This window comes from Anabaena sp. FACHB-595 (genome assembly GCF_048568275.1).
Classification (GTDB): domain Bacteria; phylum Cyanobacteriota; class Cyanobacteriia; order Cyanobacteriales; family Nostocaceae; genus Trichormus.
This window is the reverse complement of sequence record NZ_CP183473.1, coordinates 1,441,788-1,672,473: the sequence shown is the minus strand read 5'-3', so window position 1 is coordinate 1,672,473 and position 230,686 is coordinate 1,441,788. Positions and strand designations below refer to the sequence as shown.

At 41.3% G+C, this 230,686-nt stretch carries 183 protein-coding genes, 1 tRNA gene and 5 pseudogenes (2 of these 189 only partly in view); 71 read left to right on the top strand and 118 right to left on the bottom strand.

Annotation, left to right across the window (positions count from 1 at the left end; genetic code table 11):
* The 15 genes from ACN222_RS07005 to gatB all read right to left on the bottom strand — a co-directional run.
* A protein-coding gene (locus ACN222_RS07005; RefSeq protein ID WP_010995582.1) for a (2Fe-2S) ferredoxin domain-containing protein crosses the window boundary here: on the bottom strand, positions 1-238 show its start. Its footprint begins 329 nt before the window's first position; only the first 238 of its 567 coding nucleotides appear in the window; it begins with the start codon at positions 236-238; its stop codon lies off the left edge, out of view.
* A gap of 109 nt (positions 239-347) precedes the next feature.
* Positions 348-551 (bottom strand): putative nitrogen fixation protein NifT, encoded by a 204-nt coding sequence (nifT, locus tag ACN222_RS07000; protein ID WP_010995581.1) that lies wholly within the window; start codon positions 549-551, stop codon positions 348-350.
* Positions 526-813 carry a nitrogen fixation protein NifZ gene (locus tag ACN222_RS06995; protein WP_010995580.1) on the bottom strand — a complete coding sequence of 96 codons (288 nt, stop codon included), beginning with the start codon at positions 811-813 and terminating at the stop codon, positions 526-528. Before ACN222_RS06995 ends, nifT begins: the two co-directional genes overlap by 26 nt.
* Positions 800-1,933: a homocitrate synthase gene (gene nifV, locus ACN222_RS06990; RefSeq protein WP_010995579.1), complete on the bottom strand. Its 1,134-nt coding sequence runs from the start codon at positions 1,931-1,933 to the stop codon at positions 800-802. Before nifV ends, ACN222_RS06995 begins: the two co-directional genes overlap by 14 nt.
* Before the next feature lie 415 nt (positions 1,934-2,348).
* Positions 2,349-2,552: a DUF2949 domain-containing protein gene (locus ACN222_RS06985; RefSeq protein ID WP_010995578.1), complete on the bottom strand. Its 204-nt coding sequence runs from the start codon at positions 2,550-2,552 to the stop codon at positions 2,349-2,351.
* A gap of 196 nt (positions 2,553-2,748) precedes the next feature.
* Positions 2,749-2,988 carry an Asr1405/Asl0597 family protein gene (locus ACN222_RS06980; protein ID WP_010995577.1) on the bottom strand — a complete coding sequence of 80 codons (240 nt, stop codon included), beginning with the start codon at positions 2,986-2,988 and terminating at the stop codon, positions 2,749-2,751.
* A 2-nt stretch (positions 2,989-2,990) separates the two neighbouring features.
* Complete coding sequence (cysE, locus tag ACN222_RS06975) at positions 2,991-3,743, bottom strand: serine O-acetyltransferase (RefSeq protein ID WP_010995576.1); 753 nt, start codon at positions 3,741-3,743, stop codon at positions 2,991-2,993.
* Between the two features lie 485 nt (positions 3,744-4,228).
* On the bottom strand, positions 4,229-5,977 hold the full coding sequence (locus ACN222_RS06970; protein ID WP_044520928.1) for a calcium-binding protein: 1,749 nt from the start codon (positions 5,975-5,977) through the stop codon (positions 4,229-4,231).
* Between the two features lie 253 nt (positions 5,978-6,230).
* Positions 6,231-6,812: a Uma2 family endonuclease gene (locus tag ACN222_RS06965; protein ID WP_010995573.1), complete on the bottom strand. Its 582-nt coding sequence runs from the start codon at positions 6,810-6,812 to the stop codon at positions 6,231-6,233.
* A 100-nt stretch (positions 6,813-6,912) separates the two neighbouring features.
* Positions 6,913-7,233, bottom strand: a complete 321-nt coding sequence (locus ACN222_RS06960) for a type II toxin-antitoxin system RelE/ParE family toxin (RefSeq protein WP_231865552.1) — start codon at positions 7,231-7,233, stop codon at positions 6,913-6,915.
* 46 nt (positions 7,234-7,279) lie between these two features.
* Positions 7,280-7,522, bottom strand: coding sequence for a hypothetical protein (locus tag ACN222_RS06955; protein ID WP_010995571.1), 243 nt, complete (start codon positions 7,520-7,522; stop codon positions 7,280-7,282).
* A gap of 17 nt (positions 7,523-7,539) precedes the next feature.
* Entirely contained in the window at positions 7,540-7,749 is a 210-nt protein-coding gene (locus tag ACN222_RS06950; RefSeq protein WP_044520926.1) for a hypothetical protein, read from the bottom strand.
* A 168-nt stretch (positions 7,750-7,917) separates the two neighbouring features.
* Positions 7,918-10,452 carry a CHAT domain-containing protein gene (locus ACN222_RS06945; RefSeq protein ID WP_010995570.1) on the bottom strand — a complete coding sequence of 845 codons (2,535 nt, stop codon included), beginning with the start codon at positions 10,450-10,452 and terminating at the stop codon, positions 7,918-7,920.
* 107 nt (positions 10,453-10,559) lie between these two features.
* Positions 10,560-14,402, bottom strand: a complete 3,843-nt coding sequence (locus tag ACN222_RS06940) for a filamentous hemagglutinin N-terminal domain-containing protein (protein WP_010995569.1) — start codon at positions 14,400-14,402, stop codon at positions 10,560-10,562.
* A gap of 252 nt (positions 14,403-14,654) precedes the next feature.
* Positions 14,655-16,130 (bottom strand): Asp-tRNA(Asn)/Glu-tRNA(Gln) amidotransferase subunit GatB, encoded by a 1,476-nt coding sequence (gene gatB, locus ACN222_RS06935; RefSeq protein WP_010995568.1) that lies wholly within the window; start codon positions 16,128-16,130, stop codon positions 14,655-14,657.
* 317 nt (positions 16,131-16,447) lie between these two features.
* Here gatB and ACN222_RS06930 point away from each other — a divergent pair, with 317 nt between their 5' ends.
* Together ACN222_RS06930 and ACN222_RS06925 are read left to right on the top strand one after the other, a co-directional pair.
* On the top strand, positions 16,448-16,870 hold the full coding sequence (locus ACN222_RS06930) for a hypothetical protein (protein WP_010995567.1): 423 nt from the start codon (positions 16,448-16,450) through the stop codon (positions 16,868-16,870).
* Between the two features lie 371 nt (positions 16,871-17,241).
* Entirely contained in the window at positions 17,242-17,502 is a 261-nt protein-coding gene (locus ACN222_RS06925; protein WP_126987483.1) for a CTB family bacteriocin, read from the top strand.
* Between the two features lie 276 nt (positions 17,503-17,778).
* On the opposite strand, the gene ACN222_RS06920 is transcribed toward ACN222_RS06925, so the two are convergent.
* Positions 17,779-17,943, bottom strand: a complete 165-nt coding sequence (locus tag ACN222_RS06920) for a hypothetical protein (protein WP_010995565.1) — start codon at positions 17,941-17,943, stop codon at positions 17,779-17,781.
* 44 nt (positions 17,944-17,987) lie between these two features.
* Positions 17,988-18,860: a helix-turn-helix domain-containing protein gene (locus ACN222_RS06915; RefSeq protein WP_010995564.1), complete on the bottom strand. Its 873-nt coding sequence runs from the start codon at positions 18,858-18,860 to the stop codon at positions 17,988-17,990.
* A gap of 107 nt (positions 18,861-18,967) precedes the next feature.
* Here ACN222_RS06915 and ACN222_RS06910 point away from each other — a divergent pair, with 107 nt between their 5' ends.
* Positions 18,968-19,342 (top strand): DUF2834 domain-containing protein, encoded by a 375-nt coding sequence (locus ACN222_RS06910; protein WP_044520921.1) that lies wholly within the window; start codon positions 18,968-18,970, stop codon positions 19,340-19,342.
* Between the two features lie 147 nt (positions 19,343-19,489).
* Here the strand turns inward: ACN222_RS06910 and ACN222_RS06905 are convergent, their stop codons facing one another.
* Positions 19,490-22,258, bottom strand: coding sequence for a TIGR02921 family PEP-CTERM protein (locus ACN222_RS06905; RefSeq protein ID WP_044522818.1), 2,769 nt, complete (start codon positions 22,256-22,258; stop codon positions 19,490-19,492).
* 401 nt (positions 22,259-22,659) lie between these two features.
* Here ACN222_RS06905 and ACN222_RS06900 point away from each other — a divergent pair, with 401 nt between their 5' ends.
* The 3 genes from ACN222_RS06900 to ACN222_RS06890 all read left to right on the top strand — a co-directional run bounded on the left by ACN222_RS06900 (position 22,660) and on the right by ACN222_RS06890 (position 27,308).
* On the top strand, positions 22,660-25,095 hold the full coding sequence (locus tag ACN222_RS06900) for a hybrid sensor histidine kinase/response regulator (RefSeq protein ID WP_010995561.1): 2,436 nt from the start codon (positions 22,660-22,662) through the stop codon (positions 25,093-25,095).
* Positions 25,092-26,387, top strand: coding sequence for a hybrid sensor histidine kinase/response regulator (locus ACN222_RS06895; RefSeq protein WP_010995560.1), 1,296 nt, complete (start codon positions 25,092-25,094; stop codon positions 26,385-26,387). Before ACN222_RS06900 ends, ACN222_RS06895 begins: the two co-directional genes overlap by 4 nt.
* Positions 26,388-26,783: 396 nt before the next feature.
* A complete protein-coding gene (locus ACN222_RS06890; protein WP_010995559.1) occupies positions 26,784-27,308 on the top strand; it encodes a PEP-CTERM sorting domain-containing protein in 525 nt (174 codons plus the stop codon).
* Positions 27,309-27,501: 193 nt separating this feature from the next.
* Here ACN222_RS06890 and ACN222_RS06885 read toward each other — a convergent pair whose 3' ends face one another.
* The 6 genes from ACN222_RS06885 to ACN222_RS06860 all read right to left on the bottom strand — a co-directional run bounded on the left by ACN222_RS06885 (position 27,502) and on the right by ACN222_RS06860 (position 37,783).
* Positions 27,502-30,507 (bottom strand): bifunctional YncE family protein/alkaline phosphatase family protein, encoded by a 3,006-nt coding sequence (locus tag ACN222_RS06885; protein ID WP_010995558.1) that lies wholly within the window; start codon positions 30,505-30,507, stop codon positions 27,502-27,504.
* A gap of 130 nt (positions 30,508-30,637) precedes the next feature.
* Positions 30,638-31,378: a COG4280 domain-containing protein gene (locus ACN222_RS06880; protein ID WP_010995557.1), complete on the bottom strand. Its 741-nt coding sequence runs from the start codon at positions 31,376-31,378 to the stop codon at positions 30,638-30,640.
* A 119-nt stretch (positions 31,379-31,497) separates the two neighbouring features.
* Positions 31,498-32,583, bottom strand: coding sequence for an ABC transporter ATP-binding protein (locus ACN222_RS06875; protein ID WP_010995556.1), 1,086 nt, complete (start codon positions 32,581-32,583; stop codon positions 31,498-31,500).
* 270 nt (positions 32,584-32,853) lie between these two features.
* Positions 32,854-34,488: an ABC transporter permease gene (locus ACN222_RS06870; protein WP_010995555.1), complete on the bottom strand. Its 1,635-nt coding sequence runs from the start codon at positions 34,486-34,488 to the stop codon at positions 32,854-32,856.
* Between the two features lie 26 nt (positions 34,489-34,514).
* Positions 34,515-35,525 carry an iron ABC transporter substrate-binding protein gene (locus ACN222_RS06865; protein ID WP_010995554.1) on the bottom strand — a complete coding sequence of 337 codons (1,011 nt, stop codon included), beginning with the start codon at positions 35,523-35,525 and terminating at the stop codon, positions 34,515-34,517.
* 269 nt (positions 35,526-35,794) lie between these two features.
* Entirely contained in the window at positions 35,795-37,783 is a 1,989-nt protein-coding gene (locus ACN222_RS06860) for a S8 family serine peptidase (protein ID WP_010995553.1), read from the bottom strand.
* Positions 37,784-38,134: 351 nt separating this feature from the next.
* Here ACN222_RS06860 and ACN222_RS06855 point away from each other — a divergent pair, with 351 nt between their 5' ends.
* Positions 38,135-38,713, top strand: a complete 579-nt coding sequence (locus ACN222_RS06855) for a hypothetical protein (protein ID WP_010995552.1) — start codon at positions 38,135-38,137, stop codon at positions 38,711-38,713.
* Positions 38,714-39,179: 466 nt separating this feature from the next.
* Here the strand turns inward: ACN222_RS06855 and ACN222_RS06850 are convergent, their stop codons facing one another.
* The 8 genes from ACN222_RS06850 to ACN222_RS06815 form a co-directional block, all read right to left on the bottom strand.
* Entirely contained in the window at positions 39,180-39,950 is a 771-nt protein-coding gene (locus tag ACN222_RS06850; protein ID WP_010995551.1) for a DUF928 domain-containing protein, read from the bottom strand.
* A gap of 73 nt (positions 39,951-40,023) precedes the next feature.
* Positions 40,024-42,363 (bottom strand): CHASE2 domain-containing protein, encoded by a 2,340-nt coding sequence (locus tag ACN222_RS06845; RefSeq protein ID WP_010995550.1) that lies wholly within the window; start codon positions 42,361-42,363, stop codon positions 40,024-40,026.
* A gap of 36 nt (positions 42,364-42,399) precedes the next feature.
* Positions 42,400-43,530 (bottom strand): DUF1822 family protein, encoded by a 1,131-nt coding sequence (locus ACN222_RS06840; protein WP_010995549.1) that lies wholly within the window; start codon positions 43,528-43,530, stop codon positions 42,400-42,402.
* 5 nt (positions 43,531-43,535) lie between these two features.
* Positions 43,536-44,741, bottom strand: a complete 1,206-nt coding sequence (locus tag ACN222_RS06835; RefSeq protein WP_010995548.1) for a sigma-70 family RNA polymerase sigma factor — start codon at positions 44,739-44,741, stop codon at positions 43,536-43,538.
* A gap of 361 nt (positions 44,742-45,102) precedes the next feature.
* Entirely contained in the window at positions 45,103-45,606 is a 504-nt protein-coding gene (locus ACN222_RS06830; RefSeq protein WP_010995547.1) for a 2TM domain-containing protein, read from the bottom strand.
* Between the two features lie 187 nt (positions 45,607-45,793).
* On the bottom strand, positions 45,794-46,582 hold the full coding sequence (locus ACN222_RS06825; RefSeq protein WP_010995546.1) for a creatininase family protein: 789 nt from the start codon (positions 46,580-46,582) through the stop codon (positions 45,794-45,796).
* Positions 46,583-46,633: 51 nt separating this feature from the next.
* Complete coding sequence (locus tag ACN222_RS06820; protein WP_010995545.1) at positions 46,634-46,798, bottom strand: hypothetical protein; 165 nt, start codon at positions 46,796-46,798, stop codon at positions 46,634-46,636.
* Between the two features lie 150 nt (positions 46,799-46,948).
* The gene (locus ACN222_RS06815; RefSeq protein WP_010995544.1) at positions 46,949-47,785 is read right to left on the bottom strand and encodes a TIGR02452 family protein; all 837 of its coding nucleotides are present in this window, start codon (positions 47,783-47,785) and stop codon (positions 46,949-46,951) included.
* A 211-nt stretch (positions 47,786-47,996) separates the two neighbouring features.
* Between ACN222_RS06815 and ACN222_RS06810 the strand changes: the two genes are divergently transcribed.
* Positions 47,997-48,716 carry an ROK family protein gene (locus ACN222_RS06810; RefSeq protein WP_010995543.1) on the top strand — a complete coding sequence of 240 codons (720 nt, stop codon included), beginning with the start codon at positions 47,997-47,999 and terminating at the stop codon, positions 48,714-48,716.
* A 149-nt stretch (positions 48,717-48,865) separates the two neighbouring features.
* Here the strand turns inward: ACN222_RS06810 and ACN222_RS06805 are convergent, their stop codons facing one another.
* Together ACN222_RS06805 and ACN222_RS06800 are read right to left on the bottom strand one after the other, a co-directional pair.
* A complete protein-coding gene (locus tag ACN222_RS06805) occupies positions 48,866-50,230 on the bottom strand; it encodes a DUF3370 domain-containing protein (RefSeq protein WP_010995542.1) in 1,365 nt (454 codons plus the stop codon).
* Between the two features lie 123 nt (positions 50,231-50,353).
* Positions 50,354-50,866, bottom strand: coding sequence for a hypothetical protein (locus ACN222_RS06800; RefSeq protein ID WP_010995541.1), 513 nt, complete (start codon positions 50,864-50,866; stop codon positions 50,354-50,356).
* A 58-nt stretch (positions 50,867-50,924) separates the two neighbouring features.
* On the opposite strand from ACN222_RS06800, the gene hisH reads away from it, so the two are divergent.
* Positions 50,925-51,560 carry an imidazole glycerol phosphate synthase subunit HisH gene (gene hisH / locus ACN222_RS06795; RefSeq protein WP_010995540.1) on the top strand — a complete coding sequence of 212 codons (636 nt, stop codon included), beginning with the start codon at positions 50,925-50,927 and terminating at the stop codon, positions 51,558-51,560.
* Positions 51,561-51,644: 84 nt separating this feature from the next.
* Positions 51,645-52,199: a 16S rRNA (guanine(966)-N(2))-methyltransferase RsmD gene (rsmD, locus tag ACN222_RS06790; protein WP_010995539.1), complete on the top strand. Its 555-nt coding sequence runs from the start codon at positions 51,645-51,647 to the stop codon at positions 52,197-52,199.
* 164 nt (positions 52,200-52,363) lie between these two features.
* On the opposite strand, the gene petG is transcribed toward rsmD, so the two are convergent.
* Positions 52,364-52,477 (bottom strand): cytochrome b6-f complex subunit V, encoded by a 114-nt coding sequence (petG, locus tag ACN222_RS06785; RefSeq protein ID WP_010995538.1) that lies wholly within the window; start codon positions 52,475-52,477, stop codon positions 52,364-52,366.
* 208 nt (positions 52,478-52,685) lie between these two features.
* Here petG and ACN222_RS06780 point away from each other — a divergent pair, with 208 nt between their 5' ends.
* Positions 52,686-53,060, top strand: a complete 375-nt coding sequence (locus tag ACN222_RS06780; protein WP_010995537.1) for a c-type cytochrome — start codon at positions 52,686-52,688, stop codon at positions 53,058-53,060.
* Between the two features lie 91 nt (positions 53,061-53,151).
* Here ACN222_RS06780 and ACN222_RS06775 read toward each other — a convergent pair whose 3' ends face one another.
* Positions 53,152-54,153: a tetratricopeptide repeat protein gene (locus ACN222_RS06775; protein WP_126987476.1), complete on the bottom strand. Its 1,002-nt coding sequence runs from the start codon at positions 54,151-54,153 to the stop codon at positions 53,152-53,154.
* Between the two features lie 322 nt (positions 54,154-54,475).
* Between ACN222_RS06775 and ACN222_RS06770 the strand changes: the two genes are divergently transcribed.
* Positions 54,476-55,204: a peptidylprolyl isomerase gene (locus tag ACN222_RS06770; RefSeq protein WP_010995535.1), complete on the top strand. Its 729-nt coding sequence runs from the start codon at positions 54,476-54,478 to the stop codon at positions 55,202-55,204.
* Between the two features lie 24 nt (positions 55,205-55,228).
* On the opposite strand, the gene ACN222_RS06765 is transcribed toward ACN222_RS06770, so the two are convergent.
* Positions 55,229-56,086 carry a dienelactone hydrolase family protein gene (locus ACN222_RS06765; RefSeq protein ID WP_010995534.1) on the bottom strand — a complete coding sequence of 286 codons (858 nt, stop codon included), beginning with the start codon at positions 56,084-56,086 and terminating at the stop codon, positions 55,229-55,231.
* A 254-nt stretch (positions 56,087-56,340) separates the two neighbouring features.
* Between ACN222_RS06765 and ACN222_RS06760 the strand changes: the two genes are divergently transcribed.
* Positions 56,341-57,894, top strand: coding sequence for a cytochrome P450 (locus tag ACN222_RS06760; protein WP_010995533.1), 1,554 nt, complete (start codon positions 56,341-56,343; stop codon positions 57,892-57,894).
* Between the two features lie 486 nt (positions 57,895-58,380).
* On the opposite strand, the gene ACN222_RS06755 is transcribed toward ACN222_RS06760, so the two are convergent.
* A complete protein-coding gene (locus tag ACN222_RS06755; protein WP_010995532.1) occupies positions 58,381-59,130 on the bottom strand; it encodes a hypothetical protein in 750 nt (249 codons plus the stop codon).
* A gap of 449 nt (positions 59,131-59,579) precedes the next feature.
* On the opposite strand from ACN222_RS06755, the gene mnmA reads away from it, so the two are divergent.
* The gene (gene mnmA, locus ACN222_RS06750) at positions 59,580-60,638 is read left to right on the top strand and encodes a tRNA 2-thiouridine(34) synthase MnmA (RefSeq protein WP_010995531.1); all 1,059 of its coding nucleotides are present in this window, start codon (positions 59,580-59,582) and stop codon (positions 60,636-60,638) included.
* Positions 60,639-60,757: 119 nt separating this feature from the next.
* On the opposite strand, the gene acsF is transcribed toward mnmA, so the two are convergent.
* Positions 60,758-61,813, bottom strand: a complete 1,056-nt coding sequence (gene acsF, locus ACN222_RS06745; protein ID WP_010995530.1) for a magnesium-protoporphyrin IX monomethyl ester (oxidative) cyclase — start codon at positions 61,811-61,813, stop codon at positions 60,758-60,760.
* Positions 61,814-62,067: 254 nt separating this feature from the next.
* Between acsF and hemF the strand changes: the two genes are divergently transcribed.
* On the top strand, positions 62,068-63,111 hold the full coding sequence (gene hemF / locus ACN222_RS06740; protein ID WP_096637256.1) for an oxygen-dependent coproporphyrinogen oxidase: 1,044 nt from the start codon (positions 62,068-62,070) through the stop codon (positions 63,109-63,111).
* 473 nt (positions 63,112-63,584) lie between these two features.
* Here hemF and ACN222_RS06735 read toward each other — a convergent pair whose 3' ends face one another.
* Positions 63,585-64,013, bottom strand: coding sequence for a hypothetical protein (locus ACN222_RS06735; protein ID WP_010995528.1), 429 nt, complete (start codon positions 64,011-64,013; stop codon positions 63,585-63,587).
* Between the two features lie 332 nt (positions 64,014-64,345).
* Here ACN222_RS06735 and psbQ point away from each other — a divergent pair, with 332 nt between their 5' ends.
* The 3 genes from psbQ (at position 64,346) to ACN222_RS06720 (ending at position 66,982) form a co-directional block, all read left to right on the top strand.
* Positions 64,346-64,849, top strand: a complete 504-nt coding sequence (gene psbQ, locus ACN222_RS06730) for a photosystem II protein PsbQ (RefSeq protein WP_010995527.1) — start codon at positions 64,346-64,348, stop codon at positions 64,847-64,849.
* A 127-nt stretch (positions 64,850-64,976) separates the two neighbouring features.
* Positions 64,977-66,059: an NAD(P)/FAD-dependent oxidoreductase gene (locus ACN222_RS06725; protein WP_010995526.1), complete on the top strand. Its 1,083-nt coding sequence runs from the start codon at positions 64,977-64,979 to the stop codon at positions 66,057-66,059.
* 74 nt (positions 66,060-66,133) lie between these two features.
* Positions 66,134-66,982 carry an alpha/beta fold hydrolase gene (locus tag ACN222_RS06720; protein WP_010995525.1) on the top strand — a complete coding sequence of 283 codons (849 nt, stop codon included), beginning with the start codon at positions 66,134-66,136 and terminating at the stop codon, positions 66,980-66,982.
* 28 nt (positions 66,983-67,010) lie between these two features.
* Here ACN222_RS06720 and ACN222_RS06715 read toward each other — a convergent pair whose 3' ends face one another.
* Positions 67,011-67,646 carry an esterase/lipase family protein gene (locus tag ACN222_RS06715; protein ID WP_010995524.1) on the bottom strand — a complete coding sequence of 212 codons (636 nt, stop codon included), beginning with the start codon at positions 67,644-67,646 and terminating at the stop codon, positions 67,011-67,013.
* Between the two features lie 394 nt (positions 67,647-68,040).
* On the opposite strand from ACN222_RS06715, the gene ACN222_RS06710 reads away from it, so the two are divergent.
* Positions 68,041-68,490 (top strand): hypothetical protein, encoded by a 450-nt coding sequence (locus tag ACN222_RS06710; RefSeq protein WP_010995523.1) that lies wholly within the window; start codon positions 68,041-68,043, stop codon positions 68,488-68,490.
* Here ACN222_RS06710 and ACN222_RS06705 read toward each other — a convergent pair.
* The 5 genes from ACN222_RS06705 to ACN222_RS06685 all read right to left on the bottom strand — a co-directional run bounded on the left by ACN222_RS06705 (position 68,487) and on the right by ACN222_RS06685 (position 74,831).
* Positions 68,487-69,566, bottom strand: a complete 1,080-nt coding sequence (locus ACN222_RS06705) for a tetratricopeptide repeat protein (RefSeq protein WP_010995522.1) — start codon at positions 69,564-69,566, stop codon at positions 68,487-68,489. The two genes, ACN222_RS06710 and ACN222_RS06705, sit on opposite strands and share 4 nt — an antisense overlap.
* Before the next feature lie 114 nt (positions 69,567-69,680).
* On the bottom strand, positions 69,681-70,388 hold the full coding sequence (locus ACN222_RS06700) for a 16S rRNA (uracil(1498)-N(3))-methyltransferase (RefSeq protein WP_010995521.1): 708 nt from the start codon (positions 70,386-70,388) through the stop codon (positions 69,681-69,683).
* A 71-nt stretch (positions 70,389-70,459) separates the two neighbouring features.
* Positions 70,460-72,412, bottom strand: a complete 1,953-nt coding sequence (gene sir, locus ACN222_RS06695) for a sulfite reductase, ferredoxin dependent (RefSeq protein ID WP_010995520.1) — start codon at positions 72,410-72,412, stop codon at positions 70,460-70,462.
* 271 nt (positions 72,413-72,683) lie between these two features.
* A complete protein-coding gene (locus ACN222_RS06690; protein ID WP_010995519.1) occupies positions 72,684-73,220 on the bottom strand; it encodes a hypothetical protein in 537 nt (178 codons plus the stop codon).
* A gap of 633 nt (positions 73,221-73,853) precedes the next feature.
* Positions 73,854-74,831 (bottom strand): DUF1517 domain-containing protein, encoded by a 978-nt coding sequence (locus tag ACN222_RS06685; protein WP_044520897.1) that lies wholly within the window; start codon positions 74,829-74,831, stop codon positions 73,854-73,856.
* Between the two features lie 1,121 nt (positions 74,832-75,952).
* Between ACN222_RS06685 and ACN222_RS06680 the strand changes: the two genes are divergently transcribed.
* The gene (locus tag ACN222_RS06680; RefSeq protein WP_010995517.1) at positions 75,953-77,185 is read left to right on the top strand and encodes a glycosyltransferase family 4 protein; all 1,233 of its coding nucleotides are present in this window, start codon (positions 75,953-75,955) and stop codon (positions 77,183-77,185) included.
* Positions 77,186-77,200: 15 nt separating this feature from the next.
* On the opposite strand, the gene thiS is transcribed toward ACN222_RS06680, so the two are convergent.
* Entirely contained in the window at positions 77,201-77,413 is a 213-nt protein-coding gene (gene thiS / locus ACN222_RS06675) for a sulfur carrier protein ThiS (RefSeq protein WP_010995516.1), read from the bottom strand.
* Between the two features lie 99 nt (positions 77,414-77,512).
* On the bottom strand, positions 77,513-78,619 hold the full coding sequence (locus ACN222_RS06670) for a thiamine phosphate synthase (protein ID WP_044520895.1): 1,107 nt from the start codon (positions 78,617-78,619) through the stop codon (positions 77,513-77,515).
* Between the two features lie 452 nt (positions 78,620-79,071).
* On the opposite strand from ACN222_RS06670, the gene ACN222_RS06665 reads away from it, so the two are divergent.
* Complete coding sequence (locus tag ACN222_RS06665; RefSeq protein ID WP_126987486.1) at positions 79,072-80,784, top strand: DUF1565 domain-containing protein; 1,713 nt, start codon at positions 79,072-79,074, stop codon at positions 80,782-80,784.
* A 74-nt stretch (positions 80,785-80,858) separates the two neighbouring features.
* On the opposite strand, the pseudogene ACN222_RS06660 reads toward ACN222_RS06665, so the two are convergent.
* Together ACN222_RS06660 and ACN222_RS06655 are read right to left on the bottom strand one after the other, a co-directional pair.
* Positions 80,859-81,510 (bottom strand): annotated as a pseudogene (locus ACN222_RS06660) (group I intron-associated PD-(D/E)XK endonuclease).
* Between the two features lie 78 nt (positions 81,511-81,588).
* A tRNA-Arg gene (locus ACN222_RS06655) sits at positions 81,589-81,661 on the bottom strand.
* A gap of 364 nt (positions 81,662-82,025) precedes the next feature.
* On the opposite strand from ACN222_RS06655, the gene ACN222_RS06650 reads away from it, so the two are divergent.
* The 3 genes from ACN222_RS06650 (at position 82,026) to ACN222_RS06640 (ending at position 85,023) form a co-directional block, all read left to right on the top strand.
* Positions 82,026-82,685 carry an Npun_F0813 family protein gene (locus ACN222_RS06650; protein WP_010995512.1) on the top strand — a complete coding sequence of 220 codons (660 nt, stop codon included), beginning with the start codon at positions 82,026-82,028 and terminating at the stop codon, positions 82,683-82,685.
* 190 nt (positions 82,686-82,875) lie between these two features.
* A complete protein-coding gene (locus ACN222_RS06645; RefSeq protein WP_010995511.1) occupies positions 82,876-83,733 on the top strand; it encodes a hypothetical protein in 858 nt (285 codons plus the stop codon).
* Between the two features lie 18 nt (positions 83,734-83,751).
* A complete protein-coding gene (locus ACN222_RS06640) occupies positions 83,752-85,023 on the top strand; it encodes a hypothetical protein (RefSeq protein ID WP_010995510.1) in 1,272 nt (423 codons plus the stop codon).
* A 160-nt stretch (positions 85,024-85,183) separates the two neighbouring features.
* On the opposite strand, the gene ACN222_RS06635 is transcribed toward ACN222_RS06640, so the two are convergent.
* The 9 genes from ACN222_RS06635 to ACN222_RS06595 form a co-directional block, all read right to left on the bottom strand.
* Positions 85,184-86,125 carry an ADP-ribosylglycohydrolase family protein gene (locus tag ACN222_RS06635; RefSeq protein ID WP_010995509.1) on the bottom strand — a complete coding sequence of 314 codons (942 nt, stop codon included), beginning with the start codon at positions 86,123-86,125 and terminating at the stop codon, positions 85,184-85,186.
* 146 nt (positions 86,126-86,271) lie between these two features.
* Positions 86,272-88,122: a bifunctional serine/threonine-protein kinase/formylglycine-generating enzyme family protein gene (locus ACN222_RS06630; RefSeq protein ID WP_010995508.1), complete on the bottom strand. Its 1,851-nt coding sequence runs from the start codon at positions 88,120-88,122 to the stop codon at positions 86,272-86,274.
* Positions 88,123-88,509: 387 nt separating this feature from the next.
* The gene (locus ACN222_RS06625; protein ID WP_044520891.1) at positions 88,510-89,235 is read right to left on the bottom strand and encodes an ABC transporter permease; all 726 of its coding nucleotides are present in this window, start codon (positions 89,233-89,235) and stop codon (positions 88,510-88,512) included.
* A gap of 415 nt (positions 89,236-89,650) precedes the next feature.
* Positions 89,651-89,863: a hypothetical protein gene (locus ACN222_RS06620; protein ID WP_010995505.1), complete on the bottom strand. Its 213-nt coding sequence runs from the start codon at positions 89,861-89,863 to the stop codon at positions 89,651-89,653.
* 181 nt (positions 89,864-90,044) lie between these two features.
* A complete protein-coding gene (locus tag ACN222_RS06615; RefSeq protein ID WP_010995504.1) occupies positions 90,045-90,695 on the bottom strand; it encodes an IS4 family transposase in 651 nt (216 codons plus the stop codon).
* A 330-nt stretch (positions 90,696-91,025) separates the two neighbouring features.
* Positions 91,026-93,887: an NACHT domain-containing protein gene (locus ACN222_RS06610; protein ID WP_010995503.1), complete on the bottom strand. Its 2,862-nt coding sequence runs from the start codon at positions 93,885-93,887 to the stop codon at positions 91,026-91,028.
* 217 nt (positions 93,888-94,104) lie between these two features.
* The gene (locus tag ACN222_RS06605; protein ID WP_010995502.1) at positions 94,105-94,560 is read right to left on the bottom strand and encodes a hypothetical protein; all 456 of its coding nucleotides are present in this window, start codon (positions 94,558-94,560) and stop codon (positions 94,105-94,107) included.
* Positions 94,561-94,839: 279 nt separating this feature from the next.
* Complete coding sequence (locus tag ACN222_RS06600; protein ID WP_010995501.1) at positions 94,840-96,252, bottom strand: metallophosphoesterase; 1,413 nt, start codon at positions 96,250-96,252, stop codon at positions 94,840-94,842.
* A gap of 214 nt (positions 96,253-96,466) precedes the next feature.
* Positions 96,467-96,622, bottom strand: a complete 156-nt coding sequence (locus tag ACN222_RS06595; RefSeq protein WP_010995500.1) for a hypothetical protein — start codon at positions 96,620-96,622, stop codon at positions 96,467-96,469.
* 111 nt (positions 96,623-96,733) lie between these two features.
* Here ACN222_RS06595 and ACN222_RS06590 point away from each other — a divergent pair, with 111 nt between their 5' ends.
* From ACN222_RS06590 to dprA, 3 genes are all read left to right on the top strand, one after another.
* On the top strand, positions 96,734-97,534 hold the full coding sequence (locus ACN222_RS06590) for an SAM hydrolase/SAM-dependent halogenase family protein (RefSeq protein ID WP_010995499.1): 801 nt from the start codon (positions 96,734-96,736) through the stop codon (positions 97,532-97,534).
* Between the two features lie 64 nt (positions 97,535-97,598).
* Positions 97,599-98,255: a DUF2301 domain-containing membrane protein gene (locus ACN222_RS06585; protein ID WP_010995498.1), complete on the top strand. Its 657-nt coding sequence runs from the start codon at positions 97,599-97,601 to the stop codon at positions 98,253-98,255.
* A 234-nt stretch (positions 98,256-98,489) separates the two neighbouring features.
* Positions 98,490-99,608 (top strand): DNA-processing protein DprA, encoded by a 1,119-nt coding sequence (gene dprA, locus ACN222_RS06580; RefSeq protein ID WP_010995497.1) that lies wholly within the window; start codon positions 98,490-98,492, stop codon positions 99,606-99,608.
* Positions 99,609-99,640: 32 nt separating this feature from the next.
* Here the strand turns inward: dprA and ACN222_RS06575 are convergent, their stop codons facing one another.
* On the bottom strand, positions 99,641-100,993 hold the full coding sequence (locus ACN222_RS06575) for an N-acetylmuramoyl-L-alanine amidase (protein WP_010995496.1): 1,353 nt from the start codon (positions 100,991-100,993) through the stop codon (positions 99,641-99,643).
* Between the two features lie 166 nt (positions 100,994-101,159).
* Here ACN222_RS06575 and dnaG point away from each other — a divergent pair, with 166 nt between their 5' ends.
* The 3 genes from dnaG (at position 101,160) to ACN222_RS06560 (ending at position 106,457) form a co-directional block, all read left to right on the top strand.
* Positions 101,160-103,082, top strand: coding sequence for a DNA primase (gene dnaG, locus ACN222_RS06570; RefSeq protein WP_010995495.1), 1,923 nt, complete (start codon positions 101,160-101,162; stop codon positions 103,080-103,082).
* Positions 103,083-103,367: 285 nt separating this feature from the next.
* Positions 103,368-105,542 carry a tetratricopeptide repeat protein gene (locus ACN222_RS06565; protein ID WP_010995494.1) on the top strand — a complete coding sequence of 725 codons (2,175 nt, stop codon included), beginning with the start codon at positions 103,368-103,370 and terminating at the stop codon, positions 105,540-105,542.
* A 393-nt stretch (positions 105,543-105,935) separates the two neighbouring features.
* Positions 105,936-106,457, top strand: coding sequence for a GNAT family N-acetyltransferase (locus ACN222_RS06560; protein WP_010995493.1), 522 nt, complete (start codon positions 105,936-105,938; stop codon positions 106,455-106,457).
* Positions 106,458-106,491: 34 nt separating this feature from the next.
* Here the strand turns inward: ACN222_RS06560 and ACN222_RS06555 are convergent, their stop codons facing one another.
* The gene (locus ACN222_RS06555) at positions 106,492-106,893 is read right to left on the bottom strand and encodes a fasciclin domain-containing protein (RefSeq protein WP_010995492.1); all 402 of its coding nucleotides are present in this window, start codon (positions 106,891-106,893) and stop codon (positions 106,492-106,494) included.
* A gap of 160 nt (positions 106,894-107,053) precedes the next feature.
* On the opposite strand from ACN222_RS06555, the gene ACN222_RS06550 reads away from it, so the two are divergent.
* The 4 genes from ACN222_RS06550 to ACN222_RS06535 all read left to right on the top strand — a co-directional run bounded on the left by ACN222_RS06550 (position 107,054) and on the right by ACN222_RS06535 (position 113,789).
* A complete protein-coding gene (locus tag ACN222_RS06550) occupies positions 107,054-108,013 on the top strand; it encodes a putative 2-dehydropantoate 2-reductase (RefSeq protein WP_010995491.1) in 960 nt (319 codons plus the stop codon).
* Between the two features lie 74 nt (positions 108,014-108,087).
* Positions 108,088-111,132: a valine--tRNA ligase gene (locus tag ACN222_RS06545; RefSeq protein ID WP_010995490.1), complete on the top strand. Its 3,045-nt coding sequence runs from the start codon at positions 108,088-108,090 to the stop codon at positions 111,130-111,132.
* A gap of 151 nt (positions 111,133-111,283) precedes the next feature.
* Positions 111,284-111,727 (top strand): hypothetical protein, encoded by a 444-nt coding sequence (locus ACN222_RS06540; RefSeq protein ID WP_010995489.1) that lies wholly within the window; start codon positions 111,284-111,286, stop codon positions 111,725-111,727.
* A gap of 490 nt (positions 111,728-112,217) precedes the next feature.
* The gene (locus ACN222_RS06535) at positions 112,218-113,789 is read left to right on the top strand and encodes a glycosyltransferase family 39 protein (RefSeq protein ID WP_010995488.1); all 1,572 of its coding nucleotides are present in this window, start codon (positions 112,218-112,220) and stop codon (positions 113,787-113,789) included.
* 63 nt (positions 113,790-113,852) lie between these two features.
* Here the strand turns inward: ACN222_RS06535 and ACN222_RS06530 are convergent, their stop codons facing one another.
* The 10 genes from ACN222_RS06530 to ACN222_RS06485 form a co-directional block, all read right to left on the bottom strand.
* Positions 113,853-114,662, bottom strand: a complete 810-nt coding sequence (locus tag ACN222_RS06530) for a prepilin peptidase (protein WP_010995487.1) — start codon at positions 114,660-114,662, stop codon at positions 113,853-113,855.
* A gap of 98 nt (positions 114,663-114,760) precedes the next feature.
* Positions 114,761-115,027 (bottom strand): hypothetical protein, encoded by a 267-nt coding sequence (locus ACN222_RS06525; protein ID WP_010995486.1) that lies wholly within the window; start codon positions 115,025-115,027, stop codon positions 114,761-114,763.
* Between the two features lie 88 nt (positions 115,028-115,115).
* Complete coding sequence (gene leuB, locus ACN222_RS06520; RefSeq protein WP_010995485.1) at positions 115,116-116,204, bottom strand: 3-isopropylmalate dehydrogenase; 1,089 nt, start codon at positions 116,202-116,204, stop codon at positions 115,116-115,118.
* A gap of 168 nt (positions 116,205-116,372) precedes the next feature.
* Positions 116,373-117,737 (bottom strand): tRNA (N6-isopentenyl adenosine(37)-C2)-methylthiotransferase MiaB, encoded by a 1,365-nt coding sequence (gene miaB / locus ACN222_RS06515; protein ID WP_010995484.1) that lies wholly within the window; start codon positions 117,735-117,737, stop codon positions 116,373-116,375.
* 164 nt (positions 117,738-117,901) lie between these two features.
* The gene (locus tag ACN222_RS06510; RefSeq protein ID WP_044520884.1) at positions 117,902-118,984 is read right to left on the bottom strand and encodes a serine/threonine-protein kinase; all 1,083 of its coding nucleotides are present in this window, start codon (positions 118,982-118,984) and stop codon (positions 117,902-117,904) included.
* Positions 118,985-119,220: 236 nt separating this feature from the next.
* On the bottom strand, positions 119,221-121,455 hold the full coding sequence (locus ACN222_RS06505) for a glycoside hydrolase (protein ID WP_010995482.1): 2,235 nt from the start codon (positions 121,453-121,455) through the stop codon (positions 119,221-119,223).
* Between the two features lie 136 nt (positions 121,456-121,591).
* Positions 121,592-121,822, bottom strand: coding sequence for a NifU family protein (locus ACN222_RS06500; protein ID WP_010995481.1), 231 nt, complete (start codon positions 121,820-121,822; stop codon positions 121,592-121,594).
* A gap of 475 nt (positions 121,823-122,297) precedes the next feature.
* Positions 122,298-124,055, bottom strand: coding sequence for an ATP-binding protein (locus ACN222_RS06495; protein WP_010995480.1), 1,758 nt, complete (start codon positions 124,053-124,055; stop codon positions 122,298-122,300).
* A 182-nt stretch (positions 124,056-124,237) separates the two neighbouring features.
* Positions 124,238-124,474, bottom strand: a complete 237-nt coding sequence (locus ACN222_RS06490) for a hypothetical protein (protein WP_010995479.1) — start codon at positions 124,472-124,474, stop codon at positions 124,238-124,240.
* Between the two features lie 682 nt (positions 124,475-125,156).
* Complete coding sequence (locus ACN222_RS06485) at positions 125,157-125,969, bottom strand: hypothetical protein (protein ID WP_010995478.1); 813 nt, start codon at positions 125,967-125,969, stop codon at positions 125,157-125,159.
* A gap of 248 nt (positions 125,970-126,217) precedes the next feature.
* Here ACN222_RS06485 and ACN222_RS06480 point away from each other — a divergent pair, with 248 nt between their 5' ends.
* From ACN222_RS06480 to ACN222_RS06470, 3 genes are all read left to right on the top strand, one after another.
* Positions 126,218-126,490 carry a hypothetical protein gene (locus ACN222_RS06480; RefSeq protein ID WP_010995477.1) on the top strand — a complete coding sequence of 91 codons (273 nt, stop codon included), beginning with the start codon at positions 126,218-126,220 and terminating at the stop codon, positions 126,488-126,490.
* Between the two features lie 854 nt (positions 126,491-127,344).
* On the top strand, positions 127,345-129,066 hold the full coding sequence (locus ACN222_RS06475; RefSeq protein WP_010995476.1) for a SulP family inorganic anion transporter: 1,722 nt from the start codon (positions 127,345-127,347) through the stop codon (positions 129,064-129,066).
* A 111-nt stretch (positions 129,067-129,177) separates the two neighbouring features.
* Positions 129,178-130,590, top strand: a complete 1,413-nt coding sequence (locus ACN222_RS06470) for a cation:proton antiporter (RefSeq protein ID WP_010995475.1) — start codon at positions 129,178-129,180, stop codon at positions 130,588-130,590.
* A gap of 47 nt (positions 130,591-130,637) precedes the next feature.
* Here the strand turns inward: ACN222_RS06470 and ACN222_RS06465 are convergent, their stop codons facing one another.
* The 9 genes from ACN222_RS06465 to ACN222_RS06425 form a co-directional block, all read right to left on the bottom strand.
* The gene (locus ACN222_RS06465) at positions 130,638-131,216 is read right to left on the bottom strand and encodes a GNAT family N-acetyltransferase (RefSeq protein ID WP_010995474.1); all 579 of its coding nucleotides are present in this window, start codon (positions 131,214-131,216) and stop codon (positions 130,638-130,640) included.
* 3 nt (positions 131,217-131,219) lie between these two features.
* A complete protein-coding gene (locus ACN222_RS06460; protein ID WP_269083591.1) occupies positions 131,220-131,351 on the bottom strand; it encodes a hypothetical protein in 132 nt (43 codons plus the stop codon).
* A 52-nt stretch (positions 131,352-131,403) separates the two neighbouring features.
* Positions 131,404-132,063, bottom strand: a complete 660-nt coding sequence (locus tag ACN222_RS06455) for a PIN domain-containing protein (RefSeq protein WP_010995473.1) — start codon at positions 132,061-132,063, stop codon at positions 131,404-131,406.
* A 15-nt stretch (positions 132,064-132,078) separates the two neighbouring features.
* Complete coding sequence (locus ACN222_RS06450) at positions 132,079-132,531, bottom strand: hypothetical protein (RefSeq protein ID WP_010995472.1); 453 nt, start codon at positions 132,529-132,531, stop codon at positions 132,079-132,081.
* 134 nt (positions 132,532-132,665) lie between these two features.
* A complete protein-coding gene (purT, locus tag ACN222_RS06445; RefSeq protein WP_010995471.1) occupies positions 132,666-133,841 on the bottom strand; it encodes a formate-dependent phosphoribosylglycinamide formyltransferase in 1,176 nt (391 codons plus the stop codon).
* Between the two features lie 52 nt (positions 133,842-133,893).
* A complete protein-coding gene (locus ACN222_RS06440) occupies positions 133,894-134,397 on the bottom strand; it encodes a pentapeptide repeat-containing protein (RefSeq protein WP_010995470.1) in 504 nt (167 codons plus the stop codon).
* Between the two features lie 248 nt (positions 134,398-134,645).
* Positions 134,646-136,586 carry an ABC-F family ATP-binding cassette domain-containing protein gene (locus ACN222_RS06435; protein ID WP_010995469.1) on the bottom strand — a complete coding sequence of 647 codons (1,941 nt, stop codon included), beginning with the start codon at positions 136,584-136,586 and terminating at the stop codon, positions 134,646-134,648.
* 112 nt (positions 136,587-136,698) lie between these two features.
* Positions 136,699-137,115 (bottom strand): DUF1824 family protein, encoded by a 417-nt coding sequence (locus tag ACN222_RS06430; protein ID WP_010995468.1) that lies wholly within the window; start codon positions 137,113-137,115, stop codon positions 136,699-136,701.
* A 48-nt stretch (positions 137,116-137,163) separates the two neighbouring features.
* Positions 137,164-138,012, bottom strand: coding sequence for a prohibitin family protein (locus tag ACN222_RS06425; RefSeq protein WP_190449612.1), 849 nt, complete (start codon positions 138,010-138,012; stop codon positions 137,164-137,166).
* 182 nt (positions 138,013-138,194) lie between these two features.
* Between ACN222_RS06425 and ACN222_RS06420 the strand changes: the two are divergent.
* From ACN222_RS06420 to ACN222_RS06400, 5 genes and pseudogenes are all read left to right on the top strand, one after another.
* Positions 138,195-138,718 (top strand): annotated as a pseudogene (locus ACN222_RS06420) (ABC transporter transmembrane domain-containing protein); the annotation flags it as partial.
* 48 nt (positions 138,719-138,766) lie between these two features.
* Positions 138,767-138,916, top strand: a complete 150-nt coding sequence (locus tag ACN222_RS06415) for a hypothetical protein (RefSeq protein WP_010995465.1) — start codon at positions 138,767-138,769, stop codon at positions 138,914-138,916.
* A 10-nt stretch (positions 138,917-138,926) separates the two neighbouring features.
* The gene (locus ACN222_RS06410) at positions 138,927-139,355 is read left to right on the top strand and encodes a hypothetical protein (protein ID WP_010995464.1); all 429 of its coding nucleotides are present in this window, start codon (positions 138,927-138,929) and stop codon (positions 139,353-139,355) included.
* Between the two features lie 171 nt (positions 139,356-139,526).
* Entirely contained in the window at positions 139,527-139,967 is a 441-nt protein-coding gene (cynS, locus tag ACN222_RS06405) for a cyanase (protein WP_010995463.1), read from the top strand.
* A 32-nt stretch (positions 139,968-139,999) separates the two neighbouring features.
* Positions 140,000-140,905, top strand: coding sequence for a DNA-methyltransferase (locus tag ACN222_RS06400; RefSeq protein WP_044520874.1), 906 nt, complete (start codon positions 140,000-140,002; stop codon positions 140,903-140,905).
* 144 nt (positions 140,906-141,049) lie between these two features.
* Here the strand turns inward: ACN222_RS06400 and ACN222_RS06395 are convergent, their stop codons facing one another.
* Positions 141,050-141,262: a hypothetical protein gene (locus ACN222_RS06395; protein WP_010995461.1), complete on the bottom strand. Its 213-nt coding sequence runs from the start codon at positions 141,260-141,262 to the stop codon at positions 141,050-141,052.
* A 393-nt stretch (positions 141,263-141,655) separates the two neighbouring features.
* Between ACN222_RS06395 and ACN222_RS06390 the strand changes: the two genes are divergently transcribed.
* Both ACN222_RS06390 and ACN222_RS06385 read left to right on the top strand, forming a co-directional pair.
* Positions 141,656-142,807 (top strand): SGNH/GDSL hydrolase family protein, encoded by a 1,152-nt coding sequence (locus tag ACN222_RS06390; RefSeq protein WP_010995460.1) that lies wholly within the window; start codon positions 141,656-141,658, stop codon positions 142,805-142,807.
* A 40-nt stretch (positions 142,808-142,847) separates the two neighbouring features.
* Positions 142,848-143,210, top strand: a complete 363-nt coding sequence (locus tag ACN222_RS06385; RefSeq protein WP_010995459.1) for a DUF4864 domain-containing protein — start codon at positions 142,848-142,850, stop codon at positions 143,208-143,210.
* 10 nt (positions 143,211-143,220) lie between these two features.
* On the opposite strand, the gene larE is transcribed toward ACN222_RS06385, so the two are convergent.
* Entirely contained in the window at positions 143,221-144,051 is an 831-nt protein-coding gene (larE, locus tag ACN222_RS06380; protein ID WP_044520872.1) for an ATP-dependent sacrificial sulfur transferase LarE, read from the bottom strand.
* A 164-nt stretch (positions 144,052-144,215) separates the two neighbouring features.
* Positions 144,216-146,027, bottom strand: coding sequence for a hybrid histidine kinase/response regulator HrmK (hrmK, locus tag ACN222_RS06375; protein ID WP_010995457.1), 1,812 nt, complete (start codon positions 146,025-146,027; stop codon positions 144,216-144,218).
* Positions 146,028-146,217: 190 nt separating this feature from the next.
* Here hrmK and ACN222_RS06370 point away from each other — a divergent pair, with 190 nt between their 5' ends.
* A complete protein-coding gene (locus tag ACN222_RS06370; RefSeq protein ID WP_010995456.1) occupies positions 146,218-147,084 on the top strand; it encodes a branched-chain amino acid ABC transporter permease in 867 nt (288 codons plus the stop codon).
* A 102-nt stretch (positions 147,085-147,186) separates the two neighbouring features.
* Here ACN222_RS06370 and ACN222_RS06365 read toward each other — a convergent pair.
* Positions 147,187-147,322 (bottom strand): annotated as a pseudogene (locus tag ACN222_RS06365) (photosystem I protein PsaX).
* Between the two features lie 318 nt (positions 147,323-147,640).
* Positions 147,641-148,544: pseudogene (lipA, locus tag ACN222_RS06360) on the bottom strand (lipoyl synthase).
* A gap of 337 nt (positions 148,545-148,881) precedes the next feature.
* Here lipA and ACN222_RS06355 point away from each other — a divergent pair.
* The 3 genes from ACN222_RS06355 (at position 148,882) to ACN222_RS06345 (ending at position 154,523) form a co-directional block, all read left to right on the top strand.
* Complete coding sequence (locus tag ACN222_RS06355) at positions 148,882-149,523, top strand: response regulator (RefSeq protein ID WP_096637254.1); 642 nt, start codon at positions 148,882-148,884, stop codon at positions 149,521-149,523.
* Between the two features lie 656 nt (positions 149,524-150,179).
* Entirely contained in the window at positions 150,180-153,005 is a 2,826-nt protein-coding gene (locus ACN222_RS06350; RefSeq protein ID WP_010995452.1) for a PAS domain S-box protein, read from the top strand.
* Positions 153,006-153,026: 21 nt separating this feature from the next.
* On the top strand, positions 153,027-154,523 hold the full coding sequence (locus ACN222_RS06345; RefSeq protein WP_010995451.1) for a hybrid sensor histidine kinase/response regulator: 1,497 nt from the start codon (positions 153,027-153,029) through the stop codon (positions 154,521-154,523).
* Positions 154,524-154,561: 38 nt separating this feature from the next.
* Here ACN222_RS06345 and ACN222_RS06340 read toward each other — a convergent pair whose 3' ends face one another.
* From ACN222_RS06340 to ACN222_RS06325, 4 genes are all read right to left on the bottom strand, one after another.
* A complete protein-coding gene (locus tag ACN222_RS06340; RefSeq protein ID WP_010995450.1) occupies positions 154,562-157,159 on the bottom strand; it encodes a DUF3769 domain-containing protein in 2,598 nt (865 codons plus the stop codon).
* Between the two features lie 178 nt (positions 157,160-157,337).
* Entirely contained in the window at positions 157,338-157,454 is a 117-nt protein-coding gene (locus tag ACN222_RS06335) for a photosystem II reaction center protein I (RefSeq protein ID WP_010995449.1), read from the bottom strand.
* 337 nt (positions 157,455-157,791) lie between these two features.
* Entirely contained in the window at positions 157,792-158,487 is a 696-nt protein-coding gene (locus tag ACN222_RS06330) for an acyltransferase (protein ID WP_044520859.1), read from the bottom strand.
* 632 nt (positions 158,488-159,119) lie between these two features.
* The gene (locus ACN222_RS06325) at positions 159,120-159,248 is read right to left on the bottom strand and encodes a hypothetical protein (RefSeq protein WP_255449162.1); all 129 of its coding nucleotides are present in this window, start codon (positions 159,246-159,248) and stop codon (positions 159,120-159,122) included.
* 837 nt (positions 159,249-160,085) lie between these two features.
* Here ACN222_RS06325 and ACN222_RS06320 point away from each other — a divergent pair.
* The 3 genes from ACN222_RS06320 (at position 160,086) to glgP (ending at position 163,419) form a co-directional block, all read left to right on the top strand.
* Entirely contained in the window at positions 160,086-160,265 is a 180-nt protein-coding gene (locus ACN222_RS06320; protein ID WP_010995446.1) for a hypothetical protein, read from the top strand.
* Positions 160,256-160,579: a hypothetical protein gene (locus ACN222_RS06315; protein WP_010995445.1), complete on the top strand. Its 324-nt coding sequence runs from the start codon at positions 160,256-160,258 to the stop codon at positions 160,577-160,579. Before ACN222_RS06320 ends, ACN222_RS06315 begins: the two co-directional genes overlap by 10 nt.
* 275 nt (positions 160,580-160,854) lie before the next feature.
* Positions 160,855-163,419, top strand: coding sequence for an alpha-glucan family phosphorylase (gene glgP / locus ACN222_RS06310; RefSeq protein WP_010995444.1), 2,565 nt, complete (start codon positions 160,855-160,857; stop codon positions 163,417-163,419).
* A 19-nt stretch (positions 163,420-163,438) separates the two neighbouring features.
* Here glgP and ACN222_RS06305 read toward each other — a convergent pair whose 3' ends face one another.
* A complete protein-coding gene (locus tag ACN222_RS06305; protein ID WP_010995443.1) occupies positions 163,439-164,179 on the bottom strand; it encodes a DUF429 domain-containing protein in 741 nt (246 codons plus the stop codon).
* Positions 164,180-164,273: 94 nt separating this feature from the next.
* Positions 164,274-165,224 carry a prolyl aminopeptidase gene (pip, locus tag ACN222_RS06300; RefSeq protein ID WP_010995442.1) on the bottom strand — a complete coding sequence of 317 codons (951 nt, stop codon included), beginning with the start codon at positions 165,222-165,224 and terminating at the stop codon, positions 164,274-164,276.
* 175 nt (positions 165,225-165,399) lie between these two features.
* Here pip and trpS point away from each other — a divergent pair, with 175 nt between their 5' ends.
* The 3 genes from trpS (at position 165,400) to acnB (ending at position 170,334) form a co-directional block, all read left to right on the top strand.
* Positions 165,400-166,407, top strand: coding sequence for a tryptophan--tRNA ligase (gene trpS / locus ACN222_RS06295; protein ID WP_010995441.1), 1,008 nt, complete (start codon positions 165,400-165,402; stop codon positions 166,405-166,407).
* Between the two features lie 645 nt (positions 166,408-167,052).
* Complete coding sequence (locus ACN222_RS06290) at positions 167,053-167,448, top strand: hypothetical protein (RefSeq protein WP_010995440.1); 396 nt, start codon at positions 167,053-167,055, stop codon at positions 167,446-167,448.
* A gap of 255 nt (positions 167,449-167,703) precedes the next feature.
* Positions 167,704-170,334: a bifunctional aconitate hydratase 2/2-methylisocitrate dehydratase gene (acnB, locus tag ACN222_RS06285; protein ID WP_010995439.1), complete on the top strand. Its 2,631-nt coding sequence runs from the start codon at positions 167,704-167,706 to the stop codon at positions 170,332-170,334.
* 45 nt (positions 170,335-170,379) lie between these two features.
* Here acnB and ACN222_RS06280 read toward each other — a convergent pair whose 3' ends face one another.
* Entirely contained in the window at positions 170,380-172,179 is a 1,800-nt protein-coding gene (locus ACN222_RS06280; RefSeq protein ID WP_096637253.1) for a GmrSD restriction endonuclease domain-containing protein, read from the bottom strand.
* 251 nt (positions 172,180-172,430) lie between these two features.
* Between ACN222_RS06280 and ACN222_RS06275 the strand changes: the two genes are divergently transcribed.
* Complete coding sequence (locus ACN222_RS06275) at positions 172,431-172,832, top strand: endonuclease domain-containing protein (protein ID WP_010995437.1); 402 nt, start codon at positions 172,431-172,433, stop codon at positions 172,830-172,832.
* Positions 172,833-172,960: 128 nt separating this feature from the next.
* On the opposite strand, the gene ACN222_RS06270 is transcribed toward ACN222_RS06275, so the two are convergent.
* Together ACN222_RS06270 and uvsE are read right to left on the bottom strand one after the other, a co-directional pair.
* Entirely contained in the window at positions 172,961-174,559 is a 1,599-nt protein-coding gene (locus ACN222_RS06270) for an Hsp70 family protein (RefSeq protein WP_010995436.1), read from the bottom strand.
* 59 nt (positions 174,560-174,618) lie between these two features.
* Positions 174,619-175,566 carry a UV DNA damage repair endonuclease UvsE gene (gene uvsE / locus ACN222_RS06265; RefSeq protein ID WP_044520855.1) on the bottom strand — a complete coding sequence of 316 codons (948 nt, stop codon included), beginning with the start codon at positions 175,564-175,566 and terminating at the stop codon, positions 174,619-174,621.
* Between the two features lie 570 nt (positions 175,567-176,136).
* On the opposite strand from uvsE, the gene ACN222_RS06260 reads away from it, so the two are divergent.
* Positions 176,137-176,355: a hypothetical protein gene (locus tag ACN222_RS06260; RefSeq protein ID WP_010995434.1), complete on the top strand. Its 219-nt coding sequence runs from the start codon at positions 176,137-176,139 to the stop codon at positions 176,353-176,355.
* Positions 176,356-176,465: 110 nt separating this feature from the next.
* On the opposite strand, the gene ftsH3 is transcribed toward ACN222_RS06260, so the two are convergent.
* The 3 genes from ftsH3 to ACN222_RS06245 form a co-directional block, all read right to left on the bottom strand.
* Entirely contained in the window at positions 176,466-178,307 is a 1,842-nt protein-coding gene (gene ftsH3 / locus ACN222_RS06255; RefSeq protein WP_010995433.1) for an ATP-dependent zinc metalloprotease FtsH3, read from the bottom strand.
* Between the two features lie 87 nt (positions 178,308-178,394).
* A complete protein-coding gene (locus ACN222_RS06250) occupies positions 178,395-179,186 on the bottom strand; it encodes an aminotransferase class IV (protein ID WP_010995432.1) in 792 nt (263 codons plus the stop codon).
* A 94-nt stretch (positions 179,187-179,280) separates the two neighbouring features.
* Entirely contained in the window at positions 179,281-180,066 is a 786-nt protein-coding gene (locus tag ACN222_RS06245; protein ID WP_010995431.1) for a hypothetical protein, read from the bottom strand.
* Between the two features lie 287 nt (positions 180,067-180,353).
* Here ACN222_RS06245 and psb27 point away from each other — a divergent pair, with 287 nt between their 5' ends.
* Entirely contained in the window at positions 180,354-180,755 is a 402-nt protein-coding gene (psb27, locus tag ACN222_RS06240) for a photosystem II protein Psb27 (protein ID WP_010995430.1), read from the top strand.
* A 314-nt stretch (positions 180,756-181,069) separates the two neighbouring features.
* A complete protein-coding gene (locus ACN222_RS06235) occupies positions 181,070-182,563 on the top strand; it encodes a family 10 glycosylhydrolase (protein ID WP_126987364.1) in 1,494 nt (497 codons plus the stop codon).
* 128 nt (positions 182,564-182,691) lie between these two features.
* Here the strand turns inward: ACN222_RS06235 and ACN222_RS06230 are convergent, their stop codons facing one another.
* Together ACN222_RS06230 and polA are read right to left on the bottom strand one after the other, a co-directional pair.
* The gene (locus tag ACN222_RS06230) at positions 182,692-183,663 is read right to left on the bottom strand and encodes a hypothetical protein (protein ID WP_010995427.1); all 972 of its coding nucleotides are present in this window, start codon (positions 183,661-183,663) and stop codon (positions 182,692-182,694) included.
* 214 nt (positions 183,664-183,877) lie between these two features.
* Positions 183,878-186,811: a DNA polymerase I gene (gene polA, locus ACN222_RS06225; protein WP_010995426.1), complete on the bottom strand. Its 2,934-nt coding sequence runs from the start codon at positions 186,809-186,811 to the stop codon at positions 183,878-183,880.
* A gap of 475 nt (positions 186,812-187,286) precedes the next feature.
* Between polA and ACN222_RS06220 the strand changes: the two genes are divergently transcribed.
* From ACN222_RS06220 to ACN222_RS06210, 3 genes are all read left to right on the top strand, one after another.
* Positions 187,287-188,003: a choice-of-anchor E domain-containing protein gene (locus tag ACN222_RS06220; protein ID WP_010995425.1), complete on the top strand. Its 717-nt coding sequence runs from the start codon at positions 187,287-187,289 to the stop codon at positions 188,001-188,003.
* Between the two features lie 155 nt (positions 188,004-188,158).
* Positions 188,159-188,638, top strand: coding sequence for a hypothetical protein (locus tag ACN222_RS06215; RefSeq protein WP_096637252.1), 480 nt, complete (start codon positions 188,159-188,161; stop codon positions 188,636-188,638).
* Between the two features lie 418 nt (positions 188,639-189,056).
* Positions 189,057-189,701, top strand: a complete 645-nt coding sequence (locus ACN222_RS06210; protein ID WP_010995423.1) for a DUF1361 domain-containing protein — start codon at positions 189,057-189,059, stop codon at positions 189,699-189,701.
* Between the two features lie 13 nt (positions 189,702-189,714).
* Here the strand turns inward: ACN222_RS06210 and ACN222_RS06205 are convergent, their stop codons facing one another.
* Positions 189,715-190,803, bottom strand: coding sequence for an AI-2E family transporter (locus ACN222_RS06205; protein ID WP_010995422.1), 1,089 nt, complete (start codon positions 190,801-190,803; stop codon positions 189,715-189,717).
* Between the two features lie 455 nt (positions 190,804-191,258).
* Between ACN222_RS06205 and pdxH the strand changes: the two genes are divergently transcribed.
* Positions 191,259-191,903 carry a pyridoxamine 5'-phosphate oxidase gene (pdxH, locus tag ACN222_RS06200; protein WP_010995420.1) on the top strand — a complete coding sequence of 215 codons (645 nt, stop codon included), beginning with the start codon at positions 191,259-191,261 and terminating at the stop codon, positions 191,901-191,903.
* A gap of 66 nt (positions 191,904-191,969) precedes the next feature.
* On the opposite strand, the gene ACN222_RS06195 is transcribed toward pdxH, so the two are convergent.
* The 4 genes from ACN222_RS06195 to ACN222_RS06180 all read right to left on the bottom strand — a co-directional run bounded on the left by ACN222_RS06195 (position 191,970) and on the right by ACN222_RS06180 (position 195,229).
* Positions 191,970-192,830 (bottom strand): DUF3153 domain-containing protein, encoded by an 861-nt coding sequence (locus ACN222_RS06195; RefSeq protein WP_010995419.1) that lies wholly within the window; start codon positions 192,828-192,830, stop codon positions 191,970-191,972.
* Positions 192,831-192,930: 100 nt separating this feature from the next.
* Positions 192,931-193,452, bottom strand: a complete 522-nt coding sequence (locus ACN222_RS06190; protein WP_010995418.1) for a tetratricopeptide repeat protein — start codon at positions 193,450-193,452, stop codon at positions 192,931-192,933.
* 102 nt (positions 193,453-193,554) lie between these two features.
* Entirely contained in the window at positions 193,555-194,448 is an 894-nt protein-coding gene (argB, locus tag ACN222_RS06185) for an acetylglutamate kinase (protein ID WP_010995417.1), read from the bottom strand.
* Positions 194,449-194,683: 235 nt separating this feature from the next.
* Positions 194,684-195,229 (bottom strand): shikimate kinase, encoded by a 546-nt coding sequence (locus ACN222_RS06180; protein ID WP_010995416.1) that lies wholly within the window; start codon positions 195,227-195,229, stop codon positions 194,684-194,686.
* Positions 195,230-196,637: 1,408 nt separating this feature from the next.
* On the opposite strand from ACN222_RS06180, the gene ACN222_RS06175 reads away from it, so the two are divergent.
* On the top strand, positions 196,638-196,832 hold the full coding sequence (locus ACN222_RS06175; protein ID WP_011317426.1) for a hypothetical protein: 195 nt from the start codon (positions 196,638-196,640) through the stop codon (positions 196,830-196,832).
* A 116-nt stretch (positions 196,833-196,948) separates the two neighbouring features.
* Here the strand turns inward: ACN222_RS06175 and ACN222_RS06170 are convergent, their stop codons facing one another.
* The 3 genes from ACN222_RS06170 to ACN222_RS06160 all read right to left on the bottom strand — a co-directional run bounded on the left by ACN222_RS06170 (position 196,949) and on the right by ACN222_RS06160 (position 200,929).
* Positions 196,949-197,614 (bottom strand): hypothetical protein, encoded by a 666-nt coding sequence (locus ACN222_RS06170; protein WP_010995414.1) that lies wholly within the window; start codon positions 197,612-197,614, stop codon positions 196,949-196,951.
* A gap of 316 nt (positions 197,615-197,930) precedes the next feature.
* Entirely contained in the window at positions 197,931-198,560 is a 630-nt protein-coding gene (locus ACN222_RS06165) for a flavin prenyltransferase UbiX (RefSeq protein ID WP_010995413.1), read from the bottom strand.
* 17 nt (positions 198,561-198,577) lie between these two features.
* On the bottom strand, positions 198,578-200,929 hold the full coding sequence (locus ACN222_RS06160) for a ribonuclease R family protein (protein WP_096637251.1): 2,352 nt from the start codon (positions 200,927-200,929) through the stop codon (positions 198,578-198,580).
* A 955-nt stretch (positions 200,930-201,884) separates the two neighbouring features.
* Between ACN222_RS06160 and ACN222_RS06155 the strand changes: the two genes are divergently transcribed.
* Complete coding sequence (locus ACN222_RS06155; RefSeq protein WP_010995411.1) at positions 201,885-202,718, top strand: hypothetical protein; 834 nt, start codon at positions 201,885-201,887, stop codon at positions 202,716-202,718.
* Positions 202,719-203,078: 360 nt separating this feature from the next.
* On the opposite strand, the gene clpP is transcribed toward ACN222_RS06155, so the two are convergent.
* A complete protein-coding gene (gene clpP, locus ACN222_RS06150; protein ID WP_010995410.1) occupies positions 203,079-203,693 on the bottom strand; it encodes an ATP-dependent Clp endopeptidase proteolytic subunit ClpP in 615 nt (204 codons plus the stop codon).
* 531 nt (positions 203,694-204,224) lie between these two features.
* On the opposite strand from clpP, the gene ACN222_RS06145 reads away from it, so the two are divergent.
* The gene (locus ACN222_RS06145) at positions 204,225-204,377 is read left to right on the top strand and encodes a hypothetical protein (RefSeq protein ID WP_168370995.1); all 153 of its coding nucleotides are present in this window, start codon (positions 204,225-204,227) and stop codon (positions 204,375-204,377) included.
* 107 nt (positions 204,378-204,484) lie between these two features.
* Positions 204,485-206,544, top strand: a pseudogene (locus ACN222_RS06140) (thioredoxin domain-containing protein).
* Between the two features lie 138 nt (positions 206,545-206,682).
* Here ACN222_RS06140 and ACN222_RS06135 read toward each other — a convergent pair.
* Complete coding sequence (locus ACN222_RS06135; RefSeq protein WP_096637250.1) at positions 206,683-208,197, bottom strand: hypothetical protein; 1,515 nt, start codon at positions 208,195-208,197, stop codon at positions 206,683-206,685.
* A gap of 320 nt (positions 208,198-208,517) precedes the next feature.
* On the opposite strand from ACN222_RS06135, the gene ACN222_RS06130 reads away from it, so the two are divergent.
* Positions 208,518-209,921, top strand: coding sequence for an amidase (locus ACN222_RS06130; protein ID WP_010995407.1), 1,404 nt, complete (start codon positions 208,518-208,520; stop codon positions 209,919-209,921).
* 153 nt (positions 209,922-210,074) lie between these two features.
* On the opposite strand, the gene ACN222_RS06125 is transcribed toward ACN222_RS06130, so the two are convergent.
* The 6 genes from ACN222_RS06125 to ACN222_RS06100 all read right to left on the bottom strand — a co-directional run bounded on the left by ACN222_RS06125 (position 210,075) and on the right by ACN222_RS06100 (position 222,973).
* Positions 210,075-210,266 carry a hypothetical protein gene (locus ACN222_RS06125; protein ID WP_231865514.1) on the bottom strand — a complete coding sequence of 64 codons (192 nt, stop codon included), beginning with the start codon at positions 210,264-210,266 and terminating at the stop codon, positions 210,075-210,077.
* Between the two features lie 743 nt (positions 210,267-211,009).
* On the bottom strand, positions 211,010-211,840 hold the full coding sequence (locus ACN222_RS06120) for a lysophospholipid acyltransferase family protein (RefSeq protein ID WP_010995405.1): 831 nt from the start codon (positions 211,838-211,840) through the stop codon (positions 211,010-211,012).
* 166 nt (positions 211,841-212,006) lie between these two features.
* Positions 212,007-214,412 carry an NACHT domain-containing protein gene (locus tag ACN222_RS06115; RefSeq protein WP_419756893.1) on the bottom strand — a complete coding sequence of 802 codons (2,406 nt, stop codon included), beginning with the start codon at positions 214,410-214,412 and terminating at the stop codon, positions 212,007-212,009.
* A gap of 787 nt (positions 214,413-215,199) precedes the next feature.
* Positions 215,200-216,363 carry a hybrid sensor histidine kinase/response regulator gene (locus ACN222_RS06110; RefSeq protein WP_010995403.1) on the bottom strand — a complete coding sequence of 388 codons (1,164 nt, stop codon included), beginning with the start codon at positions 216,361-216,363 and terminating at the stop codon, positions 215,200-215,202.
* 156 nt (positions 216,364-216,519) lie between these two features.
* Positions 216,520-217,731 carry an EAL domain-containing response regulator gene (locus tag ACN222_RS06105; RefSeq protein WP_010995402.1) on the bottom strand — a complete coding sequence of 404 codons (1,212 nt, stop codon included), beginning with the start codon at positions 217,729-217,731 and terminating at the stop codon, positions 216,520-216,522.
* On the bottom strand, positions 217,724-222,973 hold the full coding sequence (locus tag ACN222_RS06100; protein ID WP_010995401.1) for a PAS domain S-box protein: 5,250 nt from the start codon (positions 222,971-222,973) through the stop codon (positions 217,724-217,726). The genes ACN222_RS06105 and ACN222_RS06100 overlap by 8 nt, the downstream gene beginning before the upstream one ends.
* A gap of 747 nt (positions 222,974-223,720) precedes the next feature.
* Here ACN222_RS06100 and ACN222_RS06095 point away from each other — a divergent pair.
* The 4 genes from ACN222_RS06095 to ACN222_RS06080 all read left to right on the top strand — a co-directional run bounded on the left by ACN222_RS06095 (position 223,721) and on the right by ACN222_RS06080 (position 227,939).
* Positions 223,721-224,617 carry an MBL fold metallo-hydrolase gene (locus tag ACN222_RS06095; protein ID WP_010995400.1) on the top strand — a complete coding sequence of 299 codons (897 nt, stop codon included), beginning with the start codon at positions 223,721-223,723 and terminating at the stop codon, positions 224,615-224,617.
* 35 nt (positions 224,618-224,652) lie between these two features.
* On the top strand, positions 224,653-225,705 hold the full coding sequence (dusB, locus tag ACN222_RS06090) for a tRNA dihydrouridine synthase DusB (RefSeq protein ID WP_096637249.1): 1,053 nt from the start codon (positions 224,653-224,655) through the stop codon (positions 225,703-225,705).
* Positions 225,706-225,825: 120 nt separating this feature from the next.
* Complete coding sequence (locus ACN222_RS06085; RefSeq protein ID WP_010995398.1) at positions 225,826-226,920, top strand: hypothetical protein; 1,095 nt, start codon at positions 225,826-225,828, stop codon at positions 226,918-226,920.
* Between the two features lie 71 nt (positions 226,921-226,991).
* Complete coding sequence (locus ACN222_RS06080) at positions 226,992-227,939, top strand: aldo/keto reductase (protein ID WP_010995397.1); 948 nt, start codon at positions 226,992-226,994, stop codon at positions 227,937-227,939.
* Between the two features lie 122 nt (positions 227,940-228,061).
* Here the strand turns inward: ACN222_RS06080 and ACN222_RS06075 are convergent, their stop codons facing one another.
* From ACN222_RS06075 to rimO, 3 genes are all read right to left on the bottom strand, one after another.
* Positions 228,062-228,640: a Uma2 family endonuclease gene (locus ACN222_RS06075; protein ID WP_010995396.1), complete on the bottom strand. Its 579-nt coding sequence runs from the start codon at positions 228,638-228,640 to the stop codon at positions 228,062-228,064.
* Between the two features lie 93 nt (positions 228,641-228,733).
* The gene (locus tag ACN222_RS06070; protein WP_010995395.1) at positions 228,734-230,275 is read right to left on the bottom strand and encodes a DEAD/DEAH box helicase; all 1,542 of its coding nucleotides are present in this window, start codon (positions 230,273-230,275) and stop codon (positions 228,734-228,736) included.
* A gap of 69 nt (positions 230,276-230,344) precedes the next feature.
* Positions 230,345-230,686 carry the 3' portion of a 30S ribosomal protein S12 methylthiotransferase RimO gene (gene rimO, locus ACN222_RS06065; RefSeq protein WP_010995394.1) on the bottom strand. The gene runs 981 nt beyond the window's last position, so 342 of the gene's 1,323 nt are visible here — the last part of the coding sequence; its start codon lies off the right edge, out of view; its stop codon occupies positions 230,345-230,347.

The following is a 230,686-nucleotide window of genomic DNA, read 5'->3' as shown; positions in this document are numbered from 1 at the left end:
TCAGTTTAATTATGCCTGTATATCTATTTAACTTACAGGTTCCATAAATATTAATTGGTTCACCTATTTCCAAGGATGAACTCAAACAACCGCGTAATTTTTTCGGTAGTTTAACTAACACATCACCAGAGGGAATCGCCAAACTTAAATATTTGACTTTTCTCGGCTTCTTACCTACAAAACCCAGAAAATTACCCTCAAGATTAAACTCTGATAACGTCAAAAACTTGTCACCCATTTTTAGTTACTCAAAATAGAATTGCGAGCAGGGTTGAGCTATAGATTCCCGACTTTTTTGAAAAGTCGGGAATCTAGATTTTCATGTGGCTGAAAAAATCACGAATTATTTATTCCAGTTTTTTAGCTTCTAATGTTTTGGGTAAATTAGCTACATCTGGTATTTCCCGAAATTCTAATTCCCAACCATTAGCTAGAGTCAGAATTTTACCTCCAGCACCATCTGTTTGTTTGACTACTACTTCTTCTAAATCTTTTTTAGGAACGTAGACCGTTAAGTTACCGGCATCATTCACTCTTAACATCACTTTCATGGTTTTCCTCGGCAGATTCTAGTTCTTTTTCTCGACAACCAACAATGATTCCTTTTTCCAAGAAATGCACGGCATAAATATAGGAACGTTGTAAGAAAGTACCTATACTAGATACGTAACCAATTTCTCCTTTTTTCGCTAAGATTTCCCCAAGGTCTCTGCCTGGAAATGTGCCATCATTTTTAATTTGTTTACGAAGCCGGACTTTTTCGCCAATCTCATAAACGGGTTCTGACTCTAACTCGTTTTCATCGCGCTGCATGAGAATACCTCTGTTCTTTGACCAAGTTCAACAGTTCTTCTGTAGTCAAACTGCGTTTTTTCTTAATTGACTGTTGGCGCACTGCATCTAAAACAGACTGGGTTTCTTCTGGGTTCAAAAAAATACCATGCTGTTCTAGCAAGTTGGAGACTGAATGTCTGCCAGAATGTTTACCTACAACTAAGCGGCGTTCCCAACCGACCTCTTCAGGTGCGAATGGTTCATAGGTATCAGGATTTTGCAGTACACCATGTGCATGAATACCTGATTCGTGAGCAAAGGTATTTTCACCAACGATCGCCTTCCAAGGTGGGACATTAGCACCGGAGGCTGCTGCTACCAGTTGGGACAACTCCAACAAACGGGGTGTGTCAATCCCCATATCAACGCCATAGATGCGTTTGATAGCCATGACGACTTCTTCTAAGGCGGCGTTACCTGCTCTTTCACCCAACCCAATCACGGTAGTATTGACAGATGAGGCTCCAGCTTTAATTCCTGCTAGGGCGTTAGCTGTCGCCATACCAAAATCATTGTGGGTATGGACTTCTACAGGAATTGTTAAAGCTGAGACAAGTAGCTTAACTTTCCCGTAAGTGGTGAAAGGATCAAGGACTCCTACTGTGTCACAGAAACGAAATCGGGATGCACCCCATTCTTGGGCGTATAATGCTACATCCAAGAGGAAGTTTTCATCAGCCCTAGAGGAATCTTCCCCACCTACTGCTACCCAAAGACCTTGATCAACTGCGAAGCTGATACAATCTTTGAGTCTTTGCAGACTTACCCGCCATTGTCCGTGGAATTTTGCGGCGATTTGAATCCCCGAAACGGGGATCGCAATATGCACTCGCTCCATCCCGCAAGCAACAGAAGCTTTGATATCTGAGATCACAGCGCGGTTCCACGCCAGAAGGTTAGCTTTTAAACCTAAGTTAGAAATGGCGCAGATCGCCCGCATTTCTTCCTCACCCATCGCCGGAATCCCCACTTCTAATTCGGGTACGCCGATGGTATCGAGAAATTTAGCGATCGCCACTTTCTCTTCTAAGGTAAAAACCACACCTGCGGCTTGTTCGCCATCACGTAATGTAGTGTCATTAATGAGAACTTTATTCATCTCAAGCGTCCCTCTTAGGAATTTTCTTAATATTCTTTTTAGGTTGAGAGTTTGTTTTTCTGCAATCACTAGTAGTGATAAATCCCTGTTTTTCACCTTGCAGGAAGAATGGTAAATGCTATAAACTCTCGTCTTTAATAATTCATCTTCATGATTTCTAAATATTAGCTAAACAATAACAATATATCTGTATGACAGAGAACTAAATTCATGTATCATTTAAGAATAAATTTGGAAAAAGTACGCGAATCTTCATAATTAATGAATGCTCACCCTAGTTGTTAGCAAGTATGCAGAAAATCTACAATATTTCCTGAATCTTGGAAAAATCTTTCTGCCACTTTATATTTATAAATAAATACTATTAAATACTATTTAAGGTTGATAAATATATTACTTTCCAGAAAAAATATATCTAAATTTCGTTATATAACCAATCTAGAATTTGCTCTAACTGCTCTAAGTTTACTAACCCATATTGCCAGAGGAGCATTGGTAGAGGCCCATTATCAAACTCCCGGTGCTTCAATGCCAAAGCCATATCCTTCTCAGATAGCTCAAGTTCATTATATAAAAAATTGAGTAATTCTATATCTTTGCTGTCAGTGGTGATCATCATATATTCAAATAGCTAATGAAGGAAATTTTGGAAATCATAAAGCTGTAGTTTTTGGTGAACTGTATTTTTCCATAATCAATGGTTTCAGGACAATTATTTGATGTGTATTCGTAAAAATCATCGTTGCATCATAATTTAGTCCTGAGACTCGATTGATTAAATATTTTAGAATAGATGAAAAAATATATGACTTTTGCTAATCATGGTTGCAATGCCAGCAACGCTCTAGCCAGTCTATTAATTCTTGACGAGGAGCTAGAAATTGCATCACAGTACTGCGGACTAAAATTGCAGTCAGCCAACTATTTATTTGCACCCGTAACGAACCATCGGCATGACAGGAACAGGGTATCATCAACTCTTGCAATCGGTGATAAATCTGCCAGCGATCGCACAATGGTATCTGCAACACTTGAGAACTACAAGGTGGTAACATAATTACTTATCTTTCGTCAACAGTTCTGGTTCCTTTGCCTGATTTGTCAGGGTTTGCAGTTTTTGTTCCAGTTGTTCGATGCGTGTCAGCAAAGAACGAATCACATCTGCTTCCACATCAGGTAACTTTCCGTGTTCCAGAGGAGAGAGATCAGTCTTAGGCTTGTGGGTGATAATCCGCCCAGGAATGCCCACAACTGTGCAATCATGGGGAACATCACGCAACACAACCGAACCTGCGCCAATCCGCGCGCGATCGCCAATTTGAATATTCCCCAAAACCTTCGCCCCCGAACCCACAACCACATGATTCCCGACGGTGGGATGACGCTTACCACTTTCCTTCCCAGTACCGCCCAGAGTCACCCCTTGATAAATTAGGGCATAATCTCCCACAATCGCCGTTTCACCAATGACAACGCCCATCCCGTGGTCGATAAACACACCTTTACCAATCACTGCACCTGGGTGAATCTCAATTCCTGTGAGAAACCTAGCCAAGTGAGAAATTAAACGTGGGAAGAAAACCACCCCACGGCGGTGTAACCAATGAGCAAAACGGTGCAAACAAATCGCGTGCAGTCCGGGGTAACAGAATATTACCTCCAACCAATTACGCGCCGCCGGGTCGCGTTCAAAAATAATCTGAAAATCACTCAACAATGGCTCTAGAAAAATGCCAGAGAGTAGATTTTTCACCAAGGATGTATGTGTCGAATCAGGTGGATTCTCGATACCGTCTAAGGACTGTTGCATCAGTACTATCTGGTTAAAAGAGCCGTGTGTTATTTTTCTGCTTATATCAGATTGCTCCAAAGCAGACAGTACATTAAATGCCGATTGGATTTATTGGATTAATTAAGCTTGTACTCAACCGCTACAAACCAGAATTGCAATAAACTTAAAAATTCTCTTGGGATATAGGTACTAGTATTTTGTGTGCAGGGGACTAGTATTTTTAGACGAGGGGTTCAGAATTTTTGTACTCGCTACAAATAACTTAATATGTAAGACTTTGATACGATTTGAGCCATATATTTTGCGATATATTAAGCTGTACTCAGCTACCCTGGAATATACAGTAGACAGGACTATAAATAAATTTTCTGTATCCCCAGTCACTATAACTATCTTATAATTTTGGCACTTAAAAAACCAAATTCTTCATTTTGTTTATAGATCCCCGAATTCTCAAAGAAGTCGGGGATCTAAAGAGGGGATCTCAAGTCGGGTAAAAAGTTCTAAACAATTTGGATGTCAGCATTTGTCAAGAAACCAGCAGGTTTGTTCTCAAGAGTGGCAAATTGCTGGGCGTTAAAGAATAAACCACCTGTATTCTGGTCAAAGCTGAACTGACTAGTGGAAGTTGCACCAAAACTAGAGCCGAGAATTTGAATCTTATCTCCTTGTTGCCAAGAAAAGTCTTTGATCACATCAATTCCTTCAGAAAGAGAGTTAAAGACAAATTTATCAGCCCCAAGTCCACCTGTGAGGGTATCAGCACCAAGCCCTCCGACTAAAGTATCATTGCCAGTGCCGCCAGTAATAGTGTCGTTACCATTACCACCGAAGACAAATGACCACATATTTGATGCGGTCAATACATTATTACCAGTAGTACCTGTGACCACTCCATAACTTCCGCCTTGTGTAAAGTTGATGACTTCTACACCCTTGAGGATGTCAGTACCGTCATTTCCATTGGTGAGGTTCTTGTCAATGACTTGCAAATCACCATTGCTCAGGAAAGAGATACCATAATCTGCATAATTTCCCGCATAAACGGCAGTATCAACACCAGCACCACCAATCAACGTATCATTGCCAGCGCCACCAATCAACGTATCATTGCCAGTACTACCATCCAAGGTATCGTTGCCAGTCCCACCAGTAATAATGTCGTTACCGCCACCACCGAAGACGAATGACCACATATTTGATGCGGTCAATACATCATTACCTGTAGTACCTGTGACCACTCCATAACTTCCGCCTTGTCTAAAGTTGATGACTTCTACACCCCTGATGGTGTCAGTACCGTCATTTCCATTGGTGAGGTTCTTGTCAATGACTTGCAAATCACCATTGCTCAGGAAAGAGATACCATAATCTGCATAATTACCGTCATAAACAACGGTGTCATAGCCAAAGCCACCATCAAGAGTATCGTTACCACCTTTACCACTCAGTTCATCATTGCCGGCTCCACCTTTGAGGATGTCATTGCCACTACCGCCTTGGAGGATATCTGCGTAATTTGTCCCAGTAATCTCAAACTTTTCAATATTGCTGTAACCAAGTATGCCAGTACCAGTCAAGCGACTGAAAATTTGAGCTTGTCCTAAATAACCGACGTGAACACCAGCACCATTGTCATACCTGCTGTAGTCTGCCCGGAGAGTATCAGTACCTGCACCGCCATCGATATTACCCTCAGTATCAATCAAGGTATCATCACCATCACCACCTTTGAGGATATCAAAACCAGTGCCACCATCAAGGGTGTCATTACCAGCACCACCACTCAGTTCATCATTGCCGGCTCCACCTTTGAGAACGTCATTGCCAACGCCGCCTTGAAGAATATCTGCGTATTTTGTCCCGGTAATCTCAAACTTTTCAATATTGCTGTAACCAAGTATGCCAGTACCAGTTTGGCGACTGAAAATCTGAGCTTGTCCTAAATAACCGACATGAACACCAGCACCATTGTCATACTTGCTGTAGTCTGCCCGGAGAGTATCAGTACCTGCACCGCCATCGATATTACCCTCAGTATCAATCAAGGTGTCATCACCATCACCGCCTTTGAGGATATCAAAACCAGCGCCACCATTGATGGTATCTTTACCTTCGCCACCTTCAATCGTGTCATTTTGACTTCCACCAGTTAGGATGTCATCTCCTCCCATGCCGGAGATTGTCCAGGCTAGACCGTCATTAGGTGCTGTGAAAATATTTTTGTTATTATCACCAGTATATGTAGGCATTGTTATTTCTCCTGTAATTTTGCAAATTCAACTGATAACCCAAGACAGGGAATCACAGTGTGTAAGGGAGTTCGGCGTTAGCTTTTGAACTCCTTGCTGAGTTACACGTTGAGGTTTTGGGTGATATGCAGTGTTTGGAAAAATAAAAGAGAAAAAATTTTCTGGTTCAGTAGCACCTATAGTCAAGTGGCTATTTTATCCAAGTTGTGGCTGTTGCTTCATCAGTTTCTATCTCCTGTTTTAGCAATTTCACTCAAACGTTGGAAAAATCGATATTTTCGTAAAGTTCGGCAATTTGAATTTGCAACTCAAAGGTGCTTAAAGAAAGGGTGACAGTGGGGTCGTCGTATTCTGAAAATAGCCACTGATTAGGGGCTGTTTTAATATGATGCTCAACGTGTATCCGGTATTGATCAATCAGCAGATATTCTTGGAAGATAGGAATTTGACGATAGGCAACAAATTTCTCACCACGGTCATAGTTTTGGGTGGACTTAGACAAGACTTCAGCAATAAAGCAAGGGTTTAGCACAGTATCTTTGCATCCGGTTTGAAGTTCTAAGGGTTTGGGCAAAACCATTACATCAGGGTAAGTATAGAGATTTGCATCGGGAATCCAGAGTCGCTGATCGACATAGAAAATCCGGTAGTTTTTGCTTTTTAGGGCAGATTTCAGCAAAATATACAAATTTCCAGCAATATCGTTGTGGTTGGGTGTCCCACCAGTCATAGGAATAATTTCTCCATCACAATATTCGTTGCGTATTTCTGAAGCGATTTCCAGTTCTAAATACTCATCAATGGTGTAACGCTTAGTCTCAGGTTGAGCAATCATGATCGGTTGACCTCCAAGGCTTTTAGTTGCTGGTTTATCCAAGTTATGGCGATCGCTTTATCCATCTCTATCGCTCGTTCTACTGCTGTTTTAGCCGTTTCTAGCTATTGTCTTGCTCGGTAAGCGTCCGTTGCTCATAGTCTGCAATGATGCTCTGAATGTCATCTGCGGCAATATCGACTTGTTCAGATTTTGTGTAAACGGTCAGCAAAATGATTCCTGTTGCTGTTTTGACGTAGTAAATTAAACGATAGCCACCGCTTTTACCTTTTTGAGTGTCACTATTTCGGACTCTCAACTTGAAGACTGTATAACCAATCCCAGGTATTTGATCTCCTGGCAATTCTCCTTGCTCAAGTTGTTCGATAACAGGTTGTATGTCATTCCGAATACTGCGATATTTCTTAGCAAGAGTGCGTATATTTCGTTTAAACGTTGGCGAAGCTTCAACTTAAATCAAAGGCTGATCAAGCATCTTCAAGACCTTCCCAAAGTTGAGCCACCGGGATAGTCTGCCCAGTCATGGCTTCTTGCCAAGCTTGCCGGAAATCTGCTAAGACTTCTGCTTGAGATTGATCATCCAGAATTTCTTCTTCTTCAGGGATTAGCACAATGACTTCTACTCGGCTATTTTTATCAGTTAAAAGCGGATGATCTAAAGTTAGTTGTCCCTGGTCGTTAATCGTTGCCATAACTTTAAGTGCTTTCATGATTATTCCCAGATTGTTTAAATGGTAGCAGTTAGGGTGATGCCTAATGCTTCAAGTTGCTGGTTTATCCAATGGGTTGCTGTTGCTTCATCAGTTTCTATCGCCTGTTCTACTCCTGTTTTAGCAATTTCTAGCAGTTGTTTGGATTTTAGTTTTAATGAAAATGATGAATTTATCTTTTCAACAAACTTTTGCTGTTGAAGTTTTGGTAAAATTGGAATTAACAAATTGGCTCAATCTGGTTGAGAAATGCTTATAATTTGAGTCTTTGAGGAGATCGGCTAATTTCATCAGGGGCTATCAAGTTGACTCTAAGAGCTGCTTCGTCATAAGAATTTAGCGTCATTGTAGTCACTGCCTGATAAATTTTTTTAATTGTCTAATAGCGATCGCACTTAAAGCCAATTTCCCAATAATACATAGGATGCCCAATGTATAGGATGCCTGTAATCGGGGTCTTTTAATAGGGAGATTTGGGCTTGGCGCAGTGCTTCTGCCTTTGTCACTTGTTTAGTTGCTAACTCTTTATAAAATTGACCAATGAGACGAGCGCCAGATTCATCGTCTAAACTCCAAAGGGAGGCTAGAGTACTGCGCGCGCCTGCTTGAATGGCTACCCCAGCTAATCCTAAAGCGGCTCTTTTGTCTCCGTCGGCGGTTTCACAAGCACTGAGAACAAGTAATTCTATCGGCTCAGGTCTATTTTGGTTTCTGTTATACAGTAAGTCTTTTAATTCATTAACTTTGACTGGTTTATCCCAAGCCAGGACAAAAGTTTCATCAACATTGGAACTAAATTGACCATGTGTTGCTAAATGCACGATGGAAAACGGTAGAGAGTCTATCTGCTTTCGTAAGGCTGCACTGGTAAAGGTTTGATTCAAGAGGACTTGACTAGGCACTTCTGACTCAATTGCTTTTAATTCATCACCCACATTGGGGAGGGAATTAAATCCGTGGCGTGCTTCTGTCAGTCCTGCAACTAAGGTTTTGAGTTGACCTTGGCGCAAAGGCCGGGGGCCTAATAACTCTAACCCAGGTGTGAGTGCCACACTGTATTTTTCAATTAAATACTGTTTGCCGTCAAATAAAGCCGCCATTGGCACGTTCCGTAGGGAACCATCTAAGACGAACACTAATGTTTGCACTTGAGTTTGAGACAGTTGTGTTTCTAGAGGTCGAATCAACCAGTCATAAACTTTCGTAGATAAATTCTTACCCTCTGGTGAGGTGAAAGGCTTTTCTAAATTTTGTCTGAGTTGGTCTAGAACTTCTTCTACTTCGTGTTGACTTATTTTGGTGGCGTAGTGGCGTAGGGTCTGCTGGGGTAAACTGACAATTACTTCCAGTCTATCTGGCAGAATAATCGGATAAATGATTGCGGCTTCTGACTGTTGAATCTGCTCAATTGGAACTATTTGACCTTGGAGACAAGCAGAGCGAAAAAAGTTGTCAAGTTCGGCTAGTTGTAGTGATTCGATGACTTGCCTAGCTTGTTTGAGTTGTTGCTGACTGGGTTCTAAGCTTTTGCCTGGATTCAATAGTAATTCTACATATTCACGATATACAGGCTCGACGGCTTCACGAAAAGAAAATTGAATATCACTGTTAATTGCTACCAAATCACTCCGCAGAGATTTCAAGGTGGTGAAGGCTACCTCATAGGCGGATGTTGCTGGCTTGATTGCGCCTTGTGCTTTTAAGATACGTCCTAATTGCCATTGCCACTGATAGGCTATTTCTGGGGCATTAATAGCTTGTGCTAGTTGCAAAGCCTGTTGAGTTAATTCTTGAGCGTTTGACCACTGTTGAGTTTGTTCATAGAGTCCAGCGAGATAGCCTAAAGCATAAGATTCAGCTTGGCGATCGCTCAAGTTTTGGGCTTGTTTAATGGCTGTGGCTAGTAGTTTAGCAGATTCGTCTACTCCCTCACCAGTCAATTTCATCAGACTTTTTGCCAAGTTAATGCTGGCGTAAATCGTCTGACGGCTGGGAGATAAATTAGTCAACTTGGGCTGAATTTGTTTCCCTAGATTTTCAGCTTGCTTGGCTTGTCCAGTTGTTATTAATATGTTCAGTTGATTGATTTGTGCTTGAATCTGCGTTAAGGTAACAGTCGCATTCGCCGCCGCTTGTTCATAATATGTTAATGCCCCTTCTTTGTCGCCTTGGGCATCAGCTGTATTACCCAAGCTGATTAAGGTTGGACTTAGTTCTGATTTTGATACATTGCCTTGATTAATTATCTGCAAACTTTGCTGCAAAACCCTCCGAGAATCGTCTAGAGCGCCTACCAATCTGAAGATATTTCCCAGACTACGCAGCCCTGTAATTTGCAATTTTTGATTTGGCTGTTGTTGTAGTCCTTGTTCCACTCCAGCTAGAGTTTTACGAGCTTGGAGGTAAAGCCCTAAAGCTTGTTGAGCTTGGGCTTGATTAATTAAGCTGCCAATTTTACCCTGTACATTTCCTGCTGTAGTATATATGGCTGTTGCCTGTTGCCAAGTGTTGAGGGCTTGTTCGGCTTTACCTTGCGCTAGCTGCCAACTTCCTTGAGTATTAAGAGCTTGGGCGAGGATAAGCTTGGCTTGTGGAGTTGTCTGTTTTGATTGTTGTATGAGGTTGAGGCTAGAGTTAATTGTCTCATTTGCCTGTTGCCACTGTCCCAATTCTTGATAAGCCAGGGAAAGGTAATTTAACAACATTGCCTGGGACAATATATTGGTTTCTGCTTTAAGTGCAGCTCGCCAAACATCCACAGCTTGAGTATATTGTTCTGCTTGGTATAGTTCTCTGCCTTGTTGAATTAACTGGGGAGTGGGGAGTGGGGATGATTGAGAAATTGAAGCTTGGACTTGATGCCATTGGGGTATAAGAGTAAAGCCCATACCTAGTAAGGCACAAAGCAGAAAAGTAAAAACTCGCCGCATAAATGTTGACAATTCAAAGTTGACAATTCAAAATTCAAAATTCAAAATTCAAAATAAATTAAGTCTTTCCCCTACACCCCCACACCCCTAAACCCCTAAACCCCTACTTAAGAACAACTAACTGGCGTGAATGAAGAATTATGAGGTGTTGTTGTGGGTGCTTGAGCTACCAGGGTAATCTTACCATCCGTACTAGTTACCCAGCCTTGGGCTTCAACTATGGGTGTGGGTGATTTTTCCCCTTGCTCCCTTGCTCCCATTCGCGTAGCATCCCGTAGGGAAGTTCGCCCGGAGGGAAACCCTCCTTGCGACTTCTCTTCCTGCTCCCCAGCTTTTTCATCGGGTAAGGCGTAGGGCTGTAAGTCTTGCCAGATGGCATCACTACTTAGGGGGTCGCTAGGCTTAGGCGGTAAACCTCCTCGTCCGGTGATGACAAATTCACTTTGTTGGCTGGCGGTTGTTTCCCCTCCACTGCGACAGGTTTGGGCAATGAGTCGGGACGCATCCACTACATTGGTGGGTAATGCCACAAGTCCGCTACCAGGGTCTACATCAGGGGTGTCAATTGTTACCTGTCCATCCAAGGAGGCGTTAGCTTGGGAAATGGCTGTGATATCGCTTGTGGGGAGCGATCGCGGATTTAATTGGCTGGGGTCTTTAGTTCCTAGTGATGCCTCTAAGTCTGCACGAGTACGGGGTGTAAAGCCTAATATACCTTGAGTTGTAATATCTATTTTCCCGCCACTACCACTAAAGGCGTTGGCGGTGATGTCGTTATTTTCTAGAGGGGCAGTCAGCAAAAATGGGGTGTTAATGATAATGTTACCGCCATCACCACCAGCCTGGGCAGTTCCCGCAGTCGTGGAAATTCTACTGTTGCGCCTGAGTAACAGTCTGTCATTGAGTTGCAGGCGAATATCACCACCAGTATTGCTTACTGTTTCCGCAGAGATAATAGATCGATTATCAAGGGTTAGTTTGCCTGTTTGGATATCAATATTACCACCAGTACCAAATCCCCCATTGCCAACAGAAGTAAATATACCTGTAGAGTTTGTCCGAGGACTACTACCATTCAGCACTACTGAATCAATGGTGTTTATTTTGATATTACCTGCATTTCCCTGTCCAAATGTTTGAGCTTTAATTTGAAAGCCATTACTCAGCAACAGTTTATGAGCAAAGATCTCAATATCACCCCCATCACCTACGGCTCCTGATAAAACCTGACTACTAATATCACCGGATACGTTACTGTTATTTCCTGAGTTCAATATCATTGCATCATTGGCAATAATTTTTATATCCCCTGCATTTCCTTGTCCAAAAGTACTGGCATCTAAAAAACCACCGTTAGTTAATGTCATTTGACCCGTATTGATGTCAATATTACCGCCTGTACCTTGAGCATTAGCTCTGACTAGGCTGAGAATACCACTAGGAAAATTTTCTCGCAGTGGGCTAGAGCCATCAATGTTTATCGCATTAGTTGTAATTTTGATGTTACCAGCGTTACCTCTGGCATCGGTGCTAGTTGTAATTTGCCCACCATTAGTTAAAGCAATAATCCGGCTAATAATGTCAATGTTGCCACCATTGCCTTGAGCGTTGTCATCCGTTGCCGCAGTAATTCCACTAGCAAAGCCAGTGATGGGGCTAACCCCATCGGCTATAAACATATCTGCAATGATTTGAATGTTACCTGCATTGCCTATACCTCTAGTGCCGCTACTGATAGCAGCACCATTGAATAGAGACAATTTACCTGTAGTTACATTAATATTACCACCTGCTGTGGTATCAGGAAAGGCTTGACTAATAATTGCTGTATCATAACCATCAAGAACAATTGCATCACTGGCATTAATCATCACATTACCGCTTGTTCCTCTGCCCGTAGTAGCGGTACTGACACGAGCAGAATTCTCAATCGTCAGCGATCGCGTGGTAATATTCACATTTCCTCCAGCACCTGAGTCTTGAGAGCGACTGGCTACACCACCGGGAATACCTGTATTACTTATACCACTCAAGAAAATGCGATCGCTCGCGTGGATGGTGACGTTTCCTGCTTTCCCTGCACCAAAAGTAATAGCGATTACCTGAGAGCCTTTTTCTGCTGAGAGTTTGCCTGTGGTAATCTGGATATCGCCCCCTTTACCGATACTTCCTGGCCAAACCTGGCTAGTTATGCCCCCAGCAGATCCATTACTGGGAACACCTTCTAGAAAAATATTGTTGGCAGTAATTTTTAAATTGCCACCATTAGAGATGTTTTCATTGATGACAGTGATGTTTGCCCCATTAGTTAAAAAGAGGGAATCGGCTGTAATCTCAATATCACCTCCAGTCAGAGGGGAACCTGTCTCAGTATTAGCCCTGCTTTGACTGCTAATAAAACCGGTTGCTACCGAAATATTGGCATTACTCTTGAGTGTGATGTTACCACCCAACCAGCCCCTGGAAAGTAGCAATTGAGGGCTGATATTACCCTGAGCGATCATAGTGATGTCGCCACCATTACCTTGCCTAAAGGAAGATGTGTCGGCGATGTTGACGGCGATATTACCGCGCGAGTTCATAAATAGGGAAGTCCCTTGGAATGAATCTCTGGCATCAATGATGTTGACTCGAATATTTCCGCTTAGAGTAGGATTAGCTTGATATTGATTAGTTAAGAAGATCTTCCCGCCCTGACCTCCAACAAAATCAAAAACCCTGATATTGCCAAGATTAATGTCGGCACTTGTGGCATTGTTGAAGCTGGGTAGAGAAGAAAGCTGTCCCAAGCTGCTATTTCCTGGTAGGTTCTGCCAATTAATTCCCGCCCGGATGTCTAAGGTAGAATCAGTACTACCACTAATATTAACGGTGTTACCATCGGATAGGGTGACAGTTTCGGCGATCGCACTGCTGAGGTTATCTGGACGAAAAATTATCACATTACCAGGAATTTCTACCTTACCGCCAGCGAGAATGTGTAGGGAAGCTCCAGTAAAGCTCGCCAGGGAAACATCACCATTAGACCTAATTATCGGATCATCGGGACTAAATAACCCCCCCAAATTACCATCTAACTTCTCAATGCGAAAATTTCCCCTACTCCAATAATGGGCATCGCCATCAATGTCGCTCAGGGAACGAAGAATCATATCTCCACCCGAAAATAAGCCACTATCGGGATGATTGAGGGCAAAAATATTTACCGATTGATTACCTTGAATCAGTAATTTTTCCTTCGCCGCCGCTATCAACGGACTGGCGATGGTATCACGCATCTGAATTTGATTTCTGGCGTTTAATGTCAAATCTTGTCCTGCTTGCAAACTTCCCTGCAAGTCTAGGTTGTTGGCAGATAAGATGAGATTCTGCCCTACTGCCAAATTTCCTCTATTAGTAATAGTTCCTATTTCTGTTCCTAACTGTAAACCTGGTTGGAGATTAATATTTAATAAAGGCGGTATTTCAGGTTTGGTCGCGCTGTACACAAAGCCATTACCCAACGTTAAACTATCAACTGTACTGGCTACAAAGGAACCTGCTATATCTAATCGGGCATTTTGTCCAAATACAATGCCGTTGGGATTAATCAGAAACAAATTGGCATTACCTAAAACCCCCAAGGTTCCCAAAATATCAGAACGATTGTTCCCCGTGACGCGTGTGAGGATGTTTTTGATTCCGGCAGGGTTGGAGAAGTAAACCCTCTGCCCTTCACCAATACTAAATTCTTGAAAGCTATGGAAGAGCTTTGTTCCCCGGACTGCACCACCATCGATAATATCCCCGATCGCCCCTTTAACACTAACGCCTTGGTTTAATATGGATGCTTCACTTCCCAATGTGGTATCAGTTTTTATTTCCGCGAGGACGTGGTTTCCGGCAAAAATCACCGAACCAATTACCAAAAGGGCTAATCCAATGGTGTTTCTCGTATTAGTGGGGTACATCTCTTTGCGACTAGGGGTTAGAGGCTAGAATTTACCTCATGTCATAGTAGTCGTCAGTATTACACAAACTAGTACTAATTAAAAAGAGTGGGAGATATGGCAAGAAATAAGGAGAGCCACTTGCGTAACTCTCCTGGTTATTAGGGTGCATATAATACATTCATAATAACCGCTTAGTTGTAATTATCGACACCCACTTTTTTGTACTTTATGTAAAACTATTGTGAAAAAATGACTGACAAAATACTTGTGTTAGCCATTTAGTTTATTTTCTACCAATTCGTTGGTGAGTTTGGGGTCAGCGCGTTTATTTGTCTTTTTCAGCACTTGCCCGACAAAGAAACCCTTAAGATTGATGTTACCGTTGCGGTACTTTTCCAGTTCTTTGGGGTTAGCTGCTATCACTTCATCAACGATGGGTTCCAAAACACTGGGGTCGCTGATGAGTTCTTGACCTGCAAAGGCTTTTTCCGGGGATAATCCCGTGAGTAACTCTGGTAACTTTTGTTTAGCTTGAGCGTTGCTAATTTTGCCAGTCTCAATCCGGGTAATCACATCGGCTAAGTTAGCGGGAGTTAAGCCGATTTCTGTAATGCTGAGTTTTTGTTTGTTGAGATAGGCGGCGATATCTTGGGTAATCCAGTTAGCGGCTGCTTTGGGATTTGCCCCAGATGCGATCGCTACTTCAAAATATTGAGATACAATGACATCTTCTGTCAGCACGCGGGTATCGTAAGCCGACAAACCCAATTCGTTTTCGTAACGATGGCGTTTTTGGGCTGGTAGTTCTGGTAATTCACTACGCCATTGACTCAGTTGTGCTTCTGTTACCTCAATGGGTGCTAAATCCGGTTCGGGGAAGTAGCGATAATCGCTAGAACCTTCTTTAATTCGCATACTAATTGTGCGTTGTGAACCTTCTTCCCACAGTCGCGTTTCTTGAATAATCTTTTCCCCTGACTCTATCGCTTCTATTTGCCGTTCAATTTCGTGTTCAATGGCTTTTTGAATGGCGCTGAAGGAGTTCATGTTTTTAATTTCTACCTTCGTGCCGAACTTTTCCTGTCCTACAGGACGCACAGATATATTCACATCACAGCGCAGAGAACCTTCCTGCATATTGCCATCACTGACACCGAGATAACGCATCACCCGGCGTAATTCTTGGGCATATTCAGCAGCTTCTTGCCCAGTGCGGATGTCTGGTTCCGAGACAATTTCTACCAATGGCACACCCGCACGGTTGTAGTCTACCAGAGAATAGGTAGAACCAGAGATGCGATCGCTCCCTGCGTGTACCAGTTTCCCTGCGTCTTCTTCCATGTGCAGACGGGTAATCCCTATCCGCTTACGTTTTGGGTTACCATCGGCATCTAATAACTCAATTTCTAACCAGCCATGTTCAGCTATGGGTAAGTCATATTGAGAAATTTGATAATTTTTCGGTAAATCAGGATAAAAATACTGTTTACGGTCAAATTTACTATATTTAGCAATTTGGCAATTCAACGCCAAACCTGCTTTAACAGCGTATTCTAAGACTTTTTCGTTAAGTACAGGCAAAACACCAGGTAAGCCCATACACACCGGGTCAATGTTCGTATTAGGGTCAGCCCCGAACGCTGTTGAGCTACTAGAGAAAATTTTGGTATTCGTACTCAGCTGACAATGGGTTTCTAGACCGATAATCGCTTCGTACTCAGTTTTTACGGTCGTAGCAGAAGTCATAAAATCAATAGTTCAAGCAATTTACACGTAGATTACTATTTTAGCCTCGCATCGACAATTTCTTTGCTTCCTGTGTCAGCCAGAACCTGGGCTTAAATCTTTTGTTATACTAATCCTCTAAAATTCAGCAACAGTTCCCATAAGTTAGGGAGTTATTACAATAATTTTCTCAATAAAATAGGTAAGTCTAAATATCAGACTTTTATTGTTGAAATATTTATCTGAGAGTCGTAGCATAACACACTAAAACTTCTGGAAACAGTAGGTTAGGCTTGCCTTAATGCACTTCAACAAAACTGAAATTTATAGGTAAGCTTGTGTCTGATTTAGAACTGCACAAATATCTCCCCAAACTTCCCGAAACAGCACTACAAGAATTTACAGAATGGTGTGTTGTAGAGCAGTCGAGAGCCGCAGGTATAGAATTTATCCCTGATAAAACTAAGTTAGAAAAATTAATACCCAATGAGTATATCTGGCAAATTATTGACCAGTTCATGAAAGCGAAACCAGACCCAATTAAAGCAGGTCTAGTATCAGCGATCGCTGGACAAGAAGCCGATAGTCATGGTTTGGTAGGTTCAGCAATTATGGTTGATTTTATATCGCTTTATGTTAAGTATCTAATTCCAGAGAATGGCAATACACCAGAAGAAGCGAAACAATTAATTTTGGAAGCCGCTATTCAGCAGTACGAAAAGCTTTCTGAGCTTGCCGATAAATATAATGTCAAGTTCTAATTAATTAGGACTTACGCACCCAGTTTTTCTGTTGAGACTGGGTGTAAGGGGGGATAAAAAGTTTTTAGGGCTAGGTTATTAGACTTATGTGTACACAGTAGCCCCACCACAGACAGTCCCTGTTCCCTGTTGCCAGTTAAGATAACTGTCTTAAGTTTAGAGGAATCAGACTATAGGTATTTTTCTGAATTTATCATTACTTGATTATACAAATCGTGTTTCTTAATTATGAGAATAACTTTGCAGAAACCGGAAGTGATTCATGTATGAAAAATAGATATTCTTGTCATTAACAGCAAAGTTGATTACCTCAAAAAATTATAAATAAGTAGCCAACTTTGCAGACAAATCACATAATGAGACTTTTCACTATGACTCACAAATTCCTTACTGATATGTCTGAAGCACAACAACAAATTGTCTCTGGGGGGAGTGATTACACATTTAATAGCAGCTACTCTGCTGAGAGACAAGTGAATTTCCAAGGATCATCAAACTCCAATAATCAAGGCAGTAATAGTCAATCTCAAGGCAACGTAAGTGAGGTTACTAGCTATTCAAAAGAATGGTCAGGGCTGGGTGTGCCATTACTACCTATGATTGGTTTCTGGAATTTACCGTATATCTTTTAGAGATTCTTTGATATGAGAATCCGGTTTGATTGGTAAACCTATTTAGGTATTTTTAGGGTGGGCATTGCCCATCCTATATCTAATTCAAATACTGATAAATAAGCAGGCGGATGTGAATATTTATTCTTGGGGTTAGGCAGGATAAAAAACAAGGTTTTAGGCTAGATTATGTGAAAAAAAGAGCTAGAAAAATGCTCCTATGTCTTGTTTAGAATAGCTTAAACAAGAGCGATCGCTAAGATTACACTATAAAATGGTCATGAACACAGAAAAATACTAGTAGTTTTCTGTTTGGATAATACAACACTCACATTCTGGCAAATTATGTACCCAAAGAATTTGAACATCATCAAATAGGGGAACTTCGACTTGCCACCACGTTCCACCCCGTAGACGACGATACCAACGGTGTTTCGATAGGGTTAAATCTATAATCTCCATAGGATAATTAGTTTTTGAGAAACGAGAGGGGAGTTTTTGACGGATTAATCATCTATTATTACCAATATTGATTGATGGTTGTCATTACAGGATACTGCTATTTTTTGTAGATTTTCTTCCGTCACTTCATCTGCCGGAAATAGGCTTTCAATTCTTAATTCTTGTAAGGTTATATCATGGGGTGTTCCTAAGGTAGCAATTGTCGAAAAGAAGCTCAGGCTCAATCCATTTTTGACAAACTGCAATGTTAGTAATGGTACTTGCCACGTGCAGGTGTGAGATATTTGCCACAAGCGAGGAATATCTGGATAGGTTTGTAGTTCTTGGAAAAGGTTTATAGAGTCTTGACTACAACCTTCCGCTAAGGTTTCCCGATATACTCGTTGAATCAGATGGTTAGCGATTTCTTCCCAATTAGCAATAAAAGGTTTTAATCCCTGAGGATGAAACATAAATCGCATCAAATTAAATTTGCCGTTGCTATCAAGCAGATTTTGTAGCTGTTGGGTTGGAACTAACCAATTGATTAGTCGCTGCGCTGCTGTATTACTTTGAATCAGATTCCAGTATCTATCCATTACCAGTGCTGGATATGGTTCTTGTTGTCGCAAAATAAAATCTAAAGCTTTGCGGATAGGTTCAATTTCTGATGCTGATAAATCACTTTCGGAATAAATTGGCGCAAAACCCGCAGATGTCAGCATCATGTTTTGGTAACGCAACGGAACATCTAAAACAGTAGCGAGTTGCAAAATCATATCCCGACTTGGTTTTGCTCTACCTGATTCCAGAAAGCTGATGTGTCTCTGAGAGACTTCACTGGCTACAGCCAAATCGAGTTGACTAAAACTGCGTTGATTCCGCCAGTGTTTTAGCAGATTACCAAAGGATGTATCACGGTTGGTAGTACTTTGCATTTGTGGCGTTCGCTTATCTGATAATTTTGATTACCTGACAGGTAATTGTGTTTATTATCTGCGTTGTTCATAATCAAAGCAACAAGATTGATGAAGCAAGTAAACCTATGTACAACCAACCTTATTTACAACCGTCTAAATCCCAAAAACTTCTGTCGATAAAATCAATTTACTTACTCTTAGCAGTTATTGGTTTTATTGTACCTTGGAGTTTGTTGTTAGAATTTATCATTCAGCATGGTTTGTATACACAGTTTTTCTTTCAGCAAGCATTTGCTAATAATGTCTCGACTACTTTTGTCGTAGATTTATTATTGTCTACAGACGTTTTTTTGTTTTTCGCATTTATAGAACTAAAAAGACTGGGATTTTCACGCCGTTGGTTATTACTATACTTTGTGCTTACTTTAGCATCTGGTTTATGTTGTTCCCTGCCTTTGTTTTTATATTTCCGTGAACAAGCTTTGGAAAAAAAAGTGTAGGATTAAAACAAATTCGCAATCCGCAATAAATGGTGATAATATCTGTGGTAATTGGTAACTGATAATTGGTATATGTTTTTGGTGGGCAATGCCCACCCTGAAAATACTATATGGGTTATTACCAATTACTCACACGAATTTGATGATTTAGCGCCGACGCTTCGCAAATATGAATAGAGCGATCGCACTCACACCTAAAAGCCACCCCCCTGATGGTTCAGGTACGCTGACTTTCAACGGGTTATTGGGTTTAGAAAGGTTTTCTTTACCATTTTCAACTTTACGATCAAAGCGATCGCTTGCGGCTTCTGCTTCTTTGAGTAACTGTCTTTGTTCATCGTTGACTAATACCAACATCGAAGAATAAGGGCTGACAATCTTATACTTTTTGGCTACAGCGTGAATTGCATCCAAACTTTTGAGGTTGTCTAATTTAATTTGTTTACTCAAGCCTAAAATTAATTGTCTGGCGGCTAATGGTAATAAATCATCTTGCTGGTTATTAGTTGTAACTGCTGTGTCTAATGTCTGCAAATACCAAGCATAACCATTGACAACGGTAACAACAGAATCACCTAAAATTGATTTGGTGGCAATTCGTTGCAGCACCTCGGCAATATCAACAGCAACTCCACCACCGCTATCTTGTAATGATTTAATGATGCCATCGTTATAGGCTCCAGGCAATCCACCTAAATGCACCATCCACAAAGGTGCAGGTGTAGCAGGGACGGTTTTATTGTTCTTTGACAACTCATAACTACCTTCATCACTCAACAATAAAACAGCATCATAAGCTGTATCTCCACGCAAATTATTAAACTGTGCCAACATTTCTTGGGGTTGAATTGTACCGTAGAAGGCTACTTTTTCGGGTTGGAATTGTTGGAGATTATCTAATCGTGTGGGTGTAGCGCCTGGAGAAACACTGATATATAAATCAGCATCGTTGTTTGTCAAATCATTATCTGCAAAACCGTGTTGTTTCAACCAAGATAATGTTTGTGTCAATTCTTTGATATGTTCTCCCATACTACGGGAAGTGTCGAGAACTAAGGCGACGCGCTGATTTTTAGGCAAAGTGTAATCTTTGTTAGATAAGGGTTTAGCTAATATTTTGTATCCTTCATCTAAACTCACCTCATGTAGTGCAGGCTGAATTTTCTGGCTGGCGGGGATGAATTCTTCTAACCAAGCATTTTCTTTAAAACCTATTTCTTTACCGTTGCGGATACGCTTGGTTTGATTAGTCCAGAATATATTACGTCTTTCCCCTAAATCTGGCATTGCCCAACCTTTATCTTGTCCCAGCACCTTGTAAGTTAACCATAGGTTCATTTCTGTAGGGAGTGGTGGTTGTCCTTCTATTTGTTGTACGTTGTTGGGAGGAATGGGAAAAGCCCGTAAACGATAATGTCTGGGCCCTACTTGTTCTAATAAAGCTGGATCGACCGGACGCTCACGCCTAACTTGAGAATTATAAACTTTTTGGGCAGCACCACGAGGAGAGACGACAAAATTAAAGCGTTGGTCTAATTTATTGGTATCTCCCAACCATAAGCCGGTAATTACAGCACTTTCTGGCAAAGAGAAGGAGTAGAAAACTTCCTGAACTTCTGGTGTTTGGTTTTTATAAACTTCGTACAATTCCACATCAGCCCAATCACCATGTTCTTTCACTGTGACTTGTTGTGATGCCAACAAAACTTTTTTCTCGTTGATATTTAATAAACCTGCTTTAACTTCCTGCTCGTTAAAAGTAGATTGTACTGCATGACTAACGGCTGTTTTTTCGGCTTTTTGTAGAGGTGTGTCAAAAAATTCCGCGTAGAGTTTTTCTGCCTTAGCAACATCTTTGTCGGAACCATTATATAAAAATGGTGACATCAAAAAATTATAGGTTTCTTGCAATCCATCAGCCGCCGTCTTCTCCAAACCTAAGACATGACGATACATAGCGCTGATATGATTATTTTCTTCCCTGCTACTGAGGTAGCGATAAGAAGATAAATAAGCGTTAAGTAATCCTGTGCGGATTTGTTCTGATTTAGTTATGAGGGTTTGGCGATCGCTATCATTTTTCGGCGCATTAGCTAACAGTGAAAAAGCCATTACTTGGGGCTGTTGTTGCAAGGATAAAAAAGTAACAGCAAACGCCACAATAACTGCACTAGCGCCAGCAAATGCCTTTTTATTTCCATGCTCCGAAGCAAAAGCTTTTAAAATTTTTGCTCCTGAGTGTACATACATTGCTGTTAATGCCGATGGCATTAAAATAAATAATGTAGCGCTAAAAGCAAGAACAATTAACCACATAGAAATTATGAACAAACCACCCACAAAGGCTGTGTGATATAAGATATTCCATAATGGAATTACCCATTCAAATTTCACCAATTCCTGCAACAAAAATACTGCTAAAGGCAAAGCGTAAAATAACAACACTGCGCCTGCATAAATGCCGAATACCAGCATTAATGTATGGGCTAACATTTGTACCCATTGCAAACCAATTTTGCGCCGAGAAGCATAACCCCAAAATAGTTCTCCCGCAAAAGCAGCAATACAAACACCCATCGTCAGTAAAATTTGGCTACTAGCAGGGGTGAGTTCTCGAATCAAAAACAAGCGCAATAAACACAAGACAAATAGTGGGGCTTCTACACCATAAAATAGGCGGATTAGTTTTACAGGTTGTTGAAGAAAACACCAGCCACCGATAATACTGGAAATTGTGGGAACGGCAATTAAAGTAACTAAAGCTAAGGAAAATTCAATTGGTATATCACCCCTAGCGGTTGCCAGAACTAATGGCACACCGACAAATGGTAATATCCCTAAGTAAACTAATGATAAAAATGTCAGGTTCCAGAGCCAGAAAATTCCCTCAAAACTTGCATTCCAAAACGATTTCACAGGTTTACTCCTCCTACCGTCCATTATAGATACAGCACTATATTGATAATTCCCTGAATTCAAGGCTATCTTTTGTGGTGGTGTGAAATAAGGAACTTCCAGAAAATAAATTATTCAATGTTGATGGTAAAGACGATGACAAGAGTCTTTCTCCCCCTGCCCCCAATACGGTTCGGATAAGCTCTTGAAGCAGAGGAGGCAGGGGAGGAAAGGAGGTTATTTTCATAATTTTTCTCTTCCCCTGCTTCTCTTCTCCCCTTACTTCCCCTTGCCTGCCTTAACCCAGAAATCCCTTAACCGAACCGTATTGCCCCTGTCCCCTTCCTCCTGTCACCTGTGATTATCAAAGGCTAATTGGGCAATCTAAGTATAGTTTTCTACTTATCCTGATTTTCACGGGTATGAAACCTTTGGCAAGCCATGACTCAATTTCACTAAAATCTCACCCTAGAAAGCAATCATCACGGAATTTTCTCATTCGATTTATTCTTGGCGGTACAACTCTGATTGTCAGTATTTCTGCCTACTTTAGCTATTTAGCTGCCCGCAATATGGCACTAGCAGATATACGACAGAATGCTTTTCTGGAAGTACAAACAGGAGTTGATCAAATAGAGGCGTGGTTAAGTGTTCGCAAAGTCGAGGTAAAAACTTTAGCAAATACTTCAACTGTACGCTCCTTAAATTGGGCTGTCGCAGAACCTTATTTAAAGACTGAAGTTGAGAGAATCAAAGAATTTTTCTTATTCCAAATGTCAATTGCGGATGGTTCTTACTACACGACAAAGTCAGGACGCGCAAACAACAATGTTAAGGACAGAGAATACTTTCAACAGGGAATAGCAGGAAAAAGCAGTGTTTCTGATCCTTTTATTAGCCGTTCTACAGGAATACCCTTGATTGCGATCGCTACTCCGATTCTATCAACTTCCAATTCACCCATAGGAGTGTTTCACGGTAGCGTCAAAGTTGACCATATTACAAAGGTGATCAATTCTCTCACCTACGGTAAAAATAGCTACGCTTTCGCCCTCAATTCCCAAGGGGAGGTGATTGTTCATCCTGACTCGACTTTAATGTCCACTATCGAAAAACCTGCCCCCAGTCTGCTGAAAATTAATGACCATAGTTTACAAGCGATCGCCCAACGCATGGTTAACAAACAGCAGGGAATTGAGTTAATGGCAATTGACGGTAAACAAAAATATATTGCTTATATACCATTAAAGGCTGCTAATTGGTCTGTGGCTTTGGTGATTCCCCGTGAAAATATTGAATCTCGGCTGCAATTTCTAGATTTAATTGCGTTGATTGTGGGCGGATTAACTATCACCATGATTACTGTTTTGTGGCGAGTGCAAGCTTTTGAACAGGCACAACTGAAAAAGTCTAAAGAGGCGGCTGATTTAGCTAACCATGCCAAAAGCGAATTTTTAGCTAACATGAGTCATGAACTGAGAACGCCTTTAAATGGGATTTTGGGTTGCGCGCAAATTTTGCAACGTTCTTCCACGTTACCTGAGCAAGAACAACATCACATCAATATTATTGAACAATGTGGTTCCCATCTGCTGACCTTAATTAATGACATCTTGGATCTTGCCAAAATTGAAGCCAAGAAACTAGAACTACATGGCGAAGATGTGCATTTTCCGTCTTTTATACAAGGTATTGCCGAAATTTGCCAAATTCGTGCTGCACAAAAAGATATTTTGTTTGTCTATGAACCTGCCAGTAATTTACCTATATGGCTGCATATTGATGCCAAAAGGTTACGTCAAGTGCTGTTAAATCTGCTAGGTAATGCGATTAAATTTACTGATCACGGTCAAGTTAAGTTGAAAGTTGAGACAATTGAGGAATCCTCTACGCAAAAACCAGTCAAACACCGTATTCGTTACTGTATAGAAGATACAGGCATTGGCATCACTGACGCAGAATTAAGCAAAATTTTCTTACCTTTTGAACAGGTAGGTGAAAAAAAGCGTCAGACGGAAGGGACGGGACTGGGTTTAGCTATTACTCGTCAGTTAGTGCAGATGATGGGGAGTGATATCCATGTCACAAGTCAAGTAGGACATGGTAGCACCTTTTGGTTTGAATTGGAGATGGTAGCTACCAATGAATGGGTACAGTCAATGATGACTACCTCAGCCAGAAAAATCATTGGTTTTGAGGGAAATCCCCGCAGAATTTTGATAGTAGACGATCGCTGGGAAAATCGTACAGTCTTGAATGATTTATTGCAACCATTGGGTTTTGAAATAATGGAAGCTGTCAATGGTCAAGATGGTTTAGAACAAGCGATCGCTATTTCAACAGACCTAATTATCACAGATTTACTCATGCCAGAAATGGATGGGTTTACATTAATTCAAAATCTGCGACAAATACCCCAGTTTAAGAATCTCAAAATTATTGTTTCTTCCGCTAGTGTTTTTGAATCTGATCAACATCGCAGCTTGGCAGTTGGTGGTGATGACTTTCTCAGTAAACCCATACAGGCAAATGAATTATTGCGTCAATTAGAACGTCATTTAAATTTAGTCTGGATTTATCAACCTTCTGAGTCTGAAACTCAAGCAATTTCAGATGTAGTAACTCAAAACAATGATCCATCAACACAATTAATTACTCCTCCACCAGAAGTATTACGAGAACTGTTGACATTAGCGAAAAAGGGTAACTTTAACGCCATTATCAAATGTGCAGATCAACTAGAGGCAGAAGATACAAACTTGGCTACTTTCGCTCATCAACTTAGACAATTAGCCAGACAATTTGACGAGGATGTAATCCTTGAGTTTTTGACACAATATGAGGTAGAAATGGCATGAGAGCGACTGTAAGCAATCAGAATTATTTTAGCGATAACTTACCTATCAAGGGCATAATTTTAGCTGTTGATGATAATCCCAACAATTTGCAAGTTTTATCGAGTTTTTTAGATGACTCTAGTTTTGAAGTTTGGGCGGCGCGCAGTGGTGAAAAAGCCTTACAAAGATTAGAAAATGATTTATTGCCCGATTTGATTTTATTAGATATAATGATGCCGGGTATGGATGGTTTTGAAACTTGTCAACGTCTTAAAAGTGACCAGCGTTTTTGTGATATTCCCGTGGTATTCATGACTGCGCTATCAGAAACTGCCGATAAGGTCAAAGGATTTCAACTAGGAGCAGTAGATTATATCACTAAACCTTTTCAGCATGAAGAAGTATTGGTGAGAATAGAACACCAGCTAAAATTGCGCCATTTAACAACAAGTTTAATTGCCAAAAATGTTGAACTGCAAAAAACTCAAAGCCAACTGATTCAAACCGAAAAAATTGCTAGTTTGGGTCAAATGGCAGCCGGGATTGCCCATGAAGTGAATAACCCCATTAACTTTATTGCGGGCAACTTAAATTTTGTGCAAAAGTATGTACAAGAAGTAGTAGATTTACTTTATCTGTATCAAAAGCATTTTCCCAATCCACCTGCTGAAATTCAAAATGCAATTAATCAAACTGATTTAACTTATTTATTAGATGATTTATCTAATGTGATTAACTCAATGCGCGTGGGTACAGATCGCGTTCAAGAAATTGTCTCCTCATTAAACAAATTTTCTCGACACAAAGAAACAGGTAAGAAACTAGCTAACCTCCACGAAGCAATAGACAATACACTCCTAATTCTCGGACATCGACTAAAAGCCAATTCTGAACGTCCTGCCATTGAAATTGTCAAAAAATATGGTAATTTACCCTTGATTGAATGCTATTCCGGTGAAATTAGCCAGGTATTTATGAATTTAATCGCCAATGCCATTGATGCTATTGAAGAAACACAAAAAAATCAAAATTATTACGAAATTTCTGAAAATACTGGTGTTATCAGGATCACAACTGAGCTAATAGGAGAACAAATTATTTGCAAAATTGCCGATAATGGTGGAGGTATTAGTGAAGAAATGCAAAGTCAAATATTTAATGCCTTCTACACAACGAAACCCATCGGTAAAGGCACTGGTTTAGGTCTATCGATAGCTTACCAAATTGTTACTGTTAATCATCACGGCAAAATATCATGTCATTCCCAACCAGGGGCAGGTCTAGAGTTTATGATTGAATTACCCATAGATTAATATATTTGCCATAAATAAAAGTGTTGGTGAGAACTTTAGTTCTGACAATTAGGACTAAAGTCATTACTCTTCAGCCCCCAGGAAATACTGTTTCTTGAAAAAGGAATAAGCATCTCGTAGAGATGCTACGCGAACGCTTATCGCCTGCTTAGATACTCGCCCTTGTTTCATCTATTTCACCAAACTCATCCTCGATTGCGCGAACGGTGAGATAAAAGGCTGGGTAAATAATTTCCATAAATTTTTACCTGTTATTAAATTCAAGTTAAACTTATTAATTTAAATTCAGCTAGCTGTAAGTATTGAGAAATAACTCGTACTTGCAACACATATTGAAGAGTGATGTCTAACCACAATCGGCCAAGCGTCTACACAATAATTTAGCTGGAGGTAAATATGAAATTAGTTCCGACATTAACGCTAGTTGCCACTAGTTTAGCCCTAAATTTTGCTGCTGTAGATACACAAGCAGCAGAAGCTGCAAGCATAAAATATGCTTTCAATGTCAACAGTAATATATTTAGTGGCAGAGGTATTTTTGGTTTTGATAACTCAACGTTTAGTAATGAAGCTATTCCCACAGCACCGGTGCAGTTCTTGAATTTCACATTTAATAATGATATTCAGACTGTTTATACTGCACAGGATGATTTGGATTATCCAGCACTAGGCCCAATTTTATTCACAACAGTAGCGGGTAATTCACCTTTTGGGTTGTCATACTTATTTAACAACAAAATTAATCCAGCAATCAGTTATGAAATTGCTGGATATGATTTTATAGTGGGTAATCAAACTTTCAGTAATGCAGTTTCTTATAGTCCCATTCCTGAACCTGCAACTTTAGTTAGTACTTTAACTGTTTGCAGTATTGGTTGGCTAAGTTCACGAAAAGTTAAGCCAGCTAAAAAAGCTGCTTGAAATCTAATTAAAAATCATAATATTTTCGTGAATTAGATCCCCATCATGTGGGTCTTTTTTTTTAGCAGTATTAATCAAAATAAAAATAAAAATTGACATTTCCATTTAAATTGATAAGCCCGGTTTTTGGAAAAAGCCGGGCTTATGTAGCTACTACAGTTAACTTAAACTAGTAAGTTCTTGTTGATATTGACTATGATTTTGCTTGATTTGCCACTAATTGTGCGCGATTTTGGCGCAGGTCAGCGTGACTACGCTCTGTAGGATAAGGCACATTGTCGCCTTTAATTCCCGACCACAGTACACGGTTAAATGCGTCTGCATCAACTTTATCTTCTACTTCAAAATAGAAGTCTTTGGTTGCTTGCGCCCACCATTGTTTGTCATGCAAAGATGGTATAGCAGCTGTCTTTGGAACATTGGGATCTTGGCAAGCTGGTACAAGGTTGGGATCTACAGGTGCAGTACATAAGTTACCAGGGACAACTGCGGTATAGGGTGTAAAGTCAGGCTCTCTGGTAAAAGCATCGGACATAGGCTTGGCATTGGCATCGTTCATACCTAAGTAGCCGATTCCCAATAAATCCTCCATTGTCCGTATTATGCTCACAGTGTTGTAGTTAGTGCTGATTAAAACCTTACGCTTTGTGTATGGAGAAATGATGTAAGCTATTGAGCGATGACTATCTACGTGGTCGGGGCCATTTTGGCAATCATCTTCTAAAATAACGATCGCAGTCTCTTTCCATGCAGGTGACTTGGATATCTTCTCTACCAATAAGCCAACAGCATAATCGTTATCAGCCATTTGCAAGGGTACAGTATTTAACCCGGCGACAGCATTATTAAAATCACCAAAGTGGTCGTGAGGTAGACGTACCATTGTCAAGTTAGGCAGAGTGTTATTAGCTAGATATTTATCAATATCACGAGCGAACTCATTATAGAGATAAATATCGGCATTTTTCATGTCGTAACCCCGGAAATAATTGTCTGTTTTATCTAACAGTACAGTTTTTGCTGCTACAGCTTGCTGGATGTTATCAACCGCAGGAGTGGGAGAGATGGGGACGTAAAGGGGGTCACTGGGGTCGGGTTTTGTCGGGTCGGCTTGGTTCGTACCATAGAAGCCGTCAACGTAGAAACCATAGTTACGGACAGTCTTTCCAGCACGTAATGCTGCATCCCAAAGATAGCCGCCTACAGAATTTGGTGATATTTCACCATCGCCGATGGGAGCGTTGACATCCTTGGTTCCTGGCAAAATCGATGAACGACCAGAAGGATCTAAAACTCCTGTCACCCGTGTATTGAATTGGGAAGTGGAGTTAGTTTGTGGTAGGGCAATATTGATATTACGGTTGAGACCTTCATAGTCGTAAGTCAGACCGTTAAACCCAGCATTGCCGTAGAGTACAGACTGAGTTTTTTCTGTGTAATCAGTAGTCCGTCCGTAAGTAGACCAGTTCCAACCCACACCGCTAGACTCACCAGAATCGTAGAAGTTATCGAAGGTGACAAAATCTAGAGCCAGTTTGTGATGATTAGGAGAGATGGGTTCTGGTAATAAAGTTAATGCAGGGTCGCCGTTACCAATGGGTAAATCACCAAGAACTTGGTCATAGGTACGGTTTTCTTTCAGTACATAAATAACGTTCTTAATCTTCCCTTGCAAAAACCTCATTGTCCGGTCGGGACGGCGATTATCAAAACCGTTGTTTTTGTCTACCTGACGAGAAAGTGCAGCTAAACTACCAGCGCTAGGAACCGGAATCACTGCAATACCAGCTTTTTCTAAAGCCCAGTTGTACTCATTTCTAAAGGTAGTGTTACGGGCTAGACCTGCGGGTGTGGTGCGGCTTTGGGATGGGTTGGGGCCGGAGTTGCTCTTAGCGTTAACAACAAATAATTTGCGACCATCTTGGCTGACACTAACAGAATTAGGATACCAGCCAGTAGGAATGCGACCACTTACACGACCGGAACGTAAATCTACGACAGCGACAGCATTCTCACCGGCTAAGGTAACGTAAAGTGTACGTTCGTCTGGGCTAAGAGCTAGGGAATTGGGACTTGAGCCGACATATTTATCATTGGGTCGAGACAGAGATATAGTCCCAATCACTCTGTTGCTATTGGTATCAATGACGGAAATTGTGTCACTATTACCATTAGCTACATATAGTTTATTTTGGTCAGCAGAAAGTAAGATTTTGTTGGGTTGGCTACCTACAGGTATGCGGGTAATAACTCTAGAAGCAACGTCAACAGCTACTACTTCATCATCGCGCTGACTGCTGACAAATACTTTAGCTGCTGCACCGTTAGTTGTACTCTTAAGCGCAACATCAAAGGGAAATTCACCAGTTGGTACTTGATCACCTGGTTTAAAGAATTTAATTTCTTCAGTTACCTGACGATTAGCAGTATTTACTAGGGAAATGGAGTCATTCTCAAAATTAGCAGCGACCAGAGTACTACCATCTGGGCTAACAGCAAGACCCGCAACAACTGCACCTGTGGTTACCCGATTGGCTGGTGTATTCTTTAACAGACCACCATCGTAGCTGGGAAAGGGATCGGTTTGGTTAGAGTTGTGACCTAAAAGAATAAATGGCGCATTCGCAATGTATTGATTACCGTTAGCGGCGTAAACATAAACGCGGTCATCAATACCACCGGATACGTAAAAACGTGAGCCATCCTTTGCCCACGCCAAACCATTGTAGGTATTAGGAATATTAATTTGTTGGCGCTTAACTAATTTGCCACTGCTGACATCGAAAACGAATACCCATTCAGCTTTGCGGGTGGTTGTAGCTGTGGGTTGTCCGGTTACTGGGTCTAATACTGGATAGGTGAGATTTGCACCAGTATTTTGATTGCGAAAGTTGAGATTGTAACCACTAGTTAGCACCAACAGAGTTTTACCATCAGGACTAAGGGCTGTGGTGACGGCTTCCGCCGCATCTGCGTTATTATCGCTACGTAAACCAGTAGCTAGACGGTCAAATGTAGAGCCAGGGGCGGCTGCGGGTGTAATTACTTGTCCGGTGGGGAGTAATGCGCCACCTTCAGGGAGGTCGCCCACACGGCTAGTAGCAAGCTGGGCTGTGACTATCTGCACACTGCTGACTACTACCGCCACTGCAACCAGCAGGCTGAGTAGGAAATATCGCTTACGCTGGAAATTGAACATTTGCTGTTCTCAGATATTAAATTTGTTGCTGACGCAGCCAATATTCCTATTTTTTAGTTAAGAGCAAGGTAAGAACAGGTTACTTAAAGAGTTCTGGCTCTTGACAAATTATTAACAATTGTGTAACTGGTTAACCGATCGCTTCCTCTGGTTTATCTAAACTAACTCGCCAGCGCCAAATTGTCGAAGCGATCGCCATTCCGACACCCCAAGCTAAAGGTAGCCAGATAATCGCCAACTCATCACCAGGCCACTCCACATTTAATCCTGCTCCCAGCCAGTAAAGACCAAATCCCATTAACAACATTGCAGCCGTAAACTTCATGGGTTTGACAGGTACTTGTTGGAGTGGTGTTCTAAATAAAAAAGCCAATACCAATAAACTAAATGTGGCAAAACCTGCACCACTAATTGCTTCTAGCCATTGACTTTGTGCAGCACCCAAAGTCACAACGGCGATCGCCACTTCTACACTATCCAACAATGCACCTTTAAAGGTAGTGACCACAGCAAACCAATTCCAGCCAGATTCATTCTCATCTCTAGCTAGTTGTTCTTCTAAGCTATCTTCCCCACCGCCTTTACGCTTCTTAGGAAGACCAGCATAATATCTCACTATAGAGCGCGTCCACTTTTGACCAAAAAGCAACAGTAAAACTCCCGCCACAATTCGGAGAATATTTACAGGAATTAGAGTTAAACTTTTGCCCAAAACCAGGGATAGCAGTAAAGTCAAAGCAATACCAGCGCCTGAACCAACTAAAGCATTACGCCAACCTGCTAACCTACCAACAACGATGACTATACCGAGAATTTCAACTAATTCTATTAAAGAGCTTGCAAAACTTGCGAGAACAATTTCCCAATTCATAATATTTTTGTTGACTATTGACCGTTGACTATTGACTATTGACTATTGACTGTTGACTGTTGACTGTTGACTATTGACTGTTGACTATTGACTATTGACTGTTGACTGTTGACTGTTGACTATTGACTTTCAAACACCTTTAAGTTTGCTGTTTCTTTTAGAGATACATTGACTTGTGTACCGATGGGTAAAGCAATGCTCGCGGGTGTTATAGCATATAGCTTTTTGCCGGAGGGGGTATATAAGCTATATCGGTATTCATGTCCTAAAAAGAAACGTGTGGCAATTTTCATTGCACCATCACTTGCTGGTTGCAAAATGATGTCTTCTTCGCGGATCATTAAATCTCCTTTGTGTTGAGAAATTTCTGTTTTCAGGGCAAAACAGCCAATCTCTGTTACCCAGTAATTTCTTTGCAACTGTGCTGGTAAAAAGTTGGCTTGGGTGACAAATTCAGCGACGAAGCGGGAGGCTGGCTGAGTATAAATCGTTTCTGGCGTGCCTATTTGTTCTAATTTACCATTGTGCATCACTGCTACTTGGTCAGCGATCGCTAGGGCTTCTTGTTGGTCGTGGGTGACAAAAATAGCCGATATTCCTTGCTGTTTGAGAATGGCTAATACTTCCTCGCGCAATTTCAATCGTACTTGTAAATCTAGATTGCTGAGGGGTTCATCTAATAATAGAATCTGCGGTTGGGGAGCTAAAGCTCTAGCCAAGGCTACCCGTTGTTGTTGTCCACCAGATAATTCATGAGGATAGCGGTTTTCTAGTGTTGGGAGTCTGACTAATGATAATAACTCGGCAACTCTTTGACGGCGATCGCTTTTTTGCATCCGCCGCAAACCAAAACCGATATTTTCAGCCACGGTTAAGTGAGGAAACAAAGCATAATCTTGAAACAGCATCCCTACATGGCGTTGTTCTGGCGGTATCAAGCAACCATTCCCGGTTACTAACTCTCCCGCAATTTCTACAGTCCCTGTCTGTGGCAATTCAAACCCAGCAATAATCCGTAAAAGTGTAGTTTTTCCACATCCCGAAGGCCCCAATAACCCTAATACATCCCCTGCGACTAATCCCAAACTCACTCCATCCACAGCCAAAGCATTCTTGTAGGCAAGGGTAACATTCTGCAACTTTAATATTATTGGGAATTGAGTATGGGGAACTGAGGTTTGGGGACTAGGAACCGGGATTTTCATATTTGGTTGTGGGTTTTTCTTGTGAAATGTTGTCTAAGCAATAGGGAGAAGGGATTGGAAGCATAATGAAATGGGCAAATGATGATGGGAATGCAAAAATTCCTATTCAAAACGAGAAACTTCAGGTTGTAAGTGAGAATTTTCCTATTCAAAACGAGAAACTTTAGGTTCTGAGTGAGAATGTTCCTGTTCAAAACGAGAAACTTTAGGTTGTAAGTGAGAACGTTGCATTTCTAACGCTAAAAAATCCCAATTTTCAATACCCAATTCCTAATCCACCTCCCTTTGTAAACTACGCCTCACTTCTGGAATAAGTTGTTGATAGCGGTTTTGAGATAAAACTAAAACAGTAGAACTAATAGAGATGGCTAACATGATTAATGCAGCCACTGATGCTTGGCTGTAGGAGACGTTTTCCGTTGCTTTCCAGATTTCAGTGGCTAGAGTATTAAAGCCAATGGGCGCTAATATCAAAGTCACAGGTAATTCTTTGATGGCTTTAAGAAATACTAATGCTGTTCCTACTAAAATTCCTGGTGTAACTAGTGGTAAAGTAATTTCTCGGAAAGTTTGCCCTGGTTTTCTTCCTAAAGAGCGTGCTGATTCTTCTAATTGGGGATTTACTTGTAATAGTGAACTCCGTACAGTTCCCACAGATTGAGACAGGAATAATACCAAGTAAGCAAACACCAGCATAGGCAAAGTTTGATATAACCAGGGAAGGTAATTTGCTCCCCAAAATACCAGTGAAAAGGCAACTACAATTCCAGGTAAGCCAAAACCGATGTAACTACAGCGTTCAATAGCTGTAGTGATGCGGTTAGGAAAGCGTACAGCTAGGATGGCAACGGGAATAGCGCAGCAAGTAGAGGCGATCGCCGCCAGTCCAGCAGCTATAATTGAGTTGCTAGCTAGTTGTATAAGTTGTGACCAAACAAAAACTTGCTCTGCTTCTGGACTGGTTAAACCTTCCACAAACCAGAACAGGGTGACAGCAACAGGTAGCAATAAACCCAAGCTAGTGATCCCTAAACAAAACAAAATTGCGGGAATTTTCCACATCCCCAAAGCGATCAAAGCTGGTGGAGAGTAGGATTTATGACCACGACTATAATATGTAGCCCGCGATCGCGTTTGATATTCCAGCCACAACAACAGCAACACTAAACCCACCAGCATTAACGCCAATGTCGCCGCCTGATAGCGGTCAAATGTATATCTGTATTGCAAAAAAATTGCCCGTGTAAAGGTATCAAACCGCATAATGGAAGTTGTACCAAAATCCTGTAAGGCATTGAGGGAAACTAACAATCCACCAGCCACAATGGCTGGACGTAATGCAGGTAAAGTCATCCGCCAAAAAGTTTGCCTTTGATTCCACCCCAAGCTCCTAGCTGCTTCTTCCAGCGCCGGATCGATACCTTGCAAGCCAGCATGGACACTCAACAGTAAATAGGGATAGGTAAACAAGGTCAATCCTAAAATTGCCCCAGTCCAACCATAGATTTCTGGTAAAGCTTCCACTCCCAGAGGTTCTAGCCACAGTTGCAACCAGCTACCTTTGGGGCCAAAAGCCGCAATCAGAGCAAAACTACCGACATAATCAGGTATGGCTAAGGGTAGTGTAGTCGCAATTAGCCAGAATCTGCGCCCAGGTAAATCTGTCCGCAATGTGAGAAATGCTAACGGAACTGCGATCGCCGTTGCCAATATGGTACTAGCTATAGCCACACCAACACTATTAAACAAAATTTCCACTATGCGTGGTCGGAAAATCAAAGCCAATAACTGCTCCCCACCCACAGCAGACATCCGCATAACTAAATAAGTCAACGGTAGTGTAATCGCCACAGCTATCGATCCGGCTGTAACTATTAAAAATAATGGTGGCTGGGATTTAGTCATTGGTCATTAGTCAACAGTCAACCTTTTTAAATCAACCCTGCTTCTTGAATTAAAGACATGGTTCCTTTGAGATCCGATAGTTTACCTAAATCAAGTTTGGGGGGTTGCAATTGTTTGAGGGGAAGTTGCTTTTGTGCTACTGGAATACCCGTTACTAGGGGATATTCGTAAAAATTTTCGGTGATGAACTTTTGGGTTTCTGGTTTGAGCATATAAGCCACAAACTTTTCTGCATCACTTTGTTGGTCGGTTGTTTTCAGGACTGCTAAACCTGCAACGTTAATTAAAGAGCCTGCATCGCCTTTGGTATGGTGGATAGCAACTGGAAATTTAGGATCTTTTTTAGTAAACCGATACAGATAATAATTATTTACTAATCCCAAAGCAATTTCTCCCCTTCCTAGAGCTTCCACGATCGCGCTATTTTTGGGATAGGCTTTAGCACCGTTGGCTTTCATGGCTTTTAACCAGGCTAGGGTTTTTTGATCACCCTCCATCAATCGCATCGCTGTGACAAAGGAGAGAAAAGAGCCGTTGGTAGGGGCCCAGCCAACTTTACCGCGCCATTTGCGATCGCTCAATTGCATTACACTTTTGGGGAGTTCGTTGGCTTTGACAAGTTTGGTATTGTAGTCTATCACCCGCGCTCTACCGGAAATGCCTACCCATTCTCCAGCAGGGGAACGAAAGCGCGAGTCAACTTTGTTGAGTAGTTGGCTAGGAAGTTTTACAGCCTTTCCTTCTCTGCCTATAGCGCCTAAAGAACCAGCATCCTGAGCGTAAAAAACGTCAGCGCGGCTATTTTTACCTTCTTCAATGAGTGCGATCGCTAATTCTGTAGAATCACCGTAGCGTACTTCAATGTTTAGCCCCAAATCTTTTTTTGCTCTCTCTATCAAGGGACGCATAATTTCTTCGTCCCTTCCTGAATAAACTGTCAGTGTTTTTGGAGTAGCTGCTACCGCAATTCCCAACCCTAAGCCTAAAACTATAGCAGTAATAGCACTAGAGATTTGCCGCACTTGATGTGAAACCATTAATTAACCTCGGATTCCAGATTCAGAATTACAGGTCAATTCATATGACCAAGTTCTGTCAGTATTAACAATCTGTAGAGGATTAACGTTTGATTTTGCTAAGAACAGGTTACATTAACATAATATATAAGTTAAATTTAGAACACTCCCAGGTTAAGAGTCCTGATCCCAGAGAAACTGGGGAATCTTAAGAGGTAGAGGAGCAGAGAACAGTAAAAGTTTTACCCAGTCCCCAATCCCCAGTCCCCAATCCCCAGTCCCCAATCCCCCTAAAACCCAAGTTCAATAGTCAAGCTGCGAATCTTCCCTGTATCCGCCTGTGCTTTATCTGCTACTTCTAGAGTCCAGGTTCCTTGAGGAATTTTACCCTTCAAAGCAGTCAGTCCTGGTGTACTCACCTCATCGTAAGTTTGTTTGATATCATCTGCGCCTCCACCTTTGCGGTCGTGGAGGATGATCGGTAATACACCACATTCTCCAGGGGGGTTGAGGCTAACTATTAAGTCACCAATGTAAGTATGCTCGATGTCTACTGTAACTTTGATAGATTTGATGGGGTTGGTGTTGGCGATCGCTAAACTGAGTTGAGATGTCTGCAAATCATTAATGGGGACATCCTGGACGGCTGTAAAAATGCTGACTGGCTCAGGTTGTGCTGGTAGTGCCAATTCTACCGCTTTGAGGGCATTGATCCGACCATAACCGTAGAATGGGCTACGGCCTTCAGCGTTATAGTTACCACCGACTGGATCAATGCGATCGCATGAACGTTTAATAATATCTCTGACCTCATCCCAACGCAGATTTGGATTGCGGGAGAGAATCAAGGCAGCGACACCAGCCGCACCCGGACAGGCGCTAGAAGTACCACCGAAACTATTTGTATAATTACCTGCTTGATCACCGAGATTGGTACTACCAGAATTATAGCCAACTACACCAGAGCGATCGGCAGTCCAAATACCAGGGGTTTGGGAAGGGTTACCGTTGTTACTAGGGAAGGCACACCAGACGGCTTGACCAAAATCACTATAAGCGCTTCTAGTACCAAAGTCGTTACAAGCCGCGACAGCTATTACCTTTTCATAGCTGGCGTAGCCGTCATTATCTACGCTTTCGTTACCATTACCCGCAGCGAATAAAATCACACATCCTTTGCCATTACGCCCCTTATTGATGGCATAGTCCATTGCTAGTCTTGTGGAATCGGGTAGAGGTACTTTCTGCTTGTGTAGGGGGTCTTTATCATCCCACCATGTACCATCTGGTGGCCCCCAACTACAGGAAATTACATCCGCACCATTTTGAGCAGCCCAGACAAAAGAGTCGGCTTCATCTTGGGAACCCAGGGCGGAAACGAAACGAATGGGCATTAACTTAGCCCCAGGCGCTACACCAGAAGCCCCAAAGTTGCCATTACCACAAGCGACACCTGCACAAGCAGTACCGTGATTATCTCGGTTTCCTGGGGTGGGAAAGTTAGTTTTGCGTGTGACATCTCTAGGGGCAACAATCTTACCAGAAGAACGGAATTCTTCATGGTCAACATCCACACCATCGTCAATAATGGCAATAATCGTTCCCGTACCATCGCTCAACTTCCATGCCGCCTCAACATTGGCATGAGCCTTGATAGTCTTACCCCCAATTGTGGTTTCCTTAAGGTGCCATTGTTGGGAAAATGCCTGACGTTGCCTAAATTCCCGCACCAATTCAGGATGACACAATTCCACCGATTCCTCGTTGAGCAACCTTTCGGCAATATCAAAGATGGCTAAACCAGTATTGGGGGGTGCGCTGACAAAGTAGGCATTACGGGCGTATTCTAGTTGACGTTTAATTGTTAAGCCGTAGCGTCCCAAAATTTCTTGGCAGAAACTAACGTCTTCTTCGTGGCCAAACTTCACGAAAAGGTTTTCTGTGTAAACTATGGGTTGTTGACTGACTGGATCAATTAACACACGTCCAGCAAATTGCACTTCCGGTTCTTGATTGAGAATTTCCCTGGCTGTATCGCGCAAAGCACCATCCTGGCTCGGTTCTTTCACATGGAGAACTTCTACACCCGCTTGGCTGAAACGAGTGGATAACTCGAACTGATTGAGGATATTACGGGCTTGGGAGGAAACAGGGGCGGCTTCAAAGGGGCGATCGCTAATTAGCGAGCTGCGGCTTTCAGTCCGCACTACAATATGATTTTCACTAATTGCTAGTTCGTACTGTTCACCGTTCTGACCACCATAGCGGACATGAACCATACTTAATCTCCTACTATTAAGTTGATACTAAGCCTTTGTATTTTGTGTGTGGTTTCCAAAATGATGCACACATAAGACGCAGCTGAGAATAATTTCCTGTGGATACAAACTATCAGTCTGGCTTTCCAGAATAGAGTTTATGGAAATTCAAAATTTATGTGAACGGCAACTTATTCACATTTTTTGTTGTCTACCTAATTCATAATCTGTAATTCATAATTTGTAGTTGACCAAGCCTGATGGGTTCCCCTACACCCCTAATTCATGAACCCGCTCCCGACTTTCTCATAGCTATTTTCAATTTATGAGCAGAAGTAGTTTATTACCTAAAATCATTAGAATTTAAAAAGAATGTTTTATTTTCCTGGTGAATTATTTTTACAGGCGTACTCTCTACCTTTAATTGCTGAAGTGAGACCCCAAAGAGACTATTTTATTGAGTATCCCCAACAAATTCCTGTTGGCACAAAGGCGAGTGTCTTCTACAATCGCCAGTCTGGATACTATGCTGCACATTACAAACAAGCTAGCACGATACCATCCCAGGCTATTTTAATCTTGAATGAGGGTGAGGGAGCGATCGCTATTTTTTCCGGTGAACCTGATGCAACAATCCAGAATATTGGCAATACAGACACACTCAGCCCAGTATATACCTTAGAAAATAACGGAACTCTGACTGTGCCTACTGGGCTAGTTTTCATCCGTTTTACAGAAGGTGTTGATATTGAATCACAACAAGCTGCCATCAATCAAGCAGGTTATGAAGTAGCGAAAACCCTAGCCTATGCGCCTAATGCTGGTTGGTTACGTGCCAAAACAAATAAAATTGCTGATGCTCTCAAAGGAATAGCTCAACTATCAGCTATAAAGAATGTGGAGAATGTCGAACCGCAAATGCTGATAGAAAGGCAACTACGGGAGAAATAAAAACAATTCGCAATAGCCTGTGGAGAACTCGCAGAGTAGGCTAACGCCAACGCAATTCGCAACGATGCTCCCGCTCTGCTCTGCTCTGAGTGCAGCTATGCCGCAGGCTTTACGCAATTTGCAATAACTTTTCTTAACATCTATCTCAGGCATGACATTAATTTATAACTAGGGATGGTCTTAATCTAAATTTATCTTTATTAAGATATCTCAATGTGTGTTTCCAAATTAATGGCGCAATTCCCAATAGCAAATATTGGGAATTCTTAATCACTCAATTGCTTTTAAGGGACTTCCAGAGAAAAAGTATTCCAAATGTAGGGTGCGTCAGTATGAATAAGTTCTTGGTGTAGTTAGGTTTTTTGACACTGACGCACCCTACTAAACTATCAATTTTGGATAATTTATTTTTTGGTGTTCCCTAAAGCTGAGTTCTATATTTTTAGCCGCTTCTGCGCTAACAGTATCAGCGAACAATCTCAGCAGAAGCAGAGTTATGCAGGTTAACTTGTTTCAGTAAGTGAGTCCAAGCGGATGTGATTTGTGAATCTATCGTTTTGGTGTTTTGGATTTGTTCTCCTAAGGTTGTCAAAGCATTGTACCAGATCCCATTTTTAGCAAAAAAGGTTGCTCGTTCTAGAGGAGTTTTGGCTAATTCCAGTTGCTTTTGTAGTGTTGGGTTTAAAGCAACTTGTGTGATGGAGCCGCGAACGTAGACGGAAGCTGAGGGTTTTTCTGGGTCGCAATAAATAGAAAAAGTCCAATGATAAGATTTACCAGCAACGAGGGGTGTTTGCGGCTTGGCCGTTAAGCTGATAATTCCTGGTTGTGTTTCTGAGGGATTAAATTTGGTCTGATAAACGTAATTATCTGCTTCGTCTTGGATAACAAACTCAATAGGAACCTTGGGAGTGAGTTTGTCAGGTACAAAAAACCAAAATGTTGGGTTTTGATCTGTGGATTGTCCCCAAACTGATTCTTTTGTTCCTGTACTATTGATGGGTACTAAAGCTGTGAGGGTTTCATACTGCTTACAGGGGCCGCGACTTCCGCCACCTCTGCGCCGTCCTCTAGGTTCTCCTGGTTTGTCTTGGGCTGTGGGAGGAACATAATTAATTTTGGTGGTTGATGTGAGGGTTTGTGCCTGCCCAATTTGCTCCATTCCAGGTAAATTACATATACCTAAAGCGATCGCACAGATAAGAGTGGTAGTTGAAAACCGAAATACCTTTTTCATAGCAGAAACCGTTGTGTCATCAACCAAATTACTGGTTTTTTATTTGCCTCATCTTTTAATACACTTCCTCTGTCTACAATTTCTGTAATTTTTGGCTGATGTAAGCAAATTGAGCGCTAGTGACTACTAATGCAATCATCGGTGGGACTAAAGGTATCCAGCCACCTTGAATTAACAGGATAAAACATAGTCCAGATAAGGTGATTGTTCCTATAGTTACAGCAATACTTAAGTAAGTCTTTCTGGGAATGTACCACGCCAGTAGACCACCAGTCAAAGACCAACTCCAAATCCAGCAGATTTCACCCCATTGAGTCCAAACCCATAATAGGGGTCGGTTATCTAAAGCGGCGCTGATTAGCTGGCTGACCATTTGCGCTTGAATCACAATGCCGGGAACGATCGCTGTAGGAGATTTACTATCAGGTGTAGGCCAGTAATCGCTAGTGCTATTACTGGTGACACCAATCAAAATAATGCGGTTTTTGATGGCGTTGGGGTTAATTTGTCCGTTCAAGATTTGGCTCAGGGTAACTTGGCGAGCGATCGCCCCTACTGAAGGCGCAAAACGATAATTTAGTAAAATCTGAGTACCTTGGGCATCTATTGATTGATAACCACTAGCCCGATTCTGTAAGCGTGGGAAGGTTTTTTTCCCCAATAGCAAGTCCCAATTTGGGGTAAATTTGGTTGTAATTCCCTGGGCTTGGAGATACAAAAACGCTAACTGCACACTAAAAGCATAAGCAGGGGTACAAGTTGGCGAAATTGGGTTGGGAGTCATCGCCAAGAGATGGCGACGCATCACACTATCCTCATCTTCCACAAAGTCGCTAAAACCCAACCGTGTTTCTGGTATTTCTGGCGGTGGTGCAATACCTGTAGGGTCGGATTCCGGATCAGCACGTTTACAAATAGCAATGAGGCGATCGCTTTTCTGCATCCGTTTGGCTAATTCTGGTTGGTTAGCACTCACGGGAAAATCACGGTATATATCTAAACCAATAGCTGCTGGTTGGTATTGTTCGAGTTTTGTGAGTAGTAAGTTGAGATGTTTATCAGAAAGGGAACCTTGGCGCGGTTCTTTTCCTTGGGCTTGAATATCTTGGTCGGTGATAGTTACTACCAATAGCCGGGAGTCTGGTTCTTCTTTAGGTCGCAGCCTCATTAGTTGGTCAAATGCCCCTAGTTCTAATAGTTGTAGTCCACCTGACCACCGTATTAATACGATAATAAAAGTAATAATTAAGCTACTTAAGCCAACTACTGGTAGCTGTTGGAAATTGGGGCGTGGTAACTTTAACCCTGGTCTTTGACCAGACAAATCCTGCCAAGTCGGGGAAATTTCGGCTGGATTTTGGCAAATAATTGGCAACCAAGTAGCACAGGGAAAATCCTGTTCTAGAGATTGTAATCTTTGCCGCGCCTCTCTGACGGCTGCATATAAAGTTTTACCCCGTGCAAACAACGCCAAGAAATGCTTTAAAAATTCCTGCGCCACCCTGTCTGGTACAGGTTCGCGCATGACAATCACCTGGGGTAAATGTAAATCGGCTAAATCCTGGGCTAGACCCAAACCATCACAAGAGTTAAAAATTGCCAATTGCAACCCTTGAGCGATCGCCTTTTGCAAGCCATACTTTAATTGATCAATGGTCAAAGTCTCGCCAGAATTGAGCAGCATCCGCCCTTTCCCTTGGCTGGAACTATGACCAGCAAAAAAGAGAATATCCCAACCCGATTGCCATAATTGTTCTGTTAGTTGGGAACGATTGGGTTCCACTAAAAATGTGAGTTCCGCATTGGGTAATTGCTGGAGTAAAGTTTGGTCTTTTTCTAGATCAATATGGTGGCGATCGCCTAAAATAGCTAAAATCCTCACCTTACCTTTAGTTTTTTGGGGATAATTTTTAATTGACCGAGTATATTCTGGTGGACTGAGAGCAATTTCCGCTTGGGGATAATCGTCAAAAAAATGCCACAAACACCAAGGAAGCTGTAAAACCTGATGGGATTCAGCCGCAATAATGCAGCGAATTTCCTCTGTGGGTGAGAGTTGAGTTCTTAACTTACGGTCAATATTGAGAAACGGCGAACTATTCAACCATGCGTTTAAACTTTGTTGCAATTCTTGGCAGAGATGATCAAACTCTGCTTGGGAAATATGAGTAATATCTTCTTCTTCAATTTCAAAATCGGCGATGTCATGACTACGCCATCCCAAATTGGCATACAAAGCTGTGTACATTTGTTGCCAACGTTGATAAAGATGCTCTAATTGTGGTGCAGCAGGTAATCCCCCCGTGAATTGCATAGGAGCAGGAGCATCTGTTTGCCAAAGTTGAGCTACGACCGCCGGAAATCCTTGGTGTAAGTTTCCTTTTCCTAAATTTAGGACGATCAGTTTACTCATGTACTCAGTATGCCAGTAGATTAAGAAACGCCATAACTAACTTTCAAACTCTTCAACAAAACTGAAATCATCGAGAATTAGCTGAAGGCTAAAGCGGGTGTTTTGTGGACATCGGAAGCGTTTAAGTTGGATGGAGTTGTCTGTTTCTCGTGCTTCTACTGATTGGACAACTTGCCCTGAGGCAGAAATTAACTCTAATCTCATATTCTCAGGTAAATAAATTCCTCGTTCTCTGGGAGACAATTGGACGCGGATTCCTACTCTACCATCTGTTTCTAGTGTCAAAGTCAACATTAGCACTATGGTTTGACCGCTTGGTAGGTCGATTACCTTAACGCGCTGGATTGATCGTTCAGCTGTATCATCGGCTTGACGAAAGCTGAAGGCAAAATCTGGCTGTGTTCCCAGAAGAGTTTCGACGGTTTGCCAGCTATTTGTCAAGGTATTTTGTAACCACTGACGCAAGTTGACAAGTGCTGATTTTGGTTGTGGTTGTTGTGACTTAGCTAATAAAGCCCCCCAGATTTCAAAGGGCAGTTCTAAGCGTGGGTTCGTAATTGCTGGATTACTTAACCTTTGCCAGAGGTTATCTACTTGGGTGGGTGATAACTCAGCTAAAGGAGCGATCGCTACTTGTGTTTGTTCTTCAGGATATAGTTGACGTACTACCCAAAGTACATTCAAATCCTCAATCATTTGATAGGCTTTTAAGGAGTAAGTCCTTTCTTGAGGATCGTAACTACCTTGATTTTTCAATTGCTCATGGGTGGTATAGCCCCAAATTCTTAGCCATTCCCCGTCTGGACTGACTTGTACTGCTAGATAATAATCTCCTGCCCATTGAGGAATATCTATCCATTCTTGGGGGACATGAAATTCTCTTGTGTCTAGGCTTTTATCGGGAATGAGGATGAGGCGTTTTGTATCTAAATTTATAGCAGTCCCGTTGACGAATTCCCAACTATTGGGAACTGTGGCAAGAGTAGCTTCTGGTGAGTACTCAGCTTGCAGCCAAGGTAAAAAGGTACTCAGGCATACTTGGTTGAGAAAAATATGCCAACGACCACTGGGATTAAGGCAAGTTTGGCTTTGCTGCCAAGATTGGTCTTGAATGCCAGCAGATACCTCTAACCAAAGTTGAGTGGGTGGAACACAGAATGACGACATAATTACTACTCCTTTGCAGAGAGATTACGGAAATAATTCTGTAACCATTCCTCTAATATTGCGCTAATATGCTTAACCACGTTGGAAGTCGGGGAAATATGCGATTTTTCCTGACTCCATTTAGTAATTGCTAAAAGTAAAGATTCTCTGGTTTTAGATAATTGCCGAGATACTTGATATTGCTGAATTTCCTGCTGTTTGGCGATTTGTTGTTGGGTTAGTCCTTGCTGATAGTACAGTTGCAACAACTGTTGTGATTGCGGGGGCAGTTTTGCCAATGTAGTCACTAAGAGATTATAGATTTCTTGTTGCTGATTTTTTTGAGTTTCGGCTTCTTCTGCGGCGATTAAATCTGCCAGTAAAGATTCACGATTACTGGTGTCTGGTAAATCATCTTGCCATTCCCCATCTGCTTGACCCACCTTGGGAATATTTAGGGAAGACACCACAGGATATAAATAAGAACGTGCTTGTTTCGCACAAAAAAGCAACCATTGTTCTAAGGTTTCCCGGTTACACTCGCGGACTGAGGGGTTGAGTTGTGTTAGGCGATCGCGGTTATAAAGTTGGGCGATAATATCCCAAGTATCATCCTCTGGTTTTTGTAATTTCCGCGCTTTTGGTGATTTAGTGAGGATGTAGCCGTCTGTAAAGGATTTCCAAGCTAACAAATAACTCGCCATTGTTTCATCTGTTAGCCCAGAACTTTTTAATGATTCCTGTAGTTGCTTGCGGCTCAACTTCAGCAACAATGCCCAATCATTACAAAAATCTATTTCTTGCTTTTGACGTAAAGCATCCCGAATAATATTCCCAAAAGCCACAGTACCATAGCTTTTGAGGCTAGCTCTTTGGTCAGGGTCGCAACCTTTTAAGATTTTTGGTACTTCAGCGATCGCCATTTGAAAACAGTCAGATAATGTACACTGAATACTGGCAAACTGGGGAATTGTCCTCTGTGCAGCCCAATAACAGGTTTCTTGCAAATAAGCGGATAGGTGTCCTTCCGCTAAGGAACTAGGCTGAGTCTGCCAGTTTTTATGCCAGTAAATCGCCCAAAAATTCTCTGAGTGTTGCGTTTGTGATATTTGTCCCAAGCAATTCTGAATGCTCCGCCGCAATTTGCCATCATACACCCAACCACCGAAGCGATCGGCATCAAATTGCAGGAAGGTAGAAAACATTTCAGCGATACTTTGGCGAGGACGCATGATAGCAATTCAAAATTCAAAATACCCTACGGGAAGCAAGCTACAAAATTCAAAATTAGGAAAGCCAAACAGAATAAATGTATGTCCGTATGTATCTGTCACATTCTTTTTTCACACTGGTACTAAGTATAGATGGGCAAGTATAGATAAGCAAATCGAAAACTCTATCAAAACTTAACTTCAGAGAGTTTTCTAGCTAATCTTACCCTTAATTATTTGCGCTGAATCCCCGTTAAAACACGGAAAAGGCAAGTTGCGTTGGCGTTAGCCTTCTCTACGAGATGCTACGCGTTGGCGGTTAGCCTCTCGTAAGAGATGCCGCAGGCTATTGCGAATTGCGAATTGCGAATTGCGAATTGGTTTAAGCTTGTAACGCTTTAAAGCACTTATTCACAAAGCTGTTGATGGTTTGTTTAATTTGATGTTTGCGATTCCAGCGCTGGAAAGCCATTTCATACTCTTCGCCTTTAGTTTGAAACGTATTCCACACATCCAACCCTACTGCCAAACCACAAAACAGTAGCAAGTATAACGACCAAGTAACCGTTCCACCACCGACAAAATCCACCAACAGTAAAAAGCCATTGACGATCGCATAATTACCAAGGCGCTTTTTAAACTTTGTCATGCGGTAAGTATTAAAAGCTTGTTTTTGACTTAATTCGTGGTGTTGCGATCGCCAATCTATTTCCGCTAACTTGAGAGCTTCTGGTGAGATTTCTAACTCAGTAGCAATCTCTAACAATTGCTCATAACTAAAATCTTTATCTTGGTCATCAGCTTGCCGGGCGATCGCCAGCTGTAAAATTCGCTGTACATCTTCTTGGCTATAAGAACGGAGACTATTTGGTTCAAATGCCGTCATAACTGCTATCTCTAATTATTAATGTGGTTTAGCAACTTATCGCCCGTCAACTGTGAAACAGTTTCGATAACTACTGCACTTAACCCTACACTAGCAAATTTAGTTAGTTGTCAGTTGTCAGTTTTCAGAGACGCGATTAATCGCGTCTGTACAGTTGTTAGTTGTTGCCTTAATCCCCTTGTCTCCTTTAGCGAAAGGCGTAAATTTCTTTGATGACTTCTACCCAACCATCAGAAACGGATTCTAAAATGCGATCGCCTTTTTCTTTGGTTGCAGTTGTCGCATCGCCAATCACACCACTTTTACTAATATCTTTTGTTACCCAAGCCACAGGTAATCTACCTTCCCAACTTAATAGGCTACCTTCAGGTTTTTCTGGGGGATATTCTGCCACGGCTTTATCTAGTTGCACCTGATCTGGCAAAATCGCCAGCATAATACTAGTTTCCGCATCTCCCGCGTGCATTCCTTGTATTGCTTCCTTAGGTGATAATAATTCTTTAGTAATGTGGGGTACACGCCAAGTAAACAAAGGAAAAACTGCAAAATCACCATACTTTACGTGCAGATCTCGCGCCACCATTTGCATAACTTGGGGTTGTCCTCCGTGGGAGTTCATTAACACCAACTTTCTAAACCCAGCGCGGTAAATGCTTTCTGCCACTTCCATAATTGTCGCTGTCAGCGTTTCTGTACTCAGGGTAATCGTTCCCGGAAAATGCCAGTGTTCATTGGATTTACCATAATAAAGAGTGGGTAAAGCATAAGCTGGAATGCTAGCATCAAGTTTAGATAAAGCTTTCCCCAAAACCCCCACACCAATGGCAGCATCAACAATCAATGGTAGATGGAGTCCATGCTGTTCAATTGCCCCTACTGGCTGGATGATAACGACATTCTCCTTATTTGGCATTTCCTCAATTTCTTTCCAGGTGAGGTAGGCGAAAAACCGTTCTGGGGGAATGAAACTGTGCATTTGGGGATTGGGGATTGGGGATTGGGATTATTACAATCTATACTATAGGACTCATACTTGATTTTTGAAATACACGTAGGGGAGCCACTGCGTTGGTGAAGCAGTACGGTCTTGGGGTTTCCCCAAGTGGAGTAACTGCTGAAAGGGTTTCCCGGCTTGGAGCAAGTGGCGTTGGGCAATGCCCACCGGCTCATGGTTTTGGTGGGCATTGCCCACCCTACAGATACTGAGAATTTTATGCGCTAGCGCAGGCTACGCCAACAGAAATCAAATCGGATTCCTATATAGGATTCCTGTTTGATTCCTAAACAAGTTTATTACCTATGGAGAAAATGGAATAGTCTTCTGTAAATTTCTAGCAGTTGATCAAGAAAATCTCCTGTCAAACTCTGTAAAAATAGCTTGTTGTTTACTATTGTCAAGGACGGAAAAAATTACACTTTTAAATCTGCCCCAAAATTGACCACCTGGTAATAATAAATCTGCAAATATTTGGGAAACTATCGCTGGGTCATTTCTAAAGACTCCACATCCCCAAGCACCTAAAACCAAAGCATCGCAGCCTTGGTTGCTTGCCAAACTCAACAGCTTTGATGTTCGATTCATAAGCACTTGGGGTATTTTAACGCTGAGGTGCGGTTGATTTTTTTGAATCATGCCTGCATTTGGTGCTGGACTGGTGATGAAATCTACAACATAGGGCTGTGCTAATAGTTCACCATCATCGTTTTTGAAGACTGGACAACTGGGAGAATAAATCATCCAATCTGAGTACAAAAGCGATCGCTCATGGCGATGAAAATTATAATATTCAGGACATTTCAACAGGCTTTTGTAAAGCGCTGAACTTCTGGCTAAACTTTCTTCCTGAGCCTGCGCCCCTCTGATAAATCCACCTCCTGGGTTTTTCGCAGAAGCAAAATTCAAAACACCAACTTGTTGAAATTTTTCACTTTTGACTATGCGTTCGGCTCCTATTAATGTTGTCTCATTCCTGACTGCAAATTCAGTTGCTGAAAAACGAGGAAGGCTATTCAGCACCTTAGTTTCAATCTTTGCCAAATTTTCGGGGCTGTAGCACTTTGTTAAATACAAACAATATTCCAATTCTTGGCTGATATAAACTTGATTGCCATCAGCACAAATGTAGTTACCTATGTTAAGAATTTTTAAGGTATTTTCGGCGATCGCAATTCGTCTCATTGGTGTTATCTTTGCACTTCTGGCTGATATGGCTTTTTAGTAATTCAAGCATATTACATAGATATTACAAAAATATAAAGTGTATATGTATTTCCTCTGAGAAACTTATTTTAGAAGCCCTTATCTATACAGCTTCATATATTATTTACTAATCTGTAATTATTTATTTCTACTCCCAATCCCCAGTCCCTAACAAAAAGGTAAATACTCAATGGTGGAAGATAACGGCTCAATTCGCACTTTATCGGTTGATATTGGTGGTAGTGGTGTTAAAGCTTTAGTGTTGGATATTACGGGAAATCCTGTAACAGAAAGGGCGCGTGTTGATACACCCCAACCTGCAACACCAGAGGTTGTCATTAATGCAATTATGGTGTTAGCTGCTGCTCAAGGTGAATTTCACCGGGTTTCTGTGGGTTTTCCTGGTGTGGTGCGTGCTGGTGTCACCGAAACGGCAGTTAACTTAGACTCGGATTGGATTGGATTTGATTTAGAAACGGCGCTGTCGCAACGGTTACATAAACCTGTACGGGTGATTAATGATGCAGATATGCAGGGTTTTGGTGCAATCAAAGGTAAGGGTGTAGAGTTGGTAATTACCTTGGGAACGGGGTTTGGTTCCGCGTTGTTTGTCGATGGTAAATTAGTGCCGAATATGGAAATGGGACATCATCCCTTTCGCAAAGGGGAAACTTACGAAGAACAACTAGGAAGAGCAACTTTAGATAAGATTGGTCAGAAGAAATGGAATCGCCGTTTAGAAAAAGCGATCGCCTCCCTACAACGACTATTCAACTATGATTACCTTTATATCGGTGGTGGTGAAGCCGTAAGAGTAAATTTTCAGCTACCTTTAAATGTCAAACTCATTCCGAATATTAGTGGTTTGTTAGGTGGTATCGCTTTGTGGCGAGATGAAAAAACACTATAGAAGAATATCGCGCTTGTAAGCCCGAAACTCTTGCTGTGACTGGGTATGGGGGTATGGGAGTTAGGAGAAGAACACTATTTATGAGCTGTCTTGATTTAATTATTAGTTGTTTCCCCTACACCCCTAAACCCCTAAACCCCTACACTTAATTAAGGATTAGCCACAGTCCCAACTGTTAATACTTGTGGTGGTGAAGCATCGGGGGGATAGAGAAAGTCTACCTCTACCAAACGGCGATCGCCTTTTTTCATGTTCAATGTAGCTAATGCTTCCCCCGGTTGACCCCGCTTCTGAACTAAATGTACCAGCCGAGTTTGCTGCTGTCCTTGATCATTTCGGTAACGTATCCGCACACTCCCCCGGAAGAATGTTTGACGCGCGGGTGTAGTAAAAAAGCGCAGACCTTGTTTAGTTAAACGGTCTTCCTTAATGGGAGTTTGCACAGATACCTTCACAGTTTGCGCCTTGGCAGTATTGTTATACAAGGGCAACTTTAAACTATATTGAATAGCGTAATTACCATGAGCGCGATAAGCCGTATCTGGATAACGTACTAACATCGGCGCACTCTGAATTTGACCAGTCCCTAAAGTACCACCATGTAGAGTACTCAAAGCATAAGAAAAAGCCTGTCCTGGTTGGGGAATAGTTAAATTCCTGGCTTTGGGACTATCTACTATAAACGATCGCCAATAAGAACCGCGCGCCACCCCAGCGACACGACCATAAATTCTGGGTTTACCAGTTGCTTCTAATGGTGTGGGAGTTTTATCCCGTGGCCCGGACACATCACTATTTTCTAGTAAAGTTTGCCATTCTTCCAAGGTAGGCGATCGTTCACTACCATCAGCATTGGTACGAGCAAACATAGCCAAACTAGCTGCATAGACTGTACCATTAGTCCGTAGTCTTGCCAAAGTCGAGCGACCATTTAAAGGTGGTGTTAATTCTCGCACAGGTATAGGTTGGTTCAAGAGCATTCGACTTTGCCCTGGTGGTATGACAATTTGAGCCGGGAAAATATCTTGTCGCAGTCCTCTTAAAACATCAGCCATAGCGCGACTACCAGGGCCAGCAAATACGTTACCTAAATTATTCTCAACCAAAGATGGCAACTCAATAAACGGTGCATCCGGTTGACTTAAATAACTCGCCCCTTGTAAAACATCCACCTTCACCTGTTGGGATGTCGGGTTATGCAGGAGTATTCCTAAATACAAGGAGCGTAAATCTTCCGGTGGTTCCGCCCTAGCAATGTGGTGAGCAAACACATCAAATCGCCCACGAAAAGGATAATTCAAATGGGCTGACGGTACTTTTTTGCCTGCCGGGGGAAAAGTGGAAAGTAAAATTCCTTCTCTTAAAACTAATTCTGGACTATTGCTATTAAATGTAGGGATTGCATCCAAGCGTCCTGGTAATGCACGGACTTCTTGAGGTTGTACAACTTCTTCAGGCGGTGGTGCAGTAGGAGCAGATTGAGCCACTAAAAGACTTAGTAATAAAGAGAACATAAGTACAATTCAAAAATTCAAAATTCAATAATAACTGGGGATTGAGAATTAAAGATTGGCAACTAGGTAAAACAGGTTGCTATTTTCTTCCCCATATTCCCGTCAGACTGGACGCTTATAAATTTATAAAAGTGCCAGATTGTTAATAATTAATACAAAATCTGTGAGAATTTCTATCAAGTTATCTTGATTCAGTACGGGAACATGAACAAAAAAACAATAAGTTGATAGTTTCTTTTGTCCTAAGTAGTCCAGTATGGAATAATAAAGACCCTCGCAGACAAATTTACCGCAGTCGTCACTAATATCAGTTGCTGTTGCTCCTATTAGTAATTTTCCTAGATCAATTGTGGTCTGTAAAAAGGTTTCTCCACAGCTAGCACCCACTTCTACACTTAATTTTTTCCGGCTTGCGGCCATGCCACAACAGATAATGTAATCTGGTTGGGATTCCTCTATTTTTGCGATTACTAGGGAACTGGCCAGCCCAATATCAACGGGTAACAAGCGCAAAAATTGTAAATCTAATGGAAGTGAGTTAAGTTTAGTGACTTCAAATAATAAATCATCAGAGGAATTTGACTTTTGATCTTCTAGCCAAGTGTCAAAAGAAGTTAATAGAATTCTTTTCTTCATGGAAAATATTATTTAGAATAGAAAAACCCTCCATAAACAATTTACAAGGAGAAGGTCAATGCCAGTTGTTGCTGTTATAGATTATGAGATGGGAAATTTGCATTCTGTTTGCAAAGGATTAGAAAAAGCGGGGGCGACTCCTATAATTACTCATTGTCATCAGGAATTAACCAAGGCTGATGCAGTCATATTGCCGGGAGTGGGAGCATTTGACCCAGCAGTACAGAGCTTGCGATCGCGTGATTTAGAACAACCAATTAAAGATACAATCGCTTCTGGTAAACCCTTCTTAGGTATCTGTTTAGGGCTGCAAATTCTTTTTGAATCGAGTGCGGAAGGTAATCAACCAGGACTAGGAATTATCAAGGGAAAAGTGCGGCGGTTTGTTTGGGAACCAGGAATTACAATTCCTCACATGGGTTGGAATCAGTTGGAATTAACCCAACCAAAAAGCATTTTGTGGGAGCATTTGCCACCCCAACCTTGGGTATATTTTGTGCATTCCTACTATGTTGACCCATTTGAACCTCAAGTTCGTGCTGCAACTGTTACTCACGGTACGCAAACCGTCACGGCAGCCATTGCCCATGAAAACCTGATGGCAGTACAATTTCACCCAGAAAAATCGTCAAATATTGGGCTGCAAATCCTGTCTAATTTTGTCTCTCAAGTACGGGAAAAAATAGCAGCATAATATTAGTTTGTCAGTCGTCAGTTGTCACTTGTCAGTAGACTAATGATTAATAACTAATGACTAATGACTAATGACCATTGACCAATGAGTCTAAAAATTTACGGGAATCGCCAGATTAAAACTTTACCAGGGCAAGAAACCAGACCCACCACTGGGAGGGTTAGGGAAGCTGTTTTTAATATTTGGCAGGGAGAAATAGAAGGGTATCGCTGGCTAGATTTGTGCGCCGGGAATGGTTCAATGGGTGCAGAGGCTTTGTGTCGAGGTGCTAGCTTGGTGGTCGGAATTGAAAAATCAAGCCGAGCCTGTGCAATTATCCAAGAGAATTGGCAGCGCATAGCCAATAACGAACAACAATGGCGAATATTGCGTGGAGATGTCGTTCAGCAGTTAAAAAACTTATCAGGGCAGCAATTCGACAGAATTTATTTTGATCCGCCCTATGCTAGTGGATTATATCAGCCAGTGTTAGAGGCGATCGCTCACCATCAATTATTAGATCCAAGTGGGGAAATAGCGATCGAACATAATCCCCAAGGGTGGGTAGATATATTAATTCCTGACTGGGAAATTTGCCGCCAAAAAGTCTACGGTAACACGGCGCTTACTTTTTATCGAAGCGAGGAATTAGGGGCGTAGGGATTGGGGACAAGAAAGTAAAAAGGTAAAAGGTAAAAGATTTTTTCTTTTGACTTTTGCCTTGGATTGGGGATTGGGGAAGATGAGGAAGAATTTTTATCTACTTTATCCCTCATACCCCCCACCCAGTAGCTAACGCGCTTTAGCAATCAGCACTTCAAGACTCAACCACCCAACTCATTGGGGCGCTTGTATTGCTTATAGGCAGCGTAAAACAGCCCAGCGAGGGTGACAACAATCAAACCAAGAACGATGCCTGAAAGTAGGGGTTCAACCACTTTAAAATCTCCTGTTACGATTATTCATTATTTATTTCCCATCTTTGATTTTACCAAATCGCGGATGAATCCCGCTTCCTACACTATTTTTAGGCGACCCCTAGAGATGAAAAACTGTAGTTTATGCTTGCAGACATCATCAAGAACTTTTAAGCTATGTGTAGGAAATGAAAAATTTGAGTAAACCTAAACTTTTACAGCACACCTTTTGGATAACCAGATTACCAAACCTGAAATTCTGATTCAGCGTATCGCTTTAGTGGCGCTAGTGATACTGCTAGCAATCCCTTTGGGCTTTTTTGGTGTTCAGTTGGTGAAAGCCTCTGACCCTTATGTTAAGAGTGTTCTTGCCATGAAAGGAGACCCAATACAGGGACACGCTATTTTTCAAATAAATTGTGCTGGTTGTCATGGTTTAGAAGCAGATGGCCGAGTAGGCCCCAGCTTACAAGCAGTTTCTAAGCGTAAGTCCAAGTATGGGCTAATTCACCAAGTTATTAGCGGTGATACACCACCAATGCCAAAATTTCAGCCCAACACCCAAGAAATGGCAGATCTTTTAAGCTTTTTGGAGACTTTATAGCTCAATCAAGTTTAGATACGCGCAGACCCAAAACCCCGATTTCTTGAAGGAACCGGGGTTTTTACATCAGGAATTCATATTTTAATGATGATTAAAATTTATTACGGTGAATTAATGATTCTAATTCGCTTGTCTGGCTATCAATTACGCCAATGATGGGACTGTCAAGGGTATATTTTGTCAAAAGTTGCGATCGCTCTATCTTTAGATCATCTATTTTCTCATAGGCTGCATTCGCTATCAGGTTTTTTACCACCCCTGACTCTACTTGCGGTTGTGTGTTTGCTAGTTGCTTATATAAATCCTGAAGTTGAGCATCAAAGTTTTTCACTGTAGGATGTTGAGACTGAAGTCTAGCTAAATTTAATGCCCGTTCAACTTCTGTTTTAGCAATTGTGCGTAAAATATTACCAGTAGTAGTCTTAGGTACTGTTACAGCTACACCCATACTTGATAGCTCATTTCTGACTTGATCCAACATCTGTTCATATCTGGTATCCATCATCCCAGTATGAAAAACTCCATCTGCATATTGCTGCAACAGTTTTTCTGCTATCTTATAGTCAGCGATCGCACTTTCTTTATTCCCTAATTCTTTGTAAAGATTGGCTCTAAATAAGTATTCTTCAGCATTCAAGCTACTGTTATTACCAATTAATTGAGTTAAATCAGAAATTGCTTTCTGTTTTTCACCCAACTTTTCATAAGCTCTAGCCCTGTGCCAGTATGCACCAGTACTAAAACCCAATCTACCAGTATTTTGCCTAATCACTTCGGTATAGTCTGTCACGGCTGCTTGATAATTTCCCATTGCGGCGTAGGAGTTCGCTCGATGATAGTATGGTTCTTCAGCTTGGGGATTGAGTTTAATCGCTTGAGAGAAAGCAGCAACCGCCGCCGATAAATCTTTTTTACAGTCTTGCTGAAAGTGTCCCATACCTAAGAAGTGGTCTACAGAATTAAGGTTTGGTGGGATTGGCATTTGGCAATCAGCAGAGAGACCAGAATCCGGTGTTTGTGCAAATACTAAAGGTATCGAAAAGCCCAGCAGCAAAACGGCAGACAATGTATAGGTGATTGAGGTGAATTTCATACTTTTCAAAGTATAGAAGTATTTCCTGAGGGTTAGGTTAGTCTTGTGATCTACATCCATCACTACACCCCTACAGAACTAATTTAACTTTGAAAGCAATTGATTTGTCATAAGAGTAGGTCGAGGATTATCATTGATACCTTGTAACTAAAAGCGAACTTACTACTTACAGACAAATACGGATGATTTTCGATAAAACTTTACATAAATTGTGTGATGTTGCTATTAATATTTTAAAGCCATAGAAGAATTTCAAACCATTACTTCTATGCAGGAACTAACTCAGCATATATCAACCCCAGAGCGCCAAACAGAACAGATAATGACTGAAGTGCTGCAAATCGGCAACCGTAATATTCAAGCTAGTGAACTCATTCCCTTACTGGCTAATTATCAATTGCTGCCGCAACTATTACGGGAATTAATTATTGATGAGGCAACAGCAGCAGTAGAGTGTAAGCCTGAGGAGTTAGCCCAAGCTAAACAAAGGTTTTACGCCGATAAGCAGTTATCTCAAGAAACAGACATTCAAGCATGGCTGGTACAACAAGGTTTGAGTGCCGAACAACTAGACAATATTATCGTCCGCAAGATCAAGCTAGAAAAATATAAGCAAGCCACATGGGGAGCAAAACTGGAATCTTATTTTTTTCAGTTGAAAGCGAAATTAGATAAAGTAATTTATTCTCTACTGCGGACTCAAGACCCAGGACTAGCGCAAGAACTCTATTTTCGCCTGCAAGCAAAAGAACAATCTTTCGCAGAGGTAGCACAAAAATACTCCCAAGGCCCAGAATCTCAAACGGGTGGATTAGTCGGGCCAGTTGAGCAGAGTTCGCTACATCCGGCAATGGTACAACTACTTTCTAGTTGTCAACCAGGACAAATCTCACCTCCAACTCGGATTACTGAGTGGTATGTTATTGTGCGGGTGGAAAAGTTTATACCCGCCCAATTAGATGAACCGATGAAAGCACGCCTACTCAATGAATTATTTGAGGGTTGGATGCAGGAACAGCAAAGGCAAGTAAATATAATTCCGTCCGCTTAATTCTATGGTAATTTTAGTTCTAACTTACTTAGAAACTCCATACTGTTTAAACCATGCTTGGAGGCGTTTCCAGCCGTCTTGAGCTTCTTTTTCTCTGTAAGAAGGACGATAATCGGCAAAAAAGGCGTGGGGCGCATCAGGATATACCACAATTTCCGATTTACTACTGCTGGATTTTAAGCGATGTCTACGACGGGCTATGCCTACGCGCATTTGCTCTACTGTATCTAATGGAATGCCTGTATCCTTTCCTCCATACAATCCCAGCACTGGAACTGTCAAATTAGGGGCAATATCCACAGGATGTTTCGGGGTTAATTCTGTAGAATTACCCACCAACCGACCATACCACGCGACACCCGCCTTAACTTTGGGGTTGTATGCTGAGTACAACCAAGTAATCCGACCCCCCCAACAAAAGCCTGTAATGGCTAATTGATCAGCATTACCTTTGGATGATTTGACAGCCCAACCAACGGTAGCATCCAGATCAGAGAATACCTGGGCATCCGGTACTTTTGCGACTACTTGGCGAATTTCATCGATATTGCTTAACTTCGAGACATCACCTTGACGAGCAAATAATTCTGGTGCGATCGCTAAATATCCCAACTTGGCAAAACGACGACAGACATCTTGAATGTGTTCATGTACACCGAAGATTTCTTGAATCACCAACACAATCGGAAAATTCTCACCAGTAGCTGGTAATGCTCGATAAGCTGGAATTTCACCATCTTGGACGGGAATTTTCACTGCACCTGCAACTAATCCTTGTGTATCAGTGGTAATCACTTGGGCAGAAATGGGTTTGACGGCTAACGCAAAGCCAGTTGTTAAAGTAGCAGTAGCGATAAATTGGCGACGGGTGATCTGTTTCATCGTCTGTACCTTGAATTATTTGGGTTCAGTTTTATTTGCTCAGAAAATGTAAAGTTTTGTCAACTTCCTTGCGGTTCAAATTCATCACCAACTGCCATATTGGGGTTGCCGTCGTCACCAGCACTCGCAGTACTAAACTTTTACTCTCATTTATTGTTGTAGTATTACACTACAGACTTAATACTAAGTATTGCAGTGAAAGAATACGTTAGTATCTGGGTGATTTGAAGTTTTTGGCTGACAAAGGCGGATTCATGCTCCAATACATTACTGCTCAGATTGATAATTCTTCTTCTTTTCCCTATTTAGTGACAGTCTTAAGCGTTACTACCATAGCGGGAACATTTGCTTGGCGTTGGTGGAAACAAAAGAAAAAATATAAATCCCTACAATCACTCCCCTCCCCTCCTAAACACTGGCTATTAGGAAATCTTCCGCAAGTTTTAGCAGCAGTAAAACAGAAAAAATTATTCCAATTATTTTTTGATTGGAGCCAGCAGCTAGGCCCGATGTATGTTGTATGGAATGGTAGTTCTCCAGTTGTTATTTTAAGTAAACCAAAAGTTATTGAAGATACCATCGTCAATGGAATGAGAGATGGTAGCTTAATCAGATCCGCACGATTGCGCCAAGCTTGGAACGATATCAGTGGTCCCATTCTTATAGGAGAAACAGGGAATGAGTGGCAATGGCGACGCAAAGTTTGGAACCCAGAATTCAGTTCTAGCAGTCTCGCCAAATATCTTAAAATTATTAATCAAGCCTGTGTACAAGTAATTGACACACTCAAGGAAACTGCACTACCAAAAGAAGTTGAGGTAGACCCCCTGTTTGTAGAACTAACAATGAGGGTGATTTCCTCTCTTGTACTAGGTATTCCTGTAGATAGAAAGATTACTACTAATGAAGGGCCACCCCTGGAAGTTCTCAAGGTGTACGAAGCGATGTGTGTTGTAGGCTATCGATTCCTACGACAAGCTACTGGTGAGAAGATATGGATGAAATATTTGCCCACCAAGAATTCACAAGATTATTGGGCATCAAGACGATATTTAGAGGAATTTTTAACTCCCCGTGTAGACTTAGCTTTACAGATGAGAGAACAAAGTACTGATTTTCCCCAAGTCAGTCCTTTGTTTCGTGAATCAATGTTAGTCAGAATCGCGGCTAAAGAACCAAAATATAATCGCCAAACATTAATAGCAGAATCTGTTGAATTTCTAATAGCTGGTACCGACACAACAGCCCATACTCTATCTTTTGCAGTGGGAGAGTTGAGCTTAAATCCAAGGGTTTTTCAGAAAGCAAGGGAGATAGTTGACCAGGCTTGGCAAGGTCAAGACAATATTAATACAGAAAGCTTTAAGGAATTGGCTTATATTAGCGCAATTCTCAAGGAGACGTTGCGCCTTTATTCAATCGCCTCAGGCTCGACTTCCTTGGAGGCTCAACGCGACACGGTAATTGAGGGTAAAGTGATCCCTAGTGGTACAAGAATATCCTGGTCAATGCTTGCTGCTGGAAGAGATCCAGAAGTCTATGCTAATCCTGAGGAATTTCTGCCCGAACGTTGGTTAGACAAGAGTAAGGAAACTAGTTCGCTGCCAATGATAGACTTTGGCTCAGGACCTCATCGTTGCTTAGGAGAGCATCTATCAATGCTGGAAGGGACTATGATGCTAGCATTATTACTTCGTCACTTCGACTGGGAGTTAGTCAACGGCCGTTCTTCTCTGGAACAGTTACAGCAAAACCTGTTAATTTATCCGTCCGATAAAATGCCAGTGCGCTTTCGGTTGAGAAATTGAGTTAGGGACTTCCAGATAAAAAAATACCCAAAATGTAGAGTGCGTCAGTATGAATATTTTCTGAGTACAGTTAGATTCCATAGCACTGACGCACCCTATCAAACCATCAATTTCGGATAATTTATCGTAAATTCAAGGGTTTAAGACCCCTCTCTTACAAAGTTCTGTGACGCTCTCTACGAGACGCTAAAAGCGAACGCGGACTCGCTACCGCTACGCTAACACCGGAAGCCGGCACACCCTGCGGGAAGCAAGCTACAGACTTTGCGCTACGTCTACACGTAGTATCAGTTGAGTTGGGGTTTAAATCCTCCGCAGTCGCCACAACGTGGGGAACCCCCGCAAGGCGCTGCTCTCCGACTCCAACTGTTTTGAATTTTGAATTTTTGTTGTTCCCTTAGTTGTGCTGAAGATAAGGGGCTTGAGACATAATTATAGTTTTACTTTTGCCTACTTGTACTAGCCCCTAGTCTTTACTCTCTGGGATTACTTCCCGTAGTAAACCCTAGCATTACCAAATCCCATATTTCGTAGATAATTGCTCCATTGTTCTGCTTCCGTCCGTTGAACAAAAGGCCCGACTGCTACGTGTGGCCCTAGAGGTTGTCTTCTTTCTCTGACAAAACTGTTTCGTCCCACAGCTAATCTAATACGATTGGCAATTGAAGGAACCTCTTCTGGTTTTGCGGGGATAGTTACATAATACCTAGACCGTTCACTTCCGTAATTTCCCCCACCAGGAGAGTTGGGTATTCCCTGTCCATCGCCACTACCAGCAATTCTTGCACCATAAATACCAGATGACTCTAATTCTCTGACTCGCTGTTGGGCATTTGATTCTCGATTGAACACTCCCGACTGAATTACAGAACGACCATTATACTGACGGATGTAAGCGCTGGGTTCAATGCGCCGTACTCTTTGTAGAGTGTCGTAACTATTATTGTCAACATATACAAAATAACGTTGAAAGTTTTGTCCAGATTGATATTGATACTGTACTGGTTGATAGGGCTGATAATTCTGTTGATATTGGTTGAATTCCACTTCCTGTTCCTGCATTGGAACATTAGGTGGTGGTGGTAAACTTTCAAATACCCCGGATTGAGTTAGTAAAACCCTATCATTATTTTTGATTTGTCCTTGGGCTGGAAGAGGAACTAGTGTTAACCAACTGCCTAATAACAATGGCATTATAGGCAATGTAATATATTTACTCGTTATCTGAATAGACATGGTAGAAACAAAATTTATGGACTATTGCCTTGAGACACTAATTAGTAGAACTTTATACTGCTAGCTTAAGGGGACTAGGCTCAGGTGGCAACGGATACATAAAGAAATATGCTGTTGCTGTGAGTCATGTAATAGATTTTAGACAGGGCTTGAGTTTTCGACAGGCTGACAGATACTAAGGATGTAGATATTAAGTAGCATAAGTCCTAATTTAGTATGGGTTTACGGCGTAAACCCCCTTAATTTTCAACGCGCCGAAAATTATCTAAGTTTGGGAACTGAAGCGCTTTACTAACAAGGCTTTTAAGGGATATATGCTACAATTGAGCAGTTAAAAATTTATCAAACTACGATTAATTTAGTAGATAAAAACAGCCAAAATTCTTATATGGCGTAGATTTTTAAATTTAAAATTCCGCAAAGCGCTGTCTTGTGCAAAATTTAGAACTATGAAAAAAGTTGTCGTCGGTCTTTCTGGTGGCGTTGACAGTTCTACAGCCGCCGCTATCCTCCATAATCAGGGCTATGAAGTAATTGGTTTAACCCTTTGGTTAATGAAAGGTAAAGGTCAGTGTTGCTCTGAAGGAATGATCGACGCGGCTTATATTTGTGAACAGTTGGGCATTCCCCATGAAGTGGTGGATATGCGGGATGTGTTTCAAACTCATATTGTCGATTATCTAGTGACTGGTTATGGTGCTGGGATTACTCCGTTGCCTTGCTCTCAGTGCAACAAAACGGTGAAGTTCGGGCCAATGGTGCAGTATGCCAGTGAAAAATTGGGATGCGATCGCATCGCTACGGGTCATTATGCCCGTATTCGCTACGACGAAGCAACCGGACGTTACCAGCTATTAAGGGCTGTTGACCGCAACAAAGACCAATCTTATTTCCTGTATGATTTGTCTCAAGATTTACTTGCAGCCTCACTATTTCCTCTAGGAGAAATGGAAAAAGCTGATACCCGTCGCATCGCCACCGAACACGGACTAAAAACCGCCGATAAGCCAGAAAGCCAAGACCTGTGCCTAGTTGAAAGCAACGGTTCTATGCGGGCTTTTCTGGATAAGTATATCGCACCCAAAAAAGGCGATATTGTAGATACCGCAGGCAAAGTTTTAGGACAACATGATGGTGTCCATCATTACACGATTGGTCAACGCAAAGGCTTAGGGATTGCGGCACCTGAACCACTGTATGTGGTGGAATTAGATGCAGTTCATAATAAAGTAGTTGTAGGCGATCGCACTAAAGCTACTCAAGAAGAATGTACTGTTAACCGAGTCAATTGGGTTTCCATCGCTGAACCATCCACCCCAATTCGTGCAGCTGTACAAATCCGCTATCGTTCTGCACCTGAACCAGTGACAGTGATCCCTTTGGAGAATTCCCGCGTCCGCTTGGTATTTGATGAACCTCAGTTCAGCATTACCCCTGGACAAGCGGCGGTGTGGTATGACGGCAATAAGGTTTTAGGTGGTGGAATTATTGAACAATTTAGTAAATAACAAAACAACGGAAATGAGATGGTGAACAAGAAGTATAGCCAGTAATGAGTATAATTCACCATCTTCCTTTTTCATGCAACAACGCCGTTTACCGGCGTAGTAGACATCATCTCAAAAATCTAACGCACGGTTTCCCGCAAAGCTTCAGTATCAATGGGTTTGATGAGGTAAACCATCAAGAGATTCCAAACAATGGCTGCAATTAAAGGTAGTTTGCGAATCAGCTTCACAAATTTCGGCTGAGAACTGCGCTCAATTTCGGAAATGTTCAAGTTGTAACCTGCACAGCGTTGTAGCAGTGGGAAAAACTTGGGATGTTCGGTATTCAACATTACAGGAAAAGCTCGTCCCGCCGTTTCATTGGTGTTGCGGACTACTTGAAGATCAAAATCTGTCGCATCAAGTCCCAGGGATTTGTAGAAACCGGAACGTTCATGAACTGTCAGGGTGTGGGTAGCAAATACCGATAGCAAGAAAAAGCGACTCCACAACCTAGCTTTCCAGTTGTTCCATAGTTGCGGTTGAGAACGTAAAAGTGCTTTGAATATGTCGCCGTGGCGGTTTTCGTCCTGACACCAACTCTCAAAGTAGCGGAAGATGGGGTAAAACTGGTTTTCCGGGTGCTTTTCTAAATGTCTGAAAATAATAATGTAACGCCAGTAGCCAATTTTTTCTGATAGGTAAACGGTGTAAAGTACCCACTCAATCGGGAAAAACGTATAGGTGCGGGTTTTAGTCACCGTGGCTAAATCTAGGGAGAGTTTAAAATCACCCATTGCTTTGTTGAGAAACCCGGCGTGGCGGGCTTCATCACGCGCCATCAGTTGAAACATTTCTGCTAAAACTGGACTGCGATTTTTTAGCTTGCGGGATAATTCCTTGAAGAGTAAGAAGCCGGAAAACTCAGAAATGCAAGAACGTTCCAAATACTCAATAAACGCCTGTCTGGCTTCACCGTCAATGTGTTCCCACGACTGTTCAAAGGCTTCATCTCGAACGAAATGGTGGCGGTTGTAGTCTGCCCGCATTTCTGCCAACATCGCCTGTAACTCGTTTTCCTGGGCAGACAAATCCAGGTTGGCGGCGGTTTCAAAATCTGTAGTATAAAACCGGGGGGTGAGTACAGTTTCTTTGCTGGGGGTTTTGATTCCTGGTTTGGGTAGGGTATTAACCATAAGTAATGCGGTAATCAAGTAAATGATTTCATAGCTATCAAGTTATGATAAGTGAGATTCTTTGGCTAGCACTCTTTACATTCCTTCAGCAAAGTTGGAAATGCTTCACACAAGGTAAAAGCAGAAAAGCTTTGAGGAGTAGGGGTTAATGAATTTATTAAGTTTTGAAAATTCTCTGATTTAACCTCAGTTTATAACTATAAAGTTATTAAGCAATAGTAATTACCCTTACTCAAAGTTTCAGAGGTTTTAACATGGGTCGTCATTCCGATAATTCTCTGCAAGAATCTGCAAATCACACAGTATTGCTGACCTCACCTACCAACACAATACCCAAGGATTCACGGCAGCGATCGCAGCAATTCATGCAGAACTTACAGGATGAGATTTGCACAGCCTTAGAGCAACTTGACGGGAAAGCAAGCTTTCACCAAGACCACTGGGAGCGAGCAGAAGGGGGAGAAGGACGTACCCGCGTGATTCGAGAAGGGCGGGTGTTTGAACAAGGTGGCGTGAACTTTTCCGCCGTGTGGGGAAATAGCCTACCTGCTTCAATTTTGGCGCAACGTCCAGAAGCAGCCGGACATGAGTTTTTTGCCACAGGAACTTCAATGGTGTTGCATCCCCGAAATCCCTACGTACCAACAGTACATCTCAACTATCGCTACTTTGAAGCTGGCCCTATTTGGTGGTTTGGTGGTGGGGCTGATTTAACCCCATATTATGCCTTTAAAGAGGATGCGGTTCACTTTCATCAGACGCTCAAAAATGCCTGTGATGTCCATAATCCAGAATATTATCCAACCTTTAAACGCTGGTGTGATGAATACTTCTATTTACGACATCGGGAAGAACAGCGAGGTATTGGTGGTATTTTCTTCGACTATCAAGATGCTAGCGGTAAGCTTTACGTTGAAAGTCAAACAGATAGTTCAGCCGCAATTTACAGCCAGAAAGTGGGAAATGTAGCGCGGAATTGGGAAGATATCTTTGCGTTTGTGCAGTCTTGCGGTCAGGCTTTCTTACCTGCTTACTTGCCTATTGTAGAACGCAGGCAAGGAATTGAGTATGGCGATCGCCAGCGTAATTTTCAACTTTACCGTCGGGGTCGTTACGTTGAGTTTAATTTAGTTTACGACCGAGGAACTGTATTTGGTTTGCAAACTAAGGGACGGACAGAATCGATTCTCATGTCTTTACCACCCTTAGCACGTTGGGAATATTGCTACGAACCGGAAGCAGGAAGCCCGGAAGCAGAACTGACGGAAGTTTTTCTCCAGCCTAGAGATTGGGTTTAGAAAAAGGCAGGGGAAACTGGGGAAGACAAGGAAGATTTTGCTTGTGGTCTGAATCGGGATGTAGTTCATGAACTAGAAGCAGATGTGAAAGCTGTGGTTGGTGATCGTACCTTTGACTTGATGACTCGCCAAGATCACCCAGGTAGCAAAGAACATAGTCATGGAGAAAGCCAGGAACTTAATTACAGCATTTAGGGTGCTGAGTTAAAAGTTTTGACAGGTTAGTAGTAAGGACTAAACTTACTACTAACTTTTAACCAAGAGAACTCCAGGTCTTTCCTGAAGAAAAAGAATACTTCTGTTTATAATCATTGATTGTTAAGGCTTTGATAAATTTACAAGGTTGGGTTGAGGAACGTAGGCGCAGCCTTCTCGTAGAGTAACCCAACACGAAAAATCCTTGGTTTTGTTGGGGTTCACTAAAGTTCAACCCAACCTACATTTTTTTCTTTCATCAGAGTCATAAAAGAGCGCTAATCACCAGGTTGATTGAATACATCTAAAATGTGGCGGCAAACTTGTTTAAGCTGATTACCAACTTGAGGCGAAGGTACAGACTCACCAACAAAAGACCAATTTTCCACCGTAGACAGTCGCCATACTTCACCCCGATGGTCAAATCCGGCTGCCTCTAAACCGATCGCCCGGCGTAATTTTGTGATCGGGTCTTGGTAAAATCGGATCTGGATTAAAACACTACGACTGCGCCAAGATTTGCTGACACCAGGAAAATGAAAACCAATATCAATAGAATCTGGGTCAACTAACTCTCTAGTTTCCGGATCATTTTTCCAAGGTTTTAAATCTGATTTAGCATCAGGAAACTCAAATTTAAATAAATTGACTACTGTGGCAATCTTGCTGGCGAGTTCAAGGTTGATTGCTTGTTCAGATGCGTTCACTAAAAAACACTCCTTTATTTTGTCAGTCTAGGGGGAATGTGACAACAACAAACCGCCAGAAGGCTTATCATATTGGTGTTTTAGCTTATCAATACCTCGAAAATTTCGCAACTCCATATCATGCTTTCCTCATAATGACGGTGAGGTAAATTGAGTAATAAGTCTTGGATTTCCAGCTTAGATAGTATACTAAATTATCTTGGGTAATTATACTCAAAAAAAGCTATTACTGCATCCTTTGAAGAAAATACCAAGTGAGCAGATTAAAAATTTCCGACAAAATCATTTCCTAGTAGGAACGATAACCTACCTTTGCGATCTAAAATTACACTGTGAATCGGCAAAAGGAAACCAACCAATTTCAGTGTATGGCGCGTCAACGCTCAATTATTTCATTAATTCTGGTATTATTAGCAACTTTCCTAATTAGTTGTGGTAGTCCCACTACCGTAGTTGTACCCCCAACCTACACATCTGCACAACTTGAGAAAATTCAAGGATACGCGCCTGATATTCAGGCTGTACGCGATCGCGCGGACGAACTGAAAAACCTGATCCAGAAAAAAGAATGGATCAAAGTGGGTAATTTTATTCACGGCCCCATTACGGAAGCCAGATTAAATATGACCTACATCACACCTAACCTGCTACCTAAAGACCAAGCTACAGCACGGCAAATCAACAAAGATTTTCTCAACCACTTAGTTAAAATCGATCAGGCCGCTAGTGCTGGTAATTCTCCCCTTGCCCTAAATAACTATCAAGCTGCTGTTGCAGATATTGATAAGTTCATTCAACTGCTACCTGATACCAGTAGTCAGTCAGAAGAAGGTTAAGACAAAGGAAAATAAGAGATGAGGGAGGGGAAGAAGCAGGGGTGCAGGGGAAAATTTTTTCCTTTTCCTTGGCTTATTTCCTCATTCTTCCTCATCTCCTCCCAATCTCCCATTCTGTAAAAAAATCATGGATGTAGCGATTATTGGCTGTGGCGTTGTTGGTGCGGCGATCGCCTATGAACTCAGTCAAGTCCCAGGAATCAAAATCACAGTTTTTGACAAACAACCACCCGCCCAAGCTTCTACAGGTGCAGCCCTTGGTGTTTTGGTATGCATCATTAGCCAAAAAATCAAGGGTAAGGCTTGGCAGATGCGACAAACTAGTATCCAACGTTATGAAACCTTAATTCCTGAACTGGAAGCTATTACAGGGCGAAAAATCCCTTTTAACCGTCAAGGAATTCTCAGTCTGTGCTTAGAAGCAGAAAAGTTAGAAAGCTGGGAAAATTTAGCAGCCATTCGCCACACCCAAGGCTGGAAATTAGAAATTTGGGATACGAAAAAACTCAAACATATCTGTCCCCAAGTTGATCATCGGCAAATTATCGGCGCTGTCTACTCTCCACAAGACCGCCAACTAGACCCCACAGCTTTGACTTTAGCTTTAGTTGAGGCTGCCCAACATAAGGGAGTAACTTTTAAATTTGGTGTGACGGTGTTGGGTTTCCCCACTATAGAAGCGACCCAATGCACATCCATTGAGACTACAGAAGGTAAAATCACCGCAGATTGGATAATTATCTCAGCTGGTTTGGGTTCCACAGCTATTACAACACAACTGAATCAACCAGTAGATATTCGTCCTGTGTTGGGACAAGCTTTGCAAGTACGCTTAGACCATCCATTAGGCAATCCCGACTTTCAACCAGCAATTACAGGTAATGACGTGCATATAGTCCCTGTAGGTGGTGGAGACTATTGGATAGGTGCAACGGTGGAATTTCCCACAGATAATCATGAAATCCCGCCTAATCAAGAATTACTAGAGTCTGTCAGACAACAGGCGATCGCTTTTTGTCCAGAATTAGCCACAGCCGAAATTATTCGCACTTGGTCAGGACTACGCCCCCGCCCTGAAGGTCGCCCCGCACCAGTCATTGATCAATTACCAGGGTTTAGTAATGTTCTGTTGGCTACTGGACACTATCGCAACGGTGTTTTACTCGCACCCGCCACGGCAAAGGCAATTCGTGAGAAGATTTTCAAATAGGGATTGGGGAGAACTGTTGACGGTTGACGGTTGACTAATGACCCAATATTTTGAAAAACTTTTAGGAAAATCGCGTGTCAATAACAGAACATAAAATAACAGTAAATACTTTAGAGTGGTTTTATCGGGAATCTGAACCAGTTGGCAGAAGTGACTTACTACCGGTGTTGTTACTGCACGGCATACCATCACAAAGTTACAGTTGGCGGAATATTCTACCAGCTTTGGCGGCTCAAGGAACGCGAGCGATCGCCCCAGATTGGATTGGTTCTGGCTTTTCTGCCAAGCCTGAGAAACACGAATTTGCCTACAGTACTGAAGCTTACATCACAGCCTTAGCGGGATTTATTCAAGCTTTAGAAATTGAGCGTTTTTCTCTTGTTGTACAGGGATTCTTAGGGTCTGTTGGTCTACAATACGCCTTAAAATATCCCGAACAAATCGCCAACATAGCTATATTAAATACACCAATTTCAACGGCTGCCAAGTTACCTTGGAAAATTAAACAAATGGGTCTACCTTTTATTGGTGACATGATGACTCAAGACCCATTATTAATTGACCGGACTCTCGAAGGTGGTAGCCGTTATCGTATTGAAGACAAAGATTTAGATATTTATCGTAAACCATTTTTGAAAACCTCGGCTGTGGGACGAGCGCTTTTAAATACAATTCGCAACTTGCAACTCCCAGTAGCCATGACAGAAATTGAGTCTGGTTTTAAACAATGGCAACAACCAATTCTGGTTCAATGGGGTATGATTGACCCTTGGTTGCCTGTAGAAGTAGCACAAAAGTTTGTCGAGACTGCACCCAATGCTGAATTAATCAAACTCAATAACGTCGGTCACTACCCACAAGAACACTACGATAAAACAATCCTAGAAGACCTTCTGCCCTTTGTGCGCCGTGCTGAGTCCTGAATCAGATATTAGCGTTTCCAGTGCCAGATTAATTACGAATATACTCAAAAGGGCGATCGCAATTAATCGGCTCTGCTAAAGCTGCGGCTACAGCCTCTATACTCCTAAAATCTTTTAGCATCCATGAATGCAAAGCTACGGGAATAGTTAGTTCTTTACCGACAGGCATTTTTGAACTGTGGGTAGGGATAATCATCAAATCATAGGGTGTCCAAATAGAAGTAAAATTTAACTGCTCTAACATTTGGACATCACGATTCAAATCTTGAAGGAAGAGGCTATTGGGACGCATCTGCACACAGCCAGGATGCTGAGAAGCATAAGCGACTACGGTACCATGATGAGGAGAAGAAATAGTCACAAAGCGTTGCACACGACTAATCCCCCCCAATTTCTGCACATAGTAACGACTGACAATCCCCCCCATACTGAAGCCGACTAAATCGAATGGTTGTTCGGGTGTAATGGTTGCACAGACGTAATCAGCTACCTGCTGTGCTAATACATTAAGTGGGGCTTCGCCGTTGTTAGGTACTAAATTCAGCGTGTATACAGTCCAACCCAGTTGTCTTAAATAAACCGCCATTGGATTAAAGACAGTTTCTGTATCAGTAATACCATGCACCAACAATACAGGGTTGCGTTGCAGATTTTGAGTTTCCATTGACAAAATTGCTTGTATTCCAGTCTGTAGAAAATTTAGCTGAGTCTGAATACTGTCTGCCTAAAGATTATGACAGTCTTCCCACTGGTTTAGAACAGAACCATTATTTATATCGATGTATAGCTATGGAAGAAAACAATGTTAATTTTTATGAAGCAAGCTTTCAGAATCTTGCTCTAAGTTGGGGTAAAATTTAATAATTATTCTTGGTATCTACAGCTTGTAAGTATTTGCCAATAAGACCTGAAAACACCTAGCCTGTATTATTAAGGTTGATGAAGCCCAAACCTACTAGGTTTGTTACTAAGTAGCTGATAGTCAAAAACATAGTATTCCGACGTAATTTTTAACATTACGGTCAATTGAAAAATATAAAATTTCAGGAGCCATTCTCATGTTCGGTTTTATCAAAAAAATAATCGCTGGGATTTTGAGTTTCCTTACCGGATTGATCGGAGGTAAGAAGGGGGGTAGCTATTACCTAGAACTCAAAGAAGATACCACTGATGAAAAAGCAGCGATACCAGCCCCAAAAGCCGTACCAGCAGCATCTAATGGTACAAAAGCTGCGGTAAAAGCAGAAGCACCACCAGCTACAGAGAAAAGCCCTGCACCTACCCCTGCCAAAACAGCCAAGGTAGAGTCATCCACAAATGGCAAAAAGGCTCCTGCACCTGCTGAACCAGAAAAAGCGCCAGTTGCTAAAACCACTAAACCATCTGAAACCACATTTGCCCCTAAATACCTAGCTCCTTCGGCTTCCGGTGCTAATGGTCGTCGTCGCCCTGGTGCGAATATGAGTTCTTATTTAGATATGGCAAGCCAAGTAAAAACACCTGGTTAAGTTTTCGGCATTCCTTGAATAAATATCAATCCACTATATAAATGAAATGCTGGGTCCCAGTTAGTCTTTTCCCTACGATATAGGTGAACATGAGACTGAAGGTTTTCCAGCATTTCTTTTTGCTCTAGTACTGTCTCAGCAAAATGTGTAAAATCTGACCAAATCCTGACTTCTGCTAAGTGCAGGCTAATCCAGTCTAGTAAGTTATTCCAATTGATTCTGATGGTGTTCTGACTAGCTGTAGAAGAAACTTTTACACCTTGTTGAAATTCATAGCCATTATCATGGAGTCTCAAAATACAACGTCTACTAGGTAAATGTAAATCACAAAACTGAATGTAGTCTTGGGTTTGGGTTTTGCGTTCCAGTTTACCCCTAGCATCAACGTCTACAACGTCCTCAAAAATTGGTAAAAGTCCCATCACTCGTGCGGAAACTTCTGACCAATCAAATGTGAGTGAACCAACTTGATTTGTCTGATTGGAGCAAATCACGGTTACTTTTGCTTGGGATTCTGAAAAATTTTTGACTTGAAAAACTTGTATTTGTTCAATGGCGCTAATGGCTGTCCAAAAGCAAGGAATACCTGCTTGCTGTAGCTGTGTACCATAAAACTTGAGTTCTCCCACACGCCCAATACGGTAAAACTTCCAACTACGACTAGGCAGCACTAGCCTAGCACTGTAGGGATCTAGCTGCATGATTTCTGCAAACTTAACTGCTGCTTGGGCTTTTAGTTCGTTGCTGAGAGGTTCTAATATGAGTATGCCTTGTTCAGTATTGCAGGGTTCGGCTGTGGCTTGAGCGATCGCTCTTTGTCTTTCTTCTTGCTCAATTTCTTGTATGCGCTGCAAACCTTGGCGTGCGAGGGTGACAATTTTGTTACTTTGTGTGCTGCGTAATAATTGCCGATAAATTCCTTCTGCTTCTCGGTACTTTTGTGAAACTTCGTACAATCTCCCTTGATAAAATTGCACCCAAGGATTTTCCGGCGACTCTTTTAACAGCTGTTTGAGTAATTTAGCGGCTGTTTGATAGTCTTTATGTTCAAAGGCGATCGCAACTTGCTCAATCATAAGATCCATTCAATGCACGCTATTAATATGTTTCCCAAAAAAGAGACTTGGGGAAGCAGGGGGAGATGGGGGAGTAAGGGGAGAAAAGAATTTCAATACCTAAAAAATCTAAATTCATCCTTCACAAGCTGCGCTAATTAAGGATAATGCTACAAGTGGGGCTGTAACTGCACGTAAGATTCTCCCCCCTAAGGATACTGGTTGAAACCTAAGTGTAGTAGCTTCCTCTAATTCTCTATCTGTCCATCCTCCCTCTGGGCCAATTGCCACTACAACTCCCCCAGATATGTCTGTGAGAACGTTTTTCAGATGGACATACTCACCACGGGCTTCACAAATATAACGATGAACGGCTGTAATATTATTAACAGCGTCACTAAAAGTTAGAGGCTCTAAAATCGTCGGTACAAAAGCACGCTCCGATTGCTCTGCGGCTTCGCTGGCTATACGTCGCCAACGTTCTAGCTTTTGGGTACTGGGATTTAGTAAAGTGCGATCGCTCAACACTGGAGCTATACAAGCTACTCCTAACTCCGTACAACTCCGCACAACTTCATCAAATCCACTACCCTTAGGCAAAGCAATCATCAGCGTAATTGCTACAGGTAATTCTGTTTTTACGGCTAATTCTTCTAATACCTGGGCTTGTTCCTCCGTGAGGTTAGCCAACCACCACTTACCCAGTCCATCCATCACAATAAAGCGATCGCCCTCACGCAACCGCAACACCCGTTTTAAGTAATGTTTTTGTTGGGTTGTCAGTAGAACTTGTTCTTGTTGGAGTTGAGAAGGTGCGATCGTAATTCGTTGTAATTGGCTCATGAAATTTTATTCTTACTCCCCTTCCCTACAAGGGAAGGGGCTGGGGGTTAGGTCTGTATTTGACCCCTTCTTTAAGAAAGGCTTTGGAAGTAAGCCTCTAGGGCATCTTTGACTAAATCAGTCATCGACCGGCCTTGACTTGTCGCTGTCGCCTTCACTTTGTTATACAAATCATCGTGCAGGCTGACCCGATACCGAGCTTTACGTGACTTAGATACAACTTCAGGCTGTTCTGGTTCTATGGTGACTGGTGTTGTTTCCGGTTGATACTCGGCAACAAATTCACGAATGGCATCAAAGCCGACGCGATCGCAAAAATCGCCAAAACTTTCCCCAGACTTCCGATATTTGCGGAAATACACAAAAATCGGTTCTAGGAAGCTTTCTATGTCGTTATCGTGCAGTTTCTCTACATAAGGTTGTGCCAAGCGTGTTTGATTGGGTGAACCCCCTAACCACACTTGGTAACTTTCCGGCGCGCTACCAACAAAGCCTAGTTCTGCCATGTAAGGACGGGCGCAACCGTTGGGGCAGCCTGTCATTCTTACCACAAAATGTTCATTTTGTAAACCCAATTTATCTAAGAGAGTACGAATCCTCTCCAAAATGCCGGGGATGGCTCTTTCTGATTCTGTGATTGCCAAACCGCAGGTAGGTAGGGCTGGACAAGCCATTGCATAACGGACTAAAGGCTCAATGGTGGTGGGGTCGGAAACCACATTGCAACGGTCGAGAATGGCTTGAATTGCTGGCTTGTTCTCTGGGGTGATTTCGTAGAAAATCAGGTTTTGGTTGGGTGTCAGGCGGATGGGTAGGTTAAATTGCTCGACGATTTCCCGTAAGGCGGTTTTCAGTTGAAACGCGCCTTCATCTTTTACCCGACCGTTATCGATGGAAATGCCTAAAAATAAATTGCCATCGCCTTGTTCATGCCAACCCAGGAAATCGTGATATTTAAACTCTGGTAGTTGCTTGAAAGGGGCAATGGGTTTACCAAAATATTCTTCCACCTTGGCGCGGAACTTATCCACACCCCAATCATTGATTAAGTATTTTAACCGAGCGTGACGGCGGTCAGTGCGATCGCCATAATCTCTTTGAGTCGCAACAATAGCTTTGACGGCACTATACACATCTTCCTTGGCTACATAGCCAATGGGGTCTGCCAATCGAGCAAAAGTTTCTTCCTTGTTGTGTGTCCGTCCTAAACCACCACCAGCAAAGATATTAAATCCTTCTAGGTTGCCTTTTTTATCAGTCAGAACAACCAGAGTCAGGTCTTGGGAATATAAATCAATGGAATTATCCCCTGGAACAGTCACACTCACCTTAAACTTACGCGGCATATAATAAGTGCCGTAGAGGGGTTCTTCGGTGTCGTGAATGATTGTCCCGTTACCATTGCTTTGTCTAGCTGCTTTTACTTCTGGACTTTCTTCCGCACTGATGGCTTTTTCTCCATCTAGCCAGATTTCGTAATAAGCACCTGTTTGGGGTGAGAGTAAGTCAGCGATATTTTGGGCATATTCCCAAGCATACTGGTATTCAGCCCGGTTTTTGAAGGGGGCTGGTGGAGCCATGACGTTGCGGTTGATATCGCCACAAGCACCCAAAGTTGAACCTAAGTTTCTCACAATTGTAGCGATCGCTGCTTTGAGATTTTTCTTTAAAATCCCGTGCATTTGGAAACCTTGACGAGTGGTAGCTCGTAAGGTATGGTTGCCATATTCATCAGCTAGCTTGTCTAAAGCCAAGTAAAGCTGCGGCGGAACCAAGCCACCCGGATTTTTTGTCCGCAGCATAAACTGGTAATCTTTCTCTTGACCTTTGGTGCGATTGTCACGATTATCTTGTTGATAAGAACCGTGAAACTTCAGGATTTGTACCGCATCTTCAGTAAAATGAGTAGTATCCTCAAGGATTTGCGTTGCTACAGGTTCACGTAAAAAATTACTGTTTTCTTTAAGCCCTTCGACTTTAGAAGGTTTACGGCCAGTGGTTGGAGGAGGAGCAGATTTAACCATCAGAGTTCTATAGGATTCTCAATAAGGCATCGGTAATCGCCGAAGCAGCAAACCTCCAGTGCTTTTCGCCTGAAAGTTTCCCGGTAATCCGGTCGGAAATATGAAGAATACCTCAATTTTAACACAGCGAAAAGCCGGCTTAGTCAGTGATTCTACACTTAATTAAACCAGCTTTTTGGATTTGTGAGTAATGAGTAATGAGTAATGAGTGGGGATTGGGGAGTTATTCTTTCTTCATTTTGAATTGATTTACCCTTTTACCCCTTGTCTCCTACTTAAACCGATAGCCGATACCACCATTGATACTGACAGCAGAAGCTCCATCATTTTGGTAAGAACGCAGTCCCACTTTTGCATTTGTGTAAATCAAAAAATTCTTAGCAACCTCTGATTCAACTCCAGCACCAAGTACTACAGCATCTCTGTTGCCTATGGGCGTAGCAGAACCATTCTTTTCTACAAAAGAATAACCGCCAGTGACAAAAGCATTAGTGCGATTTGCAATCGGCACATCTACAGAAACTTCTGGGATGATAGCACTTGTCTGATCGTTCCAGATCACATTACCCCGTGCAGAAAATGGTGTATTCCCCAATTTCAGGCGGCCTGTGAGATTACCACCAAAGTTATTTGAATTATTGTTGAGTCCACCATCAGTAACACCTACTGCTACACCAGCGCCCACATAACTAGCATCAGTACCTTTTTTAGTTTCCGCAGATGCTTGACCAGCGTTAAGTAAAATAGGTGCAACGATGAGGGAAGACAATGCAGAGATTGTCACCAAAGACTTGAATATATTTTTCATAATCTTGAAAATCTTTTTCTGTTTATCCTGTTACTTTCTTAGTCGAAAAGTATAGGAAAATGTTCCAAATATATTTTCGCTATTTACAGAAAATAAGTGTGGGATGGCAAGATAAACAACTTTTAATTTTTAGTGTTTATATAGTAATCCGATTTGATTATTGAACAAACATAAGTATCTGTAGACTGGGCAATGCCCATTAAAAACCTGACATGATTGGCAATACCCACCCTACTTATAATTCACAAATCAAATAGTATTCCTATAGCTTATTATTAAGTATTAAAAAATCATTGTATGCAGTTTATTAAGTGTCACAAACTTAATGTTTGGTTTTTCACCTGATTAACCCAATATTTTAAGCTTGCCGAGCTACTAACTTTTTCCTTAACTGAATCGTATTGAAATATAAGTAGGGTGGGCAATGCCCACCGTATTATTTTTATGGTGGGCATTGCCCACCCTACAGATACTTAGATAACGTCAATAATCAAATCGGATTTCTATATAATTTGACTGTAATTAAAACTATGTCCATAGCAAAAGGTTGGAGTACAACCTTTGCACCCCAACCTACAATTTGAGTATTTTTGAGATTGCTTACGTTATCTCAACAGCCATTCGCATCTACAATTAGACTAGTTTCAAATCGGGATACTCGGCAAACAAGTCATCAGATGTGAGAGTATCGCCTTCAGCTTGTGGTGTCCACAAGACTTCAAAAGCTAAAAGTTGTTCAGATGGAATGCTACCAATTTGCCGTAAGGCTTGGCGCAAGTCATCAGAACTATTAACCGCAGGGAGTTCAAACTTACCCAATGTCGCCGCCAACAAGGTGACGATGATATATTCGCCAGGGCCTTCTGTAATTAGACGGGTTGGGTTATCGATTTCATCAGCGCCAGGTAAAGCATCTTTAGTTCTTGCTGCTTTTAGCTGGTTGTTGATGTTAGACAGGGTTTCTTCGCTAAACTTACTGCGTTCTGCTAGTGCTAGGCGGTTAAATTGAGATTCTGCCGAATTTAACTTCGCCTGTTGTGTACCAGCGCCTGCATATACCCAATATTCAGGATGACGTAGCAAAGCTAGGCTAGCTTCTTGCAGTACTTCTGTCCGTCCTGTAGGGGAATTGGTATCAGCCGTTTCCGCTATGTGGTTAAGTTCTGGTTGCAAATCTCGCGCTTGCGCTAACAAGCCAACTTGCAGACGAGTCACGGTAACGGTGGGGTTGCTGTTGTAGCCAACATCTTCGCTGACTTCACCACTGGAGACACGACGGAAAGTTTGTACTAGGAAATTAGCGATCGCAAAAAATACTAATATGCCAAATAAACCGCCAAAGCCTCCCCCAATACCCCACAAAGGCAGTAAGAAGGGGAAACCAAAGCCACCACCTGGGTAGGGAGAATAACCATATCCACCACCAGGAGGTGCGTAACGTGGTGAATATGTGCGGCTAGAAGGCGCTCTAAAGGAACCACCACCGATTCGTCCACCACTGCGAGCTGCTAATGCGCCATCGGCGTGTCCCAACGCCAAAGCCAATACTAGCCCCAGGGTAAAGACAGTTTTTAAGAAAGGTTTGATAGTTTGTAGTAGTTTTTTAGGCATAGTCACATTCGCTTGAAAAACGATATTACTTATTTCATTGTTATCTTTGGTGGAAGCATGACGGTGCTTATGTGATGCCAGCCAGTAATTAAATCAGCGATGTTTATGATTGGCAATAGCTTCGGTGTATTCCTGGGCTACATATTCAATCTACCGCGTCTTGACTTGGCTGGGCAGCAAACCCAGGGGGGATTTCTGTAGTAGATAACCGTACCTCAAAAGTTATCCCCTTTAAGTGAACTTTGGGATGAATTAAGAATTAATGTCGGAAAATAGGGAGTGGGGAATGGGAAGAGTAGAGGAGTAATGCAGTCTTCTCTACGAGAGGCTGCGCCAAGGGCTTTGCCCAAGTGAAGCAATTGTGGAGGAGCAGTGAGAAAAAATCATAACCAATTACCAATTACCAATTACCAATGCCCACAATGTGTTTTTGGAAACAACATGATCGCTCAATCTTCAGAATATGAGGCATTTTGGCATGATGTTGTCATGTTCTCAAGATATTATTTGAATAGGGGATAATTTTAGTAGTTTTTGTGTCATTTTTTCATTTAGTCATACAAATATGATTATTAGATTTTTTCTATAAATGTTTTTTGCTGACAGTTTTTTTATAAAAAATGAATACAACAAATAAAATATTTAATTAATAAACACTTCATCAAATTAATAAATAAATATCCATGTTCTCTCTTTTAAAATAGAGTTATACCCTAGCTCCTAAATCCTTTTCATTGAGGATAGAAAGTATGGAATAAAACAAAAATACACGCTTTTTATCTGGGATTGAGTTAATTACAGTTTGTAAAAATTTATTAAAAAAATCTGTAAATACTGAGATTTTCCAGCCTAACCGTTGGCTAAATAGAAAAAAAAGGAGAAGATTAGATACAAGACCAGTATTTATTTCAGTAAATATACTGGTAGTACGGCTGATTCCTATAAAGGTATGTATTAATAAAAACAATAGGTTTTCGTTTGCAAGTAAGTACTAGTCCATGTAGGTACAAATGTAGTAACTCCTAGCTTTGATCACAACAAGCAAGCTCACACTCATTATTTTGCTTTAGTTGCAGTTTGAACTAATACAACTTATTTGAATTAACTTCATTCAACTTAACATGGAACATATCTCGCAACTGGCTACAAAAATCAGAGACACGACTGCATCCCCAAATATCTTAGTAATATCGCGTTTTTTCTTGCCTAAAGAAGCTGTAATTGGGGAATATCTCTATAATCGCTGTCTTCAAGATACAGAACAAGTAATTGTTCTAGCAGCTAGTTGTAGAGGTGATAAGGTGTTTGACCAAGCACAAAAATTTCCTGTATATCGCTGGCCAAACCCTAAATACTGGCTTGGTGGTTTTTTAGGAAGTTGTTTACAGCCTTTGTTTAATTTGGTCGCATCATTTTTTCTAGCGATTAAACTTTATTTTCGCTATCACTACCGCTATATTGAATGGGGACATGGCTATGACTTCCCCTCGCTCTTATTATTAAGCTATATCTTACCCATACGCTTCTTTATTTACTTACACGGTAATGACCTTGCTGCTGCTGTAGGTAATCCTGTATGGCGATCGCTTTTTAAGTTAACACTGACACGAGCTGAAGGCATTGTGTGTAACAATTCCTTAACCCAAGACTATCTAAGAAATACCTTCCGGTTACAAACCCCTACCCACGTTATCCATCCAGTAGTCAGACCAGAAAAATTTGGACTGGGAAGCAATAGTCAGAGTTTAGATGAATTAGATAAATTAGGCGATCGCCTGCGTCAAGCTTATAATATTCCCCAAAATGCTATAGTCATTCTTTCCGTAGGGCGTTTGGTCAAACAAAAAGGCTTTGACCGTGTGATCGAAAACCTACCACTACTTTTAACAATTGGTATAGATGTTCATTACATCATCTGTGGTCAAGGTGCTGGTGAGTCTGAACTAAAATCATTAGCACAGAGGTTGCGTGTAGATAAGCGGGTACACTTTGCTGGGTATGTAGATAATCGGGAATTAGCAGGTTATTACGCAGCTTGTGACATATTTGCTATGCTTACTTTGTCAAATACTCCAGCTAGCCGATTAGAAGGATATGGTATTGTCTACTTAGAAGCTAGCTATTTTGGTAAACCCGTAATTGCTTCCCGTCACCCGTCTTTAATTGATACGGTACGCCATGAAGAAAATGGCTTGCTGGTAAATCCCAAGTCTGGTTGCGAAGTTTTTCAAGCATTTAAACAATTGTGTCAAAATCAGCAATTGCGTGAACAACTTGGTCATCAGGGTAAAGAATTAGCCAAGCGCAAAACCTTACATCGTTCGTTATACCTTGGGCAAGAGGTTAGAAGCTAGGAGCTACATTCACAATTAGCCACCACCAACAATTGTAACTACCTCTAGGCGATCGCCTGATTGTACTTGAGTCTGTTCCCAGAACTGGCGATGTAAAATCTCCCCGTTATACTCTACCGCCACTAATCGGGGATTAAAACCTAGTTGTTGGAGTAAGTCAGGTAAGGGAGTTGGAGATGAGCAATTGTGGGTTTCCCCATTTACTTGTAAGGTAATTGGATCAGACATGAGAATAATTTCGTAAGTCGTAATTAAGATACACAAAAATTAGACATCTTTTACCAATTGGCTGCCAGATGTCTTGATAAACTTTAAATTGTCAGTTGATTAACTTTCTGGCTTGATGCGATTGAGTTGAGAAATCAAATATTGTGTGACTAGGGTAGGTTGTTCCGCCTGCATGAGCGATCGCACTACCGCCACTCTTTCTGCTCCCGCATCAATCACATCATTGATATTATTGGCATCAATGCCCCCAATAGCAAACCAGGGAACTGAACTATGTTGAGCCGCATAACTCACATATCCTAAACCAGCTGCCGCCTTACCTATTTTGGTGGGAGTTTCGTATACTGGCCCCACACCTATATAGTCTGCACCTTCAGCGATCGCCTTTTGCATTTCATCAGCGTTGGTAGTAGAACGACCGATGAGACGTTGGGGGCCTAGTAATTGTCTAGCAGTAGCGATAGGCATATCTTGTTGACCTAGATGCACACCATCAGCATCCACAGCCAGAGCCAAATCCACCCTGTCATTGATAATAAATAAAGCACCGTAGCTGTGACAGAGTTGGCGGAGTTTGGTCGCCAGTTCCAAACGCACAAAATCATCAGTGTCTTTGTCACGATATTGTAACAATGTCAAGCCACCTTTGAGAGCAGCTTCCACCGTTGGTAACAAACTTTCCGATGGGGAAGTGACAAGATATAAACGCGATCGCCGTAGCAGTTGATGGCGCTGATGACCCATCAAATTAGTTTCCAGGCTGTAAACTCGATATCGCATCTGCTTACAAGCCTGTCCCATTTTCGGGTGATAAAGCTTACCGTATTCCTCCAACACCCGCAAAGCTTCCTCCACACGGCAAAAGTTAGCTTGTAACAACGCCTTAATACTAGAGCGTTGTTCCTCCTGTGGATGGCTCAAATCAGTGCCGGGATCACCTGCTGTATCTCTGGCTGCGCGCAATTCTTCTGTGTGCCAAACAGCCACCTCTTGGCGCAAGTACTTACATTCCCCTGCCAACTGGCCGCTATTCAACCCAAAGCGACACCATTCTTCAATAATTCGCAACCCTTCACGAGCGCGGTCTAAATTAGCATCTAATATACGGTAAACAACCTGCTGGATTTGCTTTTGTTGGCTGTATGGTTCCACCATTACAACTACCCCATTAGTGATGCTTTCATCGTAATAGCCAGCCTCTTTCATATTTGCAATGTTTCTCGCATCATGGATTTGCATAGGTATTGGGGATTGGGTATTGGGTATCGGGGATTGGGTATCGGGGATTAGGTATCGGGGATTAGGTAATGAAAGAAAATGTAATTTGTCCCTAGTCCCCAGTCCCTAGTCCCCAGTCCCCAGTCCCTAATCCCTTTATTAATTACTTTGTATTCAAAATAGCCAATAGGTCAATATAGCGGATAACATTATCGACATACTGAATATTGCGAGTATGAAACTTTATTATTACTTCTAAGGAGTGGTGTGAATTGATTTCCCCCATTGTGTTTAGATATCATCGGTTAGACACCTTGCAACTTAAGCAAACTTCCCTGGAATTAGCAAGGTGTGCGGTTTCTAGTCTGTCTATACTATCTACTCTGGCAGTATGCAGCATAACCGTGCTGGGTACTACCCCTGGCAGTGTTATTGCTCAGATGCCGCCTGTAGCAGAGCAGATGCCCCTCAGTGAAAGAACAATGTCTCAGGTTAATGTACTGCTTGTCAACCCAAGTGCCGGTGATGACACAGCAGGTAATGGTAATGAAAGTACACCGTTGAGGACGATTACCCAAGCATTGAAACTTGCTAGACCTGGTACAGTAATTCAACTGACACCGGGTAATTACAGTGTGGAAACAGGGGAGACGTTCCCTTTAATGCTCAAACCTGGAGTTTCGATTCAGGGAAACACCAGTAACAAAGGGCAGGAAGTTAAGATTCAAGGCGGAGGACTGTTTCTCAGTCGCAGTTTTGGAGGGCAAAATGTCGCCATCGTTGGTGCTAATCAAGCAGGCTTAACTGGGGTGACAATTACAAATCCCAATCCCCGTGGTTATGGTTTGTGGATTGAATCGAGTAATCCAGTCATTAGTGAAAATACTTTTACAGGCAATACCCAAGACGGTATTTCTGTGACTGGTAACAGTGCTACCACAATCACCAAAAACTATTTTTACCGTAACGGAGCCAACGGTATCACTATTGGTGGTAATTCCCCCGCCCAGGTGCGAGAAAATTTGTTTGAGGAAACTGGTTTTGGGATCAACGTTGCCCAAAATGCTGTGCCAATGTTGGTGAGTAATCAAATTCAAAACAATCGCTCAGGGATTATTGTTCAAGCTAATGCTCGCCCGATTTTACGAAATAATTTAATTCAAGGTAGTAAAGAAGATGGCGTAGTAGCGATCGCTCAAGCCATGCCAGATTTAGGTAATGCTACTGAAGCAGGTGGTAATGAATTTCGTAACAATGCCCGTCATGACATTAATGCTAGTGCAGCTAAACAGGCGATCGCCGCCGTTGGTAATATTCTTGACACCAAACGGATTACGGGTAAGGTAGCTCTTAACGCCCAAGATGCGCCCGTGGCTAATAATGCCCCACCTACTCCCATATCGAGCCGTACACTGCCAAGCATCCCTAATGAAAGGGAAGTTATATTTACTGCTCCTAATGTATCTAATGCTACTAATAAACCAAATAAGTCTGTGGTTCGTGGCCAAGGTAACAGCCAATTACCAGCACTAGTATCAGCTGATGCGCCCTTGACTGTACCTAGATATAATCAACAACCACCAGCCCCGATTCCTGAACAAGTCACAAACCAAAATATACCAGGGAATATTTCCGTCACTTCTACAACTAATCTCACCCCTGTAGCAACAAAGAGGACACAGACAGCACAGTTAAATTATGTGCAGATTGACCCCAACACCATTGAGTTTGTCGCACCCCAACCCGAACAACCAGAGCCAATTGTCAATACTCAAGCACCACCCTTGAATGTATCCCCCCAATCAAGAGTTAGTAATACTAGTATTTTGCCTGTACCTGCTGGTGATATTCCCTTGGGTAACACCCGCAACTTGCCAAAGATATCAGCACCCCAAATTAATACAACAGGTATTAGTGGCAATTATTTATCAGCCACCAGTGGCAACTCTGTACGCTATCGCGTGGTAGTAGAAGCCACAAATGACAGAGAGCAAGAATTAGTGAAATTTTTGGCTCCTGGGGCATTTTCCACCTTCTGGCAAGGTCGTAGGGTGATTCAAGTAGGAGTTTTTAGCGATCGCAGTAATGCCGATGAAATGCTAAGAGTTCTCAATAGCAGTGGCTTAAGAACCATTGTAGAGCCATTAAATTAATCACAAAAAGGTAGACTAAGCTAATGCGCGTCTAAATTGCATAAATACTAATAAGGGCTGTTAACTGTTAACAGTCAGCAGTCAACAGCCCTCCCCTGCTTCGCCCAATACCCTCTGGGCGGCTTGTCTATCCCATAAGCCTTACACCACTTTTCCACAGATTTATCAGACACACCAAAATCTTTACCGATTTGCGCTGTTGGCTTTTCCCACACCAACTTTTCTAATTCTTCCTTAGACGGCCTGACAACTTTTCTCGTAAGAACTCTGGCTTCCAAATTCACCTTCCTAGTTGTCAAATCAACGCCAAACTCCTTATAGGTTCGCTTAGGCGCTTCTTCTGTAAAGTCTGTGAAATCTTCCCACCAGTAAAAGGGATTAGGAGATTTAGGCGGTTTTGTCCTAATTCCACATCCACCAAACTTGATGGATGGATAGACTACTTGATTTATATCTGGCAAATAAACCCCGTAGAAGTCAAAGTCATCAGAGTTGTACTTTCTCTCATGACAACCATTCTTATCCGCCCAATTAGTTTTATTTTTGAGAATGCGTGTGCTGGTATATTTGGCTTGAATTCTGTAACACTTGCCGTCTTTGTAGGCAATTAACATCGAAGGGTGCGTGTTCAGTTACCACTGGTACAAAAACTGAGTATTCTTTCTCAACTAAATCGGCTATCACTTTAGCTGCTGCCAAATCACCCTTATCTTTTGTTTGATGCATCTATAAAACACCCAACATCCCAGCATATTGAGTAATATATCATACAGTGATTTGGGGAGGGTTAATTTTTAGCTAAAACGAGCGCGGCAGGGTTCGAACCTGCGACCAACGGATTAGAAATCCGTGGCTCTATCCACTGAGCTACGCGCCCAAGTTAATACTCAGGCTCCCATAGGAGTCATCCAGGTAATTATATCGTTTTCTTTCATAAGAAGCAAACAAAAAATTGCAGATTTACCGATCGCAAGGCTAAGATGCTAGTCGCCAGTTAGTTGATTTAGATTAAAAATGCGGCAAACTGGCTATTGATTAGCTATATTGTTTGGTCAATGGGCAGTTATTTGCGTGTTGAGTGGGAAGCTGACTAGTTCAGTTAGTCTAAGGTAAACTCTTTTACAAACACTAGTCCAATTCCACTCACATTACGTAAGTAATCGCACTCTTGGCGATACTGCTAAATCAGACTATAAATCGCTTATCTACAAAGCCCCTGTGAGGAGTTATTTGCTAGTGCCATGTTTATTTTGAAACGGCAGGATGTTGAAATATCAAGCATTCAGCACCCAAAAAAGGATCAGCAAGTGCCGATCCTCCATTATCAGGGGCAGACTTTTCGCTTGATTAGCGTGTTCAAAGCTGGACAAGAGGAAGAGGCTAGAGCCTTGTGGAGAGAATTAACCGATCACCGGGGTAAAGCTTGTGTCTTGCTGGAAGAACCGGATCGCTTTAGCGTTTGGGGTAAGGTACGCTTAGACCAACTAGGTAATGATACTGGTGGTCATAATAAAAATGGGGTGTTTGTCCAAGCGAGTATTTTGCTGTTACAAGCCGTCCACATGGATATTGAAGATTTTTTAGGTACAAAGCAAGCTGCACTATTTGAAAAAGATATCGCTGAAGTCATGCGACAACAGCAGTTTCCAGAAACTTCTTCTATTGAAGCAGTCAAGCATTGGGTGAAAACTAATCCTTTGGAATCCGCTAAACTCCCTGCCTGGAAGGAAAATCATGTGACTAGCTTCTTGCAAGAACTACATAAACTAGGAAAACAGTATTTTGGCAACGCCAACTTTGCTGGACAAATAGCCGATAAGTTACAAGATATGCCAGAAGGTGAGCGATCGCTATTTATATCTTGGCTAAATCAATCTTCACTGAGTAAACTGTGGCAATAGCATAAAACTTGTAGAAAAAAAGTAACTATTGGCAGTTGCGAGAAAAACGAAAAAGTGCTGGGTACTGAGTCCTGAGGTAGAAGTCAAGAATAATTACTTCCTAATCCCCAGTCCCTAATCCCCAGTCCCTAATCCCCTCTACAAGTTCTTGCACAACAAAATCTTGCCAGAGTACATTTAGTCAAACCCTATGAATAGTTCTTACAAGAATTCACCTCAAACTGTTAAATCCTTGTTCACCACCCAGAACATCGTTTTAGCTAGCATTGGTTGGGGTGTACTGGCACTGTTATACTTTTTGTTATTCAGTGCCAAAGTCCCAGGGGCAGATGGTGTCGAAAGCCGAGCAGAGTGGTATGTACTAGGGACAAATATTTTTGAAGCCTTAGCTTACCTAAATGCCGGAATATTGTGCTTGCGGAATTGGCGGAGTCCACAAATTGTGAGCAGTCGTAATGTGTGGCTAGCGATCGCCATAGGTATGATTTCTTATTTCCTGGGGGGGATATTTTTTGGCTATACAGAAATAGTTTTAAAAGAAGAACCGGATGCCTCTATTGGTGACGTGTTTTTTGTATTAAGTTATATATCTCTAGGCGTAGGCATGATTTTAGCAGTAGCTACCAGGCGAATTAATCTGGAAAAATGGCAATGGCTCATTGTCTTGGCAATTGGAGTATTCGGGAGTTTATTGGCATGGTGGATTTCTATCCAGCAAGCAACAGGCTCTCAAGAAACAATAGTCACGATTTTGAATTGGTTTTACATAGTCAGCGACGTATTGCTATTAATCATCGCCACCACCTTATTACTAGCTTTTTGGGGAGGACGTGTTTCTCAATCCTGGAGAATGATTGCGGCGGCCGCCTTTTCGCTCTACATTGCAGATATGTGGTTTAAATACGCTCAAGGTCCCAATTATCAAAGTGGAGAAATACTAGAAGTGTTTTGGGTGTTTAGTGGAGTGTTATTTGGTATGGGCGCTGCCCTAGAATATGACGCATCATTAAGCCGGACTCGGCGGGAGCGCGGAAGAAAACGAGCATAGAAAAGATTGGTATCTACCGTGAGAAAACTAACAAACTCTGACAAACAAGAAATTCTCAAGCTATATCGAGAAACTGCTGAAACGACCTCAACCTTAGCAGAACGCTATGACGTGAGTAATTCCACAATTAGCCGTCTGCTCAAAAGTACCTTGCCTGAAGATGAGTACGAATTTCTCGTTTCTTTGAAACGTGCTGCTAGGACTCCTGAAGGTAGAGCGCAGGTCAGTTATGACCAAATTCCTTTTGTGGGACAACCAGAGGAAGCCCCGGTCATCAGCACTCAGAAGGTTGAGCTACCAGAGCCAATCACAAAACCGGAACCTTCACGGGTAGAAGACAAGCCAACCCCAGTTATTAGAAAGGGACGGCAAGCTAAACCGGCACCTTTGCCGGAAGAGAACCCCCAACCTTTGTTGGCAGAGGAAGAAAAACCAACCCCTGTAATTAGGAGGGGACGGCAAGCCAAGCCAGCACCTTTACCTGAAGAAGAGAAACCAACCCCAGTTATTAGAAAGGCACGGCAAGCCAAACCAGAGTTCTTTGCTGAGGAAGAAGAAAAACCAACCCCAGTTATTAGAAAGGCACGACAAGCCAAACCAGAGTTCTTTGCTGAGGAAGAAGAAAAACCAACCCCAGTCATTAGAAGAGTGCGGCGGCGTTCTGCCTCAGAGGAAGAAGACAGGGAACCCATAGCACGGCAATTGGAAATTCCTGTAGGGAAACCGCAGGAAATTATCAGTGTTTCCAGTCCATCGCTAGAAGATGAAACGGCGGAAGTCACACCGATGGGCTATGCTCCACCGCAGGTAATCGCCGAAATGCTTGGCGAAGACTTACTGGACGAATCCGAGGATTTAGATGATTTAGAGGAGGACTTAGACGAAGATTTAGATGAGGAAGACTACGAGGACGAGGAAGACGACTTAGAGGAGGCAAGACCTCTAGTTACCAGAAGGAGATTTGGGGATGCCGCAGTGCAAGTACTGCCCCTATCTGTGGCATCTTTGCCCAAGACCTGCTATTTGGTTATTGATCGCTCCTCGGAGTTAATTACCAGACCACTCAAAGACTTTGGTGATTTGGGGCAAATTCCTAGTCTAGAAACCCAGCAAAGAACACTACCAATATTTGATAACCACCGTGTGGCTAAACGCTTTTCTACCAAGCGCGATCGCGTGATTAAAGTCCCCGATAGTAGAATGCTGCACAAAGCTCGCACCCATCTGCAAGCTAAGGGTATCACCAGACTGTTAATTGATGGTCAGGTCTATTCTTTGTCTCTGGTGTAAGGGTGTAGGGGTGTAAGGGTGTAGGGGTGTAAGGGTGTAGGGGAAAGAATTAACGGATAAAATCGAGATCCAAGTGATTCAACACTGTTTACGGTTTTATATATACCTTTACACCCTCATACCACGATACCCCTAAACCCCCATACCCCTACACCCCTAACTATAAATAAACAGCCGCCGCAAAGCGATTCGCCAAATTAATAATGTCTTGTTTCCGAGCAATTTGATTTACCCATTGTTGGGGAATATATTCGATTCCGTAGTAAATCCCCGCTAACCCCCCTGTTACCGCCGCCGTTGTGTCTGTATGCCCCCCCAAGTTGACTGCTTTCAGCACAGCCTCGGAGTAAGAAGAAGTATTTAACAAACACCACAGAGACGCTTCTAAGGTGTCAATTACATAACCACCAGAATTGATCTCTGCTGCTGATAACTGGGCAATTTCCCGGCTGAGGACTCGCTGAAAATGTGGCTGTTCTCGAATATATTCTTCAGATGAATAGATTTTGTGGATATTTTCTAGCCCTTGTAAATAAGCTGTGGGCAGATCAGATCCTTTGAGGATCTCCACAGCAATGCTAATGTAAATACCGCAGGCCATTTGGGAACGACGATGAGCGTGGGTAATGCCAGAAACTTCATGCACACGCTGAATCAACTCACCAAAAGGTAAATTTTTATGGCAATAGGCCATTGGTAAAATTCTCATCAAAGAACCATTACCATTACTCATCTCACTGATTCCCCCTGCGTGTAATGGGGAAATTCCTTGCTTGAGACGCATAATTACGGCATGAGTGCTTTCACCAATGCCAAAGATTTCCCCACGGGGTGTCCAGTAAGCTTGTTTGTACCAACGCCAGAAAGAATGAGCGATCGCATCTAGCGAATAGCCTCTACATAGACTTTCTGCCAGGCAAAATGTCAAAGAACTGTCATCAGACCAAGTTCCTGGGGGTTGGTTCCATGTGCCGTAGCCTAGCATCTTTGTTACCGGAGATTTAGCTAGTTCGGCGCGGCTAGTAAACTCCACCGGCACACCCAACGCATCACCGACACATAAACCCATCAAACCAGATAAAGTTTTTGGAGCGGTTAGCATTATCTAATCTCCATGTAGATGATCAAAAATCTACTTTATAGATTTCCTGAAAAGCTTGTTGCCATAGTTGTTACAAGGCGGGGATGAGGGATTGGGGATTGGGGATGGGGACAAATTAAATTCTCTTTCATTACCAATGACCCGATCTAACCTGCGGAAAATACCACCCGAAAACCGCATATCCTTAAGCCGCCATCTGACTCATTCCAACTGCGGCTGGCGCTGCGGCAAAGTTCCGCGCCAAAGTTCCAAGAACCGCCACGCAACACTCGGCGATATATATCACCACCCGCTTCCCACACACTACCGTCTGTTGGTGCGCCGTTGTAGTTATTGTGCCAAGGGTCAGCGCACCATTCCCAGACTAAGCCGTGCATATCGTACAATCCAAAGGCGTTGGCTACGCGAAAATTGCCGACATCCGTAGTTTCTTTACGATATCTGGTTTTGGCTTCGATATTGTGAATGTCGCTGTCGCTAAAGTTGGCTAAATCAGGGGTGATGGTTTCGCCAAAATGGAAAGATGTAGTTGTTCCAGCACGACAAGCATATTCCCATTCGGCTTCGCTGGGTAGGCGATATTCCCGTCCGGTTTTTTCGGAGAGTCTGGCACAAAATTCTAAAACTTCGTGCCAAGAGACGTTTTCTACTGGTCGATTTTGACCTTTGTATTTTGAGGGGTAAGGATTTAAGGCTTGTTTAATTTTGGGTAAGCCAGCGACAGCTCGCCACTGTGCTTGAGTTACGGGATATTTTCCCATGAAAAAGGGGGCGATCGCTACTTGGTGTTGGGGGCGTTCGTCGGCATCTCCTTCAAAGTTGGGCGAACCCATCAGGTATGCACCGCCGGGAATTGACAACATTTCCAGGGTGATGTCTTTGTTTAATTGTTCTACCAGAATTTGGGTATTGGTGCGATCGCGGTTGACGATACGGCCGGCTGTATCTACCGTCACTACCTCATACTCAAAGGTTTGTAGGGGAGGTAATGGTCGTTTTGTTCTTTGTGTTGCTGGTGCTAATGGGACTAATGTTGTTTGAGTATTTGGCAAAATTTGAGTTTCCTCAACTATTGCTGTGAAGACTTGTAAATCATGGAGAACTTCTGCGGCTGATTGATATCTTTCACTAGGTAAATGCTTAAGTAATTTATCTAAAATTTGACTTAAATTTTCACTAATCGTGATACCTCTGTCCTGTAGATATTCTTGCCATAACCATTTACCATTCATAGGGTCATAAAGACCATCATCAATATGTCCATAAAGATTTTGTTGCGGTAAGCATTGGGTTAACAACCTGACACAAGTAACACCCAAAGCATATAAATCACTAGCATGACAAGCAAACCCCGCCATTTGTTCAGTTGGCGCATAACCAAGGGTATAAATAGCTGTTGCCTGTCTAGCTATACTAGTTTGGGTAACTTGTTTGGCACCACCAAAATCAATTAATACTAATTTGCCATCACCATCACGCCGAATAATATTTTCTGGCTTAATATCTCGGTGGATGACATGATGAAAATGAACAAAATCGAGAACTGGCAATAAATCAATTAACAGTTGCCGAATTTTTTCTTCATTAAATGGTTCTTGCTGGACTTCTTGTAAAAGTGTTAGTCCTTTAATAAACTCCTGAACCAGATATAAGCTAGAACCTTGTTCAAAGTAAGCTAATAATCTTGGTATTTGAGTGTGATTTTCTCCCAGTTCATACAGGCGGAAGGCTTCTTCTTTAAAAAATTCTGCCGCTTTGCTGCGTTGTCCGGTTCCTTGAATTTGTGGAAAGAATTGTTTGATGACACAAGGCGCATCTAGTCTATCTGCGTCTTCAGCTGCATAGGTCTTGCTGAATCCACCTTCACCTAACAGTCCTAGTACGCGGTAGCGATTTCTTAGTAGTTTGCCAAAGTTGCTTTGTCCGCAACTCATGCAAAATCTATTGCCATCAGGATTGAATGGGTTTGAACAACTGGGATTTTGGCAGATTTGCATAACGAAGGGATAATAGCATCTTGTCCAAACTTAGCCCCAATATTATCGAATTGAAAAGCAATATCTAGACAAATGAATATTAAAGATTTTCATCTGTAGAAATACTTAAACGGCAGATACAGATGAATTTATAGAGTTAATCTGTTACTCGTTACTGGCTAGTTTGTGAAGATACATTTGTAAGGTGAGTAAGCTAGTGCGAATAAAATTATAGTTCGTAGATAGCAATTCATTACCCAGAATAATATTAACTAGGACTAAAGCACTGACTACAAACTTACATTTATTTTCATTCACCTGCGGAGAATGCACGAGTTAACAGATATCTATTTCTATAATAATATTAGAATTAAATAATTAAGTTTGTCAAGTGTGTTTATATTTTGTTTATTTTCGTTCTCCTAAGGAGCGAATTGATTCTGCTATAAAGGCAACAATTGCCGATAGAAAAATCAGCAAAACACTGAGAGCATTAATATCAGGTTTAACACCACTTCTAATCCGACTAAAAATTTCCATTGGCAGGGTGTTGTAACCGCTACCTGAGGTAAAACTAGCAATGAGAAAATCATCTAGACTGAGGACAAATGCTAACAAACAGCCAGCAACAATTCCTGGCATTAATTGAGGTAGTAATACTTGGAGAAATGCTTGTATTGGTGTAGCGCCTAAATCAAGTGCTGCTTCTTCTAAGTGGGGGTCTAAATTTGTCAATCGAGACGAAACTACTAAAGCAATATAAGCAATACAAAACACCACATGAGCAGCTACAATCGTCCATAAGCTGAGGGGGATGGCGAAGGTAGCGAGAAAGACGAGAGTGGCAACAGCGATCGCAATATCGGGAATAATTAATGGTAGGTAAGCAACACCACGATACAAATTCTTGCCAGGAAACTGATAACGCGCCAAACCCACAGCCATTAAGGTTCCCAACACGGCGGCAATGCTAACGGCACAGCAGGCAACCAGTAAACTATTTTTCAAAGCTGATAAGATGCGATCGTCACCTAATAGCTGGTAATACCAATCCAGGGTGAAGCCTTGCCAAGTTGCACTGTAAGGTGATTTGTTGAAGCTATAAAATCCCAGTACCAGAATAGGTAGGTACATGAATATAAATATGAGTACGGAGAAAACCGCCTGCCATGAGGAAAACTTGAAACTCTTTTTTGACAACATTTTTAGCTCCTAATATCACTTTAATGCTCAAATAATTCTCAAAATCACTAATTTCAATGTTTGTTATCCTATTTTGAGTATTATTTTGTACACGCTTTCGATGCTCGTTTAATGCTCAATTTTATTATCTCTTACCCTGCTTACACAAAAAAGAAAGGGAGTGTAACAACTCCCTAACGCTTCACCAGCTTTAAAACCTCAGTTACATCATCACTGACAACTCTATAACCTTGCTAAATTATTCTTGATATTGCATTGGCTAAATAATCTGTCTTGTTGAAATTCATCAGAGGGAGACATATCAAAACATTCAAATGGTATTGTTGTGACATATCTAATAGAGTCATCAATCAGATCTATAAACATGAGAGCCGTGTAGATTCTCTACATAAAACTTTAATTGCTCTGAGTTGTCATGCACATAAAAGCAATACTCGCTACCTTCACGTATTACCGCAACATATTTACCTTGGTCAGTGATTTCGTAAACTTCTACCTTGTCGCATTGAATTTCCATTCCCTCAAGCTGCTGCCATTGTGCATTGGCTACCGTGTACACACAAGTACTATCTGCAAGGGTTTCAAGCCGTAAAGACCCTTTTAACTGTCATTACGAGCGGAGCGAAGTAATCGCATCATCCTGTAGTTTTTGTGATTGCTTCGTCGTTCCTCCTCGCAATGACAGGCTTCCAGAGCGATCGCACAGCCTAGAGCTAGACGACGAAACCAAGCGTTAGGCGTTATTTCAAGACTTGTGTGTACACCGTAGCGCTCGGCTGTTGGTTTAAGTATGTATAAAGTGATGAGGTCTTTCCCACTAGACGACGGTCAATGCGCGCTCTGACCAATACATGATTGTCTCGATTCGCTACTGTCGCAAATTCCTCATATATATCGCTTTCGCGGTCGCCGATGTGAGTCACGATTTTGGCATTACCAATAGTTAAACATTTTTGCGTTTCTTCGGCAGAGCGTAGCCACTTATATGATTCTTTCTTTTCTATTGGTAATAGCTGATAGTTTCGTTCATGCTTATCTTGATGGTTGATATCTCTAGTCCACAGTTTTACTGCGCTTATCCCCAAGGGAAATCCATTCTCTGCATCTAATACTAGTGTTGGATGAATATAAAATCCTACATCTTTGTTGTTTCCTACTACACCTACACCCAAAGCTTTCAACCTGCCTACATGAGACTGCAAGTTAATTTCGCTCGTATCACTGATGGCTAATATGTGCTTTCCTTCTACATGAGATACACAGTGGTCTGATAGGCTTCGCACTAATTCCCCTACTGTCACATTCTCATTCTCCAAAAACCGATAATATCCCACTTGTTCGGCTCTATTTTTACTTATTTGTCGAATGCTGACTGATTGATGTTTTCCCATTGCTTCGTACAATGCCGCCCCCTTTTAGAGAGTCTTGGGTCTCCAAATGCTTTTCCCTCAACTTCTTGCGCGTGTATTCTGATTGGATTTTCCACCGACTGTTACTCCCCACAACTCCTGCTCTTATTACTTTACTTGGACTTGTGTGTACACCGTAGCCCCGCGTCGGGGAGAGGTTTGGAGAGGGGTTCTTCCAAATTCATTTTCCTCCGCCCAAACTGATAGCAGAGCGTTATTCTCCCACGTAAATCAAAATCTCTTTGGGTGAAGCAACAGCCCAACCCAACCTTATATATTGAGAGCAAGTTGCACAGGACATTAATCACAAATTTAACTCAGTCCTAACTGTTGCTTTAACGCTTCTGGCACATTAATTGCTGTATCCAATCCTCGTACATTCTCCCAGTTTGTCTTTTCATCCCATTTGACATCTCCCCAAAATTCATCACTGAGGTATGCACCACTAAGGTCTGCATTGCTGAGGTATGCACCACTGAGGTATGCGCCACTTAGGTTTGCCTCTGTGAGGTCTGCCTCTGTGAGGTCTGCGCCACTTAGGTCTGCGGCATCTAGATATGCACCTCTGAAGTCTGCCTCTCTGAGAAATGCGCCTCTGAGGGATGTGTCGCCGAGGTCTGCGCCACTGAGGTATGCGTCGCTGAAGTCTGCGCCACTGAGGTCTGCACCACTGAGGTCTGCGCCACTGAGGTATGCGCCACTGAGGTATGCGCCTCTGAGAAATTTGCCAACTATCTTGATAAAGTTGCTTAAATTCAAGCCATCACTATAATTAATGATGCGAAGCAATTGGATTGTGCGCCTATTTTCCTGCGGTTTCCCAGATGGATAAAAGACAATTTCTGCTTTCAGATCATCTCGCTCTTGAGCATAACGGTGTAACTCCAACAGCAGAATCATCACATTCAACCCAGCGTAAACATCTACCTGACGCTGACCTAACCCAGTAATCCCATATCTTTGCAACTGTCGCAACTTCTTCTGGGGTAAAGTCTCCTCAGCCGTGTCAATAAATTTCCCTTGACACCATTTACTATAAAACTTGTCTAACCGCTTAAATAATTCCACCCACCGGAAATCTTGACTCTCGGTTAACAACCCCATCAGGTAGTCTACAATTTCCCTAGTTAACCCACCGTAACCAAGTAAATCATAGACTTCCCAATTCATCACAGCTTCAGAAATAATTGGTTGTCTCCCCTCATCCCCATCGTAATATTGCGTCCAAGCCTTAAGCCGTGCTTTCAGGCGTTCAGCAAAGAGAAACTCACCGAAACTTTTATGGAAGAACTCAACCCCACCCTCTTGTTTTTCCGCCGGACGAATGTAAAACGCAGCCAAAGCTGTTTTCAGTGCCTCATTCCCCAGTTTCTCTTTCGCTTTTTCAATTAAAGCCTTCGCCGCTTCATCTTCTTGTAAACGTGCTTCTAACATAGACATAGAAGCAAATTCACCACCAGACTGCACAACACAAACCGCAGCTTCCATGAGGATGCGTTTTAAATCCTCCGGCTTTTGTTTAGTGAACTCAATATTTAAATCAGTCCCATCTGCGTCAGAACGCTGTTTAGTCAGTACCCAATTTACAGCTTCTTGGTAAATGATAATTTTAGCGGTGCGATTATCACTTGCTTGCTCTAACTTATGAATGTCTAACTTCCAATCTCGATACATTGCCGCTAATAAGTAGAGCAGTAACGGTTCCTGAGCTAATTTCTTAACTTCATCGGGGCATTTATCACTTTGTAAAAACTGCTCAAATGCGATGGTTTTACCTTTATTTATTTGTAAGGCTTCCCACTTATTTAACCATTGCTGTTGGAGTTGTCCATCCATCTCGACAATCTCCACGCGCTCTAAATTGCGGGGTAAATTAGCAATACCTTGTAAAGCCATCGACCTACCAGTAATAATAACTCGATGCCCCATTTCACTATAATCTTTGCATTCTTTCTGAAATCCAGCTACTTGCTTAATAAAGTCGCCCAAGTTGAGGTTATTTCTCGTTTCAATATGTAGTTCATCAAAACCATCAAGAATAAACAGAAATCGAGTATTGGCATTAGTCAACCAGTTAGCATCACCTTGAATAAAACCCAGTTTTAATTCAGCTTTGATAGTATTTTCTAACCGTGATTCAAAAGTATCGATATCTCTCAAGCGAATTAAAATCGGTGTCCAAATTGGGTGTAACTGTCGCCACACTGCATAAGCAAACATTCGGCAGAAAACGCTTTTACCCCTACCTGGGCCTCCTTGGATAAACATTACCTGTTCCAAGTTATCTGGCTTCCACAGAATCGTTTTCGCCCAAGTTTCTAAATTGAAGGAATCTTTTTCTTCATCTATCTTGCCATTTGCATCTACAGGCTTGGCTTTGATAGGTACATAAATATCTTTAAAGGCGAACTTTTCATCAAAAACTAATTCAAAAGGTTTCTGCTCAATATGAGTTTTTAAATAACTATCAATACTCTGGAACCTTTCTTGTTCTCTCTGCCAATCACCCAAGGAAGGCTGAATTAAAGTTTTTATCGCCTCACCCGCTTCTATCCAAGCTTTAATGATGTAGCGGTGAGTGTTCCGAGCCACACGTTGGGTTAAAATTTCCGCTAGTCCTGGGGAAATATTGGCTGCTGCTAATCTAGCTAATAAGACCTGATTGAAGGCTTCAGCTAAAGGTGATTCATGGAAACATCTGATTGCTTTACTCGCAGTATCAGAATTAAATTCAACATCATTAAGCTTTTCTATTTGCTGACTGATGGCTTTAATATCTAGCTTGGCATCCCAATTAAAATTCTGATATATGTTTAAACTTAAAATTTCCTTAGCGCTTTCCAAATAAGCCGCTTGACTAACTATAAAAAAGCAGTCTTCTAAAGATGGGTCTTGCTGATTTATGTCACGGGCAAATTTTAACAAAGCAATGCCAATTGGCACAAATGGCAACCCCGCACCTATCACCTGCGCCATTGGCGAACACAACACATCTAATAAAGAAGATGAGTTTTGCAGGACTGATTGCAAGATTTCTATACTATCACCCTCTTCTTTGAGAGTATTGGCAGCTTCCAACAATGCCTTACCAGTTTCGATGCCTGTACTCAGGCTGTCTGATACTGAAAATGACTGCCTAAATTCTTGCCAAGTTTGCCAGAAGCGCTTGCCCATCCACTCACACCCGTGTAACTACCGTTAATTCGAGCTTAGTGTAGCATTTTGGGGAGTGCAAAGTAGAGAGCGCTGATTCCTGAGTAAGGACTTCCAGAGTTAATTGAAGTAGGAATTACTCACCACATCAAGATTGCTGAATTATCTATTATTAATTACAAATTACTAACCCCCACAGATATTTTCAGTCTTCAAACTAATCTGACATTAGATATCCTTAATTAGAATAACCACTGATAAATTTAGTTACAGTTTCCGACTGTATAACTTTGCCATTTTTGATAATGTCCAGACTGGCACCAGTAACGATATATTCATATTTGCCATTTTGAGCGACATATCCTGTGCCTTCTTCCACATAAGCTGGTAAAGAATAAATCCCTTTACCTGTGTGCTTAGAAATGCCTGTATAAAACAGCTTTTTCCGCCGCTCGCAAAGATGAATAATGAAATTAGGAGTTTCGATTCTGGCTGATAATCTTCCTCCTCCTGCATATTTAGGACAAGTGCGTACACTGGCTATATTTCCGCTATTCACTGCTGAATTTTTATTAGCTGCCAGTTCTGAGGCAATAGCAGAATTAACACTAGCGGTAAATGATAAAGCTGTGCCAAAAGTTGTAGCTAAGATGAATAACAAAGACTTCATTTGTTTTTGGGGATAAATGTTCATGTTCAGTCTATTAATTTGATAAATTTATACTTCACTGGGCGATTTAGCTTGACTCAAAACTGATGCAGGAATCCGATTTGATTTTCATTAAAATTTTTGGTATCTGTAGGGTGAGAAATGCCCACCACATAAGGATTCTGATGGGCATTGCCTACATGGATTGAAAAAATCAAATACTAATCCTATGGAGTAGAATCTATGCTCATATCTACTCATCAGTTATGAGACTTTTCGGATTTTTCTTTGGTGTTTATCTGAGAAACTTAATATCACTGCTGATTAGTTACAGCTATTGTTCCATTTTGCATTTAAGGTCGTGCTGTAGCTCTTGAAACATATCGACCCACGAGGGTGTTCGATTGAACGATTGAAAATATCACGCCACGGATTCCAAATGAGTCCAGTTTTGGCTTCACCACGAACCTTGATATTTGTAGCATCGGCTGGTAAATCGTATCGCTTCTTATTACCTAAAGCCATATTCCCAGTACTAAATGATGCCTTCTGTCCGCCGGATGTGTAGCTGAGGTTATAACGCGCCACATAGCCACCCTGATTGAAAAATGTAATCGAACCCGGTTCTGGTGCAGGTGCAATGGGTGTTGCCGGACTACCTGTTTTAAGTGTGTATGTACCGTCAAGTGTGCGTGACGCACCACCGTTGGCGCTACTCACTTTTTCCACAGTCATTTGTCCATTTTCAAAACGTGCGAGTAGATAGTTGTTCTGAGAGGCAGAGCCGCTATAAATTACGGGTACACTTCCATAAACAGTGGAAAAATTGTTATATGGTTCAGCTTTGCCAATTCTTGTGTGATAGTGACCCGCAAAAACAGCTGACACGTTATATTTTTTCAGGATGTCACTAAAGCGTGCTTTTAGCTGTTCATAAGTTGCCGGCGCATAATTATTTTTCCAGTTATTATCTGAATCATGATAATTGAGGATGATAGCCTTACCTTCATTCCTGGCTTGAGTTAAATCTTTTTCTAGCCAGTCCAAAGAATGCTTAATCTGCACAATCTTGCGTTTAGCTGCGCTAGCATCAAAACCCTCGAACTTTCTTTCGTATATGGGATAGTTGTGCATCTGAACAAAGTGGATATTACCCACATCCCAGGAATAAGCTAGGCTACCGATATATTCAGTACGGAGTTCTGGAAATTTATAGCTGTTACTTTCACGATAATCAAAACTGCGGGGATTGAGTTTTTTAATTGCATCCCGCACATACTCGACCATACCAATAGCGCAGTTGTTTGCATAACAGTCATCAACGTTATTGGCGTAATCATGATTGCCAAGACCAGGATAAACGGGGACGGAAAGCTGTTTCCAGATTTCTTTGTACTTATCCAACTGCCAACTATGTCCAAAGGCGGTGATATCTCCATTCAGGATTGTCCCTCTGACATTACCTACTTGCTGTACCAATGAGTTCACACTATTGACATGATTTTGATTAGCAATAGTTGAACCCGCCTTTTTTTGATCTTCGGTTTCCTCTATTCCTTGATCTGTGTTTGCTGTCCAAGGATATTGGGTATCGGATACTATGATCATTGAGAAATTATCGTTGGCTTGCGCTAAACCATATTGCATCTGTGTACCAAATGGCGCTAGCAAACCAAACATAGCGCAGCTAGTGAGAAATACTGTTTTAATTGCCTTTCTGCGATTAATCTTTTTCATCTTTTATCTCCTGTAGAAAAAACAATAAACCTTGTTTTCTGTGTATTGAAGTCTGGCCTTAGCCTTTGAACCTCTTGCTGAGTTACACGTTGAGGTTTTAGTTTTTATGCAGGAGTTGGAAAGGAGGAATATTAATGGTTAACCTGAGTCTCCAATAAAAAACCCGCCTGAGCGGGATGAACACAACAAAACTATGAACAATGAGTCCTGAAATTTAGGCAAATTGTCTTAATTCAGCTTCTAGTTGCCGAATTAGTCTTTCATCACCTTTGGCTCTAGCTACGTCTAGACGGTGCTGTATGTTTCTTTGAATATTTTGTCTGTGTACTTCCTTGGCAGTGCTATTCGCCTTAAATCTAGTTTGGCTCATAGGATTAACCTCTTAATTTTTCTGCTTTATGTCTGTTCTTCCTAACATAGCATAAGTTTCGTAGTGTATGTTACAGAAAAAATTAATTTAATATAGATATTTTTATAGGCTATGCCGAAAAATTGGTCTAATCAGCCTCTGTTGACTTTACTGAGTGATTTTGGCGATCGCGATGTGTATGTATCTGTAATGAAAGGAGTAATTGCCCAAATCAACCCTAAATTGCAGGTGGTGGATTTAACCCATCAAATACCACCGCAAAATATTGCTGCTGCTAGGTTTTGTTTGATGAATGCTTGTCCCTACTTCCCAGAGGGGACTGTACACATAGCAGTGGTAGATCCGGGGGTGGGTAGTAGAAGACGAGCGATCGCAGTAGAATTTGCAGATGGGTTTCTAGTCGGGCCAGATAATGGCATATTTAGCGGTGTACTATCTCAAAGTCCAGCTATGGCAGTTGTGGAGCTAACTAATTCCCAGTATTGGCGTACTCCTGAACCTAGCAAAACTTTTCATGGTAGAGATATTTTTGCCCCAGTCGGCGCTCATCTAGCTAGTGGTGTATCTCTTCAACATCTGGGGCAAGAAATTGAACCAGCCAGTTTGGTACAGATGAATATGAAAAACTGTACTCAGACAGCAACCGGCTGGTCTGGTAGTATTCAATATATAGATTACTTTGGTAATTTAGTTAGTAATATTCCTGGTGATTGCATACAAGGCAAAAAATGGTGTGTGCAAGTTAGTGGCTTGATGATTCCGGGGTGTGATACCTATAGTAATGTGAAACTGGGAGAGGCTACAGCTTTAATTGGCAGTCATGGCTGGGTAGAAATTGCCATCAATAGCGGTGATGCACATTCACAGTTACAAATTAACTTGCAAGATCCTCTAGAAGTCATTAGTTATTAGACTAGTGAATAAAGGCAAGGTGAGAACCGTTGACTGTTGACTAATGAATATGGACTAATGACTAATGACTACATCAACAATATCTGCACCGGAAGTTTATCAAGGCCAGTTTGGGGAGTTTACGATTAATCAGAGAGATCGCAATGGTGTGATTATTTACCGTTCTGGTTTAATGGTAGCCGCCTTGAGCTTTGCCATTGGCACTGCTTTAGTATTATTTACCAATAATCCTATTGCTATCCAAGCACTAACGCCCTTATACACTTGCTTCAGCCTGGCGCTGGGAGTAAGTTTATTGACGATTCATATTTATCTTGCACCGTTGCACAGACTCTTACAGGTCTTTTGGATAATTGGTAGCATTGCTGCGTTTATCTTCGGACATTCCGACAGTCAACCTTTTGCTGTGACTGTATACAATCAACCTTTGACCATATTGGGAATTGGTTTTACCTTCGCAGCCTTAACAGGGATTTATTTCAAAGAAGCGTTTTGTTTTTATCGTTTAGAAACCAAAGTCCTAACTTTCCTCGTACCCACACTTTTATTAGGACATTTGGTAGGAGTTTTACCAACTCAATGGGAACAAATTTTATTAGGAACTTGGGCAATTTTATTCTTAATATTTGCTGTGCGTAAGGTCATACAAGCCATTCCTCCCGATATTGGTGATAAATCCGTATTTGCCTATCTAAAAGATAAAAACTCAGTCAAAGTTTAGGAGACAGAATAAGAAGCAGGGGAGGCAGAGGAGGCAGGGGAGAACTTTTCCCAGTCCCTAACCCCCAATCCCCAGTCCCCAATCCCCAGTCCCCAATCCCCAATCCCCAATCCCTAGTCCCTAATCCCCAGTCCCCAATCCCCAATCCCCAACCCCCAATCCCCAACCCCCAATCCCCGATACCCAACCCCCAAATTTGGGAATACTCAACCCAGTGGGTGTGAGGATGGGAATGTGGGTGAAGAACGAGCCTATTGGTTAGCTTGGGCGCAAATTTCCGGGGTTGGGCCTGTTTTGCTGCGACGATTACAGCAGCATTTCGGTACATTAGCAGTAGCTTGGAATGCTCCTCAGGCGCAGTTAGGGGAAGTTGAGGGCTTTGGTTTACAGACTTTAGAAAAAGTGGTAAAACAGCGATCGCGTCTTCACCCACAACAATTACTCATCCAGCATGAGCAAGACAACCCAAATTTCTGGACACCAGCCGATACCAACTACCCCCGTTTGTTGTTAGAAACTCCCAGCCCACCACCCATGTTGTACTATCAGGGTGAGGTAGATTTACAAGAAAATTGGGGAAATAAACCCTTAGTGGGAATTGTTGGGACACGTCAACCGTCAGAGTATGGCATACGCTGGACTCGGCAAATTAGCACTGCTTTAGCTAAAAATGGCTTCACTGTGGTTTCTGGTATGGCGGAAGGAATCGATACGGTAAGCCACAATGCAACTATAAAAGCTGGTGGACGAACTATTGCTGTTTTAGGTACAGGTGTAGATGTTGTCTATCCCCATAAAAATCGGGATTTGTACCAGCAGATTTTGACCAATGGATTGGTTGTGAGTGAATATCCTGCCAAAACCCCACCCGATCGCACTCACTTCCCTCGTCGTAATAGAATTATTGCGGGGTTGAGTCGCGCGATTTTGGTAATGGAAGCACCAATCAAGTCTGGTGCATTAATTACGGCTACCTACGCCAATGATTTCGGTAGAGATGTTTATGCACTCCCCGGAAGAGTAGATGATCATCCATCCCAAGGTTGTTTAAAATTACTCAGCCAAGGGGCTTCTTTAATTATCAGAGAAATCGATGAACTTTTAAAAATGCTGGGAGCAATACCACACTTGGATGTGGTGGATAAATCATCAGTACCAGAGCAGTTGAGTTTACCTACTTTATCACCAGAACTGCAACGGGTACTTGATACTATTAGTTTTGATGCTTTACCCTTCGATTTGATTATTCAGCAAACAGGTATGAATGCTGGTTCGGTTTCCAGTGCTTTATTACAGTTAGAATTGATGGGTATAGTTTCGCAACTCCCAGGGATGAGATATCAAAAATGTTAGAGTTTTGGGCGTTGCTTAGACCGGATTCACTATTAAAACAAACCGGCGGACTCGTATAAACGTTTTACCATAGCTGTGATTTTTGACCCATAATCTAAATCGGCTGACCAACGTCCTGAAAGTTCATCAATTTTTGTCGCCACGCCACGGGTGACAAAGCGAAATCTGGGATCTACTACTTCATTGACTAGGGGTTCTAAACTGGCGTAGGCTTTGAGGTGCTGGATGTGCGCCCTGACACCGATCCTGGCACTGGGAAAAGCTGCTGCTTCTGTACCGCCACCAATGGAACCTAAACCGGCAAAGTTATTTTGTTCTGCTTTAATATCCCCACCAAAGCGCAAAAATCCTGTTTCTACGCACATTTGACAGAAAGCAATGTCATAATTTACGCCCTCGGCGCTGGCTTCTTCTCGATAGAGTTTAGGTAAGTCAGGAAATTGGGCTAAGGCATTTTCGTTATTGTTTCTCAAGAATAGTTGCATTTGCACTTCTGAGGTAGTTCCATTGGACATGATTCTGTCAATTTGACCAGGACACACTACCAAATTGGAACGTAAGATGACGGTGCGTGTTGCTGCATCCCAGCTAACGGCTACATTAAAATCTCGCAGTTCCACCGCTTTGACATAGACAATTCGCCGATAGGTAATGCGATTGACATTCGGTGCTTTTGATAAATCAATCCGCAGGCGATCGACTAAATCAATGGGAATGTAAGCGTTACCATTAACTAAGATGCCTTGCTCTGCATAATTCTGCCCGTTAATATTAATATTGATGGGTGGGTAATTCGGGTCTGCGGGAGTTCCTGGGTTAGGGTCAATTACTCGACTCCATGAAGCCAAACCATCAGCAATACCCAAAGCGAAATCGCGCCGACGATTTTGCAGCAAAGCCCGATCCTCAGGACTGCTGAGAAAAGCCACCTGCATGAGTAAAGAAGCGATCGCAATCTGCCGACAAAAGGCTAATCTACCCAAACCACTGTCTGTATCTGGTTTAACACCCCGATTTGGTAACTGGGGTACACGGCGTAACAATCCAACTAACAGCAATTCCCCGTTGCTTTTACGCTCATTATTACTGGCAATATAAAACACACTAGCACCCCGCACAGCCGGACTACTCGCCGAATCAGCATGGACTTCTAGGGATACATCACCTCGACGACCACGAGCATTGATCCAGGCGATAGTATCAGCCGCACTCAAATCATCGGGAACAGACAAAACTTCAAAACTCCGCGATCGCAATTCTGTCACAATTAAATCTCGTAACAGAATCATCTCTCTAGCTTCCGTCGTTCCCCCCGCGATTGAGCCTGGATCTACTCCTCCCGCTTCTCTGCCTCCGTGGGCTGCCGAAATAAAAATACGCCCCATCTCCCGTATTTCCTCTGATAAAATTAAGCGTAAGCAATTCTATACAATATTTTTGGCTTGGCAACAATCATTATATGGGGAGTGGGAATAGATATACTGACCACTGAACACTGACAACTGTACAGACGCGATTAATCGCGTCTCTGACAACTGACAAGTAACAAAAATGCAAATTCCGCGCCTCCATCCAGATACGATTGATGAAGTGAAACATCGGGCTGATATTGTCGATGTGGTATCGGAATATGTGGTTTTACGCAAGCGGGGTAAAGATTTTGTCGGCTTGTGTCCTTTCCATGATGAAAAATCTCCTAGTTTTACTGTCAGCCAAACTAAGCAAATGTATTATTGCTTCGGTTGTCAGGCTGGGGGAAATTCGATTAAGTTTTTGATGGAATTGGGCAAGCGATCGTTTGCGGATGTGGTGTTAGATTTAGCTAGGCGCTACCAAGTCCCAGTCCAAACCCTGGAACCAGAGCAAAGGCAAGAATTACAGCGTCAGATATCGTTGCGGGAACAGTTGTATGAGGTGCTGGCTTCGGCGGCTAGTTTTTATCAACACGCCCTCAGACAATCACAAGGACAAAGGGCGATGCAGTATTTACTAAGCGATCGCCAATTTAATGAAGTAACAATCCAACAGTTCGGCTTGGGTTATGCGCCCGCAGGTTGGGAAACTCTCCATCGTTATTTGGTGGAAGATAAACATTATCCAGTGCATCTGGTAGAAAAAGCAGGTTTGATTAAACCGCGTAAGGAAGGCGCTGGATATTATGATGTGTTCCGCGATCGCCTCATGATTCCCATCCGCGATATCCAAGGACGGGTAATTGGCTTTGGTGGACGAACTTTAACGGATGAACAACCGAAGTATTTAAATTCACCAGAAACCGAACTATTTAATAAAGGTAAAACCCTCTTCGCCCTCGACCAAGCCAAAGCGGGGATTTCCCAGTTTGATCAAGCCGTGGTGGTGGAAGGTTATTTTGATGCGATCGCTCTCCACGCAGCCGGAATTAATCATGCTGTGGCTTCTTTAGGTACTGCCCTGAGTTTAGAACAAGTCCGGCTAATATTACGCTACACCGACTCAAAACAGTTGGTACTCAACTTTGATGCAGATAAAGCCGGAACCAACGCCGCCGAAAGGGCGATCGGGGAAATTGCCGATTTAGCTTACAAAGGCGAAGTGCAACTGAAAATTCTCAATATCCCCGATGGCAAAGATGCTGATGAATATCTGCGTAGCCATACACCAGCAGATTACGGGCAATTATTAGCAAATGCGCCCTTATGGTTGAACTGGCAGATTCAGCAGATTATCAAAGACCGCGATTTAAAACAAGCGACTGATTTTCAGCAAGTTACACAGCAATTTGTCAAACTACTCAAAAATATAGTTAATAGTGATACCCGTAACTATTATGTTTCTTACTGCGCGGAAATCCTCAGCTTAGGAGACACCAGACTCATCCCCCTGCGAGTGGAAAATCTCCTCACGCAAATCACCCCAACTACCGCCGGCTATAACAAACCCCTGTCAACCAGGACGAATAGAAGCCTTTCCCTAGTCCCCAACCCTACTTCTTCACTCAATGGCGATCGCAGCCTGCTAGAACTAGCTGAGGCGCTACTACTGCGGATTTACCTCCATTGTCCCGAACAGCGTCGAGTGATTATGGAAGAACTAGAAGCCAGAAATTTAGAGTTTAGCCTATCCCACCATAGATTTTTGTGGCAACAGATTTTAGAATGCACAGGTGAACAGGTTGATTTAGTTTCCCGATTGCAAGATATATATTTAGAAATAGCTGAAGAACTTGGGGTAATTTCTCATCTGTTTCATCTCAATGAGAAAACCAAGAAAGAGATCATGCGGACTACCCAAGTTGTACAAGCAGCGATCGCCTGTATGGAACGAGTGTTAACAGAAAAGCGTTATCGTCACTTTCTGGAACTGTGGCAAGAAACTGATCCTGAAACTGAACCAGAAAAATGGCAATCATATTATCAGGCATTCTACACCGAAAAAATCAAGCTACAAGAACTAGACCGACAACGCCAATTTTCCCTAACAGAATTACTATAAATAGATCCCCTACAAAAAAACAGGTATTATACCAATTCGCTGTCTTCCTGCGGAGAACTCGCAGAGTAGGCTAACACCAACGCAATTCGCAATTAAGAAAATCTGTTACTCTCTGGGTTTCAAGCTTTACATCTGTTGCTTAATTTTGGAGAATTGGTATTACCCCTGTACCCCTACACTCCGGAACTAAAGTCATAGGCTTCATCGTCTTTCATATCTGAATGTTATAGATTAGGAGATAAGCACACCGCCTCAACAATTGACCAACAAATCAGGATAGTTGTAATGAAGAGCAAGAATCAATTTTTTGTATCCTTACTTTTGAAAAGCACTTTAGTCTTTTCTTCTTTTCTGATGTTTGCTGATATTAGCCGTGGACAAGCTACAGTATCCATCTCTCAACAAAAAATACTCGCTCAAGCATTAACAAATCAGGAAAGAGAAGAGTTAACAAGATTGCGTGCAGAAAAAGGTGAACGCGCACAAATCCAAGCTGATTTTGAGCAAGCCTTTAGCCGTACAACCGTCCTGCTCAATATCTGGTTAGTCATCCTCAGTTTATTTCCTGTCGCCATCATTGCTCTATTTTGGTTGTTACGGCGAGTAGCCATTCGAGAAATTGTCAATAGAGCAATGTCCCAATTTGAGGGAATAGAGAAACTAGAAACTCAGTTAATCATCGTTAAACAAGATGCTGAAAATCTCATTCAAGATGCAAAAAGTATCAATCGTCTTTTAGAAAGAGAAATTGAATCATTACAGCAAAAAATCAAAATTGAGCAAGAAAATTTGTCTGTTGTAACATCCGAGTTACTGCAAGCAAAAACAGATAATTTAGCGCAAATAACAACAGAGATTGCTAATTTTCAAAGTAAGCTAGAGAGTTTAGTCGGGGAATTTGCTCATAGATTAACTCAATCTGACTCAGATACTAAAAAGCAAAGAGATATAACTTTAGAAAATATTATTAAGATAGAGTCGCTACTTGAGGTTCAACTCACAGAACTACAAAAAGAAGCTGAAAGACACCAAAAGGCGGTTTTAGGAAATATAGATACTGCTGGGGTTGATTTTAATAATTATCTGATAAATTTACAGGCAGAAGCTCAGAAAAATAAAAATAGTGTTTTTGAGGATTTTTCTCACTTTCAAGCAGAATTGCAGGGAGATTTACAACAACAGAAAGATATTCAGCTAGGAAATATTCAAGAAGTCGCCAATATTTTTAATAACCAGGTCTCGGAACTGCAATTAGAAGCTCAAAAGCAAAAAGATTCACTGGATAATAACTTAAACAAATTGCATACAGATGCACAAATACGTAAAGATAAGATTATTCACCGTTTAGAAGAACTGAAAGATTTATTCCAGGCTCAAGTTGCTGAATTACAGATACAGACTCAGCAAGAGTTAGCATCATATCTATCTGAACTAAAAATAGATACTGGAAATAGCAAAGAGAAAATCATTGAGGAATTAGAAAAATCTGGGTCAGAGTTTGTTTCCCAATTCTCGGAATTACAGCATAATGCTCAACAACAAAAGTTACTGATTTTACAAAAGCTAGAGAAATTAGAAACAGATTTTGTCAACCAACTCTCAGAGCTACAATTAGATGCTCAAAGACGTAAGGATGTAATTCTGCAAGAGTTGGCAGAAAATCAACCCCCTGTGGTTGTGGAAGCACAACCTATACATAAAGATCAATTAGAAGTTTTAGTAAATGAAAATGAACAGCCTCAATTAAGCTTTGATGAATGTATTGAACAGGGAGATAGTCTATTTTCTCAAAAGAGTTACGAAGAAGCGATCACCTGTTACGAACAAGCTGTTAAAATCCAACAAGATAATGCTGTAGCTTGGTTTAAGCATGGCTTAACTTTGGCAAGGTTAAAACGCTTCAAAGATGCGATAAAGTCTTATCATCAGGCTATTAAGATTAAACCAGACTATCATCAAGCTTGGTGTGATCTTGGTGTAGCTTTCGGCAATATCCGCCGACATCAAGAAGCATTTGCCGCCTTTGATAAAGCTACGCAAGTTAAACCCGATGATGCAGTTGTATGGTTAAATCGTGGCTTGGCTTTGATAGAATTAGAAGAATATGAAGAAGCGATCGCCTCTTTTGATCAAGCCTTAGAATTACAACCGAACTCTCCAAAAATTTGGGACAAACGCGGTTACTCTCTAGTTAGATTAGGTCGTGATGATGAAGCAATCACCTCTTTTAATCAAGCTTTAGAAATTAAACCAGAATATGCCAGTGCTTATTATAATAAAGCCGCCTGTTATGCAATGCAAGGAGATGTTAACTCATCTCTAGAAAATCTGCAACAAGCTATCATTCTCAATCCCAAATATAAAGAAGATGCTGCCACTGATATAGATTTTGATGAGATTGCAGGTGACGAAAAATTTAAACAATTAATTGCAACTATAGGAATCAGATTTGATTTCTGAAAAATTCTCAGTATCTGTAGGGTGGGCAATGCCCAACGCCACTTGCTCCAAGCCGGGAAACCCTTTCAGCAGTTACTCCACTTGGGGAAACCCCAAGACCGTACTGCTTTACCAACGCAGTGGCTCCCCTACGTGTATTTCAAAAATCAAGTATGAGTCCTATAGATAGAAATTACTCAAGAAAGTGCAAGCAATATGTTACAGACGTTCATATAAACTCTGAACAATGTAACTAAAAGGGTAATACGTAAAGCAAATAGCAAGTTTTTATTATTTGACACAATGCTTTTGATGAAATGAAAGTTCATTTATTTAATTCTTATAAGTGTCTATGAGAGGAAATTTATAGCGGGGATAAACTTAGCTAAAATATCAAAAAACTAGGTTTTTAGGATGGATGTTAACATGATGAATATACGCTGTGAAACTGACGCAGATTATTTAGCTATTTCCGAAGTAAACAACTTATCTTTTGGTCAAGAGAATGAAACACAATTAATTGATGAAATTCGTATTTCCGAGTTTTATATTCCAGAATTATCATTAATTTACGAAATTAATCATATCGTGGTCTGGCATATTCTTTTTAGCTATATTGAGTTAGTAGGAGAAGAGAACCTACAAGTGCTGGGGTTAGCACCTATGGCTGTTCATCCTGAATTTCAAAGAAAAGGAATTGGCAGCGCTCTAGTCAAAACAGGTTTAGAAAAAGCAGATGCAAGAGGAGAAAGTTTAGTTATTGTATTAGGGTATCCTCAGTTTTATTCTCGTTTTGGTTTTATCCCTTCTGTTAACTGTAAAATTGAGAGTCCTTTTCCAGTACCAGACGATGTATTTATGGTCAAAACACTACAAAGTTATCAAGAAAAATATCAAGGAAAAGTTATTTATCCGCCGGCTTTTTCCAAAGTTTAAGTAATTAGGTGGGTAATGCCCACCTAAGGGAAAATCAACCCATCAATATTACAGTGTCTATGACGTGAATGATACCGTTATCCGCTTCGATATCTGCGGCTAAAACTGTGGCATTTTTCACTTCAAAACCGTCAGCACAATCAATTTTAATCGGTGAACCTTCAACCGATGTCACTGTGCCGAGTTTTGCCAAATCAGCCTGCTTCAGCTTGCCAGGTACCACATGGTACGTTAATATCCTGGTCAATTGGGGAATATTCTGCACCAAAGTTTGTATGGTTCCTGGGGGTAACTTAGCAAAAGCATCGTCATTTGGTGCAAAAACAGTAAACGGGCCTGGACTTTTTAAAGTTTCTACTAAACCAGCAGCTTGTACAGCTGTCACCAGAGTTTTAAAACTATCAGCACTAACCGCAATATCAACAATATCAGCCATCTGTTTCGCCTCAATCTCTGCCAAGAATTTTAAATTATAAAACTGTTTTAATTTTTATCACAAAGTTTGTTTAAAAACATGATATTAAGATAATCCATAACGCACCTTACTTGTGGAAGCTGTTCTATGATAATTATCAAAAAATCTTGGTAGAGACTTTATGAATGAACGCAAGTACGCCATCCTGGGAACTGGAGCATTAGGCGGATATTATGGTGCTAAATTGCAAAAAGCTGGTTCGGATGTTCATTTTTTACTCAAAAGTGACTACGAAAAAGTCAATCAGGATGGTTTATTGGTCGAGTCTAAAGATGGCGATTTTACCCTACCCCAAGTTAACGCTTATAACGATGTGGCAAAGATGCCAAAATGTGATGTGGTAGTCGTCGCCCTGAAAACTACACAAAATCATTTGCTACCAAAGTTATTACCACCTATTGTTAAAAATGATGGAATAGTTTTGGTATTACAAAATGGGCTTGGTGTAGAAGAAGAAATTGCCGAGATTCTCCCTCAAGTTCACATAATTGGTGGGTTATGCTTTCTATGTTCTAATAAAGTGGGCGCAGGATATATTCATCACTTAGATTATGGACAAATTACTTTGGGTGAATATGCTCATGGATACTCAAATATGGGTATTACGGATAGGATGCAGCAAATATCCCATGACTTTCAAACGGCTGGTATTTCTATTGAATTACTCGAAGACTTATTACTGGGAAGGTGGAAAAAACTGGTGTGGAATATTCCCTACAATGGGTTGTCTGTAGTTCTCAATGCTAGAACCGATGAATTAATGGCAGATACCTATACTCGTACGTTAGTTGAACAATTAATGTATGAAGTCAAAGCGGGAGCAAAGAGCATGGGGCGAAATATTCCTGATAGTTTTATTCAAACCATGCTTGATTACACAGTAAAAATGAAGCCTTACCGCACTAGTATGAAAATCGACTATGATGAGTGCCGTCCCTTAGAAGTAGAAGCCATTGTTGGCAACCCACTACACAAAGCTCAAGAAGTTGGTGTAAACTTACCGCAAATTAACTGTCTCTACCATCAACTCAAATTTTTGGATGGGAGAAATAGGACTGGTCAGTTGACAGTTGACAGTTGACAGCTGTTATTCTCTTCAATCCTCAACCCTGTGGCAAAATTTATTAGAGTCCTTCCAAACTGAAATTTCCCAGAATGACCGCAACTATAACCAATCTTCCCAGTCTCTACGATCCGTTTACCACTGAAGCCAAGTGGCAAAAATTCTGGGAAGAAAACCAAATTTACAAAGCTGACCCTAACAAGGGTGGTGAACCTTATTGCGTCGTGATTCCGCCACCAAATGTTACTGGTAGTCTGCACATGGGTCACGCCTTCGAGAGTGCGTTGATTGATACCCTGGTGCGCTATCACCGGATGCAGGGGCGTAATACCTTGTGGCTACCCGGAACTGACCACGCCAGTATTGCAGTCCATACAATTCTAGAAAAACAACTCAAAGCTGAGGGCAAAACTCGCCAAGAGTTGGGACGTGAGAAATTTTTAGAACGTTCTTGGCAGTGGAAGGCGGAATCAGGGGGAACCATTGTTAATCAGCTGCGACGTTTGGGTGTTTCGGTAGATTGGTCGCGGGAGAGGTTTACTTTAGATGAGGGCTTATCTAAGGCTGTAGCAGAAGCTTTTGTCAGTCTCTACGATGAAGGTTTGATTTATCGTGGTGAATATTTGGTGAATTGGTGTCCAGCTACTCAGTCAGCTGTGTCTGATGTAGAGGTGGAATCAAAAGAGGTTGAGGGGAATCTTTGGCATTTCCGGTATCCTCTGACCGATGGTTCTGGTTATGTGGAAGTAGCAACGACTCGACCGGAAACCATGCTTGGTGATACGGCTGTTGCAGTTAATCCCAATGATGACAGATATAAACATCTGATTGGGAAAACCCTCACACTGCCAATTACACAACAGGAAATTCCCATTATTAGTGATGAGTTAGTTGACCCTGCTTTCGGTACAGGTTGCGTAAAAGTGACTCCCGCCCATGACCTCAACGATTTTGAAATGGGTAAGCGTCACAATCTGCCGTTTATTAACATCTTGAATAAAGATGGTACACTCAACGCCAATGGTGGGGAGTTTGCGGGACAAGACCGCTTTGTGGCAAGGAAGAACGTAGTATCTCGCCTAGAAACAGATGGTTTTTTGGTGAAGATAGAAGATTATAAGCATACCGTACCCTATAGCGATCGCGGTAAGGTTCCTGTTGAACCTCTATTATCTACTCAATGGTTCGTAAAAATTCGCCCCCTAGCAGATAAATCGTTAGCATTTCTCGACGAAAAAAATAGCCCAGAGTTTGTTCCCCAACGCTGGACAAAGGTTTACCGTGACTGGTTGGTAAACCTGCGGGATTGGTGTATCTCTCGACAATTATGGTGGGGTCATCAAATCCCCGCCTGGTACGCGGTGAGTGAAACCAACGGACAAATTACCGATAACACGCCTTTTGTAGTGGCAAAATCTACCAATGAAGCGTGGGAGAAAGCTAAATCACAATTTGGGGAGAATGTCCAACTAGAACAAGACCCAGATGTACTAGATACTTGGTTTTCTTCAGGACTGTGGCCTTTTTCTACCTTAGGCTGGCCAGAACAAACCCCAGATTTAGCCAAATACTACCCCACCACTACCTTAGTTACAGGTTTTGACATCATCTTTTTCTGGGTAGCCAGAATGACTATGATGGCTGGGCATTTCACAGGACAAATGCCGTTTCAGACCGTTTATATTCACGGTTTGGTCAGGGATGAAAATAATAAAAAGATGTCGAAGTCAGCGAACAATGGAATTGACCCATTGTTACTGATTGATAAATACGGTACTGATGCCCTGCGCTACACCTTAGTTAGGGAAGTAGCTGGTGCTGGTCAAGATATCCGCTTGGAATATGACCGCAAAAAAGATGAATCACCCTCGGTAGAAGCATCCCGCAACTTTGCCAATAAGTTGTGGAACGCTGCCCGGTTTGTGATGATGAATTTGGATGGATTGAGTACTGGGGACTTGGGACTGGGTACTGGGAATTCCCAATCCCTAGAATTGAGCGATGGCGTTCCGCCCAGCTTGGCTGATCGCTGGATTATTTCCCGCTATCATCAAGTTATCAAGCAAACTACCCATTACATCGACAATTACGGTTTAGGGGAAGCAGCCAAAGGAATTTACGAATTTATTTGGGGCGATTTCTGCGATTGGTATATTGAACTAGTAAAATCTAGGCTGCAAAAGGACGCAGACCCTTTATCACGTAAAGCAGCACAACAAACCCTCGCCTACGTCCTCGAAGGGATTCTCAAGCTATTGCATCCCTTTATGCCCCACATTACAGAGGAAATTTGGCAGACTCTCACCCAACAACCAGAAGATTCTCCACAAACATTAGCTTTACAAGCCTATCCCCAAGCAGATGTAAACTTGATAAATCCAGCCTTGGAAACACAGTTTGACTTGTTGATTGGTACTATCCGCACAATTCGCAACTTACGCGCCGAAGCAGAGGTGAAGCCAGGGGCAAAAATTATCGCTAATTTGCAAACTGACAGTGAATCAGAAAGACAAATCCTCATGGCTGGTCAATCTTATATTAAAGATTTAGCCAAAGTGGAGACTTTGACCATTGCTGCTGGACAACAGCCGTCAACAGTTACAAAAAAGAAACCCCAAAAGGGTTTAAAAACTATCGGCTTAGTTATCGCCGGCCTTGTTTTTCTCAGGGTAGCCTTGGCTGTAGCGGATACAGTTGATAATGTTCCTTTCCTGGGGACTTTCTTTGAAATTGTTGGTTTGGGTTACTCTGCTTGGTTTGTTACCCGTAACTTATTATCTACCCCAGCTAGAAAAAGATTTTTAGCTAAGTTCTTCGCTCCACCCACTGAAAAGAATCTTTCAGGGACAGTACAGCAAGCGCCAGAAGCAGCAGAAAAATCTATCGCTGGTGTGGTAGGGACTGTACAAGTTGTTATACCTCTAGCTGGTGTAGTGGACATTGAAACTCTACGTGCCAAACTAGAGAGGAGCATCAGCAAAGCGGAGACTGAAGCTCAATCTCTCAAAGGTCGGTTAAGTAATCCTAAGTTTGTCGATAAAGCTCCAGCCGATGTAGTGCAAGCTGCACGAGATGCTTTAGCTGAGGCAGAAAAACAAGTGGAGATTTTGCGCTTACGCCTTCAGACGTTGGTGTAGGCATCACCTACGCGATTTAGCATATTTGCAAAAGGTAATGAGAAATTTCTAACTATCTCATTACCTTTTGCAAAGTTAAAAATTATTCAAAAATTAAAACTTCACAATACTATATAAACTTAAAATTTGAAATGAACGCACAACTAAAGTCATGCTATATCTAGCCCAGGTGCATAAAAATGAGTTTTTAGATCAGTATCAACTACGCTTATTAGCGCGTCAAGAAGCTGACTATCTATGGACAATAATCCCAGAAGAAGCTTTTATTCTTCTGGGTAAAGGCAACACCATCAGCGATAATTTGCTGGTTTTAGTGGAACTTTCCCCTACGGGTGAAATCGAAAAATTAGAGGATGCTAGTAGCTGGGTACTAAATATTTTGCAAATCTATCTCAGTAGTGGTATGACTCCAGAATTGTTGCAACAGGAAGTAGAAAGAGCAGAACAGTGGAGACAGTCCTTAACTATACAAAACCAAGATTTGGCACGCCGCTCTCTAGAATTAGAAGCTCGTCGGGAGCAAATTCAAGCTTTAGAGGAAAGTTTGAAACGCGAACGCAATGGATATCAAAAAGATAGTGATAGTGATTCCTAATTGAGGTAAAAACTAAGGATTTAAATGTGCAATTATTGATTAATTGTTATCTATCCGTGACGAAAAATTTTACGTCTTATTGAATATATCTTTAAATATTAAGAATTCGTGATAGGGTGGGCAATATAAACCGTAAAAAATAAGTTAATACCCATAATTAAAGTATATTCGATCAATTTGGAAGAAGTCCTACCCACTAGATGAGGCGGCTATGGTGCAATACAGTTCAGTTAAGAAAATAGTTTGTAGTGTTCGCGTAGCGTCTCGTAGAGAGGACTTTAGTTTTCATCTAAGGACTGTTCGCGGAGCGTTCCCGCAGGGTAGTCCTTACTACGAAGTCTTCCTTACTTCAAAAACCCCAGATTTTAGACTTAACTGAAACGTATTGGGTTATGGTGTATCGAAATTATATATGGTCACCATGTTTTTTCTGCTAATTTTAAGATATCTAACATAAAAATATTTTCTAGTTATAAAGCTTCATTTATGTATGGAAAATAAAACATCAGAAGAACGCTATAAAATTCCTAATTGGTTGCTAATTATTTCAACTGCTGCACTTATTTTAGGAATATTTTTAAGATTTTATCATCTTGAGCAAAAAGTTTATTCTTTCGATGAAACTTTCTCATCGACCTATATTTATGGACAACACTCCCAAGCCTACCAAAACTTTGATAATTCTATTCTCAGTATCGGCGAACTGCAAAAATATCTCTTTATTGATACAAACAAAACTTTAATTCAATCAATTGAGCAAGTAATTAGCAAACTTTATGTATTTCCTCCGATTTATCCAGTTTTGACAATTTTATGGTCATATTTATTTAATAATTGGTTTGATAATGGACTAGTAATTCAAAGAAGTTTAGCCGCCCTACTAAGCGTAATTGCAATATGGGCAATTTACTGGTTAGGATTAGAATTATTTGTGTCTAAAACTACAGCATTCGTAGCGGCGGTAATTGTAGCTATTTCTCCCTTTCATTTACAATACGCGCAAATCATCCGCCCTTATAGTATTTTGATCGCGACTACAGTAATTGCCTGTGGATGTTTACTTAAGGCTATGCACCTAAAAAATTTATGGTGGTGGCTGATTTATGGCTTAAGTATTGTGATTGGGCTTTACTCTAATTTGCTATTTGCATTTGTTTTAGTAGCGCATACAGTGTATGTCTTGATTAACGAGAGCCTGAGAAATTTAAAAAGTCTAACTGCATATTTTTTGGTATTAGGAATTAGTACCTTAGCTTTTTTACCTTGGTTATGGGCTTTTATAAATTCCAGTATGCTGAAATATTCTGTTGAACAAGTGTCTGATAAAAGTTCTTTATTTGGGTTAATCAATGCTTGGTTGAAGGGTATACAGAACCTTTTTCTTGACTTATATCATCCCTTTTTCTCGCCTAATTTTCTCAAAGCAGCCCAGTGGTTCTTCACTCCGATTATACTCGCGATCGCCGCAATTTCTCTTTATACACTTTGTCGATATGCACCGAGAAAAATCAGCAACTTTCTCCTAGCACTAGCGATCGCCACAGGAGTGAGTCTGATGCTAAAAGACTTAGTGAGTGGTAGTTCTATCACCACCAGAATGCGCTATTTAATTCCTTTCGTTTTAGCCGTGGAATTGATAGTTGCATACTTAATTGGTAGTTGGTTAACTGCTAGCCAATCCTCACACAGGCGATGGGGACAGTTTGCTTTGTCAGTTTTAATTCTGTGTGGTGTGAGTTCCTGTCTGGCAATTTCTGCTGCACCATCGTGGAATGCTTTTGGTAGTCCCCATTTTCCCAAAGCATCGGCAATCATCAGTTCAGCCGATCGCCCACTAGTTTTATGCACAAATCTAGACCGGGCATTATCCATGAGTTATCTAGTTGACTCAGACACTAAATTTAAACTAATTCGAGATGATCTGACAATTCCCGATGGGTTTGACAGGGTTTTTGTTCTGGAAGCATCAGCAAAAACCCTCAAACAGCTAGAAGCCAAACATAAATTAGTGAAGACTTTTCCCCAGGGTAGATTGTTTGAGATTATAGCTGTTGACGGTTGACGGGTGACTGTTGACAGACTTTATTTAGAACCCCGATTTCTTGAAGAAGTCGGGGTTCTGATCTTAAAAAAACAACTGTAAATAAGCAGACAAGATTGGTTGTCCACCAAAGAGGGTGATCAAAGCTCCTGAGGCGAGAAAAGGGCCAAAGGGGATTTTTTGCCCCCATTTGCGTTTTGAGAGCAGGATAGCCCCAACACCTACCAATGCGCCTAAGGTACAGGCAATCAATCCAGCCAGAAGTAAGTATCGCCAACCCAACCAAGCACCCATCATGGCAGCAAGCTTGGCATCTCCTGCACCCATTGCTTCTTTTTGGAAGACAACCCCTAAAAGAGCGATCGCCTCAAATAACCATAAACCCAAAACAGCGCCAACGATACCCATCATTAAGTGTCTAATTAATCCTGACAAAGTAGGGTCAGCAGCATAGCCAACAATCATTTGAAACACCAAACCCAAGACCAATCCTGATTTAGTGAGGGGATTAGGTAGGGTCATAGTATCTAAATCAATTAGGGACAATGCTAATAGCCAGCCGCAAAATGTCCAGTATCCTAAGGTCAGAATTGAAACTTTAAATATCAAAAATACGCAAAGAAAAATTATCCCTGTCACTGCTTCCACTACAGGGTATCTTATGGAAATCGGATTTTTACAAAAACGACAACGCCCTTTTAACCAAATCCAGCCCAGCACAGGCACATTATCATAAGCTTTGAGCTGGTTTAGACAATGAGGACAACGAGAGGGCGGCCACAGAATTGATAATCCCGCCGGTAACCGATAAACTACAACATTAATAAAGCTGCCAATAGATGCACCCAAGGCGAAAACGAACACACTCGCCAGGGTTACTATCAAAGTTTCCATATAGTCAATTGTCTTGAGTCCTGTGTCATTTGTCGTTGATTTTTCGCTGATTGTCGAGCGCTACAACTAACAACTAACAACTGACAACTGACAATTGACTAATACATATAGGATTCAATTTGACTCAATGGCACAAAACATTCTTGGGGTAACAAAACGGGTTGATTTGTAAAAATTACTTTACCCCGGTGAGTGACGCGATTGATAGCCACCCCTGAAGGCTGGCCAGCGATTTCAGGATGTACTTCGCAGTGGGTGTAATAAATTTGCCCCGCAGCTCTTATCACGGCTGGATCAACCAGAGGGGACTGGTTTTTTGGGGCAGTGAAATTAGCTTTTCCTTGTCCTTGTTTTAAAGCGTACACTATGCTGTTATGTGATTGCTAGATTTTGGTTCCAGTTTAGCCGAAACATCCGGGAATGGTTGCCAATTTGCCTGTTTTCACCGGGAAATTATGATTTTGCTAATGCCTTTATGAGGGAGTCACCCATACCCCGGCAACCCAAAAGATTCATACCCACTGAAATTATATCCCCTGTGCGATCACCTTGCTCTAAAACTTGTAATACAGCCTGTTCTATTTTGTCTGCTGCTTGTGGTTGGTCTAAAGCGTAACGCAACATCATCGCCGCACTCAAAACTTGGGCGAGGGGGTTGGCTTTATCCTGTCCTGCGATATCTGGGGCAGAACCGTGGACTGGTTCAAAGACTCCCGGCCCAGAAGCCCCAAGACTAGCCGAGGGTAACATTCCAATACTACCTGTAAGCATGGCAGCCGCATCCGAGAGAATATCCCCAAACAAGTTGCCTGTAACGATGGTATCGAACTGCTTGGGAGCGCGTACCAATTGCATGGCGGCATTATCTACATATAGATGGGAAAGTTCCACGTCTGGGTATTCTTGGGAAAGATTGGTGATGCGATCGCGCCACAATTGGGATACATCTAATACATTGGCTTTATCTACTGAACAGAGTTTACCCCGACGTTTCCGCGCAGTCTCAAAAGCTATCCGGCCAATTCTGTCGATTTCCGATTCTGTATAAACCATCGTATTAACGCCACGTTTCTCGCCAGTCTCAGTAGTAAAGATTCCTCTGGGTTTACCAAAGTAAATCCCACCAGTGAGTTCACGCACCACCATAATATCTACACCTTCCACAACTTCTCGCTTCAAAGTCGAAGCGTCGATTAACTGCGGTAAAATTTGGGCTGGGCGTAAATTGGCAAATAATTCTAATCCCGCACGCAATCCCAACAAACCCCCTTCCGGGCGTTGGTGAGGGGGTAAGGAATCCCACTTATAACCACCAATAGCAGCGAGTAATACAGCATCACTGTGGCGACAAGTATCTAAAGTAGCCGATGGCAGAGGTTCGCCTGTCGCGTCAATTGCTGCACCACCAATCAAAGCTTCTTGGAAATCAAACTGAATATCAAATTGCTGCCCTACGACTTTCAGCACATCTACCGCCACTGCCATAATTTCAGGGCCAATACCATCGCCAGGGAGTAGGGTAATTCGATAGTTCTGAGTCATAGCTGAATTTTCATTTGGTAAATGCTTGCAGATTAAATATCATACCGAGCAAGTGTACCAACGTAATTCGTAATTTGTAATTTGTAATTGGGGAATGTAGGCTATTTAAGCCTCTGGTTCTACACCGAGCGATTGTAATTATGCCATGAGGCATTCGTATAAATTTGTTTAAATTGGCAGAGCTTGCCGCATTTCTATCGGTTCACCAGTCAAGCTAAAAGCGCGAACTTCGTTAATTTTCACCATGACTAATTGCCCTTTTAGTTCATGAATATCTCCCTTGAAGAAGGTGAGACGATTACCGCCTGTCCGTCCCATGACTTGGGTTTGATCTTTGGGGTTCTGCTCTTCTACTAAGACTTCCTCGATACGTCCCATGTAACGTTGCGATCGCTCGGCTGCTTTGACGTTCACTAAATGGTTTAATCTTTGTAGGCGATCGCTCTTCACCTCTTCACTCAGTTGATTTTCCCATAAAGCGGCTGGTGTGCCGGGACGGGGTGAATAGGCGGCGGTGTTTAATTGGTCAAAGCCAATATCATCTACCAGTTTCAACGTATTTTCAAACTGTTCCTCTGTCTCTCCTGGGAAACCGACAATTGCATCGGCACTAATCGAAGCATCTGGCATATATCTACGAATTGTGTCGATAATCCGACGATATTTCTCCTGAGTGTAACCCCGCGCCATTGCTTTTAATAGTTGGTTATCCCCGGATTGAAAAGGAATGTGGAAGTGTTCGCAAACTTTGGGTAACTCTGCACAAGCTTTAATTAGTCTCTCCGTAAAATAACGGGGGTGACTAGTAGCAAATCTGATTCTTTCTACGCCTGGCACATCATGGACGTAATATAGCAAGTCTGTAAAGGTGTGTAGGTGTCGTCCTTCTGGTGTCGCGCCGGGTAAATCCCTACCGTAAGCGTCGATATTTTGACCAAGGAGGGTGATTTCTTTGTATCCTTGCCGTCCTAATTCTTCCATTTCCGCACGAACGGCTGCCGGTGTGCGGGACTGTTCCACGCCGCGCACGTTGGGAACTACGCAATAAGTACAGCGTTCATTGCAGCCGTAAATCACATTTACCCAAGCTGTAACGGTGCTATCTCGCCGCGCCTGGGTGATATCTTCCATAATATGGACGGCTTCAGTGGCGACGACCTGATTACCTGCAAACACTGACTCCAGCAAATCTTTGAGACGGTTGGCGTGTTGTGGCCCCATGACTAAATCTAGTTCTGGCACTCGCCGCAGCAGTGCTTCGCCTTCCTGTTGAGCAACACAACCAGCCACAACTAAGGTTAAGTCTGGTTGTTCGTGTTTGCGCTTGGCTTGTCTACCAAGGTAAGAATAGACTTTCTGTTCAGCATTATCCCGAATTGTGCAGGTATTGTAGAGAATTAAATCTGCATTATTAGGGTCTTCGGAAAACTTAAAGCCCATGTCTTCTAAGATGCCAGCCATGCGCTCTGAGTCGGCTTTATTCATTTGGCAACCAAAGGTAGTAATGTGATAGCGGCGGTTAGAAGTGGTCATGGGCAATTATGCTTAGTTAGCTTTATGTTAAATATGCTTTGTGTGCTTCTCTATTTACTCTAGTGACTGTCGAGCAACTTTAACAACCCCCAAGCTGGGAAAATTATCGAATAAAAGCAGAAGGCAGAAGGGATTGATTAGTCTTTTATCCCTAGAATTGTGTATTATACAGACGAAAAATGCTGTAACGAACGTTGTAATTGTTTTTGTTGAAGTTTAGCTTTCCATTCACGAATAGCCATTGCAGTTCTGGCTACGGCTGGGACATATTTCTCGGAAGTTTCTACTTTTGTTTGGCGTTTATTATTTAATGGTTGGCTAGTCAAACAATCACTAAAGTTGGGCAAATCCCTTTCTTGACTCAAAGCCTTAATGACATCCTGTGGTTTTTGGAAACGCTCATCTAAGGAAAATTTCACCATTTTGCTGATAATCTTGGCAAAATCATCACTAACTTTTACGTAGTTATACCAGCATATTTCCCCAGTTTTGCTATCACTTTCCATTTCTAAAGGCCCTTTGCCAGTTAACAGATAAATACAAGTCATACCTAAGGCGTAAATATCACTGGCATACACTGGACGTAAAGAAAACTGCTCTGGTGGTGCAAATCCTGTTGTCCCCACGAAGTTGGTGTGAGAATTTTGATTAAATGAACTTATACCCAGATCAGATAATTTTTCCTTAACTGCACCAAAATCTATTAATACTATGCGGCGATCGTCTGCACAACGGACTATGTTTTGCGGTTTTATATCTCGGTGAATTACTTGATTTTGATAAAGATATTGCAAAATTGGTAGTAATTCTTGCAAAAATTGTTTAACTTCTGCTTCAGTCTTTGTGCCATGATGTCTGACTTCTTGTGCCAAAGTATAGCCACGCACGTATTCTTGCACTAAATAAAGCTCCCCATCGCCTTCAAAATAGTTGAGGAGCATGGGAATTTGTGAGTGGCTACCGAGTGTAGCGAGAGTTTTGGCTTCTTTTTCAAAGCGCCGACAGGCATTTTGCCAACTTTTAGCACTAGTGACTTTAGGACAAAGCTGTTTAATCACACACAAAGGATTTCCGGGTAACACAGCATCCCTAGCTAGAAATGTAATCCCGAAGCCGCCTCTACCTAATATCCGCAATATCTGATAGCGATCGCAAAACAGCTCTTTGGAACCACACATTTGCGCTAGCTGATTCTGCTGCAAATTGTACTGATGTGAATTTGTAATATTTCCCGAAAAGCGATTCATAGCCCAACAATAGCTACTTTGTGATGTTATCAATCTAACCACAAAAGTTTTTCTGTGCCAGTAGCATTACGGCAACTTTGCAAAATTAATATTTATTGGGCAGTGGAGAGTCTGACAAGTGTAGGTTTTTTATAAAGCCATGAGTGATCACCATAAAAGTAAGGACATAATCATAGTTTCATTAATCCCTACACTCTAAATCAGTGAGATTTTATACCCTACCCCCCTATTGCTACCTACGGCACTTCAATCGGAATCAAAGTGTTTTCTGGTAAATATTTACTAAAACGTCCCTCATCAGCAAGTACTAGAATTAGCCGCAGAGGATAATCTGGCGGAACTTGCAAATCTGCCCAGGGTATTGCTACTTCTAAACAATTTTCTAAAGCGACTTGAGCGCGGCTGAAACGGGGATGCCATTGATAATTTTCTGCTGCTTCCCGAAATTGAATTGATTGGGTCAGCAAGTTAATTTCCAAATGATGATGGAATAAATAATTAAGTGGGGCTGTATCCGGCACATCAGCTAAAGGAATCGGACTGTTGTGCATTGTTTGGTCTGGATAAAACCACAACAGGTTTAACTCTGGAGGCAAACCATGTCCAGGGGTAACACCACTTTTAAAATCTACTCGCAAATAGAAATTCAGGTGATCTACCCCATACCATAGGCGCTGAACAATGCTGCTGTTGTGCATTGTCCCCCTCGCCCCACCAATTTCTATCCGTCCAGCTTTGTCCCAATCTTGCTCATCTCCTCTGCCATCAATTACAGGATGAATGAAGCCTTCAGGGGAATGATCGGCTCTGGCTGCATGAACCTCCACTGGATGCTTGAGATATGCGGGTATGGGTTCATTCAAAGCTTTATAGATGCCACACAAATGTTCTCGAAATAATTGGTCAAAAATGGCATCTTGATTTGAGGAATGCCCTTCCCCAAACCACCAAAACCAGTCTGAACCTTCGGCAGCATATAAAGCTTCCCAAGCTTCGGGGTTATTTTCTTCTGTTGCTTCGGGATGATTTGCCAACATGATTCTCGCTTCTGTAAGGTAATCCCAAGCTCGATTTTTGGCAGGATCACCAATCCAGGTGGTAAAACTGCCATCAACCCAAGAACCGCTATGTAGTTGTTCTGCGGGAATGGTCGCTGTGGCAGGAAATTCTTCGATAAATTCGGAGACAGTGACGAGTTTGATGTGGGGTTCGTTGCTTAAACTTTGATATAAAGCTTCTAGGAATGGTTTGCCATCTTGGGGGTAAAATTCCCAACAGTTTTCGCCATCTAAGGCGATAGTCACTAACCAAGGCTGTTCACTTGGTCGCTCTCGTTGCATTTTGGCGATCGCTTGCAGGTGTCCCACCAGATCGGCGGCTGCCTGTTTGGCGGGCATTGCCCCATAGGTAAAGCCAATCAAATCTGATAATCTGTGGTCACGGAAGACAATAGCTAAATCTCCGGCTGGAGTTGCTAGGCGATAAGGACGATACAACAGTTCTGGCTGTTGTACATTCCCTGCCCCATCCCGATGAAAGAAGTGTTTTAGTGTCCACCCCAAGACTGCTTCATCTGAGCAAATCCACTGAAATCCTTGTTTAATAATATACGGTAATATATCTGGACTAACTGATTGTTCGGAAGGCCATAAACCCTTTGGTTCCTGCCCGAATCTTTCTGTATAAAGTTCCCAAGCTTTTCTTAAATGACGAGGAATATCTTCTGACCACTGAAACCGAGATTCTGGTAACGCCATATTTGGCACAGCTACCCGACCAGAATTAGTATCAGCCAACAAAGGCAAAATCGGGTGAGTATAGGGTGTGGTGGTAACTTCTAATTGCCCCGATTCCTGCATTTTCCGGTGTTGAGGAATAATGCGGCTGAGAATATCACGTTGTTTGGAATAAATGCGCTGGCGATCGCCTAATGTAAAGTTACGCCCCTGCTGTAACCAAGCCGCAATTTCTGGGTCATCCCAAAACAGTGGGTCTATCCATGCCAAATTATGCCACGCCAACAAATCGCTGTAATCTGCTAATTGCCAATTCGCCAAACACCAAGACTGTCCTTTTTCCTGCCTTTGATAGTACAACTCGGCATAGCGGGGGTGAGGGTCAATCAAGGTGTGGTGATTGGCATCAAAAAAGTGCTGAATGATAAACTCTCGCTGTTGCTGAGTCAGTTGCTCAGTTGGTGTCAGACTGGCTTTGAGGTAAGGGTCAAACGCTGTACCAGCAATATAATCTTCCAGTTGCAGAATTAAGGAAGGAACTAAGTTTACTGTCTGATGTAATTTTGGATACTTTTCCAAAATTAGTATTAAATCTAAATAATCCTTTGTACCATGTAAGCGCACCCAAGGCAGGCGATATTGCTGACTAGAAGGCGTTGAAAGGCTGCTACCAGGAGATTTATACAATGGCTGATGTTGATGCCAAATAAAAGCAACGTATAGCGGATGAGTCATAGAGTCTTAGGGATTGGGTGTTGGGTATTGGGTATTGGGTATTGGGTGTTGGGTATTGGGTATTGGGGATTGGGTAAATTGCCTCTTTCCTAATCCTCAGTCCTTACCTAGTCCCCAGTCCCCAGTCCCTAATTCCCTAAATTACCTGTTCAACTTCGGCAATTTCAGGAATCATTTCCCGCAGACGGCGCTCAATACCCATTCTCAGAGTCATGGTAGAACTAGGACAAGAACCGCAAGCACCTTGTAAACGTAATTTAACAATAGGCCCATCGAGTTCTACAAGTTCTACGTTACCACCATCAGAAATTAGGTAAGGGCGCATTTCATCTAAAACAGTTTCCACGTTGTCAATTGTTAGTTCCATTGCTTGATACCTAGTAAATTCACAAAGTTTGTGAGATAGGAAACTTTTGGCATTGGTTATTTTTCCTCTACCTATTTTTCTATATCTCACTCAAAATTTTATTTTGCAGCTTGATTAAATCGATCCTAGATCCAATTGTTGCCAAATTGTGTTTTATTCTCAGTTGCTTAATGCAATAGTCATGAACACATAATATTCCTACGCACCAAATCTATGATTGCTTATAGGGGTATGGGGGTATAGGGGTTTAGGGGTTTAGGGGTATAGGGGTTTAGGGGTATGGGGGTATAGGGGTTTAGGGGTATGGGGGTATAGGGGTTTAGGGGTATGGGGGTATAGGGGTTTAGGGGTATGGGGGTATAGGGGTTTAGGGGTAGGGAGTGTAAATGTTTAAAACCCTCACACCCTCACACCCTTACACCCCTATACCCTTACCCTAGTCTCAACAGACAAACTGGCTGCATAAGTCCTAAATTTAACCGATACACTCAGCGTCAGTGTCGTTAGAAGAAAGCATGACTGGCTGCTGGTATAGAGGTACGGTGAATGTGACTGTAGAACCAAGTCCCTCACCAAGACTGTAAAAATGCACTTCCCCACCCATCGTCTCTACAAGTTTTTGGGATATTGCCAATCCCAAACCTGTGCCACCGTATTGACGGGTGCGGGAACCATCTACTTGAGAGAATAATTGAAATAATTTGTCTTGCTGGTCTAAGGAAACACCAATACCTGTATCGGCTATTCTCACTCTCACCATACCGGGGAAGTTCTGTTCTTGGAGTTTCCCTTTTTTCAGGACAACGTCGGCAGTAACAGTGATACCACCTTCATGAGTAAATTTAATGGCATTGCCGACTATATTTAACATGACTTGTAAAAGCCGTTGGTAATTGCCTTGCACAACGATTTCATCCGAGGTTGGTGGCAATTGCATTCGGAAACTGAGGTTTTTGACCTCTGCTTGTGGGCGCATGAAGTTATCTACATCAGAGAATAGTTCTTCCAGCTTGATGGGAGCGCACACTAACTCCATTTTGCCAGCTTCGATTTTAGCTATATCTAAGATGTCGTTAATAATGTTGAGTAGATGTAAAGATAATTGATGGGCTTCGGATAAAAACTGATTTTTTTCTTCGACATCGTCTGCCATACCTTCTAAAATCAGCTTGAGGAAACCAATCATCCCATTCAAGGGGGTGCGGATTTCGTGAGAGACATTAGCGAGAAACTCACTCTTGAGGCGGGAAGCTTCTTCAGCTTTTTGTCGTGCTGCTTCTAATTCTTTATATAAGGTAGCATGAGCGATCGCTGTTCCCAACTGATCTGCTACTTCTTTAGCTAGTTCTAGTTCGGCATTAGTTAGGGGATAACATTCGTGCCGTAAATTGATCGCAATTAAGCCATTAGCTTGGTCTTGGTAACAAGTGGCTACTACTAGAATTTTCTGTTGTGGGCAAAGTTCATAACCCGGAACTTCCATAATGATTGGTTCCAAGGTTGTCAACGCCTGAGCAAAAGCTGGTTCAGAAGTTACATCTATTTCTAAACCCAGCATGGAAGGACGGTCTGGTTGATGATATTCGGCAATTACTCGCACTTTGGAGCTAGAGGGCTGGTAAGGACAAATAATACAGCGCTCTAGTCTGAGTGCTTTACCTAGACTGTCAACTGTTTGTTGCCAAATAAGGTCTAAATCTAGTGTCCGGCGAATATTTCTGGTAATTTTATTTACCAATCTTTGGTGTTGCTGCGATCGCGAAGCTAAGTCTGTTTGTGTAGGGGTAGTAATTGCTACATTTACCTCTTGGTTATTTACTTTAACTTGTAATAACCTTCCCATGACCAAGACCGTAGTGGCACCAGTTCCCAAAGGTGGAATAATCGGCGTGATAGCCAGTTCCAACTCAAATAGATTTTGATGACAGCTAAACCAGCAAGGGAACTTTTCTGGAGCTAAGTTAGCCATGATACAGTGCAGTCTTTTCATGTAAGAAACCTTGTCCAGTGGGACAAAAATTTCCTGTCCATTACCATCGCATACTATTTGCTCTGGGTTGAAACCCAAAAGTTCACTTTTCTGCCAATAAAAGGACAGGTAACGCCCCACCCCATCCTGCACATATACCAACTCAGCACCGAGGTTTGCTAATAAGCCATCAGCCTTGTGGTTCATCGATTCTAGATTTTGAGGAAATCTATTTGGTAATTGGGAATTGGCAGTAATAGTCATTACGTTGAATCGAGTTGGATGGACTAATGGCAACTCAAAACAGTCTTACTAAGGCTGGGCAAAGCTTGGCGTAAAATTTGACCAATTTTACATACTGAGTATTGCGTATTGTAACTGTTCTGGTATTTAGATTGACAAACTTTACATTTTTAGACTTTATCTTTACAGCCTATTTATGAAAGTTAATCATTCCATTCTCCACGAGGCGGAACTGGTACGCGATTGGGACTGCGCGTCAGTTCATCATCTCTAAGAGCTTCACCCCGTAACCATTGACGAATGGCTACTTCAATCACTTTGCTGGGGTCGTTAGTTAGGTGCTGAATTTGCTCCAGTAACTCCGAATCCAGTTGGACAGCGATTTCTACCTTATCGGCTTGGCTTGACTCCGCATCGGTAGCTCTTTCTTTCATATTCATAGGTTTATATACTCAAAAACTGTCTTGTCACAAGCTTTATAAAGCAGTTGCATTGACTGTTCGGGTATTTTACTGACAAATATTAAAAGTTTATAGTTACATAGTTCCCCGAAATTTCACTAAACTAACAGCATTCAGATAGCCAGTGGCAATTTTCATTGAACTTTCTAGACAATGAAGCTAGAAGTTTTGTCAGTAAACCAGAGATTCCGAGCAAATACGGGTGGTATTTGCCCATCATATCTACACTATGTACTTATATATATTTATTGTACGCTTCAGGTTGATGAATACTAGCAGAGAAAAATAGACTTTATAGAGATTCTTAAAAAGTCTGTGAGTAATCTTTAAATTCAGACTGGGATTTGGGGAGCGAGGAGGTCGCAAAAATGTAGATTTTTGATAAAGTAATCGGTAATCAATGTAAAATACCCGAAATAATTCAAGTTTTATCAACTCTTAAACCATGCGTCCCCTTAGGATTTTGGTATGGGGATGCTCGGTCGGGTCGTTTAATGCTGATGCTCAAGGAGGTTTAGCGATCGCCTAATTTGAATGATGAGGCGATCGCTCAATTTAATTGTAGAAATCTCGCGCTCCTCTGTCCGCTTCATGACAGAGCCTCAAAACACGCAGCTATTAGAGTAAAGGGATGAGGAAAGCCAAGGAGTCTGGAAAATCACTATTGCCTATCTAAGGCTGCATATTTCATCAAGTGAGATAAGAAATGTTGAGAACCGATCTGTAAATCACTACTGTTAATTACTATCTTGTTCTGCCATCTTATTTGAGGTGGAAATTTTAGCAAGTATTTCAAAGATTTATATAAATTAGATGCAGGCGAATATAATCCTATAAAAGTAGATACAGATTGCTGGATTGCAGATTCAATTAAATCTGTATTTTGTAATTTATTACCTTCAATAATGCCACCAAAACGTTTCTTGATAAATGTTTGTAGATGCGTTGCATACTGAATTTTATCGTAATCATAAATAGCTTTTGAAATGGTAGTTTGCTGGTTTACATTAATCATAAATCCAACTAAGTAAGCAGCAATATTAGCGGTAAAATCCGAGTCACTAGCCAGCCCTATCAGTACTTTCTCAAGGGTCATGGCATTTCCTTTATCAGCTTGAGAGCGATAAAATATAATAGCAGAGCCAATATCCCCAGCCCATGAGGTATGGTCGGAAGTCCAACTGGTTAAGTCAGACTTTTTAATTCCTGGTTGGTTGATTTGGTCTGAAAGTGAGGCGATGAAATGAGCAAAGTCAGTCATTTCGCCACTTAATAATAAATGTTTGTTGAGTCTCCCTTGAAATTCTCCTGCAATGTATTTTTGCTTATACCCTGTAGCTACAGTCCATAACTTACTTGTGTATTCTGACTTTGTATAACCACGTAAAAGATTAGCGATTTCATAAGCCGATTTGCCCAAATTTTCACCTTCAATTTTTTCAATAAAGCTTAATACTTCTTTTACGTCCGTCATAAATGTACGCTGTTGATTTCAGAGATTGTAATTTTTATAAAATAATCTACTCAGTCTTATTGTTAATTTCCGCATTTGTATTGAGTTGAGCAAGTCTCCCAAATAAAATCGAAGGACACCCAGTTTTATGTGAAAAAGCGTGAAAAGAGAAAAAGCCAAGGTTTGAACACTTCCCTTTCTTCTACGGATTTTCCACTCATGCCTTGAACGTCATTTTGTAATGTAAATTACCAGCACTTACAGACGATATGGAAATTAAAGAAATTAAAAAATCTTACAAGCCAAGAACTCAAGACAACGAAACTAGGAACTTTCAACACGTTAAAATACTAGACTGTAACCAACCAGTCAGCAGAGTCATTTTTGAATGTTGGCACTGTAAACAAGGGTTATTAAGTGAGGTAGAAGGAGTTTCCCCACAAGTTTTAGAACTCACTTGTCCCAGTTGTGGTAGAACTGCAATCAGGTTGATGGCTAATAAGGTAATATCCACAACAGCTATCCCTTCACCCTGGAACTAAAAAGTACCTGCTTGTACAAGATAAAAACTCTCCTTACTTCAAATAGGGGAGTTTTAAAGTTTTTTTCTGATAAAAGGCGTATTTAACGACCAATTGCTTGCTTTATTTCTTGTTTACTTAGGCTATAGTCTAGTTATTCACCACTCATAACTCAACAGGCAAGAGAGTTTTAAGTTGGTTCGCTTTTCTTCTTCTGCTATTCTTGTCTGAGCTTGACTACTAAGTAAGCAAATTTGTCTCCCCATTCATCATATTTTGTGAGTTCATATATTCAAGGAACTTATTAACTTTCTGAAAAACTGGTTATTATCCTGTGATCCCCGTTGATATTTCAGGTAAAGCTAAAGGATAAAGACAGAATCAGATGGACAAGAAAAATATTTTCTGGCTTTCCAATATCCTAAGAGAACTATAAGAAAAGCTAATGCTGGTATAATGCTGATTTATTGAAGAGATCAGTGTCCTATATTAATAGGAACTAAGATTATTTAAGATGTATAAGTTTTTATCTATGGGATGAATTTAATATTCTTTTAATAATAACTATTGCAAATGCACAACATCGATGCAAAACACTGTAAGCTGTTATCTGTGAATATCAATACTAACCATAAAAAACTACTGTTTAAATCAGTCCCAATAGGACTTTTTTGTATTTGAGTCTAGTCAGATCTTTCTTTGTTTGATATTCACGATGATAGCGAGTCGCTGATAGCGCATCGCCGCCACACTGGAGATCGCCAAAAGTTTATTTTTTATTGGCTTGGTTTTTCATGGCTACAAAATAAGAAATTTACTAAAAGCGGCTCAAGTTTTTGTCAATCTTCCAAATTTGTTTTACAGCTTTAGCCAAAATGTCCTTGACCAATACTATCAATTTTAATAATCTGCGAGGCGATCTATTCGGTGGTCTAACTGCCGCAATTGTATCTCTGCCGCTAGCCTTGGCATTTGGTGTTGCTTCTGGTGCTGGGCCTGTCGCTGGTTTGTATGGTGCGGTTTGCGTTGGTTTTTTTGCTGCCTTATTTGGTGGAACGCCAACCTTGATTTCTGAACCAACCGGGCCGATGACTGTTGTCATGACTGCAATTGTCAGTTCCATGACTGCTAGTAACCCAGAAAACGGTCTGGCAATGGCATTTACTGTAGTCATGCTGGCCGGATTATTCCAAATTTTCTTCGGGGTATTTAAACTAGGTAAATATATTACCCTCATGCCCTACAGTGTGATTTCCGGCTTTATGTCGGGGATTGGGGTAATCCTAATTATTCTACAAATTGCACCGTTTGTTGGACAGCCTAGTCCAAAAGGTGGCGTGCTGGGGATGGTGCAGAATCTGCCGATTTTGATGACAAAAATCAATCCGGCAGAAACAATTTTGGGTGTGCTGACGTTGGCAATTATTTTCTTAATGCCATCTAAAATCAAGCGTTATGCACCGCCTCAATTGGTTGCATTAGTTGTAGTTACTGTAGTTTCTCTAGTCTTTTTTGGCAACGTTGAGATTAGACGAATTGGCGAAATCCCGATGGGGCTGCCCCAATTACGATTGCCTACCTTCAACCCATCGCAAATCACGACGATGATTATTGATGGTGCAATGTTAGGACTGTTGGGTTGTATTGATACCCTGCTGACGGCGGTGATTGCAGACAGTTTAACTCGTACCGAACATAAATCTGATAAGGAATTAATTGGTCAAGGTATTGCTAACTTTGTATCTGGTCTTTGTGGTGGATTACCTGGTGCAGGTGCCACAATGGGAACAGTAGTTAACATCCAAACTGGCGCACGAACTGCTGTATCAGGTATCACTCGTGCCTTAATTTTGTTAGTTGTGGTTTTATGGGCTGCGAATATAACTGAAACCATCCCGATGGCTGTGTTGGCTGGTATTGCCCTCAAGGTAGGGATTGACATTCTTGACTGGAGCTTCTTAAAACGCGCTCATAAGGTATCTCTCAAGGGTACAATCATCATGTACGGTGTATTATTCTTAACCGTATTTGTTGACTTGATTGTTGCTGTCGGTGTGGGTGTGTTCATTGCTAATATCTTGACTATCGAGCGTCTTTCTGAATTGCAATCACAGGATGTGAAGACAATTAGTGATACTGATGATGCAATTGTCTTAAGTGATGAAGAAAAAGGATTGCTCGATCAAGCCAATGGACGCATTCTGCTATTTTACTTGAGTGGGCCGATGATCTTTGGGGTATCTAAAGCGATCGCTCGTGAACATACAGCGATGGCAGACTCCGATGTGCTGATTGTAGACTTGAGCGACGTACCCATGTTGGGTATAACGGCCTCTTTGGCGATTGAAAACGCCATCAAAGATGCTAGTGAGCAAGGTCGTCAAGTGTTGATTGTAGGTGCGGCCGGTAAGGTCAAACGGCGCTTAGAAAAGTTTGGCATTATGCGGTTTGTACCTGCACATTATATGTTCGTAGACCGGGTGGAAGCCCTGAAGCAAGGTGTCGCCATAGTTAAATCTAATGGCACAGGTGCTACTGGCGTAAATGCTCTTACTAATCAAGGTAATGACCCTGATTCTTACGCCTATCCAAATTAACTAAAACATTTCCAATTTTCACTAGTGCTAATTAGTAATTCATAATTTGATTATGGATTACTAATTATTTTGAATCAGCCCAAGCAATCATCAGTAAAACAGACGCAAAACATGATTTTTATAGAATCAATCACTAATTCAGTTCCGTGGGTAAATTCCCTGGCTCTAACATTAAACTCGCCCTTACTAGCAACCACAAATGAGGCGGAAAATGCCCCCATTGTCTTGACTGGCGTACTACTAACTTTAGTAGTGATTTATTTAGCTAGTAAAATTGGTGGCGAATTGTCTCGGCTGGTGGACTTACCTCCAGTTTTAGGTGAATTAGTTGCAGGTGTATTGGTTGGTGCGTCCGCACTACATTTAGTTGTGTTTCCTGAAAGCGGAGCAGTTGCAGGCGATTCTGTAATCATGACTATCCTGCAATTTATTAACAATCTCACTCCAGATGCAGTCACAGCAATTTTTCAAAGCCAGAGTGAAGCTGTTTCTGTTCTGGCTGAATTAGGTGTCATCATTCTGTTATTTGAAATTGGTCTGGAATCAGATTTAAAAGAATTGCAGAAAGTTGGTTATCAAGCGACAATAGTAGCTTGCGTGGGGGTGGCAGTTCCTTTTACTGCTGGTACTGTGGGATTGATTTCCATATTTCATGCTCCAGTCATTCCCGCAATTTTTGCAGGTGCAGCGCTTACTGCTACTAGTATTGGGATTACTTCTAAAGTTTTGTCAGAACTAGGACAGCTAAAATCTAGAGAAGGACAAATTATTGTCGGTGCAGCTGTCATTGATGACATTTTAGGAATTATTGTGTTGGCGGTGGTTGCTAGTTTAGCGAAAACTGGCGAAGTTGATGTTCTCAACGTCATTTATTTAATTGTCAGCGCCACTGTTTTTCTAATTGGCTCGATTCTTCTGGGTAAATATTTCAATCAAAGTTTTGTTGCCATTGCTAATAAATTGCAAACACGCGGTAACTTAATTATCCCAGCATTTATCTTTGCATTTTTCATGGCTTTCTTGGGTAATGCCATTCACTTAGAAGCTATCTTGGGTGCTTTTGCTGCTGGTTTAGTTTTAGATGAAACTGACAAACGCAAAGAGCTAGATGAGCAAGTAAAACCCATTGCTGATATCTTAGTGCCGATTTTCTTTGTTACCGTTGGAGCCAAAGTTGATTTAAGTGTGCTTAATCCTGTGGTTCCTGGGAATCGAGAAGGTTTAATTATCGCTACCTTTCTAATTGTGGTGGCGATTATTGGTAAAATTGTCACTGGTTGGGCTGTTTTTGGTCAACCGGGAATTAACCGCTTGGCAGTTGGTGTGGGCATGATTCCCAGAGGTGAAGTAGGGTTAGTATTTGCTGGTATTGGTTCCGCTAGTGGTGCTTTAGATAAGCCTCTGCAAGCAGCAATCATTATTATGGTGATTCTGACAACCTTCTTAGCTCCACCTTTATTACGTTTTGCATTTAAACAATCTGAAGAAATCAAAGAATTGGAAAAAGCTGATTTGCTTGGGTAAGTCAGAATTTTAGTGGTAATGAGTAATTGTTTGATTTTAATTACTCATTACCCATTTTCGTTTTGTTGCCAGTTGGGGTTAATGAGACTAGTTAAAATATGGTCTTGCCATTTGCCATTAATTAATAAATAGTCTCTGGCATAACCTTCCACAACAAAACCTAGCCTTTTGAGTACGTTACCACTACGCTGATTATGGGGCATATAATGAGCCATAACGCGGTGGAAATTCAAGTCTTGAAATACATAATCAGTCGCTGCTTTTAAAGCTTCTGTCATATAGCCTTTACCTTGTTCTGCCTCTGCCAGGCTATATCCTACATAACAAAAATGGGCAGCACCTTTGACGAAATTATTAAAATTTATAGTCCCGATAATTTCTGTTGGCCGCTTTTTGGGAAAGATAAATAGTTTTAAAGACTGGTCATGGATAAATTCTAAAAAGTTATTTTCTAATTGATAGTGCCAATATTCTGCTGTAAAGAACTGGTCAACCCAAGTAGGATAGAATGGAGTTAGATAATCTTTATTCTCTAGAAAGTATTTGAGAATTTTGGGGATATCTTCTTGAATACCTATACGTAATAGTAAGCGATCGCTCGCAATTATCGGCAGTTCTGACTTCATAACCTAGATGGAAAATTCTACACCTTCATCTATGTTAATAATTAGCGATCGCTTTCTGGTACATACATCGATGCGATGTCTCTGATATTTTATCTTTTGATCTATCGTTTTTAAAATTTCTGCATAAACATTCATACTTAAGCTAAAGCTGTATAATATAATTTATGGTGTTCTGAATTAATAGGAATCACAAAACGTCTAAATGTAGAGAATTGTAAGCTTCTATGTTGTTTGATTGCAGCCAACCTAGAAACTTTTCCGTGCTAGTAAGATACTTGATACCAGATCCCTGCAATATTTCCTTGATTTCTGGTGTACCAAAGTCTCTAGAGTTTGCAGTTAATAAAATTTTCTTATCATCTGGAGATGTGTTCTGATGAATTCGGGCGTGATCAAGAATACAATGTAAAATAAGATTATCTGTTTGATCGGCGATCAGTTGTTCTTGAAGACTTGTACTCAGTATATCTGGTTTTAATTGTATTAATTCTACATTCATAGTAGCCCATTCAAGAACTTGAACAAGGCGATTGTTTATTTCATTCAACCTCGCTTCATTTTTAATTTTTACTTCTTGAAGGCATCTTTGGATTTCTCTGGAATATTGAGAGTTTTTATCTCCTTTTAGTTTCTTTCGTTCAAGATCTAAATTATCTTGGAAACGATTGCTTTTGCTAATTTCATGGTTTAGTACAGAAAGAGATTCCATACAACACATTGAAGGAGTCACAATTTTAGTCAGTGTATTTCTATCTGGCGATATGTTAGTGACTAATTTTTCAGAATCCTCATCCTGGCTTTTAGCAAACCCAATAAAGAAATTAGTTTCGATATAAAGCGTTATCACTAAAATTACTACCCTTTACTCTACCGCCGCATCGGCTAGCTTTTCTACGAAACCTATCTGCTTTAATTCTTGTGATTTAGGTGGATTATCAGTTTTCCAGTGTTCAGCTAAATCTCTTAACCATCCCTCAACTAATGTTTCTAGATAATACTCAAAAATTCTCTTATTACTAAATTCTGCATCGTACTCAGACATAATTTCATGAGTTGGGAAGGTGCAGATATCCTTGAGATGTTTGCCATCCCATTCAAAAATCTTAATTTCTTCACGAGTAGCGGTCATAGCATAAGGCACTATAACTCCATTATGCTTATATTCAAATTTGAGAATTTCTTCTAATTTGGATTTAATATCTTCTTGAATGTCTCTGGCTCTAATTTTTGATACTAAAAGTTTTTGCCCATTTTTATTCCAGGCTGTAATGTCTGATATCTCTATTGTTTCGTCACGGAGTTTCTCAACATCCATTTTTATAATCCTCGTGACTTTGGTAACCCAAGTCAATTATAGTCTCATCGGATAATGCCTGCATAACTAAATTTGTCCTCTGAAATATGGGCATTTTTAGGAACTTTGGGAGTTTTTTCGCAGTAGTCAGCAATTTATTGACTACTTATGTGAATTTTACTCGCGGCATCTGTCGCTTTCTCCCTAGCTGTTTCCACATTCTCGGCTTTGGCTAAAGCTACACCCATACGACGATAAGGATGTGCTGTAGGTTTACCAAATAGTCTGATGTCTACATCTGGTTCGGCTAAGGCTTCGGCGACACCTGTAAACAGGGGTGCATCCAATTTTTCTGAGGCTAAAATTACTGCACTGGCGCAGAAACCTAACTGTTCTATTTTAGGAATTGGTAAGCCGAGAATTGCCCTAAGATGTAACTCAAATTCGTTCAAGTTTTGTGAAATTAATGTCACCATGCCTGTATCGTGGGGACGGGGTGATAGTTCAGAAAAAATTACTTCGTCTTTAGTTATAAAAAACTCTACCCCAAATATGCCAGCACCGCCTAAAGCATCGGTGACGGTTTTGGCTATGGCTTGCGCTTCTAATATCTTATCTTCGCTAATACCAGCCGGTTGCCAAGATTCTTGATAATCGCCTCGTTCTTGGCGGTGTCCGATGGGTGAACAGAAAATTGTGGGTGCATTCCACTGTTTAATGGTGAGGAGGGTGATTTCAATTTCAAAGTTGATAAATTCTTCGACGATGACTTTTTGACTATCACCACGAGAATTAGCGATCGCATAATCCCAAGCTTTCTCTACTTCCTCTTTTGTGGCAACTACCGATTGTCCTTTACCTGAGGACGACATCACAGGTTTGACTACATTAGGAAACCCTATATTATCAGAAACAGCAATCAATTCTTCTAAGGTGACAGCATAGCCGTATTTCGCTGTTCTAATACCTAATTCTTCATGGGCTAATTCCCGGATGCGATCGCGGTTCATTGTATAATTGGTAGCTGCCGCAGTGGGGATTACAGTGATACCTCTGTCTTCAAATTCCTGTAGTTTCTCTGTTCTAATTGCTTCAATCTCTGGTATGATAAAATCAGGTTCATACTTAGTGACTACAGCTTCTAAATCATCAGCACTAAGCATTGATATGACTTCACAACAATCGGAAACCTGCATCGCGGGTGCATTGGCATAGCGGTCAACGGCTATCACATAATTACCAAGACGTTGAGCCGCAATGACAAATTCTTTGCCCAACTCACCTGACCCCAACAACATTAGTTTTTGGGGTAGCTTAATTGCCTTACTCATGCACCTTTCCTAGATAATCAAAATCTAGCAGCCTAATAATTAATACTGCATTTTAATTATCATCTGCCAAATAGTTGAACTTAGCTCCCCGCAGTTGTAAATCTTTACGTTGTTGCTTGGTTAAGCCGTTACCAATGCCTAATTGGCATTCATCTACAAGAGTATCTAGCCAAACAGTTCCATTGAGAGTTGCACCTCTTAAATCAGCTTTTCTCAAGTCAGCTTTTGTGAAATTCACAAAAATTAGATCAGCATTTAATAGGCTACTTCCTTGTAAATTTGCTTCTGATAAATTACCTCGAATTAAACTTACTTCATCCAAATTCAATTCAGACAAATCTGCGCCAGAGAGATTGGGAAATTTCATTTGCCCAGGATTTTGAAAGAATCGAATCACACAATCAACGTTGCTGTCATTCAGTCGAATTTTAGATAAGAACTTAAAACGACCTAAGCCTAATTCTTGCAGAATTTGTAGGCGTTCTGATGGACTCTGTTCTAAAAAATGAATGGATTGAGAGCGGATGTCTTGAGTATGAGGATTGATCATGATCATTGTTTGGCACTATATCTAACTATTGGATGCACGGCTAAAGTTATCAATAGCCCGATGAAAAGCACTAACCTGAAAACCTAGTCAAACTTCCACTCAGACAAAGAGTAACATCTGATTGTAAATAGTAAGGCGAACTTTTGGTAAACTCAGTTGCCGAGTTTTTAAAGAATTGATTTGTGTTGGCAAGTCGGGCATCCTTTAATGCCAGGTTTGATGGTAGATTCTGCTTTTGAGCTATCATGTTGCGCTCACCCACTCTCGGAAGACTCTATCTCAGCTAATTCTAACCAGCGCTCAGTCGCTACATCAATTGCTTGCTTCAGCGCTTCTATTTGTTCGTAGAGTTTTTGTACTTGAGTATAATTGCCAGGAGGGACATGAGTCAGTTCCTGCTCGGCTTGGGTTTTTTCATCCTCTAATTGAGCAATTTTGCCTTCTAGCTCGGCAAATTCCCGCTTTTCCCAATTGGACAGTCTACGGCGTTTTTTAGTTTCTACATCTTTAGTTTGCGATGTAACTTTTGTTTCTGGGGAATTTTTTGTCTTTTCTTTAGTGTTGACTGTTGCTTGTTGTGCTTCCTCGGCTTTTTTGTAGTCTAGATAAACTGAGTAATTACCTGGATATTGCCGCAGGCTCCCACCTGCTTCCAAGGCAAATATTGTATCAACAGTGCGGTCTAAAAAGTAGCGATCGTGGGAAACGACGATGACGCTACCGCTAAAATCTTCTAAGTAGTCTTCTAAGACTGCTAGTGTTTGCACATCTAAATCGTTTGTCGGTTCATCTAAAATTAAGACATTGGGGGCGCTGATGAGGATACGCAGCAGGAATAATCGGCGTTTTTCACCACCGGATAGTTTATGAATTGGTGCATACTGCTGATTCCCTGGAAAAAGAAACCGTTCTAACATTTGGGAAGCAGTAATTTTTGTGCCATCGGCTATCTGAACAAATTCTCCCTCTTCTTTAATGTAGTCAATCACGCGCTGATTTTCATCTAAAGCTGTGAGTAATTCTTCAGAATGTTGGTCAAAATAACCAATGTGGATGGTAGAACCAATTTCTACTTTACCGGCATCGGGTTCTACACGCCCGGTGATGATATTCATTAAGGTAGACTTGCCAGCACCGTTACCACCAATAATGCCGATGCGGTCTTCCGGGCTAAATTCGTAGGTAAAATCTTTGATTAAGATGCGGTCATCATAGGCTTTAGAAATGTTATACAAATCAATCACTTTTTTGCCAATGCGGCGGCTAACCGTGGAGATATCCACTTTACCTTGAGTTTGTTTAAACTCAGTTTCGCGCATGGCTTGGACGCGTTGAATGCGGGCTTTTTGCTTAGTACTTCTAGCTTTGGGGCCACGCTTGAGCCATTCTAGTTCTCGTCGCAATACTCCCTGATGTTTGCGTTGGGTACTAATGGCTGATTCTTCCGCCAGAGCTTTTTTTTCCAGGTAGTATGAGTAATTACCTGCATAGTTATAGACATCGCCTCGGTCGATTTCGATGATGCGGTTGGTGACTTTATCTAAAAAATAGCGATCATGTGTAATCAGAAATAATGCACCACGAAAGCGGTTAAGATAGCTTTGTAGCCATTCTACAGATAGAGCATCCAGATGGTTTGTTGGCTCATCCATCAGTAAAACATCTGGTTCTGCAAGTAAGGCAGTAGCTAAAGCTATACGTTTACGATAGCCGCCAGATAAACTCCCAATGGGCGCATCAAAATCAGTGATTCCTAGCCTGCTGAGGATAATTTTGGCATTAGTTTCTAACTCCCAAGCGTTAGTTGCGTCCATGCGCTGCATGACAACAGAAAGGCGGGACATGATTTGGCTATCTTCTGGGTAGTGAGCTAGTTTATCAGAAAGTTCTTCATACTCACGTACTAATGTCATTTGTTCGCCACTGTCGGCGAAAATCTGTTCTAAAACAGTACGATTTTCATCTAAGTCTGGCTGTTGGGGTAAGTAGATGATTTTAGAACCAGAAGTACAGAGAATTTGTCCACTATCAATAGATTCTATGCCGGCGATCATTTTTAATAAAGTGGATTTGCCGGAACCGTTTGTACCTATTAAGCCAACTTTATCTGTAGCATCTAAACTAAAGCTCGCATCTTTTAAAATTTCTTTGATTCCAAAGTCTTTTTTAACTGATTGTAATGTGATGACGCTCATAGCAATTTTAAAAGATACTTTTTAGCTGACACACAGGCGCAAAATTCAAAATATTTTAGGAGGAAGAGGTACGTTTATTGAGTGTAGCGTACCTCAGATTCAATCTAAACTTTTAAACAAATAGGTCGAGGGGTAGATGTCCATACATTTCGTTGATTCCTCCTTCATAGTAAGATTGGCATGATACTAGAACACCGCGATGATGTCCGGCATAGGAATCGAGATAACACAGACCATTTTTGCCATTTAATTTGATGTAGACTGGGCCTTCAACTACAGGTAAATCAATGGGGACTTCATAACCTAAAGCGTGAGAATAAGTTCTCATAGCTAGTAGTCCTTCTTCGGCTGTATCGGCGCAAATTCCTAATATTTGATAGTCAGAAAGTTTGGTGATCAAAATCAATGCCCGACGAACTGATTCTTTTTCTGATGGCTTGAGAATCGGGGCGATATCTAAGCAATTGAATTTATTGAGAATTTTTTTCGCGTCGGCGGTGGTAAGATTGGGATGATTGGGCATTGACATAAACTACTTTATTATGTTCCTAAGTTGTGTTTGTGTGTGAGCAGACAATTAGTTTAAATTTTGGGTGTTTCCTAGATTAAAGATAAAGGGTACACTGCCTGGTGATTCTTTACCCATGACTAGAACCTTGGGCATTTGCGCGCCACCAGTTTTCCAGGCTTCTATGGCTTCTTTTTGCAGTACTAATTGCCCACCTTGAGCTTTGAGAGTTTCTGCTAAAAGTCTTTGGGCTTCTGCTTTCCCTTTGGCTCGATTAATTTCTGCTTGCGCTTCTTGTTCGGCTTCTCTCGCTACGTAAACGGCTCTTTGGGCGCGTTGTTCAGCAATTTGTTTTTCTTCTACGGCTCTGGCAAATTCTGGCGAGAATGTCAAGTCAACTACGCTAGTATCTAATACTATTATTCCATATTTATCTAAGCGATCGCCTAAAGCATTATCGAAGTCTTCTTTTAATTCACTCCGTTTGGTAATTGCTTCTTCCACCGTTCTTCTAGCGGCTGCAATTTTGAATGCTTCTTGTGTTTGAGGAGCGATAATTTTTGAGACAATATTTTCTAGAGTTCCTTGCTTTCTTCTCACATCTACCACCTGGATGGGATCTAAGCGAAAGTTAATGGCAAACCGAGCAGACAAATTTTGTAAATCTTTGGTAGAACTTTCTGCTGGTACTTCAAATTTTTGGACGGTGAGATCATAAACATCTATCGCCGAAATCAAAGGCGGTTTCAAGTGAATCCCCTCTAGTAACGCGCCATCCCTAGCTTTCCCTAAGATACTCAACACTCCTGCTTGCCCTGGATTGATAATAATAAAGGAATTTAACCCAATAATCACAATTATTGCCACCAAAATTCCGAACACAGTAGTTTGCCAATTTCCCAATTGCTGATTTTTCAAGCTTGTTTCTCCGTAGTTAATAGTTGACAGTTGACAGTTGACAGTTATCTCTGTCCCCAATTCCCAGTCCCCAACTCTGTGGTAATATCAGTTGCACACAGCTTTCAACGGCTGTGGCCATAGCATCTCCGTCTCACCGGGTATGACAAAGGCATAGACATTCTGCACACCCTCTACAGCGCCTGTTTAACTATGGATACGAGTATCGTCAACAATTGTGTTTGGCGGCTGGTTGCTCGATTCTAAATAAACTTTTTGATTTGGCTTCCCCAGCTTTAATTGCTATGGCGGTGGATGTGGTAGTTAAGCAGCAGGATTCTATCATTGCTCAGTTGGGAATAAAAGATATCTTTGGGCAATTTTTAATTGTGGCGCTGCTCACAGTCATCACTTGGATGCTAGAGTCATTTTTTGAGTGTCGCTATCGCGTGTTATGGCGTAACCTAGCACAGAATATCCAGTATAACCTACGTTTAAACGCATACAGTTACCTACAAGAGTTGGAATTAGCTTATATTGAGGAACACAGTACAGGTGCTTTCATGTCTATCCTCAGTGACGATGTTAACCAACTAGAACGTTTTGTGGACGTGGCGCTAACGACATTATCCAAGTAGTCATGACTATTGTAGTCGTTGGTGGTGCATTCTTTATTTTGACTCCCAGCATCGCTTGGATGGCTATTTTAGCAATACGGTTTATTCTTTAGGGTTGGGGGTTGCTTTCTAGATATGGCTAGTACCACGTTACGCCGATGTGGGGGAAACAAAGACAAAGAATCGCCATTGCACGAGGGGGTTTTAAGAATTTGCAGGTTTTGATTTTAGATAAAGCAACCTCGGCATTGGATAATAAAACAGAAGCAGCTATTGAGCGATCGCTGGTGTTGACTGTTGACCAATGACTAATTATTTATGATGTTTGGTAGTACTAAGCCGGAATCAGGTGATAGTAAGTGGCGTAGCCAGTTAGATAGGTTTGTCAAAGAAAACCAGCAAGATTTGGCTGCACTTTTTTGGGGATTATGGTTAGAAAATGGTGATAGTCAAGGTACTATAGGTATCGATTTACAGCCTACACCACATTTTGTTTACTGCCCGAAAGACGCTGTAGAGAAATTAAATAATAATGTAGAAAATCGACTTCAGGAACTTTTGGGAATTATTGAACATAATCAACCAGAAATTGAAGTCTTGATGATTGGTATTGGTAAGGGTGAAATTAAGTTAATTCAGTTTGCACCAGAACCCCCGCCACCAGTCTGTTTTGAGCAAGTTGGGAAGGATATAGATGGGTTGTTGGAATTATTAGAACAGCGCATGAGTGGGGAGATTGTGGTTTAACACAGATTAATAAATTCAAAATTCAAAATTCAAAATAAATTTGTACCCAGGTAGAAGAGGGAACTACAATGACCTACGATCACCTACGGTGGAGCCTAACTCATCGCCTACACCTTGCTGCGTCATGGTAAAATTTTCTCTGACAAAATAATTCAGTAGAAGATTTATCAGATGTCGATACCGGAAATTACGCAAACTCTGTTACAGGCCAAGAAAGATAAAGGACTCAGCTTTGCTGACTTAGAAGCAACTTTGGGGCGGGATGAAGTGTGTATTGCTGCTTTATTCTACCGCCAAGCAAGTGCATCTGAGGAAGAAGCTAAGTTACTGGTGGAAGCCTTGGGATTAGACTCCAGCTATATTAAACATTTAACTGAATACCCAGTCAAAGGCTTAGGGCCAGTTGTGCCTACAGACCCACTGATTTACCGTTTCTATGAGATTATGCAGGTCTATGGCTTTCCCATTAAGGAAGTCATCCAAGAAAAGTTTGGCGATGGAATTATGAGTGCAATTGACTTTACCTTGGATGTGGAAAAAGAAGCAGATCCGAAAGGCGATCGCGTTAAGATTACTATGTCTGGTAAATTCTTACCTTACAAAAAGTGGTAGTCTTTGACTCATCGCCATAACTTAAATGTCGCTTGAACTCACAACAAACAACAACCATTAAATTAACTAATTTTATACCTTCTTACACCCAGCAACACGGAGCAGTATATTTAGGCGACTGTTTGGAAATTATTAAATCTATCCCCGACAATAGTGTTAACTTAATCCTCACTTCACCACCATTCGCTTTAACGCGTAAAAAAGAATACGGCAACGAAAGCGCAGAAAAATATATTGAATGGTTTTTACCTTTTGCTGACGAATTTAAGAGAGTATTGACGGAAAATGGCTCATTTATTTTAGATTTAGGTGGCGCATATCTTCCGGGAAATCCTGTGCGGAGTATTTATCAATACGAACTGCTAGTGAAATTATGTAAGGAAGTTGGTTTTTTTCTGGCTCAGGAATTCTATCATTACAATCCTGCGCGATTACCTACCCCGGCTGAATGGGTAACGATTAGAAGAGTCCGTGTCAAAGATGCAGTAAATATTGTTTGGTGGCTATCAAAAACCCCTAATCCCAAAGCAGATAACAAAAAAATTTTAAAACCTTATAGCCAGAGTATGAAGCGACTACTCGAAAAAGGTTATAAAGCGCAAGTTCGTCCCAGTGGACATGATATTTCTGATAAGTTTCAAAAAGATAATCAGGGTGCAATTCCCCCAAATTTGCTAGAAATTGCTAATACTGAATCCAACAGTACTTATTTACGACGTTGTAAAGCAGCAGGGGTTAAACCTCATCCGGCTAGATTTCCTCAGGGGTTTGCTGAGTTCTTCATCAAATTCTTGACTGATGAAGGGGATTTAGTATTAGACCCATTTGCAGGTTCTAATACTACTGGGTTTGTTGCTGAGACTTGGCAACGTCGTTGGATTGCTGTGGAAATTAATCAGGATTATGTTCTGGGAAGTCGCTATAGATTTAGTGAATAGTCAGCCACTACAAAAAATTCCAAATTCAGAGTCCGGAACCACAATTCCCATAAACAATTTAGGGGTTTATATCCTTATTTTTGTTTGCTTAATAGCCAATCAATGGAGTTATGACCTTGTGACTATTAAATAGAGCAAACAAATTTATATTTCACCATTAACCTGCATTTGATGAACCTTGTCTGCCAACTCTTGACGACCTTGATCGTCAAGTTTATCTATTGCTAACATTCCCATGAGAATTACCTCTTTTAGGGTTAAACGGGTAGAATGTGCCTGTTTCTGCACAATCTCTTTAATAATCGGACTAACACCAATTGCTGTACTAGCTCTAGCCACAAAATTACGGGGAATCATCAATCACTTCGACTAAATCTTAGCACTTTATCCTGGTTTCTTCTATACCAATAGAAATTTATTTAAATGGATAAAGATGAATATTTACAAGTCTTGATACGGAAGATATGCTGAAGTTAGGTAGTAATTATTACATATATCATGACGAGAGTAATAATACTTAGTTAACGTCCTATTAGTACAGGCTGTTAACATCAGGGCAATCATCTTTACTAATTAAACCCCAAGATATGCTTTAAAGAATTGGTGAATTGTTAAATATGATCTCGTTAACCTAGTTTACAGAACTATACGTTTTCAATAAAAATAATATTTTAGCAACAGTAAAATTCCTGAATGTAGGAAATCAAAACTGTCATAGAACAAAAAAGTACACAGAGGAGACATAAAGCGATGAGGGATTCTTATCTGTTGGCAGTAGGTTTGTTAACAGGATTGACACTACCAGCATCAGCTCTACCACAGATATCGGATATCCTGCCAGATAATTCTAGTTTCGCGTCGGATATAAAACAAAGTTCACCGAATGTGATTACTGAGGATACATCTTTATCCCCATTCAGTAACCAACTAGCACAGGCGTTTGAGAGCTTACCACAGGATGGGGATGAAAAAAGCTTGCCTACCCTTTTTAACGTATCCTTCCCCGAATTTAGCAGTCAACCTTTGTCACCGTCTAAGGCCTCTCAATCAACAAATGGCGAGAAAAATATTCACGATTCTGATAACCCTTTACTGCAATTTACCAATCAAGAATCATCAACACCCATAAATTCATTCTTTAACCTTAATTCCCAGCCGCATAACCAACTATTAACTTCTGGTAATCAACTTTACTATTACCGATTAGCTGCATTGAAAACAGGTCAGATTTACACACGCCATGATGGTGATAGTGGACAATCATTACGAGATGCAACTCAAAAGCAGCAACTAACTTATGATGATTGGAAAAGTCTATTAGCTCTAGAAGCTAAAGCGATCGCTCAAGGTCAAGGTAAAAACCGTCTCAGTATCCTCGTCGGGGATTCCTTGAGTATGTGGTTTCCTAGAGAAAAGCTACCATCTGGTAAATTGTGGCTGAATCAAGGTATATCCGGAGACACTTCCACTGGTATCGCCAATAGATTGACAGCGTTTTCATACACGCGTCCCGATGCTATCTACATCATGGCTGGGATTAATGACCTACGAAAAGGAACCAGCGATGAAGTAATTTTACGTAATCACCGCCAGATGGTTCGGAGATTACGGCAGTCTCACCCCAGGACTCAGATTTTTATACAATCTATATTACCTACTCACCTGCCAACAATTTCTAATAGTCGGATTCGAGAAATTAATACAAAACTGGCTCAAATTGCTAAAAAAGAAAAAGTAAATTATTTAGATATTCATAGTTGGTTTACAGACGGTGATGGCAATTTACGTGCTGATTTAACCACAGATGGCTTGCATTTGTCGGCTGATGGTTATGATGTGTGGCGATTTGCTATCCAACAGGTAGAATTCAAACTCTCTCAAAACAAAAATGTTGACCGTTAACAGTCAACAGTTAACAAAAACTACCGTAATTTATACATTTATGGAAGTTACTGATCAAGATTTTCTTACCATCCGATCTGTGATTGAAAGCCAATTAGCAGCTTTTCAACAAGATGATGCACCAAGTGCTTTTGCTTGTGCTGCCCCAGCAATTCAAGAGCAGTTTCAAAATGCGGAAAATTTCCTGCGGATGGTGAGCATGAGTTATCCGGCGGTGTATCGTCCACGCTCAGTTTTTTTTGAGAAAGTTACCACAATTCAGGACAATATCACTCAACCAGTGTTGCTTTTAGCACCCGATGGTGTTCCTCTCAGGGCTTTGTATTTTATGGAGAAACAACCAGATGATAGTTGGAGGATTAATGGTTGTATTCTCGTTTCTGTGGAAGCAGAGACTTTTTGATAACTGGTGATTAGACTTTTAGTGCGGTATTTGCCTGATTGAGGACTTGGTTTAATTTACCACTGCGATAACCTTCTAAATCTAAGGTGACGTAGATAAATCCCAACTCTTGGAATGCAGTGACTACAGAAGGTAAATCTGTTGTGAGGACAAAATCTTTGATTTTTTCTGGCGGTAATTCAATCCGAGCTGTATCTTCTTCAGAACGGACGCGCAAATTTTGCCAACCTAACTTCCTGAGATAAATTTCGGCTCTACCTACACGTTGCAATTTGGCTATGGTAATTTCCTCACCGTAGGGAAAGCGGGAACTCAGACAAGGCTGGGCTGGTTTTTCCCACCAAGGTAAGCCTAATTGCTGGGAAAGCTGTCTAACTTCTAATTTAGTAATACCAAATTCTGCTAAAGGCGATCGCGCCCCTCTTTCCTTCGCGGCTTGAATCCCTGGACGATAATCATGCAAATCATCAGCATTGACCCCATCCACCACATAAGGGTAGCCCATCTCTAAAGCCAAAGGTTTTAGGGTGTCGTGTAATTCGCTTTTGCAAAAATAACAACGGTTGACGGGATTCGATGTGTAATTCGGGTTGTCCATTTCGTAAGTTTGGACAATTTTATGGGAAATACCAATCGTTGCGGCTTGAATTTTCGCGTCTTCTAGTTCCTCTGGTAACAACGAAGGTGAAACCGCAGTCACAGCCAAAGCGCGATCGCCCAACGCATCATAGGCAATCTTCGCTACCAAAGTACTATCAACGCCCCCAGAATAGGCAATTAAAGCCTGTCCCATTTCTGTAAATAAGGCTTTTAATTGCTCAAGCTTTTCAGTTAACATCATTCCCAAATCCTGCCAAAACCCTATAGCAATATTTTAGTCAGTTGTCAGTTGTCGGTTGTCGGTTGTCAGTGGTAATTAGTTCTTCCCCCCAATCCCCAGTCCAAGCCAACAGTCAAAAGAAAAATCTTTTACCTTTTCACTTTTTACTTTTTCGTCCCCAATCCCTAAAGCTGACTATACTTAGCCACCAGACTGGCCAAGAGATTTAAATCTATGGGTTTAGAAATATAGTCGTTGACCCCAGCAGATAGACAGACGGCGCGATCGCCTTTCATCGCCATCGCCGTTTGGGCAATAATAGGAATCTGTTGATATTGAGATTTTTCTCGCAACTGCTTGACTAAATCTAAACCATCTCCATCGGGTAACCGGACATCCATTAAGATAACTGCTGCTTGTTGTTCGTCAAGTTTAGCCCACATTTCATGGGCATTCTTGACCCAAGTAACGTTATATCCCAACTTAGACAAGTGAGTTTGCATCAATTCACCGTTGGGTAAATCATCCTCAACTAACAAAATTTCTTTTGAACTGTTAGGTGTCAAAGATGCAGCAGATTTCGTTTCTTCATCCTCCACATCTTCTCCTACTAATACTTGCTCATTCTGTTGTAGAGGCAAAATAATAGTAAAGCGGGAACCGTGAGCAACTTGGGATTCTACTTCTACAGAACCATTGTGAATTTCTGCCAGTTTACGAGTCACCACTAAACCTAAACCAGTACCTTCATGTTGAGCAACGGAAGAATTAGGAATTTGGAAATATGGTTGAAACAGTAACGCCAGATTTTCTGGAGAAATACCACTACCAGTGTCCCAGACTGTAAAGTGGATAAATGAATCTTGCTGTGTCACCTTTAAGCCAACGGTGCCTTGATTGGTAAATTTGAGAGCATTAAATAACAAATTCAAAAGCATCTGTTTGAGCCGCAGAGGGTCAGCAACAAAGGTCTTGATATTGGGATCTAATTCCAAAGATAATTTCACCCCTTTATTTGCGGCCTTCTCCTTGATCAGCGTTAATACATTTTGGCAAAGTTCTGGTACATTAACTTTTTCCCACTGTACTTCTAACTGATTGGCTTCAATCTTGGAGAGATCCAAAATATCGTTGATCAGAGCCAATAGGTGTTTACCGCTAGATTGAATAATATTTAAATATTCATGATGACGTTCTCTTGTTGGATCGTAACCTTGGGCTAGAAGCAGGTGAGTAAAACCAATAATCGAGCTTAGAGGTGTACGAATTTCGTGACTTGTATTGGCTAAAAACTGATTTTTCAGTTGATTAGTCCGCTCCAATTCCTGATTAGAAATACCTAAATTTTGAGATTTCTGTTGCAAAGATTGTATTTTTTTGAGATGCACTAAGGCCTTCACACATTGTTCGGCTGACCGCTCCATTAGTTGTGTATTAAGTTGAGGATGTGGTGCGGTAAACGTGTTTTCGTGAGGCTTTAAGTTATCTGTCGCCAGAAGCAACCACCCAATCACACCATCAAAATCATCCCTTAATTGCCAAGCTCGCGGAGGTTGTTGATTTTCAAGTTTTTGTAAATCTGTGATTTTGATCGCTTCTTGCAATTGCAATCGCAGTTTTTTCCCGTCTTTGCATCTCTCTTCTAAGAGTGGAGGTTGACAGCCTAGAGATAGAGGGCGAGAAATATAGTAAACTTTACCAACTGCTGCTTGCGGTTGCAACAGAGCAATACCCACAGCACACAAAGGGAAACCTACATTGCTACTGTTTAAAGCAATGTCTAGTTCATTAACCACTGTTTGGAAAATATCCGCTTCTGTGGTTCTTGTGGCAACAGTGTTGAAAGCAGACTCTAAGCAATTATGCAGGCGTGTCTGTAGCTGGTTCAAGCTGCGTTCCAGCCATAACTCAGCGCAAAGCTGCTGACTTTCTGCCAACAGAGTTGGCGTTGTGTCTATCGATGAGTTGTGTTCTGGTAAGCTTGAATACTGCTGCATGGTCAACTAGACCGTTGAACAACTTTAGTTTTGCAAAAAATGCAAACACGATTCTATGTATATTAGCTCACAATTCTTTTTTGTCGATAAATCATAACTTATAGTACTGATTTTCGGTAATAAACTGGAGATTTTTGTTGTCAATCACCACTTTCTAAATAACTATAGATTAGCTTATTTAATTAGCAATATGGACATACAAACGATTCAACTGATTGTCAATGGTATTGCTGTAGGTAGTATTATCGCTCTTGCAGCTGTGGGACTGACTTTAACTTATGGAATTTTACGGTTGTCTAATTTTGCCCACGGTGATTTCTTAACTTTAGGGGCTTATCTGACTTTTTTTGTCAACACTTTTGGGGTAAATATTTGGTTATCGATGATAGTGGCAGTAGTGGGAACGGTGGGAGTAATGTTACTGTCAGAAAAATTGCTATGGTCTAGAATGCGCTCGATTCGAGCTAATTCCACTACTCTTATTATTATCTCAATTGGGCTGGCATTATTCCTGCGTAACGGGATTATTTTAATTTGGGGTGGCAGGAACCAAAATTATAATTTACCCATCACCCCCGCCTTAGATATTTTCGGAGTGAAAGTACCACAAAATCAATTGCTGGTGTTGGCATTGGCAGTATTATCCATCGGCGCACTGCACTACCTCTTACAAAACACAAAAATTGGTAAGGCGATGCGTGCTGTTGCTGACGATTTGGATTTAGCCAAGGTTTCAGGTATTGATGTAGAGCAAGTAATTTTTTGGACTTGGCTAATTGCCGGCACAGTCACCTCTTTAGGTGGCAGTATGTATGGCTTAATTACGGCAGTGCGTCCCAATATGGGTTGGTTCTTGATTCTGCCGCTATTCGCTTCTGTAATCTTGGGCGGTATTGGCAACCCTTACGGTGCGATCGCCGCAGCTTTTATCATTGGTATTGTTCAAGAAGTTAGTACACCCTTCTTAGGTTCCCAATACAAACAAGGTGTAGCCCTACTAATCATGATTTTGGTGTTGCTCATTCGTCCTAAAGGTTTATTTAAAGGCACGATGTGAGCAACACCATTCCACTTAGTTTGGGGACTGGGGATTAGGGTCTGGGGCTTGGGTGAAATTTTTCCCTCTTCCTCGTCCTTATTCCCTACTCCCCAAGTTTAACTATTGAATAATGTGGAAATAATAGGCTGCTACCAGGAAGTTAACAGCTAGTAGCAACAATGCCCAACCTGTACGAAAAGTATAGGGGGGTTTTAGCGCCGGTATTAGCAACTGGGGAAATTTTGGCCTTAGCCATAAATCGGTTCTCCTTATGTCATGACTTTTTCAGAAATACCAAACAGAGGACACAATTGCCCATATTCTTTAAAAATATTTGTGTGAATCGAGAATTAGGGGAGTGATTGCTGAGTAGGGAATTAGAATTTCTTCCCCCATACCCCTCAATATGGTTCGGATAAGCTCTTGAAGCAGAGGAGGCAGGGGAGGAAAGGAGGTTATTTTCATAATTTTTCTCTTCCCCTGCTTCTCTTCTCCCCTGACTTCCCCTGCCTTCCCCTGCCTGCCTTAACCAAGAAATCCCTTAACCGAACCGTATTGCCACACCCCTACCTCTTCACTCCTCTCCAGCATGATAGGAACTGCGAACTAGTGGAGCCGAACGGACATGGCTAAAGCCCATTTCTCTGGCTAGTTTGCCTAGATGCTCAAATTCTTCTGGTGTCCAATATTTTTGGACTGGTAGATGTTCTAGGGATGGGCGCATATACTGACCAATAGTTAGGCGATCGCATCCTATGTTCCTTAAGTCTGTCATTGCTTCAACTAGTTCAGCAACCGTCTCGCCATGTCCCACCATTAAGCCTGATTTGGTGGGAATACGGGGGTTGAGTTCTTTGACCAGAGAAAGAACTCGCAAAGAGCGATCGTATTTCGCACCCCGGCGTACTGGCCCGGTTAAGCGGCGCACTGTCTCAATGTTATGGTTAAAACAAGCCGGTTGTGCCTCTACAATCATTTTTATGCGCTGGCGTTGTCCGGATTCCCCCGCACCTGCACCACCCCAAAAATCCGGTGTCAAAACTTCAATTTGAGTACCTGGATTTAATTGACGGATTGCCTCCATAGTTTGGACAAAGTGGCTTGCTCCCTGGTCTTGTAAATCATCACGAGCTACAGACGTAAGTACTACATAACGCAGTCCCAAAAGTTGTACCGCTTCTGCCACCTTTTGCCCTTCCTCTGGGTCAAGTGGCATCGGTGCATGACCTTTATCGACTTGACAAAAAGCACAGACACGGGTGCAGGTAGGCCCCATAAGTAAGAATGTAGCCGTTTTTTTGGGCATAGCACTCACCCCGATTCGGGCAGCGACCTTCTTCACAAATTGTATGAATTTGACGCTGCTTAATAATGCGCTGTACTGTTGACAGTTCGCTAGCTTTGCCAATGGGACGGCGCAACCAACTGGGCATTGCCGTAATTTCCGACTTAAACTGAGCAGATTGTGAGGCAGTCATAGGCTTGTAGTTGACTAGATAAAAATAAATATCTCTTGTATGTAATGGTTGCAGGAGAAGGGGGATGAAGAGAAATATAACTTCAAATGAAAGACAGACGTAGAGAATGCGTCATACCAAATGAGTATAAATTCTCTTCTATTTTCCCTCATTACTCCATCTCCTAAAAGTTTTGTTAAACACTGCCGACGACGACATTTATACCGAAATATACTATCCCCCAATTAATAACAATGTTGGATATAGTGGGGAGATTCTCACGGTCATTCGGAATTCACACAGCATCCCTCAGGGAAGCAGCTATTTAAACTTCAATATTCTTTTAGAGTAATCAGTCGTGGCAAGTAACAAAATTTTAGTTATCGATGACACTACCGTTGTCAGGGTAAAAGTACGTGAAATGTTGCCCCCTGGCAATTTTGAGGTATTAGAAGCCAAGGACGGCTTGGAAGGGATAAATCTCATCCGACAAGAAAAACTCAGCTTGATCATGTTGGATTTCCTGCTGCCTAAATTGAGTGGTTGGGAAGTATTCCAGCAAGTTCAAGCTCATCCTGAACTGAGAAAAATTCCCTTGGTAATTATGTCTGGGAGGAAGGAAGAGGTGACGGAAAAAATCACCGAACCTTTCGAGTATTTTGAATTTTTGGGTAAACCGTTTGATCAGAAACAGCTAATTAATGCGATTAAGTCAGCAATGACTAAGGCTAAACTACCGCGCCAAGAACCAGTGGGAGCAGTTGCTGCTAAGAATGGCAATACAGCCGCCACTGCTACTATTACACATGGCGCTGTAGCAACAGTAGCTGCACCTACTGTTGCTACAACTACTAAAGTAGCAACGGCTGGAATAGATGCAGATGCGGCTGCTGAAATTCAAGCACTTAATGACAAAGTTGCTAAAATGCAGGCAGAAATTGAAGGTTTGAAGAAACAGCTCGCGCAAGTAGTCACTTTTATTAAACAAAAAATTAAGTAGCGATGAGCTGCGGTCGGTGGGAGAGTATCTTTATGTTCTCTGTGGCACGCTTAGGCTTTATAGGGCGTGTTGTATACAGAGGTTACACTATTGCCGACTGCGTACAGTAACGCTATGTAGCATTTAAAATACCTTAGGTAAGTGCCGGAGAAAGTCAACTGCTTGTCAGTCCATAGAGAATTTGATCAAAGCGATCGCTATCGATTATAAGTTGAGAGTCATAGTTGTTTCCTATCTAGCCTACGCTTTGCCGTAGGCTACTGTTTTTGCAAGTATCACTATTAACTAGCTGCGCCAAATTTCAGTCTTTTTAATGCGGAGTAAGGCTGTAGACGCTTCGGCTACCCGCAGGGTGGTTAGCGCCAAGGTACGCAGAGATTTTCTCGTAACAATTCGCTAGTTCTAAAATAATTACGCGTATCTTCATCGAAAATTGGTATAAGTCCTATTTAAAATATAGTAATTTGGCGTAATCTTTGAATATATCTAAATTTCTATATTGTAACCATTGTCCAACAAACCCCTGATATAGTAAGCATTATCAACCATAATAAGCATTATTTCCAAATTGAACAGTAAGCATATAGTTATAAGAAATAATCAAAAATTTAGCTAGACTTTACAGATGAGTTTAAAGCTGAAATTTATCCTTAAAAATGCAGCATATCATCAATTTTTCCTCAAATAAAGCAATAATGTTGTTTAACGACAGTGAAAGCTCACGCTTAGAAACGCTCTATCAATATCGCATTTTAGATACACCACCAGAAGAAGAGTTTGACGATCTGGTAAATCTTGCTGCTGATAGCTGTAATACACCGATCGCTCTAATCAGTATTTTAGACGCTCAAAGAGAATGGTTTAAGTCAAAAGTAGGAATTACTGAATTAGAAATACCACGTAATATCTGTCTTGGTATTCATACAATTGGGCAGAATGACATATTGATTATTCCTGATACCTGGCAAGATGAACGATTTGTAGAAAATCCCCTAGTGAGGCAAAAGCCAACCGCTTTCCGTTTCTATGCAGGAGTTCCCTTAATTAACTCTGAGGGTTTTGCCTTGGGTTGTCTGGCTGTGATAGATTCTACCCCTCGTAACTTGAGTTTAAAAGAACAACGAATACTCAAACGTTTAGCGCGTCAAGTCATCAGACAATTAGAGTTACACCGAAAGCAAATTAGCCATGAAAGCAGCTTATATGTTCATTTATTGTTCACAAATAATCCTCGTCCTATATGGATATGTGAGCGGCGAACTTTACAAATTTTAGATGTTAATCAAGCTGCTATTACACAATATGGTTACTCAAGAGCAGAGTTTTTAGAAATGCAGCTTGCCCAAGTTTTCGTACCTGAGTTTATCTCAGATTTAATCAGAGATATAGAACAGGAGAACTTTCAATTTCCCTTCCTGATGGAATGCCAGCATCGTCTAAGTAGTGGACAAGTTATTGATGTTGAATTAGCTATTAATTATATAGAACATTCAGGTTATAAAGCTTGTTTAGTCGATGCCATAAATATTACCGAACATATTCAAATAGAACGGAACCTACAAAAAAGTGAAACCAGAGTTAGAACTATTTTGGAAGCAATTCCTGTACCTTTGGTAATTTCCCGCGTTGATGATGGCTTAATTTTATATACTAATTCCGAATTTCTGCAAACATTCCAGCTATCTGGAAATGATTTAATTAATCACTATGCCGCAGATTTATACGAAAATCCAGAAGACCGACAGCAGATATTAGAAGCTCTTAGTCAACATGGATCACTTCAGAATTATGATATTCAATTCAAGAAAAGTGACGGGACTTCATTTTGGGCGATCGCCTCAATTCAGTACTTAAATTTCAATAATGAATATGCAATTTTAACCGTACTCTACGATATTACAGAGCGCAAAAATATTGAAGCCAAATTGCAAGAAAAAAATGCACTTTTACAAAGTATTTTTACTGGTATCCCGTTGATGATTGCACTGATTAGTCCTGAAGGTCAGATTCAATGGGTAAATCAAGAATTAGATCGTCTTTTAGGTTGGAGTTTGAGAGATTATCAAACCCTTGATATTTTTGCAGAATTATATCCTCAGCCTGAATATCGTCAATTAGTCATCAATTTTATCCAATCCGGGGAATGTATTTGGTGTGATTTTAGAACTCAAACAAGATATGGGCAAGTATTAGATACTTCTTGGATAAATATCAAACTTGCCGATGGTCGCATAATTGGTATTGGTCAAGAAATTACCAAGCGTAAACAAACCGAACGGGCTTTGAAGGGACAGGTTGAGCGAGAACAGTTAATGCGTGCTGTTGCTCAACGGATTCGCCAATCGCTGAATCTACAAAATATTCTCAATGCCACAGTTAAAGAAATTAAAGACTTGCTTGATGTCGATAGGGTCGTGGTTTATCAGTTTGCCCCAGATATGAGTGGTAAAATTGTAGCAGAATCGGTGAAGCCTGGATGGAAAATTGCTCTAGGCGCAGATATTCAAGATAATTGTTTCCAGTCAGGAGCAGGAGCAGATTATCGTCAAGGACACAAAAGAGCGATCGCTAACATCTACACAGCCGAATTAACTGATTGTCATCTGCGTTTATTAGAACAATTTCAAGTTAAAGCCAACTTAGTTGTACCTATTCTGTTAGAAGTCAGTGAAGGCAACACTGTGCCGCAGCTTTGGGGTTTATTAATAGCCCATCAATGTTCTACCCCAAGGGACTGGGAAGCACATGAACTAGATTTGCTTGACCAACTTTCCGTCCCGATTGCGATCGCCATCCAACAATCAAGCATACTTCAACAAGCCCAGAATGAATTGGCTGAACGCCAAAAAGTAGAAGTTCGCTTGAGAAGTGCCTTAGCGGAAAAAGAAGTTTTACTCAAAGAGGTTCATCATCGGGTTAAAAATAATTTACAGATAGTTTCTGGATTATTACTACTTCATTCTCAAACACTCAAAGACCCAGAATTAATCAGAACTCTGCAAGAAAGTCAAAACCGTGTTGAGTCCATCTCGATGATTCATAAGAACTTATATACTTCACCAAATATTGGACAACTTGATGTTGTTGATTATATCAATAATTTAGCTACGAGTATTTTAATATCCTATCAATTAGAGCCAGGAAAAATCAGCTTAGAAACTCATATCCACCCGGTTGAGTTAAATCTTGATCAAGCCATTGCCTGCGGCTTAATTATCAATGAACTAATTTCCAATTCTCTTAAACACGCTTTTCCTCAAAAAACAACAGGCGCAATAAAAATTGATTTACAAAAAGTTGATGACAAAATTGATCTGACTATTAAAGATAATGGTATCGGTTTACCAGATAATTTAGATTGGCGGTATACAGATTCTTTAGGTCTTTCGTTAGTTCATGACTTAGTAACAGAACAACTAGAAGGCACTGTTAGTATCGAACGTCAACCCGGAACTACATTTAAAATCCAATTTCCGCATTAACTGAACAACTGTAAATTTACAATGGAGCCAGTCAAAATTTTAGTCGTTGAAGATGAAGTGATCGTAGCTAGAACTATTGCTAGTCAACTTAATCAACTAGGTTATGTTGTTACAGGTACAGCCTCTTCTGGAAAAGCGGCGATCGCTAAAGCAATAGAGACTAGCCCAGAACTAGTTTTCATGGATATTATCCTCAAAGGTGAAATCGATGGTATCACCACTGCCAGTTACATTCGGGAACACTTAGATATACCAGTTATATTTTTAACTGCTTATGGCGATGATAATACTATAGAACGGGCAAAGATAACTCAACCATTGGGGTATATTGTAAAACCATTTACATCTAAGGATTTGCGTATTTCCATTGAAATGGGTTTGATGAAACATCGCTTAGAAAGGGACATAAGAGAAAATCGTGACCGATTAGCAACGCTCTTAAACTCAATTAGTGATGCGGTTATCGCCACTGATGAGTCTGGAAATGTCACATTTATGAACCCAGCCGCCGAGGAAATTACTGGTTGGCATCAAGCAGATGCGATTGGACACGAGGTATCCCAGATTTTTAATATCATTGACGAAGTTACAGAAAATGTTTTAGAAAACCCAGTTACAAAAGTTCTCAGAGAACAAAAAGTAGTTTATTTAGACGAATATACATCTTTGATCACAAAAGACGGCAGAAGAGTGCCTATCGGTGATAGTGCTTCGCCCATCATGGGACTACCAAACAAAATCAACGGTGTGGTAATTGTTTTTTGGGATCTCAGTGAACGAAGACAAACAGAACTACTAGAGCAAGCACTACAAAAAGAACGAGAACTGAATCATCTTAAATCCTTATTTATCTCTACTGTCTCTCATGAATTTCGTAATCCTTTGAGTGTAATACAAACAGCAATAGAACTGATAGAATTACACGGACAAAATCTAACCGAAACCAAAAAAAACACATATATAAGGAGAATTAAAGGTGCTGTACAATCCATGAAGTTACTCATGGAAGATGTCCTTTTTATGGGGAAATCGGAAGCAGCAAAGCTTGAGTGTAACCTTGTACTCTTGAATTTAAAGGAATTTTGTCAAGAGTTAATAGAAGAATTCACAGCTGTGGAAACTAGCGGACATGAAATTATTTTTACTTGTAGTGATGAAACGACAAATGCGTTTATGGATGAACGGCTATTACATTACATATTTGTAAACTTACTTTCTAACGCCGTCAAGTATTCTCCCCAAAATGAAACTATCAGGTTTGATTTAACTTGTGATCAAACTAAAGGCGTGGCAATTTTTCAGATTCAAGACGAAGGTATTGGTATTCCCATCGCAGATCAATCCCATCTATTTGAATCATTTTATCGAGCGTCTAATTCTCAATCAATTCAGGGTACTGGGCTAGGTTTAGTGATAGTTAAAAGATGCGTTGAAGCCCACAAAGGAGAAATTGCTTTTAGCTCTCAAGAAGGTATGGGGACTACGTTTACAATTACTTTACCTTTAAATTATCAATAATTCAGTTGTCAGTTGTTGATCAACAAAGGTAGTCTTCACTACTGACTCACACCACCAACAACTGGTCTAACTTCCGAAAATGGATCTGCACCGCCAGTCCAGTTAAAGTCGCTAATCCGGATGCTAAAAGCGCCTAATTCCAGTACCGGATTGTAGCGCAAGGTGATTCCGTAAGTGCGTCGGCTATATTCAACAATGTAGTCTGTGCTACTTTCTTTACCAGTATCTAAGTTAATTGATGTTTGAAAACCTAAACGCCAAGGGCCGTAAATTTGTTGGGAAATACCAGCACTGAGTACTCTTTCATCAACGTAGCGGTCAAACAAAAAGGGCGATAGTCCACTGGTTAAACCTTGGGAATAACGGACGTTAAAAGCTGTATAGTCAAGGAAGGGGCGAGAAAAATGACCAAGCTGCCCTACTAAGCCAACTGTGCCAATCAGGGTGCTTTGATTGTCGCCATTGGTGTAGTAGCTAGAAGTACCAGTAATACCAGCGATCGCCTGTAAGTAAGGAACTACAGGACTAGCTGTATATCTTAAACCTTCTGTGGCTGTGGGTGGTAGTGGTTTTCCTTGCCATAGTAAAAACCCTTTACTCAGGGCGGCGCTACCTTGTAGGCGACCAAGAGAGACTCGATCATTGGTTCTGATGGGATCTAGCAAGTCTTGGCGGTCGGTGTTGGCGTTGATATACTGCGCGCCGGCTTGATAGCTGAGATTGATCCCAGAGTTCCCTAGAGGAATAACTGGAGAAGTAATCACACCACCCAAACTGCTTTGGACAGTTTGAAAGCCAAGTGTACCGTTATAGAGGCGATCGCGGTAACTATATTCCCAATTCACCACATGAGGATTGCGATCGCCTAAAGATTGGCGTAAACGCAAACTCGCTTTTAAATTCTCGTCTATGTCGTCAAAATTGAAACTAGTTAGTTCTCCGATACCTTCAAGTACGGATCGGGTACCTAAAACAGAATTTAATCTGGCTTTGACACCAAATAACCCCGTCACATCATCACTGTCTTGTATGGCTTTCTGGACGAAAAACTGGGGTGTGATCTGCAAATTAGTACTATCTGTACTAATAGGTGTAAAACCGCGCTCAATAAAAACACCGCCCCGCTTATCGCCATCATAGCCAGGAGAGACGATAAAGGGTGTGGTATCCCGTTCTCGACGGTCGATTTTCTGCTGATTTATGGGGATTGGTAAGGTCAAGCCTTGGTCAAAAACTAAGCGCTGTCGCTGTGTGGTGATCCGATCAACTAAAGGGGCTTCCCGCGTGACGGTGACTGTATCTGCCCGTAACTCCAATTCTGGTGGTGAAAATGGGTCATTTGTGAGGCGCACATTTCGCGCTTGCCAACCACGAGGATAGAAATCAATTTGCTCGGCTTCAAACCTAATACGCTTCACCTCACCCCCAGCCTTGGGAGGAGGAAGATTACTAGCTTCGCTTCCGCCACCAAATGTAAACTCAATGCCACCGGGACTACTGACATTAGCAAAAGGTTGATTGGTGCGGATGGAGTTGCTTGGTGCTTGTTGTGGAACGCCACCAGCAGTCACATCAGTGGGTAAGAAAGCAAAATCTCTTGATGCTGAGGGTACGTTGATTTCACCGCTTCCGTTTTCTAATTCCCCAGTGTCTTGGACAAAATTATAAGTAAAGCGTTGTCCTCGTAATAGTTGATCTCCTCTAGTTAAAACTACATCTCCCTCTCCTGCCGCAATCAAGTTATCTAAATTAACCTGCACGCGATCGGCATCCAGCAGCGCCCCATCAAACCGTACTAATACATTACCTTCGGCAGTAATAACGCGTCTTTGCTCATCATACTCCTGCCGATCTGAAGTCACTTCTACAATTCTTTGTCGGGCTGGTAATGTATTGTTGGGTGTAGCAGGTGTTTGAGTTGTTATTGGTGACTGTGCTTGTGAACTAAGAGGTGGCGTGACAGTTTGTATTGATAGTTTATTTAACGAGTTGCGCGACTTAAACTCAATAACATTTTGAATTGGTTGATTATTAACTACTGGGTCACTATCAGATACAGAGATATTAATTTTGTCCCCAGTCTGTTGTACAGTAACCTCGTCTTTCTGTTCTTGCTTAGTCAATGGCGAGGCGACTAGTTTTGTTGGAGGTGATACATCTGGCAGAATTTTCGCTGTAGGGAAGACTGGGGAATTAGTACTTGTATTGTTTTGGACAGATTGAGGAATTGTTGCTGTAGGGAAGACTGGGGAATTGGCACTTGTATTGTTTTGGACAGAATAACCAATTGCCAAGGTTTGTCCTAAATTAACGGCGCTACTAGAAGGGGTAAGGGGAGAAAATTCTGAAGTAAAGGTTTCTGGTGTACTGGGCTTTGACAGAACAGGAGTTGCGATTAAATGGTCTGTTTTATGGCTGGTGGGTTTTGGTAACTGCAAAGAATCTTCTGTTTTCTCTACAGTTGAACTTTGCAACTGTGTCTCTAGAGGTTTGGCGGTTTCTGGTTTTTTTTGCTGAGTGGGATCAATCTCACTAACTAAATAAAATCGACTATCACTAGCAGATGGGGTGGAATTTGCAGGTTGTATAGGTTCAACAAGGGAAGGCGGTGCAGGCGGCAGAACTGGATGAAGCATATTGGGACACAATCAACCTAACAAATAGCCAATTAATAGCCGGAATGAATTCACCTGTGCTTGAGTAAACTCCCTGAGGGGAGACACTACACTGCAAAGGAAAAATCTTTGGCAGGTAGTGTTTTTTTCAGTCTGGTGTTTTCTAACTTCCGGCGCTCACGGATCAATTGTCTCGCTTTTACTCTAAATCCCGACGACCGGGGTTACGAGCTGGGTCATTAGACAAAAATCCGAAGACAAAGATAGCCACAAAGAAAGCAACAACAATATAAACAGCGATTTTTAAAGTGAGCATCTGCGATATCTCCAAAAGGTAGAGCTTCGTCCTCAGTATCTGCCATGCAGAAAAGGTAGTTTCTTTATATTACCCGCATCTCGTTACTTTTTGAGAGTGCCGCAGTGGTCGTTAAGACCATGTTCAGTTTCCTTAGGTAATGCTCAGTTTTTTCTGACCGAGTGGATGACCCTGAATAGGATTTAGTTGTTAACTAGTTCATCTTGTGACGTTTTCTTCAGCCAGAGGTTTCCTATCTTGAAGATAAATTGGTAAAAGCTAGGAATTATATCAATTTCGTTAATTGGTGATGGGTAATTGCTTCTTCCCCCACTCCCCACCCGCTTCTTCCAACTTCCTAATCTCCAGATGCAACTAAATCCTGGGCAATGCGGCTTTTAATTACTCGTGCAGGTGCGCCTACAGCTACGGAGAATGGGGGAATATCTTTGGTGACAACTGCCCCTGCGCCAATAACACTTCCTTTACCAATAGTCACACCATCTAATACCGTTACTCCATGTCCTAGCCAACAATCATCCTCAATCACAATTCCTTTACGAGTAACACCTTGGTATTTAATCGGCAATATCGGATCTGTAAAGTTGTGATTGTTGGCATATATACCTGAATGAGCAGCAATCATGCAACGCTTACCAATTGTGATGTCTCCTGGCCCAGAAATACAAACATCAGAAGCAATGAAAGTTTCCACGTCAATGTGAATACACGTATTTTCCAGACACCCTATATCAACGTTGCGCTCAATTGCCACTCCATCTGCCAAAGCAATTTTATTATTTGGATGCCCTTTGGCATCAAGACGGACACCGTTGAAGAGATGTACACTATTGCCGATTTCAATATTAGAAGCGTTGGTAAATTCTACTCCATGTTGAATATATACGGGGCTGCCTATGTGAGCAAAAATCATTCGATATACGAGATTCCTTAATTTTGGGCCTAACAGTAGTGTGGGGATATTCCCGAAAACAGTGATTGCCAGAAGTTCTTGAAATCGCTGTAATTTGGCAGAATATCTCTGATGATTCATGATTAAGTTATCCGATAAATATTGTGAACGATGTGGCTGATGTGTTGGATATGTATCTTTGGTTCTGTAGTGCCAATTATCCTGATATTTATCCAGTATTAATTTAGTGAGTATTGATACATGAATACCCACTATGCTGGATATAACTCAAAGTATTTTTGAGTTGAAATCCAGGTTTATAACGTTTGTAATTTTTCCCAGAGATAACAGAATTAATATGCTGTTTTTCTCCACTCAATTTGATTAGCTGCGTTGCCAGCAACAACATATCTTGGTGGCATTTATCGATCAATTTTCCCAAGATTGTTGCTATTTTTATCTCCGGCAATATAAAAGCTAATGCTCAGGTAATTACAGTGTTACAACTCAGAGTATTAAATTGTGAGTTGGTCTAGCTTGAGACAGACTAATTTCACTAATGTTAGACAATAGCAACAGATGGATATAGTTATTTTTAGTCTGACATCCGCCCTATATGCAGCGAATTATTTTTCACAACCCAATTGAACAAGCTTTTGTCAACTCAAATACATTTTTCCCAGACTAAATAAAATTTTTGAGGAAATTTGTCTATATATGAAAATGTAATTTGTGTTGAATAATACTTGGTATTTTAATGGAATCTCACCAATTTACGGTGGAGTATCTCCAACTTCAGCCATCACATTAAAATTCACCATCGGTGCAAACAAGTAAGCGCTTCCCCGATTGCTATGGCGACTCTCCGGCAACGAATTTTTAGAGTATGCTGCTCTCATCATGTTGCACACTGATGATTTATGAACTAACCTAATCACGCTTATGATCACATGAATGGTTTTTAACAATAATTGCTCACCAGTATAACACATTTTATTGTTTGTGGATCAACCGCAAGAAATAGTTTCTTCAATATTGTTGATATGTAATAAATTTGATGTGTTGTTAATAACAAAAGTGGGTTTTATGTAAGTATAGCTACATATTTATATTTGAGGTTCTAATGGCATTAGTTAGTATATTGTGTGGAGAATACTATGAAAAATATCCGGAAGAAAGTCAATCAAGATTTGATTTACAAGCAAATCTTAAATTTATAAGACTTACCCATGAAAAAGAAATATCAAGGCTTTGGATAAGGGTGTATGGGATAGGGATACAAGGGTATAAATGCTTGAAACCCTTACACCCGGACTCAACAGATAACCTGTTTGCGTAAGTTCTAATCTAAATAAATTTAGACATAAAAAGCAATATGTGAGATTGTGGTAGCGAATTTTACTGATTAATTTTGAATATTTTTGTTGCAAAAATATTTTCAGGATGATGTATGTTGCATTTCCCTGTATTTTACTCAAACCACCAGGAAAAGCGATCGCTGGATAGACAAGTCAGCTTTGATTTATATTTGCTGTGGCATAGACATACGTACTGGTGTAGATAGGGATTAGTGAAGAAGCCTTATGGGGCTGTACTTAATTTTTTTCAAAAATGAAATTAAATATTGGTTATAGATATTGGACTTAAATGCAGTCAGCTTGAGAGACAATTTTGGATAAATCATTTGCAGATGCAACATACAATACTTTTTTAATTGTCAATAGTAAAAATAGCCAAAAATGTACAAATCCCCCAATCAGGTGAGCCAATTGGGGGATGTGTTTTGGCTGTCAGTTGTTGTAGATTTTGGAAACAATCCTGATATACTTCCCTTCGTTCAAGGTTCTACGATCGCCCAAAAATTCGCAGTATCAGGTATTACTATAAACTTACATGGTTGGCACGGATTATGGTTTTAATTCAGGACATCGCCCAACAAGCTTTAAATACTGGTTATTTGAGTATTGCTGATCAAAACCAAATTCAAGTGCTGCTAAAAACAAACTTTGATTCAGAAGATGTAGATGCGTTGATTATCTTACAACGGGCGATCGCCTCTGGCAGGGTCAAGCAAGAATCACTCAACTATAAATCCTACACAACTAATAACAGCAGAGACAAGAAGTCTAACATTAAACTTGCTTATCAAATAGCCGCCGAGATGACATTTGCCGCCGCAGTCGCGCTGACAATGCCCAAAAACTCACCAGATCAGCCTTCCCTCGGTACATGAAAAATTATCCTGCAAGATCCCCGACTTCTCCAAGAAGTCGGGGATCTAAAATAATCGTTAAGAGAATCTTGAGATTTTCACACCTAAGATGCAGGTTTTGCCAACCAGTAACGTAATAAAAAGACTGATGGCACGGAGTTTAACAGGTATGGGCGCAAAGATTTCCATTCCTTAACAAAGTCATGGCAATTTTACAAACATAGTATAAAGAATTGGCAACATTGGGGAAAGACAGTGAACAATATCCATAGCTAAACTAGGAGCTTTGCTAACCTATGCAGCCGATTCGCACATTCAATGTTTCTCCTTCCTTGCCGCCGCGACTTGAGCCGTTGCGGCGACTGGCGTATAATTTACACTGGGATTGGAACGTTGAGACTAAAGATTTATTTCGTCGCTTAGACCCAGACTTGTGGGAATCTAGTCACCACAATCCCGTACTAATGCTGGGTACAATCAGTCAAGGGCGGCTTTTGGAAGTTGTGGAAGATGAAGGCTTCCTGGCACAGTTGGATCGTGCTAACCGTCAATTAGATGACTACTTACAAGAGCGTAGTTGGTATCACAAACAACGCGGTCAGCAGCCAAAAGAATGTTACGCCTATTTTTCGGCTGAATTTGGACTGGTAGATTGTCTGCCTGTTTATTCTGGTGGTTTGGGCGTTCTGGCAGGGGATCACTTAAAATCAGCTAGTGATTTAGGGCTACCCTTGGTTGGTGTGGGTTTACTGTACCAGCAAGGTTATTTTGCTCAGTATCTCAATGCTGATGGTTGGCAACAAGAACGTTACCCGATTAACGATTTCTACAACATGACCTTGCACCTAGAACGCAATCCTGATGGTTCAGAATTGCAGATTGCGGTGGATTACCCCGGACGCAAGGTGTATGCCAGAGTTTGGCGGGTACAGGTGGGAACAGTTCCCCTGTATATGCTGGACACGAATATTGAGCCGAATAACCCCTACGACCACGACATCACAGACCAACTCTATGGTGGTGATATCGATATGCGTATCCACCAAGAAATTATGTTGGGTATTGGTGGTGTGCAGATGTTGAAGGCTTTGGGTTATAAAGTCACGGCTTACCACATGAATGAAGGCCACGCCGCCTTCTCAGCCCTAGAACGTATCCGCTTGTTAATTCAAGAAGAGGGGTTGAGTTATGCGGAAGCTAAACAGGTGGTGAGTTCGAGTAACATCTTTACAACCCATACACCAGTACCGGCAGGAATTGACTTATTTTCTCCTGACAAGATTCTGTATTACCTTGGTTATTATGCAGACATCTTTGGCTTACCCAAAGAGCAATTTTTAGGGTTAGGGCGAGAAAATACAGGCGATTTATCTGGGCCGTTCAGTATGGCTGTCTTGGCGTTGAAGATGGCGACATTTTCTAACGGTGTAGCCCAGTTACACGGTGTGGTTTCCCGGCAAATGTTCCAAGGTTTGTGGAAAAAGGTTCCTGTTGAGGAAGTACCAATTGCGGCAATTACCAACGGTGTTCATGCCCGTAGTTGCGTTGCCAAATCAACCCAGGAATTATACGATCGCTACTTGGGGCCAAATTGGTCATCAGCGCCACCAGATAACCAATTGTGGGAACGGATGGATGCAATTCCTGATGAGGAGTTGTGGCGGAATCACGAACGTTGTCGCCTGGACATGATACTCTATGTGCGCGACCACTTAGTTAAACACCTGCGCGATCGCGGTGCTTCTGCTTCCGAAATTCTCCAAGCCCAGGAAGTTCTTGATCCCAACGCTTTGACTATAGGCTTTGCCCGTCGTTTTGCTACCTACAAACGCGCTACCCTGTGGATGCGCGATGTCGAACGCATTAAACGTATTTTACTCAGCAACAAAGACCGCAAGGTACAATTTGTCATCGCTGGTAAAGCCCACCCTAAAGACATTCCAGGGAAAGAACTCATCCGCGAAATTAATCACTTTATCCGCGAACAACACTTAGAAAAACAAATAGTGTTTGTTCCCAACTACGACATTCATATTTCCCGGTTGATGGTTGCTGGTTGCGATATTTGGTTAAACACACCCCGCCGTCCCAGAGAAGCATCTGGTACTAGCGGGATGAAAGCCGCCATGAATGGCTTACCGAACCTGAGTGTATTAGATGGTTGGTGGGATGAAGCCGATTACGTCCGCACAGGCTGGGCGATTGGACATGGGGAAAATTACGATGATCCCAACTACCAGGACGAAGTAGAAGCCAATGCTCTCTATGATTTACTGGAAAAAGAAGTCGTACCCTTATTTTACGACCACCGTGATGTCGATGGTTTACCCCGTCCCTGGGTTGCCAAAATGAAAGACGCTATCCGGTTAAACTGTCCCTTCTTTAATACAGCGCGGATGGTCAGGGAATATGCACAACGAGCTTACTTCCCAGCAAGCGATCGCTATCACACTTTAACATCTGATAATTATGCCCCAGCTAAGGAATTAGCAGATTGGAAAGCTAAACTTACTGACCATTGGTTTAATATCAAAATCAAAGATATCGATGTATCCGCAGGTGCAGATATTGAAGTTAATCAAACCGTTGCTGTCAAAGCCAAAGTAGACTTGACAACATTAAACAATGATGATGTCCAAGTTGAACTATATCAAGGTTCCATTGATGCTAACGGCGATATCGTCAGTGCTATACCCGTAGTCATGGATTATCAAGGACAAGACACTAATGGCTTGAGTGTTTATACAGCTAACATCCTTTACACCACCTCTGGTTTACAAGGTTTATCCTTGCGTGTATTGCCAAAACACCCACACCTGTCTAGTCCTTATGAACCCAGGTTGATTGCTTGGGCTGACTAAAACAAAACAGTGCTGGGAATCACAATTCAAGACTCAGCACTGACTTAGGGATGACAATGTAACCAGTAGTGCGATCGCCTAATACTAGGTTACGTTGTTCTCCCCAATACCACCAATAAGCAGCTACGTAAGCACAAATTAAGCTATCTAGTTTGTCTTCGGCGGCTTTCAGTTCTGCACCTGTGTAGGGAATTTCACCAAGGGATAACTTTTTTACACACAAAGTAGGTTCCATTGTGGGTAGGATATCCACAATATATTGATAAAGTTTGATTAATTCTAAGCGGCGCTCACTGATGCGCCCTTTTTTATATTTAAGAATACGATCTAAACTGAATAGCTGAACTATTGCGGGATGAGGAAAGACTTCTATTTGATATCTGCCTAATTTTTGCGCTTCTATTGTCGGCGCATGGGCAAAACCACGAGACTCCAATTCTAAACCAAAATTTATAGTTCGTTCTGCAAAAGCTAGACCTTGGTTGGCTGGGTAACAACCAGCGTGATATTTACCAAAATATTTATGGGTGAGTTTGTCAGGGAGACGACTTCCCGTCAAGTTAGGTATAAGGGTGGGTGCATCTACGCCGATGATTGCTGGTTCATTTGGTTGCACCCAGGTATCTATCCAGGTGAAAATATGAGCGATCGCATCTTGACGATCTAAATCAACTATCTCTAATTTACCCTCAATTAATTGCAGACAACATAAACCACTCGGTTGAGACTTCCAACCTAAATCAATCCCAATAAATTTCATTTGTGTCAGTTTAATACCTCAGAATATACAAGAAAAATCCTCAGCGTACCTCTGCGCTAACCTTAGCGTTACTCCGCGTTAAAAAGGATAATCTCTAGCCTCCATCAGCAAACCTATCCGTCGCCTCAATCAAAGCACTACGAATCCCCACTTCACTCATCGAATGACCAGCATCAGGAACTACAATAAACTCTGCTTCCGGCCAAGCCCGGTGTAATTCCCAAGCTGATGTCATTGGACAAACCACATCATAACGTCCCTGGACAATCACCGATGGAATCTGGCGGATACGATGAACATTTAATAGTAATTGATCCTCAGAATTGAAAAATCCTTTATTCATAAAGTAATGACATTCAATTCGCGCAAAAGCATCAGCAAAATTATCTGCTCCAAAAGTTTGCTTTAGCTGGGTATCAGGAAATAATCTACTAGTACTAGCTTCCCAAATTGACCAAGCACGAGCCGCTTCTCGTCTAACTTGTGAATCTGGACTAGTTAAACGTTGGTAATAAGCTGTGAGTAAATCGTCTCTTTCATTTACAGGAATCGGTTGCAAATATTCCTCCCAAGCATCAGGAAAAATATAACTAGCACCTTCTTGATAAAACCAACGCAACTCTTTTTGTCTGAGTAAAAATATCCCGCGTAAAATTAAGCCTAAACAACGCTCAGGGTGAGTTTGACTATAAGCTAATGATAAAGTACTGCCCCAACTCCCACCAAAAACCACCCACTTTTCTATTCCTAAATGCTCTCGTAGTTTCTCAATATCATTAACCAAATCCCAAGTTGTATTTTCTCTTAATTCTGCATGGGGTTGACTTTTACCGCAGCCACGTTGGTCAAACATTACCAACCGCCATTTTTCAGGATGAAAATATTGCCGATAAACTGGCGGACAACCACCACCAGGGCCACCATGCAGTAAAACTATGGGTTTACCTTGGGGGTTTCCTGATTCTTCAAAATGAATGGTGTGTAATTGGGAAACTTGTAACTTACCTTCTTTATAAGGTTCGATGGGTGGGTAAAGTTCGCGCATTTTAATACTTGAGGAGTAGTTCAGTAATCATATAATAGACAGCGCTGAGTATAGGCGATCGCACAACTGGTTAGATAATCATCTCCCCACAGCAGACTAGAAAATGTCAAAATGATATGTGTTTTGCCATCGCCACTGTACAAGGTGGGAATTTGAGATAACTAAACTAGGATTTATGGGTAAGCAGCGCGTTCTGTCTGGAGTTCAACCAACTGGTAATCTACATTTGGGTAACTATTTAGGGGCGATTCGCAACTGGGTAGAAATTCAAGACCAGTACGATAATTTCTTTTGTGTAGTGGATTTACACGCAATTACTGTACCGCATAATCCAGCTACATTGGCGGCAGACACTTATGCGATCGCTGCACTTTATTTAGCCTGTGGTATTGATTTAAAATACTCGAATATCTTTGTCCAATCCCACGTCTCAGCCCACAGTGAACTTGCTTGGTTCCTCAACTGCATCACCCCCCTGAATTGGCTGCAAGACATGATTCAGTTTAAGGAAAAAGCCGTTAAGCAAGGGGAAAACGTCGGTGCAGGTTTGTTAATTTATCCCGTACTGATGGCGGCTGATATCTTGCTTTACCAAGCCGATAAAGTGCCGGTAGGTGAAGACCAAAAGCAACACTTGGAACTAACACGGGATATTGTCAACAGATTTAATCACCAATTCGCCAAAGATAAACCTGTGATGAAATTGCCAGAACCTTTAATCCGCAAGGAAGGCGCAAGGGTGATGAGTTTGACAGATGGGACACGCAAAATGTCGAAATCCGACCCCTCAGAGTTAAGCCGCATTAACCTTTTAGACCCACCAGACCAGATTGCTAATAAAATTAAACGTTGTAAAACAGATCCCGTAAAAGGTTTAACCTTTGACGACCCAGAACGCCCAGAATGCAATAACTTGTTAACGTTATATATGTTGCTGTCTGGTAAAAAGAAAGAAGAAGTAGCCGCAGAATGTCAAGATATGGGCTGGGGACAATTCAAGCCCTTGTTCACCGAAACAGCAATCAACGCCCTCAAACCCATCCAAGAAAAATATCAAGAAATCACCGCCGACAAAGGCTATTTAGAGTCTGTATTGCGTGACGGACGAGAAAAAGCCGAAACCGTCGCCAACCAAACCCTAGCAGATGTAAAAGCAGCATTAGGCTATTCTGCACCTGTTTAATTTATGCGGCGTGCAAATTTCTCTCAAACCTAACCCCCAACCCCTGCCCTTAAAAAAGGGGTAACTAGAATTAAATTCCCCCTTAAAAAGTGTAATTTAGGGGGATATCAACTGATTAGATACATTGTTAAAGACTTTTCAGACATCCTTAGTCGTCAATATTAAAATGTTGACCCTTAAGGTTGAAACATTAAGCCTTGAGGTTAAGGTATTAAGCTTTAACCTGACAACATGAAGCCTTGAGGTTAAAGCATTAAACCTTAAAATTAAAACGATCACTCTTAACTCTGCATTAAATAGGCTATATATTGAAGCAATTAACGCTCTTCTACTACTCTCGTTAAATAAAAATTCATAATCCTTGATTGTTAAAGCTTTGATAAATTTACGAGTAGATTGGGTTGAGGAACATAGGCGCAGCTTTCTCGTAGAGTATCCCAACACGAAAAATCCTTGGTTTTATTTGGTTTCACTAAAGTTCAACCCAACCTACATTTTTTTCTTTCATCAGAGTCATAAAAGAGCGTTAAGCGGAATTACGGACATAAATCAAAAAATCGGCAAAATAAAATGTGAATTTTGCTGAACTAGAATCTAGCTTAATTGAGACAAAATAGCTTTGTAAAGTTTTGAAAATGTAATCTTATGGCTAGAAAAAAGCGTAGTTCCCGGATTCTAGAAAAAGCAGAATTTAGAGTTGCCGGATTGAAAGCAATTGATCCAAAGCTTAAGTTTGATGATACTTACAACTTACAAAACTTGGCGCAATTAATCGAGCAGTTTCAAAAAATGCTTGATGATTATAACGCTGCCATAGCAATAGTTGATTCCTCTAAAATTAAGCTAGATCAAATGGAGAAGACATTAAATCAGGTTTCAGATAAAATGTTGATGGGAGTTGGGTTTAAGTATGGTAAAAACAGTAGTGAATATGAACTTGCAGGTGGAGTTAGAGATAGTGAACGTATCCGTAAAAGCAGGTTGACACGCTTGAAATCTAATTCTGAGAAAACATCAAATGAAACTGCTATAACCGTTTAATACAATAGTTTCCCATCGAGTGTAATACATATTATTGTGGGGGCAAAATATATCTTGCCCCTAGCTGTGTAACTAATTGCAATATCTTCATTAGTAATTTTGCACCAAAACTATAATTTAAGTATAAAATAAAAATCCTCATAAGCGATTACCAGTAAGGCTTTTAGACAGAAAATAGGGTAAACTTTGATAGCTAAATTTTGTCTAAAAATACTTCATAATTAAGGTAAGAACATACAAAGAGAGAACACGAAAATGTTAGAAAAATATCATCAACACGTTGCCGAAAGAGCAGCACTAGGGATTCCCCCCTTACCGTTGGATGCACAACAAACATCAGAATTATGCGAATTACTGAAGAATCCACCAAAGGGTGAAGACGATACATTATTACATTTATTGCGCGATCGCGTTTCCCCTGGTGTTGATCCGGCAGCTTACGTCAAAGCCGGATTTCTCACCGCCGTTGCTAAAAAGGAAGTTAAAAGCCCTGTCATTTCCCCAATAGAAGCAGTGCAGTTGCTAGGGACGATGGTAGGCGGCTACAATGTCCAATCCTTAATTGAGTTGCTGCAATTTGCTACCACATCCACATCAGATTCTTCCGAAACACCTTTGGTAATGGGTGGAGAAGGCAAAGAACCCATAGCCGCCTACGCCGCCGCCGCCCTCAGCAAAACCTTGTTGGTGTATGATGCTTTTCACGATATTTTGGAATTAGCTAAAACCAACCCCTATGCTAAACGAGTAGTTGATTCTTGGGCCGCAGCCGAGTGGTTTACATCTCGCCCCCAATTACCAGAATATATCAACGTCACTGTCTTCAAAGTACCTGGGGAAACCAACACCGACGACTTATCCCCAGCTACCCACGCCACCACCCGCCCGGATATTCCCTTACACGCTTTAGCAATGCTAGAGTCAAGGCAACCAGGAAGCTTGGAAACCATTGCCCAGTTAAAGAAAAAAGGACATCCCGTTGCTTACGTCGGCGATGTAGTCGGTACTGGTTCCTCCCGCAAATCGGCGATTAACTCAGTTTTATGGCACACAGGAGAAGATATCCCCTATATTCCTAACAAACGCGCTGGGGGGTATATTTTAGGTAGTGCGATCGCTCCCATCTTTTTCAACACAGCTGAAGATGCGGGTGCTTTGCCTATCCAGTGCGATGTCACCAAGTTAGAAACCGGCATGGTGATTACCATCTATCCCTACAAAGGCGAAATCACCAACGAAGACGGCGAAGTTATTTCTACTTTCAGCCTCAAACCAGACACCATCCTCGATGAAGTCCGCGCCGGTGGACGCATCCCCCTACTAATCGGCCGCACCCTCACCGATAAAACCCGCCTTGCACTAGGGTTAGAACCCAGTACCTTATTTATCCGTCCCCAGCCACCAGCAGACACAGGTAAAGGCTACACCCTAGCCCAGAAAATGGTAGGTAAAGCCTGCGGTTTACCCGGTGTCCGTCCCGGTACATCTTGCGAACCCATCATGACTACCGTTGGTTCTCAGGATACCACCGGCCCCATGACCCGCGACGAACTCAAAGAACTCGCTTGTTTAGGTTTCAGTGCTGATTTTGTCCTGCAAACCTTCTGTCATACAGCCGCCTATCCCAAACCAGTTGACATCAAAACCCACCACGAACTACCAGATTTCTTCTCCTCCCGCGCTGGTGTCGCCTTGCGTCCCGGTGATGGTATCATCCACTCTTGGCTCAACCGGATGCTATTACCCGACACCGTAGGTACAGGTGGCGACTCTCATACTCGCTTCCCCTTGGGTATTTCCTTTCCCGCCGGTTCCGGTTTAGTCGCCTTTGCTGGCGCTTTGGGTGTCATGCCATTAGATATGCCAGAATCAGTTTTGGTACGATTCAAAGGCGAATTACAACCAGGAATCACCCTACGAGATATTGTCAACGCCATTCCCTATGTCGCCATTCAACAAGGTTTGCTAACAGCAGAGAAGGAGAACAAGAAAAACATCTTCTCTGGACGCATCATGGAAATTGAAGGCTTACCAGATTTAAAAGTCGAACAAGCCTTTGAACTTACCGATGCTACCGCCGAACGTTCCTGTGCTGGTTCCACCATTAAATTGAGTGTCGAGACAGTCGCCGAATATCTGCGTTCCAATGTAGCCTTACTGAAGAACATGATTGCACGGGGTTATCAAGACTCCCGCACCCTCCTGCGCCGTATCGCCAAAATGGAAGAATGGTTAGCTAACCCCGTGTTATTAGAAGGCGATGCAGATGCGGAGTATGCAGCCATAATTGAAATTGATTTAAACGACATCAAAGAACCAATTGTCGCTGCTCCCAACGATCCCGATAATGTTAAGTTATTATCGGAAGTTGCTAATGACCCAGTACAAGAAGTATTCCTTGGTTCTTGTATGACAAACATCGGTCATTATCGCGCCACAGCCAAAGTTTTGGAAGGTGCAGGAGAAGTCAAAACTCGCCTGTGGATAGCACCACCAACCCGCATGGATGAACACCAATTAAAAGAGGAAGGTGTATACAGCATTTTTGGTGCGGCTGGTGCAAGAACTGAAATGCCTGGTTGCAGTTTGTGTATGGGAAATCAGGCGCGAGTTGCTGACGGAACCACAGTATTTTCCACCTCCACCCGCAACTTTAATAATCGCATGGGTAAAGGTGCGCGAGTGTATTTAGGTTCTGCTGAATTAGCCGCCGTTTGCGCGTTGTTAGGACGCATTCCCACAGTACAGGAATACCTTGATATTGTGGCAAGTAAGATTCATCCTTTTGCTGATAATTTATATCGGTATTTGAACTTTGATCAAATTGCCGGTTTTGAGGATGAAGGGCGGGTGATTTCTCAGGAGGAGCAAGCTTTGTTAATATAGCTTGATTAGGGTGGGTGTAATGCCCACCTTATCAAAATCAAATTTTCATTTTTGAAAAAGCTTAGAAATAGCTAGTAACTCACGCCCATGTACTTCTACTGTAGAGGAATCTTTTCTAGAAAAAACTTTTTCCCCAAGAAATGAAACATCAGTTTGAACTGGAATGGTAATTCTAATCACAGAAAAACCTTTATATGATATTGTATCAAACTTGGTTAATACTTGTGTTTTCAAGGGATCAGTTAGTGAAGAATTGTGAATTACATTAGTCAATACTCTAACATATTGTTCTACAGTCTGATTTTGTAGCCTTGCTTCTCTATCAATTCCTACAACATATCTTCCATTAATTTCTATCGATTTTATGTTGTCTAATTCCTCTATTCTATGAGCATCTTTTTCACAATCTGTAATACCAATATGAATATATCCATCGGTCTCTGAGCCTAAGTTTGCAATACCACAAATAGTTTCAACAATTCTTTCTAGTAAAGCTTTATTTAAGTTTCTCTTCGCTGATAAATCGAGTAATCCTTGCTTACATTCATATCTTGAAGTTTCTATACGAGAACGACGCAATGAGTTTTCAAGATCAAGAACAAGTTCAACACCATGTCCTAAAGCCGATGGTTCTTTTTTGGCAAAACAATCTTGAATAAGACCTATGGTTTGCTTAATGTTACTTTTACGATCATCTGTTGTTGTGTAATGACTACTCAAATCCAATTTTTTCTGAAGTCCTCGAAGACCATTCATTATCCCTTCCGGATCAACAGGAGAAAGTCCTTTCCGAATCACTAAGTCGAAAAAAGCCATAAAAATAGTGTAAAATGCTGTTCGTATTGGATTATTACTATTTGGATTGACAACACGTAATAAAGCTTTTGCTTCTGAACTATACGCTTCTATACTTTCTCGCATCACAGCAAATGTTGTGATTATATCCTGAGTCAATTTTTTAAATCCATATGTTGCTAAGGCGCTATCTAAAACCTGAGAATATTTGCTGCTCAAATCATATAAACTATCTAAACGTTCGGTGCTAACTGGTAAAGGTTCATTTAGTAAAATAGAGGCTAAAATATCAGCTATCATTTGTTCATCTTCACTTTCACGTAGTAACTTTGCAGTTAAAGCCCCTTGTTTACACCATATTGTATCTTCAGCCTTAATCTTATAACCTTGATTATTTTTTTGTGAATCAATACTTATTTCTGGCATATCAGTAAGACGTAGTACTTTATCTGAAACGTCTCCACGTAGCTCCATAGATATTGTTCTTACTAATTCTGCGAATGCAGTAGTTACACCAGCTTGTCTTTTTTCTTGGCTACTTAAATGTTTACCACTAGAATTAATACGCCCAAATACTTCTGTGATATCTTCTTCTGCCATCGCAGTATATACTGTTACTGCAAGTTGATAATCTAAAATATCAGCACATTCTTTACCAGACAGCAACTTTAGTTGTTGTTTTTCGTTATCTTTATTGTTACTTATAATTTCAATAATGCCATCATTAGCTAATTGTTTAGCATAAGAAAACTCATCTATATCGAAATATTGGATATCAAAACTAAATGAATTTTCAATATAACTAAAAATTGCATTAAGACGTTGCATTCCATCAATAATTTCATATTTGCCACTACCGTGTATCTGAGGGCGTTCTGCTAGTAGAATCAACGGGATAGGATATCCTTTTAAAATACTTCCAATTAATTTTTCTTTTTCCAAAACTGTCCAAACAAGCTTTCTTTGATACTTCCTATTCACCAATAAACTGCCTGAACGATAGAGACGATAAGCTTCTGTAACACTCATTCCACGAGGTGTAATGCTCATACTTAGTGTTTTTAAAATTATATTTACACTGAAAAATTATACGATATTCATAAGTTGTATTTGATACTTGAATATTTTCTTAAGATTGGGTTATGGTCGCACCTTCCCATATTCCACATAAACCTAACCCCCCAGCCCCCTTACCTACACGGGAAGGGGGAGAAATCTAGCTCCCCTCTCCGCGTCGGAGAGGGGTTGGGGGAGAGGTCAGCCATAATGTATGAATCAACACCAGCCTCCATAATTCATACATGAATAATCCAACACCAAAAATAGACCAAACTAACAATATAGTTATCGGACAAAAAATCAACCCAGATAAAATGCACCGTGCAAAAGAATTTCGTCGCCAAATGACACCAGCAGAAAAAATTCTTTGGCAACATCTTCGCGGTAATCGTCTCAATGGTTTACACTTTCGTCGTCAGCAAATTATTGATGGTTTTATTGCAGATTTTTACTGTCACGCCGCTAGATTAGTGATAGAGGTGGATGGAAAAATTCATGAATTACAAGCTGAATATGACGCAGAACGGGACAGGGTTTTGTTAGCTAGAGGGCTGCGTTTGTTAAGAGTTAAAAATGAGGAAGTTGTACAGGAAATTGATCAGGTTTTGATGCTCATTTCTGAGGTTTGTTGTGAAGAGACCTAACCCCCTAACCCCCTTCCCTACGAGGGAAGGGGGAAAAACTGCTGTCTTTTTCATGTTGAAGATTTAGGCGATCGCACTCAATTATAGATAAAACCCGTAAACTTAAATCCATTCCACCCCAAACTAATTTAACTCAACTGTGCCACCAGTTGATTTTCTAGCAAAGTATCATTAGTCAATAAATCTTCAACGGTGATGCGTAAAAAGCGCTGTTCATCAACTTGAAACAAGATTTTAATACGATCGCTCCCCGGAAATCCTGGTGGTGTGAGTTGGGCTATAGTTCTTGCGCCTTCTTTATCGTTGAGGGGTTTAACGCTGGTGACACCGGTATCTAGGCGGCGGGTAATTAAGCGATCGCCATCAAAATATACTTCTGTTCCCCCCGTCTCTGTACCTAGTTCACCCAAGATTAATTCAATACTTGATTGATTCTCCAAAGAAGCGCCTAAAACCAATTCTACTGGCTGATTCATGGGGTAGCCTTGCCCAGCCTTAATAATTGAATGCCAACTGTGGCGTTGATTGCGACGATCCCAATAGCGCACACCATAACTGTGGTAGAGAAAGTCTTTGATTTCTACACCTTGAGATAGTTGCAATGCACCTTGAGCGATCGCCTCAAATGGTTTTTCACAACGGATTTTCTCTGGCTGAAAATATTGCTTTACCCATGTCTGCACTGCGGGTAGTTGTACTGTACCACCAACTAATAACACTGCATTAATATCTGCTAGTTCGATTCCTTGGCGGCGTGCTTGTTGTAATAAATTAGCCATTGCATCATCTAACTGCTCAAAAAACCCATGTTCTTTGAGGATGCTTTCTAAAGTATCCCGATTTAATTCCAATTCGTAACTTTCAAAGTTTTCATCATCAAAATAAACTTCACTGGCTTGGTTTTGGGCTGATAGTTGAATTTTTATCCTTTCTGCTAGTCGCGTTGTTAAAGGGCTTATCCCTAGCCCTTGAGTTTTGGCAAAGTAATCTACTAACCAATTATCAATATCTGTACCGCCTAAATTCTGCCCGGCTTTCGCCAATACACGGGCAGTTTTGGTTTTTTGTTTAGATTCTTCTGCTAGGGATTTATTACCCCATTTGAGTAAGAATCCTACAGGTTTTGTATTTGTTTGGGCGCTTTTATTTAACTGGACGAGGGATAAATCTAATGTCCCGCCACCAAAATCAACTACTAAGAGAATTTCTTGGTCTGCTAAACCATAACCCAAGGCGGCGGCTGTGGGTTCATCTAACATCCGCACTTGTTCCACAGGTAGGGCTTGGCAGACTTGACCTAACCAATAACGATAAGCTTCAAAGCTATCTACAGGTACTGTTAATACTAGGGAATCTAAACCGCCTTCTAGGGGTGCTAGTTGTTGAATAACTTCGGTGAGGAACCATTGTCCGACTTGTTCAAAGGTGACAATTTGCCCGTCTAGTTCTGGTAAGAAGCCTTGGATATCTGCCCCAATTCCTCGTTTGAAGCTGCGAAAGAATCGGGTATCACCTTTGAGGTCAAGACCGCGATCGCGTACTTGTTGCCCTACTAAGATTTTACTTTGGTTGGCATCTTCTACGTAAACCAAGCTGGGAATTAGTGGGGGATTGAGGCTTTGCTGGATGGATAAGCCTGGTAAGGTGATGGTTTCTGGTTGTTGGGTGACGGGGTTCCAACGAGCAATTACGGTGTTACTTGTACCAAAGTCAATCGCGATCGCCATATTCTTTTATTATGTTCGCGCAAAAACGCAAAATCACAAAGTGCTTTTATATCAAAGAACTATTGTCCCATAAGCCACCATGAGCGCAAGTGGGCGATCGCTACTTCTTTGTGTTTGGCTTCGACTTCTATCCACGGCGCTTGTCTATAGATGTTGGGCATATTGGTGATGAGATTGCTGTGTTTGCGATCGTTGAATGCTTGTTCGCCGTTGGAAATATGGACTAGTTGCCATTCTGGGTTTGTCCAGGTTTCTCTGGCGGCGTAAAACATGGCGGCGACGCTGGGATGATCGTAGCTATCTAGGTTTTCGTGGCAAATTTGGTGATGGGCATCGAAGACCATTGGTATTTGCGCTTTTTGGCACACGTTGAATATTTCTTCGGTGCTGTAAGCGTATTCGTCGTTTTCTAATGTCAAACGGCTTTTGATGTTTTCTGGCAGGTTGGAGATGACTTTGATTAGTTGTTCACTACGTTGAGATTTACCGCCGTGAATGTTCATCAATGACCAAGGAGAACGAGGTAAGCCTAGTAAGTCGAAAGTACGGGCGTGCCGTTCTAAGATTTTGATACTAGTTTGGACGATTTCGGGAGAGTCGGAACTGAGGACTACATATTGATCTGGGTGTAGTACCATTCTGATATTGAGAGCTTGCGATCGCTCACCAATTTTCCCCAAATCAGTGCTAATTTCTTCTAATATATTGCTCCCAATTTGGTCTTCCATATCGCTGAGGGGAAATAAAGCTGAGGAAATGCGATACAGGCGAAGATTGTTTTCCTGGCAAAATGTGAGGGCATCATGTAAGCACTGCAAGTTATGCAGATATATTTCTCTTAAGCTGCTTTCACGTTGAGCGAGAGAAAGTTTTAAATACCGTGTGCGCGTCATTGTCCGAAAGCGCACTTTTTTATCAAATGTAATGCAAACCAGTCCTAACTCTGGTTGAGCGTTTTTTCGTAACTGTGCCGTTTGAGGCAGGTCGTTTAACTGGGTTGCAGTCATTGAATTATCTATTGTTACCACTGTTTTATTACACTTATTTTTCTCAATGGGTGGATAGTATCTAAAGCCTCAGCTTGGAGAAGCTATGAGATATAAATTTTGTACTCGCACAGTAAAAACATCTAGCTGTGGATAGAAAACGTTTATATACAAATCAGTTTTTAACTATAGGAATCCGATTTGATTTCTGTTGGCGTAGCCTGCGCTGACGCATAAAATTCTCAGTATCTGTAGGGTGGGCAATGCCCAACGCCACTTGCTCCAAGCCGGGAAACCCTTCCAACGCAGTGGCTCCCCTACGTGTATTTCAAAAATCAAGTAAGAGTCCTATAGTCAAATATATTTTTTTGATAAACCAAGAAAATTCATAAGTTGTGAAACCTCAGTCTGACAGGCGATTCATAACAACAGAACTAAAGGGTGAATGTCAAGATAATTAGATGTACCTTTTGGTAGTGCTGTCAAGTTTGTGAAATATTTATTAATATAAGTGTATCACCTAAAATAACGTACACACAGCAGCATTTTTGTCAACAGTCACAAACTGTACTAACAAAACAATAGGGGAATATGAAAGACCAACAACAATCGGACTCTAAAGAATTTGTAGGTAACCTCAAGAATGGAATCTGGCTGTTTGGCCTTTCCTCTTGGGTATTTGGCATTACTGACCGCAGTATTGCTTCCTTTGCTGATGGTTATCTATCTGCATTGGATTTAACGCAACTTTTCACGGCTGCTACATTCTTCGTCGCCTGGCTATTTTTGAAGCCAACTTCTAAAGTTTAATCAGCTTGGAGTGGTTCACAGGTAGAACTTGTATGAAAAATCCGTTTATAAAAAAGGTAACTCTGAGTTTTCAGAGTTACCTTTTTTTGGCTTTTAATTAACAGAAGACATTAGGCAAACGCGGCGGTTTTCACGTCGTTATTTGCCAAAATTTCTTGCAACTCATCGGCATCTACGGTTTCTTTATCAACCAGCATTTGCGCGATTTGGTCGAGGATGTGGCGGTTATTTACCAACACTTCTTTAGCACGGGTGTAAGCTGTTTCTACTAATTTGTGAACTTCTTCATCAATAGCAGCTGCTGTTTCTTCCGAGAAATCGCGCTCTGACATGATGTCACGACCGAGGAACATATTGCCTTGCTGACGACCAAGGGCGACAGGGCCGAGTTTATCGCTCATGCCAAATCGGGTAATCATCTGACGCGCTACACGGGCTACTTGCTGTAAGTCATTGGAAGCACCTGTGGTTACTTCTTCTTCACCAAAGATGATTTCTTCAGCGATGCGACCACCCAAAGCTACGGCCATCTGATTTTCCAGATAAGCACGGCTGTACAAGCCTGTATCCATGCGGTCTTCGCTGGGGGTGAACCAAGTCAAACCACCGGCACGTCCGCGAGGAATAATGCTGATTTTTTGTACTGGGTCATAGTCGGGCATCAATGCACCAACTAAAGCGTGACCAGCTTCGTGATAAGCTACCAAAACTTTGCGTTTTTCGCTCATTACCCGGTCTTTCTTCTCTGGCCCAGCCAACACGCGGTCAATTGCGTCGTTGATTTCGTCCATCGAAATTTCGGTCAGGTTGCGCCGTGCGGCTAAGATAGCAGCTTCGTTCAGCAGGTTGGATAAATCTGCACCTGTAAATCCGGGGGTACGACGAGCGATTTTATCCAAGTCCACATCCTTAGCCAAGGTTTTACCACGGGCGTGGACTTTGAGAATTTCGCTACGTCCAGCGTAGTCGGGACGGTCAACGACGACTTGACGGTCAAAACGACCGGGACGCAACAAGGCGGCATCAAGTACATCGGGACGGTTAGTAGCAGCAATAATAATGATGCCGGTATTACCTTCAAAACCATCCATTTCGGTGAGTAACTGGTTGAGAGTTTGTTCTCGTTCATCGTTACCACCACCTAAACCAGCACCCCGTTGACGACCAACAGCGTCGATTTCATCGATGAAGACGATACAAGGAGCATTAGACTTAGCTTGTTCAAATAAATCGCGGACGCGGGACGCACCCACACCAACGAACATTTCCACAAACTCAGAACCAGAGATGGAGAAGAAAGGTACGCCAGCTTCCCCGGCTACTGCACGGGCTAGGAGGGTTTTACCTGTACCTGGAGGCCCTACTAACAATACACCTTTAGGAATTTTCGCACCGACAGCAGTAAAGCGATCGGCATTTTTAAGAAAGTCTACGACTTCGTTTAGTTCTAATTTTGCTTGGTCAATCCCCGCAACATCACCAAAGGTAACTTGGGTTTGTGGCTCCATTTGCACTCTGGCTTTGGATTTGCCAAAGTTCATGGCTTGGCTACCAGGGCCACTTTGAGCGCGACGGAGTAAGAAGAATAAGCCCACCAAAAGCAATACAGGGAAAAATAAGCTGCTTAAAGCCTTGAACCAAAATCCTTCATCGGTTTGTGGCAAAACAGTAATATCAACGCCTCTTGCAGTCAGAGTATTAATTAATTCTGGATCGTTGACTAAAGTAACAAGTTTTTTACTAGGGTCATATTTGGGTGTAACCAGTGCCGTAGAACGGTCTGCACTCAAACTAACTCTTTCTACTCTGCCTTTTTCAACTTCTTGAATAAACTGGCTATAGCGCCATGATTCCCGACTTTGGGGTTGTTTTTCAAAAAAAGCTGTGCCAAGCGCAATTACAACAATAAATAGCAGCGCGTACAGCCCCGCATTTCTCCATCTTTTATTCACCGAGGTTTATCCTCCCGTATTTTTGTGCGTAGGGCATTATTAGAATTATGTTAACTTATCTTAACCTATACCAAAATGATACATCTGTCATGCTAAGAATAGTTTTCTGAGTTCCTGCAAACGTGGATGGTAGGGATCATATTGTAACGATTCTGTGGGTTGGTAAACGGTATGTATGGGAATAACTTCCACCACACTATTAGTGTAGGCGATCGCTTCAAAACCGTTGACTAGCTCTGATGTCCAAGGTTCCTCCTGCACCGTTTGTTGATGAGTTTGTAGCCAGTGAATTAGCTGCTGTCGTCCAATCCCCGGTAAAATTCCCTCTGTTAAAGGTGGTGTCCACCAAGTCCCATTCTGCCATCCCCAAAGGTTGCCTGTGGTGGTTTCTAGCCAATTTCCGACGGTATTCACTAAAATTGCTTCCTGTGAATCTAGCTTTGCCGCATGGGTTTTAGCCATCCATGCACTCAGATAGTTACCAGTTTTATGAGAAGGCAAACTACGATATATTTCTGGTTCAGCAATGGTGCAAGATACGCCATGTTTTTGGATTCCTAATAAATTCTGGGGTAAATACCTGCCAATTATCCATTCCCTACCATCAGGAAAGATGGTGATTCTGAGAACGGGGAAGTTTGTTAAAAGTATTTCTGCACCTTGGCGGATACGATTCCAGTCTGGTTGTTCCCAAGCAAAAGATTGGATAGAGGCGTGGAGGCGATCGCAGTGTGCTTGCCAATTAGTTAAAGTATGATCGAGAGAATGGCCATAAACTCGCAGTGTTGTAAAAATAGTTGTCCCATAAAGTAACCCAGGATCATAGATATCTAACTCCAAGGTTTGGGAATTAATTAGTTTACCGTTGTACCAGAACATCTTGGGGGTTGGGGATTGGGGACTGGGGACTGGGGACTGGGGATTGGGGACTGGGGTGCAAAGAAGAATAAAACTATTGAGCAATTACCAATAACTAATCTTGTGGTGGAAACATAATCCTACCAACTCCTTCAGGACTAATAATAAACTTTCCTCCCAATTTTTCGATTTCACTAATCGCTCTTTTGCGTGTTATATCATCTACTTGATTATTTAATATCATTGCCCAAGTAGAAATTTGTGCATATTTACTGTTAGGATTTTGTTTCAAAAAATTAGCTGTCCTTAAAGATGTCAGGGCTGTATTTTTGCTTTCTTCATCTGTATAGTTACTAGCCCAGCTTGCGGCGGTGGCAAAAGACTCTTGAGCGGCTTGAGCGTTTCCTAGAAAAAGTAACTCATCAATTCCTTTGAAGCGCCATACGTGATACGACTTTTCAGGAAGCTGAGGTTTTAGGGACTTTAAGCCTTTTTCCATGAGTGCAATGGATCGTTCCGGCATAGCAGCATAAAGAGAAATACTAGTGGAAAGACTAATATAAACGTCTAAAAATCTTGGATCACGTTCTATAATTATTTCAAAATATTCTGGACTGAGACTGTAACCTGTTTTAGCTCTGATTTCTTCATCACCAAAGTATTGTAAAAAATTTAAATATACCCAATTAGCCATTAAGTTATCGTAGCCAAAACTGGGTGTTTTTTTGAGTAAATTGAGTCTCAGGTTTTCTGCTTGAATATCTGTTTCCAGCGTTGCTAGAGAAATGTCTTGTTGATTCTTCAATAACTTTTGTAGTCTGGGAGATTGTATCCAGCTAATGGTTAAAGCACATAAGCAGACTACACAAGGAGCAAGAATAGATTGACGAGACAGTATCATGATATTTCTAGTTTTCTTTTCTATAAGTAGTCTGCCCGTAAAAATATTTAACTTTATATCAGGTTGATAAAAGAATACAAGCAAGATTTTTTTAGGGACGGTCGTAAGCCTATATACTCATCCGGATGTTACAAAAATTAGGGAAAATTAGTATTATTTTTAGCTTGCTGTACGCGTAATTTAGCAGGTGCTAATGCTTCCCTACGCTAACGGCACTCATCACGAGCTTGATCCCACGATACCAATCCAAGATAGGATGGACGTTGATTTACGTATTTTTTTACATAATGCTTATGAAGCGCTATTGGTCACGTCTGCTTGCCCTTGTCCTAGTTGTAGCTATTGGTTTAGTAGGCTGTGGTAGTCCAGATAGTTTAACAGGTGATTATCGCCAAGATACTTTGGCTGTCGTCAACACGTTGAGACAAGCTCTAGAGATAACAGAAGATTCACCAGACAAAACAGCACTCCAAGCAGAGGCTCGGCAAAAAATCAATGATTTTTCTGCTCGCTATCAAAGGGTTAACTCTGTTTCTGGTCTGAACTCATTTACAACTATGCGAACAGCTCTCAACTCTCTAGCTGGACACTACAGTTCTTATCCGAATCGACCTGTACCCCAAAAGCTCAAAAGTCGTTTAGAGCAAGAGTTCAAACAGGTAGAATCAGCACTAAAACGGGGTGCTTAACTATCCACTATCTTAGTTTGCACAGTCAAGAGTCAAAACTAGCGGCTCTTGACTAGAACAATTGAGAATTGGAAATTCCAAATTTATCAGATATTTACAATATTTATTGCTGACTAAGCCAACAAATATCCCGTTGGTAGGATGTTGTTGCATAGGTAGTTTTAATAATTTTACAGAATACAACATTTGATTACATAAACATAGGTTTTAGTATTCAAGCGGCAAAACTTTTTTCTGGCGCATAAAATTTGATACATATTCATCCCAGTTACCTAAATTGGGATGAAGTTTGATTTGTCCTTTTGATGTCCAATATGTCTAACCGTCCCTTGAGTCATGTGAAACTAAGATTACTTTGCCGACAGCTAGTAATAACAACTTTCAGTAGTAGCCTTTTACTTCCCTATTTGGGAATAGAACCAGTCCAGGCACAGGTTACAGAGTTTTGCCAGATATCACCAACAGCAGCACAAACAAAAGAAAAGCTGCGTTTATCAGCGCTCAAAGGCAATCAAGATGCCAGAAAACGCTATCAGGGACTAATCAAACAACAAGCTCAGGAATTACAAAAATGTCGTAGTCGCACATGGCCGAACGTCCAAGCTCTATGGTTACGTTTATATCCTTGCGATATGAAACCAGGGGCTATAGATCAAATTATGGATCGGATGGTTAATCGCGGCTATAACGAAGTTTATCTAGAAGTATTCTACGATGGGCGAGTATTGTTACCCGCCTCTGCTAACCCGACAGTTTGGCCGTCTGTAATTCGCACAAAAGGCGCAGAAAAAGTTGATTTACTAGCTACAGCAATTCAAAAAGGCCGACAACGGGGTTTAAAAGTCTACGGTTGGCTATATACGAATAATTTTGGTTATAATTATGCACTGCGGCGAGATAGGGAAGGTGCGATCGCTCGCAATGGTAAAGGCCAAACTAGTCTATACGTTGTCGATAATGGGTCTCAAGTCTTCATTGACCCCTACAACGAACAAGCAAAACGCGACTACTATCGCATGGTGCAAGAAATAGTCCGCCGTCGTCCAGATGGTTTGTTATTTGACTATGTGCGTTACCCACGACAAGCAGGTAGTAATTCTATCGCTACTAAAGTTGCAGATTTGTGGTTGTATACAGAGGCTACCCAAGCCGCTTTATTTCGTCGCGCGCAGAATCAGAAGGGGTTGGAGTTAATCCGCCGCTTTTTGAGCCAAGGTTATGTCACCCCAGCAGATATCAACGATGTTGATCGACTTTATCCTCAAGAGGGTGAACCTATGTGGCAAGGTCGTATTATAGCGCCACAGCAAAAGTCATTACTGACACCCACAGCCAGACAACCAATTTTACAAATGGATTTGTGGCTATTGGCGATCGCTCATTCCATGCAGGGTATTATAGATTTTGTCTCTTTAGCTACCCACCCAGCCAAACAAATAAATATTCCTACTGGTGTGGTCTTCTTTCCTGAGGGTAATCAAACCGTAGGACAAGGTTATGATTCACGCTTGCAACCTTGGGATAGGTTCCCTAATTCCTTACAATGGCATCCCATGTCTTACGCTACCTGCGGCAATGTCAATTGTATTGTGGAGCAAGTACAGCGAGTCTTAAGCATGGCTCAACCAGGGACAAAGATTATTCCGGCGTTAGCGGGGAACTGGGGAGAATCGGTCAGTAATCGTCCTCCCCTAGAAGTACAGATGCAGGCACTACGACCATTTGCATCTAAACTCAAGGGTGTGAGCCATTTTGCTTATTCTTGGCAGTATCCAGAACATGATAGCGATCGCAAATCTTGCCGTTAGTCTAAAATAGATGAGAGCAAAACTCCAAACCTGTACTAATGAGTTCACATCCATTGTTGAAAATCGATATTTCTCAACTCAGTGTTGCAGTAGAGGTTCGCTCCCCCTGCTCCCCCTGCTCTTTGCTTTCACCCCCGCCAATCACCTAATTGGGTAGCTAAGAAATAGCGTACATGATCAACAAACGAAACTCCTGATTGTCTAGTTCCATGTCCCATACCAGGGACGATATAACAATCACCATCGGGGAATTTTTGCGCGCAAGCACGAGCATCTTTTATTTTGACAATGGAATCATTAGCACCAATTAGAAAACGGACTCGACGGTGTGACTCGACTTGTTGAATATAGTTCATGGGGTTGCAATCCCAAGCATATTCGTCTTGGTATTTGAGATTTTTGGTTAATCGTAAAAGGTTGAATAAAGGGGCTAAATCTGGCTGTAATCGTTGCAATAATGATTCTGCTAAACCACCCAAGGGAGAGGCTGCTAGGTCAGGTAAAAATGGACGACCCCAACTTTTAGCAAAGGATGGGAGGTCAGCATGACCAATGGTTCCGAGTAATCTATCCCCTAAACTATTAGCGGTGAAAGCGTATGCAGACAGCAATACACCCATACTCACCCCAAATAATGCCAGTCGTGAGTCAGTGAGTCCGTAGCGATCGCCACAAAATTCTCTGATTTTGCCAATATCACGGGCGGTGGTGCGAAAGATAGATAAAAATAGTGCAGTATCAAAGGGAATACCTCTGTCTATCAATGGCTTAATTTCGTTCTGTACTAAGGTTGTGGAGGTGCGTACTAAACTACGTTCCCCTGACAATGGTGGATCAAATAAAGCTACAGCAATGCCCATTTCTATCAGTATAGGGACAATAAAAGCATTCCAACCATAGGGCGCACACATCCCTTGCAAACCAATAACTAGCGGTGTTTCTTGTCTTGGTCGATGATGAGGAAGAAATACAGCGACAGGGAAGCCACTTAAGCGCTCATCAATATCGGCTACTCCAGTATAAGGAAAAGGTTCATCGAACCAATAGCGATCGCCACTCACACCATTAAAATTAATCGTATCTGGGCTATAAATGGTCATAAGTAATTCAAAATTCAAAATTCAAAATTCAAAATTAAAGATATTTTCAGACAGGGATTTAAACCCCACCTGAAAATGATAATAAATATAGGTTTGGTAGGGTGCGTCAGTGCGATAGAACCTAACTATACTTAGAAATTATTCATACTGACGCACCCTAAGTTGTGGTTATCTTTTAATCTACAATTCCCTAAAACCAATTACCAATTACCTATTACTTCGTTTCCATCCAGTTTTCCCCTGCACGTACATCGACCACTAAAGGCACACTTAACTTAACGGCATTTTCCATTACTGATTTAATTTGTGGTTGTAATTCTGCCCATTCTTGGGGAGGAACTTCAAAGACTAATTCATCGTGGACTTGTAACAGTAACCGCGCCTGATATTTCTTGAGAACTTCATGAATCTGCACCATTGCAATTTTGATAATATCAGCGCTAGAACCTTGAATAGGAGCATTAGCAGCTGATCGCAATAACCCAGCATCATAAGGGCCGAGATTTTTTAATTTGCTTAAATCAATATCTTCAGGTTTACTACCTTTTAACTTACGCAAACTGTTGTTAGTAAAGTCAAAATACCGCCGCCGACCAAGTATAGTCTCAACATAACCAAGAGATATCGCTTGTTTTTTCACCCCTTCTAAATAAGCAAATATTTTGGCGTAGCGTTCGTTAAATCTTTTAATAAATTCATTCGCCACATTTTTATCTATTCCCGTTGAACGAGAAAATTTTAAAGAACCCATGCCATAAATCACACCAAAATTAATCGTTTTGGCGATTCTGCGCTCATCTGAGTTGACATCCTCTTTTTCAAAAACCAATTTAGCCGTGACTGTATGAATATCTTCATTCTGCTGATATGCCTGCACTAATAATGGTTCTTGACTCAAATGAGCCAAAATTCTTAACTCAATTTGTGAGTAATCAGCCGCCGCCATCAACCAACCTGATTCTGGTAAAAATGCCTTACGAATTTGCCGACTAAAAGCTGTGCGAATGGGGATATTTTGTAAATTAGGATTAGATGAAGATAGCCTACCAGTTGATGTTGCTGTTTGATTAAAATCTGTATGTACTCGTTGAGTATCCGGACGTACTAATGCTGGCAAGGCATCCACATAAGTAGACTTTAATTTAGATAAAGTACGATACTCAATAATGGCATTAACAAAGCCCGTGTCATCAACTTCTTGGAGTTTCTCTAAAGTTGCTGCATCTGTAGAGTAACCAGTCTGAATCTTCCGCGAATATTTAGTACTTAATCCTAATTTTTCAAACAATATATAACTCAATTGTTTGGGAGAACCTAAATTAAATTTTTCTCCGGCGAGTTCTGTTGCTTGTTCCTGTAATTTAGCTAAATCTATTTCTAATTGTTGGGATAGTTCATGCAGATAAGCAGAATTAATCCGGACACCAGTATATTCTACTGTTGCTAAAACCGATTCTAGCGGCTGTTCTACTTCCCTGAGCAATTTATCCAAATTTGGAGTTTTTGCCAGTTCTTCCCGCAATTTAGCTACAAGCTGGAATGTGGCATAAACTTGTAAACAACAATAATTAGCTACAGCAGAGATATTTATATCCGCGATAGTTTTACCTTTAGGAACTAAATCTACATAATTTTGAATTGTCAACCCCAAATAACGCTGAGTAAGGTCAGTTAAATTATGGCTAGTATCTGGATTCAAAACATAACTAGCCAACATGGGATCAAATACAACGCCAGTTAAATTAATTCCTTGAACTAGAAAAACTAAACGGTCAAATTTGGCATTTTGAAAAGTCTTCGGATAATCAGCACTTTCTAAAATCGGACGCAGCGCCGCAAGGACAATATCCTGATTTAAATTTTCCCCTTTTGTGTGAGCCAGGGGAATATAAGCACTAGCATCAGTTTCAGTTCCCCAGCAGCAGCCAATCCCCACCAAAGCCGCATCCCGTGGTTCTAAGGCACTAGTTTCTGTGTCCCAAGCAACGGGAGTTTCCGGGTTGGTGAATTGTTGTAATATCTGCACCAACTCTATGAGTTTGGCTTCAGTATTAATAATCCGTGGTTGAATTGGTGAAGCTGGTTGATTTTGTTGGATTGCTTGTGTTTCTTCAGCAGTGTAAAAAGCAATATCATCATCTTCAAAGTTAGTAGTTTCTATCGCCGATGTTTCTGTTTTTGGTGTTTCTACAACTGTGCCACCAAAACGTAGCTGTAGGTCGTTGATTTGGGATAAGAAACGAGTAAATTCTAGTTTTTCTAAAATAGGAATAAGCAGGCTTTCATCAAATCCTACTAACTTACAATCTTCTAAATTAACTTCTAACGGTACATCTACAACTATCTTTGCCAAAAATTGCGACTTAGCCGCGTCTTCTTTTCCTTCTGCTAGTTTTTTCTGAGTCGCGCCTTTAATTTCATTTAATGCTTTGTAAACCCCATCAAGGGAACCATAGGTACTCAGTAGCTGGACTGCGGTTTTCTCCCCGATACCTCTCACACCGGGAATATTATCTGATTTATCGCCACAGAGGGCTTTAAAATCAACAACCTGAGTAGGTAAGACACCCAATCTTTCTTTAACTTGTTCGGTGCTAACTTCCGTAATGCTGTTGGTAGAACGTTTGAGCGCATCGGGACTGAAGTTTAAGACAGTGATTTCTTTTTCGGGATCTACTAGTTGAAATAAATCGCGATCGCCTGTCAAAATCTTCACCTTATATCCCTCGGCGGTGGCTTTTTGCGCTAAGGTTCCCAGCACATCATCAGCCTCATAACCAGGGGCTGTATAAATCGGTAGGTTAAAGCCTTCTAGTAATTCGTGGAGATTTTTTAAGTCGGGGACAAAATCCTCTGGTGTTCCGGGGCGATCGGCTTTATAGGTATCGTCGGCTTCGTGGCGGAAAGTTGGTAGACCCAAATCAAAAGCGATCGCCATTGCTTGCGGTTGTTGTGTAGCCATGACTTCCAGTAAAGACTTTAGAAAGCCAAAGCAGACACTGGTAGGAATACCTGTCTTAGTACGCAACCCACCATCCCGTCCTTTAGCAAAGGCAAAGTATGAACGGAAGGCCAGGGAGTGTCCATCTACAAGGATGAACGTGGGGCGTGTAGTAGTTGTAGTTACAGTAGGAGAGTTTTCAGACATAGCCTTATTTTAGCCAAAAGCTTTACGCAAAAAGCAGTACAAAAAATGGATGGTGCTGAGTGCTGAATCATATACCTAATTCAGCACTCAGGACTGAAAATATTTACAGACTATTTACAAGCCCTACGAAGAATCTGTGACACTCATGTAAGCTTGGATTAATATTTATCAAAGCTTTTCAACGCAACATATTTAACACACAGAAAAGCCTACTTGTATCAATACCTGTGCTTAAAAAGTAAATACTAACACACTTAAAAATATTAATATTACGAGAATTTACTAGCGAATATTACTAATAAAATAGAGGCTAAATGTTTACTGGTAAAGAATCACCCGGATGTATTCTAATAATTTGACAGGGTGATAAAGCTTTACAAAAACTTAAGTATATTTATCAACCCGATAAACAAGATTCCAGCGTTAAAAATAAGTTAGCCATTTTGCGATTCTTTTTTAGCTAAATTATTTACCCATGACAACAACGCTCTTTAAAACTCTAGGCGCTGCTACAACCCTCGCTGGAATTATTGCTACTGCTGGATCTGCTAGTGCAGCCTCACTCAGCTACACCACTTCTACAAATTTTCAGACTACAGATATCGTAGATTCCATTATTGGGGTACAAAAGTTTAACTCTTCTCTTGGTACTCTGCAAAAAGTAACCCTCAATTTTGTTGGTGAGTTAAGTGGAAATGCAGAGTTTGAAAATAGAAACAGCCGCGCTTCTACAATAGAAGTAACGCTAAATGCTAACCTCTCTTTATCACAACCGGATCTTGAACCACAAACTCCGTTGTTGCTTAATCCAGAAAATGTTTATACTTACCAAGTTGCACCCTATGACGGTGTAACGGATTTTGATGGGGCTTCAGGTAGGAGAATCAATACTCTAGCTGCGACAAAATCTACAACCTCAGTCTTTACTGATACCCAGTTTTTGCAAAACTTTACTGGTACTGGTAATATCGACTTTCTATTCTCAGCTGTTGCTAATTCAATTGTTCGCGGCTCTGGTAACATCACCAGTGGTATAGACACTTTAGCCAAAGCTAGTATCACAGTCACCTACGACTACGAAGAAGCACAAACAGTACCTGAGTCCTCTGCTGTACTAGGACTTGGTTTAATTGCTGGTCTTGGTTTATGGTCGCAACGCAAACAAAACTGGCTTAAAACATCAGGTTCATAGATATTTCGGCGCAGGTTAAAGTTAGTTAGCAACATAACTTGTGCAAGAAATTACCACTACCTCATAATTTTGATAATTGGAAAAACCCAGTTTGGCTAATCTGGGTTTTTTTATTAGCTATGATTGTCGAGGTTAGATTATCATTTGGAGAATGTATGTCGGCTCGGCGCAAATATAATTTTATTATTCCTATTGGTATAACTATCTCTTTATTGCTTACTGGTTGTTTTGAAGATAAAACCACCCAATGTCAGCGACTCATTCAGGTAGTAAATGCGGGAAATTCCCTGATTGAGCAAAACAAAGGACAACAAGTCATTACAAGCTTACAACTATCAAAGGATTTAGAAGCCATTACAACCTCTTTAGCAGAACTTAATTTCACAGATCCAAATCTGAAGGAATTTCAAACTGGTTTCATCAAAGTGTTCCAAAATATTAGTCAGGCGATCGCCACAGCAGGTAAGGCGCTTGGTGCAGCCAAATTAGCGGAAGAATCACCCACAGGTAAAGAAAAACTAAAAAAGGCTAGGACGGAAATTGATACGGCTCTTACTAAAGTAGCAAATACTACTGGCAAAGAAGCGGATACTTTAGTTAAGGAACTAAATAAATACTGCAATCAGCCTGAGTAGGTAATTGATCAAACCGCTTACTTTTATTAAATTACCCTTTTAGTTGTGGTAAATCCTGAATTATCTGGAAAATTCAGGAATCTTACGCCAGCAGATTGTAATTAATCTGGAAGCTAAAAAAGAGAAGTAGTTAGACAGTATTTTTACTTTGTTTTTTAGTATTTCTTACTACAGTTATTGATAATCCTTTTATGAGAATAGCTTTACCACCAATAATTTTATCGCTATACTGTGGCTTGTCAGGATTCATCTATGTTATTCACACAAAAACAAATATAAACTAAGAAATTGAGGTTCTGTGATTAGTTTATATTCTCCTTCATCTGGGAAATATTATGTGTTTTATAGGTGTATAAAAATACACGATTTTTTAGCAAATACAATTCAGCCTAATTATACCTTTTGAGAGCAAACAGCTATGAAAGAAGAATTATTAGCCAGAGTGTTGCAAGTCTTGAGTATAAATATGCGTTGGATGACTTGGAATTTATTTTTGGCTTTTATACCTTTGCTCTTGAGTGTTTGGCTGTTCCGCACCAGAAGCGGACGCTCTTGGCTATGGTGGCTAGGATTTTTAGTTTTCTATGCTTTTTTACCTAACGCACCTTATTTATTAACTGATGTAATTCATTTAATACACGACATTCGCACCATTGAATCGGTATGGATGATTACCTTAGTGCTAATTCCTGTTTATTTGCTGGTGATCCTAGCAGGATTTGAAGCTTACGTTATCTCTTTAATCAATTTAGGTTATTATTTACACCGCATTGATAAAAGCGAATGGATTTTAAAGGTTGAATTAATCACTCATGCTTTGTGTGCGATCGGCATTTATTGGGGTAGATTTCTGCGATTTAATAGCTGGGATTTTATTACTCAACCAGATGCTGTATTGACTAGGGGTATAGAAGAACTTTTAGGAAAGCAGCCTTTGATTATTATTATTGCTAGTTTTGTGATCCTGTTAGTTTTGTACTTAATCATGAAACGAGTATCCTTAGGTTTTGTGATGCAGCGAAATAATCCGATAGGGAGCAGATCAAGGGGTACTGAATACTAATATTGACGATTAACTATTCATCATTAGGTGAGTCATGGTCGATAGTGACTGTTGACATAAAGTCATCTGACTTGCCACCCTTAAGAGCATCGAAAGTTCCTTTAATTGTGCCGGCAATAGGAACAGCAACTAGTGTTCCTAATAAACCTGCTATTTCATATCCCATCAAAATTGCTACAAAAATCCAGATTGGGTTAAGTCCAATAAAATTACCCAGTAACCTGGGGCTTAAGAGATTGTCTTTGATCTGCTGCATGATAATTGCGGCGATCGCCACTTGCACTGCTAACCACCAGTTTTGCAAAAGTACCAAAATTGTTACTAACCCAATACCTAAAGTTGCGCCAATAAAAGGAATCAGTTGAGAAATTCCAATGAGTATGGCAAATAATAAAGCAAAGGGTACTTTGAGAATCAGGAAAATGGGGGTAAGGGCGACAATCATGAATAACCCCAGCAACAACTGGCTGAGGAAGAAATTTTGAAAGTTTAGCTGCAAAGATTTGGTTAGGGGGAATCTGATTTTCGATGGTAGTAAATTAATCAAACCATACCAGACGCGATCGCCATATATCAGCATATAAAATGCCAGCACTACCACTAATATAAAGTTGAGTAATCCTGAGAGCAACGTTCCAGCTAATCCCACCGCACCAGAAGCAAGTTGCTGCACTACACTTTGAATACTAGCGTTTATTTGATTACTCAAAACCCGCAAATCAAGGGGTAAACGTCGCTGCTTGGCAAATCTCTCAAAATGCTCTAAGTTTGCTTGACTAGCTGTTAACCAATCAGGGATCTTATTTAATAGTTGGACTGTTTGGTCAATCAGCATCGGCACTAAAGTAACTGTCAAAATGCCGAATAAAGTTAAGGTAACCAGCAGAACTATAACAACAGCTTGAGTGCGGGTAATTCTAGCGCGTTCAAAAAATTTTACTAAATAATTTAGTAAGAAAGCTAAAATCGCCGCCAGACTCAGGATTGTCAAAGGATTTTGAAAATAGCGAAAAAGTACGGACAATAGCCAGACATTCAGAGCGATCACCGGGCCGCTCAGACCATAAATGAGTAAACTTTGAAGGGATGAAGAACGGCGCATTGATGCAATCGATTTCCGCTACTCTGGGGAAGAATTTATGTAGTATGTATGATGCTCGTTTAAATACTGGAAATACTTATATGCTGTGGCAATTACCTATGAGCTATAAGAATTTGATTAGGGAAGACCAAAAAATAAATCATCCGAAATTGACGGTTTGGTAGGGTGCGTCAGTATGAATAATTTATGAATATAGCTAGGTCATATCGCACTGACGCACCTTACATTTTGAATGATTTTTAATCTAGAAGCCCCTTATTGTTGGAGTGGGCATTTCTCACCATACCTGTATTTTAGATTTATTCATGTATTATATATTACCCATTTTTAAGATAAACAAGTATATCGTCAGAATTGCCCGAACTTCAATAGGTGGTATTGTCAGTGATCATCATGATAGATAGTCTTAACAAGCAAGTGTGCCGATCTATCAGATAACAAGGAACTAAATCATTATGGATAGAACCATAGCTGACCTCCGCAAGGATTATACCCTAGAGGGTTTGAGTGAAATCGAGGTTGATCCTAATCCTTTCATACAATTTAAAAAGTGGTTTGAGCAGGCTTTAGCAGCTCAACTTCCAGAACCCAACGCTATGACGATCGCTACAAGTACACCAGATGGTCAACCTTCCGCGAGAATGGTATTGCTCAAAGACTTTGATGAACAGGGTTTTGTTTTTTTCACCAACTATAACAGTCGCAAAGGTCAAGAACTAGCGGAAAATCCCCAAGCAGCTTTGGTTTTTTGGTGGGCAGAATTAGAACGCCAAGTCAGAATTTCAGGTAGGGTAGAGAAGGTTTCAGAAAGTGAATCAGACTACTACTTCTACAGTCGTCCTGCTAATAGCCGACTGGGTGCATGGGTATCGAATCAAAGCGAAATCATCGCTAGCCGAGAAGTTTTAGAGCAAAGAATGCAGGAATTTCAACATAAATATGAAAATCAGGAGATTCCTAGACCTGCCCACTGGGGGGGGTTACGAGTGATCCCCTCAGAGATAGAGTTTTGGCAAGGACGCTCTAGTCGCCTACACGATCGCCTGCTTTATACTCTTTTAAATGATCACAGTTGGGAAATTCACCGATTATCTCCTTAATATAGTTCCGAATGCTGAGTAGAATACCACCAAGAATCTGAGATGCTAACTACTCAACACTCATCACTATTCTGCTACGGCGGATTTAGTAGCTAATTGTAGTTTGGGGTCTGGCATAAATGTATACCTGAGGTAAAATCCACCCCAAACAAACAGAACAATTAATAAAGCACCAATACCCAAAGGACTGGGTAGCCAAAAGACTACTTCTATATGGTTGAGTTCACCGGGTTGCAATCGCCACACTAGCTGTCCGCTTTGCTTTTCTGGTGGTACGGCAGTTTCTGTTCTTTGAATGCTTTTGGCTCCCCAAGGTGTTTTTAAGGCAAATTTTAAATCAAGGATGGAACCAGTATCTGTTAAAACATTACCTTTATTGGCGATTAAAGAGAGCGATCGCAAATCTAGGTCATAAATTAATTGATTTCTAACTACCAAAAGAAAGTTATTTTGCGTCAATAACAAATTAGACTCTACCTTAGGAAATTCTGAATTTTCTGTGCCTGCTTCAGTGTCATTTGTTTGATGGGCGCGGGAATTAAAAAATTCGTTGAATTTTGTTTGTAATTCTTGACCATTACTAAAAGGAATCGTCACAATTACTTCTTCTGGAGAAATGCGTTTGGCATTGCCTTCTAGTTTCCGGGCGCGCCGTTCTATGCTGGTTAACCATTCGTATACATAATCACCGCTAAAACTAGTCAGCCTATCTGCCAATTTGATATGCTGTACCAGTTGACCATGATTAGAATTATCAAAATTGACACCTACATCGTACTGCACACAGCCAGTCAATAGCAGTGATGTTAACAGTACTAATAAAAAAATGGGTTTGCGAAGTTTGTTTTTAGCAGTTAAGTTTGACAGAAAAAACTTAACCTGTTTGATGATTTTTCTGAAACTTTTACCAAAATTACCATAACTCATTAATATAGTTCTCCTCAAAATTTACTGCGCTATGGGTGTCAGTTGTAATTAGTTAACCTTCAACAGTCAACAATCAACAGTCATCTTTTTTTACCCCCTCCTAAAAACCCAGCCAAACCAAATATGAAATAGTTAAACCAATCACAATTAAAGCAAGCCAAATGAAGCGATTATCTTTGGTATTGACTTGAGAAAGATCAACAAATTCGACTTCAGCAGGTGCTTTTTTTTCTGTAGGTTTACGTGGCTTGGCCATAACACGAGTTTTGGCTTCATTGTCAGACAGTGCGCCCAAATCAGGAATTTCTGTCATCCAATTACTGGGTCTTTTCAATCTTGGCGCTTGCAGGATATAAAGCAAACGTCGGGCTTGTTGGCTAGTTTCGGAGTGGGGATGACGACGAAGTTGCTGACAAAGGGCGATCGCATCTTCTGTACGTCCAGCCGCTTCATAGGCTGTAACTAACCAAATTTCTACCTCACCCCCAAGGCGGGAGTTACGCGCGACTAAGGCGCTGGCTTTTTCGAGATTTTCTACCGCTTCTCGATATTGCCCATTTTCAAAAGCAAATTTACCCGCTTGATATCGAGTTTTAGCCAGTTCTAAACTTTCTGTACTCACTTTTGCCCACCGATCAGCACTAACTGGAAAATAGGGAGTGGGGGGTGGGGGGGGGAAGATTAGCCCCTATTACCCAGTACCCATTACCCATACCCTTATAAATTAACTATACTGAGAACCGAGAATCATTGTCCCAATACCCACATCAGTAAAAATTTCCAGTAGTAAGGCGTGGGGAATACGACCGTCTATGATGTGTGCGGCTCTGACTCCTTGAGCGAGCGATCGCACACAACAAGTAACCTTGGGGATCATCCCACCGCTAACAACACCACTATTAATTAATTCGCGGGCTTCCCGAATATCTACTTTGGGAATCAATGTTCCAGGGTCTTGATAATCTTTTAAAATACCTCTGGTATCCGTTAATAAAATCAGTTTTTCCGCCCCTAAGGCGGCAGCAATTTCACCAGCCACAGTATCGGCGTTAATATTATAAGCCTGTCCTGAGTCATCGGCGGCAACGCTGGAAACAACGGGAATATAGCCGTTACTGGCTAAAGTTTCCAAAATTTTGATGTTAACGTTACTTACTTCCCCGACAAAACCAATGCCCTCTTGACCTTGGGGACGGGCAGTAATTAAGTTACCATCTTTACCACAAAGCCCTACTGCCAAGCCGCCAGCTTGGTTAATTAGAGAGACAATTTCTTTATTAACTCGACCTACCAATACCATTTCCACCACATCCATTGTGGGAGCATCAGTGACTCGTAGACCGTTTTTAAACTGTGCTTCGATTCCCAGCTTATCTAACCAACTGTTAATTTCCGGGCCGCCACCATGTACCAAGATTGGCCGCAACCCAACGCAGGATAGAAAGACAATATCGCGGATAACTTGGTCTTTGAGGTGGCTATCTTTCATAGCCGCACCACCATATTTAACAACAACGGTGCGACCGGCAAATTGTTGAATATAAGGTAGTGCTTCGCTTAGTACCTGCACACGAGTAGCTTCAGCTTGCCTGATATACTCAATATCGTTGACCATCATTGAGGAGCCGTGGAAACTTATATATTTATCCAGTCAGTATAATTCCTAATTGTTGCTTTCATTGCGAATTACGAATTATGAATTACTAATAGGACTTACGCATGAAAACGAAAGATCAAGGGTTTGGAGAAGGGTATAGGGGTATAGGGGTGTAGGGGTATAAATGTTTGAAACCCTTACACCCCTACACCCTTACACCCAGCCTCAACAGAAAATCTGGGTGCGTAAGTCCTAACTAATTAGAGGCAGTTTGTTTCAAGACGCTGGGAATTGCCTGCATAACTTTATTGGCAATTTGTTCTGGTGTTTCTTCTGCATTGACACAGATGCGTAAATCTGCTTGCGAATAAAGCGGTGTGCGTTGTTCCAGGAGCGATCGCAATTTGCCTTTTGGGTCATCATCCTGTAAAAGTGGTCTTGTTGTATCTGCCGCTAAACGTGCATAGAGTATATCTACTGGCACATCTAGCCACAAAATTAAACCGTGGTGTAGGTAACTCCAATTTTCTCGCCGCAACACAATGCCGCCACCTGTCGCTACAGTCAACTTAGTATAGGAACAAACCTGGGCTAACACATCGCTTTCTATCTGGCGAAATCCGGCTTCCCCTGCTTCGGCAAATATCTCATTGATAGATTTTTTAGTAGCTTGGGCAATCACATTATCAGTATCTAAAAAGCCATAACCCAATTCTTTGGCGAGTAAATGTCCTACTGTAGTCTTACCAGCGCCCATCATGCCGATTAAGTATAGGTTAACTCCCTGCAATAAACTACTCACTCTTGTTTAATTCTCCGTTATCAGAATCTGCTGTGTTGATTGAAAATAACCCCAGTAGGATGGGTGATGCTCAAGAAACCATAATACAATCAGCCTTGCCCATCACTATATAAGTTTATCTAATATCTGCTTTAGGGTAGGTGCAAAAACTAGCGATCGCCAGGTAATATAATCAGGTCGTTTTTAAGTCTCTTGACCTTAATTGGTTGAAAAAGCCGTTAACAATTTGTAAGTAGAACAACTTGAAAAAAGCAACCCATGTTAAGTAATGTTAAAAAACTAACATTGAGTTCGTAGTCAGGGCTTTATTCCTTTTTTGTTCGCGGAGCGTCTCGCAGAGAGAACTAAAGTTCTCACTACAAAGCTTTAATTATTTACCCTGTTCTACTTAGTAGTAAGTTATCGGTTTCTGGTACATAAGTTACTTGATGTAAATTTTTAACTTTTAGAAAGTATCTTGTTTCCAGCCTCAGCATTTTTTCCCAGATTTTGCAGACCCATTAAATAAATAAACCCTCACATAGCAATCTCATTTGATTCGTGATCTTGGCCTGTGCCTGCACATAACAATTCAGTAACCTTGGGGCTGAAGTAGAGTTATCAATGCCTAAAATCCTGTGACACTAGTTTATGTAACTGAGGGAACACAATACACTACCTTCTTGAGAACGGGAAAAGTTTACAGGTGTAGTGCTTCCTCTAGATATATTTCAAGAATAACAAAGGAGTTCTCTAACAATACTGCTAAAACTGTGATTAAGAATATTCATAATTTCTGCTGGAATAAAATCATGCGAATACTCATTCCTTGAGAATTATTTTTACTTGTGTCAAAGGCTTCTCTTTATTGGATACCAATATATATGTATAATTTTTTTGGCTATAAACTGTTTGTAATCGCTATAAATTCATCGATTTATTGAGACTAACTGTTGTTATCACTATTAGATGTGTATTCAATGTAACTTAGAAAATTTGTTGATAATTATTCTATACAGCCAAAATAAATTGCAGGTAAATTTATAACTATTTTAATAACTTTAATCTGGTGACTTCGTAGTAATGTATTAAGTATGGTTAGGTTTAAAGGAAATTTAATAAAGCTTCTTTGAAACTTTAATCAGACAAATTCAGTCAATATAAACAAGCCTGACTTTATCCTTGACGGAGCCACTTCATTTGGACATAATACGGTGTTTTATACAGCACATGAACTATATTTTTACCTTTAGATTTAACTAGCTTTAATCAATATTTTTAAAGACAAAGGTGTAAAAAATGACGACACTACTGTTAAAACAGCATCAAACAGCTTTACTAAAATTGACACTTTAAGTATAAAAAATACTGCATATTCTCAGGTCGCTAGCTCAAATTAATTAATGTGGTGTGTAATGAGGCATCAACCATGACTCGAATTCGTGATGTTGTGCAACAAGCTTTAACAACAGGTTATCTAACAGTTGAAGCAGAAAATCAGCTACGTTACTTACTGACTACTCATTATGATTCAGAAGATTTAAACGCGTTTATGAGTTTGCAGGAAGCTGCTATGAACGGAAAAGTCAAGCAGGAGTCTCGTGAACGATGTGGTGTTAAGTAAAGGTAGGTGGTTTCCCCTATTTGATCAAACTGGCGTGTGTAGGGGAGAATTACATCTGTGACTCAAAATTGGCTATACGTCTCGCTACAGTCAATAAAACTTAGCACTTAGCGCTTTCATTCATCATCATCAAAACCCCAATCCTCCTCATCATCGTTGGCTACCTCTTTATTTGGTGGCTGATATGGAGGAATAATAACTCGGTAATCAGCATCATAAACAGATTCGCTCTTACCTGCTGCGGTGTTTTTTGGTTCTCGGTAACTGTAGGAATATGTAGAACCTGACTGAGAGCCGCTTTTAGGTTTTTGTGGGCGCTCATAAGTTGAGGAATCTGGAAATGACTCAGCTTGAGAATTGTTAGTTGGTGTATTCCCTGGCTTTTCTTCAAAATCCCAGTCATCATCTGCACCGTTACTTTCCCAATCGTCAAACTCATCACGAGCAGCGTAGTTAGTTTTATTTGGTGGTGCTTGGTTAGATGGGGGAGGTGTAAATTCTTCTTTGCGATTCGCTGTACTACGGTTAGAGGTAGTGGTTGATTTAGGGGTAACTTGACGTGGTTGCCCCCGAAAATAATTAGATAATTTAAATAAGCTAGTTATTAATAAAGATGTGCCAGCACCAGCAGCTGTACTAAATAGTATCCACAGAGCCAATGGTAACGGCTGGCTTCGCATCCCCAAAAACACCAGAGGTAAAACTGGCGACCAATTCTGTACTAACAAAAGTGTTAGTCCACCTAGTACTGTTACTAATAAAGTTAAGCGAATTACAGCCATATAAATAATTCGTAATACCCTACGGGTGAATCCTACGGATACGCTTCATGTAGCTTGCGAGTGCGTGGTAGCGTACCAAAGGAAAGCAAGCTACGTAATTTGTTATAGCCTGCGGCGAGGCTTCGCCTACGTAGTTTTCAATTTTTACTCTTAAACCCATGATAAAGCTTAGACAAAGGGCAGATGCTGTATGGAAAATAGGAAAGGGGAAAGAAACCGTTGTTCTTTCTTGTTTGACATCCATAACTGTAAAGAAATAACACCTGAATTAATTACGAATTTCGTTGGCGTTAACCTAGCCGCAGGCTGTTAGTAATTACGAATTATGCTTACCGCCCTCCCATCGCTTTAGAGGTACGCAATCGATATCGAGTTGGTCTAAAGTACGAGCAACGACAAAATCAACTAAGTCCTCAATAGTTTGTGGGTTGTGATACCAAGCAGGGATGGCGGGGACAATTCGGACTCCAGTTTCAGCTAAGGTGGTTAAGTTTCGTAGGTGTATTAAGCTGAAGGGCGTTTCTCTGGGAACAATAACTAGCTTACGTCCTTCCTTGAGATGCACATCCGCAGCCCGTTCTAGTAAGTCAGAACTCAAACCACCCGCTAGCTTGGCTACTGTACTCATACTACAAGGAATCACAATCATTCCCAAAGTGCGAAAGGAACCACTGGCGATATTGGCTCCTACATCGCTCCAAGGATGGCAACGCAGTTTGCCAGAGAGAGCAACTCCGGCTTGTTCTCGCCAGAATTGCTCTTGTTGTTTTGGTTCTGATGGCATCCGAGTTTCCTGTTCTGCTTGCCAAACCATGTAAGTTGATTTAGAGGCAACTAATTCAATTTCATAGTCGGCTGTGAGCAGATATTTAAGGGCGCGGACGGCGTAAATCAGTCCAGATGCTCCTGATACGCCGATAATCAGAGGTTTGTTATGTTGTGACACCAGATACTTAACAAAATTTATTCTTCATCTGCATAAGAGTCTAAATCATCTGATTCCATGTCGTTTGGTAGGTAAATATCGGAAATATCACCATTGACATTACCGACACCTAAATTTTTAACTAAGCCATCACTACCAACAGTGACTAAATCGATTTGCTGGCGATAGTAATCGACGCTCTTGACTTGTACGGAAACCCGATCGCCTAATCTATAAGAAGCGCGATTTTTTCTGCCAAATAGTGCCTGTTGTCTGGCGCGGTATTCATACCAGTCATCTTTGAGAGAACTGACGTGTACTAACCCTTCCACCCGCAAAGGTACACCCGGATTAGTTGCAGCTTCGGCGGCTGGAACTTCGATTTCTACAAAGAAACCGTAGGATTGTACGCCAGTAATCACACCTTGGAAGACTTGACCAATGCGCTGTTTCATCAGTTGGGCTTTTTGCAGTCCAGCTAAATCGGCTTCGGCTTCTTGGACTTCTTTTTCCCTGTCGTTGATTTGGATAATCACCCTAGTTAAGTCGCTTTGCATTTCCTGCTGCAACTCTGGGGCTAACACGTTCCAGTTAATCTCGGAGTGGCTGGAGGAGTGGCGCAGGTTGACTCGTTCTTTGACTCTGGTGTTACGGCGATCACGCCCATGTTCTAGTAGCTGATAATACACCCTCTGCATCAGCAAGTCTGGGTAACGGCGTAGAGGGGCTGTAAAGTGGGTGTATTGTAGTAGTGCCAAACCAAAGTGAGAGGCTTTGGTAGTACTGTACACCGCAGGCTTGAGGGTATCTTGCAGGAGATAAGTTAACACCTGCTCTGAGGGAGACTCAGCAAAAGCCCTGGTTAACTGTTGATAATCTAAGGGTTCGATATCTACTTCTGGTTCTAGTGCTAGTTCTACCCCTAAATTAATCGCCAGTTTCAGCATTTCTTGGACATCTTCCGAATCTGGTGTGCCTTGAGTGCGCCAGATAGCGGGGATACCTAAAGCACTCAAATGGGTAGCAATTAATTCATTAACTAGTAACACTAATTCCATCAACAGCGATCGCACTGGGGAATCATTCACTAGTACAGCCCCTAAACTGCCCTCATCATAATAAGGGTTTTGATTCGACGGCAGATTTAACTGTAAGCTACCGCGAGCCAGACGCGATTCCTTGATGGCTTGCCCAATAGTGGTTAAGTTTTGTAGCCGTTCTATAATCTGTGGCGAGTCTTTTTTAGTAGCTGCACCTTGGAGAATTGCTTCTGCTTGCTGTTTACTGACGTTGTTATCTACGTTAATGACACTGGGTTGAATTTCCCATTCCAAAACTTCTCCTAATTGGGAAGAAATCGTAATTAAAAAAGACAGTGCCAGGCGATCGCTCCCAGTCACAAACGAAGCGCGATCGGCTACAGTATCGGGTAGCATGGATAATACCAAGTCTCCCAAATACACCGACCGACCCCGTTTGATTGCTTCCCTATCTAAAGGTTCATCTGGTTGGACGTAGTGAGATACATCAGCAATATGAAAACCTAATTGCCAATTGCCAGCTATTGTTTTTTCTAAACTAATGGCATTTTCTATTACCTTAGTGTCGCTATTGATGCCAGTAATAGTAAAGGTAAATAGATTGCGTAAATCTAGTTTATTTTTTAGGTCTGCTTTGAGTAGCCTTTTGGGTAACTTAGCGGCTGCATCTAATATTGACTCAGGGAAATTACGTGATAAATCATGTTTACAGGTAACTAAATCTATATCAGCCGCCGCCTCCGCATCGCTGCCCAGAATTTGGACTACACGACCCACTGGCGGATATTGGGCTAGAGGATAACGCAGGACTTCGACGTGGGCGAGGTGATCAATTGCCTCTTCTAGCTTGAGTTTGTTGGCTTGAATTTTCAACTCAAACAGCAGTCGGTCATCCAGAGGGACAGCACGAAAACCGCCTTCTACTTGTTTAATCCGTGCCAGTAAAGTGTGATTGGAACGTTCCAAAATCAGCTTAACTTCTCCTTCAGGAGAACGGCGACGACTGCCTTCTTTGAGAACACGTACCAACACGCGATCGCCATTCCAAGCATTACTCAGATGACTTTCACGAATATAAATATCCTCAGCCCCTTCCACATCTTGAATGGCAAAGCAAAAGCCTTTACTAGAACAACGTAGCTTTGCTTCGATCATCCCTTCTTCGGAAATGCGGCGATACTTCCCGCGTTCTTTTGCCAAAACCCCAATTCTCTCCAGCACTTCCAAGGCGATGTGGAGTTTTTCTAAACTGTCTTCGTCCTCGCATCCCAGTTTCTTTTCCAAAACTTTGCGAGCCACCAATTTATCATCGGTGAAATTGGCAAGGAGTGTAGCGATTGAAAATTCCATGCAGTGAACCGACCTTTGGTCAAAACATCATTTTTGCTTGAATTTGGTTCTTTGCCGTATACCCTCACGGCTTACGGATACTAGCTGGACACGAATTACCCCCAAGTTGAGTTCCCGAAATTCCCACAAAGGAAATTAACCCAACCGAAAGGTAAGCTGCTTCTTCATAAGTCGCTCCGCGTAGGTTACTTCTTTGCAGGAGTAAACTTCTGAAGAACTTCTCACTGCACGACAAACTCAGAGTTAGCTTGTGCTTATGTTCCTTCATCTAACCAAACTGAGAGACTACGCCTGATTTACATTTTGCCCCATCAGGTAATTACGCGGTTGGTTTTGAGAGGCTGGTTTTAAGATTTACTCTCTACGCTGACCAAAAGCGCTATGTAGGGGAAAATACAGGTGTTTGATTGTCTAGCTTGAAGGTACTTTTACGCCATGATACTCTGATTTTTACTAGGAGAAACTGCTGAATCACCCAATTTGCCCATATGTAGAATCGGTAACAATTAGGTAGCAGCTTAATAAGCAATGAGGGCGAACCTTATCTCCATTATTGTAGATTTAGAGCGCACTTCCAGAAAATAGTTCTGGATATTGAATTGGGTAAACAGTATAGCATTAATAGCCAAGTCACTTAGAATTAGTGAGTAGAAACGAAAAATCGACTCTACACTAAGCTATTGTAATAATTCGTAATTTGTGGTTACATTTTTTGCTCTTGGTTAAGACAACGGATATTTTTACCCACATAAGAGGTAAGTGGATGTAAATTAAAATATATCCAGAGAGAAACCTTAAAGGAAAAAGTTAGTCACATTTACCAAGATTTCTCATCCCACAAAAGTTTGTTGATAACTTCGGTAGGATCAAAAATCTCAAAAGTGTAACCAGTGGCTGGGGTAAACAGGTAGCATCGACCCCATTATTCAATAGATTTAGATTTGGTGGCAGTATTATGTTGGCTCAATTCCAGAGCTTGTACCCCAACGGCAGTTTAATTTCTGAATTAGTCCAAATTTTTCAGGGAAAATATATCGTTCGGGCAAGCGTCCAAATTGAAGGTATCACTCGCGCAACTGGTATGGCAGCAGCAGAAACTGTGGAAGCCGCCGAAGACCAAGCAAGAAATAGAGCGCTGACCGTTTTGGGGATCACAGATACACCACAGGCATCAATAGCGCCTTCCCCAAAACTCATATCTCAGGTACAGGCCAATCCTATCTCTCATGAGTCTACTTATACCTCGATTCAAAATGAGGATTTTGGCAAAAATAGTTGGTCAGTTACCAACAATAATGATCAAAGCAAAGATGCACTGAATAATACCTCAGTTAAAACAGCAACATCCAACGGTAGTAAAACTGAGAAACCACTTCCAGATTTCAACCAGAAATTACCAGATATTAACTACTACGAACCAGAACTGGAACCGCCAATTGAAGACCTATCTCCATTGACGGCACAACAGCCAGAAATTCCTACCATAACAGAAGTAGTTAATAGTAATGTCACCCCATTCACGCCCCGAAGCTACAGTCCGCAAGAGAACGTAACCAGCATATCAGGCGGCACAGGGAAGAAAAAGAAAAAAGCCGAGCCTGTAGATTTATCAGATGTAATTGCTAAAACTGATGTCGAATTGCAGCGCTTGGGTTGGACACCAGAGCAAGGAAGAGAATATTTAATCAAAACCTACGGAAAGCGGGGACGTACGTTGTTAACAGAAGACGAATTACACAGCTTCCTCAAACACCTAGAATCTCAACCAGACCCAATTGCAGGGTTTTAATCTTTTGTTAGTGGTTAGTTGTCAGTTGTCAGTTGTCAGTGGGGTTCGTATGCTGTAAGGTCGTTATGCCAATGGCCTTCAGCCCAGAAACCTGTCTCAGGGGTTGGTTCCATAAGAGGGTTATTAAACCAACGTGAGTTTTATAAATTCGGAATAACCCCTCTCCATAGCTTGCTACTCTACGAGAACGCCTTACGGCGAACCCGCAGGGTACCTCTCCCCGACGCGGGGAGAGGCTTAAAAACCTGGTTCTTTGGTACTCAGTTATGGGTTTTGAGCAGCCTTCCCTTGTAGGGAAGGGGTTGGGGTTAGGTTCCGTCTAACTCACGTTAAACCACATGAAACACAACTGACTATTGACTACTGACCAACCATCGCCACTGGACGACTACCAGCAGCGTGACGGTCAATTACTTGGTCAATTAAGCCGTAATCTTTGGCTTCATCTGGTGACATGAAAAAGTCACGTTCAGTATCTTCGGCAATGCGCTCAATGGGTTGACCAGTGTGTTCGGCTAAGTAATCATTTAACCGCCGCTTGTGGTAAAGGATTTCTCGCGCCTGAATTTCAATATCAGTTGCTTGACCTTGAGCGCCGCCTAGAGGTTGGTGAATCATAATCCGCGAATGGGGTAGACTCATGCGCTTACCTTTAGCCCCAGCACTAAGGAGAAAAGCACCCATACTTGCCGCCAATCCTGTACAGATGGTACAAACATCAGGGCGGATGTGCTTCATGGTGTCAAAAATTCCCATACCAGCAGTTACCGAACCACCAGGAGAATTTATATACAAATAAATATCTTTCTCTGGGTCTTCCGCATCTAGAAACAGTAACTGAGCAACAATTAAGTTAGCCAAGTTGCTGTCAACCTGTTGACCCAAAAAGACAATCCGCTCACGTAATAGCCGTGAGTAAATATCAAAGGCGCGTTCGCCTCGACCTGATTGTTCAATAACGATAGGAATAGTCATGCAGCGTGCTTGTAGCTAATTTACATCCATCTTATCAATTGGGTATTGGGTATTGGGTATTGGGTATTGGGTATTGGGAATGACATTTACTCCCTGTTTCCCCTGTTTCCCCTGCTTCCTCTGCTGCCCCTGCTCCCCCAATCCCCAGTCCCCAGTCCCCAGTCCCTCCTAGTGCAGATGCACATCATCCTCTTGGCACTTTTGATAGTGAGATGCGTCTAGAGAAATGGCTCTTCTAGTTAGAGAAAGAAAAATCAACCTTTATTGACAATTGCCCACCTGATTTTCAGGCTCGCTATTCAATTATGTAGCTTGGCGATCGCCTACGGTGGGCGGAATGCCGTCGCCAAATGTGGACGGAATACCATCTTGACCTAAATCAGTTCTGCATCCTGAATATTCAATATTTCTTTAGCTTTTTCATCAGCCAGGATACTGGATATTTAACGGAAATCCGTTAAACCAAGATAACAGAGTGTAGTTAGACTAACTAATTTCGCTAGTAATGCTATCAACCGAGGGAGACCTGCCATGCTAGAAAAACTTGTGCAAGCCGCCATCATCACTTTCTTGCTCCACCTGATAGCAGGAATTAACCCAAATCATAGAATCCAAACTAGAACAGTTACACCCACGCCAGAAGTCCCTGCATCACTGGTGAGTTTTTTCCGTTCTTTACAATGAATATTGGGGAGTAGGGAATAGGGTGCAAAGTTAGAAAATCATGACTCAGCACTCATGACTCATTCAAGCTAGACTGGGCAAAGAAGGCAACTACCACCATCTGCATCATGACTAATCGCCTTGCCCAAACCAAGAGTCTCTACCTCCGCAAGCACGCCGAAAACCCCATTGATTGGTGGCCTTGGTGTGATGAAGCTCTTGCAACAGCTAAAACACAAGATAAACCAATTTTTTTGTCGATAGGTTACTCCAGTTGTCACTGGTGTACTGTGATGGAAGGTGAAGCTTTTTCTGACCAAGCTATAGCCGACTATATGAATGCTAATTTTTTGCCTATTAAAGTGGATAGGGAAGAAAGACCAGATATCGACAGCATTTATATGCAGGCGTTGCAGATGATGAGTGGTCAGGGGGGTTGGCCTTTAAATGTCTTTCTTTCACCAGAAGATTTAGTTCCGTTTTACGCTGGTACTTATTTTCCTATAGAGCCAAAGTACAACCGTCCTGGGTTTTTGCAAATTCTGGAAGCACTACGTCGCTATTACGATACCGAAAAAGAGGATTTGCGCCAACGGAAAGCCCTAATTGTGGAATCGCTCCTCACCTCTGCGGTATTAAAAGGGGAAGCTACCCAAGAAGCGGAAGAAAGCGAATTGCTAAAGCGTGGTTGGGAAACTAACACAAGCGTAATTACTCGCAACGAATACGGTAATAGTTTTCCGATGATTCCCTATGCTGAATTAGCATTGCGAGGAACTAGATTTAATTTTGCGTCCCGATATGATGGCCAGCAAGTGGTCTACTCAACGGGGTCTGGATTTGGCTTTAGGTGGGATTTATGACCATGTGGCTGGGGGATTCCACCGTTACACTGTTGACCCTACTTGGACTGTTCCCCACTTCGAAAAGATGCTTTATGACAATGGTCAAATTGTCGAGTATCTGGCAAATTTATGGAGTGCGGGAGTCAAGGAGCCAGCTTTTGCAAGGGCTGTTGACTGGAACTGTTGTATGGCTGCAACGGGAAATGACTGCACCGGCAGGTTATTTTTACGCGGCTCAAGATGCTGATAGTTTCACCACTCCCACGGACGTAGAACCAGAGGAAGGTGCTTTTTATGTCTGGAGTTATGCTGAGTTAGAACAACTGGTAACGCCAACAGAATTAACAGAATTACAACAGCAATTTACAGTCAGTCCTCAAGGTAACTTCGAAGGTAAGAATGTACTGCAACGCCGACAACCAGGGGAATTGGGCGCAACGATAGAAACTGCATTAGGAAAATTGTTTGCTGCTCGTTACGGTAGTGCTGCGGATACCCTAGAGACTTTTCCACCAGCACAGGACAACCAGGAAGCAAAAACTACTCACTGGCCAGGACGTATCCCTTCGGTGACGGATACAAAGATGATTGTGGCTTGGAATAGTTTGATGATTTCCGGTTTGGCGAGAGCTGCTGGGGTATTTCAGCAACCTTTGGCTGGAGAACTAGCAGCTAAGGCGGCGAACTTTATTTTAGAAAATCAATTTGTCGATGGGCGTTTCCACAGACTCAACTATCGAGGGGAAGCGGCTGTGTTGGCTCAGTCGGAAGATTATGCTTTATTTATTAAAGCACTGCTGGATTTACACACTGCTGAACCTGAAAATCGATTTTGGTTAGAAAAAGCGATCGCACTACAACACCAATTCGATGAGTTTCTCTGGAGTATAGAGCTTGGTGGTTACTTTAATACAGCTAGTGATGCTAGTCAAGATTTGATTATACGAGAACGTAGCTATATGGATAATGCTACACCCTCAGCTAACGGTGTGGCGATCGCTAATCTCGTGCGTCTGTCATTACTCACCGATGATTTACACTATCTCGATTTAGCCGAACAAGGGTTAAAAGCTTTCAAAAGTGTCATGTCTAGCGCTCCTCAAGCTTGTCCTAGTTTGTTCACGGCTTTAGATTGGTATCGTAATTCTACCTTGATTCGCAGCACAAATGAGCAAATTCATACTTTGATCCCCAGCTACTTACCCACGGTTGCATTCGCTGTAGTGTCTAATTTACCTGACAATAGTGTGGGCTTAGTTTGCCAAGGCTTGAAGTGTTTGCCATCAGCCGCAAGTGTGGAAATGTTATTACAACAAGTACAGCAAAGTCAAAATAGGGGATAGAGAAGAAAGGGTGTAAATAACTACTTTTGCCACAGTTATCAATTCAATATTTATATATTGGTCGTCTCAAAGAACTAAAGCGAGCGCGCCGCCATATAAAACAGTTTGTTAGGCGTTGAATTGGTGAACAAAATATTTCTAATTCACGGACTGTAATCTGTTTTGAATGATGGCATTAATTGCTGCATAGTGTGTTTTATAGTTGGGAAGTGTAGCTTGAGCTTGTTGATAAGTAAAGCTATTTTGGGGGATAGATTCTAATAATTTAATAGCCTGTAGCCACTTATCTTTTGATTGCTGCCAAGCCAATAATGAATTTGGCGAAGTTTTTATAAAAAATTCAGCTTCTATCGCTAGCTTTTCGGCTGCTTCTAAGTTCATTAATGCTTGTTTTTCAGTTGCTGCTCTTTTATTAATCGCATCATAATTACGTCGGTAACGAATTAGTCTATCGTGTGCCTTTATAGAAACAGATGTTCCTTCAGGAATCAAGCTTAAGAATTTTATTGCCTGCTGCCACTTACCTGCGGCTTTTTGCCAAACTTTCAGAGGATAAGGCGGATTTTGAGCTATGGAAGAAGCTTCCATTCCGAGTTTTAAAGCAGATTTGAAATTACTAACAGCTTGTGTTTCTGGGTCAACATTTTGAATAGCTTGTTGAGGTTGATTGATTTTATTTTTGATAATCCCGATACCAAAGGTGAGAACAACTAAACTTGATGTGACAAATAGAGTTGTACGTAATATTGGTGAAAAATTATCAGATGTTTTCTCTGTACGTCGATTTATATATTTGTTATTAGTTAAACTTTTCTGTGCTTGCTCCTTTAATTGTTGACATTCGTTTAAAAAAGCAGTGAGTCTATTTTGATATTTTTCGCAATCATTGAGAATATCCGTCAATTCTTGAAACTTATTTTCACTAGATATAATCAATTCGTGAGTATCATCTAACCATTCTATCGCAAAGCCTGATTGACCACAAAACGATGAGATTGCCAGTAGAATTGTTAATAATCCCTGACTATTTTTAATGGTGTTGACCACATAAAATAGTCTGTCTTGGGCTTTTAATACTTCCTCTTCAAGGTTAATAATCTGCTGAATTTGCTTTTCTAAAGTTCTTGGATTACTAAAAGCTAACTTGATATCTATACTCTTGCTTAAATATTCAATATGCTTACTTAAGCTGGGATAATTAATATCTGCATTTACTTTATTGACCAGATGAGAATCAATTAAAATATCTGCGGCGATCGCTTGTAATAAATCACCCCATTCCAGCCAGTAATTTATTTTCGATTTTAAAGTATCTAAAGATATTTCTATGGCAGGATTGCCGAATTTTTCAGTAATTAGTCTTGTGTTACCAGTAATAGTTGGTTCTACCCGCAAAATACTGGGTACTAACAAATATCTTGTAGCACTCATCTGAGGTGGGGTAGCAGTAGCTTGATGGGTAGCAAAACTTAATTGTTGAGCGATTGCCTCCGGCAGTGCATAGCTAATCGCCTGTTGAATCTTGTGCAGCTGCTCCTGAGCCTGATTAATCAGCACAACTTGTTGTATGATCTCCTGAGAATTACCTAAAGTAAGTCTCAAACCATAAACAATTTTTGGCAAGTTATTAATAAGTATTTCTAAATCTGTCATAGCTATCCCTGGGGGATGGAACAAAAATTTATGTAAGACCGTGAAAATAGCAATTGGGAACGAGGAATTGGGAACTGGGAAAAGGAATTTTTACTCCCTTGTTGCGTGAGTGATTACATGATTACGGTGAAAGAATCCTGAGTAAAAACAACTACTCCAAGTACTTCTATTGTGTAAACTTTGAGAAAATGTCTAGTAGCACTAGTGAAACTGCTTGATTGTTAAATCATAGGAACGATAGATTTATATTTCCCAGAAATTTTGCTAAAGTAACGAGTCCAGTTTTTGAGTTAAATATCGGGTATTTTTCCTCTCACTTTATGAATGAAACTGATTTAGCTTTTACCCCAGCATTAGAGTTGGCGCAATTAATTCGCCGCCGGGAAGTGTCGCCGTTAGAGTTGGTGGAAATATATTTACAAAGGATTCAGTTGTTAAACCCAGAATTGGGAAGTTACTTTACGGTGACAGCAGAATTGGCGATCGCTGATGCTAAAGCCAAAACAGAATTACTCACAACAACCCCTGAACTACCGCAATTTTTCGGCGTACCAATTTCCATCAAAGACCTCAACGCTGTGGCTGGTGTCCCTTGTACCTACGGCAATCCAGCTTTGTTAAACAACATCCCACAATTCGACGATGGTGTAGTGACACGCATCAAACAAGCCGGGTTCACAATTTTAGGTAAAACAGCTACGTCCGAACTAGGTTCATTTCCCTACACAGAACCTACGGGATTTGTCCCAGCCAGAAATCCTTGGAACTTAGAATACACCCCTGGCGGTTCTAGTGGTGGGGCAGCTGCCGCAGTTGCAGCCGGTTTATGTGCGATCGCCCAAGGTTCCGATGGTGGTGGTTCGATTCGTGGGCCTGCGGCTTGTTGCGGTGTGGTGGGCATTAAACCAGCAAGGGGTAGAGTTAGTAAAGCGCCAGTAGGCGATCGCTTGGCAGGCATTTCCACTAATGGGCCAATTGCCCGTACTGTTGCCGACGCAGCCGCCCTATTAGATGCTATGTCTGGTTATGTGACAGGTGATCCTTATTGGCTACCAGATCCTGAACCGTCGTTTTTAAATGCCGCACAGACACCACCCACTCAGTTACGAATCGCATTTGCCACAGATATTCCTCCCTTGGGTGAAGCAGACGCTAATTGCCAACAAGGTGTGTTGACAACAGTTAAGTTATTAGAACAACTCGGACATCACATAGAACAAAAGTCTTTAGACTTGAGTGGGTTAGTAGAACCTTTCCAAATCGTTTGGCAATCTGGTGTAGCGGGATCAGGTTTACCACCGGAGATATTACAGCCAGTTAATCGTTGGCTATTAGCGAGAACTGGTACTGTTGCTGATTACATCCAAGCCGTCTATAAAATGCAAATAGTAGCACGGCAAATTGTGGCATTTTTTGACAATATAGATGTACTAGTATTGCCAGTATACCTGCACTCACCTATCCGTGTTGGGGAATGGGCTGCTTTGAGTCCAGAAGATACATTCCAACAAATTATTAACTGGGTAGCCCCTTGTCCACTAGCCAATGCTACGGGACAACCGGCGATCGCTTTACCAGCAGGTTTTGATCGTAACGGTTTACCTATTAGCGTTCAGCTAATTGGCAGACCTGCGGCAGAAGCTACCTTAATCAGCCTGGCAGCACAAATAGAAGTTGCTAATCCTTGGAACAAATATCGTCCAGCCTTTGCCGTCTTCAGCTAAATTAGCTAACACTACATCTGGCAGAGAGCCGAGGATTTCTTATAGTCAGACTGATTGTTCTCAACTCAACACTATTAGCTTATCAATCAATAATATTCAAATCCCATAGTTGAAGCTGATGTATTAATTACATAAGTCCTGAAAAATTAGCAATCAAAACATTGGCTGATGTTCACTATCCCAACATTGGTTATCACGCCAATAACGTCCAGTGTATTCACATTCAGATTTACTATTTAACCAAGGTATGGATGTAGACTCAAATCTACCACCACTGGCAGCAGAGAAAAAATCCGCAAGGGAGGGATAAAGAGCTTTCGCTGTAGCATATGTACAAAGTAGCATGGTTATGGTCAAACCTGTGTATAGCAAATTGCTCGAAGTTGGCAGTTTTTTATTCGGCTTAGTTTGACGAAAAATTTTTGGAGATTTTGAATTTATTGAAGTCATATCTAAATCCCTATGAATATGAGTGAGTTCATGGGATGCACCTTGTTGTAACTCAATCTTGCTCTGTCATGCAGATGATTGCTAGGGAAATATTACTGGTTTCAGTTGTTAACTCAATTAATAGTCTTAATAATGAAGAAAAGATATAAAAACCTATTAGGTCAGTTTTTAGGCTGAGAGAAAAGTAAAGTTATCATATACTCTTTATGTATTTTTTTTAATCTGCAATGATATTTGGGGCTTTAGCAGGAGGACTCCTTGAATTTAGATAAAAAATCGCTGTATTTAAAGATACATTTAACATCTATTGCCGATAAACTATTGCCTGACAACACAAATCAGGCTTTAAATCTAAAAAAAGAGCTTAATAACACTTGGAAGTTATGTATAAAATAATGCTTGCATAGCAGTAATAATCACATTTTCATCGTTTCCCATCGCCACTGTCTTGAAAATATTTTTGAGTCATGTAAAGCCCTATGGCGCTTAGAGTGATAAGCAGTGTGTGCAAATATTTATCATTGAGCATTAGGACTTCAAGCTGCGCCAAATTTTAGCCTTGTTAACGCGGAGAGAAGGGAGGCGCGCAGAGATTTTCTCGTGATAATTCCCGACTTTTAAAATAATTAAGCGCACCTTCATCGAGAATTGCTCACTAAATTATCTAACTCATATTGCATTTTTGTATAGACTAATTCATAGCAACTATTTACATAATCACGATCCTTCGCTGCATCTTTGCCATAACGTTCAAAAATAATCGGACGACAGACGCGAGTGTGAATTTGCATAGGTAGAGGAATATTTGGTAGAGGGCCTATAGACAAACCCCAAGGTAAACCCAAGTAGATAGGGAAAACGCCTGGATCTACTTGATAAAACCAGGGTAAGCCCCATTGATGGAATTGTTTGACTAAATCATAGCAATCACATAAAACAATCAATGTATCATGTGCGCCTACCGATATGAGGGGGACGATGGGGACTTCTTTTTTTAAAGCTAGCTTGATAAAACCTTGGTGTCCGGCAAAATTAATTTTGTGGCGTTGGCTGTAAGGACGGAACATATCATATTGTCCTCCAGGGTAAACAAGAACGCTAGCACCCAGATCAAAAGCATCGCCAGCTATTTTTGGATGCGCCACAATAGCGCCGATTTTTTGTGCTAGGTGAGCGATTTGAGGACTGACTTTCCAAGCGTAAGGGTGCATCAGCCCATACACCAAACGCTTAGTTCCAAATCGAGAAAACCAATCATACATCATCATTATCAGGTCAGGAGAAGCCATTCCACCATTGTGAGAACCAACCAGCAGTACTTTACCTTCTGTTGGGATATGATGCCATCCGTCAGTTGTTGCTCGAAAGTAGTAACGATAAAACCATTCCCACACTGGCATCAATAATTCAATAACCTGAGGATCTCGCTCTATTAATGATGAACCTGGGAGTGACGTATATGTAGGCATGATTTGATTACTTAATAAACATACTTCTAAATAACATAATTTCTTAGTTATAAATTAAATTAATGCCTGTGAATAATTAAGGTATGCTCAATTACCATATCTAAATATGAAACTCACTTAACTAGTAGTTTAGACCGCATCCAAAATTTTTTTACCCATAGTTGATTTACATAATTACATTTAATTGATATTGTTTAGCTAAAAATAAACTTGTTTCTAACTCATAACGTAAAGTAGGTGAAATATCTCTAGCAAATTTTAGACAATCTATTAGTAATTTGTTGGCATCCCAATACTTTTGTAAATCTTGTAAATCTTGTTGTACGAACTGCCAATCAATTCCAATCTTACGCTCATTAATCATCAAATCGCGTAATTCTTCAGTCCATGCTTGTCCATTTGATAGCCACCAATCTCTTAAGTATTCTCTTCCTTGAGTAGAAGATGGTAACTGGTTTTTAATATTTTGCAGTGAGTTATGTAAAGATACCTGATTGACTAATAAGTGCTTCAAGTCTAGAGCTAAATTTAAAGTAGATAACCTAGCAAAAAATATATCAGCCGTCATTGTCATACTCATCGCTAGTGCATTAGTTAAAGCCAAATCTAATGCTAAGTCTATAGACAAACTACCAGTAAACTGATGCTCTAAGGATATTGCTAAATCTTGGTTACAAGCCAAGGGATGTTCTGGAGGTAAAGCTATACTAAAGTAAAAAGCACGTACACTAGCAGGATGGTAGATATAACTTACTTGAGCAGACTTGTGTTCTACCCATTGTATAAAATGATATAGTCTGCGATTTCCGATAGCTATATTATCAATCTTTTCCTTGATTAATTTTAATAAATTATCTACTGGTTGTAGCATCCAGACAACTAGCAAAAATACTTCATGCCAGCGTTGATCAGATAAATGGCTAACTAATTCTTGCAGCATTTGATTATTTGCATTAGCTACGATTTCTCTAGCTATAAAATACTCTTGAAGTATGAGATGAGAGAAAGAGTAAACGCCTTTCGCTCTTTCAACTAATAAACCATGCTGTAATTCAATTGTTTTGATGATTGCGGTACTCTCTAGTTCCAAAGCATCTGTATCAGTTATGGTATTGCTTTGATGGAGTAGATATTCAGTTATTACTTGCTGGAGCTTTGTTTCAGTGAGAAAATAATCCCCTTGATGAAAGCTAATTGCGGCTATGTGACTAAGTAGCTTGATTTTGTGCAACAGAGATAAATTAGTAAAAGTTCGACTGTATTGAATTACTCTTACATCATCGTAGCGGACTAAAAGCAAATCCAATGCTTGTTTATAAATTTCAAAATGATGAAAAGGGAAATCTGCCGCAGACTGGAATGCCAAACAGCAAAGAATCAATAAGGCTGGTCTGTTAGCTAACTCAAGAAGACGATGATTTTTTTCTAGTTCGAGCCTTTGCACAAATTTGTGTGCTAAAAATTTAGATTTTTCTTGCGAATTGTTAGCTACTCTCAAGAACCACTTATTAGCAAATTCGGTGATTTTTATTTTATCAAAATCAGTGATTTCTACTTCTGTAAAGCCATGAAAATTAGAATAGTTTGTGCCTGTACGGCAAGTAATAACTATTTGATTTTTATAAAATTTTTGGATAAAACCGTGAATTTTATTGATGTTTTTTTCATGGTTCTGTCCTATAATCTCATTTAACCCATCTAACAAAATTAAGGCTCTACCATGAGATAATACAGTCCTCAATTCTCCTTCAGTAATGCCAAAGTTCATCACATGGTCGAGTATATATTTAAATAAGCTAAGTTGCCGAGAATCTTTAGCATCTTCCGCAAAGTTTTTGAGATTGACAAAAATAGGTAGGTAATTTGGCTGAAATATTCCTTGAGTACAACTCAGAGCAACTGATTGTAAAAATGTAGTTTTACCTGAGCCTAGTTTCCCCAATAATATCATTTTGGAATATTTTTTCAGAGCTTCTAAACCCCCGATTGATTTTTGATCTCGTTGTGTAAAAATGGGAGAATTAATATTATGGGAACCTAGCTTTTGTAAATCTTGAATATCTAACCATCTTTTACTAGAAATTTCCTCGCTGATGTTGACATCAATATAAATGTCATTAAGTAAAATTGGTCTAGCAATATCTAAAAGATGTAATGTGCTACATTGAGCCTGAATTTTGTCGTGATGAATAGAGCGTAATTTTTGTACTAGAAGATCAATATCTATTAGGCTATATTCGTCACCTTCTAAATATAAAGAATTTTCAACGGATTGTTGGAAAATTTCTGCTGTCTCCAGTTCTAGCGCAAAGCAAATATCATTAAAGACGTGACGATCTATAGGTTTACCAGTAAAAAATTTCCATATTGACTGGCGTGTTTCTAAACCAACTTCCGCCGCCAGATATTCTTGTGTCCATCCTTTGCGCTTAAAAGCCTGCTTTGCTTTTCTAATACCTTCCGCAGAGGCTTGGAGCGATCGCTTTGCCATGACAACAATTTGTCCGTTATTATACAATTTATACAACTTATATACTAACTTATACAAAAACACCAACGCGATCGCAAACATCCGTTGTACATAATAGAACTTGAGTCAGCCAAATCTACATACCCAACTAGCTTACGGCATTGCCCAAAGAGCCAATGGCAATCTGAGCAATGCTTAAGCTTTTACTAAAGTCGGTAGGGAGTAGCTAATTGGCTAGTGCAGTTTTTCCTAAAGTACTGATGATGCGGTGTAAGTCTCCTGCCGTAAATATATTAGCCACTAATATTTTGTTCACTGCAAATGCTTAACTAATACAAGTACACTTAGGGGCGCAACTGCTAAAAGAGTTCCCCGGCTTGGAGGAATTAGTGTTGGGCAATACCCACCCAGCCCTTTCAACGCGAACTAATGTACTAAATTTTGTGTTCAAAAAACACTTCCAATTAACCCCCTAAAAATAAGGCTTGTGGGAAATCTTCAAAAAAACGAACAATTTTATCGGTCATATATTGACCGTTTTTGATCTGCGAATCTCGTCAACTTGTATGGATAACTAAAAAACTTAATTTGACGGTAACGCAAGAATAGAGGTTTCAGCCTAAAAATAGGTAGTACAAATGAACGCGTTGAAAGGGCTGGCAATACCCACCCTACTGGACTGACAGGCCTAAAATGATGGATTAGGCTTAGGTTGGGTTGAGGCTTTGTGTAGGCGAAGCCTTCCCGCAGGGTAATCCAACATACAATTTTTTCGCACTATTTTAGCCTTGCCACGCCACTACAGATAAGCTAATGCGCGTCTAAGTTGCATAACTACTAATCAGGACTGTTGACTATCAACTCTCAACAGTCCTCGCGTTAAATTTTTTCAATAATCCATTCGGATTCCTATAGTTGACGATTTTTGATAGTAAGTACTGTCACAATAGTCTTCTTGTCGCTGGCTACATGGTAGTACTACTTGCACAATTGTTTTTTCTTGTGGCTTGCTGTGAATTTTTAATTTGCCGCCATGTAGTTCAGCTATGCGTTTAGCAATAGTTAAACCTAATCCAGAACCTTGTTGCTCATAAAGTTTACGTTCAAATTGCTGATACGCTCCTAATTCAGCAATTTGTGCTGCTGTAATTCCTCGTCCATGATCAATAAATGATAAGATTAAGCAATTGTTAATAACCTGGTTTTTGATTTTAACTAGGCTGCCTGGAGAGGAAAATTTGAAAGCATTATCTAATAATTCTTCTATAATTTTAGCTATCTTGGTTGTAGAAATTCTTACACTACAGGGATGTAATTCTAAGCTTAAATCGGCTTTTCTGGCTGCTTTTTTAGCTTTTTCAGTAATAAGTTCTATTAGTGTTGGGTTAGGAAATATGGTAGTTTGACTTTGCAGCAATTTAATTTGCTGTGGGTCAGTTCCCATAACTTCTAATTCTGCGTACATTAAAAAGTTTTGAATCAAGCCAAATAGACGTTCACCAGATAAATAGATGGATTCTGCCATCTCCTGAATCGCTTGCGAATCAAGACTATCACTCTCTTCCATCAGAATTTGAGAAAAGCCTAATATCCCATTTAAAGGTGTTCGCATTTCGTGAGGCAAAGATAAAGCAATACTGTTGCGTAGATTATCTAGTTTTCTTTGATTCTCTTGTTTAATTGTGATATGTTTCTCTAATCGACAGGCAATAGCTGCTAATAGCTCTGCTCTTGTGAAAGGTTTGATGATATAGTCATCTGCTCCCATCTCCATACCTTGACGGAAGTCATTCTTATCAGACTTAGCAGTTAGAAAAATTAAAGGAATTATTGCCGTTTCTGGGCATTGGCGTAATGCCTTTAAGACTTCATATCCATCTAGTTCTGGCATCATGACATCGCAAATAATTAAGTCAGGAATTTCTTCTTGAGCTAATTGCACACCAAGGAGTCCATTGTGCGCTTCAAGTATATTAAATCCCTCACCTTCTAACAAATCTAAGATATTTTGGCGTACATGGATATCATCTTCAATAACCAGAATTTTATTCATATTGGTCAACAAAATAAGTTTTTAATAATTGCATAAGATTGTATGGATGATTACTGATCTTTGTTTATAAAAAAATTACCAAAAAGCAACTATCACTATATTTTAGTAATTATCGAGTTAACGTTTGGTTAACGGTAGTGGTCATTTGGCTATTTTTTATACAGACAAATGTTTATTATTCCACAGAAAATTTTCAAATTCTACTGCTGGTAATGGACGACTAAAGAGAAATCCTTGCATGGCATCACATTTATTTTGCTTTAAAAAGTATAGTTCTGATTCTGTTTCTACACCTTCAGCCACTACTTGCATATTCATATTGTGTGCCATTTCTATTAAAGCTTTGGTAATGGCAGATTTTTGTTTATCCTTAGCAACATTATGAATAAAGTACCTGTCAATTTTCAGTGTATTAACTGGCAAATTTTTGAGATAAATCAAAGAAGAGTAACCTGTACCAAAGTCATCAATAGCAAGCCTAACACCTAGAGATTGCAATTCATTCATGGTGAAAATTGCACTATTTAGGTCTTGCATAATCATGCTTTCAGTTAATTCTATTTCCAAATAATGTGGTGCTATATTATTGCTTTTTAAAGCTTCAGTAATTCTCTGAATTAAATCTGGTTTATTAAATTCCATTGCTGATAAATTCACAGAAATGGTTAAGAAATCCACTCCAGAATCATGCCAACTTTTGATTTGGTGACAAACATTAGCTATTACCCATTGACCAATTGGCACAATTAAACCTGTAGACTCTGCTAATGGAATAAATTCCGAAGGGGAAACAAAACCTAATTCAGGACTGTTCCAACGTAATAAACTTTCTGCTGCAACTATTTTTCCTGAAGCAATATCAACGATAGGCTGATATTGCACCTCAAACTCTGGAAATTTTTGTTGTTGAATAACTTTATGTAGACTCATCTCTAGCAACTGAGTTTTTGGAGATGAGACTTTAATGCCATTGTGATTGATTAAGTACTTTTTTAAAGTGGCTTGTCTTTCTAAACGATTCATCACAGCACTGAGTAATTCTGCCCTGGTAAATGGTTTAGTTAGGTAGTCATCTGCCCCCATATCCATACCTTGGCGGAAATCTGCTTTGGCAGATTTTGCCGTGAGGAAAATGAAAGGAATTGTTGCCGTTAATGGTTCTTGGCGTAATGCTGATAATACCCCATAACCATCAACTTCGGGCATCATCATATCGCACAAAATTAAATCAGGAAATTCTGCCAATGCTAAATTTATGCCAATGCGTCCATTAGCAGCAGACACGGTATGAAAATCTTCAGCTTGTAGCAAATCTAAAATATTTTCCCTGACTGATTCTTCATCTTCAATTACTAAAATTTTAATCATTTTTGACCTCTTCGTTTATTGATTGTTTTAAAGGAATATTCACAGTAAATAGAGTACCAACTTCTGGGTTACTAGAAACAGATATTTCACCTTGATGAATATCTACACATTTTTTGACGATTGCTAATCCTAACCCTGTACCTAAGATATTGCCAACATTTTTGGCTCGATAAAATGATTCAAATAAGTGTGTAATATCTTCTGCTGGAATACCAATACCCCAATCTTGAACTTCAAATACTGCACATCGATCTCGACAATAAAATTTAACTTGAACATTACTGTTAGCTGGAGAATATTTAATTGCATTAGAGATTAAGTTAATAAGAATATGTCCTAATAATTTTTCATCCATGCAACATGACATGGATTGATGTTCACTGATAAAATTAACTTGCTGATTATTCAGGTTTAGCTGGATTTCTTCCACTAAATTTTGACAATAGGCGACGACATCAAGGGGTCTAGGCATAAACTCTAGTTTCCCGGCTTCTGCCTTACCAATGATTAAAATGTCATTTAACATTTCCGTCATCCGCTTGACGGCAGTTTGAATACGATGTAAATGGGTGAGTTGTTTTTCCTCTGTCCATTTGTGGCGGTAGTGTTCTAGTAATTCAGAAGAAGATAAAATGGTACTTAACGGCGTGCGGAATTCGTGGGAAGTCATGGAGACGAAGCGAGATTTAAGTTCGCTCAATTCTTTCTCTTTTTCGAGTGCTACTTTTAAGTATTCTTCGAGTTGTTTGCGGTCTGTAATATCTATTAAGTAACCGACCATTTCCACTGGATTATTTGTGTCATCTTTTACTACTCGTCCTTGGTCATATATCCAATGATATGTCCCATCTTTGTGTAAAAATCGATATTCTAATTTGTAAATTTCCTCCTCTAAGACGCTAGAAAGTTTTCTCAAGATTGCTGGTGCATCTTCTGGATGGATATGATTAGACCAAAAGTCGGAATTTTCTGTAAATTCTTGGGCTGGATAGCCAGTTATGGTGGTGATGTTGTCACTAACAAAAATACTGCCAAAATCTCCACAGGTTTTACAGGTATAAATCACAGCAGGGCTAGATGTCAGTAAATATTGTAGTCGCTGTTGGCTGACCAGTAGTGCTGTTTCTGCTTGTTTACGCTCTGTGATATCTGTTTGAATGCCGATGTAGTGGGTAAGTTGACCCGTTTGATCATAAACAGGGGAGATGTTTAACTCATTCCATAAGAGGCTGCCATCTTTGCGATAGTTGCGGAGAATCACAGTGCAAGCTTTACCTGCCTGCATGGCCGTACTCAGTTCTCGTAATCCTAGTTGATCGATATCTGCACTTTGGAATAAACGGAAGTTTTGTCCTATCACTTCGTCTGAAGAGTAGCCAGTCATGCGCTCAAAGGCAGGATTAACATAGATAATGGGTCTGTTGGGAGTGCTAGCATCAGCAATAATGATGCCATTACTGCTAGCATCGATCGCCCGATCGCGTAATTTTAAACCTTCTTCTACTTGCTGGCGTTTGGTTATGTCTGTATGGATACATACAGTACCTATTATTTTACCATTGCTGTCTCTAATGGCATCTGACCTAAGATCAACTTGTAATAGGCTACCATCACGCGATCGCATGGCCACTTCACCCCGCCAAGATTCCCCTTTCATCACCCTAGCCATTATTTCTTGTTGCTTTTGAGGCTCCTGGAAAACTGTGCATACCCCCCCTGCCGCTTGTAATTGCTCTAGATTATAACCGTATAATTCCTGAAAACTTGGGTTAGTATAATTACTTATATTAAAAATATCACCAAAGATAATAGCATCACTTGTACTTTCCATCGCTTTGTGGAAACGGAGAAGCGAATCTTCTGCCAATTTACGCTCTGTAATGTCTGTAGAAATGCCACACATCGCATAAACGATGCCATTGCGGTCTTTTAAAGGAAACTTAATACTTAAATATGTATGTAGACCATCTTCGTGGGGAACCACTTCTTCAACTTCTATAGCCATCCCAGTGGTAATCACTTGACGGTTATTAAAGGCATATTGATGAGCAATATCATTAGGCCAAGTCTCATATACACTTTTGCCGACGATTTCAGATTGAGTGGTGTGGAATAGTTGTTCATACTGTCGGTTCACCAAGATAAACCGATTTTGCAAATCCATGACATAAATTATCGCTGGGGAGTTATCCAAAATTACTTGTAACTGCTGTTGAGTTTGATATAAATTCGTTTCTACTTCCTTACGAGCAGTGATATCTCGATCCATCCCGCGATAACCACAAAATTTCCCCTCCGCATCAAAAACCGGCACTCCACTGGTTTCGAGAACCACTAAACAACCGTCTTTACGAACATTGGTGTTCTCAAGACATTTAAATGGCTGTTGTGCTGCCATAAAGGAAGTAAAAATCTTTATGACACGTTCTGCTTCTGTTGGTGGCATCATGTCTAAGGGACTTCTACCCAATAATTCTTGTGGTTCGTAACCTAAAATATCTTTGACCTTAGGGCTAACGTAGGTATAGATAGCGTTTTCATCAACTTCCCACACCCAATCACTACTAGTTTCAACTAAGTTGCGAAACCTTTCTTCACTATGCCTGAGCGCTGCTTCCGTTTGTTGACGCTTGATACCAATAGCAATCTGATTAGCGGCAATCCCCAAAGCTTGGAAATGAGATTCACTGAGTGCTTGACAAGAAAACATGGCAATCACCCCTAGTGTCTCATTTTCCACAATTAAGGGATAACCGGCAAAGGCAACCATTCCTTCTTGCTTGACCCACTCCGGGTTACTAATAAGCGGATCTGTTTGTACACAATTGGTGAGGTGAGGCTTTCCTACTTGGGCGATTAAACCGATTTTGCATTGACCGACTGGTATACATCTATGAGACCCATCTAGGTGGGTGTATCTGCCTGAACTGACTTGTAATTCCAGTAAATTTTCTTGTTTATTGAGTATCCAGATTCTAGCAAAGGCGGCATTGAGATGTTTAACTACTGCATCAGCAGAGCCGCGCATTAAATCCTGTAAGGTGTAACTTTGAGTGAGAATGGTATCAACTTCTGAGCGAAAGTCTGACAATTTTACCCTTTCTGCCAGGGCTTCTTCTGTCTGTTTGCGATCATCAATATCTGTATTTGTACCGAACCAATTGATGATATTACCTTGAGAATCGCGTAGTGCTAAGGCGCGTCCTATGTGCCAGCGATAGGTTTGATCCGTTGTCCTTAACCAGCGAAATTCTACATCTAAGGGTTCACCAGTGGCTACACAATGCTGCCAAATTTCCAAGCAATGGGGGCGATCATCAGGATGTATCCATTGCTGCCATTTCCAGCCTAGTATGGACTCTGGCTCATTACCAAAGTATTCCAGGGTGCGTTGGTTGACATATTCAATGTAGCCGTCTGGTTGAGCTATCCATACCTGTTGCGGGATAGATTCTGCCAAAAATCGAAACCTTTCTTCACTTTTTTCCAAAGCTTCTTGTACCTGCTTGCGTTCAGTAATATCTTCAAAAGTGCCGAGAACACCAACAACATTACCTTCAGGATCATGAAGAGGAACTTTATTTGTTTCTAGCCAAATTTGTTGCCCATCTGGTGCCAGCATGGGTTCAATAATATGATATTCAGGGTTATTGGTTTCTATGATCCTCGCGTCACATTGGCGGTAAAGGTCTGCATTTCGTGGATCGGGTAGAAAATCATAGTCGGTTTTACCGATAAGATTTTCTGGATGCTCATAACCTACCATGATGGCAAAGTTACGATTACAGCCCAAAAAGACAGAATTTCGATCTTTCCAAAAAACACTATGTGGAATAGTATCCATAACTAGCTGCAACATTTGTTGAGATTGCCGTAGTTGCTCTTGAGCAATTTGGCGATCGCTAATTTCTGCCAGCAGTTGTCTATTTGCTTTCTGTAAAGCTAAGGTGCGCTTTGCTACTCGCCTTTCTAACTCTTGGTTAGCTTGTTCTAGTGCGTCTTGTGCCTCCACTCGGTCGGTAATATCCGTCGAAATGCCAATCATCCGCGAAGGTTTACCTGTTGTGTCCGTGAGAACTGTAGATTTCGAGAGAAACCATTTATATTTAGATGGTTGCCCTGCTACTGGCAGCCGATGTTCTATTTCTAAACAACTACAATTGGCGATCGCTTCTTGTGCAGCCGTATCCACTCTTTCCCTGTCCTCTGGATGGAAAAAGGCTAGAACCTTGCTATTAGTTAATCCTTCACTATCTCCAAATTCAACAACAGGATTGAGAAAGAATAACTGGTCATTACTAAGATTTCGCTCCCAGTAAATTGTGTTGGTCGCCTCTAGTGCTAGTTTGAGCCTGTTTGTACTCTCCTCTAATGCAGCAAAATATTGCTTGTGTTCAGTAATATCTATACAAGAATTAATATAACCAGCGAAATCACCATTAGATGTAAATTTGGGAACCCCAATATTTAGTAGCCAAAGGTACTCTCCATTCAATCCTAGTAGGCGATATTCCACCGAGAAAAACTGATGAGTATAAAAAGCTTGTAAGTAAGCATCTAAAAAACCTTGTAAATCTTCTGGATGCACCCTTTCTGACCAATTTTTACCTATTTCTTGTTCTAGGGTACTGCCAGTCAGTTCTAACCAAGCGTTATTAAAAAAAATACATGATGTATCTGTAGCGGATATCCAAATTAATATTGGCGCGGTATTAGCTACACGCCACAGGCTCTTTTCACTAGCCTCAATCGCATCTTGAGGATTAACTACTGCTGACTTTAGCAACTGAAAATCTTGCAGTGAGGTTTCTAGTTCTTCTTGGCTATTCAACTCCGTTACTGCTCCCAGAGCTTGATAAATACTTTCAGAGGTAATTGTTCCCATTAGTTGCTCTTGTTCATCAACCACTAACAAGCAACACGATTGATGTTGACGTAACAGAGAAATGATTGCCCCTATATTTTCAAATTGTCCAACCCGGAAAAATATGATTGAGGTGTTCATCACCTGCGAAATTGTGGTTGTTCGCAAGTCAACACCCAAGGCTACCAACTTGACCACATCTCTTTCTGATAACCACCCTAATATCTGAGTATTGGCGACCACAACAATAGCAGCACCTTGCTTTGCCATTTGGGAAACTGCATCTGACAATGGCATTTCCGGCTCAACCGTCAGTGGCGAAAGGTCAATAACCGACTCTAAGCATTGTGGCCAGCAAAGTTGAGGTAGAGATTGCATAGAGCATTAAAATGGTTACTATCAGAGAATCATTAACTACAGCAGATACTTTATTTATCTTCTAATATTTTTATGCTAAATATTAATATTTGGAGTATAAATACTAGATAGTTTGTATTAAGAAATACAACACTCAGTCTCTTTATGGCGCTGCGCGTGTCAGTTGTCAGTTGTTGAAAGGATCTGGTTTAATACCCCATCCCAAGAGTGGGTGGTTTTTAGGCGTTTTCTTGAAAAGTTGCTCCTCTTGGGTAGAACCCAGGACTGCACTTTTCGCTTTGCCACTGACTACTGACAAAAACTCCATTTCCTTGTGGGTGGAGTTTTTATGATTAACTTGTTTCTGTTAACTGTCAATAGTCAACGAGACGTGGAACTGGTGCCGCTATTCTCATACCAATTTAAAATTCGTCTTGAAAAGTTCTGTAGGCGGGTTTCCCGCCTACAGAACTTTTGTCTACGACACGCTACCGCGAACGCAAAATTAAAAATTAAGAATCAAGACAGGACAAGCATTTGAGGCTGTATATCTATCCTCAGTTGCTGATATTCGCGGACGAGTCTTTAATACTCGCGGACGAGTCTTTGATATTCGCGGACGAGACGCGCTAGTAAGTTGGGTAGAGGAAGCAATTTTGGGTCGACGAACTACTAGTGATGCTGATAGTTGGAAGTGGTTTTTGTTAGGCTTGTGACATCAGGTTTAATTACCCGCCTAGCAATTAACTTGGCAAACAGAGGTGTACTATGGCTCATGTAAATCTTCGTCGCCCCCAAAATACTAACGGCGATTTTTATGTAGATACCACCTGCATTGATTGTGATACCTGTCGCTGGATGACACCGGAAGTTTTTCATCGTGTTGATGAAATGTCGGCAGTATATCATCAACCAACAAACGAAACAGAAAGATTAGCAGCACTGCAAGCACTTTTATCTTGTCCCACCAGTTCCATTGGCACAGTTGAAAAACCCAAAGATATCAAAATTGCCCAGGAAAGTTTTCCTATTTTAGTGGCTGAAAATATTTATCACTGTGGCTATCATTCGGAAAAATCCTATGGTGCGGCTAGTTATTTAATTCAACATTCACAAGGAAATATTTTAGTAGATTCTCCTCGATTTACACCGCCTTTAGTAAAACGAATAGAGGCGATGGGGGGAATTAAATATATGTATTTAACTCATCAGGATGATGTGGCAGATCATCAAAAATTTGCTGAACATTTTCAGTGTCAGCGTATCTTGCACACCGATGAAATTTCTGCGGGAACTCGGAATGTAGAAATCCAGTTAACTGGTTTGGAACCATTCCCTTTACAACCAGATGTATTAATTATTCCCGTTCCTGGACATACTAAAGGACACACAGTTTTACTATACAAAAACAAGTTTCTGTTTACGGGTGATCATCTTGCATGGTCGGAAAATCGGCATCAATTGACTGCATTTCGTGATGTATGCTGGTATTCTTGGGCAGAACAAATTAAGTCCATGCGCCGATTAGCTGATTACTCATTTGATTGGGTATTACCAGGGCATGGACGACGCTTTCATGCTGACGTTGAGACAATGCGTCAGCAAATGCACAAGTGTATTGAGCTAATGACTGATGAGCGTCAACCTTTAACCTTTAACAGTTAACAGTTAAGATTGATTTGGTATTTTGAATTGCCTCTATGGTTACTCTGTCCCCCAACCTACAAGCTAGACTTTCCCAACCCCTAAAAATCGGCTCCTTTGTAGTTAAAAGCCGAGTCCTTCAGTCGCCTTTATCGGGGGTGACAGATATGGTATTTCGTCGCTTGGTACGTCGCTATGCACCAGATTCGATGATGTACACGGAAATGGTGAATGCTACGGGTTTACACTATGTCAAGCAGTTACCAAAAATCATGGAGGTAGACCCCAAGGAGCGACCGATTAGCATTCAATTGTTTGATTGTCGTCCCGATTTTTTGGCAGAAGCAGCAATCAAAGCCGTGGCGGAAGGCGCTGATACGATTGATATCAATATGGGGTGTCCGGTAAATAAAATTACCAAAAACGGTGGTGGTTCCTCTTTATTACGACAGCCGGAAGTTGCAGAAGCCATCGTGCGGGAAGTAGTAAAAGCTGTTAATGTGCCGGTCACAGTCAAAACCCGGATTGGTTGGAATGACAGAGAAATTACCATTCTCGATTTTGCCAAGCGGATGGAAGATGCGGGAGCGCAAATGATTACGGTGCATGGACGCACCCGCGCTCAAGGTTACAATGGTAACGCCCGTTGGGAATGGATAGCCCGTGTGAAAGAAATACTGTCCATCCCGGTGATTGGTAATGGCGATATATTTTCTGTGGAATCGGCGGTGAAATGTTTAGAAGAAACGGGTGCTGATGGTGTGATGTGTTCCCGTGGGACTTTGGGTTATCCCTTTTTGGTGGGAGAAATTGACCATTTCTTCAAGACTGGTGAACTCTTGCCAGCACCAACCCCAATTCAACGTTTGGAATGTGCCAGAGATCATTTACAAGCCTTATGGGAATATAAAGGCGATCGCGGTGTCCGTCAAGCCCGTAAGCACATGACTTGGTATGCTAAGGGTTTTGTCGGTGCGGCTGAGTTGCGTGGACAATTAAGTCTGGTGGAAACAGTGCAACAAGGTTTAGATTTGATTGACCAAGCCACTGAAAAGCTAACTCATGGTTATGAACTTGTAGAGGAAGGAAGTAATTTTCAAGTAGCTTAAGGCAATAAATAATTGTTAAGCGATCGCGGCATACTATATTCTCAAAGTGAATCAAACTCAGTGCAACTCAATTGTTAGGTTCATTACATGAGACTGTATAAGCGAATCCATCCCATATCAATGACTCTGGCGTTTTCATTGTCTGCGGTGCAAGGTGTATACGCACAAAGCACAGATGTCACAAGCGAGCCGTTTATCCAAGCTGCACTAACGCTGATGACATTTGACTACTTCGCCACAAAATGCAAGCAAGGTAGTGGTTTTACGCCTAGTCATGCTGCCAAAATCGAGGCTTGGCAAACCGCAAACGGTGTCGGACAGCTTCGGTTGCATCTGCGTGAACTTGATCGATATCCCACCCAAAAGCAGAAACTTGAGCAGGCTGTGGTTCAAGTCACGGAAAAAATTGCAGAACAGGGAACTAATCTTGATGCGTGTAATTTAGCACTGTTGGTGTCTGATCTGCCCAATGCACAGTTCGCCACGGTGTCACCACAACTTCTTGCACCAAGTAGCCCGTCTAAAGTACCCCAAAAAGTTGTTCCATCCCCTACCAACACCTTTAGAGTTACTTCTTCCCCGTCAGACAGCAAAACTCTAGCTCAAATTGATCGCTTCGGCTTCAATTCTCGGACGGTAATGGGTATTGGTGGTTTTTTGACCACAGATATTTATCCGGTTGTTCTCTTTCGCAACGGTGATGCACTTACTGATGTCAAAGGGCTTTCCTTTGCAGGTGGTATTGAAGCTCATAAACGCGCACATCCTGGTAAATGGACACGTTGGCGTCGTCAAGGTGGCAAACTGCAACTTGCACAAAAGGGTAAATGGAACGCTTTATCCTTCCCAACAACCTACCCGAAATTGCCAGATAACTTCAAGTTGGATGGACTCTTTCGCTCACTCTCTGGCACAGGGACAGTCGCAATTGGAGGTAGTCAGTCTGTTAGCGCTTGGAGGGACTATCGTTTCTGGGCTGATGGCCGAGTCGTGCGTGGTGGCGGTGCTGGTGGACGCACGGAAGGTGGTGGCTCATCAACTGTCACTAGCAGCACCGCACCAAATCAGCGTGGTCGTTATCGTGTCCAAGGACTAACTCTACAAATTACCTACGAAGATGGCTCAGAAGAACGTCGTATCTTGATCACTGATCCAAAAAATTCCCAGAGTGCCATTTGGCTTGATGGCATTGGCTATACACGGCGGAAGCAATGATTTCATCGGATTTTTATCATAACGTTACACTAGGAAAGTAAAGAAATGTAACTAAATTAAATCTGGCGATCGTGGAAACAATTACCTTAGGGAAAAATGGCCCTACCGTTACACCCCTTTGTATTGGAACTTGGGCTTGGGGAGATAAGCTGTTTTGGAATTATGGCAATGGCTACGGTTCAGAACAGTTGCAAGAAGCATTCACCGCCGCTTTAGAAGCTGGTGTTACCTTCTTTGACACAGCAGAAGTTTACGGACTAGGACTATCAGAAGAACTATTAGGGCAATTTGTAAAACAGGCAAAACAACCTGTACAAATTGCCACAAAATTTGGCCCCTTACCTTGGCGATTTTCAGGACAATCTGTTTCTGATGCTTTAACAGACAGCCTCAAGCGACTGCAACTTGAGCGTGTGGACTTGTATCAGGTGCATTGGCCATTTACTTTTTTGTTAAGTCAAGAAACTTTAATGAACACCTTAGCCGATGAAGTGAAGCGGGGAAGGATTGCTGCCGTGGGTGTGAGTAATTACTCAGCTTCCCAAATGCGCCAAGCTCACCAAATATTAGCCGCTAGGGGTGTACCTTTGGCAGTGAACCAAGTCCGCTATTCTTTAGTAAGCCGCCAAATAGAAACTGAGGGGATTGTTGCAACTGCCCGTGAGTTGGATGTAACTATTTTGGCTTACAGCCCCTTAGCACAAGGTTTACTTACAGGAAAATATTCTGCTGACAGTGATGAAGTTCCAACTGGTGCTAGAAGTATAGACCCAAGATTTAAGAAAGAGGGATTGCAAAAAATTGCCCCAGTGATATCTTTACTACGCAGCTTAGGGGAAAAATACGATCGCACTCCTGCCCAAGTTGCTTTAAATTGGTTAATCGCTCAAGGTAACGTAATTCCCATTGCTGGAGTGAAAACTGCCCAGCAGGTAAGACAAAATGCAGGCGCTTTAGGTTGGAGATTAAATGATGAGGAAGTTCAGGAGTTAGAAAAAGTTAGTCGTCCTTGGAAATAGCGCTTAGGGATTGGGGACAAAAAAAGTAAAAAGTAAAAATCTTTTATCTTTTTACTTTTGCCTTTTTACTTTTGCCTTGGATTGGGGACTGGGGATATGAACACAAGCAACCTGTCCCAATCTCACTCAAACACAGGCGGCCAAATTTCTGATACTGTTAACTCCCAACCTGGAAGTAAATCAGGTAATGTCAATTTATCGTTATTTTGTAAAATTACTGGCTCTTGATTAATTCTGTAAACAGTTAATGTTAATTTATCTGGGTCGATGAGAATCCCCACCGTAGACCCTAGTTGTAAAAATAATTGAATTTTTTCTTCCAGTGGCTTGATGCGGTCTGATTTAGATTTAATTTCTACCATCAAGTCAGGGACTAATTCCACAAAATCACGCTTGCTGATTTTTAGTCTCTCCGCACGCACAAAAGATACATCAGGAGCGCGGAGATTACGCTTTTCTATATCAGCTTCGATGCCATTTTCCGTTTCCAGTCTAGGCAGAATAAAACCAGCGCTAGAACCAGTTACCCGTCCTAACTTACGTGGGCGAACCCAGTTGCCAAGCAATCGAATTAACTCAGCGCCGATTTCTTCTGAAATATAATCTGATGGCCCCATAACCAAAATACTTCCGTCCACCAGTTCCATCTGCCATTCTGGATGTTCAGCTTGTAGCTGCTCTAAATCTGAGATTGTGAACATAAGATGAGAAATAATCCATTTATATCTATGTTCCTACAAGCTGATCAAAACAGTTAGCTATCTTAGCTAAGTTCAAAGTCTTATGACTAATGACTAAGAAGCTGATTCTCTAGCAGCAGGTGAACCCAACTTAGGATTGCTAGGTGTAGCGGAAGTTTCACGACGGCCAGTCCGTAATTTTGGTTTGGGAGTACCGCGTCTTTCGTCGTCGCTGTTGTTATTGTCAGATTTGTTCCAATTGGAACGACCTCTGTCACCGGAAAACTCACGACGCTTACCGCCTAGTTTGGGTTTAGGAGTAGATGCGACTTCTTCGGGAATCTCGGCATCTGTACTTAACCAAGCAGGACGAGTTTGATCGTAAGCGATTTGTAGCGCTGCTGCGGCGATCGCTTGAGCATCATATTTTTCGATCAATTCGCTGACAATGGGTAAGAAGGAAGCTAAACGCTCACCAGCTAAGGCTTCTCTGACTTGCTCTTGCAATTTCAGGATGTGGCGTGCTTCGATTTGCGCCCGTGTGGGAATGGAAAGCAATTGCCAATTTTGGCGGACATGACGCTCGAAAATTTGCTGTTTGCGACGCTCAAAGGGTTGTACTAAGGTAATTGCTGTACCTTCTTTACCAGCACGACCAGTACGACCGATCCGGTGGACGTAGGTTTCGACGCTATCGGGTAGGTCGTAGTTGATCACATGAGATAGTTGATCGACATCTAAACCCCGTGCAGCAATGTCAGTTGCTACTACCCAGCGAACTTGACGGCTGCGGAACCGAGTTAATAACCGTTCCCGTGCTTGTTGGGACAGGTCACCATGATATTCGTCTACACTGTGACCGGCTGCTTGCAGTTGGCTGGTGAGTTCGGCGGCTGTACGTCTGGTGCGGACAAAGATTAAAGCTGTTTCTGGATCTTCCATTTCCAGAATTGGCTGTAAGGCTCTGGCTTTTGTCCAGTGACGGGGGATGAGATAAGCTACCTGATTGATTTTATTGGGGGTGGCTTTTGGCTGCTCGACGGTGACTGTGACGGGCGATCGCAAAAACTTGTTGACCAACATCCGAATTGATGGTGGCATGGTAGCTGAGAATAAAGCTGTCTGACGGTCTTGGGGTGCTTGAGAAAGAATTTTCTCCACATCGTCGATAAAGCCCATGCTTAACATTTCATCGGCTTCATCCAAAACAAACCACTTGACTTGATCTAGCTTCAGGTTACCCCGTTCTAGTAGGTCAATTACTCGCCCTGGTGTACCGACGACGATATGCACGCCGCGTTTGAGTTGTAGCATTTGACGGTCAATTGATTGACCACCGTAAATTGCTAAAGTCCGTAATCCACTGTTACCAACGAATTGCGCCATTGCATCGTGGACTTGGATTGCTAATTCGCGGGTTGGGGTTAAAACTATGGCTTGTACTGCTTTTTGTTGAGGATCTAATCGCTCTAAAATTGGCAGTGAAAATGCTGCTGTTTTACCTGTACCTGTTTGTGATTGACCAACTACATCCCGTCCTGACAACAGTTGGGGGATAGCTTGGGCTTGAATGTTTGTTGGTGCAGTAAAACCAAGTTTTTCTAAGTGTTCTACGCGTTCTTGGGAAATTCCTAGTTCGGGAAACGATAAGTTCATCAACTCTCCTAGATTTTGCTTTTTTACTTTTAGACTTGTAAACCGAAACGTTGTACTACTGATCAGCTATCAGTTATGACTGACAACTTGACCAAACAGGTCATACTCATCAGCACTGTGAATTTTCACAGGGATAATGGTTCCTAGCTTCGCCTCGCCATCAACGTAGACCTGACCATCAACTTCTGGAGAAAATCTGCCAGAACGACCAATTAATTTCCCACTTTCAGGATTTTCTTGCTCAATCAGGACTTCAACGGTTTTGCCGACTTCCTGCTGATTTTTTCGCCAAGAAATGGGTTGCTGGAGTGCCATGAGGCGATCGCGGCGTTCATCCATCACCTCTTGGGGCAGTTGATTTGGTAACTTGTAAGCGGGGGTTCCCTCTTCTGCGGAAAAGGTAAAAACACC

Excerpts from the sequence above, each read along its gene's own strand:
- polA (WP_010995426.1), bottom strand. The coding sequence starts at position 186,811 with ATGTCTGAAAACTCTCCTACTGTAACTACAACTACTACACGCCCCACG.
- hrmK (WP_010995457.1), bottom strand. The coding sequence starts at position 146,027 with ATGCAGCAGTATTCAAGCTTACCAGAACACAACTCATCGATAGACACA.
- ACN222_RS06915 (WP_010995564.1), bottom strand. The coding sequence starts at position 18,860 with ATGCAAAGTACTACCAACCGTGATACATCCTTTGGTAATCTGCTAAAA.
- ACN222_RS06110 (WP_010995403.1), bottom strand. The coding sequence starts at position 216,363 with ATGAATAAAATTCTGGTTATTGAAGATGATATCCATGTACGCCAAAAT.
- ACN222_RS06755 (WP_010995532.1), bottom strand. The coding sequence starts at position 59,130 with ATGTCTATTCAGATAACGAGTAAATATATTACATTGCCTATAATGCCA.
- ACN222_RS06615 (WP_010995504.1), bottom strand. The coding sequence starts at position 90,695 with ATGGGAAAACATCAATCAGTCAGCATTCGACAAATAAGTAAAAATAGA.
- ACN222_RS06760 (WP_010995533.1), top strand. The coding sequence starts at position 56,341 with ATGCTCCAATACATTACTGCTCAGATTGATAATTCTTCTTCTTTTCCC.
- ACN222_RS06625 (WP_044520891.1), bottom strand. The coding sequence starts at position 89,235 with ATGTACCTACCTATTCTGGTACTGGGATTTTATAGCTTCAACAAATCA.
- ACN222_RS06215 (WP_096637252.1), top strand. The coding sequence starts at position 188,159 with ATGTCGGCTCGGCGCAAATATAATTTTATTATTCCTATTGGTATAACT.
- ACN222_RS06155 (WP_010995411.1), top strand. The coding sequence starts at position 201,885 with ATGTTGGCTCAATTCCAGAGCTTGTACCCCAACGGCAGTTTAATTTCT.
- ACN222_RS06965 (WP_010995573.1), bottom strand. The coding sequence starts at position 6,812 with ATGATTGCTCAACCTGAGACTAAGCGTTACACCATTGATGAGTATTTA.
- argB (WP_010995417.1), bottom strand. The coding sequence starts at position 194,448 with ATGATGGTCAACGATATTGAGTATATCAGGCAAGCTGAAGCTACTCGT.
- ACN222_RS06550 (WP_010995491.1), top strand. The coding sequence starts at position 107,054 with ATGAATGAACGCAAGTACGCCATCCTGGGAACTGGAGCATTAGGCGGA.
- ACN222_RS06260 (WP_010995434.1), top strand. The coding sequence starts at position 176,137 with ATGAAAGACCAACAACAATCGGACTCTAAAGAATTTGTAGGTAACCTC.
- cynS (WP_010995463.1), top strand. The coding sequence starts at position 139,527 with ATGTCGATACCGGAAATTACGCAAACTCTGTTACAGGCCAAGAAAGAT.
- ACN222_RS06835 (WP_010995548.1), bottom strand. The coding sequence starts at position 44,741 with ATGCGTCCTCGCCAAAGTATCGCTGAAATGTTTTCTACCTTCCTGCAA.
- ACN222_RS06100 (WP_010995401.1), bottom strand. The coding sequence starts at position 222,973 with ATGCAATCTCTACCTCAACTTTGCTGGCCACAATGCTTAGAGTCGGTT.
- ACN222_RS06470 (WP_010995475.1), top strand. The coding sequence starts at position 129,178 with ATGATTTTTATAGAATCAATCACTAATTCAGTTCCGTGGGTAAATTCC.
- ACN222_RS06985 (WP_010995578.1), bottom strand. The coding sequence starts at position 2,552 with ATGATGATCACCACTGACAGCAAAGATATAGAATTACTCAATTTTTTA.
- ACN222_RS06450 (WP_010995472.1), bottom strand. The coding sequence starts at position 132,531 with ATGGATGTTGAGAAACTCCGTGACGAAACAATAGAGATATCAGACATT.
- ACN222_RS06925 (WP_126987483.1), top strand. The coding sequence starts at position 17,242 with ATGACTCACAAATTCCTTACTGATATGTCTGAAGCACAACAACAAATT.
- nifT (WP_010995581.1), bottom strand. The coding sequence starts at position 551 with ATGAAAGTGATGTTAAGAGTGAATGATGCCGGTAACTTAACGGTCTAC.
- sir (WP_010995520.1), bottom strand. The coding sequence starts at position 72,412 with ATGGTTAAATCTGCTCCTCCTCCAACCACTGGCCGTAAACCTTCTAAA.
- ACN222_RS06135 (WP_096637250.1), bottom strand. The coding sequence starts at position 208,197 with ATGACAGATTTAGAAATACTTATTAATAACTTGCCAAAAATTGTTTAT.
- ACN222_RS06845 (WP_010995550.1), bottom strand. The coding sequence starts at position 42,363 with ATGAGTAAACTGATCGTCCTAAATTTAGGAAAAGGAAACTTACACCAA.
- ACN222_RS06665 (WP_126987486.1), top strand. The coding sequence starts at position 79,072 with ATGCCGCCTGTAGCAGAGCAGATGCCCCTCAGTGAAAGAACAATGTCT.
- ACN222_RS06345 (WP_010995451.1), top strand. The coding sequence starts at position 153,027 with ATGGAGCCAGTCAAAATTTTAGTCGTTGAAGATGAAGTGATCGTAGCT.
- ACN222_RS06855 (WP_010995552.1), top strand. The coding sequence starts at position 38,135 with ATGTTTTATTTTCCTGGTGAATTATTTTTACAGGCGTACTCTCTACCT.
- ACN222_RS06395 (WP_010995461.1), bottom strand. The coding sequence starts at position 141,262 with ATGATTCCCCGTAATTTTGTGGCTAGAGCTAGTACAGCAATTGGTGTT.
- ACN222_RS06575 (WP_010995496.1), bottom strand. The coding sequence starts at position 100,993 with ATGGGGCGTATTTTTATTTCGGCAGCCCACGGAGGCAGAGAAGCGGGA.
- ACN222_RS06775 (WP_126987476.1), bottom strand. The coding sequence starts at position 54,153 with ATGAAATTCACCTCAATCACCTATACATTGTCTGCCGTTTTGCTGCTG.
- ACN222_RS06075 (WP_010995396.1), bottom strand. The coding sequence starts at position 228,640 with ATGTTCACAATCTCAGATTTAGAGCAGCTACAAGCTGAACATCCAGAA.
- ACN222_RS06555 (WP_010995492.1), bottom strand. The coding sequence starts at position 106,893 with ATGGCTGATATTGTTGATATTGCGGTTAGTGCTGATAGTTTTAAAACT.
- ACN222_RS06290 (WP_010995440.1), top strand. The coding sequence starts at position 167,053 with ATGGCTAGAAAAAAGCGTAGTTCCCGGATTCTAGAAAAAGCAGAATTT.
- ACN222_RS06280 (WP_096637253.1), bottom strand. The coding sequence starts at position 172,179 with ATGAGCATTACACCTCGTGGAATGAGTGTTACAGAAGCTTATCGTCTC.
- hemF (WP_096637256.1), top strand. The coding sequence starts at position 62,068 with ATGGGTCGTCATTCCGATAATTCTCTGCAAGAATCTGCAAATCACACA.
- ACN222_RS06370 (WP_010995456.1), top strand. The coding sequence starts at position 146,218 with ATGGACATACAAACGATTCAACTGATTGTCAATGGTATTGCTGTAGGT.
- ACN222_RS06650 (WP_010995512.1), top strand. The coding sequence starts at position 82,026 with ATGTTTATTTTGAAACGGCAGGATGTTGAAATATCAAGCATTCAGCAC.
- ACN222_RS06385 (WP_010995459.1), top strand. The coding sequence starts at position 142,848 with ATGGAAGTTACTGATCAAGATTTTCTTACCATCCGATCTGTGATTGAA.
- ACN222_RS06305 (WP_010995443.1), bottom strand. The coding sequence starts at position 164,179 with ATGAAATTTATTGGGATTGATTTAGGTTGGAAGTCTCAACCGAGTGGT.
- ACN222_RS06630 (WP_010995508.1), bottom strand. The coding sequence starts at position 88,122 with ATGCAAATCTGCCAAAATCCCAGTTGTTCAAACCCATTCAATCCTGAT.
- ACN222_RS06970 (WP_044520928.1), bottom strand. The coding sequence starts at position 5,977 with ATGCCTACATATACTGGTGATAATAACAAAAATATTTTCACAGCACCT.
- acsF (WP_010995530.1), bottom strand. The coding sequence starts at position 61,813 with ATGGTTAATACCCTACCCAAACCAGGAATCAAAACCCCCAGCAAAGAA.
- ACN222_RS06315 (WP_010995445.1), top strand. The coding sequence starts at position 160,256 with ATGGTTTTAATTCAGGACATCGCCCAACAAGCTTTAAATACTGGTTAT.
- nifV (WP_010995579.1), bottom strand. The coding sequence starts at position 1,933 with ATGAATAAAGTTCTCATTAATGACACTACATTACGTGATGGCGAACAA.
- ACN222_RS06685 (WP_044520897.1), bottom strand. The coding sequence starts at position 74,831 with ATGCCTAAAAAACTACTACAAACTATCAAACCTTTCTTAAAAACTGTC.
- ACN222_RS06800 (WP_010995541.1), bottom strand. The coding sequence starts at position 50,866 with ATGAAGAAAAGAATTCTATTAACTTCTTTTGACACTTGGCTAGAAGAT.
- ACN222_RS06690 (WP_010995519.1), bottom strand. The coding sequence starts at position 73,220 with ATGAAAAATATATTCAAGTCTTTGGTGACAATCTCTGCATTGTCTTCC.
- pdxH (WP_010995420.1), top strand. The coding sequence starts at position 191,259 with ATGGATAGAACCATAGCTGACCTCCGCAAGGATTATACCCTAGAGGGT.
- ACN222_RS06805 (WP_010995542.1), bottom strand. The coding sequence starts at position 50,230 with ATGTTCTCTTTATTACTAAGTCTTTTAGTGGCTCAATCTGCTCCTACT.
- ACN222_RS06870 (WP_010995555.1), bottom strand. The coding sequence starts at position 34,488 with ATGACTAAATCCCAGCCACCATTATTTTTAATAGTTACAGCCGGATCG.
- ACN222_RS06670 (WP_044520895.1), bottom strand. The coding sequence starts at position 78,619 with ATGAAAGAGGCTGGCTATTACGATGAAAGCATCACTAATGGGGTAGTT.
- ACN222_RS06545 (WP_010995490.1), top strand. The coding sequence starts at position 108,088 with ATGACCGCAACTATAACCAATCTTCCCAGTCTCTACGATCCGTTTACC.
- ACN222_RS06945 (WP_010995570.1), bottom strand. The coding sequence starts at position 10,452 with ATGCGGCGAGTTTTTACTTTTCTGCTTTGTGCCTTACTAGGTATGGGC.
- ACN222_RS06435 (WP_010995469.1), bottom strand. The coding sequence starts at position 136,586 with ATGAGCGTCATCACATTACAATCAGTTAAAAAAGACTTTGGAATCAAA.
- ACN222_RS06085 (WP_010995398.1), top strand. The coding sequence starts at position 225,826 with ATGACTCTGGCGTTTTCATTGTCTGCGGTGCAAGGTGTATACGCACAA.
- ACN222_RS06195 (WP_010995419.1), bottom strand. The coding sequence starts at position 192,830 with ATGAGTTATGGTAATTTTGGTAAAAGTTTCAGAAAAATCATCAAACAG.
- ACN222_RS06175 (WP_011317426.1), top strand. The coding sequence starts at position 196,638 with ATGACTCGAATTCGTGATGTTGTGCAACAAGCTTTAACAACAGGTTAT.
- ACN222_RS06210 (WP_010995423.1), top strand. The coding sequence starts at position 189,057 with ATGAAAGAAGAATTATTAGCCAGAGTGTTGCAAGTCTTGAGTATAAAT.
- ACN222_RS06270 (WP_010995436.1), bottom strand. The coding sequence starts at position 174,559 with ATGGCGATCGCGATTGACTTTGGTACAAGTAACACCGTAATTGCTCGT.
- psb27 (WP_010995430.1), top strand. The coding sequence starts at position 180,354 with ATGCTTATGAAGCGCTATTGGTCACGTCTGCTTGCCCTTGTCCTAGTT.
- ACN222_RS06465 (WP_010995474.1), bottom strand. The coding sequence starts at position 131,216 with ATGAAGTCAGAACTGCCGATAATTGCGAGCGATCGCTTACTATTACGT.
- acnB (WP_010995439.1), top strand. The coding sequence starts at position 167,704 with ATGTTAGAAAAATATCATCAACACGTTGCCGAAAGAGCAGCACTAGGG.
- ACN222_RS06330 (WP_044520859.1), bottom strand. The coding sequence starts at position 158,487 with ATGAATCATCAGAGATATTCTGCCAAATTACAGCGATTTCAAGAACTT.
- ACN222_RS06590 (WP_010995499.1), top strand. The coding sequence starts at position 96,734 with ATGCCGAAAAATTGGTCTAATCAGCCTCTGTTGACTTTACTGAGTGAT.
- ACN222_RS06505 (WP_010995482.1), bottom strand. The coding sequence starts at position 121,455 with ATGACTCATCCGCTATACGTTGCTTTTATTTGGCATCAACATCAGCCA.
- mnmA (WP_010995531.1), top strand. The coding sequence starts at position 59,580 with ATGAAAAAAGTTGTCGTCGGTCTTTCTGGTGGCGTTGACAGTTCTACA.
- pip (WP_010995442.1), bottom strand. The coding sequence starts at position 165,224 with ATGCGCGAACTTTACCCACCCATCGAACCTTATAAAGAAGGTAAGTTA.
- ACN222_RS06415 (WP_010995465.1), top strand. The coding sequence starts at position 138,767 with ATGTGGGGGAAACAAAGACAAAGAATCGCCATTGCACGAGGGGGTTTT.
- ACN222_RS06160 (WP_096637251.1), bottom strand. The coding sequence starts at position 200,929 with ATGGAATTTTCAATCGCTACACTCCTTGCCAATTTCACCGATGATAAA.
- ACN222_RS06955 (WP_010995571.1), bottom strand. The coding sequence starts at position 7,522 with ATGAAAGCACTTAAAGTTATGGCAACGATTAACGACCAGGGACAACTA.
- ACN222_RS06125 (WP_231865514.1), bottom strand. The coding sequence starts at position 210,266 with ATGCTACTTTGTACATATGCTACAGCGAAAGCTCTTTATCCCTCCCTT.
- ACN222_RS06440 (WP_010995470.1), bottom strand. The coding sequence starts at position 134,397 with ATGATCATGATCAATCCTCATACTCAAGACATCCGCTCTCAATCCATT.
- ACN222_RS06480 (WP_010995477.1), top strand. The coding sequence starts at position 126,218 with ATGGAAATTAAAGAAATTAAAAAATCTTACAAGCCAAGAACTCAAGAC.
- ACN222_RS06105 (WP_010995402.1), bottom strand. The coding sequence starts at position 217,731 with ATGATTAAAATTTTAGTAATTGAAGATGAAGAATCAGTCAGGGAAAAT.
- thiS (WP_010995516.1), bottom strand. The coding sequence starts at position 77,413 with ATGTCTGATCCAATTACCTTACAAGTAAATGGGGAAACCCACAATTGC.
- ACN222_RS06680 (WP_010995517.1), top strand. The coding sequence starts at position 75,953 with ATGGAACATATCTCGCAACTGGCTACAAAAATCAGAGACACGACTGCA.
- ACN222_RS06995 (WP_010995580.1), bottom strand. The coding sequence starts at position 813 with ATGCAGCGCGATGAAAACGAGTTAGAGTCAGAACCCGTTTATGAGATT.
- ACN222_RS06410 (WP_010995464.1), top strand. The coding sequence starts at position 138,927 with ATGATGTTTGGTAGTACTAAGCCGGAATCAGGTGATAGTAAGTGGCGT.
- ACN222_RS06335 (WP_010995449.1), bottom strand. The coding sequence starts at position 157,454 with ATGCTCACTTTAAAAATCGCTGTTTATATTGTTGTTGCTTTCTTTGTG.
- ACN222_RS06830 (WP_010995547.1), bottom strand. The coding sequence starts at position 45,606 with ATGACGGCATTTGAACCAAATAGTCTCCGTTCTTATAGCCAAGAAGAT.
- ACN222_RS06815 (WP_010995544.1), bottom strand. The coding sequence starts at position 47,785 with ATGAGACGAATTGCGATCGCCGAAAATACCTTAAAAATTCTTAACATA.
- ACN222_RS06585 (WP_010995498.1), top strand. The coding sequence starts at position 97,599 with ATGACTACATCAACAATATCTGCACCGGAAGTTTATCAAGGCCAGTTT.
- ACN222_RS06920 (WP_010995565.1), bottom strand. The coding sequence starts at position 17,943 with ATGGAGATTATAGATTTAACCCTATCGAAACACCGTTGGTATCGTCGT.
- dusB (WP_096637249.1), top strand. The coding sequence starts at position 224,653 with ATGGTTACTCTGTCCCCCAACCTACAAGCTAGACTTTCCCAACCCCTA.
- trpS (WP_010995441.1), top strand. The coding sequence starts at position 165,400 with ATGGGTAAGCAGCGCGTTCTGTCTGGAGTTCAACCAACTGGTAATCTA.
- ACN222_RS06070 (WP_010995395.1), bottom strand. The coding sequence starts at position 230,275 with ATGAACTTATCGTTTCCCGAACTAGGAATTTCCCAAGAACGCGTAGAA.
- rsmD (WP_010995539.1), top strand. The coding sequence starts at position 51,645 with ATGAGTCTAAAAATTTACGGGAATCGCCAGATTAAAACTTTACCAGGG.
- ACN222_RS06170 (WP_010995414.1), bottom strand. The coding sequence starts at position 197,614 with ATGGCTGTAATTCGCTTAACTTTATTAGTAACAGTACTAGGTGGACTA.
- ACN222_RS06500 (WP_010995481.1), bottom strand. The coding sequence starts at position 121,822 with ATGGAACTAACAATTGACAACGTGGAAACTGTTTTAGATGAAATGCGC.
- clpP (WP_010995410.1), bottom strand. The coding sequence starts at position 203,693 with ATGACTATTCCTATCGTTATTGAACAATCAGGTCGAGGCGAACGCGCC.
- ACN222_RS06460 (WP_269083591.1), bottom strand. The coding sequence starts at position 131,351 with ATGAATGTTTATGCAGAAATTTTAAAAACGATAGATCAAAAGATAAAA.
- ACN222_RS06770 (WP_010995535.1), top strand. The coding sequence starts at position 54,476 with ATGACTGAAGTGCTGCAAATCGGCAACCGTAATATTCAAGCTAGTGAA.
- ACN222_RS06250 (WP_010995432.1), bottom strand. The coding sequence starts at position 179,186 with ATGTTCTGGTACAACGGTAAACTAATTAATTCCCAAACCTTGGAGTTA.
- ACN222_RS06230 (WP_010995427.1), bottom strand. The coding sequence starts at position 183,663 with ATGACCATTTATAGCCCAGATACGATTAATTTTAATGGTGTGAGTGGC.
- ACN222_RS06980 (WP_010995577.1), bottom strand. The coding sequence starts at position 2,988 with ATGTTACCACCTTGTAGTTCTCAAGTGTTGCAGATACCATTGTGCGAT.
- ACN222_RS06705 (WP_010995522.1), bottom strand. The coding sequence starts at position 69,566 with ATGATTGAGCAAGTTGCGATCGCCTTTGAACATAAAGACTATCAAACA.
- ACN222_RS06895 (WP_010995560.1), top strand. The coding sequence starts at position 25,092 with ATGAGAGCGACTGTAAGCAATCAGAATTATTTTAGCGATAACTTACCT.
- ACN222_RS06510 (WP_044520884.1), bottom strand. The coding sequence starts at position 118,984 with ATGAATCGCTTTTCGGGAAATATTACAAATTCACATCAGTACAATTTG.
- ACN222_RS06145 (WP_168370995.1), top strand. The coding sequence starts at position 204,225 with ATGCTAGAAAAACTTGTGCAAGCCGCCATCATCACTTTCTTGCTCCAC.
- ACN222_RS06390 (WP_010995460.1), top strand. The coding sequence starts at position 141,656 with ATGAGGGATTCTTATCTGTTGGCAGTAGGTTTGTTAACAGGATTGACA.
- ACN222_RS06340 (WP_010995450.1), bottom strand. The coding sequence starts at position 157,159 with ATGCTTCATCCAGTTCTGCCGCCTGCACCGCCTTCCCTTGTTGAACCT.
- ACN222_RS06325 (WP_255449162.1), bottom strand. The coding sequence starts at position 159,248 with ATGATGAGAGCAGCATACTCTAAAAATTCGTTGCCGGAGAGTCGCCAT.
- ACN222_RS06635 (WP_010995509.1), bottom strand. The coding sequence starts at position 86,125 with ATGCTAACCGCTCCAAAAACTTTATCTGGTTTGATGGGTTTATGTGTC.
- ACN222_RS06115 (WP_419756893.1), bottom strand. The coding sequence starts at position 214,412 with ATGTTTGCGATCGCGTTGGTGTTTTTGTATAAGTTAGTATATAAGTTG.
- ACN222_RS06840 (WP_010995549.1), bottom strand. The coding sequence starts at position 43,530 with ATGTCGTCATTCTGTGTTCCACCCACTCAACTTTGGTTAGAGGTATCT.
- ACN222_RS06810 (WP_010995543.1), top strand. The coding sequence starts at position 47,997 with ATGGTGGAAGATAACGGCTCAATTCGCACTTTATCGGTTGATATTGGT.
- ACN222_RS06700 (WP_010995521.1), bottom strand. The coding sequence starts at position 70,388 with ATGAGCCAATTACAACGAATTACGATCGCACCTTCTCAACTCCAACAA.
- ACN222_RS06850 (WP_010995551.1), bottom strand. The coding sequence starts at position 39,950 with ATGAAAAAGGTATTTCGGTTTTCAACTACCACTCTTATCTGTGCGATC.
- ACN222_RS06485 (WP_010995478.1), bottom strand. The coding sequence starts at position 125,969 with ATGACGGACGTAAAAGAAGTATTAAGCTTTATTGAAAAAATTGAAGGT.
- ACN222_RS06490 (WP_010995479.1), bottom strand. The coding sequence starts at position 124,474 with ATGAATATGAAAGAAAGAGCTACCGATGCGGAGTCAAGCCAAGCCGAT.
- ACN222_RS06430 (WP_010995468.1), bottom strand. The coding sequence starts at position 137,115 with ATGTCAATGCCCAATCATCCCAATCTTACCACCGCCGACGCGAAAAAA.
- ACN222_RS06595 (WP_010995500.1), bottom strand. The coding sequence starts at position 96,622 with ATGAGCCAAACTAGATTTAAGGCGAATAGCACTGCCAAGGAAGTACAC.
- ACN222_RS06865 (WP_010995554.1), bottom strand. The coding sequence starts at position 35,525 with ATGGTTTCACATCAAGTGCGGCAAATCTCTAGTGCTATTACTGCTATA.
- ACN222_RS06350 (WP_010995452.1), top strand. The coding sequence starts at position 150,180 with ATGCAGCATATCATCAATTTTTCCTCAAATAAAGCAATAATGTTGTTT.
- ACN222_RS06605 (WP_010995502.1), bottom strand. The coding sequence starts at position 94,560 with ATGAACATTTATCCCCAAAAACAAATGAAGTCTTTGTTATTCATCTTA.
- uvsE (WP_044520855.1), bottom strand. The coding sequence starts at position 175,566 with ATGACTGCAACCCAGTTAAACGACCTGCCTCAAACGGCACAGTTACGA.
- ACN222_RS06235 (WP_126987364.1), top strand. The coding sequence starts at position 181,070 with ATGTCTAACCGTCCCTTGAGTCATGTGAAACTAAGATTACTTTGCCGA.
- ACN222_RS06220 (WP_010995425.1), top strand. The coding sequence starts at position 187,287 with ATGACAACAACGCTCTTTAAAACTCTAGGCGCTGCTACAACCCTCGCT.
- larE (WP_044520872.1), bottom strand. The coding sequence starts at position 144,051 with ATGATGTTAACTGAAAAGCTTGAGCAATTAAAAGCCTTATTTACAGAA.
- ACN222_RS06725 (WP_010995526.1), top strand. The coding sequence starts at position 64,977 with ATGGATGTAGCGATTATTGGCTGTGGCGTTGTTGGTGCGGCGATCGCC.
- ACN222_RS06860 (WP_010995553.1), bottom strand. The coding sequence starts at position 37,783 with ATGGTTCATGTCCGCTATGGTGGTCAGAACGGTGAACAGTACGAACTA.
- ACN222_RS06495 (WP_010995480.1), bottom strand. The coding sequence starts at position 124,055 with ATGACTATTACTGCCAATTCCCAATTACCAAATAGATTTCCTCAAAAT.
- ACN222_RS06275 (WP_010995437.1), top strand. The coding sequence starts at position 172,431 with ATGAATAATCCAACACCAAAAATAGACCAAACTAACAATATAGTTATC.
- purT (WP_010995471.1), bottom strand. The coding sequence starts at position 133,841 with ATGAGTAAGGCAATTAAGCTACCCCAAAAACTAATGTTGTTGGGGTCA.
- ACN222_RS06245 (WP_010995431.1), bottom strand. The coding sequence starts at position 180,066 with ATGATACTGTCTCGTCAATCTATTCTTGCTCCTTGTGTAGTCTGCTTA.
- ACN222_RS06910 (WP_044520921.1), top strand. The coding sequence starts at position 18,968 with ATGTACAACCAACCTTATTTACAACCGTCTAAATCCCAAAAACTTCTG.
- gatB (WP_010995568.1), bottom strand. The coding sequence starts at position 16,130 with ATGACTTCTGCTACGACCGTAAAAACTGAGTACGAAGCGATTATCGGT.
- ACN222_RS06765 (WP_010995534.1), bottom strand. The coding sequence starts at position 56,086 with ATGAAACAGATCACCCGTCGCCAATTTATCGCTACTGCTACTTTAACA.
- ACN222_RS06940 (WP_010995569.1), bottom strand. The coding sequence starts at position 14,402 with ATGTACCCCACTAATACGAGAAACACCATTGGATTAGCCCTTTTGGTA.
- ACN222_RS06120 (WP_010995405.1), bottom strand. The coding sequence starts at position 211,840 with ATGCCTACATATACGTCACTCCCAGGTTCATCATTAATAGAGCGAGAT.
- ACN222_RS06565 (WP_010995494.1), top strand. The coding sequence starts at position 103,368 with ATGAAGAGCAAGAATCAATTTTTTGTATCCTTACTTTTGAAAAGCACT.
- ACN222_RS06645 (WP_010995511.1), top strand. The coding sequence starts at position 82,876 with ATGAATAGTTCTTACAAGAATTCACCTCAAACTGTTAAATCCTTGTTC.
- ACN222_RS06540 (WP_010995489.1), top strand. The coding sequence starts at position 111,284 with ATGCTATATCTAGCCCAGGTGCATAAAAATGAGTTTTTAGATCAGTAT.
- ACN222_RS06320 (WP_010995446.1), top strand. The coding sequence starts at position 160,086 with ATGTACAAATCCCCCAATCAGGTGAGCCAATTGGGGGATGTGTTTTGG.
- ACN222_RS06715 (WP_010995524.1), bottom strand. The coding sequence starts at position 67,646 with ATGGAAACTCAAAATCTGCAACGCAACCCTGTATTGTTGGTGCATGGT.
- ACN222_RS06475 (WP_010995476.1), top strand. The coding sequence starts at position 127,345 with ATGTCCTTGACCAATACTATCAATTTTAATAATCTGCGAGGCGATCTA.
- ACN222_RS06710 (WP_010995523.1), top strand. The coding sequence starts at position 68,041 with ATGTTCGGTTTTATCAAAAAAATAATCGCTGGGATTTTGAGTTTCCTT.
- ACN222_RS06875 (WP_010995556.1), bottom strand. The coding sequence starts at position 32,583 with ATGAAAATCCCGGTTCCTAGTCCCCAAACCTCAGTTCCCCATACTCAA.
- miaB (WP_010995484.1), bottom strand. The coding sequence starts at position 117,737 with ATGACCACTTCTAACCGCCGCTATCACATTACTACCTTTGGTTGCCAA.
- ACN222_RS06130 (WP_010995407.1), top strand. The coding sequence starts at position 208,518 with ATGAATGAAACTGATTTAGCTTTTACCCCAGCATTAGAGTTGGCGCAA.
- ACN222_RS06600 (WP_010995501.1), bottom strand. The coding sequence starts at position 96,252 with ATGAAAAAGATTAATCGCAGAAAGGCAATTAAAACAGTATTTCTCACT.
- ACN222_RS06530 (WP_010995487.1), bottom strand. The coding sequence starts at position 114,662 with ATGGAAACTTTGATAGTAACCCTGGCGAGTGTGTTCGTTTTCGCCTTG.
- ACN222_RS06825 (WP_010995546.1), bottom strand. The coding sequence starts at position 46,582 with ATGCACAGTTTCATTCCCCCAGAACGGTTTTTCGCCTACCTCACCTGG.
- hisH (WP_010995540.1), top strand. The coding sequence starts at position 50,925 with ATGCCAGTTGTTGCTGTTATAGATTATGAGATGGGAAATTTGCATTCT.
- leuB (WP_010995485.1), bottom strand. The coding sequence starts at position 116,204 with ATGACTCAGAACTATCGAATTACCCTACTCCCTGGCGATGGTATTGGC.
- ACN222_RS06900 (WP_010995561.1), top strand. The coding sequence starts at position 22,660 with ATGAAACCTTTGGCAAGCCATGACTCAATTTCACTAAAATCTCACCCT.
- cysE (WP_010995576.1), bottom strand. The coding sequence starts at position 3,743 with ATGCAACAGTCCTTAGACGGTATCGAGAATCCACCTGATTCGACACAT.
- ACN222_RS06610 (WP_010995503.1), bottom strand. The coding sequence starts at position 93,887 with ATGGGCAAGCGCTTCTGGCAAACTTGGCAAGAATTTAGGCAGTCATTT.
- ACN222_RS06560 (WP_010995493.1), top strand. The coding sequence starts at position 105,936 with ATGGATGTTAACATGATGAATATACGCTGTGAAACTGACGCAGATTAT.
- ACN222_RS06205 (WP_010995422.1), bottom strand. The coding sequence starts at position 190,803 with ATGCGCCGTTCTTCATCCCTTCAAAGTTTACTCATTTATGGTCTGAGC.
- ACN222_RS06880 (WP_010995557.1), bottom strand. The coding sequence starts at position 31,378 with ATGAATTGGGAAATTGTTCTCGCAAGTTTTGCAAGCTCTTTAATAGAA.
- ACN222_RS06535 (WP_010995488.1), top strand. The coding sequence starts at position 112,218 with ATGGAAAATAAAACATCAGAAGAACGCTATAAAATTCCTAATTGGTTG.
- glgP (WP_010995444.1), top strand. The coding sequence starts at position 160,855 with ATGCAGCCGATTCGCACATTCAATGTTTCTCCTTCCTTGCCGCCGCGA.
- dnaG (WP_010995495.1), top strand. The coding sequence starts at position 101,160 with ATGCAAATTCCGCGCCTCCATCCAGATACGATTGATGAAGTGAAACAT.
- ACN222_RS06885 (WP_010995558.1), bottom strand. The coding sequence starts at position 30,507 with ATGTTCAATTTCCAGCGTAAGCGATATTTCCTACTCAGCCTGCTGGTT.
- ACN222_RS06890 (WP_010995559.1), top strand. The coding sequence starts at position 26,784 with ATGAAATTAGTTCCGACATTAACGCTAGTTGCCACTAGTTTAGCCCTA.
- ACN222_RS06095 (WP_010995400.1), top strand. The coding sequence starts at position 223,721 with ATGGCTCATGTAAATCTTCGTCGCCCCCAAAATACTAACGGCGATTTT.